The 228,195-nt window shown below is 45.3% G+C and carries 223 protein-coding genes, 1 tRNA gene and 1 pseudogene (2 of these 225 cut by a window edge); 123 read left to right on the top strand and 102 right to left on the bottom strand.

Annotated features, from left to right (window positions below):
• From AZI86_RS14920 to AZI86_RS14910, 3 genes are all read left to right on the top strand, one after another.
• Window positions 1–41, top strand: partial view of a hypothetical protein gene (locus AZI86_RS14920; protein WP_061836058.1) — the 3' end only. The gene continues 1,126 nt to the left of window position 1, outside the view; only the last 41 of its 1,167 coding nucleotides appear in the window; its start codon lies off the left edge, out of view; the stop codon is at window positions 39–41.
• Entirely contained in the window at window positions 31–501 is a 471-nt protein-coding gene (locus AZI86_RS14915; protein WP_061836057.1) for a peroxiredoxin, read from the top strand. The genes AZI86_RS14920 and AZI86_RS14915 overlap by 11 nt, the downstream gene beginning before the upstream one ends.
• Window positions 502–654: 153 nt before the next feature.
• Complete coding sequence (locus AZI86_RS14910; RefSeq protein ID WP_061836056.1) at window positions 655–2,184, top strand: methyl-accepting chemotaxis protein; 1,530 nt, start codon at window positions 655–657, stop codon at window positions 2,182–2,184.
• Window positions 2,185–2,205: 21 nt separating this feature from the next.
• Here the strand turns inward: AZI86_RS14910 and AZI86_RS14905 are convergent, their stop codons facing one another.
• From AZI86_RS14905 to AZI86_RS14890, 4 genes are read right to left on the bottom strand one after another with little or no spacing between them, the layout of a single operon-like run.
• Window positions 2,206–3,285, bottom strand: a complete 1,080-nt coding sequence (locus AZI86_RS14905) for a tryptophan 2,3-dioxygenase family protein (RefSeq protein ID WP_061836055.1) — start codon at window positions 3,283–3,285, stop codon at window positions 2,206–2,208.
• The gene (locus tag AZI86_RS14900) at window positions 3,282–4,307 is read right to left on the bottom strand and encodes a threonine aldolase family protein (protein ID WP_061836054.1); all 1,026 of its coding nucleotides are present in this window, start codon (window positions 4,305–4,307) and stop codon (window positions 3,282–3,284) included. Before AZI86_RS14900 ends, AZI86_RS14905 begins: the two co-directional genes overlap by 4 nt.
• A 2-nt stretch (window positions 4,308–4,309) precedes the next feature.
• Window positions 4,310–5,269 (bottom strand): formimidoylglutamase, encoded by a 960-nt coding sequence (locus AZI86_RS14895; protein WP_061836053.1) that lies wholly within the window; start codon window positions 5,267–5,269, stop codon window positions 4,310–4,312.
• Window positions 5,266–5,871 (bottom strand): hypothetical protein, encoded by a 606-nt coding sequence (locus AZI86_RS14890; RefSeq protein ID WP_061836052.1) that lies wholly within the window; start codon window positions 5,869–5,871, stop codon window positions 5,266–5,268. Before AZI86_RS14890 ends, AZI86_RS14895 begins: the two co-directional genes overlap by 4 nt.
• A gap of 124 nt (window positions 5,872–5,995) precedes the next feature.
• Between AZI86_RS14890 and AZI86_RS14885 the strand changes: the two genes are divergently transcribed.
• Together AZI86_RS14885 and AZI86_RS14880 are read left to right on the top strand one after the other, a co-directional pair.
• Window positions 5,996–6,832, top strand: coding sequence for a hypothetical protein (locus AZI86_RS14885; RefSeq protein ID WP_096000909.1), 837 nt, complete (start codon window positions 5,996–5,998; stop codon window positions 6,830–6,832).
• Between the two features lie 27 nt (window positions 6,833–6,859).
• Entirely contained in the window at window positions 6,860–7,411 is a 552-nt protein-coding gene (locus tag AZI86_RS14880; protein WP_061836051.1) for a hypothetical protein, read from the top strand.
• Between the two features lie 60 nt (window positions 7,412–7,471).
• Here the strand turns inward: AZI86_RS14880 and AZI86_RS14875 are convergent, their stop codons facing one another.
• Window positions 7,472–8,395 (bottom strand): HD-GYP domain-containing protein, encoded by a 924-nt coding sequence (locus AZI86_RS14875; protein WP_061836050.1) that lies wholly within the window; start codon window positions 8,393–8,395, stop codon window positions 7,472–7,474.
• Between AZI86_RS14875 and AZI86_RS14870 the strand changes: the two genes are divergently transcribed.
• Window positions 8,395–8,949, top strand: coding sequence for a hypothetical protein (locus AZI86_RS14870; RefSeq protein WP_253715970.1), 555 nt, complete (start codon window positions 8,395–8,397; stop codon window positions 8,947–8,949). The genes AZI86_RS14875 and AZI86_RS14870 overlap by 1 nt on opposite strands.
• On the opposite strand, the gene queG is transcribed toward AZI86_RS14870, so the two are convergent.
• Entirely contained in the window at window positions 8,938–9,990 is a 1,053-nt protein-coding gene (gene queG, locus AZI86_RS14865; RefSeq protein WP_061836049.1) for a tRNA epoxyqueuosine(34) reductase QueG, read from the bottom strand. The genes AZI86_RS14870 and queG overlap by 12 nt on opposite strands.
• A 45-nt stretch (window positions 9,991–10,035) precedes the next feature.
• On the opposite strand from queG, the gene AZI86_RS14860 reads away from it, so the two are divergent.
• Both AZI86_RS14860 and AZI86_RS14855 read left to right on the top strand, forming a co-directional pair.
• Complete coding sequence (locus AZI86_RS14860) at window positions 10,036–11,229, top strand: CCA tRNA nucleotidyltransferase (RefSeq protein ID WP_061836048.1); 1,194 nt, start codon at window positions 10,036–10,038, stop codon at window positions 11,227–11,229.
• A 5-nt stretch (window positions 11,230–11,234) separates the two neighbouring features.
• Window positions 11,235–11,843: an RDD family protein gene (locus AZI86_RS14855; protein ID WP_061836047.1), complete on the top strand. Its 609-nt coding sequence runs from the start codon at window positions 11,235–11,237 to the stop codon at window positions 11,841–11,843.
• A 2-nt stretch (window positions 11,844–11,845) separates the two neighbouring features.
• Here AZI86_RS14855 and AZI86_RS14850 read toward each other — a convergent pair whose 3' ends face one another.
• The 3 genes from AZI86_RS14850 to AZI86_RS14840 are packed head-to-tail and all read right to left on the bottom strand — an operon-like array spanning window position 11,846 to window position 14,163.
• Complete coding sequence (locus AZI86_RS14850) at window positions 11,846–13,159, bottom strand: HD-GYP domain-containing protein (RefSeq protein ID WP_253715969.1); 1,314 nt, start codon at window positions 13,157–13,159, stop codon at window positions 11,846–11,848.
• Between the two features lie 59 nt (window positions 13,160–13,218).
• Window positions 13,219–13,719 carry a chemotaxis protein CheX gene (locus AZI86_RS14845; RefSeq protein ID WP_061836045.1) on the bottom strand — a complete coding sequence of 167 codons (501 nt, stop codon included), beginning with the start codon at window positions 13,717–13,719 and terminating at the stop codon, window positions 13,219–13,221.
• Between the two features lie 18 nt (window positions 13,720–13,737).
• The gene (locus AZI86_RS14840; RefSeq protein ID WP_061836044.1) at window positions 13,738–14,163 is read right to left on the bottom strand and encodes a response regulator; all 426 of its coding nucleotides are present in this window, start codon (window positions 14,161–14,163) and stop codon (window positions 13,738–13,740) included.
• 224 nt (window positions 14,164–14,387) lie between these two features.
• Between AZI86_RS14840 and AZI86_RS14835 the strand changes: the two genes are divergently transcribed.
• The 3 genes from AZI86_RS14835 to AZI86_RS14825 all read left to right on the top strand — a co-directional run bounded on the left by AZI86_RS14835 (window position 14,388) and on the right by AZI86_RS14825 (window position 16,401).
• Entirely contained in the window at window positions 14,388–14,783 is a 396-nt protein-coding gene (locus tag AZI86_RS14835) for a helix-turn-helix domain-containing protein (protein ID WP_061836043.1), read from the top strand.
• Window positions 14,784–14,900: 117 nt separating this feature from the next.
• Complete coding sequence (locus tag AZI86_RS14830) at window positions 14,901–15,371, top strand: acyl-CoA thioesterase (RefSeq protein ID WP_061836042.1); 471 nt, start codon at window positions 14,901–14,903, stop codon at window positions 15,369–15,371.
• Between the two features lie 169 nt (window positions 15,372–15,540).
• Window positions 15,541–16,401, top strand: coding sequence for a hypothetical protein (locus tag AZI86_RS14825; RefSeq protein WP_157684719.1), 861 nt, complete (start codon window positions 15,541–15,543; stop codon window positions 16,399–16,401).
• A gap of 2 nt (window positions 16,402–16,403) precedes the next feature.
• On the opposite strand, the gene AZI86_RS14820 is transcribed toward AZI86_RS14825, so the two are convergent.
• A complete protein-coding gene (locus tag AZI86_RS14820) occupies window positions 16,404–16,967 on the bottom strand; it encodes a hypothetical protein (RefSeq protein WP_061836040.1) in 564 nt (187 codons plus the stop codon).
• Between the two features lie 209 nt (window positions 16,968–17,176).
• Between AZI86_RS14820 and AZI86_RS14815 the strand changes: the two genes are divergently transcribed.
• Window positions 17,177–17,662 carry a hypothetical protein gene (locus AZI86_RS14815; protein ID WP_061836039.1) on the top strand — a complete coding sequence of 162 codons (486 nt, stop codon included), beginning with the start codon at window positions 17,177–17,179 and terminating at the stop codon, window positions 17,660–17,662.
• Between the two features lie 74 nt (window positions 17,663–17,736).
• Window positions 17,737–18,165 carry a YkgJ family cysteine cluster protein gene (locus AZI86_RS14810; protein WP_061836038.1) on the top strand — a complete coding sequence of 143 codons (429 nt, stop codon included), beginning with the start codon at window positions 17,737–17,739 and terminating at the stop codon, window positions 18,163–18,165.
• A 15-nt stretch (window positions 18,166–18,180) separates the two neighbouring features.
• Here the strand turns inward: AZI86_RS14810 and hflX are convergent, their stop codons facing one another.
• Window positions 18,181–19,458, bottom strand: a complete 1,278-nt coding sequence (gene hflX / locus AZI86_RS14805) for a GTPase HflX (RefSeq protein WP_061836037.1) — start codon at window positions 19,456–19,458, stop codon at window positions 18,181–18,183.
• A gap of 141 nt (window positions 19,459–19,599) precedes the next feature.
• Here hflX and AZI86_RS14800 point away from each other — a divergent pair, with 141 nt between their 5' ends.
• On the top strand, window positions 19,600–20,169 hold the full coding sequence (locus tag AZI86_RS14800) for a GrpB family protein (RefSeq protein ID WP_081111952.1): 570 nt from the start codon (window positions 19,600–19,602) through the stop codon (window positions 20,167–20,169).
• A 46-nt stretch (window positions 20,170–20,215) separates the two neighbouring features.
• Here the strand turns inward: AZI86_RS14800 and AZI86_RS14795 are convergent, their stop codons facing one another.
• Window positions 20,216–22,558, bottom strand: a complete 2,343-nt coding sequence (locus tag AZI86_RS14795; protein WP_061836121.1) for an NADP-dependent malic enzyme — start codon at window positions 22,556–22,558, stop codon at window positions 20,216–20,218.
• Between the two features lie 515 nt (window positions 22,559–23,073).
• Here AZI86_RS14795 and AZI86_RS14785 point away from each other — a divergent pair.
• The 7 genes from AZI86_RS14785 (at window position 23,074) to AZI86_RS14755 (ending at window position 34,171) form a co-directional block, all read left to right on the top strand.
• Window positions 23,074–24,417: a thiolase family protein gene (locus tag AZI86_RS14785; protein WP_061836034.1), complete on the top strand. Its 1,344-nt coding sequence runs from the start codon at window positions 23,074–23,076 to the stop codon at window positions 24,415–24,417.
• Window positions 24,418–24,423: 6 nt separating this feature from the next.
• Window positions 24,424–26,577, top strand: a complete 2,154-nt coding sequence (locus AZI86_RS14780) for a 3-hydroxyacyl-CoA dehydrogenase NAD-binding domain-containing protein (protein ID WP_061836033.1) — start codon at window positions 24,424–24,426, stop codon at window positions 26,575–26,577.
• Window positions 26,578–26,731: 154 nt separating this feature from the next.
• A complete protein-coding gene (locus AZI86_RS14775) occupies window positions 26,732–29,383 on the top strand; it encodes a zinc-dependent metalloprotease (RefSeq protein WP_061836032.1) in 2,652 nt (883 codons plus the stop codon).
• Window positions 29,384–29,543: 160 nt separating this feature from the next.
• Window positions 29,544–30,197, top strand: a complete 654-nt coding sequence (locus AZI86_RS14770; RefSeq protein WP_061836031.1) for a hypothetical protein — start codon at window positions 29,544–29,546, stop codon at window positions 30,195–30,197.
• Between the two features lie 48 nt (window positions 30,198–30,245).
• Window positions 30,246–31,337, top strand: coding sequence for a TIGR04552 family protein (locus tag AZI86_RS14765; RefSeq protein WP_061836030.1), 1,092 nt, complete (start codon window positions 30,246–30,248; stop codon window positions 31,335–31,337).
• A 9-nt stretch (window positions 31,338–31,346) separates the two neighbouring features.
• Window positions 31,347–32,075 (top strand): lysophospholipid acyltransferase family protein, encoded by a 729-nt coding sequence (locus AZI86_RS14760; protein WP_061836029.1) that lies wholly within the window; start codon window positions 31,347–31,349, stop codon window positions 32,073–32,075.
• 101 nt (window positions 32,076–32,176) lie between these two features.
• Window positions 32,177–34,171 carry a hypothetical protein gene (locus AZI86_RS14755; RefSeq protein WP_061836028.1) on the top strand — a complete coding sequence of 665 codons (1,995 nt, stop codon included), beginning with the start codon at window positions 32,177–32,179 and terminating at the stop codon, window positions 34,169–34,171.
• Between the two features lie 9 nt (window positions 34,172–34,180).
• On the opposite strand, the gene AZI86_RS14750 is transcribed toward AZI86_RS14755, so the two are convergent.
• Both AZI86_RS14750 and AZI86_RS14745 read right to left on the bottom strand, forming a co-directional pair.
• A complete protein-coding gene (locus AZI86_RS14750; RefSeq protein ID WP_061836027.1) occupies window positions 34,181–34,363 on the bottom strand; it encodes a hypothetical protein in 183 nt (60 codons plus the stop codon).
• A gap of 6 nt (window positions 34,364–34,369) precedes the next feature.
• Window positions 34,370–35,728: a hypothetical protein gene (locus tag AZI86_RS14745; protein WP_061836026.1), complete on the bottom strand. Its 1,359-nt coding sequence runs from the start codon at window positions 35,726–35,728 to the stop codon at window positions 34,370–34,372.
• A gap of 118 nt (window positions 35,729–35,846) precedes the next feature.
• On the opposite strand from AZI86_RS14745, the gene AZI86_RS14740 reads away from it, so the two are divergent.
• Genes AZI86_RS14740 through icmF form a run of 3 tightly spaced genes read left to right on the top strand, consistent with a single transcriptional unit; the run spans window position 35,847 to window position 40,759 of the window.
• Window positions 35,847–36,704 carry a 3-hydroxybutyryl-CoA dehydrogenase gene (locus AZI86_RS14740; RefSeq protein WP_061836025.1) on the top strand — a complete coding sequence of 286 codons (858 nt, stop codon included), beginning with the start codon at window positions 35,847–35,849 and terminating at the stop codon, window positions 36,702–36,704.
• Between the two features lie 11 nt (window positions 36,705–36,715).
• Complete coding sequence (locus AZI86_RS14735; protein WP_061836120.1) at window positions 36,716–37,513, top strand: enoyl-CoA hydratase/isomerase family protein; 798 nt, start codon at window positions 36,716–36,718, stop codon at window positions 37,511–37,513.
• 6 nt (window positions 37,514–37,519) lie between these two features.
• Window positions 37,520–40,759 (top strand): fused isobutyryl-CoA mutase/GTPase IcmF, encoded by a 3,240-nt coding sequence (gene icmF, locus AZI86_RS14730; RefSeq protein ID WP_061836024.1) that lies wholly within the window; start codon window positions 37,520–37,522, stop codon window positions 40,757–40,759.
• A gap of 29 nt (window positions 40,760–40,788) precedes the next feature.
• Here icmF and AZI86_RS14725 read toward each other — a convergent pair whose 3' ends face one another.
• The 3 genes from AZI86_RS14725 to AZI86_RS14715 all read right to left on the bottom strand — a co-directional run bounded on the left by AZI86_RS14725 (window position 40,789) and on the right by AZI86_RS14715 (window position 44,745).
• Window positions 40,789–42,318: a HAMP domain-containing sensor histidine kinase gene (locus AZI86_RS14725; protein ID WP_061836023.1), complete on the bottom strand. Its 1,530-nt coding sequence runs from the start codon at window positions 42,316–42,318 to the stop codon at window positions 40,789–40,791.
• Window positions 42,319–42,374: 56 nt separating this feature from the next.
• Window positions 42,375–43,106: a hypothetical protein gene (locus AZI86_RS14720; protein ID WP_061836022.1), complete on the bottom strand. Its 732-nt coding sequence runs from the start codon at window positions 43,104–43,106 to the stop codon at window positions 42,375–42,377.
• 94 nt (window positions 43,107–43,200) lie between these two features.
• Window positions 43,201–44,745, bottom strand: coding sequence for an NAD(P)/FAD-dependent oxidoreductase (locus tag AZI86_RS14715; protein ID WP_061836021.1), 1,545 nt, complete (start codon window positions 44,743–44,745; stop codon window positions 43,201–43,203).
• Between the two features lie 111 nt (window positions 44,746–44,856).
• Between AZI86_RS14715 and asd the strand changes: the two genes are divergently transcribed.
• Window positions 44,857–45,702, top strand: a complete 846-nt coding sequence (gene asd / locus AZI86_RS14710) for an archaetidylserine decarboxylase (RefSeq protein WP_061836020.1) — start codon at window positions 44,857–44,859, stop codon at window positions 45,700–45,702.
• Window positions 45,703–45,713: 11 nt separating this feature from the next.
• Here asd and AZI86_RS14705 read toward each other — a convergent pair whose 3' ends face one another.
• Complete coding sequence (locus tag AZI86_RS14705; RefSeq protein WP_061836019.1) at window positions 45,714–46,076, bottom strand: 6-pyruvoyl trahydropterin synthase family protein; 363 nt, start codon at window positions 46,074–46,076, stop codon at window positions 45,714–45,716.
• Between the two features lie 29 nt (window positions 46,077–46,105).
• Here AZI86_RS14705 and AZI86_RS14700 point away from each other — a divergent pair, with 29 nt between their 5' ends.
• Window positions 46,106–46,594, top strand: coding sequence for a 6-pyruvoyl trahydropterin synthase family protein (locus AZI86_RS14700; RefSeq protein WP_061836018.1), 489 nt, complete (start codon window positions 46,106–46,108; stop codon window positions 46,592–46,594).
• Window positions 46,595–46,596: 2 nt separating this feature from the next.
• Here the strand turns inward: AZI86_RS14700 and AZI86_RS14695 are convergent, their stop codons facing one another.
• Window positions 46,597–47,652: a BP74-related protein gene (locus tag AZI86_RS14695; protein WP_061836017.1), complete on the bottom strand. Its 1,056-nt coding sequence runs from the start codon at window positions 47,650–47,652 to the stop codon at window positions 46,597–46,599.
• A gap of 166 nt (window positions 47,653–47,818) precedes the next feature.
• On the opposite strand from AZI86_RS14695, the gene AZI86_RS14690 reads away from it, so the two are divergent.
• The 4 genes from AZI86_RS14690 to AZI86_RS14675 are packed head-to-tail and all read left to right on the top strand — an operon-like array spanning window position 47,819 to window position 51,829.
• A complete protein-coding gene (locus tag AZI86_RS14690; RefSeq protein WP_061836016.1) occupies window positions 47,819–48,049 on the top strand; it encodes a FeoA family protein in 231 nt (76 codons plus the stop codon).
• Complete coding sequence (gene feoB / locus AZI86_RS14685) at window positions 48,025–49,950, top strand: ferrous iron transporter B (protein ID WP_061836015.1); 1,926 nt, start codon at window positions 48,025–48,027, stop codon at window positions 49,948–49,950. The genes AZI86_RS14690 and feoB overlap by 25 nt, the downstream gene beginning before the upstream one ends.
• Window positions 49,947–51,008, top strand: a complete 1,062-nt coding sequence (locus tag AZI86_RS14680; RefSeq protein WP_061836014.1) for a glycosyltransferase family 4 protein — start codon at window positions 49,947–49,949, stop codon at window positions 51,006–51,008. Before feoB ends, AZI86_RS14680 begins: the two co-directional genes overlap by 4 nt.
• Complete coding sequence (locus AZI86_RS14675) at window positions 51,005–51,829, top strand: hypothetical protein (RefSeq protein ID WP_061836013.1); 825 nt, start codon at window positions 51,005–51,007, stop codon at window positions 51,827–51,829. Before AZI86_RS14680 ends, AZI86_RS14675 begins: the two co-directional genes overlap by 4 nt.
• Here the strand turns inward: AZI86_RS14675 and AZI86_RS14670 are convergent.
• Genes AZI86_RS14670 through AZI86_RS14650 form a run of 5 tightly spaced genes read right to left on the bottom strand, consistent with a single transcriptional unit; the run spans window position 51,819 to window position 57,656 of the window.
• On the bottom strand, window positions 51,819–52,973 hold the full coding sequence (locus AZI86_RS14670) for a glycosyltransferase family 4 protein (RefSeq protein ID WP_061836012.1): 1,155 nt from the start codon (window positions 52,971–52,973) through the stop codon (window positions 51,819–51,821). The two genes, AZI86_RS14675 and AZI86_RS14670, sit on opposite strands and share 11 nt — an antisense overlap.
• Entirely contained in the window at window positions 52,961–53,947 is a 987-nt protein-coding gene (gene rfbB / locus AZI86_RS14665) for a dTDP-glucose 4,6-dehydratase (RefSeq protein WP_061836011.1), read from the bottom strand. Before rfbB ends, AZI86_RS14670 begins: the two co-directional genes overlap by 13 nt.
• The gene (gene rfbA / locus AZI86_RS14660) at window positions 53,944–54,831 is read right to left on the bottom strand and encodes a glucose-1-phosphate thymidylyltransferase RfbA (protein ID WP_061836010.1); all 888 of its coding nucleotides are present in this window, start codon (window positions 54,829–54,831) and stop codon (window positions 53,944–53,946) included. The genes rfbB and rfbA overlap by 4 nt, the downstream gene beginning before the upstream one ends.
• Window positions 54,832–54,834: 3 nt before the next feature.
• Window positions 54,835–55,968, bottom strand: coding sequence for a dTDP-4-amino-4,6-dideoxygalactose transaminase (gene rffA / locus AZI86_RS14655; RefSeq protein ID WP_061836009.1), 1,134 nt, complete (start codon window positions 55,966–55,968; stop codon window positions 54,835–54,837).
• Between the two features lie 41 nt (window positions 55,969–56,009).
• The gene (locus AZI86_RS14650) at window positions 56,010–57,656 is read right to left on the bottom strand and encodes a methyl-accepting chemotaxis protein (protein WP_061836008.1); all 1,647 of its coding nucleotides are present in this window, start codon (window positions 57,654–57,656) and stop codon (window positions 56,010–56,012) included.
• A gap of 198 nt (window positions 57,657–57,854) precedes the next feature.
• Here AZI86_RS14650 and AZI86_RS14645 point away from each other — a divergent pair, with 198 nt between their 5' ends.
• From AZI86_RS14645 to AZI86_RS14635, 3 genes are all read left to right on the top strand, one after another.
• Window positions 57,855–58,754, top strand: a complete 900-nt coding sequence (locus AZI86_RS14645; protein WP_253715967.1) for a hypothetical protein — start codon at window positions 57,855–57,857, stop codon at window positions 58,752–58,754.
• A 98-nt stretch (window positions 58,755–58,852) separates the two neighbouring features.
• The gene (locus tag AZI86_RS14640; RefSeq protein ID WP_061836007.1) at window positions 58,853–59,281 is read left to right on the top strand and encodes a hypothetical protein; all 429 of its coding nucleotides are present in this window, start codon (window positions 58,853–58,855) and stop codon (window positions 59,279–59,281) included.
• Window positions 59,282–59,678: 397 nt separating this feature from the next.
• On the top strand, window positions 59,679–60,551 hold the full coding sequence (locus AZI86_RS14635; RefSeq protein ID WP_061836006.1) for a ChaN family lipoprotein: 873 nt from the start codon (window positions 59,679–59,681) through the stop codon (window positions 60,549–60,551).
• 53 nt (window positions 60,552–60,604) lie between these two features.
• On the opposite strand, the gene AZI86_RS14630 is transcribed toward AZI86_RS14635, so the two are convergent.
• Window positions 60,605–61,642, bottom strand: coding sequence for a right-handed parallel beta-helix repeat-containing protein (locus AZI86_RS14630; protein WP_061836005.1), 1,038 nt, complete (start codon window positions 61,640–61,642; stop codon window positions 60,605–60,607).
• 328 nt (window positions 61,643–61,970) lie between these two features.
• On the opposite strand from AZI86_RS14630, the gene AZI86_RS14625 reads away from it, so the two are divergent.
• On the top strand, window positions 61,971–62,342 hold the full coding sequence (locus AZI86_RS14625) for a hypothetical protein (RefSeq protein WP_061836004.1): 372 nt from the start codon (window positions 61,971–61,973) through the stop codon (window positions 62,340–62,342).
• A 71-nt stretch (window positions 62,343–62,413) separates the two neighbouring features.
• Complete coding sequence (locus tag AZI86_RS14620) at window positions 62,414–62,821, top strand: hypothetical protein (RefSeq protein WP_061836003.1); 408 nt, start codon at window positions 62,414–62,416, stop codon at window positions 62,819–62,821.
• A gap of 19 nt (window positions 62,822–62,840) precedes the next feature.
• On the opposite strand, the gene metB is transcribed toward AZI86_RS14620, so the two are convergent.
• Entirely contained in the window at window positions 62,841–64,058 is a 1,218-nt protein-coding gene (metB, locus tag AZI86_RS14615) for a cystathionine gamma-synthase (RefSeq protein WP_061836002.1), read from the bottom strand.
• Between the two features lie 380 nt (window positions 64,059–64,438).
• Between metB and AZI86_RS14610 the strand changes: the two genes are divergently transcribed.
• Window positions 64,439–65,317: a hypothetical protein gene (locus tag AZI86_RS14610; RefSeq protein ID WP_061836001.1), complete on the top strand. Its 879-nt coding sequence runs from the start codon at window positions 64,439–64,441 to the stop codon at window positions 65,315–65,317.
• Window positions 65,318–65,429: 112 nt separating this feature from the next.
• Here the strand turns inward: AZI86_RS14610 and AZI86_RS14605 are convergent.
• A tRNA-Gly gene (locus AZI86_RS14605) sits at window positions 65,430–65,505 on the bottom strand.
• A 62-nt stretch (window positions 65,506–65,567) separates the two neighbouring features.
• On the opposite strand from AZI86_RS14605, the gene AZI86_RS19255 reads away from it, so the two are divergent.
• Window positions 65,568–65,720 (top strand): hypothetical protein, encoded by a 153-nt coding sequence (locus AZI86_RS19255; protein WP_157684718.1) that lies wholly within the window; start codon window positions 65,568–65,570, stop codon window positions 65,718–65,720.
• Window positions 65,721–66,650: a GNAT family N-acetyltransferase gene (locus AZI86_RS19055; protein ID WP_081111949.1), complete on the top strand. Its 930-nt coding sequence runs from the start codon at window positions 65,721–65,723 to the stop codon at window positions 66,648–66,650.
• A gap of 38 nt (window positions 66,651–66,688) precedes the next feature.
• Here the strand turns inward: AZI86_RS19055 and AZI86_RS14595 are convergent, their stop codons facing one another.
• From AZI86_RS14595 to AZI86_RS14580, 4 genes are all read right to left on the bottom strand, one after another.
• On the bottom strand, window positions 66,689–67,573 hold the full coding sequence (locus AZI86_RS14595; protein WP_061836000.1) for a hypothetical protein: 885 nt from the start codon (window positions 67,571–67,573) through the stop codon (window positions 66,689–66,691).
• Between the two features lie 71 nt (window positions 67,574–67,644).
• Window positions 67,645–67,995: a hypothetical protein gene (locus AZI86_RS14590; protein WP_061835999.1), complete on the bottom strand. Its 351-nt coding sequence runs from the start codon at window positions 67,993–67,995 to the stop codon at window positions 67,645–67,647.
• Between the two features lie 8 nt (window positions 67,996–68,003).
• The gene (locus tag AZI86_RS14585; RefSeq protein ID WP_061835998.1) at window positions 68,004–68,531 is read right to left on the bottom strand and encodes a hypothetical protein; all 528 of its coding nucleotides are present in this window, start codon (window positions 68,529–68,531) and stop codon (window positions 68,004–68,006) included.
• Complete coding sequence (locus AZI86_RS14580) at window positions 68,528–68,917, bottom strand: helix-turn-helix domain-containing protein (RefSeq protein WP_061835997.1); 390 nt, start codon at window positions 68,915–68,917, stop codon at window positions 68,528–68,530. Before AZI86_RS14580 ends, AZI86_RS14585 begins: the two co-directional genes overlap by 4 nt.
• A gap of 256 nt (window positions 68,918–69,173) precedes the next feature.
• Here AZI86_RS14580 and AZI86_RS14575 point away from each other — a divergent pair, with 256 nt between their 5' ends.
• Window positions 69,174–69,461 carry a hypothetical protein gene (locus tag AZI86_RS14575; RefSeq protein WP_061835996.1) on the top strand — a complete coding sequence of 96 codons (288 nt, stop codon included), beginning with the start codon at window positions 69,174–69,176 and terminating at the stop codon, window positions 69,459–69,461.
• On the opposite strand, the gene AZI86_RS14570 is transcribed toward AZI86_RS14575, so the two are convergent.
• The 8 genes from AZI86_RS14570 to AZI86_RS14540 all read right to left on the bottom strand — a co-directional run bounded on the left by AZI86_RS14570 (window position 69,448) and on the right by AZI86_RS14540 (window position 78,241).
• Entirely contained in the window at window positions 69,448–69,825 is a 378-nt protein-coding gene (locus tag AZI86_RS14570) for a hypothetical protein (RefSeq protein ID WP_061835995.1), read from the bottom strand. The genes AZI86_RS14575 and AZI86_RS14570 overlap by 14 nt on opposite strands.
• Before the next feature lie 92 nt (window positions 69,826–69,917).
• Window positions 69,918–70,598, bottom strand: a complete 681-nt coding sequence (locus AZI86_RS14565) for a response regulator (protein ID WP_061835994.1) — start codon at window positions 70,596–70,598, stop codon at window positions 69,918–69,920.
• A complete protein-coding gene (locus AZI86_RS14560; protein ID WP_061835993.1) occupies window positions 70,595–73,267 on the bottom strand; it encodes a sensor histidine kinase in 2,673 nt (890 codons plus the stop codon). The genes AZI86_RS14565 and AZI86_RS14560 overlap by 4 nt, the downstream gene beginning before the upstream one ends.
• A 13-nt stretch (window positions 73,268–73,280) precedes the next feature.
• On the bottom strand, window positions 73,281–73,805 hold the full coding sequence (gene kdpC, locus AZI86_RS14555) for a potassium-transporting ATPase subunit KdpC (RefSeq protein ID WP_061835992.1): 525 nt from the start codon (window positions 73,803–73,805) through the stop codon (window positions 73,281–73,283).
• A 9-nt stretch (window positions 73,806–73,814) separates the two neighbouring features.
• The gene (kdpB, locus tag AZI86_RS14550; RefSeq protein WP_061835991.1) at window positions 73,815–75,890 is read right to left on the bottom strand and encodes a potassium-transporting ATPase subunit KdpB; all 2,076 of its coding nucleotides are present in this window, start codon (window positions 75,888–75,890) and stop codon (window positions 73,815–73,817) included.
• Window positions 75,891–75,901: 11 nt separating this feature from the next.
• Window positions 75,902–77,593: a potassium-transporting ATPase subunit KdpA gene (gene kdpA / locus AZI86_RS14545; RefSeq protein WP_061835990.1), complete on the bottom strand. Its 1,692-nt coding sequence runs from the start codon at window positions 77,591–77,593 to the stop codon at window positions 75,902–75,904.
• Window positions 77,594–77,605: 12 nt separating this feature from the next.
• A complete protein-coding gene (gene kdpF / locus AZI86_RS19515) occupies window positions 77,606–77,689 on the bottom strand; it encodes a K(+)-transporting ATPase subunit F (protein WP_081111948.1) in 84 nt (27 codons plus the stop codon).
• A 69-nt stretch (window positions 77,690–77,758) separates the two neighbouring features.
• Window positions 77,759–78,241 (bottom strand): MarR family winged helix-turn-helix transcriptional regulator, encoded by a 483-nt coding sequence (locus AZI86_RS14540; protein ID WP_061835989.1) that lies wholly within the window; start codon window positions 78,239–78,241, stop codon window positions 77,759–77,761.
• 85 nt (window positions 78,242–78,326) lie between these two features.
• Here AZI86_RS14540 and AZI86_RS14535 point away from each other — a divergent pair, with 85 nt between their 5' ends.
• The 3 genes from AZI86_RS14535 to AZI86_RS14525 are packed head-to-tail and all read left to right on the top strand — an operon-like array spanning window position 78,327 to window position 82,081.
• Window positions 78,327–79,652: a TolC family protein gene (locus AZI86_RS14535; RefSeq protein ID WP_061835988.1), complete on the top strand. Its 1,326-nt coding sequence runs from the start codon at window positions 78,327–78,329 to the stop codon at window positions 79,650–79,652.
• Window positions 79,653–79,663: 11 nt separating this feature from the next.
• Window positions 79,664–80,512, top strand: coding sequence for an HlyD family secretion protein (locus AZI86_RS14530; protein WP_061835987.1), 849 nt, complete (start codon window positions 79,664–79,666; stop codon window positions 80,510–80,512).
• 9 nt (window positions 80,513–80,521) lie between these two features.
• Window positions 80,522–82,081: a DHA2 family efflux MFS transporter permease subunit gene (locus tag AZI86_RS14525; RefSeq protein WP_061835986.1), complete on the top strand. Its 1,560-nt coding sequence runs from the start codon at window positions 80,522–80,524 to the stop codon at window positions 82,079–82,081.
• Between the two features lie 35 nt (window positions 82,082–82,116).
• On the opposite strand, the gene AZI86_RS14520 is transcribed toward AZI86_RS14525, so the two are convergent.
• Together AZI86_RS14520 and pgsA are read right to left on the bottom strand one after the other, a co-directional pair.
• Window positions 82,117–82,995, bottom strand: a complete 879-nt coding sequence (locus tag AZI86_RS14520; protein ID WP_061835985.1) for a hypothetical protein — start codon at window positions 82,993–82,995, stop codon at window positions 82,117–82,119.
• Window positions 82,996–83,148: 153 nt separating this feature from the next.
• Entirely contained in the window at window positions 83,149–83,715 is a 567-nt protein-coding gene (gene pgsA, locus AZI86_RS14515; protein ID WP_061835984.1) for a CDP-diacylglycerol--glycerol-3-phosphate 3-phosphatidyltransferase, read from the bottom strand.
• Between the two features lie 59 nt (window positions 83,716–83,774).
• On the opposite strand from pgsA, the gene AZI86_RS14510 reads away from it, so the two are divergent.
• The 15 genes from AZI86_RS14510 (at window position 83,775) to tsaE (ending at window position 95,777) form a co-directional block, all read left to right on the top strand.
• Window positions 83,775–84,185, top strand: a complete 411-nt coding sequence (locus AZI86_RS14510) for an acyl-CoA thioesterase (RefSeq protein ID WP_061835983.1) — start codon at window positions 83,775–83,777, stop codon at window positions 84,183–84,185.
• Window positions 84,164–85,138: a class II fructose-bisphosphatase gene (gene glpX, locus AZI86_RS14505; RefSeq protein WP_061835981.1), complete on the top strand. Its 975-nt coding sequence runs from the start codon at window positions 84,164–84,166 to the stop codon at window positions 85,136–85,138. The genes AZI86_RS14510 and glpX overlap by 22 nt, the downstream gene beginning before the upstream one ends.
• A gap of 44 nt (window positions 85,139–85,182) precedes the next feature.
• Window positions 85,183–85,431, top strand: a complete 249-nt coding sequence (locus AZI86_RS14500; protein WP_253715966.1) for a hypothetical protein — start codon at window positions 85,183–85,185, stop codon at window positions 85,429–85,431.
• 100 nt (window positions 85,432–85,531) lie between these two features.
• Complete coding sequence (locus tag AZI86_RS14495) at window positions 85,532–86,386, top strand: outer membrane beta-barrel protein (protein WP_061835977.1); 855 nt, start codon at window positions 85,532–85,534, stop codon at window positions 86,384–86,386.
• A gap of 58 nt (window positions 86,387–86,444) precedes the next feature.
• Window positions 86,445–86,876, top strand: coding sequence for a type II toxin-antitoxin system RatA family toxin (locus AZI86_RS14490; protein ID WP_061835975.1), 432 nt, complete (start codon window positions 86,445–86,447; stop codon window positions 86,874–86,876).
• Window positions 86,866–87,219: a hypothetical protein gene (locus tag AZI86_RS14485; RefSeq protein WP_061835973.1), complete on the top strand. Its 354-nt coding sequence runs from the start codon at window positions 86,866–86,868 to the stop codon at window positions 87,217–87,219. Before AZI86_RS14490 ends, AZI86_RS14485 begins: the two co-directional genes overlap by 11 nt.
• Before the next feature lie 51 nt (window positions 87,220–87,270).
• On the top strand, window positions 87,271–87,501 hold the full coding sequence (locus AZI86_RS14480) for a hypothetical protein (RefSeq protein WP_061835971.1): 231 nt from the start codon (window positions 87,271–87,273) through the stop codon (window positions 87,499–87,501).
• Between the two features lie 45 nt (window positions 87,502–87,546).
• Window positions 87,547–88,899, top strand: coding sequence for an aldehyde dehydrogenase family protein (locus AZI86_RS14475; RefSeq protein ID WP_061835969.1), 1,353 nt, complete (start codon window positions 87,547–87,549; stop codon window positions 88,897–88,899).
• Window positions 88,900–88,940: 41 nt separating this feature from the next.
• Window positions 88,941–89,867, top strand: a complete 927-nt coding sequence (gene tilS, locus AZI86_RS14470) for a tRNA lysidine(34) synthetase TilS (protein ID WP_061835967.1) — start codon at window positions 88,941–88,943, stop codon at window positions 89,865–89,867.
• 126 nt (window positions 89,868–89,993) lie between these two features.
• Complete coding sequence (gene ftsH, locus AZI86_RS14465) at window positions 89,994–91,934, top strand: ATP-dependent zinc metalloprotease FtsH (protein WP_061835966.1); 1,941 nt, start codon at window positions 89,994–89,996, stop codon at window positions 91,932–91,934.
• A gap of 46 nt (window positions 91,935–91,980) precedes the next feature.
• Entirely contained in the window at window positions 91,981–92,790 is an 810-nt protein-coding gene (gene cdaA / locus AZI86_RS14460; RefSeq protein ID WP_061835964.1) for a diadenylate cyclase CdaA, read from the top strand.
• A 1-nt stretch (window position 92,791) separates the two neighbouring features.
• Complete coding sequence (locus AZI86_RS14455) at window positions 92,792–93,220, top strand: hypothetical protein (RefSeq protein WP_061835962.1); 429 nt, start codon at window positions 92,792–92,794, stop codon at window positions 93,218–93,220.
• Window positions 93,201–94,598 (top strand): phosphoglucosamine mutase, encoded by a 1,398-nt coding sequence (gene glmM, locus AZI86_RS14450; RefSeq protein ID WP_061835960.1) that lies wholly within the window; start codon window positions 93,201–93,203, stop codon window positions 94,596–94,598. The genes AZI86_RS14455 and glmM overlap by 20 nt, the downstream gene beginning before the upstream one ends.
• A gap of 4 nt (window positions 94,599–94,602) precedes the next feature.
• Window positions 94,603–95,328, top strand: a complete 726-nt coding sequence (locus AZI86_RS14445) for a pyridoxine 5'-phosphate synthase (protein WP_061835958.1) — start codon at window positions 94,603–94,605, stop codon at window positions 95,326–95,328.
• Complete coding sequence (gene tsaE / locus AZI86_RS14440; RefSeq protein ID WP_061835956.1) at window positions 95,328–95,777, top strand: tRNA (adenosine(37)-N6)-threonylcarbamoyltransferase complex ATPase subunit type 1 TsaE; 450 nt, start codon at window positions 95,328–95,330, stop codon at window positions 95,775–95,777. Before AZI86_RS14445 ends, tsaE begins: the two co-directional genes overlap by 1 nt.
• On the opposite strand, the gene AZI86_RS14435 is transcribed toward tsaE, so the two are convergent.
• Complete coding sequence (locus AZI86_RS14435; protein ID WP_061835954.1) at window positions 95,774–96,418, bottom strand: thermonuclease family protein; 645 nt, start codon at window positions 96,416–96,418, stop codon at window positions 95,774–95,776. The two genes, tsaE and AZI86_RS14435, sit on opposite strands and share 4 nt — an antisense overlap.
• A 117-nt stretch (window positions 96,419–96,535) precedes the next feature.
• Here AZI86_RS14435 and AZI86_RS14430 point away from each other — a divergent pair, with 117 nt between their 5' ends.
• Window positions 96,536–97,474: a glycerophosphodiester phosphodiesterase family protein gene (locus AZI86_RS14430; RefSeq protein WP_061835952.1), complete on the top strand. Its 939-nt coding sequence runs from the start codon at window positions 96,536–96,538 to the stop codon at window positions 97,472–97,474.
• On the opposite strand, the gene AZI86_RS14425 is transcribed toward AZI86_RS14430, so the two are convergent.
• On the bottom strand, window positions 97,471–98,901 hold the full coding sequence (locus AZI86_RS14425) for a hypothetical protein (RefSeq protein ID WP_061835950.1): 1,431 nt from the start codon (window positions 98,899–98,901) through the stop codon (window positions 97,471–97,473). The two genes, AZI86_RS14430 and AZI86_RS14425, sit on opposite strands and share 4 nt — an antisense overlap.
• A 164-nt stretch (window positions 98,902–99,065) precedes the next feature.
• Here AZI86_RS14425 and AZI86_RS14420 point away from each other — a divergent pair, with 164 nt between their 5' ends.
• The 7 genes from AZI86_RS14420 to AZI86_RS14390 are packed head-to-tail and all read left to right on the top strand — an operon-like array spanning window position 99,066 to window position 106,971.
• Entirely contained in the window at window positions 99,066–100,274 is a 1,209-nt protein-coding gene (locus AZI86_RS14420) for a cysteine desulfurase family protein (RefSeq protein ID WP_061835948.1), read from the top strand.
• On the top strand, window positions 100,267–101,349 hold the full coding sequence (gene mnmA / locus AZI86_RS14415; RefSeq protein ID WP_253715965.1) for a tRNA 2-thiouridine(34) synthase MnmA: 1,083 nt from the start codon (window positions 100,267–100,269) through the stop codon (window positions 101,347–101,349). The genes AZI86_RS14420 and mnmA overlap by 8 nt, the downstream gene beginning before the upstream one ends.
• The gene (mtaB, locus tag AZI86_RS14410; RefSeq protein ID WP_061835947.1) at window positions 101,334–102,677 is read left to right on the top strand and encodes a tRNA (N(6)-L-threonylcarbamoyladenosine(37)-C(2))-methylthiotransferase MtaB; all 1,344 of its coding nucleotides are present in this window, start codon (window positions 101,334–101,336) and stop codon (window positions 102,675–102,677) included. The genes mnmA and mtaB overlap by 16 nt, the downstream gene beginning before the upstream one ends.
• Window positions 102,674–103,363 (top strand): ribonuclease III, encoded by a 690-nt coding sequence (gene rnc / locus AZI86_RS14405; RefSeq protein ID WP_061835946.1) that lies wholly within the window; start codon window positions 102,674–102,676, stop codon window positions 103,361–103,363. Before mtaB ends, rnc begins: the two co-directional genes overlap by 4 nt.
• Entirely contained in the window at window positions 103,363–104,280 is a 918-nt protein-coding gene (era, locus tag AZI86_RS14400; RefSeq protein ID WP_061835945.1) for a GTPase Era, read from the top strand. Before rnc ends, era begins: the two co-directional genes overlap by 1 nt.
• The gene (der, locus tag AZI86_RS14395; RefSeq protein ID WP_061835944.1) at window positions 104,258–105,601 is read left to right on the top strand and encodes a ribosome biogenesis GTPase Der; all 1,344 of its coding nucleotides are present in this window, start codon (window positions 104,258–104,260) and stop codon (window positions 105,599–105,601) included. Before era ends, der begins: the two co-directional genes overlap by 23 nt.
• Window positions 105,601–106,971, top strand: coding sequence for a sodium-dependent transporter (locus AZI86_RS14390; RefSeq protein WP_061835943.1), 1,371 nt, complete (start codon window positions 105,601–105,603; stop codon window positions 106,969–106,971). Before der ends, AZI86_RS14390 begins: the two co-directional genes overlap by 1 nt.
• Here the strand turns inward: AZI86_RS14390 and AZI86_RS14385 are convergent.
• Window positions 106,968–107,756 (bottom strand): outer membrane beta-barrel protein, encoded by a 789-nt coding sequence (locus AZI86_RS14385; protein WP_061835942.1) that lies wholly within the window; start codon window positions 107,754–107,756, stop codon window positions 106,968–106,970. The genes AZI86_RS14390 and AZI86_RS14385 overlap by 4 nt on opposite strands.
• A gap of 107 nt (window positions 107,757–107,863) precedes the next feature.
• On the bottom strand, window positions 107,864–108,427 hold the full coding sequence (locus AZI86_RS14380; RefSeq protein WP_253715964.1) for a glutathione peroxidase: 564 nt from the start codon (window positions 108,425–108,427) through the stop codon (window positions 107,864–107,866).
• A gap of 166 nt (window positions 108,428–108,593) precedes the next feature.
• On the opposite strand from AZI86_RS14380, the gene AZI86_RS14375 reads away from it, so the two are divergent.
• The 12 genes and pseudogenes from AZI86_RS14375 (at window position 108,594) to AZI86_RS14325 (ending at window position 124,775) form a co-directional block, all read left to right on the top strand.
• Window positions 108,594–109,886 (top strand): hypothetical protein, encoded by a 1,293-nt coding sequence (locus tag AZI86_RS14375; protein ID WP_061835940.1) that lies wholly within the window; start codon window positions 108,594–108,596, stop codon window positions 109,884–109,886.
• Window positions 109,883–111,172, top strand: a complete 1,290-nt coding sequence (purB, locus tag AZI86_RS14370) for an adenylosuccinate lyase (RefSeq protein WP_061835938.1) — start codon at window positions 109,883–109,885, stop codon at window positions 111,170–111,172. Before AZI86_RS14375 ends, purB begins: the two co-directional genes overlap by 4 nt.
• Window positions 111,169–112,104, top strand: a complete 936-nt coding sequence (locus AZI86_RS14365; protein ID WP_061835936.1) for a S66 peptidase family protein — start codon at window positions 111,169–111,171, stop codon at window positions 112,102–112,104. The genes purB and AZI86_RS14365 overlap by 4 nt, the downstream gene beginning before the upstream one ends.
• Window positions 112,101–112,325 (top strand): hypothetical protein, encoded by a 225-nt coding sequence (locus tag AZI86_RS19420; protein ID WP_253715963.1) that lies wholly within the window; start codon window positions 112,101–112,103, stop codon window positions 112,323–112,325. The genes AZI86_RS14365 and AZI86_RS19420 overlap by 4 nt, the downstream gene beginning before the upstream one ends.
• A 15-nt stretch (window positions 112,326–112,340) precedes the next feature.
• A pseudogene (locus AZI86_RS14360) lies at window positions 112,341–113,162 on the top strand (serine hydrolase domain-containing protein); the annotation flags it as partial.
• Window positions 113,163–113,184: 22 nt separating this feature from the next.
• On the top strand, window positions 113,185–114,594 hold the full coding sequence (gene mpl / locus AZI86_RS14355) for a UDP-N-acetylmuramate:L-alanyl-gamma-D-glutamyl-meso-diaminopimelate ligase (protein ID WP_061835935.1): 1,410 nt from the start codon (window positions 113,185–113,187) through the stop codon (window positions 114,592–114,594).
• 105 nt (window positions 114,595–114,699) lie between these two features.
• The gene (locus AZI86_RS14350; RefSeq protein ID WP_061835933.1) at window positions 114,700–116,556 is read left to right on the top strand and encodes a hypothetical protein; all 1,857 of its coding nucleotides are present in this window, start codon (window positions 114,700–114,702) and stop codon (window positions 116,554–116,556) included.
• A gap of 3 nt (window positions 116,557–116,559) precedes the next feature.
• Entirely contained in the window at window positions 116,560–117,207 is a 648-nt protein-coding gene (locus tag AZI86_RS14345) for a hypothetical protein (RefSeq protein ID WP_061835931.1), read from the top strand.
• 21 nt (window positions 117,208–117,228) lie between these two features.
• The gene (locus AZI86_RS14340) at window positions 117,229–118,641 is read left to right on the top strand and encodes a hypothetical protein (protein WP_061835929.1); all 1,413 of its coding nucleotides are present in this window, start codon (window positions 117,229–117,231) and stop codon (window positions 118,639–118,641) included.
• A 4-nt stretch (window positions 118,642–118,645) separates the two neighbouring features.
• Window positions 118,646–119,845, top strand: coding sequence for a hypothetical protein (locus AZI86_RS14335; protein WP_061835927.1), 1,200 nt, complete (start codon window positions 118,646–118,648; stop codon window positions 119,843–119,845).
• 93 nt (window positions 119,846–119,938) lie between these two features.
• Window positions 119,939–122,452 (top strand): DNA mismatch repair protein MutS, encoded by a 2,514-nt coding sequence (gene mutS, locus AZI86_RS14330; protein WP_253715961.1) that lies wholly within the window; start codon window positions 119,939–119,941, stop codon window positions 122,450–122,452.
• 4 nt (window positions 122,453–122,456) lie between these two features.
• On the top strand, window positions 122,457–124,775 hold the full coding sequence (locus AZI86_RS14325; protein WP_061835923.1) for an HD domain-containing protein: 2,319 nt from the start codon (window positions 122,457–122,459) through the stop codon (window positions 124,773–124,775).
• Here AZI86_RS14325 and AZI86_RS14320 read toward each other — a convergent pair.
• Window positions 124,764–125,774: a hypothetical protein gene (locus AZI86_RS14320; RefSeq protein WP_061835921.1), complete on the bottom strand. Its 1,011-nt coding sequence runs from the start codon at window positions 125,772–125,774 to the stop codon at window positions 124,764–124,766. The genes AZI86_RS14325 and AZI86_RS14320 overlap by 12 nt on opposite strands.
• Before the next feature lie 85 nt (window positions 125,775–125,859).
• A complete protein-coding gene (locus AZI86_RS14315) occupies window positions 125,860–126,132 on the bottom strand; it encodes a helix-turn-helix domain-containing protein (protein ID WP_061835919.1) in 273 nt (90 codons plus the stop codon).
• 186 nt (window positions 126,133–126,318) lie between these two features.
• Here AZI86_RS14315 and AZI86_RS14305 point away from each other — a divergent pair, with 186 nt between their 5' ends.
• Window positions 126,319–127,140, top strand: a complete 822-nt coding sequence (locus AZI86_RS14305) for a TIGR02147 family protein (protein WP_216635918.1) — start codon at window positions 126,319–126,321, stop codon at window positions 127,138–127,140.
• Here AZI86_RS14305 and AZI86_RS14300 read toward each other — a convergent pair.
• From AZI86_RS14300 to AZI86_RS14280, 5 genes are all read right to left on the bottom strand, one after another.
• Complete coding sequence (locus tag AZI86_RS14300; protein ID WP_061835913.1) at window positions 127,074–132,149, bottom strand: tail fiber domain-containing protein; 5,076 nt, start codon at window positions 132,147–132,149, stop codon at window positions 127,074–127,076. The genes AZI86_RS14305 and AZI86_RS14300 overlap by 67 nt on opposite strands.
• A gap of 91 nt (window positions 132,150–132,240) precedes the next feature.
• Window positions 132,241–133,734 carry a RecQ family ATP-dependent DNA helicase gene (locus tag AZI86_RS14295; RefSeq protein ID WP_061835911.1) on the bottom strand — a complete coding sequence of 498 codons (1,494 nt, stop codon included), beginning with the start codon at window positions 133,732–133,734 and terminating at the stop codon, window positions 132,241–132,243.
• A 228-nt stretch (window positions 133,735–133,962) separates the two neighbouring features.
• A complete protein-coding gene (locus AZI86_RS14290) occupies window positions 133,963–134,649 on the bottom strand; it encodes a hypothetical protein (protein WP_061835909.1) in 687 nt (228 codons plus the stop codon).
• Between the two features lie 283 nt (window positions 134,650–134,932).
• Window positions 134,933–135,133: a hypothetical protein gene (locus tag AZI86_RS14285; protein WP_061835908.1), complete on the bottom strand. Its 201-nt coding sequence runs from the start codon at window positions 135,131–135,133 to the stop codon at window positions 134,933–134,935.
• 75 nt (window positions 135,134–135,208) lie between these two features.
• Window positions 135,209–135,472, bottom strand: a complete 264-nt coding sequence (locus tag AZI86_RS14280; protein ID WP_061835906.1) for a hypothetical protein — start codon at window positions 135,470–135,472, stop codon at window positions 135,209–135,211.
• Between the two features lie 249 nt (window positions 135,473–135,721).
• Between AZI86_RS14280 and AZI86_RS14275 the strand changes: the two genes are divergently transcribed.
• Genes AZI86_RS14275 through AZI86_RS14255 form a run of 5 tightly spaced genes read left to right on the top strand, consistent with a single transcriptional unit; the run spans window position 135,722 to window position 139,269 of the window.
• Window positions 135,722–136,192: a hypothetical protein gene (locus AZI86_RS14275; protein WP_061835904.1), complete on the top strand. Its 471-nt coding sequence runs from the start codon at window positions 135,722–135,724 to the stop codon at window positions 136,190–136,192.
• Window positions 136,193–136,251: 59 nt separating this feature from the next.
• The gene (locus AZI86_RS14270; RefSeq protein WP_061835902.1) at window positions 136,252–137,073 is read left to right on the top strand and encodes a phosphatase domain-containing protein; all 822 of its coding nucleotides are present in this window, start codon (window positions 136,252–136,254) and stop codon (window positions 137,071–137,073) included.
• Window positions 137,070–137,882: a hypothetical protein gene (locus tag AZI86_RS14265; RefSeq protein ID WP_061835900.1), complete on the top strand. Its 813-nt coding sequence runs from the start codon at window positions 137,070–137,072 to the stop codon at window positions 137,880–137,882. Before AZI86_RS14270 ends, AZI86_RS14265 begins: the two co-directional genes overlap by 4 nt.
• A 22-nt stretch (window positions 137,883–137,904) precedes the next feature.
• Window positions 137,905–138,342 carry a SufE family protein gene (locus tag AZI86_RS14260; RefSeq protein ID WP_061835898.1) on the top strand — a complete coding sequence of 146 codons (438 nt, stop codon included), beginning with the start codon at window positions 137,905–137,907 and terminating at the stop codon, window positions 138,340–138,342.
• A gap of 48 nt (window positions 138,343–138,390) precedes the next feature.
• Window positions 138,391–139,269: a trypsin-like serine peptidase gene (locus AZI86_RS14255; RefSeq protein WP_061835896.1), complete on the top strand. Its 879-nt coding sequence runs from the start codon at window positions 138,391–138,393 to the stop codon at window positions 139,267–139,269.
• Between the two features lie 2 nt (window positions 139,270–139,271).
• On the opposite strand, the gene AZI86_RS14250 is transcribed toward AZI86_RS14255, so the two are convergent.
• Window positions 139,272–139,565, bottom strand: coding sequence for a hypothetical protein (locus tag AZI86_RS14250; protein WP_061835894.1), 294 nt, complete (start codon window positions 139,563–139,565; stop codon window positions 139,272–139,274).
• Window positions 139,566–139,686: 121 nt separating this feature from the next.
• Here AZI86_RS14250 and AZI86_RS14245 point away from each other — a divergent pair, with 121 nt between their 5' ends.
• On the top strand, window positions 139,687–141,549 hold the full coding sequence (locus tag AZI86_RS14245; protein ID WP_061835892.1) for an acetyl-CoA hydrolase/transferase C-terminal domain-containing protein: 1,863 nt from the start codon (window positions 139,687–139,689) through the stop codon (window positions 141,547–141,549).
• Window positions 141,550–141,589: 40 nt separating this feature from the next.
• On the opposite strand, the gene AZI86_RS14240 is transcribed toward AZI86_RS14245, so the two are convergent.
• From AZI86_RS14240 to AZI86_RS14230, 3 genes are all read right to left on the bottom strand, one after another.
• Window positions 141,590–141,811: a CopG family antitoxin gene (locus AZI86_RS14240; protein WP_061835890.1), complete on the bottom strand. Its 222-nt coding sequence runs from the start codon at window positions 141,809–141,811 to the stop codon at window positions 141,590–141,592.
• Window positions 141,798–142,271, bottom strand: a complete 474-nt coding sequence (locus tag AZI86_RS14235; protein ID WP_157684717.1) for a nucleotidyl transferase AbiEii/AbiGii toxin family protein — start codon at window positions 142,269–142,271, stop codon at window positions 141,798–141,800. Before AZI86_RS14235 ends, AZI86_RS14240 begins: the two co-directional genes overlap by 14 nt.
• Window positions 142,272–142,440: 169 nt before the next feature.
• Window positions 142,441–143,142, bottom strand: coding sequence for a YebC/PmpR family DNA-binding transcriptional regulator (locus AZI86_RS14230; protein ID WP_061835886.1), 702 nt, complete (start codon window positions 143,140–143,142; stop codon window positions 142,441–142,443).
• Window positions 143,143–143,205: 63 nt separating this feature from the next.
• On the opposite strand from AZI86_RS14230, the gene AZI86_RS14225 reads away from it, so the two are divergent.
• Both AZI86_RS14225 and AZI86_RS14220 read left to right on the top strand, forming a co-directional pair.
• Window positions 143,206–144,000 carry a DUF455 family protein gene (locus AZI86_RS14225; RefSeq protein ID WP_061835885.1) on the top strand — a complete coding sequence of 265 codons (795 nt, stop codon included), beginning with the start codon at window positions 143,206–143,208 and terminating at the stop codon, window positions 143,998–144,000.
• A gap of 5 nt (window positions 144,001–144,005) precedes the next feature.
• On the top strand, window positions 144,006–144,629 hold the full coding sequence (locus AZI86_RS14220) for a septation protein IspZ (RefSeq protein ID WP_061835883.1): 624 nt from the start codon (window positions 144,006–144,008) through the stop codon (window positions 144,627–144,629).
• On the opposite strand, the gene AZI86_RS14215 is transcribed toward AZI86_RS14220, so the two are convergent.
• From AZI86_RS14215 to AZI86_RS14180, 8 genes are all read right to left on the bottom strand, one after another.
• Entirely contained in the window at window positions 144,626–145,648 is a 1,023-nt protein-coding gene (locus AZI86_RS14215) for a lipid A deacylase LpxR family protein (RefSeq protein WP_061835881.1), read from the bottom strand. The two genes, AZI86_RS14220 and AZI86_RS14215, sit on opposite strands and share 4 nt — an antisense overlap.
• On the bottom strand, window positions 145,648–146,382 hold the full coding sequence (locus AZI86_RS14210; RefSeq protein ID WP_061835880.1) for a pseudouridine synthase: 735 nt from the start codon (window positions 146,380–146,382) through the stop codon (window positions 145,648–145,650). The genes AZI86_RS14215 and AZI86_RS14210 overlap by 1 nt, the downstream gene beginning before the upstream one ends.
• The gene (locus AZI86_RS14205) at window positions 146,379–146,768 is read right to left on the bottom strand and encodes a 6-carboxytetrahydropterin synthase (protein ID WP_061835878.1); all 390 of its coding nucleotides are present in this window, start codon (window positions 146,766–146,768) and stop codon (window positions 146,379–146,381) included. Before AZI86_RS14205 ends, AZI86_RS14210 begins: the two co-directional genes overlap by 4 nt.
• Window positions 146,765–147,511, bottom strand: a complete 747-nt coding sequence (locus AZI86_RS14200; protein WP_061835876.1) for an SDR family NAD(P)-dependent oxidoreductase — start codon at window positions 147,509–147,511, stop codon at window positions 146,765–146,767. The genes AZI86_RS14205 and AZI86_RS14200 overlap by 4 nt, the downstream gene beginning before the upstream one ends.
• 229 nt (window positions 147,512–147,740) lie before the next feature.
• Window positions 147,741–147,962: a hypothetical protein gene (locus AZI86_RS14195; RefSeq protein ID WP_061835874.1), complete on the bottom strand. Its 222-nt coding sequence runs from the start codon at window positions 147,960–147,962 to the stop codon at window positions 147,741–147,743.
• A 136-nt stretch (window positions 147,963–148,098) separates the two neighbouring features.
• Window positions 148,099–149,304 carry an EAL domain-containing protein gene (locus AZI86_RS14190; RefSeq protein ID WP_061835872.1) on the bottom strand — a complete coding sequence of 402 codons (1,206 nt, stop codon included), beginning with the start codon at window positions 149,302–149,304 and terminating at the stop codon, window positions 148,099–148,101.
• An 11-nt stretch (window positions 149,305–149,315) separates the two neighbouring features.
• Window positions 149,316–150,779, bottom strand: a complete 1,464-nt coding sequence (locus tag AZI86_RS14185; RefSeq protein WP_061835870.1) for a peptide ABC transporter substrate-binding protein — start codon at window positions 150,777–150,779, stop codon at window positions 149,316–149,318.
• A 43-nt stretch (window positions 150,780–150,822) separates the two neighbouring features.
• The gene (locus tag AZI86_RS14180) at window positions 150,823–151,989 is read right to left on the bottom strand and encodes an acyl-CoA dehydrogenase (protein WP_061835868.1); all 1,167 of its coding nucleotides are present in this window, start codon (window positions 151,987–151,989) and stop codon (window positions 150,823–150,825) included.
• Window positions 151,990–152,181: 192 nt separating this feature from the next.
• Here AZI86_RS14180 and AZI86_RS14175 point away from each other — a divergent pair, with 192 nt between their 5' ends.
• The 6 genes from AZI86_RS14175 (at window position 152,182) to AZI86_RS14150 (ending at window position 157,532) form a co-directional block, all read left to right on the top strand.
• The gene (locus AZI86_RS14175) at window positions 152,182–152,844 is read left to right on the top strand and encodes a site-2 protease family protein (protein ID WP_061835866.1); all 663 of its coding nucleotides are present in this window, start codon (window positions 152,182–152,184) and stop codon (window positions 152,842–152,844) included.
• Window positions 152,845–152,919: 75 nt separating this feature from the next.
• A complete protein-coding gene (locus AZI86_RS14170) occupies window positions 152,920–153,948 on the top strand; it encodes a segregation and condensation protein A (protein WP_061835864.1) in 1,029 nt (342 codons plus the stop codon).
• Window positions 153,949–153,956: 8 nt separating this feature from the next.
• Window positions 153,957–155,552 (top strand): SMC-Scp complex subunit ScpB, encoded by a 1,596-nt coding sequence (scpB, locus tag AZI86_RS14165; RefSeq protein WP_253715960.1) that lies wholly within the window; start codon window positions 153,957–153,959, stop codon window positions 155,550–155,552.
• Complete coding sequence (locus AZI86_RS14160; protein ID WP_061835862.1) at window positions 155,527–156,087, top strand: hypothetical protein; 561 nt, start codon at window positions 155,527–155,529, stop codon at window positions 156,085–156,087. Before scpB ends, AZI86_RS14160 begins: the two co-directional genes overlap by 26 nt.
• On the top strand, window positions 156,084–156,983 hold the full coding sequence (locus AZI86_RS14155) for an HTTM domain-containing protein (RefSeq protein ID WP_061835860.1): 900 nt from the start codon (window positions 156,084–156,086) through the stop codon (window positions 156,981–156,983). Before AZI86_RS14160 ends, AZI86_RS14155 begins: the two co-directional genes overlap by 4 nt.
• Window positions 156,984–157,046: 63 nt before the next feature.
• Window positions 157,047–157,532, top strand: a complete 486-nt coding sequence (locus AZI86_RS14150) for a hypothetical protein (protein WP_061835858.1) — start codon at window positions 157,047–157,049, stop codon at window positions 157,530–157,532.
• Here AZI86_RS14150 and AZI86_RS14145 read toward each other — a convergent pair.
• The 4 genes from AZI86_RS14145 to AZI86_RS14130 form a co-directional block, all read right to left on the bottom strand.
• A complete protein-coding gene (locus AZI86_RS14145; protein WP_253715959.1) occupies window positions 157,522–158,319 on the bottom strand; it encodes a hypothetical protein in 798 nt (265 codons plus the stop codon). The genes AZI86_RS14150 and AZI86_RS14145 overlap by 11 nt on opposite strands.
• Before the next feature lie 178 nt (window positions 158,320–158,497).
• Window positions 158,498–159,496: a ribonucleotide-diphosphate reductase subunit beta gene (locus AZI86_RS14140; RefSeq protein WP_061835855.1), complete on the bottom strand. Its 999-nt coding sequence runs from the start codon at window positions 159,494–159,496 to the stop codon at window positions 158,498–158,500.
• 22 nt (window positions 159,497–159,518) lie between these two features.
• A complete protein-coding gene (locus tag AZI86_RS14135) occupies window positions 159,519–161,939 on the bottom strand; it encodes a ribonucleoside-diphosphate reductase subunit alpha (RefSeq protein ID WP_061835854.1) in 2,421 nt (806 codons plus the stop codon).
• Window positions 161,940–162,453: 514 nt separating this feature from the next.
• Window positions 162,454–163,461 carry a TIGR01212 family radical SAM protein gene (locus AZI86_RS14130; RefSeq protein ID WP_253715958.1) on the bottom strand — a complete coding sequence of 336 codons (1,008 nt, stop codon included), beginning with the start codon at window positions 163,459–163,461 and terminating at the stop codon, window positions 162,454–162,456.
• Between the two features lie 39 nt (window positions 163,462–163,500).
• Between AZI86_RS14130 and AZI86_RS14125 the strand changes: the two genes are divergently transcribed.
• From AZI86_RS14125 to AZI86_RS14115, 3 genes are read left to right on the top strand one after another with little or no spacing between them, the layout of a single operon-like run.
• On the top strand, window positions 163,501–164,259 hold the full coding sequence (locus AZI86_RS14125) for an MnmC family methyltransferase (RefSeq protein WP_061835850.1): 759 nt from the start codon (window positions 163,501–163,503) through the stop codon (window positions 164,257–164,259).
• 31 nt (window positions 164,260–164,290) lie between these two features.
• Entirely contained in the window at window positions 164,291–165,031 is a 741-nt protein-coding gene (locus AZI86_RS14120) for a substrate-binding periplasmic protein (RefSeq protein WP_081111946.1), read from the top strand.
• 10 nt (window positions 165,032–165,041) lie between these two features.
• Complete coding sequence (locus tag AZI86_RS14115) at window positions 165,042–165,641, top strand: class I SAM-dependent DNA methyltransferase (protein ID WP_061835848.1); 600 nt, start codon at window positions 165,042–165,044, stop codon at window positions 165,639–165,641.
• A 16-nt stretch (window positions 165,642–165,657) separates the two neighbouring features.
• Here AZI86_RS14115 and AZI86_RS14110 read toward each other — a convergent pair whose 3' ends face one another.
• The gene (locus AZI86_RS14110; RefSeq protein ID WP_081111945.1) at window positions 165,658–168,675 is read right to left on the bottom strand and encodes an outer membrane lipoprotein-sorting protein; all 3,018 of its coding nucleotides are present in this window, start codon (window positions 168,673–168,675) and stop codon (window positions 165,658–165,660) included.
• A 72-nt stretch (window positions 168,676–168,747) separates the two neighbouring features.
• Here AZI86_RS14110 and AZI86_RS14105 point away from each other — a divergent pair, with 72 nt between their 5' ends.
• Window positions 168,748–170,277 (top strand): hypothetical protein, encoded by a 1,530-nt coding sequence (locus AZI86_RS14105; protein ID WP_157684716.1) that lies wholly within the window; start codon window positions 168,748–168,750, stop codon window positions 170,275–170,277.
• On the opposite strand, the gene AZI86_RS14100 is transcribed toward AZI86_RS14105, so the two are convergent.
• On the bottom strand, window positions 170,274–171,578 hold the full coding sequence (locus tag AZI86_RS14100) for a hypothetical protein (protein WP_061835844.1): 1,305 nt from the start codon (window positions 171,576–171,578) through the stop codon (window positions 170,274–170,276). The two genes, AZI86_RS14105 and AZI86_RS14100, sit on opposite strands and share 4 nt — an antisense overlap.
• Window positions 171,575–172,279, bottom strand: a complete 705-nt coding sequence (locus AZI86_RS14095) for a PilZ domain-containing protein (RefSeq protein WP_253715957.1) — start codon at window positions 172,277–172,279, stop codon at window positions 171,575–171,577. Before AZI86_RS14095 ends, AZI86_RS14100 begins: the two co-directional genes overlap by 4 nt.
• Window positions 172,280–172,359: 80 nt before the next feature.
• On the opposite strand from AZI86_RS14095, the gene AZI86_RS14090 reads away from it, so the two are divergent.
• Window positions 172,360–172,950 carry an NADPH-dependent FMN reductase gene (locus tag AZI86_RS14090; RefSeq protein ID WP_061835841.1) on the top strand — a complete coding sequence of 197 codons (591 nt, stop codon included), beginning with the start codon at window positions 172,360–172,362 and terminating at the stop codon, window positions 172,948–172,950.
• A 326-nt stretch (window positions 172,951–173,276) separates the two neighbouring features.
• The gene (locus tag AZI86_RS14085) at window positions 173,277–175,151 is read left to right on the top strand and encodes a potassium transporter Kup (RefSeq protein ID WP_061835839.1); all 1,875 of its coding nucleotides are present in this window, start codon (window positions 173,277–173,279) and stop codon (window positions 175,149–175,151) included.
• On the opposite strand, the gene AZI86_RS14080 is transcribed toward AZI86_RS14085, so the two are convergent.
• On the bottom strand, window positions 175,148–176,326 hold the full coding sequence (locus tag AZI86_RS14080) for a patatin-like phospholipase family protein (protein WP_061835837.1): 1,179 nt from the start codon (window positions 176,324–176,326) through the stop codon (window positions 175,148–175,150). The genes AZI86_RS14085 and AZI86_RS14080 overlap by 4 nt on opposite strands.
• A 165-nt stretch (window positions 176,327–176,491) precedes the next feature.
• On the opposite strand from AZI86_RS14080, the gene AZI86_RS14075 reads away from it, so the two are divergent.
• The 3 genes from AZI86_RS14075 (at window position 176,492) to AZI86_RS14065 (ending at window position 179,224) form a co-directional block, all read left to right on the top strand.
• Entirely contained in the window at window positions 176,492–177,085 is a 594-nt protein-coding gene (locus tag AZI86_RS14075) for a YceI family protein (RefSeq protein ID WP_061835835.1), read from the top strand.
• Between the two features lie 241 nt (window positions 177,086–177,326).
• A complete protein-coding gene (locus AZI86_RS14070; RefSeq protein ID WP_061835833.1) occupies window positions 177,327–177,929 on the top strand; it encodes a hypothetical protein in 603 nt (200 codons plus the stop codon).
• A 314-nt stretch (window positions 177,930–178,243) separates the two neighbouring features.
• Complete coding sequence (locus AZI86_RS14065) at window positions 178,244–179,224, top strand: hypothetical protein (protein WP_061835831.1); 981 nt, start codon at window positions 178,244–178,246, stop codon at window positions 179,222–179,224.
• 74 nt (window positions 179,225–179,298) lie between these two features.
• Here the strand turns inward: AZI86_RS14065 and AZI86_RS14060 are convergent, their stop codons facing one another.
• The 11 genes from AZI86_RS14060 to AZI86_RS14010 all read right to left on the bottom strand — a co-directional run bounded on the left by AZI86_RS14060 (window position 179,299) and on the right by AZI86_RS14010 (window position 187,594).
• Window positions 179,299–179,748: a hypothetical protein gene (locus AZI86_RS14060; protein ID WP_061835829.1), complete on the bottom strand. Its 450-nt coding sequence runs from the start codon at window positions 179,746–179,748 to the stop codon at window positions 179,299–179,301.
• A 101-nt stretch (window positions 179,749–179,849) separates the two neighbouring features.
• Window positions 179,850–180,419: a M23 family metallopeptidase gene (locus tag AZI86_RS14055; RefSeq protein WP_081111944.1), complete on the bottom strand. Its 570-nt coding sequence runs from the start codon at window positions 180,417–180,419 to the stop codon at window positions 179,850–179,852.
• A 117-nt stretch (window positions 180,420–180,536) separates the two neighbouring features.
• Window positions 180,537–181,784, bottom strand: coding sequence for a serine hydroxymethyltransferase (gene glyA, locus AZI86_RS14050; protein WP_061835828.1), 1,248 nt, complete (start codon window positions 181,782–181,784; stop codon window positions 180,537–180,539).
• 72 nt (window positions 181,785–181,856) lie between these two features.
• Window positions 181,857–182,333, bottom strand: a complete 477-nt coding sequence (gene rpiB / locus AZI86_RS14045) for a ribose 5-phosphate isomerase B (RefSeq protein ID WP_061835826.1) — start codon at window positions 182,331–182,333, stop codon at window positions 181,857–181,859.
• A 5-nt stretch (window positions 182,334–182,338) separates the two neighbouring features.
• On the bottom strand, window positions 182,339–183,613 hold the full coding sequence (gene fabF, locus AZI86_RS14040; protein ID WP_061835824.1) for a beta-ketoacyl-ACP synthase II: 1,275 nt from the start codon (window positions 183,611–183,613) through the stop codon (window positions 182,339–182,341).
• A gap of 5 nt (window positions 183,614–183,618) precedes the next feature.
• Window positions 183,619–183,855: an acyl carrier protein gene (gene acpP, locus AZI86_RS14035; RefSeq protein WP_011164461.1), complete on the bottom strand. Its 237-nt coding sequence runs from the start codon at window positions 183,853–183,855 to the stop codon at window positions 183,619–183,621.
• A 51-nt stretch (window positions 183,856–183,906) separates the two neighbouring features.
• Complete coding sequence (gene fabG / locus AZI86_RS14030; RefSeq protein WP_061835823.1) at window positions 183,907–184,656, bottom strand: 3-oxoacyl-[acyl-carrier-protein] reductase; 750 nt, start codon at window positions 184,654–184,656, stop codon at window positions 183,907–183,909.
• Window positions 184,657–184,722: 66 nt separating this feature from the next.
• Entirely contained in the window at window positions 184,723–185,700 is a 978-nt protein-coding gene (gene fabD, locus AZI86_RS14025) for an ACP S-malonyltransferase (RefSeq protein WP_061835822.1), read from the bottom strand.
• A gap of 3 nt (window positions 185,701–185,703) precedes the next feature.
• Complete coding sequence (locus AZI86_RS14020; protein ID WP_061835821.1) at window positions 185,704–186,699, bottom strand: beta-ketoacyl-ACP synthase III; 996 nt, start codon at window positions 186,697–186,699, stop codon at window positions 185,704–185,706.
• A gap of 38 nt (window positions 186,700–186,737) precedes the next feature.
• The gene (rpmF, locus tag AZI86_RS14015) at window positions 186,738–186,923 is read right to left on the bottom strand and encodes a 50S ribosomal protein L32 (protein WP_061835820.1); all 186 of its coding nucleotides are present in this window, start codon (window positions 186,921–186,923) and stop codon (window positions 186,738–186,740) included.
• Window positions 186,924–187,039: 116 nt separating this feature from the next.
• Window positions 187,040–187,594: a YceD family protein gene (locus AZI86_RS14010; RefSeq protein ID WP_061835819.1), complete on the bottom strand. Its 555-nt coding sequence runs from the start codon at window positions 187,592–187,594 to the stop codon at window positions 187,040–187,042.
• A 196-nt stretch (window positions 187,595–187,790) separates the two neighbouring features.
• Here AZI86_RS14010 and AZI86_RS14005 point away from each other — a divergent pair, with 196 nt between their 5' ends.
• The gene (locus AZI86_RS14005; RefSeq protein WP_061835818.1) at window positions 187,791–188,762 is read left to right on the top strand and encodes a hypothetical protein; all 972 of its coding nucleotides are present in this window, start codon (window positions 187,791–187,793) and stop codon (window positions 188,760–188,762) included.
• Between the two features lie 13 nt (window positions 188,763–188,775).
• Complete coding sequence (locus AZI86_RS14000; protein ID WP_061835817.1) at window positions 188,776–189,318, top strand: hypothetical protein; 543 nt, start codon at window positions 188,776–188,778, stop codon at window positions 189,316–189,318.
• A 15-nt stretch (window positions 189,319–189,333) separates the two neighbouring features.
• On the opposite strand, the gene AZI86_RS13995 is transcribed toward AZI86_RS14000, so the two are convergent.
• From AZI86_RS13995 to AZI86_RS13985, 3 genes are read right to left on the bottom strand one after another with little or no spacing between them, the layout of a single operon-like run.
• Window positions 189,334–190,287, bottom strand: coding sequence for an ABC transporter substrate-binding protein (locus tag AZI86_RS13995; RefSeq protein ID WP_081111942.1), 954 nt, complete (start codon window positions 190,285–190,287; stop codon window positions 189,334–189,336).
• A gap of 1 nt (window position 190,288) precedes the next feature.
• Complete coding sequence (locus AZI86_RS13990) at window positions 190,289–191,044, bottom strand: ABC transporter permease (RefSeq protein ID WP_061835816.1); 756 nt, start codon at window positions 191,042–191,044, stop codon at window positions 190,289–190,291.
• Complete coding sequence (locus tag AZI86_RS13985) at window positions 191,041–191,784, bottom strand: ABC transporter ATP-binding protein (RefSeq protein ID WP_061835815.1); 744 nt, start codon at window positions 191,782–191,784, stop codon at window positions 191,041–191,043. Before AZI86_RS13985 ends, AZI86_RS13990 begins: the two co-directional genes overlap by 4 nt.
• 86 nt (window positions 191,785–191,870) lie before the next feature.
• Between AZI86_RS13985 and AZI86_RS13980 the strand changes: the two genes are divergently transcribed.
• Window positions 191,871–192,617: a hypothetical protein gene (locus AZI86_RS13980; RefSeq protein WP_061835814.1), complete on the top strand. Its 747-nt coding sequence runs from the start codon at window positions 191,871–191,873 to the stop codon at window positions 192,615–192,617.
• Window positions 192,618–192,633: 16 nt separating this feature from the next.
• Here AZI86_RS13980 and AZI86_RS13975 read toward each other — a convergent pair whose 3' ends face one another.
• The gene (locus AZI86_RS13975; protein ID WP_061835813.1) at window positions 192,634–193,245 is read right to left on the bottom strand and encodes a 2OG-Fe(II) oxygenase family protein; all 612 of its coding nucleotides are present in this window, start codon (window positions 193,243–193,245) and stop codon (window positions 192,634–192,636) included.
• Between the two features lie 198 nt (window positions 193,246–193,443).
• On the opposite strand from AZI86_RS13975, the gene AZI86_RS13970 reads away from it, so the two are divergent.
• A complete protein-coding gene (locus AZI86_RS13970) occupies window positions 193,444–193,806 on the top strand; it encodes a hypothetical protein (protein WP_061835812.1) in 363 nt (120 codons plus the stop codon).
• Between the two features lie 143 nt (window positions 193,807–193,949).
• Window positions 193,950–194,291 (top strand): hypothetical protein, encoded by a 342-nt coding sequence (locus tag AZI86_RS13965; protein WP_061835811.1) that lies wholly within the window; start codon window positions 193,950–193,952, stop codon window positions 194,289–194,291.
• Window positions 194,292–194,370: 79 nt separating this feature from the next.
• Here the strand turns inward: AZI86_RS13965 and AZI86_RS13960 are convergent, their stop codons facing one another.
• Both AZI86_RS13960 and AZI86_RS13955 read right to left on the bottom strand, forming a co-directional pair.
• Complete coding sequence (locus AZI86_RS13960) at window positions 194,371–194,748, bottom strand: hypothetical protein (protein ID WP_061835810.1); 378 nt, start codon at window positions 194,746–194,748, stop codon at window positions 194,371–194,373.
• Between the two features lie 100 nt (window positions 194,749–194,848).
• Window positions 194,849–195,385: a tyrosine-type recombinase/integrase gene (locus AZI86_RS13955; RefSeq protein ID WP_081111941.1), complete on the bottom strand. Its 537-nt coding sequence runs from the start codon at window positions 195,383–195,385 to the stop codon at window positions 194,849–194,851.
• Between the two features lie 390 nt (window positions 195,386–195,775).
• On the opposite strand from AZI86_RS13955, the gene AZI86_RS13950 reads away from it, so the two are divergent.
• The 7 genes from AZI86_RS13950 to AZI86_RS13920 all read left to right on the top strand — a co-directional run bounded on the left by AZI86_RS13950 (window position 195,776) and on the right by AZI86_RS13920 (window position 202,633).
• Window positions 195,776–196,366, top strand: coding sequence for a hypothetical protein (locus tag AZI86_RS13950; protein ID WP_061835809.1), 591 nt, complete (start codon window positions 195,776–195,778; stop codon window positions 196,364–196,366).
• The gene (gene argS, locus AZI86_RS13945) at window positions 196,363–198,108 is read left to right on the top strand and encodes an arginine--tRNA ligase (RefSeq protein ID WP_061835808.1); all 1,746 of its coding nucleotides are present in this window, start codon (window positions 196,363–196,365) and stop codon (window positions 198,106–198,108) included. Before AZI86_RS13950 ends, argS begins: the two co-directional genes overlap by 4 nt.
• Before the next feature lie 166 nt (window positions 198,109–198,274).
• Window positions 198,275–199,390 carry a Glu/Leu/Phe/Val family dehydrogenase gene (locus tag AZI86_RS13940; protein ID WP_061835807.1) on the top strand — a complete coding sequence of 372 codons (1,116 nt, stop codon included), beginning with the start codon at window positions 198,275–198,277 and terminating at the stop codon, window positions 199,388–199,390.
• 186 nt (window positions 199,391–199,576) lie between these two features.
• A complete protein-coding gene (locus AZI86_RS13935; protein ID WP_172798016.1) occupies window positions 199,577–200,053 on the top strand; it encodes a VOC family protein in 477 nt (158 codons plus the stop codon).
• A gap of 173 nt (window positions 200,054–200,226) precedes the next feature.
• Window positions 200,227–201,027 carry a tetratricopeptide repeat protein gene (locus AZI86_RS13930; protein WP_061835805.1) on the top strand — a complete coding sequence of 267 codons (801 nt, stop codon included), beginning with the start codon at window positions 200,227–200,229 and terminating at the stop codon, window positions 201,025–201,027.
• A 24-nt stretch (window positions 201,028–201,051) separates the two neighbouring features.
• The gene (locus AZI86_RS13925; RefSeq protein WP_061835804.1) at window positions 201,052–202,212 is read left to right on the top strand and encodes an outer membrane protein assembly factor BamB family protein; all 1,161 of its coding nucleotides are present in this window, start codon (window positions 201,052–201,054) and stop codon (window positions 202,210–202,212) included.
• A 10-nt stretch (window positions 202,213–202,222) separates the two neighbouring features.
• Window positions 202,223–202,633, top strand: coding sequence for a hypothetical protein (locus AZI86_RS13920; RefSeq protein ID WP_061835803.1), 411 nt, complete (start codon window positions 202,223–202,225; stop codon window positions 202,631–202,633).
• Here the strand turns inward: AZI86_RS13920 and AZI86_RS13915 are convergent.
• From AZI86_RS13915 to AZI86_RS13900, 4 genes are all read right to left on the bottom strand, one after another.
• Window positions 202,630–204,936 carry a Fic family protein gene (locus tag AZI86_RS13915; protein WP_061836110.1) on the bottom strand — a complete coding sequence of 769 codons (2,307 nt, stop codon included), beginning with the start codon at window positions 204,934–204,936 and terminating at the stop codon, window positions 202,630–202,632. The genes AZI86_RS13920 and AZI86_RS13915 overlap by 4 nt on opposite strands.
• A 5-nt stretch (window positions 204,937–204,941) precedes the next feature.
• Window positions 204,942–207,374 carry a Fic family protein gene (locus AZI86_RS13910; protein ID WP_081111940.1) on the bottom strand — a complete coding sequence of 811 codons (2,433 nt, stop codon included), beginning with the start codon at window positions 207,372–207,374 and terminating at the stop codon, window positions 204,942–204,944.
• Between the two features lie 143 nt (window positions 207,375–207,517).
• Window positions 207,518–208,681, bottom strand: coding sequence for an aminotransferase class V-fold PLP-dependent enzyme (locus AZI86_RS13905; RefSeq protein WP_061835802.1), 1,164 nt, complete (start codon window positions 208,679–208,681; stop codon window positions 207,518–207,520).
• A 9-nt stretch (window positions 208,682–208,690) separates the two neighbouring features.
• Window positions 208,691–209,491: an NADAR family protein gene (locus AZI86_RS13900; RefSeq protein ID WP_061835801.1), complete on the bottom strand. Its 801-nt coding sequence runs from the start codon at window positions 209,489–209,491 to the stop codon at window positions 208,691–208,693.
• 219 nt (window positions 209,492–209,710) lie between these two features.
• Between AZI86_RS13900 and AZI86_RS13895 the strand changes: the two genes are divergently transcribed.
• From AZI86_RS13895 to AZI86_RS13880, 4 genes are all read left to right on the top strand, one after another.
• A complete protein-coding gene (locus tag AZI86_RS13895; RefSeq protein WP_061835800.1) occupies window positions 209,711–210,118 on the top strand; it encodes a hypothetical protein in 408 nt (135 codons plus the stop codon).
• A 194-nt stretch (window positions 210,119–210,312) separates the two neighbouring features.
• On the top strand, window positions 210,313–210,828 hold the full coding sequence (locus tag AZI86_RS13890; protein ID WP_061835799.1) for a hypothetical protein: 516 nt from the start codon (window positions 210,313–210,315) through the stop codon (window positions 210,826–210,828).
• Window positions 210,829–210,936: 108 nt separating this feature from the next.
• Complete coding sequence (locus tag AZI86_RS13885) at window positions 210,937–211,299, top strand: hypothetical protein (RefSeq protein ID WP_061835798.1); 363 nt, start codon at window positions 210,937–210,939, stop codon at window positions 211,297–211,299.
• A 69-nt stretch (window positions 211,300–211,368) separates the two neighbouring features.
• Window positions 211,369–212,187 carry a substrate-binding periplasmic protein gene (locus AZI86_RS13880; protein WP_061835797.1) on the top strand — a complete coding sequence of 273 codons (819 nt, stop codon included), beginning with the start codon at window positions 211,369–211,371 and terminating at the stop codon, window positions 212,185–212,187.
• Window positions 212,188–212,246: 59 nt separating this feature from the next.
• Here the strand turns inward: AZI86_RS13880 and AZI86_RS13875 are convergent, their stop codons facing one another.
• Window positions 212,247–213,218 carry a phospholipase D-like domain-containing protein gene (locus AZI86_RS13875; protein ID WP_061835796.1) on the bottom strand — a complete coding sequence of 324 codons (972 nt, stop codon included), beginning with the start codon at window positions 213,216–213,218 and terminating at the stop codon, window positions 212,247–212,249.
• A gap of 211 nt (window positions 213,219–213,429) precedes the next feature.
• Between AZI86_RS13875 and AZI86_RS13870 the strand changes: the two genes are divergently transcribed.
• From AZI86_RS13870 to AZI86_RS13860, 3 genes are read left to right on the top strand one after another with little or no spacing between them, the layout of a single operon-like run.
• Window positions 213,430–214,233, top strand: a complete 804-nt coding sequence (locus AZI86_RS13870) for an SDR family NAD(P)-dependent oxidoreductase (RefSeq protein WP_061835795.1) — start codon at window positions 213,430–213,432, stop codon at window positions 214,231–214,233.
• 11 nt (window positions 214,234–214,244) lie between these two features.
• Window positions 214,245–216,341, top strand: coding sequence for a phospholipase D-like domain-containing protein (locus tag AZI86_RS13865; RefSeq protein WP_061835794.1), 2,097 nt, complete (start codon window positions 214,245–214,247; stop codon window positions 216,339–216,341).
• Window positions 216,338–217,030: an endonuclease/exonuclease/phosphatase family protein gene (locus AZI86_RS13860; protein ID WP_061835793.1), complete on the top strand. Its 693-nt coding sequence runs from the start codon at window positions 216,338–216,340 to the stop codon at window positions 217,028–217,030. Before AZI86_RS13865 ends, AZI86_RS13860 begins: the two co-directional genes overlap by 4 nt.
• Here the strand turns inward: AZI86_RS13860 and AZI86_RS13855 are convergent.
• Window positions 217,027–217,890 carry a DUF72 domain-containing protein gene (locus AZI86_RS13855; protein WP_061835792.1) on the bottom strand — a complete coding sequence of 288 codons (864 nt, stop codon included), beginning with the start codon at window positions 217,888–217,890 and terminating at the stop codon, window positions 217,027–217,029. The two genes, AZI86_RS13860 and AZI86_RS13855, sit on opposite strands and share 4 nt — an antisense overlap.
• Window positions 217,891–218,070: 180 nt before the next feature.
• A complete protein-coding gene (locus AZI86_RS13850; RefSeq protein ID WP_061835791.1) occupies window positions 218,071–218,487 on the bottom strand; it encodes a MerR family DNA-binding transcriptional regulator in 417 nt (138 codons plus the stop codon).
• A gap of 154 nt (window positions 218,488–218,641) precedes the next feature.
• On the opposite strand from AZI86_RS13850, the gene AZI86_RS13845 reads away from it, so the two are divergent.
• Complete coding sequence (locus AZI86_RS13845) at window positions 218,642–220,396, top strand: OmpA family protein (protein WP_081111938.1); 1,755 nt, start codon at window positions 218,642–218,644, stop codon at window positions 220,394–220,396.
• A 9-nt stretch (window positions 220,397–220,405) separates the two neighbouring features.
• Here AZI86_RS13845 and AZI86_RS13840 read toward each other — a convergent pair whose 3' ends face one another.
• From AZI86_RS13840 to AZI86_RS13820, 5 genes are all read right to left on the bottom strand, one after another.
• A complete protein-coding gene (locus tag AZI86_RS13840; protein WP_061835789.1) occupies window positions 220,406–221,353 on the bottom strand; it encodes a phosphotransferase in 948 nt (315 codons plus the stop codon).
• A gap of 9 nt (window positions 221,354–221,362) precedes the next feature.
• A complete protein-coding gene (locus tag AZI86_RS13835; RefSeq protein ID WP_061835788.1) occupies window positions 221,363–222,325 on the bottom strand; it encodes a hypothetical protein in 963 nt (320 codons plus the stop codon).
• An 82-nt stretch (window positions 222,326–222,407) separates the two neighbouring features.
• A complete protein-coding gene (locus AZI86_RS13830; protein WP_253715974.1) occupies window positions 222,408–222,728 on the bottom strand; it encodes a KH domain-containing protein in 321 nt (106 codons plus the stop codon).
• A gap of 59 nt (window positions 222,729–222,787) precedes the next feature.
• Window positions 222,788–223,186, bottom strand: a complete 399-nt coding sequence (locus AZI86_RS13825; RefSeq protein WP_061835786.1) for a hypothetical protein — start codon at window positions 223,184–223,186, stop codon at window positions 222,788–222,790.
• Window positions 223,187–223,311: 125 nt separating this feature from the next.
• Window positions 223,312–226,224, bottom strand: coding sequence for a M28 family peptidase (locus tag AZI86_RS13820; protein ID WP_061835785.1), 2,913 nt, complete (start codon window positions 226,222–226,224; stop codon window positions 223,312–223,314).
• Between the two features lie 62 nt (window positions 226,225–226,286).
• Here AZI86_RS13820 and AZI86_RS13815 point away from each other — a divergent pair, with 62 nt between their 5' ends.
• Window positions 226,287–226,820, top strand: coding sequence for a hypothetical protein (locus tag AZI86_RS13815; protein WP_157684714.1), 534 nt, complete (start codon window positions 226,287–226,289; stop codon window positions 226,818–226,820).
• Here AZI86_RS13815 and AZI86_RS13810 read toward each other — a convergent pair.
• Complete coding sequence (locus AZI86_RS13810; protein ID WP_172798011.1) at window positions 226,817–227,260, bottom strand: hypothetical protein; 444 nt, start codon at window positions 227,258–227,260, stop codon at window positions 226,817–226,819. The genes AZI86_RS13815 and AZI86_RS13810 overlap by 4 nt on opposite strands.
• Before the next feature lie 76 nt (window positions 227,261–227,336).
• Here AZI86_RS13810 and AZI86_RS13805 point away from each other — a divergent pair, with 76 nt between their 5' ends.
• Window positions 227,337–228,195, top strand: partial view of an RNA methyltransferase gene (locus tag AZI86_RS13805; RefSeq protein ID WP_253715953.1) — the 5' portion only. It continues 284 nt past the right edge of the window; only the first 859 of its 1,143 coding nucleotides appear in the window; its start codon is at window positions 227,337–227,339; its stop codon lies off the right edge, out of view.

Below are 228,195 nucleotides of genomic sequence, written 5' to 3'. Positions count from 1 at the left end.
CACAGCCGCAAGAGCCTCAAGGAGAACATCATGGCCGCTAAATTGGAAATCGGAAAGAAAGTTCCTAACTTCAAAGTTCCATCTTCTAATGGAGAAGATTTTGAGCTTTCAAGTCTTAAAGGCCAAAAAGTGGTTTTGTACTTTTACCCGAAAGACAATACTCCGGGATGCACCATTCAAAGCAATGAGTTTAATGGATTGCTCTCGCAATTTAAAAAACAGAACGCGGTGGTTTTAGGTGTCTCTCGCGACAGCTTAAAGTCGCATGATAAGTTTATTGATAAATTTAAATTCAAGTTTGATCTTTTGTCTGATGAAGATGAAGTCGTTTGTAAAATCTTTGATGTGATCAAAGAAAAAAACATGTACGGCAAAAAAGTGCTGGGCATTGAGCGCAGTGCTTTTGTTATCGACGAAAACCAAAAGCTTGTCGGTGAATTTCGCAAAGTCAAAGCCGAAGGCAATGCCCAAGAAGTCCTCAATTTTATTAAAAAGCTTTAACAAACTAGCCTTGTTCCTGTTCATAAGTCTATCAACCTGGAGTTGAGATACTTATAAAAATGCTCGAGTTCTCTTGAGAAGTTAAAATCCGTTTAAAGAATCGAGTCTTTGGCGTCGAAACATTGGTGTCTTAAATATAATGATGGAGACACCATGAAGTTAAGTAATAAAGTTCTTTGGAGTATCGCAGGAGCTTGTTTAATCTGTACGACGTCAGCCGTCCTGGTTTCGATCGCGCGCATTCATTCTCAAGGTGAGATCCAGTTGCGCCAGAAGTCGGAAGCGATTTTATCTCGCCTAGAGTCCGTACGCTCTTACATTGCCTCTCAAGGCGGGCTTGGTGACAGTATTAATAAAGCCGTCACTCTACATCCTGACGGAAATCTTCCTAAAGAAGCGAAGCTTGAGATTTTAAAACAGGTTCCAATCTTTGCGGCGATGAAAGTGGGAGCCGAGGGAGCTGATAAAGAAGGGTATGCATTCCGCGTGTTTTCTAGCGAACCCCGTAACCCGGACAATCGAGCCACCGCAAAAGAAGAAGAAATTTTAAAAAAATTTGACGCTGATGTGGATCTTAAACAGTTTTCAGAATCCACAGATGAAAATATCATCGTCTACCGTCCCGTGCGACTTTCAGAATCCCAAGGCTGTTTAAAATGTCACGGCGAACCCAGTCAATCACCGTGGAAAAATGGCAAGGACATCTTAGGTTTTCCGATGGAAAATTGGAAAGAAGGGAGATTGCATGGAGTGTTCGCGCTGACGACCAGCAAGGCGGAAATTAAGGCGGCCGCCACCGCCGCGACGATAAATATTCTTGCTTGGGCCTTGGGTCTTTCAGTCTGTGCGATGGGACTGGCCTTTATGCTCTTAAAAAAGTCCATGAGGTCCCTCTCTGGTATTGCGGATCAACTTCAGAATATGGGCGTTGAGGTGGCCGAGGCGAGTCACGATATCACCTCCTCGTCGGCAAGTTTAAGTGCTTCGAGCTCTCAGGCCGCTTCTTCCATCGAGCAGACCACGGCAGCAACGGAACAAATGAATAGCATGATCAAGCTCAATGCTGATCACACGAGCACGGCAAAAAGCCTGGCAGAAGAAGCGCAAGAAAAGGCCCGCCATGGCAAAGAGGAAGTTGATAAACTCATCCTGTCGATGGATGAAATTGCTTTAAGTTCTAAGAAAATTGAGGAAATTATCACCGTCATTGATGATATTGCCTTTCAAACAAATCTTTTGGCCTTGAACGCCGCGGTCGAAGCCGCCCGTGCCGGGGAACAGGGAAAAGGTTTTGCCGTGGTTGCCGAAGCCGTGCGTGCCCTTGCGCAAAGAAGTGCCACTTCCGCGAAAGAAATTTCTGATCTTATCGGTGAGAGTGTGGATAAGATTGAAAAAGGACACACAGTCGTTCAAAGCAGCGGCAGTATGCTCTCTGATATCGTGAAACAAATTGAAAAATTGACCGCCTTGAATACGGAAATCTCAAGTGCCAGCCATGAACAGGCTCAAGGTGTCAATTCGATCAATCTTTCCATTAACGAATTAGACAAAATCACGCAAAGTAATGCGGCCGCGGCCGTGGAGTCGTCTTCCGCCGCGGATGTCTTAGAAAATCGTTCTAAGCAAATGCATGCGATGGTGAAAGAACTTATTAGTGTGGTGGAAGGAAAAAAAGCCGCCTAAAAGCGGCTTTTTAAATTATCATTAATAATGAAAACTCATCTTATCCGCGATCGCCTTAGGTAAGGGCGGGATCTGAGAGCGGGGAATAAAGAATGTGGTTAAGTTAAAGAAGTCGCCAAAGACTTTATGTTTGGCGGTGGCTTCGGCCAAATACTTATGACCACTGGATCCCCCAGTTCCAATTTTTTGCCCCAGCATGCGCATCGCCATCAAGGCGTGGCGATAGCGCCACGTCGTCATGGATTCATCAATATCTAAAAGCGCACGAATGATGCGGAACGGCCCTTGAAGAATAGGTTGGTCACGATAAACTTGAATCAACAGGGCGGCTTGCCAAGCCTTGTAACTGAGACGGAACTGTCCTTCGGCGCGCAATTTTTCAAACAGCGTCTCATCAAAAAGCGCATCAAAACTTTTTAACGTGTTCTGCAAGCCCTCGATGTTTTTCTTTTTATCTTCCTCGGTCAAGCGGGGGTTCCCACGCACGGTTTCAATGTCGTCGTTAAACATGGTTTGCACGGCTTTTTTATAAGAATCCCAGAAGTTATAGTCTTTGGATTGTAAGAAAGGGGTGCGTGCCAGCCACTTGTCTAGTGAGTCGAACAACGAAGGTTCATCAAGAACATCTAGCATCAGTTTTTGTTGTTCCTCAGTTAAGGATTTAAAAAACGGAGCTTGGTTGTAAGCCAGGCGATCGCCCGTGCGTAGACCCAATTTTGTTTCGATCAAGCGCCATTGGAAGCTTTGAAAGCCTGAAGCGGGGTAAAGCATGTCACGGAAATCCAAAAAATCAAGCGGGGTCATGGTTTCTAAAACATCCACTTGGCCGATCACTAGTTTTAGGATGCTCACGATACGTTCTAAACGAGCGCAGGCAAAACCCATGTCCGTTTCCGCGATTTCATTTTGGGCAAAGATTTTTAAAACAGCATCTAATTCAAACAGGATCTGTTTAAACCACAGCTCGTAAGTTTGGTGCACGATGATGAAAAGCATTTCGTCATGAGCGGGCTTTCCGTACTCAAGGCTTTTGCGGTGTTGGGCCGTTAGTAAAGGATCAAGTCCTAAATAGGTGTGATAGTGAACCGGAGGGTATTTCATGGACGGATCTCCTTCATTTTTTTTGCAAGTCCTTGGATGTCTTCACTTTGCGTGTCCCATGAGGTCATGAAGCGACATTCAAAACTGTGCTCATCCCAAACATAAAAGAAATAATCTTTGCGTAAAATCTTAATCCAAGCGGGGGGCAAAGTCACAAAGACGGCGTTGCTTTGTGGCACTTCGCGCACGGACACGCCGGTAATATCTCGGACTGCGGTGTAAAGCTCTAAGGCCTTGGTGTGAGCATGTGTCGCGATATCATGCCAAAGGTTGTCTTTAAAATAGGCTTCAAATTGACAAGCGATAAAGCGCGTTTTAGAGGGGAGCTGTGCACTTTGTTTGCGAATATATTTAAAATCGCGCGCCAGTTCTTGGTTTAAGATGACGACGGCCTCGCCCATCATCAGTCCATTTTTGGTTCCACCAAAAGAAACAATATCGACGCCTAAATCTGTCGTGAGTTCTTTAAAGGATTTTTTTAAATACATCACGGCATTGGAAAGACGAGAGCCATCAATATGCACCAGGATCTTTCTTTCCTTAGCCCAGGCGATAATGTTTTTTAACTCTTCCACAGAATAGACACTTCCAAGTTCTGTGGGTTGAGTCAGGCTTACGACTTGTCCTTGGGAGTAGTGCTGATCCCCCCGGCGGATATAGCCTTTTTCTAAAACTTCCACCGTGATTTTGCCGTTAACTGACCGCAATGGATAAAGTTTCAGTCCGGCCATAAATTCAGGGGCTCCACATTCATCCACGTGAATATGGGCGACGTCGGAACAAAAAACCGCTTGATAAGGTTTGGCCAAAGCTCTTAAGGCCGTGACATTGGCCGCCGTACCATTAAATACGAAAAACACCTGGGTCTGCTCGCCGAAGTGATTTTTAAAAGATTTTTCCGCGCGTTCGGTCCATTCGTCGGTGCCATACGAAGGAGCGTGTTCAATATTTGCTTCAGATAAAGATTTTAAAATTTTCGGATGAACGCCCGAGTGATTGTCGCTGCCAAATCCACGTTTCATTTTTAAGCCTTCATGAGGTTTGAGAAAATGAAATTATGAATGAGCAAGGCGGCTAATTTGCTTGTGCGATTGTCTTGATCTAAGGGCGGGGAGACCTCGTAAACACCCATGCCGCGAACGTCATGGGCTTCAATCAGCCAGTTTAATGCCGGAATAAATTCGGCCGTTTTTAAGCCTGTTGTCCAAGACTGGCTGCAGCCCGGAGCTTCCATAGAGTTAAACGCATCAATATCGACACTTAAGAAAACTTTTTTATTTTCTTTACCGGCCATGAACTTTTTTAGAACCGCAAGTAAACCTTGCTCTGCCACTTGATCTAAAGTGAAGAGACTGGCCCCTTGGTTTTCGGCCCATCGAAAATGGGCTTGGCTATTGCATTGGTTTTGGAGGCCGATTTCAGCAAAGTTCACATCATTTTTAAATTCTGAAAGCACACGGAAAAATGGTGTGCCGGAATTAAAACCTTTGTCGGTCGGGCGTACATCTAAGTGAGCATCAAAATTAATTAAAACCGCATCGCCCTTAAAGGCTTCAACGAAACCAGCACCATCACAGTAACCGTAATCATGACCTCCGCCTAAAGAGATCCAGCGGCGATGGTTTTGTGCTAAGTTTTTTACCACTTGGCGTGCACGCTCATGGCGTTCGGCTAAAGGTTTTTCGCGATCGACAAGATCACCAAGATCCACAATACGTGGCAAAGTTTTGCACTTTAAATGTGGAGTCATTTTGTAAAGGTAACGACGAATTTCTAAAGGAGCTACTTGTGCGCCCGGCCGGCCACCATTGAGGTTAATGCCTTCATCATCGGGATAACCTAGAACAGTGAAATCAGCATCTATTTGCGACAGGGAATCAAGTTCTACTTTTGGTAAAGCTTGGACGCATTCGCCCAGTCGCGGATCTTCTTTATCGTTTTTTGTAAAAAGCAGATGTTTGTCGATGGGGTGAAACCAGCTCATCGCTTCAAATCGCCCCACTTAGAAAGACGAAGGGTTTGATTCAAGGAACCGGTTTCAGAGTCATAAATTTTCATGGTCACAAATTTACTTGAGAACATCAAAGTTGCAAAGCTAGTGCCTTGCGCATTGGATAAAAACACCACCCATTCTTTACCTTCCGAGGGAGTAACACTGTAGCGGTAAGTGATAGGGTCCCCCGTTCTGCTTAAAGCATCGTCTTTGAGGTCGGAGGTCTTATTCATGGGATAAAAACTTAAGGAACTGAAATCGCGAACCGTGATAATCCCCGCTGTTTCGCTGTACCAGTAACCTAAAAGCTTGCGCAGGCCGACGTATTCAATGCTTTCAACAAAAGCTTTGCAGTGATCGTCGTCCAATTGGCCGGAGCCTTCAACGAAATCGCCTGAGGCAAGCTTGCGCATATGCAGAGCCACGATGCTGTTTTTAGGAACTAATTGGTAGCGAGGGCATTGGCCCTTAGCAAGAGTGATATGAAGTGATTCTTGGAATAAGCTTAATTCCCCAGAAAATGACGGTGCGGCCGCGCTAAGAGAAGCGACGCTCGTGGTGAGGACAAAACTGAGGACAAAAAACCATTTCATGGCCAAGGTTTTTTCACGCCTCTAAAAGGGCGTCAATAGTATTTCTACTCCATTTTTTGACAAACCAAGTCAATAACCCCATGACTTGCTCGTTCTTTCTTAAACTCACATAATAAATTATAAAATGCCTATAGATAAATCGCCTCAACTTGATTTTCCATTGATCGATGAAATTCCCGCCAGCGAAGTTTTAATCTTGCGCGATATTGATATTGTTGGGGTCGGGGCCTTGCGGCGTCATCAGATTGAAGAACTGCAAAAAATAAAAAAATTCATTCTGCTCACTTACGAAGAGATCATCCCTGATTCCGTGCATGGAATTTATTCCGCGGAAATTTTAAGAACCTTGCAGTGGTTGCGCCCCCTACAAACTCAAAAAGGCCCGGCGTTTGATTTTGGTGAAGAACAAAAAAAACTTTTCGCGCGGCTTTTTCCTCGCACGCGAAGCGCTTTAGGTGTCGCGGCTTCGCGCATGATGGATGCTTATCTTCAGGAAATGGAATGGAGCAGTTGGTTGCTTCAAGATCATTGGCGATATTTTGTCGGTTTTTTGCGCTCCAAGTTTCCAGAGAACAAAGCTCTTTTAGAGCTGGCTCATTGGGAGTGGGTGTGGGCGTGGATAGAGGTGCAGCCGTTTGAGCCGGACAAGTCCGAAGCGGGCTTCGTGCACGTGAACCCGAGTTTGCAGATCATTCATTTAAGCGTCCACAATCCCGTCTTATCTCGAGACCAAGGTGTGTATGCTTTTGTTTACGATGATAAAAAACAGACTGTGGTGGAAAAACGACTGGACGTCTATGAGGCGCAAATCCTCGATTTATTACACGAAGATAGAAAGTACACGGAAAAACAACTCATTGAAATGGCCCTGATAAGTGACGAAATAGACACTCAAATAAATGCCGAAGAGTGGGGAAAAAAGTTTCAAGGGCTCTGTCAGCACGCTATACTAACTCGGTAAGCGAACCCATAAACAAGGAGTGTTGTGATGAGATTACAAGTTTTGGCGATAGCTGCGGTGATGATGACCTCTGCTTTTGTATCCGTGGCGCAAGCCCGGGGAAGCTCAAGCGGCGTTATGGCTACATTGAATGCCTATATGTATAACAATACAACCGAGGTGACTGCGGGCGGTGGCACGGCGTCCTCGGACTCGAAAGTAAGTATCTATGATATTAAACTTGGGTATTTGACCGGCAATGGCCTGTATCTGGGCGGGCTTTACACCATGAGAAACTCCACCAATGGATCCAACTCGACGGACGGTAAAAACCTAGGGGCTTCTGTGGGGTATGTCGGGGCCAGCGGCTTTTTCATCAAGGGGCACTATATTTTAAGTGCCGAGTATGGCGATCTTAAAGAGGGCTCGGGTCTACAGGCGGATTTAGGTTATATCAATAACGTCACCGGCAATTTTTTAGTGGGCGTGGAGCTGACCTATCGTTCCGTGGAATACAAAAAAGATGAAAGCAATGCCTCTGTGGATAAATATAAAATGACCGAGTTGTTTCCGATGTTAACGGTCGGATTTGTATTCTAAAGATTTTTTTAATGAATAACTAAAAAGGGCTTCCTTCGTGAAGCCCTTTTTAGTTTTAATTTAAAGACTCTTGACGATATCGTTGAGCATCTGGATGTGGTTCAAGGGATGATTTCCCACGTGCTCAATCATCAGCTTTTTAGCGGCTTCGGATTTAGGTATATTTTCAAATGTGATCAAACGATCCATGGCGTTGGCCGAACTCACAATCACGGAAAGAGGATCGATATCCTTTTCGCGCAAACCGAGAGGGCCTCCACCGTTGATGGTTTCTTCGTGCTGATTGATGATATTGATCACAGTTTGATCAAAGTGTTTCTTGTCTTGAACTTTTTGGGCGCCTTCAGAAGGGTGGCGAGCCCAGATTGCTTTATCCTCGGCACTCATTTTTGCTAAGGGCTGTACCAAGTTTAAAGAGCTCGCGTGGTGTCCAAAGTCGTGCAGCAACGAGCCCAGAGTTAACAGCTGGGTGCGTTTTGCATCCGTGATTCCTAGTTTATTGGCCAATGCAATCGACAGAGTGGCCACAGTAACTCCGTGATGGGCGATGTTTTTGTCCGTATTTTCCATACCCATGACTTTTTTAAACGCATCCGTATTGTTGATGATGAAATCAACATACTTTCCGGCCGCATCTTTACACTCGGCATAGGATTTTTCGCTCTCGGGGTTTTCGAAAACTTCTTCCGTGTTGCTTTGCTGTGCCCCTTGAATGATTTCCGCGCGCGTTTGCATGTCTTTATTTGAATCGTGGTAAGCGGTTTCAATATTTTTTTGCAAGTAATCCCGGTACAGGGACTCTTCGTCAGTGACGATAAACATCTTACGCAGTTTTTTCTCTTTTAAGCGCTTCAGGCGTTCACCCTCAAAGCTGTCACCTCGACGAAGGTAGAGGATCATTTTCTCGTTAATTTTAACGTAGGCGTTAAAGTCGATTTTTTGATCGCCACGCAGTGTGCTTACGCGGATAGAAACATAATCCATTGCTCGTTCGTCCTCTGGTTGGTATCTTTTTACAGATGTCGATAGATAAAGAAATTGTAGAAGAATTTTTGAATGAGTCAAAGTCCTTGATTGATGAGTTGATAGACCTTCTCGAAAGTATTGAAGGGAACTTCTCGCAAGTCAAAAAACTCGCCGATTATGGCAATAACGTGGACCGTATCATGGGGGGAGCTAAGAGTTTAGCCCTGATGGCGCCGCCCGAACACGCCATTCACCTGATCGCGGACTACTCGGCCCTGTGTAAGGCCGTGGGGTATAAGGCCTCCCAAATCACCGATAATGAGAAATTCTTTGATGTGTGTGTCGCCATCTTGCTTGATGCCACAGAAAACTTGCGTGAGCTTTTAAACAACATTCATCAAAACGTTGAAAGCCTTAAAGAAGAAATTCCCGAAGCCTTCATCGAGCGTCTGCGCTGGGTTTCAAAACAATTCAACGAATCCTACAGCATGAGTGTGGGGTTGGGATCGGCCGATCAAGGTAAAATGAAGCAGACAGACATCGATGAGCTTTTGAAAAAGCTAGGCCTTTAATTGTTCTAGCGTCCACGTGGCAAGTTCTCCCAGTTTGGGATGGGCTTGCAAGGTGCGCACTTCTTCTTGTAAAGCGCTGATCTTGCGGTTGGCGATCACGATCAAAGCATTGCGCTTTAAACCAAAAGATCCCGCTCGCGCTAACGGTGTTCCTAGGAAATCTCGGCTCAATTGTTTTCCTGAAGCCGTCAGAATATATCTAAGATCTTCTTTAAGATCAGCTTCTTGGTCTTCGCTCAGACTTAATACAGTTTCGGTGTTCAATTGGCCTTTGAAAACCTTTTCGTTCCAGGGACACGTTGTCTGGCACAGATCACAACCAAAAAACCAATCCCCGATTTGCGAACGTAAGCTTTCTTCAGGGACTTCACGGGATTCAATGGTCAGATAAGAAATGCATTTTCGTGCATCCATCTTACGAGGCTCTAAAAGCGCGCCTGTGGGACATATGTCGATGCACTTTTGGCATTTGCCACAGAAGTCGGGCAAAGGTTCTATTTCTGTTTTTAAATTCAGTGAAGTGTAAATCTCCCCAATAAAAAACAAGCTGCCTTTTTTGGGGTGAATCACGCACGTGTTTTTTCCCACCCATCCTAACCCTGCACGTCTTGCAAGATCGCGCTCCAGAATGGGGCTGCTGTCGGTGAACGCTAAAAATTCTTCGTCAGGAAAGATTTCTTTTAAAGCGCTACATAAACGATTCATCTTGTCTTTAAACCAAAAATGATAATCCATACCTTGGGCATAAAGACTGATGCGCGCCGATGATAAAGGCGGAGAAGCTTCTTGAGGTTGGGGATGCGGAAAGTAAGGAATGGCAAAGACCAAAGCACTGTGCGCGCGGGGCCACTTGCTTTGCGGATTTTCTTTGATGCCCGCGTGTTCGGCTAAGTACTTCATATCGCCGTGAAGCCCTTCTTTGAGCCACTCGTTATAAAACGACATGCTAAACGGGCGCTCCAAAGCCGCCACTCCAAAGTGCGAAAAGCCTTCGGTTTGCAGGTGTTGGTCTATAAGAGATTGAATCTCCTGGAGCGTCACGTAAATTCTCTTTCCGGGGTTAAAGTCTTTCACTACAATAAGGCCATGGCGACTGTGCAAAGCATCTTAGAAACTCATCCCCATTGGCCGGCCGTGGAAGACATCTACCACAAGTTGGGGGCCCGTGGCTATAAGGCCTTTTTGGCGGGCGGATGCGTGCGGGATGCGCTTTTAGGTATTTCAGCCAATGATCTGGATGTGGCCACCGACGCCACCCCTGAAGAAATTGAAAAAATCTTTGCAAACACGGTGGCCGTGGGGAAAAGCTTTGGCGTAATGCGGGTGCTGATAGGGGATGCTGATATTGAGGTGGCGACCTTTCGTTCTGATGGTGAATACAAAGATGGTCGACGCCCCGAAGGCGTTCATTTTTCAACTCCCGAAATGGATGCCCAGCGACGCGATTTCACCGTGAACGCGCTTTTTTATGATTTAAACTCCCAAGAGGTTTTAGATTTTGTGCAAGGTAAGGCGGATCTTGCCAAAAAAACTTTGCGCACAGTGGGCGATGCTGAAAAACGTTTCGCCGAAGATCATTTACGTCTATTAAGAGCCGCTCGCTTTGTGGGACAATTGGATTTTGCCTTAGAGGTCACGACGTTTGCGGCCTTAAAGCGGATGGCGCCCAAGGTGATGACCGTCAGCGGAGAACGTCTGCACGAAGAAATGGGGAAACTTTTAAGAACCGCCGCCGTGCAAAAGGGCTTAGATGTTTTAGTCAGTTCCGGTTTGATGGCAGAACTTTTTCCGTTCCGGGCCGAAGATGCCAACGGGGAGTACCTCTCATTAGCTCATCATACATGGCAAAGCTTTGCGTTGTTTTTTAGGCAGGCCCCCCTCACGGAAGTAAAGTCACAGCTGGCGCGCTTAAGATTCTCCGTGAAGGAGCAAAGAGCCATCGAACGTGTCTGGGGCCTTTGGCATCAGCCGGAGGAGTTTTTTAAACTCTCGTTAGCAAAGCAGCTCTTAAAAATGAGCGAAGAGGGTGTTCCTTGGGCGTTAACTATTTTAAAAGCGCAGAAGAAGTTTCTGTCAGAAATTGATCTTCTCACCAATGCCTGGGCTAAGATGGGTGAAACTCTTCCGAAGCCATTTTTATCGGGAACAGATGTGCAAGGTCTGCAAGGCAAAGCTATTGGTGACTGCTTAGCCGAAGCTTTTGAATTGCAGCTAGAGCATAAGCATCGTTCCCGAGAAGAAGCCCTAGAGTGGCTTAAATCTTACAAAAAGAAAGCTTAAAGCAAATGACAAATGCATACTTACCAAGTACCTGGAAACGTTTAGCGGCCAACGGGATTGATGAAATGATCATGATTCCATTTTACGCGCCTTTTTTCGGGATCTTTTTTACGATGTTAACCAGTGAAGAAGGGGTGAGCATTCCGATCTTCACGTTTTTTTTGATTCTTTTAGTTCCGGCAGTTTACGAATTTGTGTTTTTAGTTTTGATGCAAGCAACACCCGCAAAATGGCTGTTGGGATTAAAAGTCGTTCCGGCTCATAACTTTGAAGAACCATTAAGTTGGCAGTCGGCCCTGTTAAGAGCCTTAGCTAAACGCTTAAGTCTGTTTTTGAGCTTGGCTATTTATGTCGTGGCGCTATTTCGCTATGACCGCACTCATGCCGTGGACTGGATTGCGGAGACTCGCGTGGTGCAAAATGTACCGCGCCGCAAACCGGCGAAAATTCGTTGGATCCTGGGTAGCTTATTTGTGCTTTATTTCTGTGTTGAGGGTTGGAGTGCGGCCATCAAGGTGATCAAAACAATTGATTGGCAAAATAATCAAGTGCATCTTGATGAACTTTTAGCGGCTTATAATCTGGAAGATTTAGAAGACTTCGAAGTCGAATAGGCCTATTTGTATTTTTTAAAAATAGTCGTGGCCGTTAACATGTCAAGCCCGTCATCAGTGGCTTCAATCGAGTTATCACGCAGCAGTTGTAAAGCTTGGGCTGGCGGCATGGCTTGGCGATGTTCGCGTAAAGATGTTAACTCCATAAAGCGATAAGCAAAAATCATCAGCTTCCCAAGATCGCTTAAATCTTCGCCGGGCAGAGCCTTGGGGAAGCCCTTGCCGTTAACCTTTTCACGGTGTTGTCCAATGGCTTCAGAGATTTCCACCGACAAAGGAACCTTTTTAGCTTTCACCATATTGACGGAGCGGTCGGGATAAAGATGAAACTCTTTAAGTTCTTCAGGGGTGTAATACTGGGGATCTTTTTCAGCCATGGCCACGGGCATTTGGGAAAGACCCACGTTGTGGAGCAATCCCGCTAAGGCCGCACTTTCGCGTTTTTCAGGTCCCCAACCCATGGCTTGAGCAAAAAACGCGGCATAGGCCGATAAACAGATGCAGTCATGATATAGCGTGCGTGTGTTGCCGGTGAAGCGGAAGATCTCCGTAAAAAGAGTTTCTTTATCAAGGTCTTTGGTTAATTCAAAGTCGGCAATGATCTCTTTGCATTTATCAAAGATCAAACGGCCCCCAGAAAAGTCGGTGGCCGCACCATTCAGAAATTGCGCCATGATTTCATAAATCGCTTTTTTAGAGCGGTGAAATTTTTCGGTCATTGAGACCGGGAAGGGGGAGTTTCTTAAAGACTGCACCGTGCGGGCGTATTCAAAAAACTCTTTGCGCTGAGTTTTTTTGATATACATTTGCTGTTTTAGACCCAGGAATTTCGCAATTTGCTTTTCATCTAAGATGTCACCGGCTTTTCGCATGAGAACGGAGCGATGGTTGGCGGGGAGATGGACGTAGACATCAAAGTTAATATTCATCTGCGCTTCGATATCACGCAAATCCACCGGCATTAAGGCGGTGATAGGGATGTTGTCGCCTTCCATTTCAACCGGAGCTAGCTGCAATACCATGTCCGAAATAAACTCGCGGTCAAAGTTGATATGCATCATTTCGTCGGCACCGTTTTTTTTGATGGCGTCGAAATTCAACGGAGCGGCCGCGGAATGAAGCACGATCACATGGCAATCACTGAAATTCATTTTGACGGATTGAACCCACTCGTTTGTAGAGTTGGATCCATCTTGTCCGTCAATCAAAGCTAAAATGGGATGGAAATTCTGAGATTCAAGAGCTTCGTCGACAGTTTTGAACTGACGAAGTTGATAGGGATAGTAACCTTTCAGGATCACTTTGACAGCATCCATGAAGGAATCTCGGGGACTCCCTATGAGTACGTCAACAGTCGATCCTGAAGAAGCTGCCATTACTGCACCGTGATCTCCACGTAAAATGTGGATCCATTCGTTAAGTTAAATGGTATCACAAGAGTGGCCCCTTTATCAGCCTGGGTGATTTTAAAATCACCAGAAATGACAGAGGGAATGGCCATTTCGAAATTGTAACCCAATTGATTCAAAGTGGTTTTGGCCGAGCCATAAATCATATTGGTCATTTCGCCCACGGCATCGGAAACATCAGAGTTTATTTCCGTAAACTTCTCTCCCAGCATGTTTTCAAGGATATGAAAAATGCTCTCTTTGCCATAAGAAATCAAAAGAGTTCCTTTAAGTGGAGGGGCGACCATTCCCACCATGCCCGCGATCTCGCCTTTTAAAACGAATGTCGGTTCGATGAAGGGCTTGCCCGGAGTTGCGTCCGTTTGCGCGATGGTCTTAAGAGTTTTAATAACACCGTCTACGAAAGCGTTAATAAGACGCTTATCAAACAACGGATTAATAGCGTCGACTTTTGGAGCTGCAGACATATATTTTTCCTCTCAACCTTAAGAAGCTTTCGCTTGAGTTGAAGGGTTGTGTTTCGCCCACACGCGTTCCATTTTTGCTTTCAATGTGGCGGAGTTGAAGGGCTTCACCACATAGTCAGAAACACCGGCTTTAGCGGCTTCTAAAATGTGTTTTTGCTCGGACTCTGCAGTGACTAGCATGAAAGGGCTTGCCTTAAAGCGGGGGTCTGCTTTGCAGGCCTTTAAAAGGTCAATCCCTTGCATTCCTGGCATATTCCAGTCAGAAATGATGAAACCGTAAGGTTTGCCCGCGTCATGAGCGGCTTGAATCATCGGCAAAGCGGTTTTACCGTCATCGGCTTCCTCGACATTTGTATAGCCAAGCTCATTTAGCACTTTTTTGATGATTTTTCGCATAGTTGCGAAGTCATCCACCACTAAAAACTTCGTATCTGTGGGAAACATAATATCTCCTGAATTGTTGGAATCCTGTAAAATACACACACTGATCGGTCTAGTTTTTTAAAACTAGAGTCCAAACCTATTGCGAAATTTAAAAATCGTGTCAGACTTTATTACAGGTGGTCGTGCTTTAAACATGGACATGAGTCCTAGTTTGAAGTGCCAAGGTGTTCAAGGTTTAGACAAAAGTTTTAAAAAACTAAAACATTTAGCGGGAGGGAGCAAGGATGCTCAGAGATGTCCTCATTCAAAAAGGTCTTTCAAACAGAGAAGCAGAAGTTGCTGAACTAGTTTCTAAAGGCTTATCCAACAAGGAAGTTGCGAATCAGCTGTTTGTTACTGAAAAAACAGTAAAATTTCACCTTACTAACATTTATAAAAAAATGAATGTTAAGTCTCGTGCACAATTGATCGTATGGTGCTTGCCTCACCTTGGTTTCGTTGAAACTGAAGTGCGCGCAGAAAACAACAATCAATCGGCAACGGCTGCATCTGCTTATAATAACAATGCAACTCAAACAATCCCGGCGGGATCGGCAACTGTATCTGGCGGAACAACAACTCTTCCAGGCAGCGGCATCAACCGTGGCGGTAACTCTGATATCGGAATGGGCGGCATCTAGTCGTTCGTCTCTATAAAAGAGATTGCTTTAAGGCGCAGGTAAGTTAGGATTTTTCCTAACAACCTGCGCTTTCTTTTTTTGTGCTTAAAGACTTTGTAGCTAAAGAGGTTTTTCATCATGGCTGGCACCAAACCCGTTTCTGCATCTCAAGTTATCATGACCGAACTAGTTCTTCCTTCGCACACCAACGCGATCGGCAGCATTTTCGGGGGTACCATCATGGCGTGGATTGATATAGCGGCCGCCATCGCCGCGCAAAGGCATTCGGGCCGAGAGGTTGTTACGGCGAGTATTGATCGTTTGGATTTCGTAGCCCCTGTGTACAAAGGCTGGGTCGTGAACATGAAGGCCAGCGTGAATTTCACTTCACGCACCTCCATGGAAGTCGGTGTGCGGGTGGATGCGGAAAATCCCAAAACCGGTGAAACTTTTCACACGGCTTCAGCGTACACGACTTTTGTGGCATTAGGATCTAACGGCAAACCGATTGAAATTCCGGGTTTGGAATTAGAAACGGACACCGATCGCCGTCGCTTTGAGGCCGGTAAAAAACGCCGAGAGATGCGTTTAGCGCAAAAGAAGTCCTAAAAAAACAGAGACAAGGACGTCGCGAAGCACGACGAATAAACATTTTTAGTTACCCTTTGTATAGGTGTTCTTCACCGCCTTCTTCTTTTTATCGTCGCTGGGTAAAAAGCGACTCATTTTGAGTCATTGGCATAGTTTGCAAGCTTTCGAGGTGACGAGGAGTCTTGCGATGAGGATGGCTATTACAAGTGGACTTATATTTTTTCTTAGCGCGGTGAGCACGCAAGCTGGTATTTATATGCGCCCGCAACCTTGGGGAGATCAATCTCAGATTGCCGTCTGTTTTGCCGACAAAGACACGAGAGCCTCTGTTCTTGCATACACGGTGACCGGAGAGGTCACCAAAGCACGCTCACAACTTTCTGCATGGAGCCGGGACTTAAAAAATCGCGTCAAAAAACTTGTGACTTCTGAATACTCAAAAGAAAAAACGGGCGTAGAGTTTGTCGGTTGGGATGACTGCGGCAGCGGTTCTGGCGATGATAATTCCGTGGTGAATCTTTTTATTTCGACAGCGGATGCTAAAAAACTTGCGCGGTCCACGGAATATGGACGAGCTTCTATCGGACCTAATTTACAGTACGGTAATTTTGCAGAAGACAAGGCTCCGTTTTTATATGTTCAGCACCCCAGTGCAATGGCGGGTGATTTCATATTTAAAAACCGCAAAGGACTTGCGCAAATTTACTGGGACTCAACCATCTTGCATGAGTTTGGACATCTTGCGGGTTTGCTCCATGAGCATGAGCAAAAAGCCATTCTTCAGGATCCCGCGTGTCAGCGTCGATTTGGGAAAGCTATCAAGAACATTGTGGCCAGCCTGAATTTGCCAGTCAGTTTGACCACGTATTATGAACAGGATTATGCGGCCGATCCTCGCAGCCCCTATATACAGCATGGTTCTTATGACTCTCAATCCATCATGAACTATTGCTATATCGATGAAATCCGCGACGGTCTTTCCCTTGATCCGCATCGCTTAAGTGACACGGATCGAGCCACGTTAAGGGAAATGTATTCTCAAGAATAGGCTTACAAGGACCAACCCGATTTTCCCGGGCGAGGCATCGGCGACATGTGATAGCGGAAGGTTAAATCACCTGAAGCTTCTTTCCATTGTCCGCCGTCTTGGTAGCGTCCTTTGATTGTGATGAAGCCCATTCCTTCAAAATATTTATACTTATCTTGAACTTTGATTCCTCCGACACGAAAACGACAAAATGGAATGACGGCGCGCCCTTCGTTTCTTTTGAAGGTGGGAACGACATTATCGCCGGACCATAAAAATCCCAATTCTTCACCCGTAAGCACGATGTCTTGGCGGCTGCCCACTATTTCAGGGCCGGTAAAAGAAATCGTCATGCTATCAAGAAATAACGGGCTGGGGCCTTGCCATGACATGCGCACGGTTCCCAGTAAAGCAGTGATCCCTGGAAGATTTAGATCTTCTTTGTTGTTGTAGTCTTTGATCTGGGAAGCACAACTGCGGCCGGGTTCATCTAAAAGAGGAACATAGTCAGCACCACTGATGGAGATGGATGCGGCCATCGCTGGCGCAGTAAATAATGAGACAATGGAAATTAGGAATTTGGACACGCAAGGCCTCCCAAGAAATGTGGTTTTTGAAGTGTGCTGAACTTAGATTTTTTGGATCCCTTTAGTCAACAAAGGCCGCGTTTTTCGAGTGTTCGGTATCAAGTCGTTTTCATGTTCTAAAAAGTGTTCCGTTGTAATGAACGAGATTTTTTCGTGACGCCTCGCTTTTCTCAATTAGTTTGTGTTAGCATTTTTTAAAAGAGGACAACGTGACCGATCGATCTTTTGCCACTGTTTTAGAAAACTGCACGCTAGTGACAATTCAAAATCAATTGGTGTCTCATTCATCAGACTTACCGACATTAGGAAATGCTTATTTACCAGAGTTGCAGATAGATCTTGGCGCATTGGTCTTAATCAATTCCATCGGGGTGCGCCAGTTTCAAAACTGGATTGGCGGGATTGAGTGTGACAACATAAAGTTGCTTTATTGCACACCCATCTTTGTTCATCAGCTCAATTTAGTTCATAAGTTTTTACCCAGCCACTGCAAGGTGGAGAGTTTTTTTGTTCCCTATTATTCAGAAACTTCCATGGAAGAAAAATTGGTCCTTTACAATCGCAATGTCGAATTTGAATGGGGCGGGGGAGAGTTGGTTTTAAACAAACCCTTCGTTCTAGATTCGTCCGGTTTACCGATGGAAATAGACGTTCAATCGGATCGCTACTTTGATTTTTTAAAAGAGTATTTCTAAAGAGCTAAAAAATTTTTAATTTGCGTTTGTTATAAAGGAGCCTATCCTAGAGTCAAAGGGATGGATTCCTTATCATGGCTCAAAGTAAGAGCTCTTTAGTCACGGCAGACGTTTCAACTCACCCTTGTGTTAGGTGCGGGGCTTGTTGTTCTTTTTTTCGAGTTATCTTTGCTAAAGATGAAACTCATCCCATGTCCCACAATGTTCCTAAAGATCTCACGGAAAAATTAAATACCGATGAGCGCATTATGATTGGCACTAATCAGGTGAAAATCCGCTGTGTGGCTTTAACAGGGCAAATCGGGCAGTCGGTGAGTTGTTCGATTTATGAAAATAGACCGTCATGCTGTCGTCGCTTTCAAGCAAGTTATGAAAATGGGACGCACAATCCTAACTGTGATTTGGCTCGCAAGAGCAAAGGACTCAAACCCCTGCGGCCCCAAGACTTTCCTCGTCCGGAGCCGACTCCGAAGGCTCCGCCGGTGGATGAAGGCACGCTTTAAGCGTGCCTTGTGTACCTATTTAACGACGTAATCTTTCCAGCGACTCATCAAGGCGGGGGTCAGTTGCGTATAGCAAACCGTGCCCTCCGTCGCCGTCTCTTTGCGTACAATCTGAGCCTCGCGGCCCAAATCAAAGATTTTGTATTCTTCAGAGCGTGGGAAGTACAGCTGCACGTCGGTTTGCATTTCGCTCACCATTTGTGCCATCAGTTTCTTTAACTGTTCTATCCCTTGCCCCGTCAAAGCACTTACAAAAACTCGGGGGTAAGCCTTCACTCGAAATTGTTTTTCTAAAGGGGCGACATCACACTTATTAAAGACGTGGATGATCTTTTTATCCGACCAGTTGAATTCTTTAATTAAGCCCTCAACGACCTCGACTTGTCTTTCCATATTGGGTGAAGACAAATCCACGACGTGAATAAGAACATCGGCCTCTGAAGATTCTTCAAGCGTTGCTTTAAAGGCTTCAATTAATTGTGTAGGAAGCTTCCGGATAAATCCTACGGTGTCGGTCACAACCGACGGAGGGCCATCGGGTAAAAAGATCTTACGTGTTGTGGGATCCAAGGTCGCAAACACTTGGTTCTTGGCTAAAACTTCAGATCCGGTCAGACGATTTAAAAGCGAGCTTTTGCCGGAGTTTGTATAACCAATCAAAGCAAAAGACGGGATCTCGTGGCGACGACGGGATTGCCTGTGTTGCGCGCGATTTTTGCGCACACCTTCAAGTTTATCTTTAATAATGGCCACGCGTTCACGGATACGACGACGATCATTCTCCAGGGCTGTTTCACCCGGGCCCCGTGTTCCGATACCACCGCCTTGACGAGAAAGCGATTCCATCCAAGCGCCAATCATGCGCGGCATTTGATCAAGTAATTGTGCAAGTTCTACTTGAAGTTTTCCTTCAAAAGTCTGTGCTCGTTGGGCAAAGATATCTAAAATCAGCTGATTGCGGTCGATCACGCGAACCTTCACCGTTTGGGCTAAGTTCCGCTGTTGAACGCCGGAAAGCTGGTGATCCATGATGACGATGTTAGCACCGCTATCGCGAACCATCTCGGCGACGTCTTCGACCTTGCCGGTCCCGATCAGGGTGGCTGGATTCCAAGAAGGCAAGACTTGAATCAATGAGCCCACGACTTCACCGCCCGCGGCGGCCACGAGTTCTTCGAGTTCAAGTAAGTTTTCTTTGATTTCGGTAAGTGGTTCGGATTTTAAACCTACACCGATGACGATAGCGCGATCTTGCGCAGTGACCTTTGAGTTGAGGAAAGCTTGATTAGTCAAAGAGTTCGACCCTCCCTTGGTACTGATAATAGGCTAGCATAAGGTGGTCTAGGGACAAAGTTATTTTTCTGTCACTGCAATCAGTGAATTTCAGTGTAAAATATTGACGGATAAAGGTCTAGATTGAGAACATTAAGCCCCATGATTACCAGTATAGATAAAATAATGGAAGACTTTGGCCTGGGGCTCGCTCGCGACGGTCGAGTGGAGTTGAAAGTTCATCAGGCTGAATGGGATCGGGCCTTTATTTTTGAATCCGAGCGTATTCAGAAGGCGATTTCTGACTTCCCTATGTCTTTGCACCACATGGGCTCTACATCCATCTCGACGATAAGTGCGAAACCCATTTTGGATATCCTAGCGGAAGTTTCTTCTATAGAGAAAATGGATAAGGCACAGAGCGTGTTAGAGGCGCTTGGATATGAATATAAAGGGGAGTATGGAATTCCCGGTCGTCGTTACTGCGTTCTTTATAATACGGATAAAACAAAAGGCTTCGTGCATCTTCACGCATTTGAGTTTGGTGATAAAGAAATTCAAAAGCATTTGTTGTTTCGTGATTATTTAAGGACTTTTCCTGACGTGGCTAAAGCCTATGAAAATCTTAAGAAAGATCTGTCTTTGAAGTTTAAGCGCTCAGAGTATTCAGAAATGAAAAGTGAGTTTATCAAAAAGACATTGATTGAAGCTCGCGCGGAGTTGACGCGCTAGTGCTACCTACGTAGGTAGTGCTACCGCGTTATCGCATCAAGCGGTTCTATTGAACCGCTTGATTGCTTGCTTCCCGCGCTTTAAGAACACCTTTAATAAACTGAGCTTCAAGGGCCGTGAACACAACCGAGTTCACGATGCCATCCACCGTTGTAGTTCGTTGCAAGATATTTGCGGAACGACGAACCCCCGTTAAGAAAGGTCCAATCACTTCGACTTTGCCCACTTGTTGAATCAGTTTGTAAGTGATGTTGGCGGACTCTAAGTTCGGGAAAACTAAAATGTTGGCGCCGCCTTTAAGGTCTGAGAAGGGGAATAAGCGCTCGGTGATCTCGGCATTGACGGCGGCATCGGCTTGCATATCACCATCGACCATCAGGCCTGGACGCATTGATTTTACGATTTCTGCTGCCCGTTTCATTTTCTTTGGCGTGCCATCAGCACCGCTGAAATTTGAATAACTTAACATCGCAATACGTGGTTGGATGCCGAAGTATTCAACAATCTTTGCTGCTTGCAAAGCAATCTGGGCACATTGTTCTGCTGTTGGATTGAAATTCACCGTGGTATCCGCCAGCAATAAAAATTTATCCTCAAGCAAAACAATATTTAAGCCGGCCGGCACCGCATTTTTGTAAACGCCCACCGTTTGTAATACAGGCTTTACGGCATCCGCATAATTGATCGAAGATCCAGAGACCATCCCGTCCGCTTCGCCCATATGGACCATCATCGCGGCAAAGTAATTCGGATCGGCCATCAAGCGCTCGGCTTCGCGCATGTTTATGCCTTTGCGTTGGCGATTGGCGTAAAGTTTTTCGACGTAAGAGAAATATTTCGGATAGCTCGAAGGGTGAATCACCGGGACATCTTTTAAAGCCGGGATGTCTAGGGTTGCGATTTTTTCTTTCACGCGCTCAGGGTAACCCAATAAAATCGGCTCGCAGATTTTTTCATCAACCAAAGTGGCCAGCGCCTTCAGAACTTTCGTGCTGGTGCCCTCAGGGAAAACGATTTTAGGTAATTTGCCTCCGTTGGCGGCCGCATTTTGATGAACGCGGTTGATTGCGGAACGAATAAATACTTTGGAAGGACCTTGAAGCGCCTCTAAAGTTTCGCGATATTGATGCCAATCTTCGATATGGCGAGTGGCAACACCTGAATCCATCGCGGCTTTCGCCACGGCAGGAGCAACACGCATTAAAACGCGCGTATCAAAAGGTTTGGGAATGAGGTATTCACGACCAAATTTAAAGCTCTTACCACCGTAAGAAGAAGAGACGTTGTCTGGAACATCTTCGCGCGCCAATTGTGCCAAGGCGTGAACCGCGGCTAATTTCATTTCTTCATTGATTTGAGTGGATCGCGTGTCCAAAGCACCACGGAAAATAGACGGGAAGCCCAAGACGTTATTAACTTGATTAGGGTAATCAGAGCGGCCCGTAGCGATGATCGCATCCGGACGAGCGGCGCGGGCTTTGTCGGGAGTGATTTCTGGCTCTGGATTTGCCATGGCAAAAATAATGGGATCTTTCGCCATGTCTTTAAGCATTTCTGGAGTTAAAGCGCCAGCCACCGAAAGGCCCACAAAAACATCCGCACCTTGAAGGGCTTGAGTTAAAGTGCGGGCTTCCGTTTCGGCAGCAAAGAATTCTTTGTATTTATTCATGCCCACCGTGCGGCCTTTGTAAATCACCCCTTGAGAATCACACATGATGATGTTTTCACGGCGTGCGCCCAACGCGATAAAGATTTTCGCACAAGAATTTGCCGAAGCGCCTGCACCATTCACGACGATGCGCACATTTTCCATTTTGCGATTGGTGATTGAAGCCGCATTCAACAAAGCCGCACCAGAAACGATCGCCGTTCCGTGCTGGTCATCATGGAAAACCGGGATCTTCATTTCTTTTTTTAGTCGCTCTTCGATTTCAAAACACTCGGGTGCTTTGATGTCCTCAAGATTGATTCCGCCAAAAGTAGGTTCTAAAACGCGAACGGCGTTACAGAAAACATCCACGTCTGTGGCGGCAACTTCAATGTCAAAAACATCAATGCCCGCAAACTGTTTAAATAAAATCCCTTTACCTTCCATCACCGGTTTTCCCGCGGCGGGTCCGATATTGCCTAAACCTAAAACCGCGGTGCCGTTAGAGATCACGGCGACAAGATTTCCCTTGGCGGTGTAGTCGTAAACTTTGGCGGGATCCTTGGCGATTTCTTTACAAGGGGCTGCAACGCCTGGAGAGTAAGCCAACGCCAGATCTTTTTCGGTCACACAAGGCTTAGAAGAGATAACTTCAATTTTACCGGGCTTACCTTGAGCATGATAGTTCAGGGCCTCTTGATCAAAGTTTGCTTGCGTTGGTTTTTCGGTTTTTGTTTCCAAGGATGCTCCTTCATTAAAGTTCTCAAAAATCCGGCCGGCGGGAGAAATAAAAAACACAGCTCAGAGTTGAAGTCGTTACTCTACAAAAGGCGCAAGAGAGGGTCAATCAATGGGGACTTTGTCGCGGCTCAGCCAATGCCGATTTCTCGAATGAAAATGTCGCAGAAAAACAACGCTTTTGCATAAGTAAACAAACTGCCTTGATTCGAGGCAAAACTGTGAGTTCGACTTTCTTCGTCCACCGATGAATCAGATGCCGAAGTCGAGGTTTCTTGACCTTGAGGATATAAGAAATCCCCTCGAGAAATAGATTATTTGCTCTAATAAATCCTTTTCTTCCTCTATAGACAAGCATTTCCTGTAAGAGTCTTGAGCCAACGCGAGGCATCGTCAAAAATAAGATACTTAAATTTCCTTTATAGATCTTTGACGTTTGTCCGAAAAGACATATGATTTTAATGGCTTATAAGTTACTCCGGCGAGTCACGGAGTGCAGACAAATGAAGGAGCTGCTCATGAAGTCACCACGCGATGTCGTTCTGGTGGAAGGTGTTCGTACCCCGTTTGCAAAGGCAGGGACAAAAATTAAAAAAGTTCATCCTGCCGATCTGGGAAAAACGGCTTTAAAACAATTGATCGCGCAAACAAATCTAGATGTGAATTCTGTTGATGAAGTCATCATCGGTAACACGGGCAATCCTCCTGATGCCGTCAATATCTCTCGGGTTGTGGCTTTGAATGCCGGCATCCCTTTGAAAACATCGGCGTACACGGTTCATCGCAACTGTGCTTCCGCACTCGAGTCTATCTCTAACGGTTATGAAAAAATCAAATCGGGAACGATGGACGTGGTTTTAGCCGGGGGGACGGAGAGCATGTCGCAAATGCCCACTCTTCCGCCCAAAAAATTCCAAGAGATTTACGAAAAACTTTTTGCGGCTAAAGGCCCTAAACAAGCTCTTCCACTTTTGTGGGCGCTTTTTAAAGCCGACATGAAACAAATCAAAGCGCTTCTCCAAGGAAATATGCGCGATGAATATTTCCCACAGATTGCAGTGATGTTGGGGCTTACAGATCCTTTCGTCGGCATTAACATGGGACAAACCGCTGAGATCTTAGCAAAAGAGTGGGGATTAACTCGCGAGATGCAAGATCAGTTCGCTTTGCGTTCACACCAAAGAGCATCCCAGGCCACAAAAGCAGGGCTTTTGCGTCAAGAGATCACGCCTGTGTATCTTGCCCCCGAGTACAAAGAAGTCGTTGCCGATGACATCGGTCCTCGCGACAATCAAACGATGGAAGCTTTAAGTAAATTAAAACCCTTTTTTGATAAAGCGACCGGGTCGATCACGGCGGGGAACTCTTGCCCGATCACGGATGGGGCGGCGATGGTGCTTTTAATGTCTCGAGAAAAAGCCGAAGCGCAAGGCTACAAGCCTTTGGCGACAATTCGCTCTTACGGTTTTGCAGGGTTGGAGCCCGAGCGCATGGGGTTGGGCCCGGCTTACTCAACGCCATTGGCCTTAAAACGGGCCGGTCTTTCAATGAAAGATATTGGTTTAGTGGAGCTCAATGAAGCTTTTGCCGCGCAAGTGATGGCTTGCCAACGCGCGATGGATTCAGATCAATTTGCGCAAGAAAAATTAGGTCTGTCATCCAAGGTCGGAGAAATCCGTGATGACATCTTAAACGTCAACGGCGGCGCTATTGCTTTCGGCCATCCGGTCGGTGCAACGGGCACTCGCATCGTACTGACATTGGCTAAAGAAATGAAAAGAAGAAATACGCAATTCGGTTTGGCCACACTGTGTATCGGTGGCGGTCAAGGCGGAGCAATGATTTTAGAGAATGAGGGTTAAGATAAAATGAGCATCCAGGAAAGCATCAAGATTGTACCTCAAGGTGATATCGCCGTTGTTGAATTTGACCTTGTCGGAGAGAAAGTTAATAAGTTCTCAACTCCGGTGATGATGAGATTGCAGGAAGTTTTAGGAGAGCTCAAACGCTCTTCTTACAAAGCGGTGATCTTTAAATCTAACAAGGCAAAGATATTTATTGCCGGCGCTGATATTGAAGAAATCAAAAGCATGACCACCAAAGAGCAGTTTGAAGCTGCGGTGAAAGGTGGTCAGGACATCATGAATCAAGTGGAAGATCTTCCTATGCCTACGATAGCGGCCGTGAACGGCGCTTGCATGGGGGGAGGGTGTGAATTCATCCTTTCTTGTGATTATCGTATCGCTTCTGAAGACTCTTCGACAAAAATCGGGTTGCCTGAAATTCAATTAGGCATCTTACCTGGTTTTGGCGGAACTCAGCGCATGCCGCGCGTGATTGGTTTGCAAGCAGCCTTAGATATTATCTTAGCCGGAAAATCAGTGAATGCGAAAAAAGCCCTTAAGATCGGGCTTGTTGATAAGATGGTTCATCCTAATTTGTTGATGGATCAAGCGACAAAATGGGCCAAAGAAATCATCGCTAAAGGCGGACAAAAGCGCCGCAAGCAGTTCCAACCTCAAGGTGTCATGAACAAGGTTCTTGAAAGTGCCTTGGGTCGCGGCATTGTTTTCAAGAAAGCGCGTGAAGGTGTCATGAAGGCCACCAAAGGTCATTACCCCGCGCCACTGAAAGCTTTGGAAGTGATTCAAAGAACGTATGGCAGCAGTGATCGTGAAGCCGGTATGCGCATTGAGCGTGAAGGCTTCTGTGAGCTTGGTATCACCGACACATCTAAAAACCTGATCCACGTTTTCTATTTGACTGAAATGGTAAAAAAACAAACCGGCGTGTCAGGCGTGAACGTCAAACCCAAAGAAGTCAAAGCGATGGGTATTTTGGGTGCAGGAACCATGGGTGGTGGTATCGCCTATGTGGCCGCAGACAAAGGTATTCACGTGCGCATGAAAGACTTAAACTCAGACGCCTTGGGTAAAGGTCTTAAGCACGCCAGTGATTTGTGGATGAAATTATTAAAACGTAAATCTATCGATAAATATCAATTCCAACAAAAAATGGATTTGGTTTCTGTAGGTACGGACTACGCGGGTTTTAAAAATTTGGACGTGGTGGTTGAAGCCATCGTTGAAGATATGGGTATCAAGCAAAAAGTGATCGGTGAGTGCGCCGGTCAAATGCGCCCTGATGCGATCATTGCGACGAATACCAGTTCATTGTCGGTCACGGAGATGTCCAAAGGTCATCCTCGTCCGGAATTTTTCGCGGGAATGCATTTCTTTAATCCCGTAAATAAAATGCCGTTGGTGGAGGTGATTCGTGGTGAAAAAACCTCGGATGAAACCATCGCGACTATTTTTGAATTAACGAAAAAAATGGGCAAAATGCCGGTCGTCGTTAAAGATGGTCCGGGTTTCTTAGTGAATCGTTTGCTTTTGCCTTACATGGCCGAAGCGGCTTTCTTAATGCAAGAAGGAATGAGCATTGAATTCGTGGATAAAGCTTACGTCAAAGAATTCGGCATGCCGATGGGGCCGTTTGAGTTGATGGACGAAGTCGGCCTTGATGTTTGTATCAAGGTTTTAAAGATCTTCAAAAAAGCCTTCGGTGATCGTATCGAGATGGCGCCGCTCATGGACAAACTGGGCGAGTCCGGTCGCTTGGGTCGTAAGAATGGTAAAGGATTCTATCAGTACTCGGAAGACGGCAAACGTGGTGACGTGGATCAATCTATTTATGGCGTTTTAGGTTTGGGAACTCCGACGAATCCTTACGATTCTAAAGAGTGCATTGAGCGTGGCGTTTTTGCCATGGTGAATGAATGTTCTTTGGCGTTGATTGAAGATCGCATCGTGGAAACTCCTCATGAAGTCGATCTAGCGATGATCATGGGAACGGGCTTCCCGCCGTTCCGTGGTGGTTTATTGAAGTACACCGACACCATTGGCACTCAATATGTGGCTGATCAGTTAGCCCTTTATGCTTCTAGCCGTAAGGCCCCTCGCTTGAAACCGAGCACGCCGTTAACGAACATGGCGAAATCGAATCGAAAATTCTATTCATAATTTTTAATTTCATAGATCCTATAATGAGCCCGGAGCTTTGAGCTGCCGGGCTTTTTTTTGAAAAAAATTCAGCCTTCTCATACCACCTTTAGTTCACCTCCGAAATCCGGCATAAATACGGGGTGTTTTTGTTCCTGTTTTTAGGGGGTTCTCGATGCGTATGACCAATCTTCTTTTTGTCGCCTCATTGGGTTTGGTGTTATCGGCTTGTACCAATGAATTCGCTGCTCTTAAATCGGCGCCCGTTTTAAGCGAAGTTCCCGAAGTAAAAAAAGCTCCTCCTGAAATCAAACAGTCTTTTTCAAAAGCCTCCGTGGACACTTGCGAGAAAGCGTCTTGCATCACGATTCAAAAAAAATCTTTAGGGAAGATTTTTTTATTAATAGCTTCAGGAAAAACCGCGGGTTCAACTCCGCAATGGTATGACTTAAAGCCCTTGGTTGTCAGTTTTGAAAAGTCTGGCGGTAAGCTCGCCCTTTTAGCTGAAAATTACACCAGCATTTATGAAGAAATTAAAACCGTTAATTTAATTCAAACTTTCGATGTGATTTCCGAAGATGAAAACTCGGTCACCTTTGATTGGGGTGGGGGGCTTAAAACCTTGGTGCATCAACGTTCTTATGACGTTGATAACGTTCGTGGGGGGCAAACGGACTTAACGGACGCGTCACTCAACTCTTTGGCCGTGATTGATTCCTTTGTTCGTGGGATTAAGTTTGATGATAAAAATATCGAGTTAGAGCAGATCTCCAAAATCCGTGCGGATGGCATTAAGGGTGACGGCAAAAATATTCAACTAGAAACCAAAGAAGAAACTTTGGCCATGAATATTCAAATTCGCGCTTATGAACCGGGCAAGAATTTTTCTCCGAAAGCGGCCGATAAAACCCGCCAAGTTGGATTTTTTGTCACCAAGATCTCTAAACCTGGATTTAGTCGCGAGCCTATTAACCTTGTGACGAAATGGGATCTTTCGCCCGAAAAAGGCCCGATCGTGGTTCGTATTTCAAGTGCGGTTCCCGCAGAGTATGTGCAAGCCGTGAGTGAAGGGGCGTTGTACTGGAATAAGGTTTTTGGTCAGGATGTTATTACGGTAAAAACGGGTGTTGATCCCCAAGCCGGTCCGGAAGATCGCAGCATCTTTATCCGTTGGATTCCGTGGCTTGACTCAGGCGCGGCTTACGCTATTGGGCAATCAGATCCTTTGACAGGTGAAGTTTTGCGGGCGCAAGTATTTATGCCTTCGGTTTTTACTAGCGTCGGTTCGGCGGATCTTGTGGATCTTAACGAAGGCAGCCCGGTGGCTTATGGAGCTATCGCCTGTGATTTAAAACCCGCTTTAGAAGCCCTGGCTGAGATGTCGCGAGAAGCTTCGGATTCTCAGCGTCTGCGTTTAGCGCAAGACGGAGTGCGCTCGACCGTGGCGCATGAATTGGGTCACGCTTTGGGATTAAGACATAACTTTGCTGGGTCTTTTTCGGCGAAGGCTTCGGCGAAAGACATCCGAGATTCTGCGCGCAGCTATTTAAAAAATCCCCAACATCCTGGTGTCGAAACATCCACCACCATCATGGATTACGTTTCGGGTATTGATAATATCTTGATGTCGGCACGCTTAAAAACGGCGGCTCTTTCTTACGATAAAATGGCGATGGATTGGGCGTATGCTAAGGACGACAAGGCGTTAGATTCTAAAATTTCATTATTCTGTACGGATGACGATATTTCGTTAGCGGCCAGTCAGTCTTTGCAAATTTATGGATGTGAGCGCTTTGATGCCGGTAATAATCCGCTTTTAAGAAAAGCCTTAGATAGCAAGGATGATCGCACAGGTTTTGTGCGCGTGCTTTTTGCTTCGATCCTCGGTCGTCGATATCCGGCGGCGGATCCCCAAGTGGTGAATGATTTAAAAACTGTTTTAGCTGACACCATGAAGTGGGGTCAGCTCAATGTGGCGGATCTTAAGTTTGTGAGCCAAGCCGTTCTTATCAACAAAACCAAAGAAGGCTCTCCGGCTCCGACATTTATGTCTATTCAGGCGGCAAAATCAGGTCAAGTCTTGCAATCAAAGGTGGGTGCAGATCCCGAGCTCGACAAAGCTCGAGCGGCTTCTTTAAAAGAAGCGCAAGGCTATGCGGGATTATTAAATCTTTTATGGCGTAATGACGATGGTTCTTTGGCTTTAAGCTGGCTCGAAGATCAAATCAACGAGCTTAAAAACAGTCCTTATCTGGCTTCCGGTAAAACTTTGGGGGGACGAGAGTATCAGTTCTCCGAGAGTGAACAAAAACTTATTATCGCGTTCTTTGAGTCGTTGGTGGCGGTAAATAAAACAGCATTAACTACGGGCCTTGCGACCTTGTTGCCGAACGGGACTACAACTTTATTAGCGAATCAAATTTTGGATGAGGCTCAAGCAGCTCAATTGGCCGATCTTTATTTAGATTTATTAGATGCGCAAAGTGGGGTTGTCGAAGTGAAGGTCGGACCGGGGCTGGCGAAAACCCTGACTCTGCCGGTGAAGTATTTTTCGAGTGCGGAACGCACTCAGTGGGCAGGTTTATTAAGATCTCGTGCGATGGGTTTTGATTTAGAATTAAAGCGCGCCCTGATTTTACAACATTTAACTGACGCTATTACGGTGGTGTTAAAAGAGGCCGACCCTACGGTCGATCCGTTAGCGGTGGCGGCCGATCCCGCAGCGTTGGTGGAGCGCCTTGAAAATGCCGATCTGATTGATGAAGAAGCCTCCTTGTGGTTAACCCAGGAAATCACGGTGTGGAAGGCTCTTAAAGGCCTTCAGTAATCAGCTATCATAATTCTGGCTAAAATCTAAACAGCTGTGCTCCGAAAGGGGCACTTTGTTTTTAAGTGTCTCGCATTGAGATGCCAAATCCACTTTAATGCGACTGTGGAAAGATTCGTGTGGTCCACCTCTTGCCTTATCTCTTGGCAGGAGGCTTTTTATGAAAACATCTTTCTTATCAAAATCAGTAATGGGCGTGTTGGTGCTAGCGGCACTCACTCTTTCGGCCTGTGCAAAGAAAGATGACTCAGCCTCGGGCCGGGTGGTCACTCGCGGCGGCAGTGGGATTGTCACTCAAAACACGTGCGGGAACGCGGCTCAAGCCCAAGCTGTTGGGAAAATCTTTGATAGCCAATCTTATGGATCGCGTTTTGAAGAACAGGTGAAGGCGTTTGTTTCTGCCACATTGGACCCAGAGGCTTTAGGAACGATCAGTGGTAATATCAATGATGCCACCGGGATTGATTTCACCGCCTCGTTTCCGTTTGATAGCAATAATCAGTTGATTGCTGCTCAAGCGAGTATTTCGATTAAGATTTTCGATTCTTACGCAAAAACAACTTATAATGGCCAAGTGGTCCCACCTTATGAGGTGGCGTTTAGCCAAGCTAAATCAGGCACGATTAATCGCAACACGCGTCAAATCAATGTGGTTTTTGAAGACGAATTCGGCAGCATCACTTTGACGGGGACCTATGATGGTTCTATGGTGAATGGTAAAGTCAGCTTCAACAACTACAAGGCGTTGAAGGGCAGCCCTCAATCCGGCCAGTTAGGTGACTTTAGAATCTATCAATGCGCTATGATCCACTAATAAGCGCTGCGTCTTGCTTCGCCCCCACTCGAGTTCGAAGATGGGGGCATGCCTCAAAGGTTCATTTTCGACTCTTCCATTTTAAATTCCGTTGTCGGTGGACATTCCGCGATTGAGATCCCTAAGCTCAATATTCTTACGCTCGAGGCCGCGAGTTCTTTCATTTTGAATTATGGTTTTGATATCACTCGCGAATCCGATTTAGAAAAACTTTGGTATTATCATCGCCGCGCTCTTGTGTTGATGGTCGAAAAACTGGGTTTTGTGGATTCAGAAATCCCCGAGATGTTCCGTGATCGTCGCCATTTAGGGGATATTCGTCAGCTTTTGCTTTTTGCTAGCTCACACAATCCTGAGGAGCAAGAAATGCAAAAATGGGCGTGTGCGATCATCCGTTGCATGCACGTTTTTGTTCATGCAGAGAATGACCTGTTCAGTTCTTTTTCTGAAGAAATCCAATCCCAGATCCTCACTCCATTTCAAGATTGCATTCGTCATGATGGCAATACTCATAGAACGTTTTTGCAAAATGAAGAAAGTAAAGAGTCTATTGAACTTCTAGGCTTTGAAGTAAAGCCTTTTAAGACTTCTTCCAGCACCGTGATCAAACTTTTAGCAAAGCCCGATGCCTTGGCAATGAAGATTTTTGATAAGCTAGGTGTGCGTTTTGTGACGCGAAATCTTTTTGATACTTTTCAAGTGGTGCGGTTTTTAATTCGCCAGAACGTTATTAGTTTCCCGCATATTATGCCGGATCAAAGCTCAAACAATCTTTATCCGGTGGAGCTTTTCATGCAGGTTTGTGATGATTTAGCGCATCGCTTAGACACTTTGGATGAGAAAAACATTCAAGCGGCCTTTGATCAAAAGTTGGCGGAACAAGGGGATAACGTAAAGTTCTTGCGTAAAGAGAATTTCTTTTCTGGCGAAGATTATCGTTTTATTAAATTTATCAGCCGCAAGCTGATTCATGTTAAGCCTTTTGGTGGGAAAGAAGAGTTCAGTTTCTTTTATCCTTTTGAAGTGCAGATCATGGATCATTCGGCCCATCAGAAAATTCTTTCCGGTCCATCAGAACATCAAGCATATAAAGAGCGCCAACGGACGGCGGCTCGCAAGCGTTTGTTCCCCGAGGTTTAGAGTTAAAGCATGATTCTTAAATTACTTTCTTATCCGCGATCTATTCTTGCTACCATCTTGCTGCCTATTCACACGGCGTTTTGTTCGCTGTTGATGATTATCGCGACGTTGCTTTTAAACAACCGTCCTTTAGAGGATCAGATTGTCTATTACTGGACCCGCGTGATTTGTTGGATGTTTGGGGTGAAGGTTCAAGTCGTGGGACTTGAGAATCGCCCTAAAGGTGGTTTTATCTATGTTTTTAACCACTCAAGCTTCTTTGATATTTTTGCGATGGCCGCGTACTTAGGAAGTTTCCGTTTTGGGGCAAAAATTGAACTTTTTAAAATTCCCGTGTTTGGGTGGGCGATGCGCCGGGCGGGCATTTTGCCGATTGCCCGTGAAAAGCGCGAAGAAGTTTTCCGCGTGTACAAAGAAGCAGAAACGCGCATCAAAGCCGGGGAACGTTTTGCTTTATCACCTGAAGGCACAAGACAAGATAACGACAAAGTTCTGGCGCCATTTAAAGCGGGACCTTTTGTTTTTGCGATCAATGCGCATGCGCCCCTCGTTCCGGTGGTGGTTAAAGGGGCGGCGGATGTCATGCCAAAAGGGCACTTTGTTCCGAATTGGGGACGTTGGACAAGCACGATTACCTTGCATGTCTTACCGGCCGTGGATAGTGAGTCGTTTACGACGGCCGATCGTCCCAAGTTTCAAGAAGCCGTTCGTCGCTTGATGGAGCCGTATTTTCTTTAAGTCGTTTCAATCTGGGACGTGTTTGTATCTTAGTGATAAATGGGATTAGATTGATCGCAAGTTTTCCTCGACATACGTTATCGTGATAACAGGGGGAAAAGATGCAAGGTACGTCACCATTTCGCATGGCTGCGGGAATTTTGGTTTTTTGCTCTTTGGGTTTTTTGTTTCAAAATTGTTCTGGATTAAACTCATTTCAAAGTCTGTCTCTTTCTTCGCAAACAAATTCTGACAATCTGTCTTTAGCCGAGCGAGCTTATCCGCAGGAGCTCATGGCGTCCTCTTATCAATCTGCATTGACGGATTGGTTGATCCAAGATGTCTGTGTTAATGAAAATGACGTCGTTATAACTGGGGATCCCGCCACCTGTTTAAAACATCGCAATGTCCGCTTTGGTGAAAACCTGCCGTACTTACTTTCTACAGGGTGGCCGGGGGCTTCTTACAATTATCCGGTTCAAGCCAAAGACGGATCGCTGATGATTATGAATGGCCGATTTTGGTCCTCGCGAAAAGGGGGAGCCATCGGAGATTATTATGGAGAGTTTGTCGCCAGTGGTTTTGATTTGTATCAAACTAAAGGGGACTTTTTTTCAATCACAACGACGCAAGATCAAGGCGGCGGATATCAACCTTTTGCGGGGAAATTAAGCGAGTGCAGTAACCCCGATAAAGGGTGGATTTCTTTTCCTACTAATTTCAATCTTTCATCTGAGTGGCAATTTAAAGAAGATGCATGTCGTTGGTATGCGCGGTGGAATTTCTTAGGTCCTTATCAATACAGCTCCGGGAAAAAATTAGACACGCTTGTCTCTTATCATTTCGCGGGGACGGCTAATAATTTGGGAAATCTGGAGGCCTTCTATTACACTAAAGAGTATGGAATGACCATGTGGCAGTCCTGGGTTTTAGATCCAGCCCTTGAAAATTCCGATACTTGTCCGGGGCCCACGCGCCAAGTTTTTCATGATGGTAAAACTCGTTATCGCTGGTCTTGTGGGGATTCCAGTCATGGGTTGGCATTGACGGAGTCATGGCTTAATCCATTATCCAGTCCTCAAGGTCGGGATGAAGTATTAAGTAAAAATTTGCTGACGCAAGGTGATTTTCCTGCCGGAGAATCTAAGGGTTGGCAACGTTGGCAAAATACCGAATGGCAAGCGGGTGTGGGGCGCCAGATTGATAGTGGCAATGGATATTTAAAAACGGCTTGTTGGCAGAGTAACTGTGTCGGTGCCTCCATTTATCAGGATATTGCGGGTTTGAATTCTGGAAACTATATGATAGCGTTTGGTGCAGTTTTAAAAATGACTTTGCCCCAAGAATCTGCCAGAGCTACTTTGTCACTTTGGTTTGATACGGCTCAAGGGTCTGTTCTGGTAAAAACGGCCTCCGCACAAGTGATGGGAACTTGGCAGAATTTCGGTTCTATGGTGAGCTGGAATTTTAAGGATCGCCCCGTCACAAAAATAAGAATGCAAATTTATCTTGATAAAGCCGGTGTTGAATATAACGTCGACGATGTTTACGTGACGCCGTTTATTACAAATGTCTTATCACCACCGATAAGTTTGACGCCATCGCCATCACCTGTGCCGACGCCAACACCAACACCAACACCAACACCAACACCGGTGCCGACGGTGGTTCCATCGCCGGTGGTCGTGGTGCCTACCAAAGTCGTTTATCTTTACAATCGCTTTTCATATGCCGGGGGCTATGTCGATGCCTCTCGCAATCAGCCCGAGGGGCAAGCGATACATACGGCGTTAGGCATCGGTGCTGGTGCCATTTTCAGTTTTGGTCCTTATCTTACTTTGTCGGCAGGAAAATATGATGTGGATTTCCGTTTAATGTTGGATGTAACAACTAGAAATCTTCAAGAAGAAGTTGCCACCATTGAAGTCACCGCTGATTCAGGCGCAAGGATTCTTGGGCAGCGCATTTTAAAAAGACAGGATTTCGTGGCGGCAGGTGATTACAAATACGTGGATCAGCGTCTCTCGGTTCAATTGGATAGAAATTATTCGGCAGTGGAGTTTCGAGTAAGATGGCACGGGAATACTTATTTACGACTTAGACAGGTGCAGTACTAGTAAGTTTACTTATTTTTCACCGCGATCTTTTGCTAAATAAAGGATCGTGCCTAAAACTGCTAGAATGACGAAGGTGAGGGCATAATCGCTAGGTTCGCGGTTAGTACGTCCACGTCCTGCAAGGGTCCCGGTGACGATTCCAATTCCAACGATAACGACAATGAGTGTTCCTGCGACAGATCTTGGTATCATATGAGTTTAGCGTACGACGCTCCAACGAATATCACCGATCAGACTTTTAAGTTTTACTTTGTTGCCACCGGTGTCGACAGAGATTTGAACTTGCGAGTTGGGTAAAGCTTCGATTTGTGTTAAGCGCAAGATTTTAGGATTTCGATGATACGCTTGTTCAATAGCTAGAGCCAGTTTATCCCAGCGGATGAACGGATCAAAAGTTTTACCTTTATCTAAGCTCTTGTAAGCTCCGACAAACCAAGCTCCATTAGGGTGGATGCTGACCGGCAGATTCTGTTTGCCGAAAAGGGGAACTTGAGTCCACGTCAGGCCATCATCAGTGCGATAAACACCTTCGCTGGAAACCACACCGCGCACCGAACTTTTACTTTCAAAAGCGACAGAGTAAATTTCTCGTTTTAAAAGTTCGTCTGTTGTCAGAGTGTTCGGGCTTGAGGGTTTTTCTTCTAAAAGAAGATTCTTTCTTTTCCAGAAGACTTCACCGTGACCATCGACCTTGCTGACGCCCCAGGCGTAGGCTTCAGGTTTGATGATTTCTACGCGTGAACGAATTTGCGGGCCGTTGAAGTCACGACTGCTGATAACAATACCTTTATTCATCGGGGTGACGAAACCTTGGATTTCCTTTAACGGAATCACCTCGCCTTTTTGTCCGATCATCATATCGTTATTGCGGTAAATGACGGTAAACCAGTTCTTTTTGGGATGATAAGCAAGGCTTGCAAAATCAGCGCGTGAAACAAATTGAGTGATGTCGGCGTATCCGATTTGTCCTTGATACTGAATTTTTAAAAAGCTTTTGGTGATTTCTAATGGAACAATCCTTTGCAAGCGGGGGATGGTGAGAAGCGCTTGCGTGGTGGCTTCTGGTTTTGGGCGCAAAGCCGTTTCCACGAGATTTAAAAATACCCCCGTATCATCGTGACGGTTTTTAAGATGATGCAAAGGAATCCATCCGGTGAGGGCGCCGAGCTTTACCTTCGCCCACATATCATCGGTTTCGGTGATTTCAAGAGTGGTATTTGCTGGAATTTCTTTGAGTCTGAGGGCACCCGTATTCGCGGAATTCAAAATCGCCGTCGCCATCTTGGCATCGACAAAACGAGCCACTTGAATACTGCGCAGAACTTGATTGCTTTCTAATCCATACTCTTTGTGATTCCAGCGCGCGCGGAAGCTCAGTTCGTTTTCACTGCGTTGAAGAGAGTTTTCAAGAGCGGTTCGACTCGCCTGGCCAGACGGAAAGGGGCTTAAGCGACTGCGATAAAAAGAGACGGCCGAACCGGCATCCGACGATAAAGCGGCCCACGACGAAGATGTGCCCAGAACTAACGCTAAACTGAATAAAAACGCAGACCGCATTTATTAAGTTTCAAGGGCGAAGCGGACTCACTCAAGACCAGAAGTTTTGACGTCTAGTCTAAAGTTTAGTAGTCATTATGGGGCTTAATACAAGTTAAATTAACGCGGAGTGGTAGTAATGAAAATTCAAAGTATTGGTGTTGTAGGCGCGGGTCAAATGGGGAATGGGATTGCTCAAGTGGCGGCTCAGTTTGGCTATAACGTGATCATGTTGGACGTGAATGGTTCAGCCTTAGAAAAAGGCATGGCCACTATCACGGGCAGCTGTGATCGCCTGATCAAAAAAGGCACCATGACTGAAGCGGATAAAGCCGCTCTTTTGGGTCGTATTAAAACCGCTCAAGAAACCGCCGCGCTGAAAGATTGTGATATCGTCATTGAAGCGGCGACCGAAAACATTGATTTGAAACTTAAAATTTTTAAAGACCTGGATGCGGCCGTAAAACCAGAAGCTCTTTTGGTTTCTAATACATCGTCCATCTCGATCACGAAAATCGCGGGCGTGACCAAGCGTCCGACGCAAGTGGCGGGAATGCACTTTATGAATCCTGTTCCTTTGATGAAACTTGTGGAAGGCATTCGTGGCTTGCAGACCTCCGATGAAACTTTCGCGGCGGTTAAAGCCTTGGCCGAAAAAATGGATAAAGTTTTTGTTGAGTCCGTAAAAGACATGCCAGGCTTTATCGTGAATCGTATTCTTATGCCGATGATCAATGAAGCCGTTTACACTCTTCACGAGGGTATCGCGAATGTGGAAGCTATCGACAATGCGATGAAGTTAGGGACCAACCAACCCATGGGTCCTTTGACGTTGGCGGATTTTATTGGTTTGGACACGTGTCTTGCGATCATGAACGTACTTCATGATGGCTTGGGTGATTCTAAGTACCGCCCATGCCCATTGCTTATGAAATACGTTGAGGCCGGATGGTTGGGACGTAAATCGGGTCGTGGATTTTATAACTACGCAAAATAGGAACTAAGATGATTGTATCTTCATACAAAACGATTCTTTTAGAAAATAAATCGCAAGGCGTGTGGGTGTTGACCATCAACCGCCCTGAGGCTTTGAATGCTTTAAATTCCACCGTACTAGAAGAAATGGGCGAAGCCCTTCGTCAAATGGGGGAGCTTCCTTTTGATGAAGCGCGTGCGCTTATCATCACCGGTGCCGGTGAAAAAGCTTTTGTGGCGGGTGCAGACATCAAGGAAATCAACGCGCTTGATGAAGACAAAGCTCATTCATTTGCGCAACGGGGGCAAAGTATCTTTCATGAGCTGACATTGCTTAAAATCCCCGTGATCGCGGCCGTGAACGGCTTTGCTTTAGGTGGTGGATGTGAGTTGGCCCTGGGGTGTGATTTTATTTATGCCGCTGAAAATGCGAAATTTGGTTTACCCGAAGTCAGTCTTGGTTTGATCCCGGGCTTTGGCGGAACCGTGCGTTTGGCGCGGGCCGTGGGCCAACGTCGTGCTCGTGAATTAACTTACACCGGCAATATGATCACGGCTCAAGAGGCGCACACCATGGGCTTGGTCAACAAGGTGCTCCCAGCAGCAGAACTTATGCCGGCGGTTCTGAAAACCGTCGAGACAATCTTAGCGAAAGCTCCAATTGCCGTTGGCGCTTCGAAAAAATCCATCAACCAAGCTTGGGATATGGATGTGGAAGCCGCTCAAAAAAATGAGGCCGGTATTTTTGCCGAACTCTTTAACTCCGAGGATGTCAAAGAAGGCACTTCGGCATTCATTGAAAAACGTAAAGCGCAATTCAAAGGGATTTAATTTTTCATGGCCTACACTTTAAAAAATCCAGTTCGTATCGTCACTGCCGCGGCTCTTTTTGATGGACACGACGCCAGCATCAATATCATGCGTAGAATCTTGCAAGATATGGGGGCGGAGGTCATTCACTTAGGTCACAATCGGTCTGTGAGCGACGTGGTGAAAGCGGTTCTTCAAGAAGGTGCCCAAGGTGTTTGTATCAGCTCTTATCAGGGCGGACATATGGAGTACTTCAAATACATGAAGGACTTACTGGATGAAGCCGGTGCAGGTTACGTAAAAATTTACGGTGGTGGCGGAGGCGTGATTGTTCACGATGAAAAGCGTGAACTTGAAGCCTATGGTATCGCCCAAATCTTTCACCCAGATGACGGGCGTAAGTTGGGGCTAGAAGGCATGATCGAAATGATCGTGCGCGGCTGCGACTTTGATATTTTAGAAAAACAAAAAGAATTCAAAACTAAAAAGAACATCTTCCCGGGTGACAGCATTCCTTCGGTGGAATTGGGGGTGGCGTTAACCGCTATTGAAAACAATCACAAAGATTTTTCTTTAGAAGGTTTTGGCCTTGCGGGCTTTAAAGCGAAAACGGCTCCGTTGGTATTAGGCATCACGGGGACGGGCGGGGCAGGAAAGTCCTCTTTGATTGATGAATTGGTTCAGCGTTTTTTAAATGCTTATCCTAACAAAAAAATCGCCGTGGTCTGTGTCGATCCTTCTAAACGCAAAACGGGGGGATCGCTTTTAGGGGACCGTATCCGTATGAACTCCCTTTCGCGAAATCACGTGTATATGCGCTCGGTGGCTTCACGTGGTTCGGGACGAGAGATTGCGTCCTCGTTGCCAGAGATTTTAAAATTCGTGCGGCAATTGGACTTTGATTTTGTGATTGCAGAGACCTCCGGAATTGGTCAGGGGAATATGGCGATCACTGAAGTCAGTGATTTTTCCATGTACGTGATGACCTCTGATTTTGGCGCGCAATCGCAGTTAGAAAAAATCGACATGATCGACTTTGCCGACCTTGTGGCCGTGAATAAAGCCGATCGTCGAGGGGCTTTGGATGCGCTTCGGGATGTAACGAAACAATATAAACGTTCACGCAAAATCTTTGATGATAAAATCACCGTGCCTGTGTTTTTAACTCAAGCGTCTCAGTTTAATGATGGCGGCGTGAATAAACTTTTCTTTGCCTTGGCAGACACCTTAGAAAACAAACAAGCTGGCAAATGGAATGTGGACGCTAAGTTCAAGGCCAATATCTTATCTGCGGAAGAGCACGCGATCATCCCGGCAGATCGTCAGAACTATTTAGCGGAAATTGTTTCCACCGTACATAAATATAAAAAACGCACCGAAGATTTGGCCGAAAAAGCATCAACCTTGGGCAGCCTTAAAAAAGTAGCTCCTTTAGTGGGGGCCTCGCCTGAGGCAGTAAAAAAAGTCGAATCAGATTTAAGCGCCGAATTTACGGGTGAAGAATTAGATCAGCTTAAAAACTTTGAAAAGTTGATTGAAACCTACTCTGGTGATCAGCTGGTCTTTAAAGTCCGTGATAAAGAAATTCGCCAAGAGCTTGTGCGGGAATCCTTATCGGGCACAAAAATCCGTAAAGTCGTCGTTCCGAAGATGAAAGATTGGGGCGATCGCTTCCGTTACATAAAACTTGAAAACGTTCCGGGAGAGTTTCCATTCACCGCAGGCGTTTTCCCATTAAAGCGTGCCGATGAAGATCCCAAACGTATGTTTGCCGGTGAAGGCACACCTGAAAGAACAAATCGTCGCTTTCACTATCTGACAGAAGGTGAAACGGCTCATCGCCTGTCGACGGCTTTTGATTCGGTCACCTTGTATGGACAAGATCCTGATAAGCGTCCGGATATCTTTGGTAAAGTCGGGGAGTCAGGTGTCAGCATTTGTACGTTGAATGATATGAAAAAGCTGTATGCGGGCTTTGATCTTATCAACCCAAATACCTCGGTCAGTATGACAATCAACGGTCCCGCACCGATGATCTTGGCTTTTTATTTTAACACCGCGATTGATCAGCAGGTTGAAAAGAAAGAAAAAGAGTTGGGTCGTAAGTTGACTCAAGACGAATGGAGTAAGCTTGCCGAATGGACTTTGCAACAAGTGCGTGGCACGGTTCAAGCGGACATCTTAAAAGAAGATCAAGGACAGAATACTTGCATTTTCTCTATCAATTTTGCCCTTAAGATGATGGGCGATATTCAAGAATACTTTGTGAATAGCAAAGTGAGAAACTTCTATTCCGTTAGTATCTCGGGTTATCATATCGCCGAAGCGGGCGCGAATCCGATTTCGCAATTGGCATTTACTCTTTCAAATGGTTTTACGTTTGTGGAGTACTACTTATCGCGGGGACTTAAAATCGACGACTTTGCGCCGAATTTAAGTTTCTTTTTTAGTAATGGTCTAGATCCTGAATATGCGGTCTTGGGCCGCGTGGCTCGGCGTATTTGGGCGGTGGCTATGCGGGATCTTTATAAGGGCAATGATCGTTCGCAAAAATTGAAATACCACATTCAAACATCAGGTCGTTCTTTACATGCGCAAGAAATTGACTTTAATGACATCCGCACGACCTTGCAGGCCCTGATTGCGATCTATGACAATTGTAATAGCCTGCACACCAATGCTTATGACGAAGCGATCACCACACCGACCGAAGAATCCGTGCGTCGTGCGATGGCGATTCAAATGATTATCAACCGTGAGTTCGGGATGTCAAAAAACGAAAACCCAACTCAAGGAGCTTATTTTATTGATGAGCTGACAGACCTGGTCGAAGAAGCCGTTTTGGCGGAATTTAAAAAGATCAACGAGCGCGGCGGGGTTTTAGGGGCGATGGAAACTCAATATCAACGCTCGAAGATCCAAGAAGAGTCGATGTATTATGAACACCTTAAACACAATGGCACCTTGCCGATTATTGGGGTCAATACATTTATTAATCCGAAAACTTTGGCGCAAGACTATGTGCCACCGAAAATTGAACTGGCGCGTGCGTCTTATGACGAAAAAAATGCGCAGCTCAATAACGTGCACAAGTTCCAAGAGGAGCATAAGACAGAGGCCGCGAAGGCCTTGCAGTCACTTAAGGACACGGTTCTGAGCGGTGGCAATATCTTTGCGGCTCTGATGGTGGCCGCTCGTCATTGCAGTCTGTATCAAATGACGGAAGCCCTTTATGAAGTGGGCGGACAGTACCGTCGTAATCTGTAATAAAAAAAAGGCGGGGAAACCCGCCTTTTTTAAGTTCCCGGCAGCTCAATTTTTAAATGAGCTCCTCCAGCAGAAGAGTTCGATATACTCAACTTTCCATGATGAAGCTCCGCAATGGTCTTCATAATCACTGAGCCTAATCCTAATGAAAAATGCCCACCCTTGGTAAGGCGGCGCCCGCGGAACTCATGGCGCTCGCCAAAGCTCTTTAAAGCCTCTTCATCAAGGCCGGGGCCGTCGTCATAGATGTGTACTAAAATATTTTTTCCGGCGTGCTCTAAAACCACACGGATCTCGTTTTCCGCATAGCGGGCGGCATTGTCAAACCCGTTACGAAGCAGTCTTAAGATCAAATGACTGTCTCCCAAAAGAGGTGGCGAGCTTGCGGGGTCATATTTCCACATGATTTTATTTTCATGCGACTTCTGGCGAAGCTGCACTTCTTGGGCAATCAAAGCATGCATATCGATTTTTTCGGTGGTCGCTTTATAGTGAGGCTCATCTAACGACGCAATCGTGATCAATTTTTCGATTAAGTCTTTAAAATAATCAATTTCGCCGGCCAATACGCCAAACAGATTGGCTTTATCTGACGAACTTAAACGATCTTGATGCTGCTGTAAGATTTCAAAATTCGTTTTTAAGCTGGTTAAAGGCGTGCGTAAGTCATGCCCCAGTTCTTGTAATAGGGTCTTTCTTTTTCTTTCGGTCAAGTGGATGCGACCCACCAAGGTTTCAATTTCCTCTGCCATACGATTAAAATCTAAAAGCAGTTCGCCGAATTCATCAAAGCGTTTGATTTCAAAACGAGCTTTAAGGTCGCCTGATTCCAATCGGCGTAAAACCGAACGGGCCTCCTCGGATTTGCGACGTAAATAGAAAAACAAAAAGCCCAAGGATCCGATGATCGCGACCGCAATCATTCCAGCCGTTAAAACAGCTTGAGTTAGAAAGAGGGGGCCTAAAAAAGATTTTTTAGGCTCTTTTAAAACCACATAAATATTTTGTTTGGTGTTTAACTTAATCACGGCAAACGAAGAGCCAAAGCCCAGCCATTTGTCGTCAGATTCAACAACGCCGGCAACGGAGGGACGTGGCAATGATTTCCAAGGTAAAACGTCTTGGCCTTCTCGGCGTTCGGCAATGATGTTGCCAATTTCTGAAACGATCCAAATCTGCGGCATCATCATGGGACCACGAGGACCCTCGCCAGGTCTGCCGCCGGGACCGCCAGGTCCTCCAGGTCGGAATTCTCCGTCGGGAGGTGGTGGCGGTGGGCCGCCGTTAAATCCCATCATCGGTGGAGGAGGCCTCATCCCGCGTGGGGGACGAAAGCGGTCTTCTTGAAGAAGACGGCTTCCCATCGCACGAACTTCATCGAAGGATTTGTCTTGAATCTGTCTCTCAATGGAAGAAGAAAAAAATAAAAGAAACTCATCACGAAAACGAGCACTTTGACGAAGGGCGAAGTTATTTAAAAATACCAAGCTGCAAAAGCTAAGCACGAAAGCAAAGGCGATAGCAAATAGAGATATCTTAAGAAGAGCTTTCCGGTTCATGTCTTCATTGAACCGGAAAACTGTTGAGACTTTATGGAATTCTCAATGTGAAACGCTTAGTAGCAAAGCTGAGCCCCTGTTTGCGGGCTGCAGCCCGGCCAGTGAAGTTTTGAGCAAGAGCGATTTTGATCTGTTTTCCAGTGGCCGCCCATTTGGCAATACTTCCAATAAGGACTGTTCACATTGGCAGCTTGGGCCCAGAACGAACGCATCATGGCCGTTAAAACTTGGCGACTTTGTTTTTCAGAAAGCCCCAATTTGCCGGCCGCTCTTTGGACAGCTTCATCGGATGGAAGTTGACGCTTCATCATCGCTTTAAAATCTTTTTCTGTCAGACCAATGGATAAAAAAGACTCCATGCCTTGCGCGCGCACGTTGTTAAACGCGTTGGCGATTCTTGCCGCTGCCGATCTTGGCAATCCGTATTTGGCTTCTAGCTTCGCCGTATTTTTAGACAAGTTTGATGAGCTTGATGCGGCGAAATTGACAAAGTTAGGACTGTTTGGATCCCAGCAGCCCAAGCGGTCACAGTTAGATCCTGGAGGACGGACCGGGCCTCGTGCGGGAGGTGCCGGATAAGGTTCCGTGGGCTCTGAAGGCCACGGATCATTTGGGTACGGATCGTTGGGATAGCGATCTCCCGGATATCCTGGATGCCAAGGATCTGGATAACCAATGCCGATTCCTACGCCCACGCCATTTGAACCATCGCTGACTTCACCACGAGTGCAACCCGTGGCGGCGATTCCTAGTACAACTAATAAACCTGTTAGTAACATCTTCTTCATGAAGGTTTTCTCCTGTTTGATTTCTTGAATGCCCAGTTAACAAGAGATCTTTCAGGGAGGCGATGAAGAGTTTTAAGAATTGATAACTAACAACTCACTTTAAAAGTTCTGTAATCTTATCGGCGATACGCACACCATCACAAGCCGCGGAAGTGATGCCACCGGCGTAGCCCGCACCTTCCCCGGCCGGATAAAGACCGGGATGTGAAATACTTTGTAATGTTTCACTATCGCGCGTGATACGAACCGGACAACTGGTGCGTGACTCCACCCCATACACTTGCGCTTCTTCGGTGATGAAGCCCTTCATGCTGCGCTGAAAGTTTTCAAACCCTTGGCGAATACGGTCTCGCATATTTGCCGGTAACAACTCATCTAAACGTACATTGATTGCGCCCGAAGGCGAGGAGCCGGCTCTTAAAGCGCGCGGCCCCGATTTAGAAGGTCCTTTTAAGAAATCCATCAAATTTTGCGCCGGCAATTCGCGCGTTCCGCCCGCCTCTAAAACAGAATTATAAGCGCGGGTTTCAAGATCACGCCGCATTTTCATGCCGCCCCAGATATCCGCACCAAAGTTTTTCGTGTGATCGATACTGACCACGATCGCCGCATTAGCAAAGGGAGAATTGCGATTGTAGTTACTCATGCCGTTACAGACAATACCATCAGCTTCCGTGCCGGAAGAAAGAACATATCCCCCCGGGCACATGCAAAAGGAGTAAACTCCAACGCCGGTGTTATTATCATGGTGGGCGAGTTTATAGTTCGCTGCACCCAGTTTGGGATGCTCTGAAAACTGACGGTATTGAATTTTATTGATCTCACTTTGCGAGTGCTCAACCCGCAAACCCATGGCAAAAGATTTTCCGTCTAAATGAACACCACTGTCGCGCAAGTGTTGAATCATGTCTTCAGCGGAATGGCCGGTGGCTAAAATCACATGCGGAGATTTAAATTCCGTACCGTGTTCGGTGCGCACGCCGGTGACCTGTTTGCCTTCAAAAAGCACTTCCGTGATTTGTGTGTTAAAGTGAATTTCGCAGCCATTGGCTTTTAAAAATTCACGCATTTTCGGAATCACGCGACGAATACGATCAGAACCTACGTGGGGATTAGAAAGCCACTGAATTTCAGCAGGGGCTCCGAACTGCACTAAGCGATTCATGACGTAAGGAATATGGTCGGATTTAATGCGCGTGATCAGTTTCCCATCAGAATAAAGTCCGGCGCCACCTTCACCAAAGCAGACGTTATTGCGAGGATCCAGTTTGCCGTAACGCCAGTATTGATTGATGCCTTTAATGCGCTGTGCACTGTCAGAGCCGCGCTCAAAAAGCACACACGGCACACCTCTTTCGACAAAGCGAAGGGCGGCAAAAAGGCCGGCGGGTCCGGTGCCGACAATCAAAGGTTTTTCAGAAGGTGTCTTGATCTTTTCAAATTCAAATGTCGGTAAATTCAGAGTTTCGCCTTTTTCGGCGATCTCTACGGTGTAAACAAAGTGGGGAGAGTGAGAGCGTCTGGCATCGACACTTTGGCGTAAGATGCGGTAGGGCCCGTGTTCGGGCATCATCCATTGCAATTTTTCTTCAAGATCCTGGTCAATAGGGATCTCTAAATTCGGGATAATTTTGCTCATGCAGGACTCTTTTCCGGGCGCCTGTTAAACGCCAATGAAATGGGATGAAGGGATATTAAAGCATTTCAATTGCGGTGACAAAGGGGAGGCCGTTTTGGTATAAAGATTTCTATGTCTGTTATCACACGTGTTTTACCGAAAAGAAGAATGAGCCGTTGGATAGGTCACCTGATGCACTGGGAGCCGCCGGCTTTTTTGGCATCGCTTATGATTAAAGCATTTGCGAGCTTTTATAAGATTGATCTGGATGAGGCTGAAAAGCCTTATAACCAATATAAATCCATCGGGGACTTCTTTGTTCGTCGCCTTAAAACCGGCATTCGCCCGGTGGGAGAGTCCTGGGCCGTTCACCCCGCCGACAGCGTGATCACTCAAGCCGCACCCATTGACGGGGGCACGATGATTCAAGCAAAAGGGATCACCTATAAGCTTGAAGATTTCACTCAAGATCCTGAGGCAAAAAAGAAATGGGCCGGGGGATTTTTTCTGACCTATTACCTTTGCCCGACGGACTATCACCGGGTGCATTCTCCGGTAGATGGGGAAATCACAGATGTTCGCTATATGCCCGGGCAATTGTGGCCGGTGAATGAGTGGAGCACCACCCATATCAAAGATCTATTCACCGTGAATGAGCGAGTGCTTGTCGAAATTGAAACCGATCTCGGCCCGGTGGGCGTGGTGTTCGTGGGTGCGACCAACGTGGGTCACATTGTTTTGAGTTTTGATGACAAAGTTCGCGGCAATCAAAAAGGCCCCCATATCTTTCAGCATAAGCGCTACACGCCACCTATTCCGGTGCATAAGGGGTCCGAGCTTGGAATGTTCCGTATGGGTTCGACCGTGGTCATGCTTTATCCGCCGTCATTCCGACAAGCCTTTGAGAATTCACTTCACAAAGGCCCGAGTGTTCGAGTGAATGCGGCTCTTATCCAAGGAAAGTCTTCAGGTTTATAAGACTGTTTAGGTTAGGGTGCGGGGTAAGTGCACTCTGTCAGTGGAGTTTCGGCGATGGTCACGCGTTTAAGCTGAGGTAAATCTTTAAGCGCCCGCTCATAAAGCCATTTTGCCAAAAGCTCTGAGGTGGGATTTTCAAGGCCTTCGACCTCATTTAAAACGCGGTGATCAATCATTTGTAAAAGCGGCTTCATCCGATCACTGATGTCGTTATAATCAATCACCCAACCGATTTTAGGATCCAGATCGCCCACCAATGTCAGAACAATCTTAAAACTGTGGCCATGCATACGCGAGCAGGGGTGGTTTGCCGGCAGATGGGGCAGAAAACGGGCGGACTCAATTTGAAAGTGCTGCTTCAATTCGAATTTCATGCTAGGGTTATACCCACATTGAGGTGACTATGTCCACGACCACATTGCATTTGGCTAAGCAGAACTTTAAATTCTCAGCCGCCCACTTCCTGATTTTCGACGAAAACTCAGCTGAACGCCTGCATGGTCATAATTATCAAGTCCGCGTGGATTTAGAGACCCCGTCAGCCGATAAATTCGAAGACAGTGGCTATTTTGTGGACTTCAATGTTTTTAAAAAATTTATCAAGGCGACGTTGGATGGTTGGGATGAAATGGTGCTTTTGCCGGAAAAACATCCTGACATGAAATTCAAAAAAACCGAAAAATCCCTGGAAGTGACTTTCCGTGATCGCTTTTATGTTTTTCCATTCAATGAAGTTTTGCTCTTGCCCGTTTCCAACACCAGTGTAGAGCAGTTCTCTCGGCTTTTAGCGGAGTCGTTTTATAAAGAATTTAAAACTCACGGGGTTTCAAAGGTGCAGGTCTATGTCGAAGAAACTCCCGGCCAAGGGGCTTCGACCTCAGTTCCTAAATAGCTTTACGGATTAAGAGCGCCGACAGAGACTTCGTGGTTAGTAAGCTCGCGCACCACGCGATAACGCCAAAAACAAATGCGCCCGCCGTCATTAGTGTATTGCAGAAGTCTTTCTTCAACAATATCTGGGCTGCCATCGCAAGAAATGTGCGCAAAGTCGGCAAAGGCATCGACTTCGCTCACGGACCACGAATAGGGCGCGTGGTCTTTGCTAAAATAATTTCGATTAAATCCACCGTGACCCATTTGCAAACGAGCTACTAAGATCTTTTCAAAACCCGTGGTGTTGATTTGCGCACGCGCGGTTTTAATTTGCTCCGGGTCGGAAAAACCCACCACGTAAGATTCGTTGGGGCGAGCATCACGCGTAGAAATTAAGAAATATGTTTTAGAAGTATCCGGTTTTAAGAGCACTGGTTTTAAGGACACTCCTGGGGAAAAACTTTCCGAAATTCCGTTGGGGAAAAACCCCCACGAATGCACGCGGCCCTCAGAGCGAACTTCAACTTTCGCGATGTTTTCTTCTAAAGTCCACTTCATCGCCGATGTATCATAATCTTTGATGTCGATGTTCTTGCTGCCGATAACAGAGCCATTGGCCGAAAATGCTGTCAGCAAAACAGGGTGCGATTGCCATCCTAGATTTTGAATATTGAACTTCACACTTTTTATTCCGGGAGGGAAGAAGTGGGTGACCTCCGGTGACGTGGTCTGATTTAAGGGAATGATATTTTCCTGATCACATTGCGCAGTGATTTTTAAAGCTCCTGGCTGCCATGTTTTAATCGAAAAGCCTTGGGCGCTGCCTAGAAATTCAGAACCCGAAATACTGCGTTTTTCTTTTGGGTCAAAATCGAAATGCAGTTCTTGAAGCTCGGTGCTTCCGCGGACTTGGGTCCACAGTCTTTGTGGGGAACTTGAAGGGTTTTGAACGTGAATTTTTAAAAGAGAAGTTTCGCAAAAAGCTGGAACGTAAAAGATTTCAGAGCTCCACGCGGGAAGACTTAAGAGCAATGTTGCGGCTGCCGTACTGATGAAAGTCTTAATACCAAAATCCATACAGACTTCAGATCGGTCTTGCCTGGTAAGACTTAACGTTGCGTCGCGAAAACAAGACTAAGGGTCAGTTCTCAGTAAGCTTTCAACTTATGTATTAGGCCTTAAAGAGCTGGCCTTTAAAGTCGGCAGACTTTAACTAGAAACTGCAAACTTCCTAAGGAATATCATGACTTTACTTGATTCTAAGCCGCGCCCAGGGCACCAGTTTGAAATCACCGGTTTTACCGGCGATCAAGTATACCGCGAACGCCTGCATGAGATGGGGCTGCGCGTGGGGACAAAGGTGACCGTGCTTGGACGTGCTCCCTTCCGCGGTCCCTTGTTGGTTCGATTCAATACCAGCTTCTTAGCATTAAGAAATGAGGAGGCGGCATGCGCACAAGTGAAGGCGTTGTAACGGAAACTCAGTTCAAGACCATCGCTCTTTTAGGAACTCCTAACTCGGGAAAGACGACGCTGTATAACTGGCTCACGGGATCGCGTTTTAAAACCGTGAACTATCCCGGCGCCACGGTGGAGTTTTCCTTAGGAAAGCTTGCCGGTCACTGGGGGCCTCAAGATCTGCAAGTGATGGATACTCCCGGTACGTACAGTCTTCATCCCAAATCAGCGGATGAATGGGTGACCTTTCGCTCTATTTACGAAAATCCTCGCGTCCCGAGTGTCGATGGTTTGATTGTGGTCGTGGATGGAACGCAACTGGCACGTCATTTACAATTAGCGATGCAAGTGAAGGAAACTGGATTTCCTTTCATGGTGGTGATCACCATGGAAGATCTTTTGCGTAAAGAGGGTTTGAATTTAGATATTGATTACCTGAAAAAGGAATTGGGATGTCCGGTTCTTCTTTTTGATGGACTGCTCGCGGGCGGTATCAAAGAAATCGTGGCCCAAGCGCATACATTGTCTTCGGATCAAGAGATCTTCACGCAAAAGCCACAGCCTTGGAATTTTGAAACTCAAGAAAAGCGTTTGCAAGAATGCGCGAAAATCGCCGACGAAGCGCTGACCCATAAAACCGATCATGCGCAAGAGCGTTTACACCGAATTGTGGCGCGCACGGAACAAATCGATAAGGTTTTATTGCATCCGTTGTTTGGCTCGGTTTTGTTTATTGTCATCATGAGCCTTTTATTTGCCAGTGTCTTCTGGGTGGCGACCCCATTTATGGATTTTATCGACGGCAGCTTCACCAGTTTGAATGAATGGGTGGCGTCACTAGGTCCGGGCACTTTATGGGCGGACTTTTTAGCCAACGGGATTGTCGCAAGCTTTGCGGCTTTCTTGGTGTTTGCACCGCAAATTTTTATTTTATTTTTAGGAATAGGTATTCTTGAAAGTACCGGGTATTTAGCGCGGGCGGCAACCCTTATTGATCGACCTTTTTCGGCCTTGGGCATGAGTGGTCGTTCGTTTGTTCCGCTTTTATCGGGGTTTGCGTGTGCGGTGCCGGCCATTATTGCGACTCGCAATATTCCATCAACCAAAGATCGCATGATCACAAACTTCGTGATTCCGCTCATGAGCTGTTCAGCGCGTTTGCCGGTCTATGCTTTGTGTTTGGCCTTTTTATTCCGTGGCGAGCCTTTAAAGGCGGGCCTCGCGTTAGCGGCCTTGTACATCGGCTCCATGATCGTCGGCGCTTTTGCCGCAGGCGTGGTTAGTAAATTTATCCCGGCCCGAGAAGCCACACTGTTTATGATGGAGCTGCCGATTTATCGTCGACCTAAAGTTCGGGTGTTAGTTCGCCAAGCTTGGACCAGAACGCTTTCTTACGTTAAGCGCGCCGGGCCGATCATCTTTGTTTTTGCGGTGATTGTGTGGGCGGGATCGACCTTCCCTCATTATGAAATGGAAGATGCGCATCAAAAATTAGAAGAAAGCTATATCGGCCGCATGGGGAAAGTGATTGAACCGGTCATGGCGCCGATGGGTGTTGATTGGCGTGTGGGGGTGGGATTGATTTCTGCTTTTGCGGCACGGGAAGTGTTCGTTTCGTCCATGGCTTTAACATTTAATATCACCGACACCGATGAAGACTCTCAGCAAGCGTCCTTGTTGACTCAGATGGAAAGTGCGGTGAATTCGTCCGGCGAAAAAATCTTTACCGTCAGTTCTGTTATCGGGTTGATGGTATTTTTCTTAATTGCTCTGCAATGTATGTCCACCGTGGGCGTGCAGGTCCGTGAAAGTGGTTCTTGGACCTTTGCGCTGACACAATTAGTAGCCTTTAATCTTTTTGCCTATGTGCTTGTCGTAGTACTTGTACAAGGTTTAAGATTAATGGGCGTACCATGATTTATTTTGATGTTAGCACTTTAAATCCCGAAAAAATCACTGGAGTTGGCGTTTACATGCTCCAACTCCTTAAGCATTTTCATGTTCAAGGTCTTGCGGTTCAGCCGGTTTTAAAGTTGTCACGTCTTAAAAAGAAAGACGTCATCGAAAAAATCCTTCCTCAAAAAAAGGTTCGCTATCTTCTTCCGTGGAGCTTTTATCAATCGAGCGACCTTTATCATGGCCCCGACTTTAAACTTTCTACTCAAGGGCGTTTTAAGCGTGTGGTGACGGTTCACGATATGGTTGTGTTTGAAAAGAAGTACAATGCGCCGGACTTTTACCATAAAGGGATGGTGGATCTGACAAAAACTTTAACCGCCGAACGTTTAGAAGCGGTGCTAGTCAATTCTGAGTTCACAAAATCCGAAGTGTTAAAACATTTTCCCCATCTTAAAGAAAAAATTCACGTGACCTATCTGGGGTGCCAGCGAGAAAAACCTGCTCATCACGTGAACTCATTAGAATTGCCCGAAAAATATATTTTATTCTTAGGAACTTTAGAGAAACGTAAAAACGTCGTCGGGGTGATTGAGGCTTTTAATAAATTTAAAAAAATGACCGGAGCTGAACACAAGCTTGTTCTTGCTGGAGGTCATGGTTATGGGGCCGATGAAATTTTGCGCGCTATCGAGAGTTCCGAATTTAAAGCAGATATTTTAAAATTATATTATGTATCTGACGCGCATATACATGAATTGTACTCACGAGCTGAAGCACTTTTGTTCCCTTCGTTCTATGAGGGTTTCGGTATTCCGGTGCTCGAAGCGATGGCGTTAGGTTGTCCGGTGGTTGCTAGCTTAGGAGGCGCTTTAGAAGAGATTTGTGCTGACGCGGCTTTGTTGGCAAAGCCTGAAGATACGGACGGTTTAGCTCAGCACCTTAAAACCCTTGTTGAGGATTCTCAAGTTCGCACGGAACTCATCAAAAAAGCTTTCAATCGTTCCACTCACTTTACGTGGGAAAAGTGTGCACAAGAAACCGCGAAAGTGTATAAAGATCTTTTGGGGAAGACATGATTTACGACTGTTTTGCTTTTTTCAATGAACTGGATCTTTTAGAAATTCGCTTAAATGCGCTCGACGAAGTCGTGGATCGCTTTGTCTTGGTTGAGGCGACACGGACATTCCAAAAAAAAGAAAAGCCTTTGATTTTTGAGCAAAACAAAAAACGTTTTGAAAAGTTCTTGCCGAAGATAGAGCACGTGATTGTGGACTACTATCCCAACTTCTTTTCGAAATTCCGGGTTCCAAAAACTTGGGATTATGATGATCATCAAAAAGAACAAATTTTGGTGGGTTTAAAAAATGCGAAACCTGATGATGTGATTATTGTTTCTGATGTGGATGAAATTCCTCGTCCGGAATTGGTGAGGCAATATGCGCATAAGCCGGGGATCAAAGTTTTTCAGCAAAAGCTTTATTATTATTACCTCAACTGCTTTGTAAAAAGATATCCAGAGCCCATCCCTTTGGTCGACGGGTATATGCCATGGTACGGGACGGTGATGCTTAATTATAGTGATATTAAAACGATTAAGAAAACCCGTCTGTATCGTGAAAATCGCGAAAGCAAAGGCGATATCACTGTCATTCCTAATGGGGGTTGGCATTTCAGTTACCTCGGTGGCGCGCAAAAGGTGATTGAAAAAATCGAAGCTTACGCACACAAAGAGCACAATAAAGAAGACTTCAAAGATCCTAAAAAGGTCGAAGAAATCATTCGCAAAGGCGGCAGCCTTTACGGTCAGGATATTGATTCTGAATTCGTGATGATTGATTCTGAGTTCCCGCGTTTCGTGCAAACTCATCAAGAGCAATTAAAGCATCTTATTCTTTAAAATAAAGCGCTTGGTATTGTTTTAAAACTTCCTGCCAGCTATGGTTTTTAAAAGCCCATTCTTGAGCTTTTTTCCCTTGAGCCGCGCGATCAGCGGGGTGTTTCAAATAATGTCGAAAGGCTAAAGCCAGACTTTCAGCATCCTTAGGTTCAGCTAACAGACCTCGTTCGTTGGCGCCCACTTGCTCTGGGGTGCCTCCCGCATTTGTACCTACCACGGGCTTCCCCATGAGCATAGCATCTATGACACTCAACGAGTAGGTTTCGTTGTAAGAAGCCAAGGTGAAAACATCCAAAGCATCAATATAAGAAACATAATCGCGCTGGAATGAAATGCGGCGTATATGATCCATCAATCGAGGACTTTTCGTTTTTTCCGAAACCCAAGCATTTAACTCCGCCGACGGAGGCTCGTAAATCGGGGAGCCATCGCTATTTTTTCCAATTGTTGTTGGGTCTCCCACGATCCACAACTGAACTTGCGCCAGTTCCTGGTCATTGAGATAATCTAAAGCGCTGACCAACTCACGAACGCCCTTCCCTGGATCTATCCGACACAAAGATCCAATAACGATCTGTTCTTTTTTTACTCCATACTGTATTCGCAGTTTTTCTCTTAAAGCTTCGTTGTGAACAAAGTCTTCGGTTTTGCGACCATAGCGGATGAGTTTTAGTTTTTCCTTGGCGATAGGGAAGTTCTTGCGCACATCATGCAAGATGTTTTCAGAAGAACTGCAAAGTGCATCTACTTTAGAAAAAAGCCAGCGATGAATGAAATCCTTTTTCGGCGTCGCATTCATATACAAGTTATAAAAATGTTTAATCTGCGGCCAGTTCCAACGCGCCAAAGCGCACGCCCACATATCTAAGCGGGTGTGGGAATGAAGATGCGTAATCCCGTATTGCCGAACATGGCGGCGGATCAGGCGGGCTGTCGCCAATTTTGAAAGTTTAGCTTCCGGAAAAGGCAAAAGAGTCAGATTTTTCTTTTTTTTGAGCTCTTCATAGGCTTTAGAAGAACCCGCACACAAAACATATTGCTCAATACCCAGCTCCGAAAGCTTTTCAATCAGTTCCACGGAGTAGATCTCAAGACCTCCCCATGAAAGTGAATGCAAGCAATGCAGAACTTTTACTTGGCCCATAGTTTTTTATAGTGCTCGATAGTGCGGTTTAAACCTTCCTCTTCAAAACGGACCTTCGGTGACCAGCCCAATTCCTTTTGGGTTTTTGAAAAGTTGATGGCGTAACGGAAGTCATGTCCTTTACGATCGGTTACAAACTTTAACAAGGATTCAGGCTTGCCTAAAGCTTTTAGAATCATCTTGGCTACATCCAGGTTTTGCCTTTCAGACGCCCCACCTAGATTGTAAACTTCCCCGGCCGTGCCGTTCGTAAACACTTTCCATACACCTTCGTTATGATCATCAACATAAATCCAGTCGCGAATGTTCATGCCGGTTCCGTAAATCGGCAAAGGCTCATTGGCTAAGGCGCGTTTGATCATCAACGGAATAAACTTTTCTTCGACTTGCAGCGGGCCATAGTTGTTAGAGCAACGAGTGATAACGACGGGAAGTTTGAAGGTTTCAAAAAAAGATCGGCATATAAGATCCGCACTTGCTTTAGAGGCGCTGTAAGGGCTGTTAGGGGCGAGCGGTGTGGTTTCGGTAAATGGAGCGTCTTCCATTTGTAAGGTCCCATAAACTTCGTCGGTGCTAATTTGTAAGTACTTAAAGTTTCCTTTGGCTTCAAAAAGTGCCAAGCTTTCTTTAAGTAAATTCAATGTCCCTAAAACATTTGTTTCGACAAAAATATTAGGACTTTCGATGGAACGATCGACGTGAGATTCTGCTGCGAAATTAATAACCCCGCTAAAAGCATATTTCTTAAAGAGGTCGTGGATCTTTTGAGAGTCCCGGATATCGATCTGATGAAATTTTAAATGCGAATGGGCATCGAGTTCGGGCTTGATATTTTCAAGATTTCCCGCATAGGTGAGGGCATCGACGATGACGAAGTCATAGAGGGCTTTTATGTCCGCACGGCAAGCGACGGTTTTTACAAAGTTTGATCCGATGAAACCGGCGCAGCCAGTGAGTAAAACAGTTTGTTTCATTTTTCCTCGAGGATGATTTTTTCTAAATAAGAGCGGTAAGAACATTTTGGCAATTGCGCCGTGATTTTTTCTAACTCCGCAATATTGATAAATTTCATACGGTAAGCCACTTCCTCTAAGCAAGCGACCTTCATTCCTTGGCGCTCTTCGATGGCGCCGATAAAAGAAGCTGCATCCAGAAGCTGGCGAGGGGTGCCGGTGTCAAGCCATGCTAGACCCCTATACATCATCTCAACGCCCAGTTTGCCTTCATTGTGATAAGATAAAATCAAATCAACGATCTCGGTTTCTCCTCGTGGGGAAGGCTTTAAGGCTTTCGCTCTTTGAGAGACAGTGCTATCAAAAAGATAAAGCCCCGGGATTGCGTAATTCGATTTTGGATTTGCAGGCTTTTCTTCTATCGATTTAACCTTTTTTGTTTCTTTATTAAATTCGACCACACCATAGGCGCGAGGATCCGCCACGTAATACGCAAAAACGCGGCCGCTCATTCCATTTTCTTTAGCGGTTTGAGACACAATAGCTTTGCGGAAAAAGTCCAAATCGCCGTAAAAAAGGTTGTCGCCTAAAATAAGACACACAGAATCGTCACCGATAAAGTCTTCTCCTAAGACAAAGGCTTCAGGAAGTCCGTTGGGTTTTTCTTGAATCTTGTAAGAGAGCCTCACGCCGAACTGAGAGCCATCACCTAAAAGCTTTTCAAAAAGAGGTTTATCATCAGGGGTTGTGATTAAAAGGATATCGCGAATACCACCCAACATAAGAATGCTTAAAGGGTAGTAGATCATCGGTTTGTCATAAACTGACTGAAGCTGTTTGGTCATGACCCGGGTCATGGGATAAAGGCGAGAGCCAGCTCCGCCAGCAAGAATGATACCCTTCATTAATTACCTCTTAAAAAATGCGTCGATGCTATCAACGACGTAAGCAACTTCATCTGTGGAAAGATCGGCAAACATCGGCAAGCGGAGCATTCGATTGGCAAGATCGTCGGTGACCTTCAATGATCCTGAAATTCGGCCGTACTTCACTCCCGCGGGGGCGGAGTGCAAGGGAACATAGTGGGTCGTAGATTGAATATCGCGATCTCGTAAGAACTGCCAAAGAGCAGCACGAACATCTGCTGAATTTAAAAGAATATAATAAATATGCGCATTGGCTTTGGCCTCAGAAGGTACGGTCATGCGTGTGAGGTGACCTTGCTTTTCGAGCTCGGCTAGTCCTTGATTGTACTCATTCCAAATCTTCAGGCGACGCTCAGTGATTTGCGGACCTTCTTCAAGTTGAGAAAGTAAAAAGGCTGCTGAAAGCTCAGAAAGTAAGTAAGAGCTGCCCTTGTCTTGCCAGGTGTATTTGTCCACCTGTCCGTTTAAAAACTGCTGACGATTTGTGCCTTTGTCGCGCACGATTTCGGCACGTGCAAGCAAACGTTTGTCGTTAATGGTTAAAGCTCCACCTTCACCGCAGACAATATTTTTAGTTTCGTGAAAGCTAAAGGCTGCCATGTGACCCCAGCTGCCTAAAGCTTTGCCTTTGTAAGAAGCAAAGATTCCTTGAGCGGCGTCTTCCACCACCCAAATATTCTTAGGTTCCGCCAAGGCCATGATACGATCCATTTCGCAGCCGACGCCGGCGTAGTGAACTGGCATAATCACACGCGTGCGCGGAGTGATGGCTTTTTCAATGGCGATAGGATCGATATTCAAAGTTCGCGGATCAATATCTACAAACACGGGCACGGCCCCATAAAGGGCCACGACGTTCGCGGTCGATGTAAATGTAAAAGAAGGTAAAATGACTTCGTCGCCAGGACCGATATCGGCAAGAACCATGGCCATTTCTAAAGCGGAGGTGCAAGACGGGGTGATCACGGTCATTAGAGTCGGAAGATTTTTATTAAACCACTCGGTGCATTTTTTATTAAACGAGCCTTCGCCACTGAGTTTGCGATTAGAAATCGCTTGGGCGATATATTGCTCTTCATGAGAACTTTTGGGCGGTAAATTAAACGGAATTTTCATTGCCCCATATCGTAGCCTATGGGTTATGGCGGGGCAATGGATTAAAATCCGTCCGTTGTTCCGACTTTACGAGGACTTTCGTCATCGTCAAAAGGGATGACGTTCGATGCGGTGTGAGGTTTACTCTCATGTTTTGGAGCGGGCTTTTTAGCCATTGGAACTACATTGGTGGATTTAGGAGCGGCGGCAGGGGGAGCTGACTTTTTAGGAGTCATTTTCTCCACAGGGTCGTGGGCCGGAACGGCACCTAAGATCACCTGATTAAGATTTGCCACCATATGTTTCATTTGTTCAGCCTGGGCGCTGATTTCTTCACTGGAAGCCGCGACCTCTTCGGCGCCAGCAGCATTGGCTTGGGAACCTTGATCTAACTGGTTCATAGCTTTGCTGATTTGCTGAATACCTGTGGTTTGTTCACCGCTGGCCGCAGAAATCTCGTTGTTTAAATCAGATACTTTTTTAACTGAGTTTACGATGTTCGCCAGAACTTCCCCAGAGCGGTCCGCAACCGTAGATCCTTTTTCCACCTTCTCAACACTCTCTTTAATAAGAGAGTTGATATCTTTGGCAGCTACTGCGGAGCGTTGGGCCAAGGTGCGAACGGCTTCGGCAACAACGGCGAAACCTTTTCCGTGTTCACCGGCTCGCGCGGCTTCAACGGAAGCATTCAGAGCCAATAAGTTTGTTTGGAAAGCGATATCATCAATGACGCTGATAATTTCTTCGATCTTTTTAGAAGACGTGGAAATATCGCGCATAGATTCGATCAACTGGTTGATTTCTCTTTGGCCTTGTTCGGCAGAATCTTTAGAAGATTGTGAAAGCGCGGCAGCTTGTTTTGCGTTGTCAGAGTTTAGCTTAACCATCGAAGACATTTCTTCTAAGGAAGCAACCGTTTCTTCCAGTGAAGCTGCGGCCTCTGTGGCCGATTCTGAAAGAGTTTGTCCTGCGGCTGACAACTGTGTGATCGCGCTTGAAACTTGGTTTCCAGAATCTGTCAGGCCCGCCGCGATGCCAGAAACGGTTTTAGAAACTTTGTAAGCGATCATCATTAAGATAGCGAAAATTGAAAGCGCACAAACCGCTGAAATAAGTAAAAGTAATTGAGTTTCACGAGTACGTTCTTCTTTTTGAATTTTATTTCCTTCAATTGAACGAGCATTATAAAGTTTCATGTTCGCCGCAATGGCATCTTGAGTTTTGATTGCCAGTACGTGCCACTCGCCGCCATTCATCGCGGTGTAGACGCGTTTTTCTTCTTCGGGGTCATTTTTTTCTAAGCCAGCGATCATGCTTTCGGTTAGAGCATAAAACTGAGGACGAACCTCGCGAGCCGGTCCGTAATTTTTCTCTTCTTCTTCGTCAAATTGAGTGGCTTCATAGTAAGCCTGACCTTTTTTGAATTCTTCAAATGCCTCTTTAGCTTTTTTGATAAAATTAGCGCGTGCTTTTTCGTTTTCTTTATTCGCCAAAGAAGCCCAAATAAAATATCCAATACGTGCACGTTGCATACCCATTTGTCCTAGGCCATCGAGGTCAGGGATCACCGCCGTGTAAGCATCTGTAAGCATGGCACCCAATTTATTCATGGAGTGAATCGACATCGCTGTTAAGATTGCAAAAGCGAAGACAGGCAAAACAGCAGACATCAATAATTTTCCACGTAATCCGGTCAGCCACTGCTTCATTTTTTAAATCTCCCTGATAAAATTTTTGTCTGAAACTTAATAGTCTTTCTTTAATCGTCTCAACTTGCGGCGGACTTGAGTTACAAAGCCGTTAAAAATAAAAATGCGACGCTTCGTATAATATTACGGATATTTCATTGATTGCTGGTTCCAAATTGGTACTCTTTTTTCCAGTCTAGACTCAAGGAGGGGTAGTCCATGACACATTTGACACAAAAGTCACTTAAACGCGCACTTACTGTTATCGCTTTGGCCGCAACCGTAGGATTCGCACACAGCACAGATCATTCAAAAACACTTTGCGCGGGCTTTGTTCCAGAAAACAGCATGAATATTCCTGCTGGTACTTGGACTGGGGGCGGCATTACTGAACAGCAGTTCAACGATGTCCTAGACCGTTTAGAGCGTCTGTATTCTGCAGATGTTCAAAAATTAGGCGACAACTTGCAAATCAAACGTCTTTGGAATGATGGAACGGTGAATGCTTCAGCTCAACGCATGGGCCGCACTCAAGTTCTTAATATGTACGGTGGTTTGGCTCGTCACAAAGCAACCAATGTAGAAGGTTTTGCACTTGTTGCTTGTCATGAGTACGGACATCACAACGGTGGCGCACCTAAAGGTGGCGGCTGGTTTGGAAACTCTTGGGCAACGAATGAAGGTGGCGCTGACTATTATGCAGGTCTAAAATGCCTTCGTCGTTTCTTTGCTGAAGACGACAATGCAGCAATCCTTGCAACAACTCAATTAGATCCAGTGGCTGAAGCGGCTTGTACTGCTCAGTTCCCAGAGGAAAATGACCGTTTGATCTGCCTTCGTATTTCAATGGCGGGACAATCTGTTGCAAATCTTTTCCAAGATCTACGTAAAGAAACAACAGCTCCCACTTTTGGAACTCCGGATAAACGTGAAGTGTCTCGTATGAATGATGCTCACCCGGATACACAATGCCGTTTGGATACCTACTTCCAAGGCAGCCTTTGTGTGGCTAAAGAATCTGAAGCAGTTGCCAATGAAGACTACAAAGTCGGATCTTGCTACGCTCCACGCGACGCTGTGGGCACTCGCCCACGTTGCTGGTTCTTCCCAGGTAAATAAGCCTTACTGATTTATGAATCGATAAAAAGCCAAGGCGAAAACCTTGGCTTTTTGTTTCTGACGATCATCAAATAAATGCGAAGGATGAGGAGATATTCATGAAGCTGATTATTTTTATGATTTCAATCTGTGTGGCGTCTGAAGGCGCGTGGGATCAATTTGAAGATATCGTCAGCGCTTGCGAGTCGGCCTTTGTCGGTCGCAATGAGGAACAAAGATGTATTTCCCGAGCGCGCAGTGTGGAAGTGGTGCGGAATTGTGTAAATGGTTTTGTGGGCACTCAGAACGAATTATCTTGTATTGATTGGGCCCGTAGCGGTGCGGTGGTGCAAACTTGCATTGATGAGTTCGTGGGAACAAACAATGAGTTGATCTGCATTCGTTATGCTCCCAGCCCTGAAGTAGTCCGCTATTGCGTGTCTCGCGAAGCGGGAACAAATAACGAACTTCAATGCATTAAAAACTCATATCGTCCGGAAACAATAATTACGGGTTTGGGCTTACCAATCCTAAGACGTGGTACGTAATCCCAATCGAAAGAAGTAAAACGAAAATAATAATTCTTTCAGTAAGGACTTTCCTTTTTTGTGAGTGGTCGAGCATAAAAACCTCCAAGACGCGCCAGTGTTTCCTCCTTAAAATGCTATCAATTTTATATGAAGAGAAAATAGATATATTTTTAATGCCGAACCTGGTTTCAATGGGATAGCTCTCCGAATTAAAAAATAAAGTCGTTGCTTTTTTTTAAGTCTAGGAGTTCACGGAGTCTTCAGAGTATTGCTACATTTTTTGAATTATTTCGTGGCACAATCGCGAATCCAGGAAAGACCCACCGATCTCAAAGCGATCTTAGAGAGGGAAAATTTTACCTCTCATCCTTAGAACCCTTTGATAAGACTCTGGGCTTTAAGTAGAACCTGGTCCGTGAAGAAGATCGTCGGCTCCATCATATCTATAAGTCTTATTTTTTCTGTGGCTTGGGCCGGAAAAAAGCAGGGGGCTATTCGCGCCGTTGCAGATACGAAAAACTGCGACGCTTTTCGTGGACAGGCTAAATTTGAAGGCACCTTTTGTGAAACCCTTCGCTATATCCAACCTAAGCTAGTGCCACTTCGTGCGCCGAGCCAGATTTTTGCTGAGGCGCAGGTGATTTTGTTAGGAGATACTCATCCTAACGTTCTTATCAAAAAATGGCTTTCACGAAATCTCTCTGAAATGAAAGCGATGGGTTTTACTCATGTCGCTTTAGAAGCCTTGAACTCAGAGTCGCAAAATATTTTGGACGGATACGGCAAAGGCTCCGTATCGCGCGCGCAACTGGTGAGCCTGGTGGCCGCTGATTGGGGTTGGATCCCCGAAGAACATGTGAAAATGATTGATACTATTCTTGCTGCAGGTTTAAAAGTCGTGGCTATTGATAATCGCAATGAGTTGGATCGAGCGGGTTATGGAAACGACATTCAACGTCGTAACGATCACATGTCCATGCAACTCGAGTCCGTTTTAAGTCACCCTGATGCCGGGCGAATCGTGGTTTTGACGGGTAAGCTGCATTCAGCCTTAGTTTCGGAAGAAACGGGGATTGCCACGATTCCTCAGATCTTAGAAGCGCATGGCATTTCAAATCTGACTTATGATATAGAATCCACTGAAGAATTTGCTCCCAAAAATTTAATCCAAGCTTTTATCGAAGAGCTAAAAAGCAACAAACTTGCACCAAGCACGAGTGGTGATTATTTCTTGCCGACACCGGTGGCGGATTCAGCCGTGCATGGCGTAGTGTTTGTCTCAAAATAAATAAGCCACCAAGTGCGTACTCGGTGGCTTTGCATAAAGTATTGGCTAAATAATTAGTCACATTGAGTGTCAGCGGCTACAGATGTTTGCCCGTCATCACTCACGCAACCAAGGTTTCCGCGGAAGAAGGATTTGTTTTCAATTCGATTTCCTGCACACAGGTCATTCACGCGAATGGCCTGTTTCCCAGAACCGATGATTTTAACTCCGCTGAAGGTATTATCGCGAGCACACAACTCAGGTTTTCCGGCAAAAGTTGAAGCCAAGAACACCCCAAAGCTTCCGCTATTGATGATTTTTAAATCCTCAAAGCGATTGCCATGCAGATCGCGGGCAAAGATACCGACGTCATTATTCATATAAAGTTGGCCGCCCTTAAAGACATTATTATTAAAACGGATGTCGATAGAAACGCCTGCACCACGGTTGTTGTGAAGGTTGACGTTGATAAATTCACTGTTTTCAGTTTCATAGCCCGCAAAGCCATCAAAGAAATTGCTATGAGATTCAAAATTGATAATTTTTAAGTTGTCGCAGAATTTCTCGGTCACAAGGCCACCCGAAATAGAGCTGTGAGCGGTCACATCTTGGATCGTGACATGGCTAGCGCCACGGATTGAAATGGCATTATTACGGATGGATGTGACGTCGCCATCACAATGAGTTTCTCCACACTCTCGGCTCACATAGTGTTTGGCGCGGTTACCATCAAAGGTCATGTCCTTAACGACGATGTTCTTTACACGCCAAGGTGTTACCAATGTGCCCTCACGAACGATGGTGTGAGGATGGCCTACGACTAAAAGGGGCACGTGAATATAGTCCGCCAAACGAAGGATGGTCTTTGTTCTTTCCGCACCTTTAAGCATGACATTATCACGCGCGATGATGATCGGCGCTTTACATGTATATGTTCCTGCCGGAATTTTTACGACTCCCCCGGATTTAGAAAGGGAATCGATTTTATCGCGAATGAATTGGCACTCGTCATTAATACGCGGTTGCGGAAAGGGAATTGCTTCCGATAAAGCGGGTATAAAAGCTGTGCTGAAAGCTAAAGCAGACAAAAGCATACGAAATGTTGGGCGCATGAAAAACCTCATCTAAAAGGGTGTTTTTAGTTTCACGGGTTTTAAAGCAATGAAGGCGCCACCTTGGAGAGGCCCTAAAATCCAGGTAAAAAGGAAAGGGCTGTCTAAACCTTCGACAGCCTGACGCCCCTGGGCAGTAAAAAAGGCCCACTCGGAGAGTGAGCCCTGGGGAATTTCCTTTTATCGCAGCTGCCTTTATAAGAAAATTGGAACTGATTGAAATACGCCTCAGGCGTTTTGCATTTTTGGCTATTGGCAGCGGTTGTTAGAACATGGATTGAACAATCTGTTATTTTGGATATGATGGGCCTTATAAGGAACAACGACGATGGATTTTCCCTGGCTTTTGTTAGTGACTTCAAGTTTGGGGGTCATTTTTTTAGGACACTCGGCCTTTGGCTTTAAAAGACGCCGGGGATGGGTGGCGAGTTTTGTTCTTGGTTTGGCTCTGATTTTTGCTCCTTTGCTAATTTTGGGTTTAGATTCAGCGACACTTTTTTCCACCGCCGGCATTTGTGTTCTTCTGGGACTGGGGCCTGCGCTGATCTGGTGGGCTGTCTTATTGTGGATTTATAAGCGCCAAATGCTTGCTGTGATGTGTGTGGCGATCGCTTTTTTATTGATGGCTTTGTTGTTTGGTTTTGGTCCGCAGATCTTGCAAGAAATGATGGATGGGATTGAGTCCCCGCCGCAGACTTAAGTGAAGTTTTACTCAGGTCGTTTCCGTTTCTCTGAGAGGTTGTTTAGAATATCTAAAACCTCGAGGGAACAATGAAAAAAACGATTTTGACCGTTGTGCTACTTTTCTCTGTTCAGTCTTATGCCAGTTTCATTGATAGAGCGGCTTATCTTTTAAGTCTCACCGGCACTGTAAAATCTAAGATAACCGCTAGGGATTGTTCCGGCATTGAGCGCGGCGACTGGTTAGATTGTTTCTCCGGGGACTGTAAAGCTTTGGTGTTTGATAATGCTTCCACATGTGAAACTTGGGATTGTCGCGCAATCACGCAATTAAATCCCAGCTATTGCATGTCGGGGGACTGCCGAGGCTTGATTCAACGTGACCCCAGTCTTTGTGATTCAAAAAATTGCAAAGCCATCACGTCCGGAGAACCTGAACGCTGTGCTGATGCTGACTGCAAAATTCTTTTGAAACATAATGCTTTAGTGTGCCGCTAGGGGCGGACTGGCCCCGGCTTTAAATAAGCCCCATCGGTAACAAGCCGTCTTTAGCCGCGGCTTGATTCAGTTTAATTCTAGAATTTTGAACCTCATCCAAAGATTTTTTTAGATCTCGCAAAAGATCGTCGCCATCTTCGATGCCCACGGACAGCCGAAGAAGCTGATCCGAGATGCCGGCTCTTTTGCGAGCCTCTGCGGTCATAGAGGCATGAGTCATCGTTGCGGGATGGGCCACAAGGCTTTCGACACCACCTAAAGATTCCGCCAAGGTAAAAAGTTTTAAATGCTCAAGTAAAACTTTAACTTGATCAATGCCGCCTTGAACTTCAAAGCTAATCACGGCGCCGAATCCGGACTGCTGTTCTTTTGCTAGGTGATGTCCGGGATGGCTTTCAAGGCCTGGGTAGTACACTTTTTTAACCGCCGGATGTTGAGTTAAGAGATTCACCAGTTTTGCGGAGTTTTCTAAATGAGTGCGCATGCGCGCAAACAAAGTGCGAATCCCTCGCAACGTCAGATAAGAGTCAAAAGGAGTTCCCGTCAGTCCTGTGCAATTAGCCCACCACGTAAGCTGTGAATGCAGATCTTGCGTATCGGCAACAATGGCGCCGCCCACGACGTCGCTATGGCCATTTAAATATTTTGTAGTGGAGTGAATCACTAAGTTTGCGCCCAGTTCGATAGGTCTTTGCAAGGCCGGAGATAAAAAGGTGTTATCGACGGCGTAAAGCGTGTCATGTTCTTTACACAGATCACCAATTTTTTTTAAGTCGACAATTCTTAAAAGTGGATTGCTGGGCGATTCGACAAGCACCAGATCCGCCCCTTGAATCAGGTCTCTTTCAAGCTCTTTTAAATCTGAAAAATCAATAAACGAAACGCTTAAGACGCCTTTTTTTTCCAAGGCCGTCAGCAGGCGATGAGTCCCGCCAAAACAATCGTGGGGAGCTAGGACGTGGGCTTGAGGTGGGAGGATGTGAGTGAGAAGAGTTAAGGCCGACATGCCTGAGGAGGTGACAATGGCACCATACCCATTTTCTAATTTGGCGATGGCATCGGCTAAGAGGTCCCGCGTGGGGTTTCCAGATCTTGAGTTGTCGTATTCTCTGCGGCGACCTAATCCATCAAAGGTAAAATTTGTCGAGAGGTGAAGCGGGGGAGTCACGGCTCCAAATTGGGTGTCAGACGTCATACCAAGGGTGGCAGCAAGAGTTTGAAAGCTTTTCGAAGACATAGTTCGACCTCTCAAGATGGACTGTTTATTTAACAAAAGGTCGACGGAATGATTTAAGCGGGCTTAGGGAAGTGCTGGAGGGAAATTAATAAAGGATGAAATTTTCCCTAGCGCTTTAGCTGTTTTTCGCCCGCAAGCTGCATTCAAATCGGCGTTTCTGTTGCTTTTAAATTTTGCTCAACATTTTTATGAGCGCAAGTAGAAATTTAGATATGCTGCATTGAGTGACTCGTCTCAAGGTGAGGCAGTCGCTCGCTGATGTCGAAGTTTCGTCGGTGCTGGTGACAAAATATGTTTTTTTAGGGGCTAAACTTGTCTAAATTTGCTCTGAGGCGGCACACGAGTTGCTTTTGTTTAGCAGGATGATCATAAGGTTTTTTGTGGTTTTTTTATTCTTTCTAGCGCAGCCCGCTTTAGCGGAATTGTCTTCGGGTGCTTCTGATAGGGTGAATGATCTAGCGGGAAAGCAGGTCTATCACAGCGGACCGAACTGTTATAATTCCGTTTCTTACGTCAGTGGTTTTACGGACTTTCTTTATCAGACAAGCTCGATGGAATTAAAATATTATCTTTCTGAGTACTGTGAAGAAAATAAGGGAACGCCAAAAACAGGGGACATCCTGGTGATCGGTGTCCCCAATGAGCCCTTCGCAACGTCATTCGCCCATGCCGTCGTTCAGTTGGGCGATACAGAAATTTTTGAGAAGGGTGCTTCTACAGGTTTGTACTCAAGCGTTTTAAGTGGCGCTTACCCGACAAATCTTCAGCGCGAGTTGAAAAACACTTTTTATTCCCGTCGGGCTTATGCAGAGTCAGATTACGCCGCGATCTGTGCGGAAGATCCTGTGAACTGTCGTAACTTTTCGTGTCGTATCGACAAAAATAATTCTTTAAGTTTAGGTTCGGCCTGCAAAGCCTCGGTGTTGACTAAAAATTTGAAATCAGTTCAAGCTCAGCTTCAGGAAATTTCGTTTAATAGAGACCGCGACATTGATGCCCTATTGTTAAAAGTAATGAGCGATCTTAATGTGTTGATGAAAGATATGGACGAGCTTAAGCCGGGTGATGAGTGCTCGATTTACTATCTGTCCTCTTGGGCATCGGTGGACTGGCATTTGTCTTACGGGGTTGAATCTGAGGTTCTTCGTCAGAATCCAAAGTTGGAGCTTTTCAGATTAAAGTTAAAAACGCTCTACAAGGAAATCTCGTCGGTGAAGAAGGATTCTAAAAGTCGTTTTATTCTTTCCGGCGGATTATAACTTCAAGGCTGGGCTTAAAAAACAAAACCCCCGAAGATCGCTCTTCAGGGGTTCTTTATTTTTAACCTAACTCTTCAACTTCCAGTGTCATAAGTTCGGAAACTTAAGAAATTGGAGCGGGAGACGGGGCTCAAACCCGCGACCTATGCCTTGGCAAGGCATCGCTCTATCAACTGAGCTACTCCCGCGCTCAAAGAGAAACCAAAATTACAGTTGCCACAGGTTCTTGTCAACGGGTAAAAATTAAAAAATGAAGACAGTTTTAGTCGGACGACTTAAAAAATGGATGTTTTTTGCCGCCATAGGGTGCATTGCTTATTTTGTGGGCTATGTTTGGGGAATTCGTAACCAAACTATTCCTGGCCGCGAACCGGCCTCGGTTTCAGCGCCGGCAACAAAGTAAATGAACGGCGCATTTGAGCTTCAACCCTTTCTAAAAGGCTCTTTATTAGAGCTTCGGCCCTTGAGTCCTGCAGATTTTGAATCGCTTTATAAGGCCGCTTCGGATCCCCAAATCTGGGAGCAACATCCTCAATCCACGCGCTATCAAAAAGATGTTTTTCAAAAATACTTCGATGGCGCCATTAAATCTGGCGGAGCCTTTGCGATCATGGACCCCCAAACGCAAGAAGTCGTCGGTAGTTCGCGCTATTACGGCCTAGATTTAAATAAAAACCTCGTTCTTATTGGTTACACCTTCTTGCGGAAAGAATACTGGGGCGGGTCTTATAATCGAGATTTAAAAAAGACCATGCTGGCTCACGCCTTTCGTTTTGTAGACGTGGTTCATTTTGAAGTGGGCGAGACGAACACGCGTTCCCGCATGGCAATGGAAAAAATCGGGGGCAGACTTATCGGAACCGCAGATCTTGATGGCAAAAAACATGTCGTCTTTGAGATCACCGCGGAATATTTTAAAGAACATCTGGGGGCCGATATGCATTCTGAAAAGGAAATCTTAAAGGAGCTCTACGCGGCCCTTAACCGCGGCGATACGCCAACGGCTGTTTACTTTTTTGATCCACAAGGTGAAAGAATCGAGCCCGAAGGATTCCCTACATCGGGAACATATCGTGGTTACGCTGAATTGTTGCCGCACTTTGCTCAAGGGCGAGGCACTTGGGCTGAAGGCAGTTGCACTCCAGAAGATTTTATTTTCTACGGTGATAAAGTCGTTGTTCCGGTGCATGTGCACGTGAGGGTAAAGAACGAAACGAAATGGATTGATGCGCATATTGCCGATGGGTTTGTTTTTAAAAATGGAAAAATCATGCAAATGCGGACGTTTATAGAAAAGCCTCAAGCCTTAATTTGGGCTCAAGCTGCGTCTTGAGGTTGTGCGACGTTTTGTTGCGGGATTTTTAGTTGTAATTAAATCTTTGAATCCAAGGCCTGATAGAGGATTTTATTTTCCTTAGCCCGAGAATTTCGTTCTTTGGCTAAGGCATTATAATTGGCGATCATCTGTTCATAGATTTTAAGCTCACGATTAAACTGGGTCGCCAAAGTATTGAAGTTTTCAATGCGTTCACGGCTGGCTTCTTCGTCGATCTCCCGCTTTAAAACGTTGAGATGACTTTGTTTGGTGCGCAGAATTTTTGCGCGCAGTTCAATGTCTTTTTTTAATTCATCAAGGCGTGAATCCGTGTTCTTTAACGACACTTTGCGAGCCTGTAGATCCTGATAGTAATTTTCAGAAAGACGTACCAAGGCTTTGCGGTTTAAGAAGTACTTTAAGTAATGAGCCTCAAGTTCAGAAGGTAAATTAAGAATCTCTGTGCCAATAATGGAATGCAGCTCGCTTGGCAGAATGGAGGCATCCCTTTTGCGATAGTCTTCGATTTTTTCTAAAATATCTGCGTCCGTGATACCTTTTTGGACGGCCAAAAGTAATTTATCGGTTTTTTCGCGCTCCTCTTTATCAAGACGATCATAGGCGGCATGCAACATCTCGTGGGCGGCCGTGACGCTGATCATGTATTCAAGTTGCGGCTCCGGGATTTTAAATAGAAATATCTTGCGACCATTAAAGCACCCCAGGGCCGTGCTGCCTTCGTGTTTATTGCAAGCTTTGGTGAAGGCGACTTTATCCATCAGTTCGGGATCTGTGCGATAAAAGATCTTTTCGCCTAAATCGCTCATGAAAGATTTTTTGCCCAAAGCGGTAAGCTCAGCGGCATTTGCCAAGACGATATTTGGAAAAATGCATCCGACGATAAAGGTCAGAGTATAAATGAAATGCAGAGTTTTAGTCATCACCCTCATTATAGATCTTATCGGCAAAAAGGCGATTCGTCTTAAATCGAGAATTTTATAAATTCCTCTACTTATCCGCCCCCGCACACAAAGCCGACATAACAGCTTTCGCGGTCCTTAGTCCGTACGGCAATAGGCGTTTGCATACGCACATTGCCGCAAGCAATCGCATAACGAGAGAAAATGACCTGATATCCAGGAACCTTTTTGTATCTGAAGTTCACGCGAGCTTTATCGTGTTTAATGATAAAGTCTTGCACTTCATTACAACCCATTGCGGCGGGTTGAATCACCATGGGTCGAATCGTAAGTGACCGCATCGTCTTAGGGCGATCTCCACCTAAACCCCCACCAATAGATTGGGCGAAGACACTCGAACAAAAAACTAGCATCACGGTGATAATAGACATCACTAAGCCCATAGCAATTCCTAACTAAAAAGAGGTGGCGGGATGATCATTGTCGGCGAACCACAATCTATAGCGATATGGTTCCAAGCGACCAGGCGATCTCCTTCAACCTCTTGAGATTTCTGCAAAAATGTTTTTAAAGTCTTATTAATGGTCAGATAAAATTCTTTTTTTAAGGACTCGTTAGTCACGATAAAAAGATTTTCTAAATAACAAGGGCCGTTTTCACTGGCACGACTTAAAAGGTTTAAAGTCATGTTGGTGAATTCATGCAACGTCAGATCGCCTAAGTCCACATGTTGTTTTGTTACTATGACATAGCCCAAGGGATCCAGTTGCCAATATCCGAATTTGAGCAATGCATTGCGAAGAGCGCGGAATTCGTTTTTGCTGATGATGCTTGCCGTAAAAAGATCTTCGATTTCATCAATATGACGGCGCGGGGATATTCCGGCCATCGCAAAAACCATCAAATAGCGAAGATCTTTTTTTAAAAGACTGTCGATCTCTCTTTGATTGATGTGAGGTTGAACTAAAATTGAACTCATGGAGTATCCAAAGCCGCACGTTTTTGCCGGCGATGATCAGTTTGAAAGCGACTTTGGAAAGACTGCAGAAACATCATTAAAGTGCCACGTTCACAATCAGGTAAAGTAATAAGCTGTGATCTCACGGTGTCATGGAGGTTTTCAGTTTCTCCTAGTTGCCGACGAATAAGGGTCGTAATATCAATCCCCAGTGCTTCGAGGATCAACATTAGATTTGAAGAAGTCACATCCTTGCGGCCGCGTAAGAAATTGCTCATTTGCGCCGGGGTCATGCCGACCTCTTCACAGAGTTCAACTTGGCGAATCCCATGGCGCGCCATGAACCGCGCAATTGTGGGTCCTAAGTGCAAAGTGCTGGTTTTTCTAGCGATACTTTTTTTACTCATGGCCCCTCAGAAGTGAGGCTTGAGGACATAGCCCATTTGTGATGAAAACGCATGAAAAGCTATAAATAGAGGCAAATTTTACATCTCTTAGCTCCTAAATTCTGGATTTTACATGGGTAAATATCATTCGGCAGATTCGAGGGCGCTGGAGGTTCAAGAACTACCTAGGACCCCGGTGAATGCGTCGTATCTTTACAACATCTTAGAGAAGGCATTAAAAAATTCCTAAAGACATAAATAAAATGGGGGGATGTGCATGGCCTTGGCTATCACAAGTGCGGTTATTTTGATTTTTCTGGTTTCACAATCGGCGTTGGCCTTCGTCAAAGGGGATAAAGTCCGTTTAACCATGAGCCCCAAATTAGGTCCGTTCACCGTTGAAAGCTGCCAGACCGAAGACTCTCAAAAAATTTGTAAATTAAAAGAAGCCCGTTATTTTGTAAGCGCTCTTTATCTGCGCAAAAGCGATGAAGCGGCCAAGGTGGCCAAAGAGGCCTCGGTGGAAGAGACCTCTGGAGTGCGCGTGCAGGTTATGGGACGATAGTGCAGATAAGCGTGTATTTACGTTTATCTGGGACGTTTTCCAATTTTTCTTTATAGACCACACCTTCTGCCGATTTTTGAAATTTAAAACCCGTGCTGCCGACTTCGTCTTCGACGATCTGAGAGGTAATCACCAGGCTTGCTTGGCATTCCCGGCCTGCACAGTCACTATCTAGGACGAGGCCCAAATCGAAGTCTTCTCCGGTGGTCGTGTATTCATCTTGATATGTGTATCCTTCTTTTAATTCCAAAGAAACGCTGTGGACGTCTTTGCCGCTGACAAGCTTGCAGGTCAACGTCGGCTCTGCCGCCATGCTTTGAGTTCCTATCAAAAGACCCAATACCGTAAAAATCAATGCTTTCATTTAAGACTCCCTTTTGAATGGGCTTCTTATATTCGAGATGATCTATTCAGTAAAAGTGAATTGCAGTAAATAAATATGCAGTTTTAGAATAATTAAATCAGGCGGTAACCCACACCCGGCTCTGTCAGAATATGCACGGGTTCCGAGGGGATTTTTTCAATTTTCTTGCGCAGTTGTTTAATATAAATGCGTAAATAATGAGTCTGATCTTCGGCCGTCACTCCCCAAATTTGTCGCAGCAAGGTGTTTTGTGCGACCACCTTGCCCGGTTCACGTGCCAGGCGTGCGAGGACTTCATATTCCGTGGAGGTGAGTTTGATAGGCACGCCATCGACGGTCACCAGGCGGGCATTTAAATCGATGCGCAAATCACCGGACTCGAAAATCGGGGTGGCTTCCACCGTCCCACTGTGACGAAGACACACACGCACGCGAGCCAGAAGCTCTCCCGGGCTAAAGGGCTTTGTCAGATAGTCGTCTGCTCCCTTATCTAGCAATCGAATCTTTGTGGATTCATCATCGGTTGCGGTCAGAACTAAGACGGGCACGGTGGTCCATGCACGAAGTTCTTTTAAAACTTCATAGCCATCTTTATCAGGAAGGCCCAAATCCAAAATCACTAAATGAGGATGAAAGCCAGAGGCTTGCTCCAAAGCTTCCGCCGCGGTCTTAGCCTCTGAAAGTTTGTATCCTTTTTCAGAAAGGTGCAGGCGCAAAACATTGCGGATAGGGGCTTCATCATCAACGATTAATATGCGAACGCCTTCGTTCATGGGGCTTCCTGCGGTAAAGAGGGTTGGGGTTTTAAGGGAAGCGTGATTACAAAGCGGGTGCCTTGGGGCGGCCTCTCCGTGCAGACAATGCTTCCGCCGTGAAGTTCAATAATACCTTTCACGATCGACAGTCCAAGACCCGTCCCCCCGGGGGCCGTTCCCGGGACGCGATAGAATTTTTCAAAAACATGATTTCGCAATTCGGCGGGAATGCCTTTGCCGTCGTCTTCAATCACAACCTGAACAAAGCCGGCTTGATTTTCAGCGCGAATCCATATTTGAGAGCCTTCGCCCGCATACTGCGTGGAGTTTAAAATAATATTTGAAAGTGCATGTTCTAAAAGGCGGAAGTCCGCGTGCAAGAGTCCTTGCTGCGCATTGATATCTAAATGGACCGGGTGGCCATCTAGGGGTTTTTGCAATTTTCGTAATGTCACGCTTAAGATGTCGCTAAGATCTTGCCATTCTAATTTTAATGCGAAAGCGCCCGAGTTTAAACGACTCATATCTAAAAGATTTTCGATCACGCGATTTAAGCGATCGCTGGCTTCATCTAAGTCCTGGGATAGTTTTTCTAAATCTGCATTCGATGGGCTTTGTGCTCTGAGTCCCGTGCCAAGTCCCCTGATAACGGTCAAAGGCGTGCGAATTTCATGAGAGATGGAGTTTAAAAGTGTCTGATGCAAGCGTTCAGAGTCTTTTAAGCGCAAAGTTTCTTGGGCACGTTCTTTAAAAACTTCACGTTCAAGAGCTAAAGCCAATTGGCCCGTGATAGAATAAAGAAGATGGCCTTGGTCGGGACTTAAACGACGAATGCGACGTTCAGGTTTATATATAAAAACCCCGATCTTTTCAGACGTTCCGGTTAAAGGAATGTAGAGGGAATTAGACTGGCTTAAGGTGTCCGTGGACCAGCCGGCCATTTTTTGGTTCTGGTAAGCCCACTGGGCCACGGCGAATTCTTTTTCCTCTAATCGTCCTTGCGGAGTGTGTCTTTCAAGATCCCCATCCAGAGTTCTTAAAACGACGGCACAGTGGGCTTGTAAAAGTTCACCCACGCGTTCGGTGACTTTGGGGATGTATTCTTTGGAGCTAGGACTTTCGGAAATATCTTTTAACGTTTGATATAAAACATTGGTGCGTTCTTCACGTTCACGCATTAGACGTTCATGAAAACGAATCCTTTGCGTTAAAAATCCTGTGACTAGGGCCACGACGAAATATGAAAAACATAAAATCACATCTTCAGGTTGAAAAATCGCAAACGTAAAAATCGGGGGAATAAAACCAAAATTCCAAATTAAGGCGCTTAAACTGGCGGCCAACATCACGGAGCCCATACCGCCAAAAAATCCCACGATCATCACGCCTAAAAGAAATAAAAATCCCACCGAGCGATAGCCCACGGCGGGAACAAGGACGACGCCCGCAATGCTTAAAGCGACAAGGAAACACAACGTGTACCAATATTTGGCAAAACCGGTTTGCGACCGTAACATCAATATTTCCGTCATCAAGCTTGGCGGAACGACGACTTTATCTTGCCGCAACACGTGCACGTCGACCTCGTGATGATCACGAACAAGTTTGTTTAAAAGAGATCCCCCTTCAAGCACATGTCTAAACCAACGGCGGGTCGGGCGTCCCACGATGATTTGCGTGACATTTTTTTCGCGAGCTAATTTTTCCAGGGCTCGCGGTAAATCTGTTTCTGTAATATTGATGACCTCGGCTTTAAGTTCTTGTGCGAGCTGAATATTTTTTTGCAATTGCAGCTGATCTTCGTCATTAAGATGAATTCCGGTATCAACATGCACGGCAATCCAAGGTGCTTCCAGGTTGTAAGCCAAGCGGCGAGTCGCCCGAATGAGTTTTTCTGAAGACGGGCTGTGTGAAATAGCGACCAGCAGACGCTCGTTCGTCTGCCAGGGCGTGCTTTTGCCAGTATTAAAGCGCTGTAAATCTTGATCGACTCGCTCAGCGGTGATTCTTAAGGCGATCTCGCGCAAAGCGGTGAGCTTGTTTTCTTTAAAAAAGTTTTCTGCGGCTCTTCCGGCTTTGTCGCCGAGATAAACTTTTCCTTCTTTTAAGCGCTTTAAAAGTTCATTCGGGGCAATATCAACAAGTTCGATTTGCGTGGCTTGCTCTAAAATAGAATCAGGGACGGTTTCTTGAATCGTGATCCCGGTGATGCTTTCAACGGCATCCTTACGGCTTTCTAAGTGTTGAACGTTTAAAGCCGTGTAAACATCAATGCCGGCATCTAAGATTTCTTGGACATCTTGATGGCGTTTTTTATGGCGGGATCCTGGGATGTTAGTGTGGGCCAATTCGTCCACGATCACGAGTTCCGGCTTTAAGGCTAAGATGGCATCGATATCTAGTTCTTCAAATGAAGAGTTGCGATGAATAAGTTTTTTTCGAGGAAGTACTTTCAATCCTTCTAGCAAACGGGCTGTATCGCTTCGCCCGTGAGTTTCAACAATACCAATAACTACATTGCGAGCTTCACGAACTTTTTGATGGGCCGCTGTCAGCATGGCATAGGTTTTTCCTACTCCGGCTGACATGCCTAAAAAAACCCGCAACTGGCCACGGTGATTTTTAGCTTCTTCGTGTTTGAGTTGATTTAAAAGATCTTCTGGGTTGGGACGCTTGTCTTGATCCACGGGTCGTCAGCTCCTAGTGACTGCCACTGACTTTATCAAGAGCCAAATTCAAAGCCAACACATTTACAGTGGGTTCACCCAACAGTCCCCATTGTCTGCCATTTGTATGTTCTAAAAGCAGCTTTTGCACCAAAGCTTCATCCACACCTCGTGCTTGAGCAATGCGAGCGGTTTGCGCCGCAGCTGATTCGGGACTAATATGAGGATCTAAACCGCTTCCTGACGCGAAAGCCAATTCTTTGGGACGGGAGGCGATGGCTTCTTTCAAGGCTTTTGAGGTGGGGCCTAAATTAGAACCTCCCGAAGGCAAAGGATTGTAATCCACGGCCGACGGGCGCGGCCAAAAATATTCGGGACGTTGGAATTTCTGGGCAATGAGCAAGGAGCCTACGACCACGCCGTCTTTCACGACAAGCTGACCTTCGGCTTTTTCTTTATAAAAAACCTGGGCAAAACCGGTAACCATCAGGGGATAAACAACGCCGCAAATAAGGGTGAAAGCTAAGGTAATTCTAAATGCAATCCAAAGAGTTTTCATAAGTCACCTCTAAATAAAATGAAAGCTTGTGATCAGGATGTCGATGATTTTAATTCCCACAAACGGGATGAGTAATCCACCCACGCCATAAACTAATAAATTTCGTCTTAAAATTTTCGCCGCGCTTAATGGGCGATAGGGAACACCTCTTAAGGCCAGTGGAATCAACGCCACAATGATCAAGGCATTAAAAATCACTGCACTTAAGATCGCACTTTCCGGCGATGCCAAATTCATAATATTTAATTTTGCCAAGGGCCCCGGAGTGCCCGAGGTCATATACAATGTCGCAAAAAGTGCTGGTAAGATCGCAAAATATTTCGCGACGTCATTGGCGATACTAAAAGTGGTCAATGATCCGCGGGTCATTAATAATTGCTTTCCGATTTCAACAATTTCAATGAGCTTTGTCGGATTGCTATCAAGATCCACCATATTGCCGGCTTCACGCGCCGCTTGAGTTCCCGTGTTCATCGCAACACCCACATCGGATTGCGCTAAGGCCGGCGCGTCGTTCGTGCCATCGCCGGTCATCGCAACCAGGTGGCCTTCAGCTTGTTCATCGCGAATGCGTTTTAATTTTGTTTCCGGAGTGGCCTGTGCCATAAAATCATCCACGCCAGCTTCGGCCGCAATGGCCGCCGCGGTGAGGGGATTGTCACCGGTAATCATCACGGTGCGAATACCCATTTTACGAAGCTCGGCAAAGCGTTCTTTAATGCCGCCTTTCACGACGTCTTTTAAGTGAATCACACCTAAGATGTTTTCATTTTCTGTCACCACTAAAGGTGTGCCACCCTGTTTTGAAATCATATCCACAATCGCATCTAAATCGCGGGGGATATTGCCTTTAAGGCTTGAAACATAATTCTTCACAGAGTCTGCCGCCCCTTTGCGAATCTGGCGGGTGTTTCCGTTATCCGTGATATCCACACCACTCATCCGAGTCTGCGCGGTGAAAGGAATGAAGTGACTTTGCGCAGTCTTTAAACTTTCTGCGCGAAGGCCGTATTTTTCTTTGGCTAAAACGACCACCGAGCGGCCTTCGGGAGTTTCGTCTGCCAAAGAAGCAAGCTGCGCGCATAAAGCGAGATGCTCTTCTTTAACTCCGGATACAGAAATAAACTGGCTGGCCATGCGGTTCCCTAAAGTGATGGTGCCTGTTTTATCTAAAAGCAGAACATCAATATCGCCGGCGGCTTCGACGGCTCGGCCGCTCGTGGCAATCACATTTTTACGGATCAAACGATCCATACCGCTAATTCCAATGGCACTTAAAAGTCCCCCAATGGTGGTCGGAATTAAACACACGAGCAATGCAATCAATACCGGCACGGTGACAATTTCATGAGTCGCAGAATCAGGTCCAGCGCCATAATTGATAAACGCTTTAAGCGTCACCACGGCTAAAACAAAGATGATCGTTAAGCCCGAAAGCACGATGCTTAAGGCAATTTCATTGGGAGTTTTTTGTCTTTGTGCGCCTTCTACTAAAGCGATCATGCGGTCTAAAAAGCTGTTCCCACTTTCGGCGGTGATTTTTATGACAATACGATCACTGATGACTTTCGTACCCCCAGTCACCGCACTGCGGTCGCCACCAGATTCGCGAATCACCGGAGCAGATTCCCCCGTGATCGCCGATTCATCAACACTGGCAATGCCCGAAATCACTTCGCCGTCACCGGGGATCAGATCGCCGGTTTCACAAATAACGGTGTCGCCTTTTTTAAGTTCCGCGGCGGCTATTTTTGTCTCTATGTTATTACGTAACAGACGCGCCATGGCAGTGGTGCGTGTTTTTCTTAAAGCACTGGCTTGGGCTTTGCCTCGGCCTTCGGCTAAAGCTTCGGCAAAGTTTGCAAATAAAACCGTGAACCAAAGCCACAAGGCGATTTGCAATTCAAAAGATTTTGAACCACTTCCGATGTGGAAAATCACGTAAAAGGTGGTCAAGACGGCGCCAATCAAAGTGACAAACATCACCGGGTTTTTTATTTGCACTCGGGGGTTCAGCTTGCGGAACGAATCTTTGAGGGCCGGAATAAGAAGATCTTTATTTAAAAAACTATTTTGCGTATTCATACGTTTGATCCTTAAAATGTCAGACCTTGCATCATTAAGAAATGTTCAACAATAGGCCCAAGAGCTAATGCGGGTAAGAAGGTCAGTGCGCCGATGATTAAAATAATACCCGTAAGAAGAACTCCAAAAAGGGGAGTGTCGACTTCAAAAGTTCCGGACGAAGCGGGAGAGTATTTTTTTGCGGCAAGACTTCCCGCCACGGCCAATAAAGGTAAAATGATGGCAAAGCGCCCAACAAGCATGGCGATAGAAAGTGCCAAGTTATAAAATGGGACGTTGGCGTTAAGTCCCGCAAACGCACTGCCATTATTGGCGGCCGCCGATGTGAAGGCATAAAGAATTTCCGAAAAACCATGCGGACCTTTGTGCGCAAGGCTGCTTAAAGCCGACGGAGTGAGTGTTGCCAAAGCCGTGCCTAAAAGAATCATCGCGCACGGAGCAAGAATAGCTAAGATCACCATCTGAATCTCGCGCGCCTCAATTTTTTTACCTAAGTATTCGGGTGTTCGGCCTACCATCAGACCGGCAATAAAAACGGTGAGCAGGATAAAAAGCAGCATTCCATAAAGACCCGCGCCCACACCGCCAAACACAATTTCCCCGAGCATCATATTCAACATGGATATGCCGCCGGAAAGGGGGGTGAGAGAAGAATGCATCATATTGACAGCGCCACAAGAAGCGGCTGTCGTGATGCTAGAAAAAAGAACGGAATTAAAAACTCCAAATCGAGTTTCCTTTCCCTCCATAGAAGGTCCTTGGATTCCTAAGGCGAGGTTGCGGTGATATTCTGAAAACAAAGACAAGCTTGTTAAAGATACAAAAAGAGCCAGCATCACGCCAAACACCACCCATCCGTGACGACGAGCTTTGGTCATGGAGCCAAAGGTGTAGGTCAGAGCGGCAGGGATAAGGAAGATCATCAGCATTTGAATAAAGTTAGAGAGCGCTGTGGGATTTTCAAAAGGATGAGCCGCGTTGGCATTAAAAAAACCGCCGCCATTTGTGCCGAGCATTTTAATTGATACTTGTGAAGCCGCAGGACCTAACGGAAGAATTTGTTTTGCTCCCTCTAAGGTGACGGCTTCGGCGTAAGAGTTCAATGTCTGGACAACTCCGTCAGACACTAAGAAAAAAGCCCCGAGCAAAGACAAAGGCAAAAGAACATAAACGATGGCGCGGGTCATATCGACCCAATAGTTCCCGATGGATTTTGAAGACCGACGAGAAATCCCGCGGATGAGGGCCACTGCCACCGCAATGCCTACGGCTGCGCTGACAAAGTTTTGCACGGCTAAGGCCAGCATTTGGGTGAAGTAACTCATGGTGATTTCGCCGGAATAACCTTGCCAGTTGGTGTTGGTCACAAAGCTTACTGCCGTGTTTAAAGCCGAATGCCAAGAGGGCGCCGAAAGACCTTGGGGATTTAGAGGTAAAAACCCCTGTAGCATCTGGATGAGAAATAAAATCATGATGCCTAAAAAATTAAACCCCATCAGGCTGACGGCGTATTGTTTCCAGGTCATTTCGTTTTCAGGGGCTCCCGCCATGCGATAAATCAGGCGTTCCATCCATCCTAAGACAGGATGCATGAAAGTGTGTTCCCCTTGAAACACTTTGGCCATATAGGCCCCGAGTGGCGGAGTCAGGGTGATAAGAACCGCAATAAAGAATAGAAACTGCAGAGAGTCGAAGGTGTTCATGGGCGCCTCCCTTTAAAATTTCTCAGGGTGAAGGAGGGCGTAAGTTAAATAGATCAGGATGCCGACGCTAATGCCTAAAAGTAGATATAGTTCCATAAAAGCTCCATGTTGTGCTTTTACAGACTAGTTTTAAGGGGCGTAAAAACGATATAAAAACGGGGCGTGTTAGGTTAAACGTGAGACGAGCTTTTTAAGCTGGGCTTGTTCGGCCTTTGTCAAAGGGCTTAGGAACTCTTCGGCGACCTTGACGTGTAGTTCTGAAAGTTTGCTGACCGCGTCTTTACCTTTGGCGGTAATGCCGACCAATTTGATACGGCGATCGTTGGGGTCGGGCAGGCGTTGCACCCATTTTTTCTTTTCAAGACCATCAATGAATTTGACCATGGAGGCTTTATCAATACCCATATCTTGACCCAGGGCAATCTGGCTGACCGGGCCTAAGACATGGAGAAGCTTTAAGATTCCAAGTTGTGGGCTGACCAGGCCTAAGGGTTCAAGTTCGGTCATCAACAGGCTTTTATATTTTAAAGCCGCCTTGTTAAAGCAATATCCGAAGTAAGCTTTTAAGACCGGGTGGACCCCATTATAGCGACCCTCCACCGAACATGCGGAAGTCTCATTATCAGTAGGTTTCTTTTTGGTTTTCATTTTGGGACCTCCTTTTTAGATCGTACCGCAAATCGTTTGTGTTGCAAACGGTTTTGTAGTAAAACTATTCCATAAAGGTGATTCCATGAAGTTAAATACTTTGACCCCTCTCGTAATTCTAATCCTTTGTCTCAATATAAATCTCCAGGCTCTGGCGCAAAGCGAGACTCTGACACTGCAAAAAGCGGTGGATGAAGCCCTGGGGCATTCGCCCAAGGTGCAAAAGTCGGAGTCCGTTTTTCGTGAAACCGGCTGGAAGAAAACGGAAAGCTATGCGGGTTTTTTGCCTACGCTGACCGCCTCGGGCAGTTATCTATTTGATAAAAAATATGCCCTGACAGATGTAAATATTGGCAATGGTCCGCTGACGATCCCACAAATCGTGCCCACGACTAATTTTCTGTTAACGGCTCAGTGGAGTGTCTTTGATGGTTTGCGCAGTATGAATAGATACTGGAGTGCCGAGTCTTTTGAGGAGTCTGCAAAAGATGATTTCGACTGGACGCGGTTTCAAGTCGAGCGCGAAGTCGTTGTGCTATTTTATAAAGCCCTGGCGGCAAAAGAGTTAAAAGCCGTCGCCGAACAAAATGTGCGCGCCTTAGAGGATCATTTAAAAGATGTCCGTCTTTATAAAAAGGTCGGATCTGCGACAAACTTAGACGTGCTACGCATCGAAGTGCAAATGAGTGAAGCTCAGTCTGAGCTTTTAAATGCCACAGACAATGTGGACTCGACCAAAGCGCGCCTCAGCGAGGCTTTAGGTGAAGATAAGGATATCGCTTCTGTGGACGGAGCACTGCCGCAGTTAAAGTCGGATCTTGTTTCTAAATTAGAAAAAATGAATCACGAAGGACGTAAAGACTTAAAAGCTTTGCAAGCACGGGCGGAGGGATTTCGTCATCAAGAAGATGCGGCAGAGCGCTTTTTAGTACCGCAAGTGTCTTTGTTTGGCCAGTATCAGTACTACAATAACCGCGATGATCGTTTTGATGACTATGATAAATTCCGGGATGCTTATCAGTACGGGGTTATGTTGACCTGGAATTTATTTGACGGAATGAGCTCGATTTCAAAATCCAAACAAAGTATTGAACAAAAGTATCAAGCCGAAAAAACCTTACGTCAGTCCGAGCTTAAAGCCCAACGCGATTTTGATTTTTGGAAGCGTAAGTTTGTGTATTTCTGCTCGGTTTATGAGTCTCGTAAAAATGATATCGTGAAAGCCGAAGAAAGTGTGCGCCTTTCGCGTGAAGGACAAAAAGTCGGGGCAAGAACCAATACAGATGTTCTGGATGCAGAAGCTGAATTGTATCGCGCCAAAGCAGGTGCTGTGAACGCTCAAGTCGGGGCTATTGAAGCCATCGTCAATTTAGAGCTCAGCACCGGTGAAAAATTAGTTCAATTTAATTAAGGTTGGTATTTATGACTAAAAAACAAAAAATCTTTTCAGGCCTTGGGGCTGTCGCTGCTTTAGGCATTATCTATTTTATTTACGAACACTTTATGTATGTCACCACGGACAACGCGCAAGTGGAGGCTCATTCCGTGCTGATCGCGTCTAAGGTGGGCGGTTACATCAAGGAAGTCCACATCAGCGAAGGCATGAAAGTAAAAAAAGACGATATTCTTTTTGAAATTGATGATCGCGATTATCAAAACACCTTAAGACAAATCAAAGGTGAATTGTCGTCTTTAGAAGCGCAGAAAAAAGATTTAGACCGAAACGCGAAGCGCTTGTCAGAGCTTTACTCTAAAGGAGTGGTATCACAACAGCAATTTGATGCTTCTTCAACGGCCTTTGCCGGGGCTAGAGCCAAATATGAAGCGATTTCAGCCCAGGTCGCGCAAGCCGAATTGAATTTGGAAAACACCAAAGTGCGTGCCCCTTCGGATGGTTATATCGCCAAGCGCTCGGTGGAAGTGGGGCAACTCGCGGCGCCAGGGGTGCCGATGGTGGGATTTGTCGACAGCGGAGAACGCTGGGTCACGGCGAACTTTAAAGAAACAGAAATTGAAGGTGTTCAACCCGGGAAGGCCGTTGATATTTCTATTGATGCTTTTTCCGGAAAAAATTTTAAAGGCGAAGTGGAATCTGTGAGTTCCGCAACAGGGGCGACCTTCACTCTTTTACCCCCTGACAACGCCACGGGCAATTTTACCAAAGTTGTTCAGCGGGTTCCGGTTAAAATCAAAATCTTGAATGTGTCTCCGGAAGAAGTGAATGTGCTTAAGGCGGGCTTGTCTGCTTATGTGAAAGTTCATAAGCACTAAGGAAGTTTTATGAAAAAGGAATCCGTCCTGATCATTGTGGTGGCGGTCATGGCATCGCTGCTAGAGATCATTGATACTTCCATTGTCAATGTGGCCTTACCCACGATGATGGGAAATCTGGGCGCCACGTTAGAAGACATCAGTATGGTGATCACCGGTTACGCCATTGCCAACGCGGTGGTCTTACCCGTGTCGGCATGGCTGGGGGAGCGCATTGGTCGTCGAGTTTATTTTTTGGGTTGTATTCTTTTATTTACCCTGACTTCGGTGGCCTGCGGCCTTGCACCCAACTTAGAAAGCTTGATTGTCTTTCGGGTTTTACAAGGTTTGATGGGCGGGGCTCTTTTGCCAACCTCACAGACGTTGATTTACGAGCAATTCCCTAAAGAAAAAGCCGGCATTGCGGGCGCGATTTTTGGGATGAGTGTGATGATTGGACCAACACTCGGGCCGGTGATGGGTGGTTATCTGACGGATAACTTTGGCTGGCGCTCGATTTTTAATATCAATCTTCCGCTAGGTTTGATTGCGCTTTTTATCGGGATGATGGTGATTTTTGATCGTCCGAAAGAAACGGCAGAAACTGATGGAAAACCGCCCTTAGATATTTGGGGTCTGACCTTCTTGGTGATGGGCATTGGGTGTCTGCAATACGTGCTTGAGCGCGGTGAGGCGGATGACTGGTTTGCTTCGCGCACGATTTTGTTTCTTTCTATGATCTCGGCCGTCAGTCTGCCACTTTTTGTGTGGTGGGAATTGCGGGTGAAAAATCCGATCATCAATGTGCGCCTGTTCTTAAAGCCTTTGGTCAGTAATGGTGTGTTGTTGATGGGGATGGTAGGATTCTTCCTTTACGGGGTCGTATTTATTTTGCCGATCTATGTTGCCCGCACCTTGCATTTTGATGCGACCCAGACGGGGATGCTCTTTATTCCCGGATCGCTTCTAACTGCGGCCCTGATGCCTTTTGTGGGGAATATGATGTACAAAGGGGTGAATCCGAAATGGCTCATCTTTGTGGGACTGATGTCGTTAGAAGTGTGTTTGTATCTGATGACGTTGCTTTCACCCTTGTCGGCGGAGGGTGAGGTCTTGCGCATGCTCTTTGTAAGGGGTTTGGGAATGGCCTTCTTATTTGTGCCAATCAATTCATCCATTTTAAGTCAATTCCATGGAATCGAGATGGGCCAAGTATCAGGTTTATTAAACCTGGCTCGGCAAATCGGGGGCAGTATTGGGATTGCGTTGATTGGGACTTTGCTAACAAAAAAATCCCATCAGAATTATTTGGATCTGAGTGGCAATATTTCGTTGTTAAATCCGAACGTGCAAAGTCAGTTTTCTTCGGGGGCTGCGGGCATGGGGATGAAAATGAGTGATGCGATTGGTATGGCCAGTGGCCAGGATGTCGCCTTAAGAAGTCTTTACGGGCGCATTCAAAATCAGGTTTTTATGCTCAGCTTTCAGCAGTTGATGTGGACGATGATGATCATTTTTGCGATTTCGTTCATTCCTTTATACTTCTTAAAGTACAAAGAAAAAACCAATGTGGTGGTGGATTCGCACTAGATGAAAAGAACCAAGCTTCCTCTTGGTTCTTTAAGTTATTTTCTGAGCTCCACGGTGCCTGAGCGCACAGATTTTTTAGTGCCTTCAGCCGTTTCATAATAGTTTCCGTAAAACTGGTCCGACGGGGAATTGTAATAAAGCTGTAAATAGCAGCGATCGCCACAAGCGCTTACTAAAAATCCCTCTTTGTCGTCCGCGAGGGTCGCAATATTGTCGATGTTGCCCCGTCCGCGAGAGTCACTGTTTACCCCAGGGCCGTGGATGCTTAAGAAAAAAGTGCCCGAAAAATCACGTTTAGAATAATCAGGGGATAGTTCCCATACCACCGAAAGGTCGCCGCGTTTGCGATCTAAAAACTTGACCGCCCCTGTGTATCTTCCTGCGAGTAAACGAATTTGACGGCGGGTTAAAGCACTCCCTTGCGCTAATGAAACTTTGGGGTCTTCGATGATCGTGTTTGCCAGAACTTCCTGAATACTTCTTTCATCATTTAAGTAGTGAATACGCCCACCACGGCCGGCCCTATTTATCGGAGGCTTAGAAGGCGCTGGTTCCGGAACGAGTTTTTCTGTCGAAACCGAAGGGGGTGTCGTCGCTGGAGAGGGTGAAGCCGAAGTCGCAAGTTCTGGCGCGGCGGATTTAATGGTTTTAAATCCCACATCAGCTAAAAACAAAAGCATGACTTTGCCCAAGAGCTCATCTGCTTTTTCGTATTTTTCTTTTAAATCTTTGATTTTGGTATATTCCAAATATTCGCTTTGGCTGAGCGCGACCAGATTTGATTTGGCCCGGGACAGGTCTTCACATTTGGCGTCGACCGTTGGGATTGAAACGACCTGGGGGCCAGTGAGAAATCGATGAGACAAAAAACCAACAACAAAAGCGATGGTGATCGGAACTAAAATTTTAGTCATGATTTAGCGTACGATAGAACTAAAAGAAGATCCCGCAAAAAAAACGGGCTTTTGAGATTTAGCGGACGCGATTTTGATATAGCTGCACAGAAGCAGAGCTAAAAAAATCATAAACCAATTGCTAGGTGATAAGTGCAGCAACATATTTGTCCGTTAGGCCTTTCGGCTCTTTAAATATCCTAAATAGTACTCAATACCACTGGTTATACTCAAAATGACGCTGACCCACAAGACCCCGTAGCCGACTTTGTCGAGATAAGGGATATAAGGGTCCATATTTCCAATAATTACAATGGGGATGGCGATCATTTGCATGGCCGTTTTCCATTTTCCGGCTGGTTTGGCGTCGATAATGATTTGATCTGCCGCGGCAACCGAGCGGATACCCCCGATAAAATTGTCCCGGGCTAGGATCACGATCACCATCCACACGTCGATTTTATCATGGGCTAAAAGCATGGTGAGAATACTGGTCACCAGAATTTTATCGGCGATCGGATCCATGAACTTTCCGAAACTAGAAACCGCTTGGTATTTTCGGGCGAAATAGCCATCGTAATAGTCGGTGATCGAAGCTAAAATGAAACAGACGGCCGCAGCTACGTTCCACCAAAGCGTGTCTGGCCACATCAATGCCACAATAAAAGGCACCATCACGATACGACTCATCGTAATCTTAGTTGGAAGAGATTTTTGGAAGGCCGTAGGGGTGGTGGTCATGATCATCCTTATCGCGCTGCAAGCTGACTCAAAGTACCAGTTTAGACTAGAAATAATCAATGTTTATTCATCGTCACAAAGTGCAGTTTTACGAAACCGATTTGATGGGAATTGTCCATCACAGCAACTACCTGCGCTTCTTTGAAGGTGCGCGGGTGGCCTGGGCTCATTCTAAAGGGCTTTTAGACTATCAGCAGCCCGGAACCGCCAGTCACTTTGCGGTCTTAGAGACGCAAGTGCGTCATGTCAAACCCACCTTTTTCGGCGATGATTTACAAGTAGAGGTTCAAGCCAAGACGGATGGCAATCGGTTGATTTTTCAGTACCGATTGCATGGTCGCAAAGGGGAGATCTGTGCACTTGGACAAACCGTGCACGTGTCCTTGGGACCTGATTTAAAACTCAAACGACTTTCGGCAGAGATTAAAGCCGTGACGGAGAAAGAAACATGGACAGAAACCTGGCTCTAGAATTTGTGCGCGTAACTGAAGCGGCGGCTTTGGCTTGTTCTCGTTGGATGGGTCGCGGAGATGAAAAAAAGGCTGACGCAGCGGCCGTGGATGCCATGAGAAAAGCTTTCGATGTTCTTCGAATGGATGGAACGGTTGTGATCGGTGAAGGGGAGCGGGACGAGGCGCCGATGCTTTATATCGGTGAAAAAGTCGGTCAAGCCGGGGCGGATGCACCAAAGCTTGATATCGCTTTAGATCCTTTAGAAGGGACCACCATCTGTGCCCACGGAGGTGTGGGGGCCATTGCCGTTATCGCGGTGGCCGAAAAAGGAAACTTCCTGCATGCGCCAGATACGTACATGGATAAAATTGCTTGTGGTCCAAGAGCTAAGGGACAAATTGATTTAGATAAAACACCGGCTGAAAATATCCGTGCGGTGGCTAAAGCTTTAGATAAAGACGTTGAAGATGTGACCGTGGTGATCTTAAATCGTCCTCGTCATGAAAAATTAATCGCGGAAGTGCGTGCGACAGGTGCTCGTATCAACTTGATCGGTGATGGTGACGTTTCTGCCGCGGTGGCCACGGCTTGGGGTGATTCAGGTATTGATTTGCTTTTAGGTGTGGGGGGCGCTCCGGAAGGAGTTATTTCGGCCGCGGCCATGCAATGTCTGGGTGGCGATTTCCAAGGTCGTTTGAAATACCGCAACGATGAAGAAATCGAGCGCGCTAAGAAAATGGGTATCAAAGATCCACTTAAAAAATTCACGATTGATGATTTGGCGACGGGTTCTGTGATGTTTATCGCGACCGGCGTGACCGATGGTGCTTTATTAAAAGGTGTTCGTTTTGGTTCCGACGGTAAGGCAAAAACAAACTCTGTGGTGATGCGCTCACAGACAGGAACCATCCGCACAATTGAGGCTTACCATGATCTTGATCACAAGCCGCCGGTGGCTGTTCCTCGCTAATGGAAGTAAAACTGATTTGTTTTAGTTGCAGTAAAGAAATTCCCGTGGCTGGTCACATCGGTCGCCGTGATGAATGCCCGCATTGTCGTGCGGATGTTCATGTGTGTAAGAACTGCGACTTTTACGATGCTAAAGTGTATAATGAATGTCGTGAAACACAAGCCGATGTGGTGCGTGAAAAAGATCGCGCGAATTTTTGTGATTACTTTACACCCCGAAAGGGTGGAGCTGGCGGCATTGATAAAAAAGCGGCTCTGCGTGCCGCGGCTGAAGCGTTATTCAAAAAATCCTAATAAACAGTCTCGAAGACTCTTTTTTAACGTTCTGTGACTGCTCTTGACTCTGTTTTTGGTTTGCGATGAGATTTCATCCACAAACTAAAAGGAGCAACCTATGTTGAACAAAATGGTGATGGCTGCAGTGCTGGTATTAGGCGTTGCTGCTCATGCAAATACATCAAGCAATCAAAGCGAATTCTTTTTTCAGTCAGAAGCTGGTAAGAGCGAAGTAACGCCAAGAATTGGTTATAAAATGATGACCATCAAGCCCGATGGCGCGACGTCAGACACTAAATTAAATGGTCTATTTAATACCGGCGTTTCTTACGAATACGGCATCAACGAGATGTTCGCCATCGAAGGAGCTTTGTATTACGGGTCGTTAGAAACTGACGGCACACCGAAAACAAAAACCAACGGTCTTCAAGATCCAGAAATTACCTTGAAAGGCACTTCGCCAATGGCGTGGGGCAACCTTCGTTATGGCGCCATGCTAGGTCTTGGTTTTGAAAAGCGTAAATATGCGTCTGCGACGAGCGACGGAAATTTAGCTTCAGGTGGATATTCACTAGCTCCTTACATCGGTGCGGATATGAATCTGGGTGGCGGCATTGTCGGTGCTCGCGCATTGTATGAATACCGCATGGAGCGCACAATTGACGACGGATCGGGTACAGATCTTAAAGTTAAAGACGGTCATGAGTTGGGCTTAAGCGCGTTCTATGAATACTTCTTCGCAGACATGCTTATCGGTGGATCGATCAACTATCTTTCAGCTGACAAAGTTAAAAACTCTGACACTGGTGCACAAGAGGAAGATTCTCACACAACGACAGGGATTTCTTTGTACACTCGCATCCCAATGGAGACGTGGGCATTGATTCCTCGCTTGGATTACGATTTCTCTCGCAGCCACTACAGCAAATACGACGATATCACATTGTCAGTAGCCGCTCGTTTTGGTTTCTAAGTCTTTAGTCTAGACAAATATTGACTTGAGTGTCGTGTAAAAGCGACACTCAAGGTCTATGGCAAAAGCATCGACCACTGAAGTTTTCAACTGTACTCCTGAACAATTCTTTAAAATCATTTCTGATTACGAAAAGTATCACGAATTTCTTCCTGAAGTAAAAAAGTGCACGGTGATGAAAACCGAAGGCCATCGCAAGCTTGTCGAATATCAAGTGCAAGTGATGAAATCTTTTAAATACAATCTGTGGATGACCGAAAATGCACCCAACAGCATCACCTGGGAATTTGCTTCTGGGGATATCTTTAAAACGTCGGTGGGCTCTTGGAAATTAGAAAACGAGGCGGGAAAAACGCGTGCGACTTACACGGTTGAAGCGACGTTCAGTATGTTTGTTCCGGGGCCTATTGCCAACGCATTAGTCAGTGTGAATTTACCGAATATGATTAGCAGCTATCATAAAAGGGTCAAACAAGTTTATGGCGTCTGATGATAAGAAAAATCCCGATGACGATGGAGCCAAAGACGTAAAAGGTCTCTTGGGTGAGACCATGAAAAAGGTTTTCACTGCCGGGGTGAGTGCGGCTTTCATGACGGAAGAAAGTTTGCGCGCTTATGTCTCTGAATTAAAACTTCCCAAAGAAGCTTTGAATCTGCTTTTGCAAGGTGCCAATAAATCCAAAGAAGAAATCACCAAGCGTGTTACCAATGAGATCGTCGGCATCATTCATAAAATCGATTTCGTGAAAGAAGCCTCGCGCTTCGTGGAAACACACAAATTTAAAATCACGGCCGAAATTGATATCATCAAAAAGGACAATAAGTCTGAATAACTAGACCTTAGGGAGTCTCAAGTTGAGACTAAAACCACCGATAAGTAGCTTATGGAATTAGAAATCTTAAGCCTCTTATCGGTGATCTTTTTTTGTCTTTGTTCTCATCAGCTGATTAAAACAGTGGTCCGTCCAATTCCTTTGTTGGCCTCGGAAAGACCTTATGCGCGAGCAGCTATGCAGCTTGGCAAGTTTTATAAGTCTTTAGCTTGGGGTGCGATGACCGCGGCGTTTTTAATGGGCCTGGTTTTTTCGTTCCAACAAGTTTTCCAAACACTTTGACTCTTAAATAAGGATGGATAAGGCTTCCTAAGATGGAGGTCTTTCATGTCTCAATTCACGACCCAAAATCCTGCCACGGGCGAAATTCTTAAAACTTACAGTCATATTTCTTGGGAAGACGCCCAAAAATCTATTGAAGCGGCCGATCGTGATTTTCAAAAATGGCGTAAGACTTCATGGGAAGTTCGTTCCCAAACTTTAAATCGCCTCGCGGCTGCTCTGCGCGAGCATAAGGCAGAACTTGCAAGTCTGATGCAAAATGAAATGGGTAAATCTATTGCTGAAGGCAAAGCGGAAGTTGAAAAGTGCGCGGTGACTTGTGAGTTTTACGCAAAATCAGCGCAAGGAATTTTACAAAATCGTCAGGTCCAAAACTCTCCTTATGCTCGAGCCGAAGTCAGCTTTCAGCCCTTGGGTGTGATTTTTAGTATCATGCCGTGGAATTTCCCACTTTGGCAGACCTTAAGATTTGCAGCGCCCGCTTTGATGGCGGGAAACGTGATTGTTTTAAAACACGCGGATTTGACGGCAGGAACGGCTGAACTCATCGGAAAAATCTTTGCCGATCTTTCGAGTGAATATCAACTATTGCGTAATACTCAAGTCGATCACGACATTGCGGCACAAATGATTGCTCATCCGTTGGTTCATGGCGTGACATTCACGGGAAGTACCAAGGGTGGAAAGTCGGTGGCGATAGAAGCTGCGAAAAATTTAAAAAAGATTGTTTTGGAATTGGGCGGCAGTGATGCGTACCTGATTTTGGCGGATGCAGACGTCGAAAAAGCAGCTGCCCGCACGGTCAAAGCGCGTCTGGTGAACTGCGGTCAAAGTTGCGTTGCGGGCAAACGATTCATCGTCGATAAAAAGATTTCCGATCAATATATAAACGCGTATGTGAAAGAAATGAAACAAGCCGAACTTGCGCCACTAGCCTCGGCGCGTTTTCAAAAGACCATTGTGGAGCAAGTGGAAAAACTTAAAAGTTGGGGCGGAAAAGTCGTTTTAGGCGGTACGGCTCCGCAAGGAGCGGGGGCTTATTACCCAGCAACGGTGGTCGTTTTCGAAAAAGATCGTCCCGAAATTCATGCCGAAGAAGTTTTCGGACCGGTCGCTATCATTGTTCTTGCGGAAAACACAGAGGAAGCCGTTCGAATGGCTAACTCGTCGCCCTATGGCCTGGGGGGCGGCGTATTTACTAAGAATGAAGAAAAAGGCAAAGCCTTAGTTGAAAAAGAATTGCAGGCGGGCTTTGTTGTAGTAAATGATTACGTAAAGTCAGATCCGCACATCCCCTTTGGTGGAGTGAAAGAGTCCGGATATGGACGGGAGCTTGGCGAATTTGGTATTTTAGAATTCGTAAATATCAAAACTGTGGCGGTCGCTAGAGAAAATTAGAAATTTAAATTAGAAATTTAAAATAGAAGCTTAAGGAGCTCATGAAAGACTTAGATCACCATGTTTGGAAACTCTTAAAGCACTATGGGCTTTTAGAGAAAAAAATCCTGGTGTCTTTGTCCGGTGGGGTAGACTCCGTCGCTCTATTTTTATCACTCTTAAAAACTCATGATAAATCTTTGCTGGGGGTTTTTCACTTTCACCACGGCATTGGCGGAAATCAGATTTACCGCGATGAAGCTTTATTATTTTGTGAAAAACTGACGGGTCGGCATGAGGTTCCTTTTTTCTTTGAAAAAGCCAAAGGGGCGCTTAAATCGGAAGCGGATTTTAGGGAAGCTCGCTTTGCTGCTATTGAAAGCGTAAAAAATCAGCATAACTTTGCGGTTGTGGCTTTGGGGCATCACCGTGACGACCTTTTAGAAACTCGAATGATGCGTCTGATTCGTGGCACCGGAGGTCAAGGTTTGGCCGCAATGCGAGAGTGGGACCAAGGGATGTTCCGCCCCCTGTTAAGTCGGGCAAAGTTAGAATTGGAAGCCTATGTGGCCGATGAAAATGCTCCTTTCTTGGCGGATCCCTCAAACAATGACTTGGACCCTCTGCGCAATTGGTTGCGGAAAGAATGGCTGCCGCAATTAGAGGTGCGCTCTGTCGGATCTGTCGGCGTTTTAGCTCGTTCTTTAGAGACGATTGTTGATGAAATAAGCACTCGCGGGGATCTGCTTTCGTCTCAAGAGGACTTCGGATCGCAAGGCCTCCAAAGAAGTTTCTATCTGACATTGACTCTTTCAGAGCAAAAACGTCTTTTAGCACAGTACCTTTTTGCCTTAGGAAAACGAGATTTTTCACAATCTCATATTGAAGAAATACAAAAGCGCCTGGACAACTCCCAAAAAGTGATCACATTTCAGGTGGCAGGTTTGAATTGGGAGATTAACGCGCAGCAAATTAAGGTCCAGTCCTGATCGTTTTTACGAGAGGAAAAGACCCTTATTTTACTGTGCGAATTTCTTTGTCTGAAACCCTAACCATGTTACCCTTGTACTGCGCCCACGGAAGGCGTCTTGACCTAAGTCAATGAAAGGACTGAAATGCGCTCTACTCAGAAAACGCTGGCTCTTTGGTTTTTCCTCATCATTATGGCCGTGTTCTTGTTCCAGGCCTATGAGAGCAAGCATCAAAAATCGATTGCTGATTTTAACTATTCAAAATTCACCGAGGCGGTAAAAGCCAATGAAGTGGCGACGGTCACCTTCCGCCAAGACACGAGTGAAATCGTGGGTGAAATGAAACCGGAGTTTGAAAAGAAATACTCGGGCACTCATTTTGCGATCGTGGGTAACACGCAAGATGAAGGTTATAAATTTCTTCAAAGCAACGGTATCACGCCAAACTATGAACGTGCTGATAACGGTGGGTTCTTTCAGTCCCTCGTGGTGAACTGGTTGCCATTGATTCTGATCGTGGCGATGTTTTTATTTATTATGCGCCAAATTCAAGTCGGCGGTGGTAAAGCGATGTCTTTTGGTAAATCGCGTGCGCGTCTTTTAACAGAGCACAAAAATCGTGTGACGTTTAAAGAGGTTGCGGGTGTGGATGAAGCCAAAGACGACTTGCAAGAGATCGTAAGCTTCTTAAAGGATCCAAAAAAGTATACAAAACTTGGGGGGCGTATCCCTAAGGGTGTCTTGCTTGTGGGTTCTCCGGGTACTGGTAAAACTTTGCTTGCACGCGCTGTCGCGGGTGAAGCCGGTGTTCCGTTCTTTACAATTTCTGGTTCAGACTTCGTTGAGATGTTTGTGGGTGTCGGTGCGAGCCGCGTTCGCGATCTCTTTGAACAAGGTAAAAAGAATGCTCCTTGCTTGATCTTTATTGACGAGATCGATGCGGTCGGACGTCATCGTGGGGCTGGCATGGGCGGTGGTCATGATGAACGTGAACAAACCCTGAATCAGCTTCTGGTTGAGATGGATGGTTTTGAATCTTCTGAGGGTGTGATCATGATCGCGGCGACGAATCGTCCCGACGTTCTTGATCCGGCCTTGTTGCGCCCAGGTCGTTTTGACCGTCGCGTGATCGTAAATAAACCTGATCTTAAAGGTCGCGAGCAGATCTTGGGCGTGCACACGCGTAAGACACCCCTTGGGCCTGACGTTGAAATCGTGCGCATTGCGCGTGGAACTCCGGGTTTCTCGGGCGCTGATTTAGAAAATCTGGTGAATGAGGCCGCCTTGGTAGCCGCTCGCAATGATAAAAAATACTTAGAGATGGAAGACTTTGAAAAAGCTAAAGACAAAGTCATCATGGGTGCGGAAAGAAAATCCATGGTTATTTCGGATGAAGATAAAAAAGTCACTGCTTACCATGAAGCGGGTCATACGCTGGTGGGTCGTAAGTTAAAAGGCCTTGATCCTATTCATAAGGTAACAATCATCCCTCGTGGGATGGCATTGGGTGTGACTCAAACATTGCCAGAAAAAGAAAGCGTATCGCTTTCAAAAACGACCGCAGAAAACATGATCGCTTTCCTATTCGGTGGGCGTGCGGCTGAAGAAGTGGTCTTCAAAGACATCACCACGGGTGCGGGTAATGATATCGAGCGCGCGACCGAGATCGCTCGCCGCATGGTCTGTGAATGGGGTATGTCTAAACTAGGGCCTTTGGCTTTTGAAAAACGTGACAACCCGGTTTTTATGGGCATGGGTTACGGCAATAAAGAAAAAGATTACTCCGAGTCGAAAGCTCAAGAGATCGACTCGGAAGTTTCTAAGATCATCAATGAGGGGTATCGTGTAGCGGTGCAAATCTTGACTGATTATAAAGATGCGTTAGAGCGTTTAGCGCAAGCCTTGCTTGAATACGAAACGATCGACGGCACAGAAGTTGAGATGTTGGTCAACGGTGCGGCGGTTGCGGAAATTGAAAAATACCGTGCTAATCGCAAAGAGGCGAATTTGATCGCCGCTTCAAATATGAAAAAAAATGACTCTGGAAACGATCCAGTAGGAAACACCGGTCCCGTTACAATCTAACGGGATCTTGCTTTAAAAATATCGATAGGGATGAAGGCTTTTTAGAATGTTGCAGCAGTTTGTCGATAATTTGATCTTTATCATTCAGCATCTGCGTGTGCAGGATGCAATCGACATGCTTCTGGTTTGGATGGTGGTTTACCGTATCTTGGTGCTCATTAAGCGCACGGGCACCATTCAAATGCTTTCAGGGCTGGGCGTTTTAGCCATAGGGTATATCTTAAGTATCTGGCTCGAACTTTTCACCTTCAATTGGATCTTAGAAAAATTCTTTTCAAACCTCTTTGTGATTGTGGTGGTTTTATTCCAGGCCGAGATTCGTCGGGCTCTGGCACATATCGGGAGCAATCCGTTTTTTAATGATGCCTCTAACATTCAAGAAACCCAAGTCATCGAAGAAATTGCGAAGGGAATTATTCTTACCGCGCAAAAAGGTTTCGGTGCTTTGGTGGTGGTTGAACGTGAAATCGTTATCGACTATCACATTGAGTTCGGGACTGAGATGGACTCGAAAGTTTCGGCAGAGCTTTTGGCATCGATCTTTCACCCTGAAAGCCCGATGCATGATGGGGCGGTTTTAATCCGCAATGGTAAAATCCACTCGGCCGGATGTTTTTTGCCGTTAAGTAAAAATCCGGCATTAGATAAAAATCTCGGGACTCGTCATCGCGCGGCCATTGGATTGACAGAAGAAACAGATGCCCTGGTGTTTGTGGTTTCTGAGGAAAATAAATCTATTGGTATTGTGCAAGGTGGACATTTAAGTCCGAATGTTGAGCTGGGTGATATTCGTAAAGCCCTCTATGAAACCTTTGGTTTAAAATACAAAGCCTTTGCGCAACAAGGGGAGGCTTAAGATGAAGCGCTCTTCTTCCTGGTCACGTATTATCACTGAAAACTTTAGTTACAAGATTGTCGCGCTTTTTATTTCGTTAATCTTATGGCTTACAATCCTGGGGCGACGAGATTTCGTTTTAAGCAAAAACATTGATATTGATCTGATCACCTCGCCGGGCACGCAAGTCGTGGCGCAGACGACAGACCATATTAAGGTGAAAGTTTCAGGTCCCCGCAGTTCTTTAAAGAAGTTTTTGGAAAGCTCGCTTTCGCAAAACATCTCGCTGGATATTTCTCAGCGAGGCGAGGGCGTTATTTATGTTGATATTCCGATGAATAAAATTGAGGTTCCTCTGGGTGTGCGAATTCTTGGAGTTCGCCCTAATCAGATTCAGGCCGAAGTCGTTAAATTGAAAGGTCAGCCCGTCGATGGAAAAGAAGGCCAGTAAGGCAGAAAAACAATCCACTAAACTTTTTGGTACCGATGGGATTCGTGGCACGGCAAATCAGTGGCCCATGACTCCTGAAACAGTCGTAAAAATCGGTCAAGCCATTGGATATCTTTTACGTAAAGAAGCCCTTGATAAACAAACGCCCACTCGAAAAGTCGTTATCGGCAAGGACACGCGTCTTTCTGGTTACATGATTGAACAGGCCTTGGCGAGTGGTCTTAACTCCATGGGTATTTTCGTGCAATTGGTAGGCCCATTGCCGACACCGGGTATTGGTTATTTAACTCGCACGATGCGGGCGGCGGCGGGGATTGTTATTTCTGCCAGTCACAATCCTTTCCATGACAATGGGATTAAAGTTTTTGGGCCCGATGGTTATAAAATTTCAGCTTCTATGGAGCGCGAAATTGAGCGCTTGGTTTTAGAAGAAGACTTGATGGCGTTATTGCCACCAAGTAAAGACATCGGTCGCACTCGTCGCATTGATGACTCTCAAGGTCGCTACATTGTCTACGTTAAAGGGACATTCCCTTTGGAGTATACTTTGGATGGAATGCGGATCGTGCTAGATACAGCCAATGGTGCGGCTTACAAAGTCGCGCCTTCGGTGTTTCAAGAGCTGGGTGCTGAAGTCATTCAATTGGGTGATGATCCAAATGGAATTAACATTAACGACAAGGTCGGCGCTTTATACCCCCAAAAACTTTCTGAAGCGGTTGTGCAGTATCGGGCGGACGTGGGGATCAGCCTTGATGGTGACGCAGATCGCGTGATCATGGTGGATGAAAAAGGTGAGATCGTAAATGGCGATCGTATCTTAGCTATTTGTGCTCTTCATATGAAATCCCGAGGCCTTTTAAAAGGGGACACGCTGGTGGCGACCCAGATGTCGAACTTCGGTCTTGAAAAATGCATGAACGATGCCGGTATTAAATTAGTTAAAACCGATGTGGGTGATAAATACGTTGTCGAAGAGATGAAGAAAAACGGTTACAACCTGGGCGGTGAACAATCAGGTCATATCATTTTCTTAGATCATACGACAACGGGTGATGGCTGTGTGGCCGCTTTAGCGGTTCTTGCCGTGATGAAGCAAACCGGCAAGAAGATGAGTGAGTTGAATCACGTTTTTGAAGACGTGCCGCAAGTTCTTATTAACTGCCGCGTGAAAAAACGTATGAACCTGAGCGATATTCCAGGATATGAAAAGTTGATTGCTAGCACTGAATCTAAACTCAAAGGCGAAGGCCGGGTGTTTGTGCGTTTTTCGGGTACTGAGCCCGTGATTCGCGTTTTGGTAGAGGGCGCGAATAAAGAACTTATCAGTCAATACGCGGAAGAGATCGCCTCTTTCTTAGAAAAAGAATTGAGCTAAAAATATGAAACACAAAATTCGTTTGGGTGTGAATGTGGATCACGTGGCGACTTTGCGTCAAGTTCGTGGTGGCACAACATCTTATCCTAGCGTTCTGGATATGGTAAAAAGATCCGTTAAAGGGGGGGCTGAGCAAATCACGATCCACTTACGCGAAGACCGTCGTCATATTCAGTTGCACGATTTAAAAACACTTTCTAAATCGTGCCCGGTGGCCTTGAATTTAGAAATGGCCGCGACCTCGCAAATGGTCAGCTTTGCTAAAAAGTATCGCCCTGATTGGGTGTGTTTTGTTCCGGAAAAACGTGCGGAACTCACCACCGAAGGTGGCTTGGATGTAAAAAAAGGCTTTAAGAAAATGTTCCCGATGGTTGAAAAGCTTCAGCGCATCGGTATTGAAATTTCGATGTTTATTGAGCCGTCGATCGAACAAGTTGAAGCCAGTTATGAGATTGGTGCCGATGCTGTTGAATTTCACACGGGTAAATGGGTTCATCTAAAAGGGGCAAAAAAAACCAAAGAGTGGAAGCGCCTGGTGGAAGCCGCCGAATGGGCTCATTACCTGGGTTTAAATGTTCATGCTGGGCATGGGCTTGATTATGCGCATTCAAAACTGATCAATAAGCTTCCGCATTTGCAGGAAGTAAATATTGGACATTCTTTAGTTTGTTATGCGCTTGAAGATGGGCTTGAAGCTTCCGTGCGTAAGATGCGAAAGATCTTAAAGTAATGTCTGATGTTCTGAATTCGCAAAGAGAAATCAGAAATCTTGAAGAATTAAAAAGCTTTTGGGCGGAAGTTCTTCCGCATCTTTCTAGTCGGTGTATTTTACTTATGAGCGGTGAAGTAGGGGCGGGTAAGACCACCTCGGTACAAATGATCGCCTCGATCTTAGGAATGCGCGATGTGCAGTCACCGTCTTTTGCCATTCACTTGCGCTATGAAAATTCAGAAGGGAAAGCCTTAGATCATTTAGATCTTTATCGTTTAAAAGATGACGATGACTTAGAAAGCTCTGGGTTTTGGGATTTATTTGCGCAGCATAATTCTTTGATGATCATTGAGTGGGCGGATCGCTTAAACTCAGAATTTTTGCCGATGAACTGGCAAAAAGTGAAAGTAACACTTCAAAAGAAATCTGAAGCGGTCCGTCTTATTACGACGGAAACACTGGCTTAATAACGATAACCTAAATTATGAGCGGCCATTTCGTCGGCAAAGAAAACACGGCGCCAGAGTGGAATTTGGGCGATGTTTTCGGGACTAAAAAGCTGCTTGGTTTCTAAATCTCCCACTAAATTTCGGCCCACTTGTTTGCGCACGCGCAGGCGAAATAAGTAGGGCTCTTCAAAAGAAGTGACAAAAAGTCCCCGGCGATTTTCAATCGCCTCTTCAAAGGCGTCACTGTATTCATTAACCAGGCGTTTATCAAAAGGCGCAATAAAGTAAATAAAACCCCAGCCCTGGCGGAGCATCTCTTCATTGATATCAAGGGATCCTTTAAGGATGCGACCTAAAATACGACCATGCTTATCCACATCGCTGTCGTTACTGATCTTGACGATGGTCCCTTTAGGTAGCAGTTCTCGCAAAGCATCCCGAGCTTGAATCGCGCCTTCACCTTGACCGTGTTGAAAGAAATCGACTTCGGGGGTGTCGACGCCCATCAGGCGGATTTTGTATTTCTGAGAATCTGTAATTCCTACTGCGGTCACGGTGTCACCGTCATGGACGTCCAAAATCCGTACTTCTAATGAAAAGGCGCTCAATGGGATTAAAAGGGCTAAGCAGACGGCGAAAAGACGAAGTGTGTGTGGCATGACCCATTTTTAAATCTGATTGAGTGGGGATACAAGCCGAGCAATAAATTTTACACCCCCTAGACAAGGCGCTATGACTTCCTAGATAATAGAGGTTCTAACCGCGAGGGATAAGACATGAAAAGCATTTGGTTAGCGGGATTAAGTTTGATGGTAGCGGGTTGCGTGACCTCAAATTCCAAGGTGGCTGATTTAGATCGCCAGCCGTCTTCAGTTGAGTCTGCGCGGTTATGTCAGAAGCTTCAAACCATGGAAATCCATTCTCATCGCGGGGCGTGGGATCGTCCTGAAAATATGATGACGGCGTTTTTGCGGGGGGTTGAGCAAGGGGCCGATTTTATCGAAATGGACTTGCAAATAAGCAAAGACGATCAGGTTGTGGTCGCTCACGATGCCTTTATGAAAAAAGAATGTCGTGATTCCGAGGGGCGAGAAATTCCTGGCCAGATTTTTTATCGCAAAATGACTTTAGAAAAAATCAAAACCTACAACTGCGGCTCATTTGTCACTCGCGGGTCTCCAGTTCCGGGCGAAAAAATTTCGACCTTGGCTGAAGTTTTAGATGTTTTAAAAAATAAAACGACGCTCCGGGGAAAACCATTAAAACTCAATATTGAAATCAAATACAACCCGACTCAGCCAGAATATTATCCGGACCGTGAGTTTTACGTCGACCGTATTTTATCTGTGATTGATAGATCAGGTATCGATCCGGCAAGAGTGATGATTCAATCCTTTGATATAGATACTTTGCGTGTCGTTCGGTCTCAGCGCAGGGATTTGCGTTTATCGCCTCTTTTAAGTGATGCTCGCGGCGGGGTGAAGATTGCCCAAGAACTGCGAGCGGAGCTGGTGACGCCCCATTTTAGTCAGGTCACTCCGCAAATGTTAGCCGACTTCCATGCATCGACCTCTATTCATCCACTTGGGATTAAAGTGGTTCCTTGGACAGTGAATGAGCCAGACAAAGCTAAAATGCTTATGGAGATCGGCGTAGACGGAGTTATCACCGACAACCCAGAGTGGTTTCAATTCGCTAAAAGTTTTTGTAATTAAGCGGCTTGAAGGTCTTTAACAAACTCGCCAGAAAGTTTTTCGGCCAGTGTTAAAGAGACCTTGTTGTAAGCTGTTTTATCCGCAAATCCGATAAGCATTCCCACCATTTTTTCTTGAACCATGAGTGGGGTGATGGTGACGTGATCCGGAACCACACCTTGATTCCAGTCATCAAAAAATCTTTCATTAATTTCGTTTAAAGAAACATAGCCGTGGTAAGGCTTTTGTGTTGAAGCCACGATATTAAAGATGCTTGGAGTTTTCAGAGGAAAACGCATGCTTGTGTCTTTAATACCTTTGAAGTTTTCATCCCATGCGAAAGCCACAAGTTGGGTTTCTTGTTCATCCAAAGTTAAGATCATCGATTTTTCAAAATAGATCTTCATTTCGCTTAAAACTTCTTTAATGCGATCATTGATGGTGCCAGAGTTTTTCTTTTTTATTTTTTCTAATGAAAAATGACCCGAAGCCACCGGATTAACAATGGGCTTCGCGACACCCGCAGGGCGTGCCACAATCGGAATTTTTTTATTGGCAAAGCTGTCATCAGAAAGATCAACTTCTGATTGCTTTGGTGGTGGCGGAGGACCAGCAGGAGTTTTCGCCACGGATATAGTCGGTTGAGTGGCTTCAAGTTTTGGAACTGTCGACGGAGGAGGTTCTGGCGGAACAATTTTAGAAAGTCCGGTCAAGCCAGAAACTGTCGCTTCAGCGACAGGAACGGGGGCGGGCGCCGGAGCCGGAGCGGCGGTTTTTTCTAAGACCACCGTTTTTTCTAGTGGAGATCCTCCGACGGCCTCGAGTTTTACAACGGTGGGACCATCAAAAAGACCTGCTAAAGCATCATCAGGATTGCTTTCTTCTTTGCCTTCGCCATCTTCGCTTGAAAGTTCAACGCCCGAGTTTGTAGTTTCAGAAACTTCACTGTCGGGGGTCACACCCAGGTCTTCAAAAGAGAAGCTATCTGAAGATTTTTTAGGAATTTGGGTTGGCGCAACGACCGTCGCTTCGGCAGGGGCTGCCGCGGCTTTAGGGTGAAAAAGGTCCCAAGCTTTTTCGATGTTTTCAAGCTCAGTTAAAACTAAGGCTGCCGTGGGAAAAGAAGGAAAATCCTGTGGCGGTTGAAGACATACTACGATGAGGGATCCGTCCCACTCCGCCACAGGCAGACACTCCGCTGACCATCGGTAATGGGTCGCCCACTTCGCGAACATTTCCTGGGATAGCTGAGTTTCTGTAAAAAATCGTGACTGAAGCTTTGGTAGTTGATGATGAGTCACGGCCCATTTGAGATATTCTTCAGAGCTGAGGCGTTTTTCTTTCAAAGCATAACCCAAGAGGCTTAATGCAGAGCCTGAACTCTCGTAAGCTTCGGTAAGTCCTTGAAGTTGTTCTTTAAAATGTTCAAACCAGGTATTTTGACTCATCAGTCTTCCTATCGGCCAAATCCCTTAAAACCTGAGTAAAATCATGAGGTCTAGTCGCTTGGGTGAAGTTTCTTCATCTTCTGGCTAAAACCTAGACCCCCTTAATACGGTAAATATTCATAAGAGTTCTCAATACTTAAGAACTGTGATAGGGTCGCGCCACCATGATCCCGACCAAGGTCTTTCATTATTTTGATCACAACGCCACGACTCCTGTTTGTGCAGAAGTCATTGCGGCCTTGCCCGAACTTGCACAGAGTTGGGGGAATCCTAGTTCTATTCACTGGGGTGGTCGAAGTCCGAAAAATATTCTGCGTGATGCGCGAAAAAATCTGGCTGATGCCTTGGGTGTAAGTCCTTTAGAAATCGTATTTACTTCGGGTGGCAGTGAAGCCAACAATACCGTGCTGAAAGGTGTTTTTGATTACCGTCAAACGGCTCCTTTTGTATCCGCGGAACAAGCGGGTCGCACGCATTTCATGTGTTCTGAGGTTGAGCATCCCAGCGTTATTAAAACCATGCAGCATCTAAAAGCTTTAGGTGCGCGCGTTGATTTCATCCCGGTGAATCGCCAAGGTGAAATCGATATGGAATTTTATAAAGCTCACTTGAGCCACGAAACGGCTTTGGTGTCGGTGATGTTGGCCAATAACGAAACGGGCACGTTGTTTCCGGTGAAAGAGATGGCGCGTATCGCTCATGAAAAGGGCGCGCTTTTTCATACCGACGCGGTTCAGGCCTTTGGGAAAATTCCTTTGAATTTGCAAGACCTAGGCGTGGATTTCGCGTCTTTCTCGGGTCATAAGTTTTATTCGGTGAAGGGATCTGGATTTTTATATTCTCGCAAAGGGTCTTATTTGAGTTCGCTGATTCATGGTGGTGGTCAAGAAAGACACCGTCGTGGGGGAACTGAAAATACATTGGGCATTGGGGCTTTAGGCGTGATGGCAAAAAGACTTGCGCTTGTGGCCGATAAAGCCAAACAGTTAGAAATTTTGCGTGATCATATGGAAAGCCGCATTCTTTCGGAAATTTCTGAAGTCACCCTCACCGCCGGGGAAAATTTGCGTTTACCCAACACGAGTTCTTTGGTGGTCAAGGGTGCTGACGGCGAAACCATGCTGATGTCCTTAGATATTATGGGTTATGCGGTTTCTACGGGGGCCGCTTGCTCCAGTGGTAATCCCGAGCCCAGCCCCGTGTTGTTAGCAATGGGGCTTTCGCGCGCCGAAGCGCAAAACAGTTTACGTTTAAGTCTTGGTTGGGACACCACGCGCGAAGAAGTGGATGGGTTTGTTGAAGCATTAAAGACAGTGGTCGCAAGATTGCGATCTATCAATAACGAAGAAGAAGGAGATTCTTGCCATGTCTAAGGGAAGGGTCCTTGTTGCTATGAGCGGAGGCGTGGACAGTTCTGCCGCGGCTGCGCTCTTAGTCGAACAGGGATATGAAGTTATCGGGGCGACGATGCAAGTGTGGGATTATTCCACTTGCGATATCGAAGAAGGAAACGGCACCTGCTGTTCTTCGATAGATGTGGATGATGCGCGTTCGGTTGCGGATCGTCTGGGTATTCCATTTTATGTTCTTAACTGCGAAGCAAAATTCCGTGCCGCGGTTATTGATCCATTTTTAAAGGCTTACCTTGACGGGCAAACGCCACTTCCATGCGTGAACTGCAATACCTATTTAAAATTTGATCATCTTGTTAAAAAGATGAAAGAACTTGATTGTGATTATCTTGCGACCGGTCACTATGCAAAGATCGTTTATGACGATAACGGCAAGGCCGCGATTCACACCTCAACGGATGATTGGAAAGACCAAACTTATTTCCTGTTTACCATTGATCCAGAATTAGTGCCGAAATTATTATTCCCTGTAGGGGATATGAAAAAGCCTGAGGTCCGTGCTTATTCTGAAAGTCGAGGCCTGGTAACCGCCAAGAAAAAAGATTCTCAAGGAATCTGTTTTGTGGGGAACCAAGGTTATCAAAACTTTATCAAAAGCCAAGTCAGCAGTGCGGTGCTTGCGACCAAAAAAGGTTTTATCAAGCGCTTCCCGCAAGGCGAGGTGATGGCACCTCATGAGGGAATTCATAATTACACCATTGGGCAAAGCAAAGGTCTTGGTATGGATTATCACGAAAAATTATTCGTGCTTAAGATTGATGCCCATGACAACACCGTGTGGGTGGGGGATGAATCGCATCTTTTTGCTCACGAAGTGGATGTGGTCGATCCGCACTTGTTGCGTGATTTAGAGGATGGCGAACTGATGAATGTCAAAATTCGCTATCAACACAAAGGATCGCCGGCAAAAGTATTTAAAACGGAAAACGGATTTAAATTAAAATTTATGGAACCACAAAGAGCGGTGACTCCCGGTCAAGCAGCGGTGTTTTACCGTGAACGGGAATTAGTAGGCGGCGGATGGATCACACTTTAAAGTATCAAGTCCATACCTTTGGTTGTAAGGTCAATACCTACGACGCCGGACTGATTCAAAAGAATCTGAATGCGCATGGTTTTGCTCCGGTTGTTTCGGGGCAAAAAGAGGCGCGCATTCACGTTTTAAACACCTGTGCGGTGACGGCAGAGGCGACCAAAGAAGCGGTTCGCTATATTCGACGCCTTAAGGTGAAAGATCCATTTTGCACAGTGGTTGTTACCGGATGTGCCGCGCAAGTCGATACGGGATCTTTTTCTGGCTTGCCAGGGGCTGATCTTATCGTGGCGAACTCTCATAAAGGCTCGTTGCCCGATCTTCTATCAAAACACTTCCGTGGCGAGCTGACCGAAAAAGTATTTAAGTCCAATATCTTTAAAAAAGAAGATTTGGAAGCCGGTGGTGGAATTGAAAAAAGCCATACGCGGGCGTTTTTAAAAATCCAAGACGGCTGCAATAGTTTTTGCACGTATTGTATTATCCCATATGCGCGGGGGAAAAGTCGTTCTATCCCGGTGATGGATTTGGTTCAAAGAATCAATGATCTGTATGCCGAAGGCGCTCGCGAAGTCGTTTTAACGGGTGTTCATATCGGTGATTATGAAGATACCGTGGGCGAAAAAAAGTACGTGATGGAAGATTTAATCGAAAATCTTTTAGCGCGTACCAAGGTCCCGCGCTTTCGTTTAGCGAGCTTAGAGCCGGTGGAAGTTTCAGAAAGACTTCTGGAATTGTATCAAGATCCACGTCTGTGCCCCCATTTTCATATGAGCATCCAAAGTGCTAATACGGATGTGCTTTTCCATATGAAACGTAAATACACCCAAGAAGATGTGCGTAAATCTTTAAATGCGATTGCCCAACGTGTTCCGAACTCTTTTGTGGGAATGGATGTGATCGTCGGTTTCCCTACGGAAACGGAAGAACAATTCCAAGACACCTATGATACGTTAGCGTCCCTTCCTTGGACGAAGCTGCATGTTTTTCCTTATAGTGAACGTCAAGGGACAAGAGCGGCCGCGATGGAGGCTTCTGTCTATCCTCACGTGCGTGCCGAGCGTGCCGCGCGTTTGCGAGAGTTAAGTATCTCACGTTACACACAAGAGGCGCAAAAGCAGTTGGGATCAGTTAAAAAGACGTTGATCTTAAAAAATGCGGCGAAAGGTGGCCAAGGTTTAAGTCATGATTATTGGCCGGTAGAGATCGAAGGGGCGGAAAGCTTTATTGATCACTGGTCGGGACAAGAAATTGATGTCCGTATCACCGGTTATGATCATTCCAATAAACAACACATGGAAGGTCACTTGCGAGGCGAAGTCATTTTATGATCGAACTGCAAAAACGCCTGGGGTATCAGTTTAAAAATCTTTTAACACTTGAACGCGCACTCACGCATAAAAGTTATGCCAATGAACTTAAAAACACCGTTGAGCACAACGAAAAGTTAGAATTTTTGGGCGATGCCGTTTTAGACCTGGTCGTGGGAGAGTTCTTATTTGAAAAGTTCCCGGCGGATACCGAGGGGGGACTTTCTAAAAAAAGAGCCAGCATCGTGAACGAAGAAGTACTTTCAGAGCTCGCGATTGAAATGAAGCTCAATGACCTTATGAAGCTGGGTAAGGGCGAAGCACAAACTGGCGGGGCGACGAAACCTCGTTTGGTGGCCTCCGCTTTAGAAGCCGTGATTGGGGCTTTATACTTAGATGGCGGCTTTGAATCGGCTAAGAAATTTATTCGTCAGGAGTTTTCATGCCTGACGGACAAAGTCTGTGGTCATGAAGATTTTGAAAAGGATTATAAAACTCGTCTGCAGGAGCTTGTGCAGAAACATCAACGCGAAACTCCTCGCTATGAGGTCTTGGCCGAAGAAGGGCCCCCTCATGATCGGGAGTTTTTAGTGTGTGTAAAAGTAAATGAAGATGTCTGGGCACAAGGGCGCGGACGCAGTAAGAAAAACGCCGAACAAGCGGCCGCCAAATGTGCGCTAGAAGCAAAGTATAAGGAAACGAACTAATGTCTTATAAAGCTGGATTTTTAGGTCTGATTGGTCAACCTAATGCGGGTAAAAGTACGCTGATGAATTTTCTGGTTTCAGAAAAAGTCTCTATCGTATCAGCTAAACCTCAGACCACTCGCCGTCGTATTTTAGGTATCTGGAGCAATGAAGCAGGACAAATTGTATTCGTTGACGCTCCGGGAATCATTCACGCAGAAAAAGGTCTTAATGGATTCTTAGCCCAAGAAGCGGAAGACGTGATCAAGAACTCTGACGCGCTTTTAGCGGTGGTCAGTGTTGATGAAGGAAAGCCTGAAGATGCGGAGCGCGTTTTAGATATGGTTTCTAAAAGTGGTAAGCCTTGGATTGGCGTGATCACAAAAACAGATATCATTGAAAAAGCTCACCGTTTGATGATCCTTAAAAAAATGATCGAAGAACGTAACGGGAAAGCACTCTCCATTTCAGTCAGCACCGTTTCAAAAGGCAAAGAAGCGGCGGAAGATCGCGAAGCTATGTTGATTGAGTTCTTAGAGATGATGCCGCAATCGCCGGCACCGTTATATGATATTGAACTTTTCACGAACGAAAATGTGCGTGAAATGGTTTCGGAAGTGATTCGTGAAAAATGTTTTGAGATTCTTCATCACGAGATCCCATACTCTCTGGCAATTCGCATTGTGAAGTTTGATGAAGAAGGTCCCATGCCTAAGATCTATGCGGAGATCTTGGTGGGGCGCGAAAGTCATAAGCCCATCGTGATCGGTAAAAATGCCCAAGTGATCAAGCGCATCGGTATGGAAGCGCGTAAAGAAATTGAAAAGATCATGGGCGAAAAGGTCTTTTTAGATCTGAAAGTAAACTGTAAGCCTGAATGGGCAGATAATAAAAGAATGATGAAGGAGTTGGGATATGTCACAAGAAATGACGACTGAATTTGCGCCCAAAGTGGCGATTATTGGTCGGCCCAACGTAGGGAAATCGACTTTATTTAATATTATTACCGGAACTCGTAAGGCGGTGGTTAAAGACCAGGCCGGGGTGACTCGCGATATTATGATTGCGCCGGTTGAAGTTTGGGGTAAGCAGTTTGACTTGATCGACACCGGTGGAATCACCGAAGCCGGCGATATTTTTTCTAAACTGATCAAAGAACAAGTCACTGACTTTTTGCATTCCGTGGATTTGATCGTGGCGGTGATGGATGGTCGTTCAGGCCTTTTGCCTGAAGATCGCGACATTATCCGCGTGGCCAAACAAACGGGGAAACCTTTCTTGTTGGTGATCAATAAGGTGGATCGCGTTCAAGATGATGACATGTTCAAAGCCGACTTTTATGAGTTCGGTGTGGATATCGTTTCAGCCTCGTTTGAACAGCGTCGGGGCGTTTCAGATGTTTTGGAGTGGATTACCAACAACACTCCAGAAAACCAGGTTGTTATTCAAGAGGGACTTAATATCGCCATCGTCGGAAAACCGAATGTTGGTAAAAGTTCTATCTGTAACGCGATCTTAGGTTCTAACCGCATGATCGTGTCTGATATTGCAGGTACGACCATTGACTCGGTAGATACGCCGTTAGTTTTCAACGGGAAACGTTATAATTTGGTGGACACCGCGGGTTTGCGTAAGTCGGCTAAGCGCGAAGATGATTTAGAAATCATTTCGGCTTTTAAATCTCAAGAAGCCATTCGCCGTGCGAATATCGTGATTTTGATGGTCGATGGTACGATTGGTCCCACGGATCAAGATGCGCGCATCATGCAGGCAATCTTAGAAGATCACAAAGGGGTGATTGTGGTCGCCAATAAATCCGACTTAGGAAATAAAGAAGTTCCGGAATACCGCAAAACATTCCGTGAACAAGTGGAGCGCGTGTTCCATTTCTTTACCGATGTGCACGTGGTGTTTACAAGTGCAAAAACCAATCAAGGGATCGAAGATCTTTTTGAAATGATCGAGCATGTGGGGAACCAGTTGGCGTTCCGCATCCCAACGGCAGAGCTCAATGACTTCTTCTTTGAAACCATTCGCAAAGCTCCGGCTCCGGTCTGGGGAACAACAAATGTGAAATTTTATTATGTCACCCAGACCTATCAGCGTCCGCCGGCATTTATTGCGTTTGCAAACAGCCCGGATGGCGTGACCAATGCGTATCGTCGTTTCTTGATTAAGAATATGAAAGAGCGTTTTGATCTTTGGGGTATGCCAATCAGGATCTTCTGTATGAAGAGTCGAGGAGCGGGGCAGAAGTAATGTCGTCAAACGTGCGTCGCGGAGCCTGGAGAACCCGGTTCGGGTTTTATCTCTTAGCCATCGGTTCAGCCTGTGGTTTAGGGAACTTATGGCGTTTTCCTTACGTGGTAGGTGAAAACGGTGGCGGCGCCTTTGTTTTGATTTACGTGTTTATGTCTTTGGCGATCGGGGCGCCGATGTTGATCAATGAATTGATCATGGGGAAAACCAGTCGTCGTTCCGTTTTAGTGGCCACCCAGCGCTTAAGTGAGAAAGCCGGTCGCGGATTCCGTTGGGCGGGGCGATTTTCGGTCATCTTAAGTATTATCGTGCTTTCATATTATGCGGTGATCAGTGGTTGGGTTCTGCATTTCCTCACTCAATTTTTGATCTCATTTTTTAGTCCGCCGGAGATCGTGACGGCCAAAACCAATCTTGCCGCTTTAATGTCTAACGGTTGGCTGCAGTTTATGTTGGCCAGTGCGCATTTGTTAATTACGATTGTGGTCGTGGTTAAAGGCGTGCAAGAGGGATTAGAGAAGTTTATCTCTTACACCATGCCGCTTTTTGCCACGCTGGTCTTGCTTTTGGTTTTACGCAGTTTTTCTTTGCCTTCGACGCCGGAAGTTTTGCGGTTTCTTTTTTATCCCGACTTTTCAAAACTGACGTGGTCCTCTTTAAATCATGCCATTGGACACGTGTTTTTCACCTTGTCGGTGGGTTTTGGAACCATGGTGACCTTTGGTTCCTATATGAAAGAAGACGATCATGCACCGACGGCGGGTTTTCGCGTAACGGTGGTGGATACGGTCATTTCTCTTATTGCGGTCGTGATGATCTTCCCTTTGGCGTTTCAGGCGTCCAATGTTCCACTCACTGATCCCGCGTTGATGTTTGAAGTTTTACCGCGTTATCTTTTGGGGATCCGCGGGGGAACGCTTTTTGGTCTGGCGTTCTTCGTCTGTCTTTATATGGCGGCTTTAAACGCCAGTATCGGTCTTTTAGAGGTCGTTGTCTCTAATTGGGTGGACGTGCAAAAGAAAATGCAACGGGGACCGGCCACTTGGTATTCGGGACTAGCGGCTTTAAGTTTTGCTATTTTGCCAGCACTTTCAAGCTCCGTGTTTAAAGAGGTGCGTTTAGGGGGGCGTTCTTTGATCGAGGCTTTAGACAGCTTGTTGATCAACTGGATGTTGCCATTGATCGCTTTAGGAATCTTGATGGCCTACAACTGGGGCACGACGGATAAAGAAAAAGAGCTGAACTTTGTCGATAAGGACAAATTTGTCAGCTATACGATGTATCCACATTGGTATTTTATTTCTAGATGGGTGGCGCCAGGAGTGATTATCCTGGGCCTTTTAATGCAAGTATTGGATTTGTTTTTTTAGAAATTCATCCCTAGAATCACGAGGAAGTCGTAAAAGTCCCCGGCCAAGTTCTTATCTAACTTTTCAGTTCCATCGATGAAGGATTTGTTTTCATCGCTGAAATTAACGTAATGATAAGCCGCTTGAATTCCTAAATAAGCTTTTTTACGCATCAGGGGAATCTCTAAACCCGCACCGACATCAAAGCCCATGGTCGAGTCGCGGCTAAAGCCATCAAGGCCTGAGATCGTGTAAGTGCGATAGAATTGTCCTAGACCTGCAAGCAAGTAAGGATTCAAGTCTGCTAAGCCTCGGGTCACGTTTTGCGTGTTCAAGTAATACTTTAAGTCAAAGTTAATAGCCGTTAAAGAGACATTGCCGGTATAGGTTTTAGAACCGTTATTCACAGTAAATCCAACACCATGGTCGCCAGTTTGAAAGCCCAAACTTAACGCTAAACGAAGGTCAAAGAAGTAAGAAAGAAAGATCCCGAAAGTAGGACCGCTGCCGTAAGCGTCGGCAAAGTTTCCGGTGAATCCGCGAGTTCCTCCCGCAAGACCAATCGTAAAGAAACGACCGTTACGGAAAAAGTTAATATCTGCTTCTTCATCAGACTCTTCATCAAATTCGCTATAGTCCGTAAACGGATCGTAAGCTTCATCTGGATCGACTTGCGCAAGCAGATAAGGTTTTTGATCCGAAGAAGACCCGGTTAAATAACTGGCAGAGCTTTGATCTGGAGAAAAAACGACGCCGACCAAAAATGCGATCAGCGCAATATGGCTAAAAGATACTGTGGTTTTCACAAGATCCCCCTCTAGTTATTATCGAATGAAAGAGCCTAAAACTTCAAAAGAAAGTGACAAAACCCACAAGGAATCTCTTGATCTGTACCTTATTGAGACAAAGACGACTATAAAGGTTCAGAAAGGGCTTTTTCAATGGCCTTGGTGATTGATCCAGAGGAGGGTTTTGTGATCGAACTCCAGCGGTCCACCACTTCGCCCTTGCGATTGATCAGAAACTTTTCAAAATTCCAACCAACATCCTTAAACAAGATACCGGGCTTTTTTTCAGTCAAAAACTGATAGACTGGCTGCTTGTCATCGCCGCGAACCGGGGCTTTTTCAAAAAATGGAAAGGTCGTGTGGTACTCTTTAGTGGCAAAAGCTTGGATCTCTTTATTGTCAGCTTTTTCTTGTTTGAAATCATTCGACGGAAAGGCGAGGACCACGAACCCTTGATTTGCGTGTTTTTTGTACAGGGCTTCTAGTTCCGCGAGCTGTGGTGTGAAACCACATTCAGAAGCGGTGTTTACGACCAGCACCACTTTGCCTCGGTAAGTCGAGAAATTCACCTTACGGCCATTGATATCTTGAGCAGAAAGCTCATAGAAAAGATCCGGAGCTGATGTGGGGGAGGCGGCGAAAGTGCTTATCGAGAAAAGAAGGGCCGAAAATGCTAAAAAAAGACGCACGAGGAGTTCCTTTGGAAGTGAGTGGGATCTTAGATTTAAGCTAGCATGTTCGGCAAGAAAAACGAGTTTCCGCTCATTTGGATGCGGTGCGCGGCTTTGACTTTAGGAAGTCCTGATTTTCTAATCATTAAGCAGTCTTAGGTTAAAAATCCAAGGAAGTAAAATCATGGAGTTGGGTCATCCCGTTATCTTAGTTTCAGCATTTGGTCGCGGTCATTGGTTGGCGGCGGCATTGGCTAAAGAAGGGATCAAAACAACCTTGATTGATGTCTCTGCCAAATTAGGTGTGTGGCCATCAGAAGATGTTGAAGGTCCGTTTGGTTTTTTTCGTAACGAAAGAATTTCTGAATCGCAAATGGAACGCCTTTATTCCGACGACCACTACACGGAAGTTCCTAACGGATTTACTCTGTGGTTAAAAGAAGGTCCTTTTGAATTCAAAGGTCCTTTGACTAAATACAAGTTAGATCGTTCACGTCTTTCGTCCCACGTGAAAGAGACTTTAGATGGCACCATGAAAAACGCGCGCCCTCTTTATAAAAACCTGGATGCTTTTCAGTTTGAACAAAGCTGGCTTTTGCATTTAGCGCATCAATGGGCGGGAACGACCTATCGTCCGAACGCGCAAGCGGCAGAAAGTGGCGAGGCCTTGCCCGTGTTTTCTTCTTTCTTAGTTCGCCAGGCAACACGAGCAGGTTTAGAAAAATCCTTAGAGTGGTTGTCCTCCAAAGGTGTTGAAGTTTTAAGACCACAAATTGAAGATATCTCTTTTAGTTCTCGTAAAACCATTTCAGGTCTTGAACTCTTGGGTGAAAAACAAGGTCTTTACCGTGTTGAGCAAGTGGTGTGGATGCTTTCAAGTGAAGAAAGCTATTTCCTGAATGAACGTTTGGGGAAATATTTTTATCCGGAAGGCGCTTTAGAGCCTGAGTGGTGCTGGGTGCGCTATCGCGTGGGTTTAAAAGAATGCTTTGAGCGCGATCATTTGCCGTCGCATGCTCTTTTGATTGATGATGTGAATTCGCCATGGACGCATGAGAATATGATGGTTTTGCAAAGAACCAGTTTGCCCGATCAGTTTGATGTGTGGATGCGTTTGCCGACCGTGCAACGTTTTAACAAAGAATACCTGACTTCGCGCAGTGAAAAGATGAAGCGGCTTTTCGTGCAAAGAATGTCTTTGTCGGAGCCGCAGATTTTAAGTTTCCCGCAAGAGTACTATTATACTTATGCGCAACTGGGGGCTTCGCGCTTCCCGGTTTTTGATCCAAAACAGGATAAGCGTCGCGGAAAAGTTTTATTTAATAATTTGTACCTGGATGGCCCAGAAGAATGGCCCCACTATGCTTGGGGGGCTTACTTTGCTCGTCATGAGGCGATTTTAGATCGTTTGACGACTTGGTGGAAAGAAAAGCTTTTTAAAGAGCAAAATGAAAAAAGAAAGGAAGCACAGAAGTGATTGAACGTTACACGCGACCAGAGATGGGGCTTTTGTGGCATGCCGATCAACGATTTGGTAAAATGATGCAAGTAGAAATTGCCGTCGCCCAAGTGCAAGCGGGCATGGGGATTATTCCCGCAAGAGCCGCTAAATCCATTGCGCAAAAATCTCGATTTAACGTCAAAAGAATTTCTGAAATCGAAAAAGAAACTAAGCATGACGTGATCGCGTTTGTTTCCAATTTGGCAGAAAATGTGGGGCCGGACGGAAAATTTATTCATTACGGTATGACTTCATCCGATGTCCTGGATACCGCGTTTAGCTTGCAAGTGCGTGAGGCCGGCGAAGTTTTAAAAAAATCCATGGAGGCCTTAGAGAAATCCCTAAAGTCCCTCGCGGTAAAGCACGCCGAAACCTTATGCGCGGGCCGCACGCATGGTATGTTTGCCGAACCGACGACTTTCGGCTTTAAGATGGCGGGGTTCTTGGCAGAGGCTCAGCGCAATCATAAGCGTGTTAAAGAAGCGCTTGAAAATATGATGATCTGCAAACTGAGCGGTGCTGTCGGAACATACTCAAGTCAAGCTCCGCGAGTGGAAGCGGCGGTAGCTAAAAAATTAAAACTTAAAAGCGAAACTATTGCCACCCAAGTCATCCCCCGGGATCGTCATGCGGAAATGCTAAACTCTTTAGCTTTGCTAGGGACGGGCTTAGAGCGTTTGGCGATTGAGTTAAGACATCTTCAGCGCAGTGATGTGGCAGAAGTGACTGAGGGCTTCACCAAAGGTCAAAAAGGCTCTTCGGCGATGCCACATAAGAAAAACCCGATCAGCGCAGAAAATATCTCGGGACTTTCTCGCTTGCTTCGCAGCTATGCGATTGCTGGGATGGAAAACGTGGCCTTGTGGCATGAACGCGATATCAGTCACTCGTCAGTGGAACGTGTGGTTTTTCCAGATGCCTTTATTGTGGCTGATTATGCTTTAAATCGTATGAGCATCTTGCTTGACGGTCTAGATGTGGATAAACGTCAGATGCTTCTCAATATTGATCGCTCTCAAGGACAGATCTTTAGTTCGCATGTTTTATTGTCCCTCATTCAAAAAGGAATGATTCGCGAAGAGGCCTATGCATTAGTGCAACGCCTTTGTCATTCTTTGGGGGTGGGAGAACATCTGCGTAAGAAGCTTTTAGAATCTTCGGAAGTTCGCAAACTTTTGAAGCCTAAAGAAATTGAAGAGATCTTTACAGGTAAGAAGCATAAAAAATCTATTAAAGAGATTATTAAGCGAGTGACGACGTGACAAAGTGGTCGTTTCTCCAAGAAGGAGATGTCATTGATATCGTGGCTCCGGGATATCCGGCGCCCGCACAGGAAGTGCAGGCGGGATATGATTTTCTTTTAAAGTGGAAACTTCAGCCGCGTATGCCTAAAAACATGATTAAGCCGCATTTTATTCATGCGCATGACGATGAAGAGCGTTTTTCCTTTTTGAGGGCGGCGATTGAGTCTAAGGATTCGCGAGTGATTTGGTGTGTCCGCGGGGGATACGGTAGCAATCGTATGCTTCCGCTGTTAGCCAAGATCAAAAAACCGAAAGAAGCCAAATTGTTGATTGGCCTTAGTGACATTACGTCTTTGCATTCATTTGTGACTCAAGAATGGGGCTGGTCGACACTGCATGCGCCGATTCTAACTCGTATGGGGAGCGGCACTTTAAGCAATAAAAACGTTAAAGAAATTCATGACGTATTATTTGGCAAGGTCAAAGAAGTTCAGTTTAAAAAGTTAAAACCTTTAAATGTCGCGGCTAAAGAAGTGACAGCTTTGAAGTCACGCATTGTGGGTGGAAATTTAGCCACGTTGCAATCGCACGTGGGAACACCGTGGCAGATTGATGCAACGAAAAGTTTGTTATTTTTGGAAGATATCGGTGAGCGCGGTTATAAAATTGATCGCATGTTAGAACAGTTTCGTCAGGCCGGTGTTTTTAAAAAATGCCATGGTATTATTTTGGGTGATTTTATCGGTGGGGAAGAACCATCGACCGGCAAAAATAATTTTGCATTGGTGTTTAAGCGTTGGGCGGCTGATTTAGAAATCCCGCTTTTCCAAGGCATTCAGTCAGGACATGCGGCGATTCAGCGTCCTGTCCCGTTTAATACGCCCTGTGTCCTTGAAATGGAAAAATCTCACGGAGTGCTAACAGTGCAAACCGGAGGGAAGGTTTTATGAAATTTTCAGTCTTAGAAAAAAATATTATTAAAAATTTGGAAGAACGTATTCGCGATACCACGCCGGGTGTGATGGTGCGGGCTTATCAAGGCGGACGTATTATTTGCGACGTCGCCGTAGGAAATACCTATGCTTATTATGATCTAGCAAGCCTCACCAAGGTCCTTTTTACGACGCAAGCGATGATTGCATCGTTTGAGGCGGGTAAGTGGACTTTTTAATCCAAAGTTTCCGAGTTTTTGCCGTGGTTTCCGCATAAAGAAACCAAATTAACCGAGCTCCTGACTCACAGTTCGGGGCTTGCTTGGTGGTTGCCGCTTTATCAAGAGATCAATATGCAGCTTTCCGAAGAAAAGCGCCGGGAGCAACTGCGGGAAATTCTGCAAGGCCTTAAAGTTGAAAAACAAGAAATGGCGGTTTATTCCGACGTCGGGTTTTTAGTTTTAGGATTTGTTTTAGAAAAAATGTACGACCGTCCGCTGATTGATATTTGGAATGATGTTAAAACTCGGTTTTACCAAGGAACGACTTTAGAGTTTCATCCTCACAATCAAACCAATATCAAAACCCAGCTTTTTGCGCCAACAGAAGAATGTCCCGTGCGCCGTAAGCTGATCCAGGGTGAAGTGCATGATTTGAACTGTTGGTCTTTAGGTGGGGTTTCAACTCATGCGGGACTTTTTGGAAGTATTGATGATGTGGGTTGGTTTTCGCTTCATTTGCGCTCACATCTTTTGGGGATAGCTCGTTACTCTATTCGCCAAAAAACAATGCAGATGTTTACCAAGCGTGCTTTACCGGAAGGTCACGGCGATTGGGCGATGGGGTATATGATGCCGACTCCGGGGTCGGCAAGCTGTGGAAGTTATTTTTCTTTGGAATCTATTGGTCACACGGGATTTACCGGAACATCGGTTTGGTATGATCCGAAGATGGACATGAGCGTGATTGTTCTTTCGAATCGCGTTCTTTATGGTTCAGATAATAAAGCATTTGGAAAATTGCGCCCAGACATTCACAATTGGATTGTAGAAAATTATCGTCGCTCAGGCCTTTAAAAGCCGGAATAGGAAATTTTAAATGGATTTAAAATCAGGAAGTCATGTTCATTTGATGGGGATTTGCGGGACGGCGATGGCGTCGCTTGCGGGATTGCTTAAGGATCGCGGATTTAAAGTTACGGGAAGCGATTCAAATCCTTATCCTCCGATGTCGACGCAAATTGAGGGGTTAGGCATTAAGATCATGAAGGGCTATAAGGCTGAAAACCTTCACCCGCAGCCTGATTTTGTGATTGTGGGGAACGTGATTTCTGCCAATAACGAAGAAGCTCAAGAATTGATGAAACTAAAAATTCCTTACACATCCCTTCCTAAGGCGATGGGTGAATTCATCATCGAAAATCGTGAAAGTGTGGTGATTTCAGGAACTCACGGGAAGACCACGACGACATCCATGATGGCTTGGGTGGCGGAAAACGCCGGTGTAAAACCTGGATTCCTAATCGGTGGTATTCCGAAAAATTTCGCGCAGAGCTTTAAAAATCCTGAAGGCAATTATTTTATCATCGAAGGTGATGAATATGACACGGCCTTTTTTGATAAAGTTCCCAAGTTTGTGCATTACCGCCCAAAACACGTGGTGTTAACCTCCGTTGAATTTGACCACGCGGACATCTATAAGGATCTGCAGGCGGTGAAAGACTCTTTTGCGAAGCTTATGCATTTAATCCCGGAAAACGGGACTTTGCTTGCTTGCGCGGAAGATGCCAATGTCATGGAATTGCGTAAGCTTGCAAAATGCAAAAATTCTTTCACTTATGGTTTTGCAGCTCATGCGGATTTTAAAGCCAAAATATTGTTTCAAAATGAAAAAGGTCTCGCGTTTGAGGTTCATCATAAGGGTGAAATCTTAGGGCCTTACAATATGCAAATCACGGGGGATTATAACGTCCTTAATGCGACGGCCGTGGTCGCAATGTCGAAGCTTTTGGGATTTTCGGAAAATCGCATTCAAATCGCCATGGAGTCTTTTGAAGGCGTAAAACGTCGTCAAGAAATCTTAGGAGAGCCTAACGGCATCTTGGTAATTGAAGACTTCGCTCATCATCCAACAGCCGTGCGTGAGACGGTTAAAGGGATTCAGAAGAAGTACCCAGGTCGTAAAGTGTTTTCGATTTTTGAACCGCGAAGTGCAACATCTCGTCGTAAAGTATTTCAACAAGACTATGTCGAAGCCTTCAAAGGCTCCCATGAAGTTCTCTTAGCGAAGGCTTTTGATCAGTCCAAGATTGATGAAGACAACCGTTTTTCGTCTCATGAGCTGATTGAGGACCTAAAAAAATCAGGCGTGACGGCGGAAGATTTTGATTCGGCGGATCTTATTGTCTCCGCACTTAAAGCCCGAGCTAAGCGGGGGGATGTCATTTTGATCATGAGCAATGGCGGTTTTGATGGGATTTATACCAAATTGTTACAATCACTAGCTTAATTTCCGGCATGACAGAATTCCGCGTCTCATTGCTGGAATATGGATACAAAAAGTAACGCTTCCCCTGGGTTTATCCGATAATAAATAGACCAGGGGGATTTGAAAATGCATAGCAGGATGTGTGTCCTTGTTATTTCATTTTTGTTGTGTTCATTGAAGGCGTTTGCGGCACCTTCGGAGTCCGACCTTCTTTTAGCCAAAAAACTTTATGAGCGCATGACGGGGGTGAAGGTCTCTGTGAAAAAAGCAGAGCTTCAAGCCGTCGCCGAGCAGATCTCCTTAGGCAATAATACAGAAGCGGCAAAGCTCGTCGCGAATTCTTCTGATTTCTTAAACGTTCAAATTAAAAATCTTTCTTTACGTCTTTCTAATAAAGACGAATCCGTCAAAGTTCCCTTTAATGACTTTTCAGCCCTGATCATGGGGATTGTTCGGGATAATAGAGATTTTCGCGACGTCTTAACGGGCAACTACTATTATGAGCTCAGCGGTGTAGCTAATGCCGACGATAAACGCACGCGTTATTTTAATCAAAACAACTATTCAACGGCAGAAAGCACTTTTACCGATATTGCTAAAGCTTTGGTCTTTAAGTCTCCTCAAGAGCTAGTCACCGTTTCAGCAGATACTTTAAAAAACCAAAGTGCTCTCAATTATGAAATCGTGACGACCAAGCCTAGGAAAGATGCTGCCGGAGTTTTAACCACGCGTACTTTTGCCGAAAGAAATCTCGGTGGAGGCTCGAACCGTCGCGCGGTGGAGTTTTCATTAAAACAGTTTCTTTGTGTTTCTATGGCCGAAGCCGCAGATTCAAACGCGTCAGATCAGTTTGTAGGACGCGATGTGGAGCGTTTTCCTGCAGGGGACCATAATAAATATCTTACCAGCTGTAAGAGCTGTCATGCGGTGATGGATGGGATGCGTGGCGCTTTTGCGAAATCAGATTATGGTAACTTTTCTAATGGCGCGGCTACGACAATTTATTCTCAAGTTCACGGGGATTTTTTTAACAGCGAAGGTATTGCTGCAAGTTATACGAAATATCAAGCCGAGGTTGTAAACCCTGCCGTGGCAACATTGATTCCAGATCTTGAAACCAATCAGGCTAATTCTGATCTTTATAAAGTCCGCTATGATGATCTGATTGCACGGGGAGCGACTGCGGCTTCGGCCAAATCGCAGATGGACAGTCTTTTAAATACCATTCGCGACCCGGCGGTGGTTGTGAGTTTAACGACAGATTACCGAACTAAAAAAGCGGCAAAACTCGCGGATTTCAGAACAAATAAAGATAATGCCACTTACAGAACCAATTATGTAAAATCTTGCTTAGATCATTTTAGTAACACGGCCCTAAGTGCCGCGACCCAAGAGACTAATTTTTTGCGCTGTAACTTAGACAACAAAAAAGAACTGTCTGAATTGTACCTTCACTATAACCAAGACTTAACGGCCAAAGCCGTGGCCGCCAATGAAAAAGATCGTCTTTTAGGAAAACTTATCAATCGGGGCCGTGATTCTAATACGGACATGGTGATTCCTTATTTACGAGCAAAAGAGCAATTAAAACTTTTTCCTAGAAATGCCTTTGATTCTGAAACGGGCGTGGCTTTAAAAATGAATAAGGGGAATTTCGCTTACGGTTTCGTGGTGAAGGACGACACGTTTGTGAATAACGCGGTTCTTGGCAGCAAGGCTGGATTTTTTGGCTGGCGGGGTTCTAGCAAATCCGGCGGCAAAGGTCTTAATGATTTCGGTCGCATGCTCGCTGATTCACGCAGATTTAGTCAGTGCATGGCTAAACGGGCCTACGAGGGCGTGTGCTTAAAAAAGATTTCCTCGACGGACACAGCGATGTTGCAGCGCTTAGGCGATCGCTTTGAATCTTTGAATTACAATCTTAAAAACCTTTATCAGGCCGTGGCTTTAGATCCTTCGTGCGGCATCGTGAAAGGGAACTAGACGATGAAACATAAGATTTCAGCTTTCATTGGTTTTACGTTTTCTTTCGTCTTCATCGCAATGGGATTTCAGAACTGTGCTGAGCAGTTGCCGGTCTTAAGTGGGACGCTGGAAGTCAGTTCCTTTGATGCCGCTTCATCGGAAGAATCCATGGGAACGGCGCCGACAGACGCTAAACAGACTTTAGAGTCGATGATGTCGCTTTTAAACCTTGCGCCGGCAGACATAAATATGTCCGAGGTGAATAGCGAGATTAATTATCGTCGTAATCTTTTAGTTCCGCAAAACGACATGACTCTTTTAAATGCGCCGTCGATGATTGCGATCACCTCTTTAGCGGCCGTGGTTTGTAAGCAAGCTGTCGCGAAAGATAAAAGAATCACGACAAAAGAGATCTTTTTAGATTTAGATTTTTCTAAAGGCCCCAAGGCCTACGGAAAAGTGGGCGCACTGAAGTCTTATGAGTCTTTGGCGTCGCGTTTGTGGGGGCGCAAAGCGACGTCGGAAGAATCAGCTTATTTCAGTGAGGTTGTCGAAGAATACTTTAAAACTTTAGACGCCGCCGCCTTAGATAAAGCGACGGAAACAGATAAGCTCGCCATTTTCATTTGCACCGGGATGCTGGCGGTGCCGGACTCTTATCTGCTGTAAGTTTTAGTTTTTGGGGGGATCATGAAGAACGACAAACTAAAAAAAGTCTTAGAAAGTCCGAACGATCTTTCCGGTCTTCGTCTTTCGCGTCGTGAGCTTTTAGAGACAGGCGTGATTTCCTTTGCCGCCCGCATCGCGGTGCCAGGGGCTATTACTTCGATCTTAACCATGGCCAGTCGTGCCGAAGCCCAAGTGGCGGGCTCGATGATGCCCTTTGTGACCTTAAGCTTAAGCGGTGGGGCCGCCTTGCACGGGAATTTTGTGGTTAAAAATGCCGGTGGGGGACTCTTAGGTACTTATTCAAAATTAGGCTTAGGTAAAGCGGGATTTGGAACAGAAAAAGTGATGGGTGCTGACTTCGCGTCTTCATCGCAATTGCATAAAGGCATTCAGTCTGTGGCTTCAGCTCAAGCACTCGCAAAGGCTCGCTTGGTGGCTTTGTGTACAAATACCGCCAACGACACCGCAGGACAGGCGGCACTTCGTCCTTTTTATGATCTTTCCGGCCCGCTAGAAAAGGCGGGACTTATTGGTAAAATTCTTCCCGGCGTTCATCAAGGATCTGGACAAGAAAATATCAAACCTGTTTTTGGTTCGCCGAATTCAATGTTGGACATGGCCAGCCTTGATACGATGTTTGGGGCTTTAAATTATTCAAGCGTGCTAGCGGATAACGGTCTTTTAAGCAAAACACAAAAAGACTCTCTGGCTCGTTTTGTGGGTAAAATGACTTCATCCCAAATTGGTAAAATCAATACGAAAAATACGGGCTTAAAAACTGTTTTACAAGAGGCCGGCATCAAGTCCGGTGATATTATCGCCGCAGGGGGGGCTTCGGGCGTAGATCCTCGTAAGGACGCGAACGTTCAGGCCGTTTATAAAATTGCCGCCAATACAGCGGTGAACAATACGACGGCGGTTTCAGCGGGTGTTGTGTATAACGCCCTCAACGGAAATATTTCTCACGGGCGCATCACGTTGGGTGGTTATGATTATCATGCTCCAGGTCTTCGTTCGGCCGCGGATACCAAAGACTTTAATGCCGGTGTGCAAATTGGAAATATGATAGAGCTTGCTTCCAGAATGAATAAGCCTTTGTTCATTTTGGTAACAACCGATGGAGCCTGTTCATCCGAAACTTCGGATACTTCGTCAAGCATCTGGTCCAGTGATTATAGCTCTTCATTGCAGTTCATGATCGCCTTTGATCCAAGCGGGGCATTGACTTCAAGTGGTTCGCAGGTGGGTCATTACCTGGAAGATCAAAGTGTGGATACGACCACACTTGTGGGATCGCGTCCCGATTACGTGGCTGCGGCGGTCTTAGCAAATTATTTGAATTTGAATAAAAAACTAGGACTCTTTAAGCAACTAGCGCCGGCGACTTTACAGTCGGATGATTTAGATAAAGTTGTAAAACTTCATAAGGCTTAAAAATATGACTCTAACTGCACGTCATTTTAAAATTATAACAGCGACCGCGGGATCTTTGATCCTGCTTGTATCCTTTCAAAATTGTGGGATGGCGATGCAAGGTCTTGAAACCGGAGTGGCTTCTTCAAGAGCTCTAAGCTCAGTGGTGCAGCTCACCGGTGATCAATGTGAAGACGTGCTTTTTGCAAAATTCCAAACGGGTTATTATAGTTTCTTAAAACAAAACTGTGCTGGCTGTCATAACGGTCAACATGAAGCTCCGGGATTTGCCTCGGATAATGTCGCTTCCGCCTTTCAAATCTTTAAAGACAAAGGCTATATGGCGATTTCAAACAATGCCGTGGGATCGCACAATCCTCCTGCAACGGGGTCCCATCACAATGGCGCTATTAGCAGTCTTAAAAAAGAATGGGAAGCTGCTCAAAATTCGTGGTTAGAATGTCAAGGTGGATCGGGTGTTGATACCTCGATTGTGACCACCAATAAAACAAGCACAAATATTATTGCGACTAAAAATAACTCGTCGACATGGACAAGTTTAAGTTGGAATTTGAATTCAGATATTCCTGGTAACGGCGAAAAATTTCCTTTAAATATTTCCGTCGAAGTTCAAGTGGCGAAAGTTTCGGGGTCTGAGGTCGGGTATGCTGTTCGCAATCCCAAATTCGGTGTGACTTCGGGCAGTGCAAGATACCGTGTTCGTGGAATGTTCTTTGTGATGAATGATTCTTTGATGGACTCGGCCACTGTTTATCGCAATATCAATGCGGTGATCTGTCCCGGCACGGCGATCAACTTAGCCGCCACGGGGAATGCTCAGCTGTTAGTGATGTCACCCATTAAAAACACCGATAAGTTTGCTTTGCAATTTGCGGCCATCGAAAAAGCAGACCCCTCCGAACCATGCAGCACGGACACGGCTGGCGGAGCGGACACGACTCCAGCCACCGTCAGTTTTGCTCAATTAACTGCCACAACCGGCACTTTGAATGTGTTTAGAACTCAGTGCTTTAGTTGTCATCAAGGCAGCAGTGCTCAAGGTGGCTTAGATTTAAGCAATTACAATGCGGCTAAAGGGGCGGCGAGTAAAATTTTAACTCGGATTAATGACTCCGGCAGTCCCATGCCTCGAGCAGGCTTAATGTCATCCAGTTACCGTGCGATTGTAGAGAAATGGGTGACAACCGGAGCTCCACAAAATTAGCGTGAAATGATCTTCATAATGCAATGCGTTTTTGAGTGAAAGAGTGGGGTCGGTCGAATAACTTTTTCGCCTATGTCGAATCTTACTCCGCTCATGAAACAGTACTGGGACATCAAGTCCGTTCACCAAGATAAAATCCTTCTTTTTCGCATGGGGGATTTCTTTGAAATGTTCTATGACGATGCGGTGACGGCAGCACCCATACTTGGAATCGCGCTGACCCAACGAAATAAAAAATCACAAGATGAAACGCCGATGTGCGGGATGCCTCATCATTCGATCTCAGGTCCCATTAATAAGCTTTTAGCAGCCGGTTTTAAAGTCGCGATCTGTGATCAGCTCGAAGATCCTAAAATGGCCAAAGGTATTGTAAAGCGCGGGGTGACGCGCGTTTTGACGCCAGGTATGGTCTATGACTCTGACACCTTGGACGGAACAAAGCCGCACTATTTAGTGAGCCTTGATTCAGAATCGATCAGCTTCTTAGACACCACGACAGGGGAAGCCTTTTTCTTTAGATCTAAAAACACCCAAGATCTTTTGCGCTTTATCCAAATCCTTCCCGTTGCGGAAGTGGTTTTAGCTAAAGCTGATGAGTCTTTGGTGAAAGATCTGCAAGGCACGCTGATCAGCTTTCATGAAGAAACGGAATCGGTCGCCAATGAGTTGCTAAAAAATGCAGCTCCGTTATCAAGTGCGCGTTTGATTTCTTATGTGCGGGCCCTTTCCGGGGATGAGGCGTTAGCCACACTTTCTCCGTTTATCGAAAAAGATCTTGAGCATCGTTTAGAAATTTCAGGAACTGTTCTTCGCCACTTAGAAGTTTTTTCGACTTACAAAGGGGAAGGTCCAGGAAGTCTTTTTCATGCGGTGAATCGCACTCAGACTTCAGCTGGCAGCCGTTTGCTTCGGCAGTGGCTGAGTTTTCCGTTGCGTGATGTGAAAGCCATTGAAGAACGTTTAAGCTCGGTCGAGTTTTGGCGTCAGCATGTTTTAGAGTTAAAACGCGCGCGCCAAATCTTAGGACAAATGGGTGATATCGAACGTCGCTTAGGCAAAATCTCTCAACCTCAATGCAATGGGCGTGATCTTTTGGCACTGGCGGGCAGTGTGCATGCAGGGCTTAGTGCGCTCGAAGTTTTAGTTTCAGCTTCGGGTGGCACGGCGAACTTCACAAACCTTCGTGAGTTGGCTTACAAGATTGAGCGCACCTTGGTGGAAGATCCACCGCTTGCAACCAAACAAGGCTATTTAATCCGCTCTGGGGTTTCTTCTGAACTTGACGAGCTGATTGAGCTTTCGACGCACTCGCAGGCCTTGGTGGCGCGAATGGAAGCGGAAGAAAAAGAAAAGACCGGTATTTCGAGTCTGAAGATTCGTTATAATAACGTCTTTGGTTATTACATCGAAATTACGAACACTCATAAAGACAAAGTCCCAGATCGTTATCAGCGTAAGCAAACTTTAACGAATGCCGAACGTTACTGCACAGATGAATTGGTCGAGCTTGAACGTAAAGTTCTAAGTGCCAATACCAAACGCGCCGATTTGGAGTTTGAATTCTTTGAAGCCTTAAGAAAAGAAATCTTAGCTACGTGCCCGGCATTATTGATGCTGGCTCGCGAATGCAGTGAGATGGACGTGGTTTCAGCGCTGGCTTGGTTAAGTTTAGAAGAAAAATACGTTCGTCCGAAATTTTCTCAAGACAACAGTCTGACCATCAAAGCCGGTCGTCATCCGGTGGTTGAACAGACGGTGAAAAAGAACTTTGTCGCTAACGACATGGATCTGCGGGCGCATTCGTGTTTGTTATTAACGGGCCCGAATATGGCCGGTAAATCGACATTGATGCGTCAGGTGGCTTTGATTTCTATCTTAGCGCAAACCGGATCTTTCGTGCCGGCGGATGAAGCGATTTTGCCCGTGTTTGATGCGATCTTTACGCGCATAGGGGCGAGCGATCAGCTTTCCGAAGGGCTTTCTACGTTCATGGTTGAAATGACTGAAACGTCAGCGATGTTAAAAAATGCGACGGCGAATTCTTTAGTGATTTTGGATGAGGTCGGGCGCGGTACAAGTACTTTTGATGGCATGTGCTTAGCGCAAAGTATTTTAGAGCATCTCTTAAGTGAAGTGAAAGCATTGACGTTCTTTGCGACTCACTATCATGAGCTGACAAGCCTTGATCAAAGTTTTGGTCAAATCACCAATGCCCACATGACTGTGGCGGAAAGAAATGGCGAGATCCGTTTTCTTCATACATTAGTTAAAGGCCCTGCTTTAAAATCTTACGGCGTTCAGGTGGCAGAATTAGCGGGCTTACCGGTGAGCGTGACTAAAAGAGCTAAAAGCCTGCTCCGGGATATTGAAGCAAAACGGGTCAAGGCTTCAAGTCAGTTGTCGCTTTTAGATTCTCTGGAAGAAGAGCCTTCTTATCAAGCACCGATTGTGGAAACAGTCACGGAAGTGCCAGCAGAAATTAAAAATTTGATGGTTGAGCTGGAAAAATACCCACTAATGCAAATGAGTCCTTTAGAGGCCATGAATCAAATCGCGAAGTGGAAAGAATTGGTCAGCCAACATTCTCGTCAAACGACAGAAGCTTAAAGACATGGCTCAGAAGTCGTTTCTTTCTTCTGAACAGTGGCAGCAAGCTCAAGACCTCTTAACCCCTCCTTTAATGACACCTGATGGAAATGTTCGTCAGGTGTTTAGTTTTTCAAGCGAAAATTTTTCGAACTGGTTAGGTCAGCGCTTAGAAGACCGCGTGAAAGCCTCACCCCATTGGGAAAAGGCCCAGCCGATCATCTTGGGCTCTTGGGCGAGGGGAGAGTTAAGCCCCAAATCAGATATCGATATTTTATTCTGTGGCAGTGAGGCTGATGTTAAGGCTTGCAGTGATGAACTGCATGAAGCAGGCCTTAAGCTGCGCTATCGCATGCCACAAAATCCAGATGACTGGACAGAAAATGTTCAAGCCTTTGATATTTTAGCGCTCTTAAAAGCGCGTCCCACAACACCGGATTCCGCCCGCAAGCTGTATGAACAGCAAAAAAAGATCTGGAGTCGTAAAAAACACTATCGCCAGATTTTGCTAAAAGCCGTTAAAGACGAGCGCAAATCCCGTGCGGGCCGTTATGATTCGATCACCAATTATCTGGAACCAAACATTAAGTACGGTCCCGGGGGGTTGCGTGATCTGGAACAGGGCTTACAGATTTATGAACTGTTTGCGGAAAAATTCATGCATCCAGGTCATGCTTTAAATGTTTTAAATTACTATCGTCATTACTTCTTAAACCTGCGCCATAAACTGCAGCTTGAAGGCTATGGTGACATTCTCACGGGAGCCGTGCAGTTTGATATCGGCCAGTGGATGGGTTTTAAATCACATAAAGACTTTATGCGCAGTCTGCAACGCGGTCTTTCGCGCGTGCATTTTTATTCAGACTGGATTGTTGAAGTCGCAGAAAGTTCTGAAAAAGAACTGCGCGCGATTGAAAACAAAAGATTTAAAAAGCTCGAGGATCTTTCGCTTGCGTTACATAATGATTCAAGCGTTTTAATGCAAAAGAAAGTCCGCGAAAATATCGACACTTTCATCCCGGACAGCAAAGCAAAAATCTTAGCCAAAAAAAGAGGCCTCATCTTAGAAAAAGCCTTAGATGTGAAGGCCGATGACAGCACGATCATTAGCTTTTTTAGATCACGCCTCATGGATAAACTGGTGCCTGAGATGGGACGCTTAGTAGGGTATGTTCAGCATGACCAGTACCATCGCTTTACGGCGGATTCGCACATCATGCAGGCGTGTCGCGAAGTAAAACGCATTTTTAAAAAGCCCAAAGAGCTGGGACCTTTACAGCCACTTCACAAAAAACTTTCTAAAGAAGATTGGAAGATTCTCTCTTGGTCCTGTCTTTATCATGATCTTGCAAAAGGTCTTGAGAGTAGTGAGCACCATTCCGATCTAGGTGTTGAAATCGTCGCCAGAGATTTTCAAAGTTATGGTTTTAGCAAAGCTTTCATCACTGAGGTGCAGTGGATGGTGCAAAACCATTTAGAGCTATCGCAAGCGGCTTTTCGAAAGAATGCCAAAGACCCGAAGGTGTGGCAGGATTTGCGCAATAAGGGCGCTGAAGGCGCTAGGCTTTATCGTCTGGCATTATTTACGGCCATTGATATTCGCGCGACCAACCCTGAGGCGTGGAACGAATGGAAGGCCAAGTTATTAAAAGACCTGGTAGTCAGCTTAGAATCTAAAAAAGCCCAAAACTTTTTTGATTTTGAAAAGACGCTCGCAAAGAAAAAACTAAAAATGTCTGCCGAAGTCATGGAAGAACTGGGCCCGGTGTTATTAGAAAACATCGGCATTGAAGATTTAGTCAGTGATTTAAAAAAAACCGAAACCAGTGAAGACTCGTTAAAACCTTGGGTGTATGCACCTAAAAAAGGGGATGTGTGGATTCGCTTTCATCATAAAAAAGACCGTCAGGGACTTTTAAGTGATTACGTGGGGCAATTGTTTTCATTGGGCTTAGGTATTAAGCATGCCTCCATTCACACGTTGCCGAAAGTCGGCGTTTACGACTGGTTCCAAGTTTCAACGACTCGAAATGCCGCGCAATTAGAAAAAATTCTTGCAGCCAGTTCGTTCCCAACCAAATCCGTCCCGGATGTGAAGTTTGACGACATCCAACTGATGAGTGCCGATGAAAACGAATGGGTTTACAGCTTTAAGGCGGTGGATCAGTCGGGACTTTTAGCGTCAGCCGCGAAATCCCTAAGTGATTTGGGTGTGAGCATCCGGGCGGCCCGCGTGCATACGTGGGGTCGGCAAGTGGATGATATTTTTATCGTGAAACCGCAGGCCGAAAAAACAGCGCAGGATGTTTTAAAGAGTCTTAAAGATAAATTTTCAGTAACCTAGATCGCAGGCCCGGATCGGAGAACTGAAATTGTTCTTTTCACACCAGATCTGTTTTATCGCCTTAGGATGAAGTCCGCGAAGGCTTACGGGTTCCACACGGCCGTCCATTGTTGTTTTATAGGGAATGTTTGTAAACTGGGGATATGTGCTCGCTAGGAACCAGGCGATGTCCTCCACCGCAAAACTCACGCGGGGATCTCGAAGGGATCGAAGATTTAATAATGACTCAGGGACAAAGATGCGATTGAGTAAAGAACCAACCGTGTGATAGTAAATCTCTTTTTTGTTGGAGTTTATGACTTCAATACTCACATTGGCAAAGTGCATATCGACGAAAATCATAATGGGTACATATTTACTCATATGTTCAAAAACTTCAACACGCAGCTGAAAGCTTCGGGTGTCGCCACCACCACCACCTACGAAAACGCCACCCCCTTCAGTGCTTCTGCGAAGTTTATTATATTCGGGGTCGGAATAAGAAAGTGTTGAAATTTCAGGAGTCGTCATCAGGTCGGTTTTTATAATGTCCCATCGCCAAGTGGGCTGAAGGTTTTTGGACGAGGGGTCAAAAAGACGAATCGCTCGGTAGGCCGCTAGGCTGATTCCAAAATCTGTTTCTGTCGCCCCGACCAAGCCTAAAATTTCATGCAGACCGACGTAACCAATGAATTGTCGAATGTGGGGCACAGATTTATTCAAATAAATTGTGTTTTCGATAGGGGAGTAAAAGGCGCCTCCGCGAGGTGTTCCAGCCGCTTTATGGAAAGATTCAAGTTCCACCCACTTTACCTGATCCGCGATCTTCAAAAGTTCCAGAGGATGAAAGCAATTTTTCTTCTCCGCTTTTGAAATACACGCTATTTTATCTATTCCTAGCTTATCAAGGTCACGCAGAATTTTTTGGGTCTCAAAGCGATAAGTATCAGCTAGCTTTGTGGCTAGCGCAAATCCAGGGACGAAACTAAATACGGATAAAATAAGTAAGACTTTAAACATTCTCGCCTCGTAGCGGTCCGTTGTAGCAAAAAGGCGAGGGGAATTCCAGAGAGCGATCCGGGAAGATATTTTTTACTTAATAACGTCACTCTTCATCGCGAAAGGAATCTTTTTTTGCCGTAGGGGATTTTGTCTTGGACGGAGAAGCAAAACAGAGGCTTTCAATGGTGACCCCAAGGGCTTCTGCCACCTTTTTTACGTCTCTTAGATTGCGAGGATGACTTCCCGCGATCCAGCCATAAATGGTCTTTAAAGGGACCTCGGTCTCTAAACTGAGCTCTTTGATAGAGATGCCTTTTTCAATACACAGTTTTTTTAATCGGGTTGCCAAAATAAAGTCATCTTTGACCGTTGCCATGCCTCACATCCTAAGGCTCAAAAGGAGAGCTACCAATAGAATTAGATATTTATAATTGGGTTTTGGTATCTTTTTGAGAACATTCTGGATAGCCAGAATCTGAATTGGGTGCTGGGGCGCATTTACTTTTTTTCGTAAGCTGTGGCTGTCGTGGTCACGTCTGCCTATCTTTGGTATGGTTTGCTTATGTCGATCGAACTTCCCCCAGGTATTTTTCAAAGAGCCCTCGAGAAAAAGAAGAAAGATTTTCCGCGTCTTTCGGTCCGGTGGATGGCGCGTAAGCTCAACGTCAGTCATGTGTATTTGTCTTATATCCTCAAAGGGACTAGGCCTGTTCCATTTGATATGGTCGAAGATCTTTGTGAGATTCTTGATATTGACGACGAAAGTCGCTCTGAGATTTACGTAAATACCTTTAAAATTCATGGCTACAATCCCGGCGCTAAGTCTTCGGTGGTGCGAGTTCACGGTTGGAATTTAGTATCGTTAAAAGACTTTGATGTGATTTCGCGATGGGAACCTATGGCGATCCTTTTAGTGACTCGTCTTAATGGGTATGACGGGTCTCTGGATTTTATTTCTTCGCGCTTAAAATTACCCCGCTTTTTTATTCAATCCGTCTTGGATATTTTGCATAAAAAAGGTTTTGTCATCGAGGTTGGCGGAATTTTGAAGGCCTCTGAAAAGTATTTTGAGTTCCAATCAAAATCATCCAAACAATCCGTACGCAAGTACCATCGGTCCGTGGTGAATTATGCCCGAAACCTGATGGATCATGCCGTTGATGAACGATCGTTAGAGCGCCGCCACATTGTATCGGGGGCCTTTACGTGTTCCAAAGAAAACGCCTTAAGACTGAAGATCAAAATTAATGATTTTCTTAAGGAGTGTATCGAAGAAGGTGCGACCACTTCGCCAGATGATGTTTATCAGCTAGCCGTTCAGTTTTTTCCCGTCACGACGGAACCGCGGCAGAAGGACGCCCCTGGATCCTTGGCGCAAAGATAGGCCTTAATTTCGCTATTTTCTTTTTTAAGCTCGGCATTATCTGATTTTAAAGAAGCCATTTCGCGATGAATATCTTGGCTGTCTTGCATCCAGCGGTGGTAAAGCTCCTTCACTGAATTTATGAGCACATAAGTAAACGCCGTGTAGTTCACCTGTTTAATCTGAGTCTTGTGACTGTCTTCAGGATATAATTTCACTTCCTTGCTGACAATAAGTTCGGGCGCCGTTTTTTCAACTTCCTGGGCCAGCACGCCAAGCTCGGGTTTTCCACTCGGCGTGATTCCTCCTAGGCCGTTATATTTAAAGCGGTGAGGGGTGATACCTAATAGCGCGTCCAGACCTAAATCAAATTTTTGAATATCTGTTTTTAGTCTCTCATCAGAGGCGCAAGTTCCGCTGGCTGTTCCCGCACTAGACCGCAAACATCCAGAGGCATTCACATCACCCGCCACATCTAGCGTATAGGTGGGGCTGGTTGTGCCGATGCCGACTCTTCCTAAAGTATCAATGCGCATTCGTTCCGCTAAAGTTCCAGAGCCGGAAGTCCAAAACTGAAGGCGGGTGTTTCCTACCGAAACGACATCGCCCGAAATAGCCGACTGAACATTGACGCCGCCAGCACCCAACAAAATTCGCGCACCATCATAAGGAGCCCCACCAGCCTGGGTGAATTTGGCGACATCAACAATGGATCCCACGCCATTGGTTGCAGAGCTCACTTGCAGAGCATATCCGGGAGAAGCGGTGCCGATGCCTACATTGCCGGTTCCATCAATCGTAAGCCGATTGGTGTTCGCAGTCATGAGGTGAAATGGAATGTTTGTGCTGGTGCCGGCGATCATTCTTGCGGGAGGTCGTGAGGTGTGAGTTCTTAAAACGATGGCATCAGCTAAGGAGCTGCCTCCGGAATAGGTTGCGGTGGATGCGGTGCTGTAGGCTTCCATGCTAAAGCCTGCGCCATCTGAATAAACAGAGCTTGCGGCCACAGCATTGGCGGTCGCGTTTTCATTAAAGACAGCCGCCGCAATACTAGCGTCCGAGTTAGATTTAACTTCAAGTCTTGAGGTGGGGCTGGTTGTGCCGATGCCGACATTGCCACCGGACGTGATTCGCATTTTTTCGGTGAGGGAGCTCGTTCCTGCAGTTAAGAACGTCAAACTGCTACTTCTATTTGAACTGCCAAATCCCGACTCCACAATCGAATAAATCCTGCCGGTGTCAACAACGGCGGTGCCGTTGTGAGCTTTAAATCCTATGCCTCCGGCGGTGGAGCCTGAGGCGACAGCTGCGGGCGACGCACTTGTTCCACCTAAGTTTTGGAATTCCAAAAACGGAAAGCCGCCACCTGAGCTCCCTTGATAGTTGTAAGCTGAAAATCCCGGATAGTGCGCCGTAGTTGAATCAGAATTAATAACTCTAACGGTCGTTCCCGTATCAGGCTTAACGATATCCAAACTATATCCCGGGTTGGTGGTGCCGATCCCGACATTTCCGGAATCAAGCACGGTCAGGACCGGTGAGTTATTCATCGCTATTTGAGTGATCGCGGAGGTTCCAGAATTGTTACTGATTGAGAACGTTTTCGAAGCCGTATCGTTATCGCCCAAGCTGTAAGCAATATTGTTCGAAGAGTCGGTCCACTTGATCGTCCCCGTAAATGAGTTCGAATCGTAGGTGCTATTGTTGTCTTCTAATCGGAAACGGGGTGTGGTGGCGGATACAGTGAGTTGTTCTGTCGGCGTACTGGTGCCGATCCCGACAAAACCCAGGTTGCTAATCATCATGGGCGTGCCGGTGTAGGCGCCAGTGCCATCAAACATATTCCATTCAAATCCTCCGCCTCCAACACCTGGGTGGTTCATGAAATTTGTTCGTCCACTTCCGTTATTTTCATTCCAGCCGATGTACGCGCCTTGCGTGGGTAAAACCTCATCGCTGACCGCAGTTGTGCCTGACGTAAGACGACCTCGAATAGCCATTGCGCCGGAAACATCAAGCTTTGCTTTGGGAGTGGAGGTATGTACGCCCAAATTTCCATCTGATGTGATTCTTAAGACCTCATTAAGGGTCCCGCTTTTTCTTGTGCGTATGACAAGATCCCCAGTTTCACTGCCGTCGGTGACATTTGTCAGAATACCGTGAATATCCGACGAACCTTTAAGTGCTCCAGCGTCATTTGCGGCTCTGAAGACGAGCCCCGAACTTATTCCGTTAGCGGCAGTACCCGATGCAGGTTTTCTATCCACGGCAAACCCTAAAGCCAAACCATTAAGCGGTGCCGACTGCGTGGTGGTGACGGTGAGGTTGTAGTCCGGAGTGGTGGTCGTACCAATACCGACCTTGCCGCCATTGGGTTGCAGGACTATAGATCCTTTGGTGGCGTGCGAAGTAGATTCTAAAGTAAGATTTTGGGACGAGGTATTTCCGCCATAAATAAATGGCGTATACAAAGTCGCACTGTTTAAAGACCCGGTGGTCGTGATGGGTCCACCAAACCAAGCGGTCCCGTCTTGACGTATATAAGAAGTCGTAGTTCCCGCCGCATTTTTTGCGATGAAGTTATACTCATTGGCGCCACCGGTTCCATTATTTTGAACGACGATGGCAGATCGAGCACCGGATGCTGCATCTGTTGAGGTTTGCGTGACAGATGTAACCTGCCCACCGCCCGCGCTCACTCCATTACTGTTGGAAGCTCCATTAAATAAAACACCATTAATATACAAACTTGCAAAGTTCGCCGAACCATTAACATCAAGTTTGTAAGTAGGGGAGGTCGTACCGATCCCCACATTGCCGCCAGAATCAATTCGCAGTCTTTCCGTGACGTTAGTGCCGTCACTGGTGTTGAAAGTAATTCGTCCTTTGTGACGAGTTGTTCCACCGGTGGCATCAATAGAGCCTAAGATGGTCGCGATATTATTTAAAAAACCTGTATCTGACGTATTTTTGTCTTGAAAATAAAGACCCCCTAACAAGTCACCCGCAGCAATGGAAGTACCGCCAAAGTCTCTGGCAGACGCAATGGCGCTGGGTTTTCCCCCGCTTCCGGTAGCTCTCACCACGGCATCGGGCGCTACCACCTCAAAATTTCCCCACGGAGTTGTGGTACCAATGCCGACCTCTCCCGCGCTGGTGATTCTCAGGCGTTCACTGCCAGCTGTATCCATGGTGATGTGTTTTGTTGTTGTTGAGCCGGCGGAGTTTTTATCATCGATGACGACGGAATTTCTAACGCCATCATAGCCAAATCTTCCGCGATCTTGAACGCTATAAAAAACAGATTCACTGTTTAAATTGGCGCTGGTTCGCGCGCGCACAGCGGTTGCGTTGTCGGCGGCGATGACTTCAACTTTGGTCGAGGGGGTGATAGTGCCAATCCCCACATTGCCGGAAGAGCGTTGAATCATCAATGGGGTTGAAATCCAGGCGCCTGAATCGCTAAATCGTCCGATGATAAAATCTGTCCCGACATTGGTACCATCATTTGCATCATTTATGTTCGAATATATTTGCCAGCGGCGTTTGCCTTGGCGTTCAAGTCCGACCCCGGTCCATGTCACTCCACTTACGGAGAGGCCGGCCGCGCCAGTAGAGTCCCCAATAATCACTCCGGTTCCACCGCTTCCTTGGATATCTAAATTTTTTGCGGGGGTCGTTGTTCCGATTCCGACTTTACCCGTAGATCGATACACATTTCCGGAATCGGAGCTCCACAGTGTGGCATCACTAGGTAAAACCGAATTTGGAATTTTCCCCAAAGCATCTAACTGAGGAATCTGATTGGCTCCGGTTCCGACATCAATCGCTAAAGTGCGATTTGCCGAAAGATCAACTGTTGCTCCCAATGTGCCATCGGCCTTTAATCCCGCGCCCACCGTAAGAGTTCGCGCGTTTGTTAAGGGAGTAAATCCTAAAGCCGAAGTAATCATCGATGAGTTTAAAGAGGTACATGAAAAGCCATCACTCACCGACACCCAGGTGATAAACTGATTGGCAGCGCAGGAAGAAGAAGGCCATGGGGAGTTTCCAGTGGCATTTGTTAAATCTGCAAAGTTTAATTTTGCATAACTCCAGGTCGTTCCGTTATAGCGAAAGACTTGGCCCTCATCTGTGCCGGGCGCTAAATCGGCGAGCGAGATGGAGCCATTAAGTATCTTGTCGGAAGTGACTGAGTTCGCCGCTAATTTTGAGGACGTGATGGCGTTGTCGGCAATTGAAGGATTGGGGTAGGTGCCAGCAAGACCGCCACCGGCGGTGGCGCCGATCTGCAGGGAATTCAAGATGCGAGAATCGTTCCCGGCGACAAGAGTGGAAGCCGTTGTTCCAATTGCCGCTGATACTTGATAGATGCCCGAGTTTGGCGCGGTTTCGGCAACAGTGATGGGACCCGTACCAGAAATAGAGTTCACACTTCCACTGGAGCCTCCGGTATCCGCCGCGCAGGTCAGAACTCCGGCGGTGGTGGAGGTTAATAAATAACCCGTAGCGCACGTGGGGATGTTTGTCTTTAAAACAAAATCCTCAGCAAGCTTATTACCCAGCTTCATACTATTTGAAGCTTGATTTGCGTAAGGGACACTGCGAATGATGTTATCTGGTGAAATAAGTTTCCAGCCTTTTCCATCGTAAAACTGGACACGAAGTAAGCGACCATCGGTGGCGACCGGGTTATAAGTTGAGCCGCCTTCACATTGAAGGCTTGCAGAGTTACTGAAAACATCAACCAGGTTCACGCTAGGGTCTGGCGGAAAACTTTTGGTGCCGGCCCCGATGGGAGTATCAAAGACGCCGTTGGAATTTCTTAAATCCACACCATTGAGCTGTTCTTTAAATAATATGCAGGTTCCCGAAGGATTTGTGATGGCAAATTCAAAAGAAATATTTGAGTTTTCCAGAGGTCTGCCGGATGTATCTATGATTCGGCCTTGATAGGTGAGCGTAGCGGGGCCTGCCAGAGCGGATTTGAAGACTGCCAAGATGATAAGAACGATCCAGAATTTTCCCATAGTATTCTACTTCGGAAAATCAGTTTGTTTCTAAAGTAAATTCTGGTTCTCAAGAATTTTAAAAAAAAATATTCGCAAAAATGAGTACGGTTCATGAGTAAACTTCTTTAAGTTCAGAAGATCCTTTCACGCAATTATCGCAATTTCCGCAAACAGTCGTCAGCTCTGTTTCACCGAAATAGTTCAGGATATAATTCCAGCGACATAACGCCGTTTGGGCGTAAAGGATCATTTTCTTTAATTTGTCGGCGTCTTTCATTCTCTTGGCTTCGTAAGAGTTAAAAAGGGACTTAAGATCCTCTGTTGTCAGGTCTTTTTTCATCAATGATAATTTAGGGCCCTTTCCGCCTAAGACGCCCTCTTTTTTCAACAGGTCCATAAGAACCGCCAGTTTTGTTTTCGGGATCGAAAGGCTTTGAAGCAAAGACTTTAATTCTTCAGAGTTTTTAATGGCCTTCAGCGCGCTGTAAAGTGATTGAAGCTGCTCTAAGGTGGGATACTTACGAGCATTAAAAAAGCTTTGCGTGGCTTTGTCTTTTTTAAGATACAGCAAAATGCACTGGGCGGGTTCGCGATCTCTCCCCGCGCGACCGGACTCCTGGTAATAAGATTCCAAGGATCCGGGGAAGTTAAAATGCACCACCAAGCGAGTGTCGGGTTTATCAATACCCATTCCAAATGCATTGGTGGCCACCATGATGCCGTCTTTTGAGGCCATAAACGCGGTTCTTTGATCGACGCGATCATCTAGCTTCATTTTTCCGTGATAAATATAGACCGGGAAATTTTCCGCGTGAAGTTTTTCATAAACGGCTTCGGCTTGCTTGATCGTGGCGCAATATATAATGCCTGAACCGGTTTTAAGTTTTAAAATATTTTCTAATGCCGGTATTTTGTCTTCTTCTTTTTCTAAGACAATAGCTTCATAAAAAAGGTTCTCGCGAAAAATGTTTTGGGCAAAAATATTCAGCTCCGGCAGGCACAGTTGCTCTTTGATGTCTTCAATCACTTCCTGGGTGGCTGTGGCGGTGAGGGCTAAAATCTGAGGCTTCTTTAACTGTTTCCAGCTTTCATGAATCTTTAAGTAGGCAGGCCTAAAATCATGACCCCACTGGCTGATGCAGTGAGCTTCATCGATCACCAGTAAATCAATCTCAATATTCTTCATTGATAATAAAAAATCTTCGGAAACGAATTTTTCGGGCGTTACATAGATAAACTCGGTATTCCCATTTTTAAATTCTTGGCGCTCTTTATCGCGGTCTTTAGCTCTGACAAAGCTATTCAGTTCTAAAGTGCTGATTTCTAACGCCGACAGTTTGGCTTTTTGATCTTTCATCAGCGCGATCAAAGGTGAAATCACAATGGTCACGCCCGGAAGTACCATCGCGGGCAATTGAAAGCACAAAGATTTACCAGCCCCCGTCGGCATGACCGCGAGCGTATGTTTTCCTTGAAAAACCGAATCGATCACTTCGGCCTGCCCCTCGCGCAGGGATTTAAGTTCAAAAACTTCCTGTAGACATTTTTGAACAAGCGGAGAGTCAGAGCGGAGTGGTGAAGTGGACCCATTTAAATTGCGCATTCATTTCCCTTTGGTTGCGGGGTAACCAAGGAAGGTAAGCAAAGTCGAGGCCACGGGTTTTAGTCGCTCAAGTTTGCTAGGTTGGTTATTACGATGGGCGTGAGACAAATTGCACGAGGTTGGCGAGGTGTGAGGGGCTAATTACCCGGTGGTTTAAAATGTCGCTGGATTTCTAAATAAGGAATAAACACCGATACACGTAGTGCTCAGAATCAGACTGGCGCAAAGCTATTGCGATGAGCTCTGCTTGAATTTGAACGAGTTGCGATCAAGGAATACCTGTATTTCACGGCCGTTGTTTTTGATAAAGATTGCGCCATTGGAGTAGACCCCGGAGACGGTGCCCGGATAATCGTATGGGCGACCGCTTACGTAGCTCGAGTTGATCTTATCGCCAACACAAATCGAGGAATATGCGTCACAACGAACATCTTTGCCGTAAACTGAGTTCTGTTCTTTAATATCAATTCGACCATCTTCGTTATCTTTTATCGCAACCAGATTGGGCTTATAAAGTCCAAGAACAATCCCCGTTGAATACCTTTCTCCTAGCTGTGCGCCACCGGAGGATTCTATGCCTTTGTAGCGGCTTAACACTCTGTCGCTAGGACAGTAACCAAGAGATGAACACTGAGCGGTCTTGACAGAAACACGATCTAGGGATTCTTCATGGATCGTGTTGGAGTTTAAAGATCTTAGCCAAACTCGATCTCCTGCGAAATCAACGACGAGACCGATATCGTATTTTCTATTTCGAATAAAGACCACCTCCGAACCAATAGATAGAGGTGCTTCAACTTCATAGGTAGGTGTGCTAGCGGCATCATCAAAAGGATTGGGAAGATCCATGAGCTGAGCTTGGGCCGAAGTTTGGGCAAACGCTATCATCACGTAGATAAGAAAGTTTGTTTTCATAATGACCCTTCCAATCGGCGCATGTAGGGGCACCGTGGCCCTCAATCGACAAAACAGATTAATTCGAGGTGTCACTGTGCAAGCAGGATGCCATGCCTCTCTTTAAATTTAACTAGGGAAGGTTAGTTTTCATGACCTAGAAAGTAACTTTGCTTCATGGAGGTGACGAAGTCTGGCGTTGCAAACCTAGATTCCTGACCGAATAATGATCAGAAACGCTGACCATACTGATTTTAAAATCGATGAAACAGAAATAAAAAAAGGTCCCGCTTGGGACCTTTTTTTAATTAGGCTTTTTCTTTTGGTTCGCAGCCCCGGTGATGCCGGTGTGGTTGCGCCAATTGTAAGTGGGATCTACTTTTGTGCGATTGTGCCAAGCTTCCCATTTTTTCTTTGGAAGTTTGTGCGAGACGTTGCCCTTTTCATCAAAAATGTCAGGGTCTTTGCCAACTAAAAATTCACCAATGGATTTAAGAATTCCCATTTCTTTTTTTGCTCCTAGTAAAGACCTACTATAATCTGGAGCGGGCCGTCAAAACAAGCGTTAAGCTCAAAGCGATTAAGATCTTGGGTTTGCGCAAACGTCGATGATGTCGAGGCCGCGGTCTTCAGAGACTTTGCCAGCGCCTTTAAAGTGATTAAAGCATTTTTGTGCGGCTACTTCGAAAGCGTCTTCATAGCTGCCTTTAGAAGTGCTGTATTCAAAGGTTTCGCCTTTAAGTTTGTATTTGAAAGTGTACTCTTTTGAAGTTTCGCCCTTAGAACTCCAAGCAAATGAAGAGCAAGAGAAAGCTAGGATTGCGATCGTTAAGAGTGTTTTCATAATAGTCCCCTTTAAAAAGTTTTTTGACTCTCAGAGTCTCATCTTCCTTAAGAGCAAAGCGGGGGCCATTTTTTACGATGTTTCACTCTGATTCGTGACCATAAGTAACTGTAAATACAGGCAAAAACGGTCTCAATACGGGTCATTTTGTCAAAAGACTGTAATAGGCCTAACATGACAGGTTTGGGAATGCGGTTGAATAAACTTTAGACACAGGGCTATGCTTAATAAATGCAAAGGACTGTGCGTATGAAACTCTTAAGTGTGCTTTTAATTCTTCTTACTTCTCAAACCCTTATGGCTAAAACCTCAGGTCGCATGGTGGGGCCGTTTATGTTGATCAGCCTTGCGTCTCATACCAGTGACGGGGTGGTCGATGGGACGCCAAAACGCCTTTATGAGTTGATGAATGTTCCTGAAAAACCATCCAACATGGGGCCGGGGAAAGCACTTAGCACTGAAAAAAGAGTTCTCAATTTCGTCTGCAACAGCCGCGGGCAAGATGCTTACCAATGTGCGATCAACATTCATAAAACCCAGTTTTCACAGATTTCGCCGAATAAAGCCTCTTTTGAGGTTCACGGGGCCGCAGCTCAAGCGATTTTTGCCGAATTTCACTCCGAAAATGGGGTCTTTTCTTTTAGAGATGAGGAGAATCTGTTTGCAATTGAGGCCACTCCCGATCGCTTCCTGATCGTTTTTTCAACTTCGGGAGTTTAAGCGATTTAAAGGCTTAAATTCATTCTAAGAAGGTCGTTTTTCGTGCTATAAGCGGGCCCATGAAACACGGCCTTTTTTCATTCCTAGTCGCTTTCTTAGTTACTGTCTCTTGCAGCTTTGCTTCCGCGCAAACGCTTTTGGTCAGCGATGTCGATGACACCATCAAGCTGGCCCACGTTCAAAGTTATAAAGACATGATCTATTATGCCTTTGATGATTCCAGTCGCTTTATGGGCATGAGTGATTTGTACAACCTGATCGTGCAGGACAATCCCGACATGCAGGTCGTGTATTTATCCAGAGCTCCCACATGGATCATGAAAAAGCGCCATTTAAGTTTACTTAAAAAAGGACTTTTCCCAGAAGGGCGCTATATCGGTCGCAGCAGTCTTTCTCGCAGTACGCATAAAGTTGACGCTCTTCGTGAAGTGATTGAGGAATTCAAACCTAAAAAAGTCGTCTTGATTGGGGATAATGGCGAGGCGGATCCTGCCGTGTACGCACAAATCGGGGAAGAATATCGCGCTTCGGGCATTCAGTTTTTTCAGTTCATTCGTATTGTGTATTCAAAATCGGTGTACACACCAGTAAAGCCGGCAACCTTGATTTCATCGCAAACCGGTTTTGTCACTCCGATTGAAATCTCCTTAGAGCTTGAATCCCAAGGTCTGTTACATAAGACTTCGGTGGAAAAGTTGCTCGCCACAAAAGGGGCTGATCTTAGCAACCCCGATCTTAAAGAACGAAACGGCGAATATGCCTTTCCGTATTTTGTGGATTGCAGTTCTTTTCAATGGCGCTGGGATGGACGCTTGGCTGAATTTGCCGAATTGCTGGTCTTAAAAACACGCATTTTTAAACGTTGTGGGCTCAATCCATGATGTTAAAATACCAACTGCCGCGCATCTATGAAAGCATCCTGCCGCGGGAGATCTTGCAGTTTGAACCTCAAGAGAAGAAGGCCACCTGTGATGCTTGTGCGATGTCTAGACCTCAGAACAAAGCCAAGATTCATTACCGGGCGGATTTAAAATGCTGCACCTTTCATCCGTTTTTGCCAAATTATCTCGTCGGAGCCCTGCTAAAAGAGGAGACCTCTACCGAAGCCCATCGTCTTTTACGCGGAAAAATTGAACGTCGTGAGTATGCTTTACCGATTGGTATGGTGGCGCCAGTAAAATACCAGGTCGAGTTTAATCACCGCGACGAAGGGGACTTTGGTCAACGCGAAGATTGGTTGTGCCCGTATTACAATAAGCAAACTCAGAACTGCAATGTGTGGCGCAATCGGGGTGTCGTGTGTACGACGTTTTTCTGTAAAAGCTCTTACGGAAAAACGGGCCTTAGCTTTTGGGAAAAGTTAGGCAGTTATCTTTGGTATGTGGAACTAGCCCTTTTAGAAGAGGCACTAGCGATGCTTGATTTTTCACCACGCCAGGTGATGACGCTTTTAGATTATCACAATCGCCATGAGGGAACTTCGGCCGAGCTTAAGTCCAACGTGATCCCCGAAAAAACGTCGCGTGAGCTTTGGAATGGGTATTATGATGACCAAGAGGGTTTTTACAAAAAAGCCTATGAGGTTGTGGCAAACCTTGATAAAAAATCCTTCCACGAGCTGATCGGAGAGCAAGGTCAGTCTTTGGAAGAAGACCTTTTTGCGATTTTACCGCGCTTAAAACTGTCATAGAGACGTTAAGGACTTAGAAACAATGTCATTGATTCAAGATCGCCAAAGCCAAGTTATCCAAGATTTTTCTAGCCTCAATCAGTGGGAAGATCGCTATAAAAAGATTATTGAGCTTGGCAAGGCATTGCCACCATTTCCAGAAGAACTAAGAACGGAGCAAAACATTGTCAAAGGTTGCCAGTCCCAAGTCTGGCTTAGTGCTCAGTTGGATAATCAAGGAAATATGGTTATTCACGGGGACAGTGATGCCTTGATCGTGAAGGGCTTGGTCGCTTTGCTTTTGAAAGTGTATTCCGGAACTCCACCCGCCGAAGTTTTAGCAACACCGCCGGAATTTTTGCGAGCTTTGGGTTTTGAAGGCAACCTTTCCCCCAGTCGCGCGAACGGTTTGCACTCAATGCTAAAGCAAATCAAAATGTATGCGACGGCTTTTGATTACCTGTTAAAGACAAAAAAATAGTTTGTTTTTTTAATCCGTTCTCCGCAGAATTATCTGTAAGGAGAACGCGTGACAAAAAAATCCATTCTTACATCCTTGCTCGTTCCAACTTTAGCCTCTCTTTGTGTCGGTTTCGTCAATGTCACTCCGAAGGTTATTTATGGCGATGACAACCGTGCCGATGTTTACGAAATTCAAGATCCGGTTGTTCGCGAAGTGGCGAACTCTACCGTTGCGATTATTCACAAAAAATTCTTAAAACCTGACGGTCAGGGGCGATACATTTTCACGTCGACGCGCTTTGGTCGCAGTCAAGATATGTGTTCTGAGGAGCCTTATTACAACCAACCGGATGCGGCCGTCTGTTCAGGTTCTTTGGTGGGTGAAGACTTAATTGCCACTGCAGGCCACTGTGTGAATCATTCGACTTGTAAAAACTATTACTATGTTTTTGGTTATCAAATGACCGACAGCAAAACGGCGCCAGAGTCTTTTGCGGCGGAAGAAATTTACACTTGCAAAGGTATCGTCGCGCGCGAATACACAAACGACGAAGATTTTGCTTTGTTGCGTTTAAATCGCAAGGTTCCAAACCACCGCCCTTTGACTTTACAACGGGCCCCAGCTCAAGAAGGGGATGAAGTCTATGTTGTGGGGCACCCGTCGGGATTGCCAACGAAAGTGGCGGGTGGAGCAACCGTGCGGGAACAAGAAGGACGTTATTTTAGTGCCAATCTTGATTCTTATGGCGGGAACTCAGGTTCGGCTGTGTTAAATGCGCGCACCCACGAAGTTGTTGGTATTTTGGTGCGCGGCTCACAAGATTTCAAATATGATCAAGCTAGAATGTGTTACCGCAGTAATGTGTGCGACAACGATGGCTGCGGTGGTGAAGATGTCACCAACATCAGCTATATCGCGGACGCTTTAAATCAAACAACGCGCTAGGTTTATTCTACTTTTTTAGAGGGCACCGCATCTGGAGCCTCTTTGATGACCCCTTGGGTGGGGCAATTGGTGCTGTGAGATTCTCCGGCACCTTCGAGTTTCGCCAATTTATCTAATTTATCAGTGCGAGTTTCTTGAGGTGGGCAGGGGATGGCCGAAGGCTCATTCACTTTATCCTTTCCTACCGCTTTGGTGCCGGATTCAGATAAGACCTCGGTGCGCTGCGGACCCGTGGCCTGAGGGGCGGCATAGGCAGAAACGGAAATAAGCATTAAAGTGGCTAGCAAAGTCTTCATGTGGGACCTCCATTTGCTAAAATTAATATATAATAAATCCTCCCAATAATCTGAAAGATGTCGAATGACCTGATAATGCACCTGCATTTGACAAAAATAGTGCGGAAATTAAACTAGCAAGATGAAGCGTTTGCAATCTCTCGCCGAAGCTGAAGATCTGATATTTAACTCCTTAGGAAACGCCATTCATATGGCGACCCCTTTGGGGTTGGGGAAGCCCAATCAGCTTATTAACCAAGTCTTTGATCGTGCGGCCCGTTCCCCACAAACTCGTTTAAAAATATTTACGGCGCTGTCGCTCGATTTTGCGGATCCGGCCTCTGATATTGAAGCGCGGTTTTTGGGACCGTTTTATAAAAGACATTTTGGGGATGATTATCCTCATTTAAAATATGTTCGCGCTGTTCAAAAAAACCAACTGCCGAAAAATATCTCTTTGCATGAGTTCTATTTTCAAGCCGGCGCTTTTTTAAAATCCTATCAAGCCCAGCAAAATTATATCAGCCTGAATTACACCCATGTGGCCCCAGCGATCTTGCAGCATGATATCAACGTGGTGGTGCAGTTGATTTCTAAATCCGCTAAAGGGCCTGGATATTCTTTAAGTTGCAACCCGGACCTGACTTTAGATGTGATAGATCTATACAAAAAACACGGCAAATCTATTTTAAAGATTGGCGTTGTTCATCCCGATCTTCCTTATGTGGGCGGGGACGCCGAAGTTGCTGAAGATTTCTTCGATGCGATTTTAGAAAGTGATGAAATCAATCACCAGCTTTTTGCCTTACCCAAAACTTCGGCGGATGAAATTGAACATATGATCGGCTTTTATGCCAGTCACCTGGTCAAAGACGGCGGGACTTTGCAAATAGGTATTGGATCGCTTTCAGATGCATTGGTGCATTCAACGATCATGCGCCATGAGCGCAATGATCTTTATAAGCGCATCGGTCAGCAGCTGGGTTTGTCTTCAGTGAATGCGACGGACTTTTATCGTGAGCCTTTTAAGACCGGTCTTTACGGCACCAGTGAAATGTTAATGGATGGCTTTATGCATTTACGTAAAGCGGGCATTTTGATCCGGGAAATCTTTGATCACGATGAAAAGGCCCGCCGTTATTTGCATGGCGCTTTTTATTTGGGTTCAAAAGATTTCTATGCCTGGTTGCGGGGGCTGAAAGGTCCTGATCATGAAGGCCTTTCGATGACTCGAGTTTCTAAGATCAATGACCTTTACGATCCCCACGAAATGGCTTTACGTCGTCAACGCAAAGACGCTAGGTTTTTTAACACTTGTATGAGTGTGACCCTTTTAGGTGGCGCGGCCTCAGACACGTTGGAAGACGGCAACGTCGTCAGTGGTGTAGGCGGGCAGTACAACTTTGTGGCGATGGCGCATGAACTTGAAAACGCGCAATCCATTTTGATGTTACGAAGTGTGCGTGAAAAAAATGGCAAACGCTTTTCAAACATCATCCCGATGCATGGGCAACTAACAATTCCACGTCATTTGCGTGATATCGTGATTACCGAGTATGGCATTGCCTTTTTAAGGGGTGAGTCGGATGAAACGGTGATCCAGCGCCTGATTGAAATTTCGGATAGTGAGTTTCAAGGGGAGTTGATCGAGTGGGCGAAGAAAAATAAAAAGCTTTCGGTGTCGTATGAATTGCCTGAAAGGGCCAAGAATAATACTCCGGCAAAAGTGAAATCTTTTATTCAAGGTTTCCAAAAAGAAGGGGTGTTTGCGGCTTTCCCATTTGGCAGTGATTACACTGAAGAAGAAATTGCCGTGGGCAAAGCATTGTTAAAATTAAAACACGCCACACTTGGAAAAAGGATCGGGATTTTGTTGGGCGGGTTACTGCCTTCAGCGAAGTCTTTTGATCGAGAGTTGGATCGTCTGGATTTGAAAAGTCCTAAGAGTGTAAAAGAGATCTTCTTTCAGAAGCTGGTGTTGGGGGCCTTAGGGAAGATTGGTTGAGGGTTGGTGATGCGCCGCGGAACCACTGCGGTGGTGGTTTTTATGGCACCTTAAGCCCTTTGCGGATGTATTCAATCATCACGGACTGGTATTTTCTATTTTCAGATTTGGCTTTGGTTTTTACAGCTCTTAAGACATTCTCTGGAATTCGGATAGAGATGGCGACAGTTTTTTCGTCCACTTCATGGGAAAGCTTTCTCATGTCATCAAGAAATTGCACCGCTTCTTCTGGAGATATTTTAGGAGATTTATTTTTTGCCACTGAGCTTCTCCTTAATATTTGTTATATCAATCAAATCTTGAGGGCGTCCGGCTTCCTCTTTCATCTTAAGAATTTCCTGCAAGGTCGCTACGGTAATTTTTCTGCCAGCGACGGAAATCTTTTGAGTCTTCATTTTTTTTAAATCTTTAGTGATAAGAATATCGACTTGCCTAGAGGGATTTGAATAATCCACAAATGACCAGGCAATAAGGTTTCTTTGCTCGATATACTCTTTACGCATTTTGATGATGTCTTCGGCCCTGATGGGGAGGCGCGACTTTAAGCCGATATTGCCTAAAGCTTTTTCAGCAAGTTCAAAATCGGATTGTCGAAGTGTTAAAACAAAGTCGACATCCATGGTGGCTCTAACAAGTCCATGGAGTGCCAAAGCATAGCCTCCGACCAGGGCATAATCTAGTTTTTGAGATTCAAATGAGTCGACAATTTCATAGAGCAACATGTTTATATTGTATATACAAGTATATACAAATGCAATGATTATTAATGTAACATAATGTTAATTAACTGTGTGGGCAGAGTATCAAAACTCTCTCGCGCCGCAGAACCGCTGCGGTGGTAGATTAAAAAGGGGACATAAAAAAGGCGATCTTCCGATCGCCTTTTGGCTTTTAGATTGTCGCATGAACGCGATGAGTGTCGTCCATATCATCCAGATAATTTAAAAACTCTTCGACGTCTTTAAGTTGTTCGGGCGTAAGTTCGGTGATGTTTTTTGCTTTGAAAGACAGTTCACCTTTCGTGATTTTCCAACCACGTTTTGTCAACGCCTCGCGAACGGCATCAAGATCTGAAGAATTCGTATAGAACTCATAAGAACCATCCTCGTTCTTAGAAACTTCATTAGCACCACCTTCGATCGCTTCTTCATCGGGATCAAAGCTGCCTTCTTTAGTTCCTTCGATAAGGCCCACGTGTTCAAACATCCACGCCACGGATCCCACCTCGCCCATATTGCCTTCATGAGATTTAAAAGCATGGCGCATATCCGGAGCCGTTCTGTGTTTATTATCTGTTTGGCATTCTACGATCACGCCCACGCCGTGAGGACCGTAGCCTTCATACGTGATCTCTTCGATGACTTTGCCGTCGTCCAAAAGACCCGCACCTTTTTTAATGGCGCGTTCAATCGTGTCATTCGGGCAGGATACTTTTTTAGCCGCATCAATGGCTAAACGCAGACGGGCATTCGCCGCGGGGTCAGGGCCGCCAGCTTTTGCTGCAACCGCGATCTCGCGCGCTAATTTGGTGAATATTTGGCCCTTTTGTTGAGCCTTCTCTACTTTGCCTGCGTTTTTCCAAGATTTTCCCATAAAATCTATTCCACCAAAAAGGGAATCTATTGGCAACCTCAGGTGCGGGATGTAAAAGGGGGCATGCTTAGTTTTTCCACCCCCGATATCTGGGAAAAGATCAAAAATATCGAACAATCCTGTGGGGACGCCTTAAAATTAAGCAGTCGTTTTACCGTTCCCGAAGAGCCTGCCCGCGATGCTGAAGTTCTGCATCCCAAATTTCACCCCCCGAAAAAGGGTTTTTCGACCCCCGAGGGCCAGGCGCGCATGCTTCATGACCTTGCCAATATCGAACTTCAAGCTATGGAGCTTGGATTACGCACATTGGCAGAGTTTCCTCATGCTCCGTTAGAGTTCCGCGAACAATTAGCTTCCGTCACCATTCAAGAGGCCGATCACTTACGCATGTGTGTCGAGGGGATTGATGCCTTGGGCTTTAAATGGGGTGACTGGCCGATTCATATGGCCTTGTGGCGCGCGGTGAGTGCTGAGGACAGTTTGCTTGATCGTATCTTGATCGTGCATCGGTACTTAGAAGGCAGTGGTCTTGATGCCGGTGACACGCTTATTCGCCGTTTGGAAGGTACTTCTGCCAAAGGCAATATCCAGACGATTGTAAAACAAATTAATTTTGAAGAAATCGGGCACGTGGACTTTGGATCACAATGGTATCGCCGTATTTGTGAGATGGAAAAAATCGATCCCAATACCGACTTTGCAAAGCGCATGGATGATCTGCGTGTGCGTTTGCCAAAACGTATTGAGCCTTTAAATAAAGTTTTGCGTCTGAAGGCGGGCTTTACCGAACAAGAGATCGAGTATTACGAGAACTTGCGCTTAGATTTCTTAAAGCCGACCTCAGAGCGAATGGCGTAAAGAACATGCAGAAGTTTAAAGAAATATTAAAATTTCTATTTTTAAACTTCGGTCCTTTGATTGTGTTTTATGGCGTAAATCGATTCTATGATTTTAAAACCGCTCTTATTACTTCGCTTGTTTATTCAAGTTTAGAAATTGCCGTCCATTTGGTTCGTAAGAAACCTATCACTCGGTTTTTTAAGTTTTCCGTTTTAATGACCTGCGGGTTTGGTGTTTTAGATCTGTGGTTGGGAAATGCCTTCTTCTTTAAAATGGAAGCGGGTGTGTCTAGTTTGATCACGGCCTTTTTCTTTGGATACAGTCTGTTTTCAGGAAAGCCGTTGATTCAGGAATTCGCGGAACAACAAAACCGCATCTCGTCTGATTTTCAATCCGAAGACAAAACCTTTTTCTTTAAAGTTATGACATTTCTTTGGACGTTGTATTTCGTGATTAAAGGGGCTTTTTATCTGTGGCTAGGATTTTCCACGGACCTTGAAAGTTCCTTGATTATTAGGCTTATTTTCGGGAATGCCAGCTTTTGGGTGTTGTTCTTTGTTTCGATTACTTTCGGCAGACAGTTTTATAAGCTCTTAGAGAAGGCTCAAGTTTTACCTTCGCAAAGACGGGCGACTAGCTCTCTTTAAAAATTCCGAACATAAGAAAGTGCGAGCGAAGCATAACTATCAAACTCGCTGTTTTCTTCAAACTCGGGTGTGAGCGTGATAAATCTCCACGAATAAACCCAGTGCGAAACTTGAATGGCATAACCGATTTCAGTTTCACCGATAAACGGATATTTCTTAACGCGATGGCTGTCTTTAAAAGTATTTCCGTCTAAGAAAATATTGCGAATCACCGCGCGCCCGCGCACGCCCATGAAGCCGTAAGCTCGCCATGGCAGATCTACGTTGCCGAATTTTAAATCCAAGGCGTCGCCACCGACAGAACTTAAATTGGAAGGACCAAAGTCATCGGGCAGACGCAAACCAAAACGAACCATCGCCCCCATGTGCGCATCAATTTTTACGTTCCCAATTTCAGCGCCCCCTTCAGGGATGACATCGAAATAGCGACCGGACCACATACTTTCTTGTTCGTAAAAACGTAATTTTTGAATGTAAGAGAGCTCCAAAGTAGGTTCGTCTTTAAGCTGGTGTTCCCACCCTTGAGCACGCGGATTTTGAATCCAATCATGGAAATTATTTTGAACTTTTTCACCCATGGCCGACGGACCCACCACGCCGATGTCTAATTCCCAAGAGTGGTATTGTGTCTTAGTTCTAGAAACCGCTGTCAGTCCCACATAAAGATAACCTGCATAAGGACGGTCATCGGGAATCAAATCCGTGCGCTGAGTATCGTCAGGGGTGTAGATCTGCTGCGCTAAGGAGATTCCATAATTAGAGCGAGCGTCTTTAAATCCCGGAATATCCGGCATCCACTCGGGTTGTTGATCTTCGCCCCAGACATAAGCAAAACGCAAACCATTGGTATACCCTTGGTCGGCATTGGGACCGCCGACATTGCGGGAATCATTATCGACAAAAACGGTGAAAGATTCCCCGTAGGTTTTGGGTGCCGGTGGCTCTTGCGGTTTTTGCTGTTGAGCTAAAGCGGTTAAAGAAACAAAAAAAAGAACGATGCCAATAGAAAACCGAAACATTAAATGCTCTCATCCTCTTCCACGAAACGCCATTGGCCCTCGGGAAGCTTTCCTAATTTCAAATTTCCTACGCGCACACGTTTTAGCCCGGTCACGCGCAAGCCCACAAGTTCACACATGCGACGGATCTGACGTTTTTTTCCTTCTTTAAGAACAAAACGCAATTGATCTTCATTCAGCCATTCCACTTTCGCGGGCTTTAAGGCTTTGCCGTCTAACTCTAAACCGTGATTTAAAAGTTTTAACTTATCCGCCGGAAGTTTTCCTTCCACGCGCACCAGATATTCTTTTTCAATGGATGAATCTTCCCCGATGATTTTTTTAGCGATACGGCCATCTTGAGTGAAAAGCAATAAACCTTGAGAGTCGATATCCAAGCGACCCGTAACAGCCAAACCCTCAAAATGTTCTTGTTTTAAACGTTGAGAAGACTCGCCCCACTGATTTTGCGGAATGATCAGTTTCACCGCAGGCTGATAAGGAGGTTCGGGTTGAGCAGAGACCCAACCCACCGGCTTATTAAGCATGATGGTGACCAGACGTTTTTGTTGCTTTAAGGCCTGGGCTTCCAGCGTGATACGCACATTGCGATCGACCTTGGTTCCTAATTGATCGATTTTAACACCATCGACCAAAACCAATCCGCGTGCGATGTAATCATCTGCTTCACGGCGTGAACAAAGTCCGCGTTCGGCCATCAGTTTGGAAAGTCGTACTTTTTCTTCATCACTCATAATAGGATCTCCGTCCATAAAGTCTCGGTCTCGTAAAGTTTTACAGAGTGAAGAACTTCTAAGGGCACTTCTGATTTTAGCTTTTCCAGAAAATAAAGCGCAATATTTTCTGTCGTTGGGATCTTTTCTTTGAACTCGGGGATCACAAAGTTAAGGTGTTCATGGTCCAACACCGCAACCAGTTGGTTTAAGATTTTACGATAGCGGGTTTCATCATCTAAACAGCTCGCCGATGTAACATAAAACTTGGTTTCTAAAACATAGTTATGCCCATGGCCGTGCTTGGTAAAACAACGCCCGAAAACCTGGCGGTTTTTTTCATCACTCCATTGCGGTTGGTGATAAAGGTGAGCACTGCTAAAAGGCACCGAAAGTGTCAGCATCATGCGAGATTGATCCCGCCATCGATAGACAAGCTCGCACCCGTCGTCCAAGCTGAGAGGTCTGAGCCTAAGAAGTAAATGCTGTTTGCAACATCTTGAGGCGTACCAATACGTCCTAGCGGTTGCAGGCTTGCCATCTGAGAAAGCGTTTTGGTTTTTTCAGTCTCTGGCAAACCATGGAATGAGTGGATGGGGGTGTCGACAATACCTGGGCAAACACAGTTTGCGCGAATCTTGTGCGGTCCGCCTTCAAGAGCCAGGGTCTGAGTCCAATTAATCATTGCTGCTTTTAGCGCAGAATAAGCACCGGTGTTCGCAACCGGGCTCACACCCAAAGTGGAAGACACGTTCACGATGCTGCCGCCACCGTGTTTTTTAAAATACGGAAACAGTGTGCGCACAATATGAACGGGCGCTAAAAGATTTGTTTGAAAATGCTGGGACCAAATTTCGTCGGTGTCGCCTTCCACGGAGCCGGGCTTATAAATGCCGGCATTATTCACAACCACTTCCACGCGATGAATATTGATATTCATCATATCGTTTAAGCGTTTGTCTAAAGCTTTTGTGTCGGTCAGCTCACAAGAAAGAAGGGTCGCACCACTGCGACACTGGAGGGCGACTTCGGCCAAACGGTCTTTATCTCGGCCCATCAAATAGACAAAATAGCCATTCTTAGCAAATTCAATCGCGGTGGCCGCGCCAATCCCACTGCTGGCACCGGTGATAAGAGCTGCTTTTTTCATAGGAAACCTCCGCTTTAAGTCTGGCTGGACTCAATCTAGCAAAAGACTTGCCCGATAGGAAGTCATGTCCATGCGCGAAGCGTTTTCTATAGGGGCCAAATACTTTATTGTGGGGATGGCTCTGTTTATTGCCTGTTGGGGAGTGATTCCCTAAAAAAAAGAAGCCAGGTGCGTGCCTGGCTTCTTGCTGCTCCAGTTTCGCGGGCCGAGCCCGCTACACACTGCCGGCTTACGCCGCTTTTTTAGCAGCTGTATAGTGATAATACTTTTTATCAAAATCAGAAGCTTTCATGCCTTCTTTAGTGATCAAACCAGCTTTAAACCAGTCGAAGTGCTCTGCACAGAAACCGGCTTTTTCAGATTTCTTTTTGCAGCCCTCACCGCAGCACTTTGCAGATTCCAAAGAAACTACGTTGTTAGGGATTTGTTTTTCGAATTTTTTGTCAGCCATGTTGTTGACCTCCGTCAAAGCTGGTTGAATGTCCTAAGACATAAGACTTATCGGAGGTAAAAATACGGACTTAAGCCCTTAGAGCCTTTCTCGACTTTTGTGGGGGTTTTCTTGAAATGAGACGGTTTATAAGCGATTAAATGAGTTTAAGGAAGCGGCCCATGTCCACGGGTTTTGAAAACAAATACCCTTGGCCGTAACGAGCCCCCAGAGTTTCTAAAACCAGGCACTCTTCGTTTTGTTCAATGCCTTCGGCGATGACTTCGATATCCATGGCGTGGGCCAAATGGATGATCGAGCTCACCACCGCTTTGGATTTTGGATCCGACATGATTTTCATAACAAATGAACGATCGATCTTTAAGAAACTGATCGGCATTTGGGTGAGGTATTGCAAACCAGAAAAGCCCGTGCCGAAATCATCAATAGAAATCGCATAACCTTGGGTTCGACATTGATTTAAAACGTCTAAGGCGATAGCCCCATCCATCATAATTCTTTCGGTCATTTCAAGTTTAATATTATGAGTCTGCACATCATGCTTTTCGCGCAAGTCTTCAAGGTTGCTAATAAAATCTGAATGGGTGAACTGACGGCCTGAGATATTAATGCTCATCATAAACTCGTCGGCCATGCGATCTTTTTTATTTAAGCGCAGCTGATCTTGAATGGTGCGCAAGTCCTTGAGGGCCTGATTGATAATCCAATGACCAATCGGAATCACCATCGAAGAGTTTTCAATAACATCAATAAATAAATTCGGGGACACCAAGCCATGCAAAGGACTGTTCCAACGCAAAAGGGCTTCGCAGCCCGTGATTTGTTTGGTTTTAAGATTTACGATGGGCTGATAAAACAATTCAAATTCACGATTTTGAAAGGCTTGGAAGATTTGATTTTCAAGTTTGATTTGATCCAAGGCACTCTGGGTTCCCTCTTCGCCGCCTTCAAGGTCATAAAACTCGGCATCTTCAGGGAGGGGCTTACCACCCGTGACTAAGATGTTTTTGCGACGTAAACGTTTTAACAAAACACGCATCAAAAGCTGTACGACTTTATCGGCCGTGGAAACGCGTTCTAAAACTTGTTGTTTCGTCACGATGGCAAGACGCACATCCTCTAGGGCACGAACGGAAGCAGAGCGGGCATGGGTATCAATCAGCGCCATCTCGCCAAAGATTTCACCTTCTCCTAAGATGTTTAAAGGAATTTCTTCTTTGTCTTTAGTGACAAAAATAAGGACGCGGCCTTTTTCGATAATATAGGCGCAGTCGCCGTCGTCGCCTTCAGTAAAAATGATTTGATCTTTAAGGATATCAACGGACTGCGTTTCAAATGTCATAGGGTTTTATTTTATGGCTGAAAGTGCAGCTCGGACAAGTCCAGCTGATTTAATTGATTCAATTTCCATCCTGCCCAGTCGGTCTTAACTAGGATGGAAAATTGAATGGCTCCTAGTGGAATCAATAGGTGATTGTTCATGAGGTGGTTGATGCCCTCTAGACAAAGCCGTTTCTTTTCGGTTTCATTTTTGGCTTTAGCTAATTGACTTAAAACCTTTTCGTAGACCGGGGATTTTAAACCAATAAAATTTTCGCCACTTTTTTCAGAAAAAGTTTGTAAGGCCGAATAACAAGTCGGCCGATCCGGGGCGCCGCCTTTACGGAAAAGCGGGGGAGGTGAGGAGCGTAAAGTCTGCAGATAGATTTTATTTTCTTTAAGCTCGAGATGAGTTTTTAAACCTGCATTTTTCTTCCACTGATCTTGCAGCCATTCGGTGGCTCTTTTATGGTCTTCGCCACCTAGCCCTGAAAACATCATGGTGTAAGTTTTGGTGCTTTGAGTTTTAGGAACTTTCTTAAGATCAAAATCAAAGCAGGGTGCTTTCGTCGGAAACCAGGAGTTCGGAAGCCCAATACAACCGGGGCGTCCTTCAGAAGAAAAAATCTTTTGTAATTCCACGTAGTTCAAAGAGTAAGTAAAAGCTTTGCGTAGCTCTTCTTGATCTTTAAGTTCCGGACCAAAGCCGATGTAATCAAATCTTATCACTGGAACCCAGTGAAAATCTTTTCTGGATTTAAATTGTGGAATAAATAGCGTCGGCAGGCGACGTAAAAACTGCAATTGATTCTTTTCATAAAGCTGCAAAGCCACAGTATCTTCTTCGATAAATAGAAATTCTAGATGAGGACGATCTTTGTGGCCGGCGTGGTAATGGGGATTTTTCTCTAAGACGATTTTCTGCGCTTTTTGCCATTCTTTTAATTTGTAAGGACCCGAATAGCTTTTTAAATCCGGGCTTACGGGGGCGGTGAGAAAGTTTGCCAGGTCGTGTTCAAATTTTCCTGCCTCGTCGGTGAATTCGATTTTAAATGTCGTGGGGGTTGTAACGGTGACACCGAAAGATTCTTTTTGAGCTGTGCCTTCGTAAATTTGTTGTGCGTTCTTAATGGGAAATAAAAGATCTGCCCGTGGCGATCCCGTTTTCGGGTCTAGGATGCGTAAGTAAGAACGTAAAAAATCGGCGGCAGTGAGAGGTGTTCCATCACTCCATTGAAGGTCTTTTTTTAAAGTGCAAATCAGGAACTTCTTTTTTTCTTTTTTGCACGAACCTAAGTCAGGCACCAGGCCCTTTTGATCATCAAAGGTGTAGATATTGCGATAAAGGTTTCCCAATAAATAACTTGAAGTCGACGTGCGCTGTTTGTGAGGATCTAAACCACCGGGTTCGTTGGATAGATGCAGGCGAAATACTTTTTCTTGGGCTAAAGAAATCGAAGAGCTTAATAAAAGAAAAAGGCATAAGATCAGTTTCATAAATTGATCTTATGCCCGTAAAATTCAAACGTAAAGGAGCTAACTACTTATCTAGCTCCATTTTTGCAATTGTTTGCAATTGCATATTGGTCGTTCCTTCATAGATCTGACCGATTTTAGCATCGCGCCAGAATTTTTCCACAGGGTATTCTTTCGTAAATCCATTACCGCCGAAAAGATCAATCGCTTTAGAAGTGATTTTTTCTGCCGCACGAGAAGAATAAAGCTTAGCCATTGCAGCGGATTCGATGAAATCAAGACCGGCGTCTTTAAGACGAGCGGCATTGTAAACCATCAAACGAGCAGCTTCTAGTTCTGTACGCATTTCTGCCAATTGAAATTGCACGCCTTGGAAGTGAGCAATGGGTTTTCCGAATTGTTCACGACCTTTAACGTAATTTAAGGCCGCTTCGTAAGCGCCCTGAGCAATACCGATCATTTGCGCGCCGATACCGATACGACCTTCGTTTAATGTTTCAATCGCGATCTTGTAGCCTTTGCCGACCTCGCCCAAAACATTTTCTTTTGGCACTTCGCAGTTTTCAAATAACAATTCGCAAGTCGAAGACGCGCGGATACCTAGCTTGTCTTCTTTTTTGCCAACTTTGAAACCTTTGAATGATTTTTCAACGATAAATGCCGTGATACCTTTGTATCCTTTAGCTTGATCGATGTTTGCAAAACAGATGAAAACGTCGGCCTCGTTACCGTTTGTAATCCAAAGTTTTGAACCGTTTAAAACCCATTTATCACCTTTATCTTCCGCTTTTAATTTCAAAGCAAAAGCATCAGATCCAGATGAGGATTCAGAAAGAGCGTAAGCGCCCACCCATTTTGTCGCCATTGCGCCTAGGTATTTTTCTTTTTGGGCTTCAGTTCCCCATTTTAGGAATGCATTTGTCGTCAAAGTGTTTTGAACGTCTACAAGAACGGAAACGGATCCATCCACGCGACCGATTTCTTCAACCGCTAAGCAAGCCATGGTGAACGTTGAGCCCGCGCCGCCGTATTTTTCCGGCGTTTCAATACCCATCAAACCCATTTCGAAAAGCTTTTTAAGGATGTCTTTATTCATCTCCGCTTTTTCGTCCATGTGTGTCACATGAGGTTTGATTTCAGATTCAGCAAAAGAGCGAACCGCATCGCGGAAGGCGACTTCATCTTCGGATAGGGTGGTTAGGGCAGGACGTGCGTGATTAACGTCAGACATGGGCTCTCCATTTTTATTAATACTATAAAATTACGTGGGCTAGAAATTAGCTTCTCTGGCGGATTTATTCAAGAGTTGGGAAAGACAGGAGCTTTTCTCTTAACAACCTGTGTTATGCTGAGTGCACTTTAGTTAAGCAAATGATTCGACACACTAGACAAGGGTCTAGGCGTGATTTAGCGTTGAGGTTGTATGGATATCGTAGAGATTGGCGCCAAGATAGGCATTTATTTTATTCCGTTCCTTTTTGCACTTTGTTTTCACGAGTTCGCGCATGGCTTTGTTGCAAAGCTTCGTGGAGATAACACGGCAGAGCAAATGGGCCGCCTGACCATGAACCCCGTTGTTCATATGGATATTTTAGGGACTTTGATTTTACCCATCGCGGCCATTGTGTTTTCCAGTCCAATTTTTTTCGGCTGGGCGAAGCCTGTGCCGGTGAATTCTCGCAATTTAAAGAATCCTCGTGTCGATATGTTCTGGATTGCGATTGCCGGTCCTCTTTCGAATATTCTTTTGGCCATCGTCGGCGCTATCGGTATCGCGGTTGTCGCTAAGTTTTATAGCACAAGCACTTATGCTGAAGGTTTAATTAAAATTTTGCAGACTTTTATTGTGACAAATATGTTCTTAGCCGTTTTCAATATCCTGCCTATGCATCCGTTGGATGGTGGGAAGGTTTTGGCGCGCTTTTTACCGGCGCAATGGAATTATAAGCTAGAGCAAAACGAACATATTAGCAGTATGGTTTTGATGGCATTGGTTTTTACTGGGGCTTTAAGTGTTCTTGCAATTCCAGTTTTTTGGGGAAGCAATCATCTGATTGCCTTGGCTTTGCAAGGCTTTGGGGTTTAGGGCCGAGAGGCCGCAGAGCGCAGCGACCTCGGGTCGCGAAGCTGAAGCAGTACGTTTTGAGGGGGAAGTTTCATAATGAGTATTACGGTCCAGTTGCCGAAATTTGAAGGTCCTTTAGGTCTTCTATTATATCTTATCCGCAAGGAAGAGATGGACATCATGGATATCAAAATCCATGAGATCACGAAGCAATACCTTGAATACATCAAGCTTATGAAAGAGCTGGATCTTGAAGTGGCGGGCGAATTTATCGCCATGGCTTCAACGTTGATTCAAATTAAATCCCGCATGCTGTTACCGCAATACGATGAAAACGGCGAAGTGGTTGAAGCGGAAGATCCACGTAAGGAACTTGTTCAAAAACTATTAGAATATCAAAAATACCAAGAAGCCGCGAAACTTCTTTACGACCGTCCTTTGGTGGGTCGTGATGTTTGGTTGCGCGGGACGCGCGAATCTCTTCACGAAAAAGAAGAAGAAATTATCTTAGAAGACAACGCTTTGTTTTCTTTGATTTCAAGCTATCGCAAAGCTTTGCGTAGCATGAAAAAGAAAGTCCACGAAGTGGCCGCAAAAGCTCAGTCGATTGCTAGCCGCATCTTAGAGTTCAAAGACCGTCTGGTTGTGGGTCAAAGAGTCACCATGATGGATCTTGTCAGTGCCACTGAAGAGCGTGCTCGCCAGGCCTTGATCACCTTTTTGTCGTTGTTAGAACTTGGTAAAATGGGCTTTGTGAGCCTTTACCAAACTGAAGTTTATGCGGATATTTGGGTTGATACCAAAAAACCGATCGAAACCGACGTCCTAGCACGTGTGGAAGAGTATGATTCTATGCGCGCCGATGAAGTGGCTGCGCAAATGATGCAAGCGACTCAAAAAGTCGATTTAGATGAAGATATAATAGCAGATGGCAGTGAGGCGCAAGATGCGCAAGCTGATGCAGTGACGGAAGAACAGCCTCTACAAATGGAATTGGGAGCCGAAGTCGCCGAAGGTCTTGAGTTCAATGAAGAACTTGCTGGCCTTGATCTCGAGATCGCGTCGGATGACGAGATCTTAGCGATGGAAAATGAACTCTTTAAAGATGATGTGAGCGAAGTGTAGAGGGGACTATGGCAAGAAAAAAAGGTAAAAAATCATCACAAGTTGAAGAAACAGAAGTTCTTGAGTCAGTGGCGGAAGTGACTGAAAATACCGATGTTGCCGTTGAAACCTCAGAAGCCGAAAGTGCGGATGAGGTTATTGCTGAATCAATCATGGAAACAGAAATCGAAAACGAAGAAGTTTCTTTTGAAGACGGTATTGAATCTGAAACTTCTATTTTCTTGCAGGAAGAGGAAGAGTCTGAAGGTTTCTTGCCAGAAGGTGATGAATCAGAAACCGAAGAAATGGAAATGTCTGAAGAAGACGAAGTGTCCCTTGAAGGTACTGAGCTTGATGGTTTTGATTCTGCAGAAATTGAAGAAATCGAATTCGTTGAAGACGAACGCTTAGAAAGTATCGTTGAAAGCGTTCTTTTTGCCAGCGACCGTCCTGTAAGCATGGCGTCTTTAAAGTTACTTTTTAAAGGCACAAATATTAAGACCAACCACCTTCGTCGTACTTTGGATCAGTTGGCGGTTGAATATGCGGGGGGTCGTCGTGGGGTTACCTTGGAAGAAGTTCCAGGTGGATTCCAGTTACGTACTAAAATTGACAATATGGACTTCCTAAAACGCACTTTGAAAGCGCGTCAGTTCAAGCTTTCAGGTCCAGCGTTAGAAGTTCTTTCTATCGTGGCTTACAAACAGCCAACGGTAAAATTTGAAGTTGATGAGATCCGTGGCGTCGAATCAGGACATTTGCTTCGTGCTTTGATGGAAAAAAACTTGGTTTGCTTTGAGGGCAAATCAGACCTTCCAGGTCGTCCAATGCAATACGGAACAACTAAAAAGTTCTTAGAAATCTTTGGTCTTCGTTCTATCAAAGAACTTCCAACATTGTCACAAATCGACGAATTGTTGCCTGAAGGTATCGATGAAGAGCAAGCCGAAGAAAAACCGAAATTAGCTTCTTTGACAGATTCATTGTCTCAAGAAGTCGTGACTTCTTACTCTCAAGGTGAAGAAGAGCTGATGAAAATCCAAGAGCAATTGGAAGAAATCACCACCACTTCAAACTTCTTTGAAGAAGAAAAACGTCGCCAAGCTGAAAAACGTGATCAAGAAAAAGCGCAAAACATCCGTGATGCCTTGGCATTCGGGGAACCGGTTTCTACACGTGATGCCAATTGGTTGAAAAAATACGACGAAGCTTTAGCTGCGGGAACAACACTTGTAGCTATCGCCGCTGAGAAAAAAGCGGCATTTATGGGCCAGCGGCCGCAGAACGCAGGCGACGCGGTCGCCGGAGTTGAAGCAGCGCAAGTTGACGGAGCTGAAGCAGCAACCTCTGAAGAAGAGTCTTTAGAGCAAGAGCTCGCGGCAGCTGAAGCCGCTATGTCGGATGATGAAGAAGAAACCATGGAAGTCGCTGGAAACGATGACGACGGTGAAGTTTCTGAGGAATTAGCAGATGCTCTTGAGGCCTTCGATAATGACGAAGACCTTGAAGATGCTTCTGACGACAGTTCGCCCTTGTTAGCGGACGACGAATCTTCAGACGACGACGAGTTGCCTTTCTTCGGCGAGGCGGACGAAATCGATGAAGAAGGCGAAACTACTACTTAAAGTTCTTTTAAGTCTGTGGATTGTTTATAATATAGTTGTAATGTTGATCATGCCCAATATAGGTTCTTATCTTGGGCGATCGATGTCGCGATATATCACTCCTTATGCAGGGGCCGTGGGCTTAAGTGCCGGGTGGGATTTCTTCTCGCCCGATCCTGCGCATACTCTTTATATTGAATACACGGTTTATTTTCCCCATCCGGCCCAAGGTGAAGGGGAACCGCGTGATCCCGTGGAGGGTTATTTCCCACCAGAAAAAAATCTTCCTGTTCATGATCCGGTTCGTAAGCGTGATCTGTATGCGACTCGCTATATGGCATTAAGTCCAAAGCGTCTGCGCGTGGTTTTTGGTCCATGGCTGTGCCGTCAATATCCGGGGGCTTCTCAAGTGAATGCGCGCATTATTATCGAAACAGTGCCCCCCTTGGACAAAGTCGTAAAGCTGCCGGAAATGTCTTTAGCGGATCTTTCAGAGCGTATTGAGTACGCTAAAGAAGACATCTCTTGCGGTTCACGCGATGAGGAGCTTTTATGATTAAAAAGCTGTGGGCGCGTTGGGATGCATTCTGGTTTTCGCCGCAAAATCTTTTAGGTCTGGGGTTTATGCGCATTATTTTGTGCGGAACCATGTTTTATCTTTATGCCTATCGCATGCTGGCCTTGAAATATTATTCTGATGAAAACTGGGTGACGCGCGATCAGGCGTGGCAAGCGATTCCGGATTATTATCGTCCGGCTTTTTCTTGGACATTTTGGTCGGATGCTTGGGTTTTCCCCCTGCATTTGGCATTTGTGGTATTTTTATTTTTACTTACCTTAGGGATCGGTGGTCGTATTTTAATGATCATCACCTGGGTTTTGGCGATGGGTTTTTTGCAAAGAAACTTCACCGTGAATTTCGGTGCGGATATTATTTTAACTCTGTTTATGTTTTACATGATGTTCACGCAAAGTTGTGCGCGCCTAAGTGTGGTAAATCTGATTCGCAAAAAGCCGGTTGTGCGAATGTCGGATTCGTTAAGTGCCATGATGATTCGGATGATGCAAGTGCAGATTTGCGTGATATACGCTTACACGGGATGGGAAAAGCTCAAAGGGGCCAGTTGGTGGGATGGAACCGCCTTATGGAGCGTTTTGGGAAATCCCCAAATGACGACGTTGGATTTTTCGTTCATGCGCCATGTTCCTTGGATCATTCCGATTCTTGCTTTTTTAACCATCCTTTTTGAAATCTATTTTCCGGTGATGGTGGCGTTTAAAAAGACCCGTTATGCGTGGCTTTTAATGGGGGTCTTTTTTCATGCCGGGATTGGAATCTTCATGGGTCTAGGTCCATTTGCGACGGCCATGCTTTCCACGTATTTCCTTTTTATAGATCCTCTCATTCTGGAGCAAAGGGTGGTTCAAAGGTTTTCGGCGTCTCAAAACTAGACAGGGACAAGAATATCGTTTCAGGCCTTAGCCCGTTCATTTATGATAATAGATGGGGGAACTATGAAAGCTTCAAATCTTAAATTCGTGGTGATGACGTCTTTTTTGGGTCTCGCAATGGCGGCCTGTTCCCCGATGTCTGACAATTCCCTTTTAAGTGATAAAAAAGATGATAACTCATCGTTGACGGTGGATAAAACGCCGAAGGCGGAAGAGCTTTATTTGAAGCTGGATACCGCAAGCATTGGTCCGGCGGTGACCGGAACCAAGCTTGAAGTCAGTGGAGAGTGTTATACATCTACTTACGGAAAACATCGTATTATTGCCCGGGAAAATGGTTTCCAATTAGTTATTACTGACGTGACGGCGGCATCGGTTGTTGCTAACGAAGCGCAATGTCGCAATGGTCGTTTTAATTTTAGTTTAAATGTAAGCGGGATGGGGGCTGGCGGGCATTCCGTGCGTGTTTCTTTAGAAGCTTATGATGGTCTTAGTGCTCTGGTCTTGAACGAAAACCAAGGGGCCGCAGTCCTAAACTTTACAAGATAAAGTTAAAATCATTGCGCAGCTGAGTCTTTGCGTCTTTATTTTTTCTTTCCAAAATAATCGTATCTTTAAGTTGCAGATTGCGGACAGCCTCTGCTCGTCTTTGCAGGGGGATCTGATTGGCGTTCACGGCGCTTAAAGCGCTGTTAAAGGGCGTCTTTAAAAGATCGCGCTGTTGATATTCAACGCTGGTTAAAAGATCTAAAACATCCAACGCTAAAGCTTTTTGAGAACTAGAGGCGGGGATGGCCGCACCCCAAATAAGAAGAGCATTAAGCAGAGCGCGATGCGGGCCTGACTTTGCGGGCTCTTGTAAAAGAGGTCCTTCAACCGCGCCTAAGCGTGCATCTTCGGTGAGGATTTGATCTAACTGCAAGGTCAGGATTTTCTTTTGTGAGATGCTTTCAAAAATTCCCTGTTCTTTCCAAATCTGAAAATGGCGCAGGATTAAATCTTCATCCGCTAAAAGGAAAAGCACATTTTCTTTTTTATTCTGTAAAAACTGATCAAAAGGTTCGTTCAGTGGCCCCACGATGGATGTTTTCATCCAATAAAAAGGCAAGAACTGAAAATCTCCTTTGGCTGAATCTCCGATAAAATCAGAAGCCACGCGAGATTTTAGGGAAGAAACGTCGGCTAAAAGATGCTGGCTTCCTAAAGTGCGAGCCCAGAATGAAGGTAAAAATAAAAGATCAACCCCGGGACTTGAAACCACGTGAGCTAAAATAGAATCCCAATCGCGGGTGACCACGACCGAAAAACGAACATGCAGTTCGGACTCAATTTTCATCCTTACGTCGGCAGGAAAAAGAATTTCGTCTGTGGTGAGAACTTGGATTTGGGTCGGGGTTTGAATATAAGTCCGAGATAGGCCTTCGGGTAGGACTCCGTGAAGAAATCCTACCCCCATGCAGACTAGAAAAAACAAAACCCATAGAACCGTGTTCTTCAAAGTCGTGATCTATCAACTAGAACGTTTCGTCAAAGGCCACAGCACCTGAGACACCGACTTGGTAGGCAGATACGCGGCGTTCAAAGAAGTTTGCAAGCTCTTGCATGTCTTGAAGCTCCATGAACGAGAATGGATTTTTCACGTTGTAACGAGGAGCAATGTTTAAAGTCTCAAGACGCTGATCAGCGCAGTACTCTAAGTACTGACGCATATCTTTAGCTGAAAGACCCGCAACACCCAATTGAAGCACGTCATTTGCAAATTCCATCTCACACTCGATCGCGTCTTCAAGCATTTGCGTAACCATGTCTTCCATTTGAGAATTGAAAAGATCTGGTTCTTCTTTGCGAGCCGTTTTGATAACTTCGATCGCAAAAGCCATGTGCATGGATTCATCACGGAACACCCAGTTTGTGCCAGAGGCAAGACCTGCCAACAAACCTTTTGAACGCAAGAAATACACGTAAGCAAAAGCGGCATAGAAAAATAAACCTTCCACGCAAGTAGCAAAACAGATCAAGTTCATCAAGAAACGACGACGATCTTCTTTGGTTTGAAGAGTGTCTAGGTTGTTGATGGAATCAATCCATTTAAAGCAGAAATCGGCTTTCTTTTTGATTGAAGGAATGTTTTCAATCGCGGCGAAAGCTTCCGCGCGTTCATCTGGATTTGGAATGTAAGTATCCAAAAGCGTCAGATAGAATTGAACGTGCAAAGCTTCTTCATAAAGCTGACGAGACAAGTACATGCGACCCTCGGGAGAGTTCACGTGCTTGTACAAGTTCAATACGAGATTGTTCCCCACGATAGAGTCCCCTGTGGCAAAGAAAGCAACCAGGCGAGAAATCAAATGTCTCTCGGCCGCAGTCAACTTTGTGTGCAGGTCCACAAGGTCTGTAGAGAAGTCAACTTCATCCACAGTCCATGTGTTTTTGATCCCGTTTTTGTACATTTCGTACAACACAGGGTATTTCATCGGGCGTAAAGTAAGGTCAAAACCTGGATCTAAAATCATAAAATACTCTTTTCTCTATCTACTATTGGCACGCTTCGCAAGCTTCTGGATTTTCAAGCGAGCAAGCAATGACTTCTGCATCAGTGTAAGTTTTCTTAGGAGCGGCTTCCGCAGTTACGGCTGGTGCTGCATCCATGGTATTTCCTTCAGCGGCTAACAGGCCCGTGCCTTGAGTGCTACGAGTTGTCGTCGTTTTTTGGATTTTCGTCGCGGGACGAGAACGAAGGTAGTAAGTCGTTTTTACACCACGTTTCCATGCATACATGTACATAGAAGATACTTTACCGATAGTCGGGCTTTCCATGAACAAGTTCAAAGAAGCTGATTGGTCAATGAAAGCACCACGATCGGCGGCCATGTCGATCAAAGACTTCATCGGGATTTCCCAAACAGTGCGGTACAATTCTTTCAATTGCTGAGGAATGACATCAACGTCTTGGATGGACCCATCTTGAAGTTTGATTTCATTGCGAACTTCTTCGTTCCATAGACCCAAAGACTTCAAGTCAGAAACCAAGTACTTATTGATTTGCATGAACTCTCCAGAAAGAGTTTCGCGTTTAAACAAGTTACTTACTTGAGGTTCTGTCGCTTCATAGCAACCCACGATAGAAGCAATTGTTGCTGTTGGGGCGATCGCGATCATCAAAGAGTTTCTCAACCCATGTTTTTTAATACGTTCTTTTAGTTTTTCAAAACGTTCTGGTTGAGACGGAGTTACGCCCCAAAGATCGTATTGCAATAAACCTTTTGCGGCACGAGTTTGCTCATAAGCGCCATGAGGTCCGTATTTTTCAGCTAATTCGCAAGAAGTCACTAGCGCATTGTAGTAGATCTCTTCCTGGATTTTTGCTGACAAATCACGAGCCGCTGCTGAATCAAAAGGAAGTTTCAATTGGAAGAAAGCATCCTGAAGACCCATCACACCCAAACCCACGGGACGCCATTTGTGATTAGAATCTTGAGCTGTTTGGATAGGGTAGAAGTTGATATCAACAACACGATCCAAATATTTCACCGCAGTACGAACCGAACGAGCCAATTTTTCAAAATTGAATTGTCCATTTTCAATATGACGACCTAAGTTCACAGAACCCAAGTTACAAACAGCCGTTTCTGAATTTGAAGTGACTTCAAGGATTTCAGTACAAAGGTTTGAAAGATGGATCACGTTTCCAGCTTCGCCTGTTTGGTTGGATTTCATGTTCGATGCATCTTTAAATGTCATCCAGCCGTTACCGGTTTGTGCCAAAGTTTTCATCATGCGCGAGTACAAATCACGAGCTTTGATTTGTTTAACATAAAGTTTTTTGTTCTCGGCTTCGATGAAAGCGGCTTCAAACTCAGGTCCAAAAGTGTCTACGAAATGAGGCACAACACGTGGGTCAAATAAAGACCACATCGCGTCAGCTTCGACGCGCTTCATGAACAAATCAGGAACCCAGTTTGCAAGATTTAAGTTGTGAGTGCGTTTTGCTTCATCACCCGTGTTGTCGCGAAGTTCAAGGAACTCCTCGATGTCCGCATGCCATGTTTCTAGATATACGCAGGCTGCGCCTTTACGTTTACCACCTTGATTCACTGCCGCTACAGACGAATCCATAGTTTTTAGCCAAGGAATGATACCGTTAGAGTGACCGTTTGTTCCTTTGATCAATGAGCCGCGGGAACGAACGCGAGAGTAGGCCACACCGATACCACCCGCAAATTTAGACAATAAAGCGATGTCTGAATATTTGTCATAGATCGCTTTTAGATCATCGCCGGGAGAATCTAAAAGATAGCAAGATGACATTTGCGGACGAAGAGTGCCTGAGTTGAATAATGTCGGAGTTGAGGCGATGTAGTCGTGAGAAGAAATCAAACGATAGAATTCGATAGCCTCATCCACGTTTTCGGCCAAACCACAAGCCACACGCATAAAGAAGTATTGAGGAGTTTCAAATACCTGGCGTGAAGATGGGTTTTTCAAAAGATAACGGTCGTAAACAGTTCTAAGTCCGAAGTACTCAAAACGATCGGTGCGGTAAGGCTCAATAGCAGCGCACAAAGCGGCTTTATGAGCTTCGACGAACTTGAAGGTTTTTTCTGAAAGAAGGCCGTGAGTGTAGCCAAAGCTGACAGAATCCGCGAAAGATTGGATTTTTTGTGAACGAACTTCTTCATCTATATAGATAGCCAGAAGACGGGCTGCCAAACGAGAATATTCTGGCTCTTCGCCAATCAATAGGGAAGCCGTTTGGATACAAAGATTATCCAATTCATTTGTCGTCGCGCCATCGTAAAGACCGCTGATAGCTTTAGTAGCAACACGCAATGGATCTACTTGAGTTAATCCTTGGCAGTTTCTGGTAACACGTTCAACGATCTTTGTCACGTCGACCGGTTCAAGTGTTCCATCTCTCTTCTTCACTCGCATAATGTGAGCTGTTGTTTCCAACATGATGTATCCCCTCTGCCTCGTTCCGCTGAGGCAAAAAAATCCCCGCTGGTTTCTTGCCCCTCGCAAAAATCCAGACGTGGTTAAATATAAAAATGTGCTTGAATTGGAGACTAAACAGCTGTCCTAGCTAAAGGTCGAGAGGTTAAAAAACCCCATGATCCCTCCCTGTCGTTGCCCTTTCATCTGACAAACTCTCTTTCGAGGTCCACTAGATCTAGGGGTTGTTTCCGGGTGCCTTGTCCATAAGGCGGGTATCGGTCTCAGTTCCAACTTTGAAGTTCTTTCAAATTAGTTGCAAGAATATTTTTTAAAATAACGCTAAGTTTTTTGTGACGTTGCCCATCATTTAAGCAGAAATCTCTTCTACTTGACTTCAATTCGTTGCGAACAAAAAGGGCAATGTCTTGTTATTTTACCTCTCAAAACCAAAGTCTAGTTCAAAAAGTCTGTTTTAAGCTGTTTTGAAAGGTATTTTCTCTGTAGTGATCTTACACGTTCTTAAATTGTGCAAAAACTAAGCATGTGGGACGGCAAGTGGACGAGATTTTTTCTGCAAAAAGCTTTGCGCTTCCAGGTCCGAGGGTGAATCGGCACGAAAAAGTTGGGATTGATAGGATTTTTGAGCCCGCAAATAGTCAATGATGTACTGGTGCGTGCCCATTTTATCCTTCGTCCATTCTGGCGCAACCAGTTCATCCCACCGAGAAGAATATGCGGCTAAGCGATGCAGAGCAAATTTGGGAGATAAGTGCTGCAAAAACAATTCAACACGACGGCAATAAGTATCCCGATCCATTGGCGTGAATTCCCCACGAAGATACATGCCTTCTAGCGGAGTGTTTTTTAGGACATGCATGTTGTGCAACTTCACGTTCGTGATCGGCAAAGTGTTTACAATCTCGGCCGTGCGAATAATGCGCTCATCGGTTTCGCCGGGATTTCCAAAGATCAGATGAATCCCTAAATCCACATCGGTAGTCTCAGCGATTTTGTGGATGGCTTCAATCGATGCTTCGGCCGTGTGTCCTCGACGCATAAATTCTAATTCATCATTAAAGAAGCTTTGCACGCCGAGCTCCACGGCCACGAAAGATTTTTCGTGATATTCTTGCCACATGTCTAAGACGGCCTTCGAGAGGCAGTCGGGCCTCGTGCCTAACGTAAAGCCTTTCACCCATGGATAAGACAGGGCCACATCAAAATTGTGGCGAAGGGCTGAAACCTTGGTGAAGGTATTGGTGTAGGCTTGGAAGTAAATAAGGAAAGCTTTGGCTTTATAGCGATCGCTGACTTGTTGATGATACTTTTCAATCTGCGCACGCAACTCCATGGACAGGCTTTCAGCGTTCGCGGCCGAACCCCACACATCACAGAACACACACGTCTGCATGCCTTTTAATCCACGGCGATTCGGACAGTCATCGACAACCGAAACGGGGATCTTGTAAACCTTCTCGCCGAAGAGTTTATTGTAGTGTTCACTGATTGTATGGTAGGGAAGTCCTAGCCAGCCTTTTTCCATGGCGCTTTTTATCGTTTTACATCGCAGGAAGTCAATCAAATGAAGTCTTGGGCTGAAATTGGATTTGAAATCGAAACCACAGCGGATGGAAGTCCCACTTTACGCCTCTTAGAGTCGGTAGATCCCACGAAATACCGAGGAGAGTCCATGCATCATTCCGGGGGCGCGTGGGCCGAGACCCTGCTTATTTACGGAAAAGGGGCCGCGCATGTCTTGGCGGTGCAAGATTCACCTCACTTTTTTGTTCTGGGTTTAGGGATGGGGTATATTGAGCTTGCGATTGCACGTGAAGCTCTTTTGGCAAAAAAAGAAATCGGTTTGATCACCAGTTATGAAGCGGTGCCAGAGTTGCGAAGCTATTTTTGGAATTGGCTTTATAATCATTCCGAAAATTTAGATGCGGATGTTTGGCAGACTTATGAATGGATGGCCAAGTCGGTGATCAGTGGGACTGATTTGAGTGTTGACGAATTGAAAATGAAATTACGTCCGCTCTTTGCGACGGAATCAGTCATTAATAGTGAGCTTACCTCCAATTTTGTCTTAAGCACTCAGTATCATGGGATCATGTATGATGCTTTTAGTTCCAAAACCAATCCACTCTTGTGGGAAGAAGAATTTCTCACTCGATTTTTAAGTGTCGCCGCCGCGCCGATTTCAATTTTCTCAACTTATGCTTGTCGCGTGAGTTTAAAATCGGCATTGCGAGCGACAGGTTTTGAAGCCTTGGTGCAGCGAGGATTTCAAGGTAAGCGCAACTCCACCTTAGGTCTTAAGGGTGTTGAAAAAAGATCTTGAAAAATGAGCGTATTAAACATTTACTAGATTAATGCGCTGGAACTTTCTGATTGCATACTCTCTGGGATTTTTTCTTGTCTTATACGAAGCTCAAGCTCGTACCGCTGTTGCTAATTCTGTGTATCCCGCGAAAATTGAACTGGTTACTTGGACGATTCCTTTAATGGTTGAGAGTAAGGATAAAGGTCTTTTTGTTGAACTGGTGCGTGAAATTGGTAAGCGGAATAAAAAAGACATCGGAGTTTCGGTGCAATCTGCGGGGCAAGCTTTGATGTCTTTTTCAAGCAGTAAGGTGCATGGATATTTTCCGGCACATATTATGTCGCTTTCAAAGAACATGATCGCGACGACGCCCTTTTATACTAAAAACGACTATGTGTTTTTTAGAAAAGACAAGCGTTTGACCAGTATTAAGGATCTTGAAGGTAAAAAGGTCGGTCTGACGTTTAGATATTTTTATGATCCCGAAATTTTAAATAATAAAAAAATCCGCGTGGAATATGCAGATGATGATTTTATTAATATGAAAAAATTGGGGGATGGTTTAATTGATGCTTTTGTTGTTGAGGAGCGTTCCGGAATAAAAGCGCTTCAAGAAAGCGGTTTTACTAATATCGAATTTGATAAAGCGAGTAAGCTATCTTCAAAGTCTATTCATTTTGCCTTTGAAAATTCAGCACAAGGAGCGGCTTTAAGAGATCTTTTTGATAAAACTTTAAATGAAATGAAAAAAGACGGTTCTTTAGATCGCCTTTTTGCCACTAAAAATTGAGGACTGATTTGTGAGCACCAAGGAGCAAGTTTACGGCTTATATAATAAAATAGGTGAATGGTTTGATTCCGAGCGCGCCCAAGATCTGCGCATGGAAAAAAAGCATTTAGATCGATTCCTGGCTCAAGTTAAAAAAGAAGGAAAAATTTTGGATTTAGGGTGTGGTTCGGGGAGACCGATCGCGTCCTATATTTTAAGCCAAGGTTTTAGTGTCAAAGGAATTGATGGCAGCCAAAAGATGATCGAGTTGGCTAAAAAGTATGTGCCTTCAATAAATCCGGAAGTGCAAGATATGCGCGATTTGAATCTTTCTGAAAAATTTGACGGAATTATCATGTGGCACAGCTCGTTTCATTTGCCTTATGATGACCAGCGAAAACTTCTGCCCAAGCTGGCGCAAGTTTTAAATCCTCAAGGAAGTTTATTATTTACTTCAGGCCCGGCCCACGGCGAAGCCTGGGGAGAAAACTATGGCGAAAATCTTTATCATGCGTCTTTATCTCAGCATGAGTATAGACAGATTTTAACCGATGCGGGATTTAGGGTGGTGGCGCTAGATGTAGAAGATAAATCCGCCGGCGGCGCCACCGTCTGGCTTTGTCGGCTGTAGCGCCCGCGCGAAATACCTACTCTTCGGCCAGCGCTTTAGGGGTAAATTTGTTTGCGCTCAAGCCTTGATCGATTTTTACATCAGACATAGTGATTTCTGTAGCACGCTTGTTCTGCACGTTCTTGATCGTGATCTTGCTGGCGCGCCATTTATTTGCCGCCACTTTCTTATGTCCGGTGATATCAATCACTTTTAAAAGTTTACCTTGTTTGTCATAGCATTCAGCCTTCATTGGTAAATAATCAGAAGCAGAAACATAGCTGACGACCTTAGAATAGTTTGCCGAAGTCCCAGAGACATCACTTTCCAGAACGAAATACTTTTTACCCTTGATTTCAATTTCTTTTTTCACCGCCGTTTGCGCGCCTTCACTGCGATTAAAATCAAAGTCTTCCGTCGAAAGTTCAGACCCCAAGATGCCACCCTGACCACTTTCGCCCGTTAAGCGGCGAGTTTGTTTAGACGAGGGGAGATAAATCCATTTTTCCTCTTGATCGCCTTTGAGGGTTGCTAACAAACCCGTGCCGTTAAGATCTTGGGGTTTCATCATGCGCACCATCATATAGTGTTCTTTTTTTGAAGGACTTAAGCGAGAAATACGCATCTGTCGTTCTTTACTAGAACCATCGGCCTCAATAATTTTCATTTTCACCGAGAACTGTTCATCCTTAGCGCTTAAGCGAGACGACATTTCCTGACCAACCTGTTGTGGGGTGGGCAACGCCGCATAGGCTGGGGTCGGTGAAAACGAAACGAAGATAGCCAATAATAGAGCCGATGTCGTTGCCATAATTCTCTCCTTTTTCCAAGTCACAGACGTTAACAGCCAAGGACAACTTTTTAGCAAGGTTGGTAAAAGAACAAGGTCACCTACCAGGCCCGCCAGCATCGAAAGTAACATGTAGAAACCAAAAATGCGATTCATAGCGAAGTAAGAGGCCATAAATACAGAAAATCCCGCTAGCAACGTCATGCTGGAAATCAAACAAGGGTTGCCCTCTCGCCACATGGTTTTTTCAATTTCAAGGTCCCGGGCCCCCGATCTTTTTTGAATCGAACGCAGCCGTTCTAAAAGATAAACCGTATTGTTAAACGCCAATCCTAACGCGATGGAAAAAATAATCGCCACACTGGGTTTGATCGGTGTTTCTGAAACGGCTAAAAAACCTAATAATGCCGCGGGTGGGACTAAATTGGGAATACAAGCCACCAAAGCCCAACGTAAAGAACGAAACACGACCATTAAAACCAAACAGATTGCGGCCATAGACTGCCAGAATCCAAAAATCAATTCGTGAGAAAGTTCGTTGTTAAGATGGTGAATCGTTGATCCCATCCCGGTGACTTCCACTTGCATATCAGGGAAGCGCGCGGAAGCCTGGGCGGTTATTTTCTTAACCAAAGCCTCTAACTCATTGCCGGGTAAGTCTTGTGTTCTTACGGAGACCCGAGTGTTGGAAGAGTCCGCATTTAAGAAATTCTTTAAAGGACTGTTGTCAGAAAGTGAATACAAAAAGAAAATCTCGGCTGTCGAGGATCGACTTGCGGGTAAGCGCGAGTGATGGATATTAGCCGCGGCGACTAAGTCGGGCAATGCGACGACGCTGCCCACGCCTTGATAGCCACGCAGATCCGTTGAAAGCTGATCAAGCTGGGCCAAGAGTTTTGGATCATTCCAAGCTTCATTCTTGCCTTTGATTTGGATATCTAGAGGAATCATCCCGCCTAGCTCCTTATCAATACGCTCGGTTGAAAGACGCACTTGGTGATTTGTGGGCAAGTCATCAAAAAGTCGAGCGGACCAAGAAAGACTTTGTCCTTTAAGGGCTAAGCCAGAACAAATCAAAATAATAAGAAAGGCCCATACTCCAGATCTGCGAAATAGGTATAGCGCCCAGCGTGCTTTTTTCCATGCCCACTCACGCGCGCGTGGCTCCGGCATAAAATGTAGCAAGGGGAAAATCATCAAGGTTGTTACGACCCAGCCTAAAATGATCGCGGCCGCTGCAGTCACTCCGTAATCGCGGATCAACGGAACTTTCACGGTGAGTAAAGCTAAAAAGCCAATCATCGTGGTGGTGGAGGCAAAAAGATTCGGTCCCAGTAAAGCTTTAAAAGTATAGTTCACCACTTCGGCATGACTTAAGTGAGGTTGATTTTTTCGTTCCTCGGTCACGCGTAACAAAGTGTGAATTAAAAGGGAGACCACATCCACGGTCGTTAAAATGGGAATCGTGCTGGATAAAACGGAAAACGGATATCCGGCTAAAGCCATTGCTGCGAGGACAAGAATATTGGCGCAAAGAATAATGATGAACGCCATAATAAGCGGAGACCAATTAGAAAAGATCAAAGCTAAAACGAGAAAACAAGCCACAAAGCCTAAAACCACAAAATTGCGAATCTCGGTCTTTAATAAAACACCGACGTCCGTTTGGACGGCCGGAGTTCCACCGATTTCAACTTGAGAGAAAGGCAAAGACGCTTTGGCCGTGACTTCCAAATTTTCGCGCAATTGAGAAAGTTCATGAGACTCTAATGATTGAATATTTACGATCACCGACGCGGTTTGCGCATCTTTTGAAATCAAGGTCGGGGAAATAAGGGGGTTGCTCAAGGTTTCTTGAGCCCACGCACTTGGCGGAAGGTTTTTAAGAACTGGACCAACGCTAAGTCCTTCGTTTTTATCTATCGCACCTTGGATGTTAGCCAAGCTCAGCGTGCCTTTCACGCCGGGAAAGTTTTTTAAAAGATCTGTGAGTCTTTCTAGTTTTTCGATCTTCTTTTTTTCAAACCAGGTCTCGCCTTCATTAGACAGTTTTGCTGTAATAATAAACGGCTGTGAATCAGCCAATTGAAAGATTTGTCGCGTGTTATCGTCTTTTTTCAGCAGCGGGTTATCTTGAGGAAGGAATTGCTTAAGGCTGTATTGAGTTTGCAACTTAGGCAGTACAAAAAGGCTCGCTAGAGTCAGAGCAAAAACAAATAATAGGCTAGAGATGGATATTCTTTTGACGAAATTTGAAATATTCATGCAGTTGTCTTCTTTCGGTGCTCTTAACGTTTAGTACTTTAGAAAAGTATCAACTAGCCGTAATCTAAAAACATGATGGGACAAACGATGACAAATCAAAGAAGTAATTTTACGAAACTCGTGTTGAGTGCGCTAGTGACTCTTTTATCTTCACACGGTTTTGCGAAATCGCAAATAAAAACTGAATATGAACTGGTCCTACCTAAACAGTTTCAGCAAAACTTGATCAACCAAAAGTGGACGAGTTTTGTGAATAAAGAATTCTCGAAAAACTGGCAATTTCCTAATCAAGTCGTCGTCGCACAAGGAGAAATCCCTGTCCAAATTAATGACATTTTTCTGCAAATCAAAACGCAATTAAAAAAGCCTGCGTTGCAAGATTCAAAAACCGCTTTAGAGCTTTCCTCAATGAATCTTCAAGCACTTCTTACGATTGGTGAAGTGAGCGTGGACCATATTGTAGAGCGTGAAGTCGGCGGCATCGTGGGCCGCTTTCGCCTGCAAGCTCAGTGTAAACAAGTGCAACTGCAAATGAAAGCGGGTGCGGGGGACTTCGCCGTTATTTTAACTCCAAATGTGGGTTCGTCGACCGCTGGTGGTGAAATTCAGTCGGTCCGTCTAGGCTGGGCACCCGATGCTTGGGTGGTGGCCTCGATGCAATGCGCGGGGGCTCAAGGTTTTGATGCGATCTTAAAAGAGGAAATTCAAAAGATGGCGCAAGACTCTGAAAGTTTTGTAGCTCCTCATAAAGAATTTTTACGTGCCTCAGTGCAAGCTGAACTTGATAAAGTGCAATTTGATTTTTCTGGCAGTAAGCAGCTCGTGATATCTCGCCCCGATATTAAGGTGACAATGACCGTGGATCAATTAAAAGATCTAGGTTCTAGTGGGGCTAAAGTCAGCGGTCATTTTTTGGTCGACTTTAATCGTGCGCCAAACAGTGACGTGAAGGTGCTTACGCTATCTGGTGAATCCAGCTCTAATGGTGGTTTGGCGTCATTAAGATTGCCCAAAGACTTTTTAAAAGAAGTGATGAAACGGGCTTACGCGCCGAACACATGGATGCATCAGTTTAACTCCGATAAAATTTCAGGCTTTGTGTCGTTGATGCGTTCGCGTTTTTTGCAGTTTTTCGTGTGGCCCGAATTGATGAAGTATCCTAAGACTTCGGTCTTTCGTTTTGATGTGTACTCAAATAAAAATTTAAACATCCAAGGTCAGGGTTTAAGTTATCAAATGCAAGGAAACATCTACACGCAAATGCAGTCCCCACAAAATGGCAAGCTGGCTCCATTTATGGATTTCACTGTGCCGATGAAGGCAAATATCAAACTGCAAGTGCAAAACGGTGTTGTGACGGCTGATTTAGGGACTCCGGCCTTAAGTTTGAATGCGCAGTGGAATCAGAATTATTTGGCTAAAAATCGTGTTTCAAAAAGTTTTTCATCAAGTACGATTCAGAGTCGCATTATTGAAGCGATCACGGGACAAAAGATTACAACTGTGTTGCCAAGTATTCCGGTGGCGGATGGTTTGGCCTTAAAAGTGAAGTCCGCGCGCGTGACGGGATCTCAAGATTTGGTTTTAGATCTTAGCAATTAAAAAGATCGCGACAGCGATAAAGAATAAGAGTCATTTTTTTCATAAACGCCTAAGGGATTTTGGGCGTCTCCTGAAATCAATCTTGCTGAAATATTCAAATTCCAAGCGTCACCAAGGCGGCGACCAATTCCAAATTCGCTGTAATTGCTATTATGGCGAGTTTCTAATAAGCCTAACAAAGAAGCCGACCACACCTCAGACCAAGACAGACGACCGCCTAACATCCATGAATCGCGAAAGATCTCGGTGGTAGAAAGATTTGAATCATTACTTTTTTCAGAAGAAATAAAGGACTTCTGTAAAACCGCAATGAGCATTCCGTCTGAACCAAATTGAAAATTCTTTTCCATCGCCAGCACCGTTTCTTGCATCCAGCCGGGCAAGTAAGAATCATCACCAATGCTTTGTTGGTAAGTGGCCGCCAGTTTAAACAGCAAATCCCATTGGTTTCTTACCATTGAAATAGCGCCTTGGCGCAGGCGATAGTTCTGGGTTTTTAAGAACACGTCTGGATCGACTGAAACCACGGTTTTTGGCGAGACTTGCACCACGCTGCCGGTAACTTGTGGTTTCACTAAAGGAAATGAAGCCACCCCGTCGTAATAGTAAAGGCCCAGATCAACAAAACCCCGCCATTGAATGCGGGCGGCAATATTGTTGTCTAAAGCGTCGTTCAAATTTTCGCGTGCACCAAAACGATAGCGAAGAGTTTCCGGCAAAAGTAAAACAATGTCGTTATCCGGAGTTTCCGGAATAAAAATTTCTCGAGGCAACCAGCGACTGTTTTCACCGGGCAATATGGCACCTTTGTTTTGCGGAATATAAATCAGATCATAATCCCAAGTTTCAAAACTTTGCGAATAGCTTAAAGACAAAGCTCCCATCTTTCGCGATTGTAAAGGGTCAAAGTATTGTTTGGAATTAACGATATCAATAGGGTTGTATCCATCGGTCACGCCCCAAGAATAAAGAGCGTAGCCGGCTTGTAAAGAGATCGTGTCACCTTTGTAGCGCAAATAGGCTTCGGTAAAATCAAAATAATTTCTTTCGCTTTCTGATTTATTGCCAGGGTCCGTAACATAATCAGGCTTCAAGTAGAATCTTATCGAATCTAAATAAGTCCACTTATAATTGGGCTGTAATTCCAGACGGAAATTTTCGTTATTCGTGTCTTCGCCATAATCTTGTGGAAAATAGCGTGCTTCCAATTTTGTATCGATGTGTAGGGCCCATTCGGTGGAGCGTTTGGCTTCAGCTTGAAAGGAAAATAAAAACAAAAGAAGATAAAAGCCGTACCTCATTGATGCACGGCAAATTTATTTACGTATTCAATGACCGAGCTTTTGAGTTCGTCGGTGATATCTAAAAATCTTAGACCCGCGTAACCATCAGCGCCAATGTAAACGGCTTCAAACATGCAATCAATGGTCACATAAAGATTTGGACTTGTCAGGGTCCCGCGAAATTGGCTGCCAATATGCATTCCTTGCGCATCGTTGATTCCAATCCCGCCTTCGCTGATAGAGATCACTCGGCAAGATTGCTCACCTTGAGGGATTTCAAAAGTCAAAGTACCCACGATCGGAACTCGAGGGTGAGAGCGCCGGCTGATTCCTAATTCTTCCACCAATCGAGGAATAGCGAACACTTCTTTCCAGGTATCGCCAGCCTCGGGGAAGACATCGATCGCACTTAAATCTGAAAAATTTTTAAGATAAGTGACAAGCTCGGCATAGCGCAGGGGTGTTTTTTCTTCGCCATGAACGCGGACGCGCCATAGACCTTGAGGTTTTTCGGGAGTAGGGCCGGAAGAACCCGTTACATGACCAGCTTCGCGTAAAGTCTGACGCCATTTTGCTGGTTGCATCCATTCGGAATGCCCGCGCCCCCAGACTTGCGGTTCTTTGGCTGAAGGTAAATGTTGTTCCACCTCGTCAGGTTCAAAGGGGCCGGTGGTTTGACCTTCGCTTAAAATGAACCAGATCTTGGACTGCGACATCATGCCTCCGGGGTGTCCGATAATTCTAGCTTGAGCTTTATTACAGCGAACTGTATACCCACTGTCTAGGAGAATTAAGAAAAATGAAATACATCATCTCGGGAACGGATCGACCGGGTTCCAATACATTAAAAATTTCGAAGTTCATTCAAAGCATCTACAAAGATCTGGGTGAAGATGTAGAGATTATGGATTTACAAGAACTAAAAAAACATCTTCATGGTGATTTGCTTTATGGAACTCCAAGCGAAGGAATCACTCCTTACTTGCAAAAAGTATTAAGCAGCGACGGACTGATCGTGGTGAGTCCGGAATACAACGGATCTATGCCTGGTATTTTAAAATACTTCATCGATCACATGAAGTTTCCAGATTCCTTCGAATACCGTCCGGTGTGTTTTGTGGGCTTGGGGATTATGTGGGGTGGTTTGCGTCCGGTGGAACACCTGCAAGGGGTCTTCGGGTATCGCAACGCCTTTATTTTTCCAGAGCGAGTGTTCTTAATGAATGTTCACAAAAGCGTAGACGCCGATGGCCAAGTCATCGATGCGACAGCGAAGAGCCTGCTTATTAAGCAAGCTCAGGGCTTTCAAAAGTTTACGCAAGCTTTGTCCGGGGCGGGACTTGATGCCAACTCCTTTATCGCAAAGAAGCTTCAGCTGGCGCCGAAATAGGGCGCAGCTTGAGCTGTGCGCTGACCTTTGTTTCGAAGTAAAAAAGACCGGCTAGGATGACGACGGCTAAGAACCACTTTGATTTAAAAATCGAATTCGGTTTCATGCCTCTAGGATCTCAAACAGCCCAAAAAGAAAGCAACTGAACTTCCTGTAATTTACCCCACGCGTCAACACTCTTGAGGCCTTGCTGACAAGGCCTGGGTTTTTCACTAAACTCAAGTCTTGTTCAAATGATAGCACCAGTTTAAAGAATTCCAGCTTGATAGGCAGGACGGTTTTTTATCGACAAGTCAGGACACAACCAACAAGGTAACACCCTATTAATGCTCTCTTTGGGGGCCTTGGGAGTGGTTTTCGGGGACATCGGTACCAGTCCTCTTTATGCTTTGAGAGAGTGTTTTGGTGAGTACGGTCTTGTTCCCAACGAATCAAATATCTTAGGAATTCTTTCTCTTATTTTCTGGACGATGATTATTGTTATCTGTGTAAAGTACATGGCCTTTGTCATGCGCGCGGATAATAAAGGCGAAGGTGGTATTCTTTCTTTGATGGCGCTCGCCGTGCGCAGTCAGGGCAGTAAAGATGGCACCAATCGCCGTTGGGCGATGACGATCTTAGGACTTTTTGGGGCCGCGGTCCTTTACGGCGATGGTGTTATCACGCCCGCCATTTCGGTCTTATCCGCCATGGAAGGTCTCACTTTAGTAGCACCTAAGTTTGAGCCTTTCATTATTCCGCTGACCATTTTTGTTATTAACGCGATTTTCTTGATGCAAAAATATGGGACGGGGAAAATAGGGATCGTCTTTGGACCCATCATATTGATTTGGTTCACGGTGCTGGGGGCTCTTGGGGTCCATGGCATGATTGAAAATCTGCATGTCTTTGAAGCTTTATTTCCCAGTCATGCGGTCGAGTTTTTCCTTAACAATGGATGGCATGGCTTTCTTGTATTGGGTTCGGTGGTGCTGGTAGTTACGGGCGGGGAAGCTCTTTATGCAGATATGGGACATTTCGGTAAACGACCGATTCGCTTGGCGTGGTTTTTTATCGCTCTTCCGGCTTTAGTATTAAATTATTTTGGACAAGGGGCTTTGCTTTTAAATCACCCTGAGGCTGTTTCTAATCCATTTTATCTTTTAGCTCCTAAATGGGCCCTGTTGCCGATGGTCTGTCTCTCGACGATGGCGACCGTGATTGCCTCTCAAGCCTTAATCTCTGGAGTTTTTTCCATCACTCGGCAGGCAATACAGTTGGGTTTTTGTCCGCGCATTGCCATTGTTCACACTTCCAGTCGAGAAATTGGTCAGATCTATGTGCCTGCCGTGAATTGGGCTCTTTTCATTGGAGTTGTCTGGCTGGTGCTAACGTTTAAAAGCTCTACCAACTTGGCCGCCGCTTACGGGATTGCCGTGACCGCGACCATGGTCATCACCACCATTCTTGCTTATGAAGTCGCCCGCCAAAAATGGAATTGGAGTTTGTTAAAGGCGTCCTCGATTTTCGGAACTTTTTTTGTTATTGATATGGCGTTTTTTTCGGCGAACGTTCGTAAGATCACACACGGTGGTTGGGTGCCGTTAGCGATTGGGGCGGTGATTTATCTGTTAATGACGACATGGCAAAAAGGTCGTCAGATTTTGTTCCGTCGTCTTAAAGAGCGCTCAATGCCGATTGAAGATTTCTGCTTAAAGCTTTTGCGCGAGCCTCCGTTTCGCGTACCAGGGACTGCGATATACATGACGGGGGATCCTTGGGGTGTGCCAGCACCGCTGTTGCATAATTTAAAGCACAATAAAGTTTTGCATCAGCGCGTGGCCATTTTAACAATTCAAACGCGTGAAGTTCCTTTTGTATCTAAGAAGGATCGCATATCAATTCAAGAAGTGATCCCGAATATGTACCGTATTCTGGCTTACTATGGGTTTATGGAAATCCCTAAGATGAAACATATCTTAGAGGCTTGTCGTCAGCGTGATATCAATTTCAGCGTCAGCGAGACGACTTTCGTTTTGGGACGTGAAACCATCATCGCTAGCAAAAATGGCCCGGCCCCTGAACGCGCCAACGAACCGCGTATGTTCCACTGGCGTGAACGACTGTTTGCGGTGATGTCTAAAAATGCAGAGCGACCCACGGCCTTTTTCCGCATCCCACCCAATCAAGTGATCGAAGTGGGAATTCAAGTCGAAATTTAGTTTTGGGTTGAGGGCTGTTTTTGCAAGAGTTTTTGGCGAACTTCATCTTCTAAAAGTTTTCGCAAAGCCTCTTTGGCATTTCGTCCGTCTTCATATCCCAGTTCAATCAAAGCCTTGCTGTAGGAAGAATCAAAAAGCAGAAAGCTTGAAATTTCCGAAACATCCTGAAGACTGCCGAGACCTTTTAACAAATAGCGAATCATCGGGGGTAGTTCCGTGGATTTTTTTGAAGCCAGCTCTGAAAGTTCTCGTGATGGCGAAATCCAAAGGGCATCAATCGGGCGCACCGTTAAATGTGGCGCTTTGATATCGCCAAGCTTAGCCAGATTTTCGTTAATTCTTTGCAGGCGTTCGATATCAATCTCCATCCCGTCCATCATCACGGCGTTAAGAAGAACATTCGCGATGCGACCCACCGAAGGAGGATCGCTAGGTCTCACCTCGGGAGCGGCATAGCACATGTCTTGTTTTTTTCGCACGCCGATAGCTATCAATCGATCTGAACCCAAATAGATAGCCGGACCGCAAGGCGATTGATTGCGGACACAGCCATCCCCAAAATATCGCGTATCAAGCGCCACCGGAGGAAACAAAATGGGAATCGCCGCGGATGCTAAAACGTGATCGGCCGTGATCTTTGCACTCTCGGCTCGGCGACGAACTCGGCGCCAAGGGCTTATGCCGTTATGAGACTGCAGGAATGTCACGGTGGCGCTGCTATGATAATCCATCGCTGTCACCCCCAAGGCTTGAAACATTCCGGCAGAGATATTCTTGTCGATATTACTAAAATCACAATGTTTCTCTAAAAAACTTTTTAAAGGAGCCGTGTCTAACAGCGAGCGATGGGGTGATTTTTTAACGAGTCCCCCCAAGGAAAGATCAAACATCCACTGCAGGCCTCCCATAGAAAGTGAAACCACATCACTGATATAAACTTGCTCGGTTTGGACGTTGGACCAAAGATGTTCTAAATTCTTAGTTGCCTGAATAAAACTTCCTTCAGGGGACGAACAAATAAAAGCGGCATTGATAGCGCCGGCACTCAAACCTGTATAGTAGCTGATCGGATTGTCGATTTGCATTTCTTGGCAAAGTTCGCCAATGGCAGCTAAAACGCCAGCTTGATAAGCCGCGCGAGCTCCTCCTCCAGATAAGACAAGACCAAGGGACATAGAATCTCCTTTAGGCTTTATAAGCATAGTAAGATCCTGCACACAGATCAAAGTTTAATTCTGCATGTCGAAGCTTGCGCTATGAAGCGTGTTAAGAAATAGTTTTTATGGTTGATCGTTTGCAAAAAAACGCGAAGATGAGACATCTTTGAAGGAGAAATCAAAATGATGAAGTACGTATTAAGCGCGCTATTAACGGTAGCAGCTTCGGCAGCAATGGCTGATGTTTATAAAATCGATGCTCAAGCAAGTAAAATTGCTTGGAAGGGCACTAAGAAAATGGGAAGTGCTCATAATGGTCACATTGCCGTTAAAGAAGGCGAAGTCACCACGGATAAGAAAAATCAAATCACCGCGGGAACTGTTGTAGTTGATATGACAACGATCACAAATGAGGATTTGAAAGACAGTGCTGATTACCAAAAGAAATTGGTTGGTCATCTTTCTAGCGAAGATTTTTTTAACGTATCAAAATACCCAACATCGACCTTCAAAATCACAAGTGTAAAACCAGGCAAAGCCAAAGACGAAGTGATCGTAAAAGGTGATTTAACGATGATCGGTGGCACTCACCCGGTTGAATTTCCAGCGACGGTGAAAGTAGACAAAAACACAATCACCGGCACCGGCAAAGTTGAAGTTGATCGCACAAAATGGGGTCTGAAATACGGCTCTGGCAACTTCTTTAAAGAACTTGCGGGCGATAAAATCATCAATGACAAGTTTGAACTTGAATTGAATCTAGTCGCTAAAAAATAGTTTTGATTAAGAACTTTTTTATAAGACCCCGCCTTAAAAGCGGGGTTTTTTATTTTTCAAGACTGTTCAATGTTTTCGCTATCTGGTTCTAAAAATGTCACCGCCGTGGCGTGGTGGATTTAGCGTCCCTTGTCTCAGAATGAGAATCGCTAAATGATTCCATGATTTAGGCCCATCTGCTGTCTGGCCAAGACCTTGCATTATAGCCTCGTGTAGATCTTTTATTTATGGAGGCTTTGTTATGAAATCATTTAAACCATTTACCGCAGTTCTTATCGCTGCTTTGGCTTTATCAGCTTGCGCGAAGAAAGATTCTGATTTCGCTGCAAAGTACAAAACCAACAAGATGGGTGCGGAAGCGACGAACGTTGAAGAAACGGCGGCCGCTGACCAAGTTGCTCTTGGTGAAGGTATTGATATCGATATCGTCAAGATTGATAGAGCCCTTAACGGTTCTGAAAAAGTCATGACTTCCGTGGTTGCTATTAATAATTATCAATTTTCCCTCACCACACGCCACGCGGCTTTGGAACTAAGAACGGGCACGATGAATGTGGGTAATAACGTCAGAATTGATGCGGCGGCCGTATGCGCCAATGCGAACTGCACGGCTTATTACGTTTTAGTGAATGCATATAAAGACAATAAGTTGGTGATCCAAGAAGGCGTTCGCAAATATTTTGAGGTGTCCACGACAAGTCTAGATCGTTACGCAAAACTAAAAGCAGAAAGAGCTTTGCCGTTGGTTCGTGCGAACGCATGGACAAGTGCTGACATGTATGATGGAACAGTCATGGTCGGATACCTGAACGGCAACGCCACTTCAGGCACCTATATCAAGTAGTTTTCAACGAGGAGCCGGTGTAAAAAGTACACCGGTTCCTAGGCTCCCTTCCTATGCTCTGCTATCGCGCGGCGCAAATTTACTAAAAATTATTCCCAAATCGAATATAAGCTAGATTAAAACAAGATTTCGTCAGGAATTGGTGTTGATACGCAACCAAAGTCGTGGCACCTTACTTGCTCATTACGTCCAGGCAGGCCCAAATTGGGACTACTGAATGTAAATGACTCATGGTCTCAAAAAAGCGAGCCGTGATTATGAAATTTTGAATTTAATTTTGGGGATTTTTTAAACAAAAAACGAAAGGGAAAACAGTGAAACAACAAGTTCTATTATCACTGATTTTGGCGGGGTCTTTGGTTACTACAGCGGCACACGCGCAAGAAGAAAACCAAAACGCAAACACAAGCACAGTAAAAGTATCAGACGTGCAAAAGTCTGAAGAAAAAGTTGGGGGCGACCTTGACGAAGAGATCACGAACGCAAAAATGCGTGCGGAATCTGGTTCTAAATCTCTTTGGTCTGTCTCTGCTGACCTAGTTTATAACGGTGGCAGCCTTGAAGATCCAATGGGTAAAGTACGTCCTAACTACGCCGGCGTAGCAAGCAAAGATTCAAGCACAGTATTCGCAGCAGACGTTGCAGTTGCTTATCGTTTGTCTAAGCGTGATTCAGTTCGTTTGGGTACGGGCGTGTCTATCTTGACTCCGCTTCATAACTCTATCGAAGAAACTACAAACCAAAACAGCGCAAGAAAAGCCTACGTATCGAATCCATACGCTTCTTGGTCACGTTCTTTCCGCGCAATGGGCTTGCAACAAAACGTAAGTGCTTCTGGCAGCTGGGAAACTCGTCCCGCGTACACTGAAGCAAACTATGTTGCTTCTACAAGCTTCGGTTGGACTATCTTGGGTGAAATCCCAAATACAAACTGGCAACCAGGTATCGCAGTCACTCTTGACTACGGTTTCTTCGGTGACGGCCCTAACTCTGATGACACACTTTCTAATGTAGAAGGTGGCCGTACAGACTACACTTTGGGTGTATACCCATTCGTAGAGTATGCATTCAACGATACTTATTCTTTCAGAACGGTATTCCGTCCAGCGACTTTCGATCACTATCGTGACGATGCTGCTGACTCTTTCTATCACAATATGTGGACTCAATCAGTAGGTCTTGGTATCGCGGTTGCTCGTGATTTCTACTTGTACCCGAACTTCCAATTCGCTCCTGAGTACATGAAAGCGGACACTACCAACGTAGGTGTTAACGCGACTATCAACGTATTCTAATTTCTTACGAAATTAAGAAACGAAAAAGCCCACGCAAAAACGTGGGCTTTTTTATTTTTAAATTCAGAGCGATCTTACTTAGATCTTTTCAAGTTCGCGCGGATATCATAAAAGATCGCGCCATCAGAAACTCTAGACCAAACTTCGTGGTATTCGCCGGTCGCGGCGTTAAGATCGGTGCTAACTTTAATATTATCTCCGGCCAGCTCTTCAGTTTTAATTCCGTTCTCACTCCAAGAGCCTGCCATTTCGCCTTCTAAAAGAAGCTCAGAGCCATTTTTTTGCCACATCAAGGGGTCAGAGTGCATGGTTAAAACATCGCATTGCAATTGGCCTTTATGGCGGCGCACGTGAGTTTGGTTTTCTTCAAAGCGGATCGTCAATAAGCAAGGTATAGAAGAGCCGTCATAAGTCCAAGACCCGTAACCTTGCCACAGGCCTGTGACGTCCGCCTGAGCCGCGGTGAAAGCTGTCGAAAGGGCGACAGCGCAACCAATCAAAGTCTGACGAAATGATAAAAGCATAAAAGCCTCCTTAAAGCGGTGTACTTTTTCGTACTACTTAAAAAGGCTAAGTGAGGACATTGAGGCTGTCATGAGTTTTAAAACCGACGACGAGGCTAGTTTTAACGTCCCGCCGTTGAGATCTGTGGAAGCAACGGAAGTGGGTCAATGGGCCCACGGTTTTTACGAACTTCAAAGTGCAAATGGACGCCCGTCGCGCGGCCGGTGCGGCCCATGGCGCCGATCACTTCGCCTTGGCGAACTTTCTGTCCTTCAGCAACAAGGATTTTATCAAAGTGGGCATATAAAGTGGCAAAGCCATTTCCGGATTCAATCAAAACCATTTTGCCGTAACCACGAAACTCGCGACCCGCATAGATGACGGTACCGGCTTGCGAAGCTAAAATCGGCGTTCCTTTCGGAGCCGCTAAGTCGATGCCCAAATGAGGACGGCGTTTTTTAGGTAAAAACCCACGCGTCATGCGCGCCCGGTCTACCGGCCAATCAAAGGTCATCATTTCTTCTTGGATCACGGCGGGGTTGCTGTCATAAGCGACAGAACGTTTTGCGGTGGCTCCCGTCGAGGTGTATTCACGCGAAAGGGGAGTATGATAGGTCGCACAGGAACCTAAAATCCCTACTAAAAAAATACTTCCGGCAATGCGTGCAAACGTTGTCCATCCTGCTGTCATGCTTTGATTATACTTAATAAGCCCTCGAATCCAAAGTGTTAAATTCAAATCGAGGGCTTAAAAATACGACATATTAGAGACGAATTCTGGTCTTACTTTTGGCCAGAATTCGTCTGCTTAATACAGAGGAAAGCCTTTACATAATTGTTTTACGTCCTCGTGGATTTTGCCTTTTAAAGCAGCATCTTCAGGGTTCGTTAGAACTTGTGAAATCCATTTGGCAATTTGCTTCATTTCTGTCGGACCCATCCCGCGAGTTGTCAATGCAGGTGTCCCAATACGTACACCGCTTGTCACAAATGGCGAACGCTTTTCATTGGGAACGGTGTTTTTATTCACGGTGATGCCGGCTTCATCAAGGGAAGTCTCAGCAAGTTTGCCAGTGATTTCGCGATCACTTAAATCAACCAAAATCAAATGGTTGTCGGTACCACCCGTGACAAGTTTAAATCCCAAAGACAGCATCTCTTCTGCTAAAACCTTGGCATTCTTAATCACGTTTTCGCTGTATTTTTTAAATTCCGGTTTTAAAGCCTCGCCGAAAGCCACGGCCTTGCCCGCGATCACGTGTTCAAGAGGTCCCCCTTGAATGCCCGGGAAAATGCGCGAGTTCATGACTTTGGCTTTTTCCTCTGAATTTGTCAGAATCATCCCGCCACGAGGACCACGTAATGTTTTGTGAGTGGTTGTGGTGATGTAATCGGCTAAGCCCGCCGGTGACGGATGATGTCCCGTCGCAACAAGGCCCGCAAAGTGAGCCATGTCGACAAGCAGTTGCGCGCCGACTTCATCCGCGATTTCTTTAAACTTGGCAAAATCCAAAGTGCGCGGGTAAGCGCTGTAGCCAGCAATAATTAGCGAAGGCTTGGTTTCTTTGGCCGTGGCGCGGATGGTGTCGTAATTAATGCGACCTGTTTCTGTATCCAGTTTATAAGAAGCCGCTTTAAATAGCATGCCGCTAAAATTCACTGGCGAGCCGTGAGTTAAATGTCCCCCGTGAGAAAGGTCCATACCCAAGATAGTGTCGCCCGCTTTGCAAGCTGCGAGGTAGACGGCCATATTTGCTTGCGAACCAGAATGGGGCTGAACGTTGGCGTAATGAACATTGAATAGTTTTTTAGCGCGTTCAATGGCCAAGGTTTCAACCGTGTCTACGTTCACGCAGCCGCCGTAATAACGTTTGTTCGGGTAACCTTCGGCGTATTTGTTTGTTAAAATGGAACCTTGAGCTTCCATCACCGCACGTGATGTGTAGTTTTCAGAAGCGATCATTTCTAGACCGTATTGTTGTCTCTGGGACTCTTTTTGAATCGCGGTGAAAATTTCAGAATCGACTTCGGATAACGGTAAAGACGTAGAATGCATAAATACTCCTAAGCGTGGATGCTTGGTGCGGGTTCTTAGAAGTATTCCTTTAAATGTTTAAAAAGCGAAGTCTCAACAACCAGTGTCGTTTGAAAGTTTATTCACTCTATTCTGATGGCGGCCGCCTTCGAATTTTGTTTCAAGAAATACTTTAAGTATTTTTAAAGCCGCATCAGGCGGAACAAATCTTTGTCCCAGGCACAGGATGTTGGCGTTGTTGTGTTGGCGAGACAGTCTGGCGATGTCTTCATTCCAGCAAAGTGCTGCACGAACATTCGAAAAGCGATTTGCTCTGATGGCCATACCTTGGCCCGAGCCACAGATAAGAAGACCTAGAGCTTTTCCGTCTAAAGGGTCAATGATGTTGTGTTTTTTATTGGAAAGTTCTTCTTCCGTGATCTTTTCACAGACTTTATTGGCGTAATCAGGATAATCGGTCGAGTCAGGGGAGTGAGTGCCCATGTCTTGCCAGTCGATGTCTGGCAGAGCTGCCATCACTTTAAGTTTTAATTCCAACCCAGCGTGATCGCAACCGACATAGATTCTCATTCTTTTTATCCCTTAATATATTTTGAAAAGATCATACTGGCGTTTGTGCCGCCGAAACCGAAACTGTTGTTTAAAACGTTATCGATTTTTCCTTCACGCATTTTGTGAGGAACATAGTCCAAGTCACAATCTTCACTTGGATTTTCTAAGTTGATTGTTGGCGGAACTTTTTGATCGCGAATTGCCATCACGCAAAATGCCGATTCGATTGCTCCGGCCGCACCCAAAGCGTGACCTGTCATTGATTTCGTACTAGAAACCCAGACTTTTTTCGCGGCATCACCCATAAGGCGTTTGATGGCCATTGATTCAAGTCCGTCACCCACCGGCGTGCTTGTTCCGTGAGCATTGATATAATTAATTTCTGAAGCTTGAAGACCAGAGTCTTTCAACGCCATGGCCATCGCTTGATATCCGCCGGCACCTTCGGGCGCAGGAGATGTCATGTGATAGGCATCGGAAGAAACACCATAACCTGTGACTTCGCATAAGATTTTAGCGCCACGCTTTTCAGCATGTTCTAAAGATTCTAAGACAAGAACCGCAGCCCCTTCACCTAAGACAAAACCATCACGGTCTTTATCCCAAGGACGGCTGGCTTTTTCGGGAGCCTCGTTGCGAGTTGAAAGGGCGCGCATCGCTGCAAAACCACCCACGGCAAGTCCGCAGATCGTGCTTTCAGCACCTCCAGCTAACATCACATCCGTGTCGCCATCGCGAATATAGCGAACAGCATCACCGATCGAGTGAACACCCGAAGCGCAAGCCGATGTAACAGAATAATTGGGGCCTTTAAGTCCTAAAGAAATAGTGACTTGTCCTGCTGCCAAGTTGGTGATGACAGAAGGGATGAAGAACGGGCTGATACGACCAGGTCCACGCTCTTTCATTTTGATCGAGGTCTCTTCGATATTTGAAAGACCGCCGATACCAACGCCGATAATAACTCCCGTTTGGTTTTTCACTTCATCGGTCAGCTCCAATTTGGCCATATCAATAGCCATTTTTGAAGCTGCGATGGAATAGTGAATGAACTCGTCCATCTTCTTTTGCTCTTTTTTCTCGATGTATTGATCGGCTTGAAAGCCTTTCACTTCACCAGCAAAAGTCACATCAAATCCTGTCGTGTCAAATTTCGTGATCTTCGCGATCCCGGATTTTCCAGCTAGGGCATTTTGCCAGCTCTCCTCGATAGAATTACCAAGGGGAGTGACGGCGCCCACGCCAGTGACAACAACTCTTCTTTGAGGTTTAGACGGACGTTCAAAGCGGGAGGTCATAAAGCCTACGCTTTACCTTTTTTTTCTAGGTAAGAAGCAACGTCTTGAACAGTTTTAAGCTTTTCAGCGTCTTCGTCTGGGATTTCAAGATCGAACTCTTCTTCCATAGCCATGACTAGCTCAACGATATCAAGGCTGTCTGCGCCTAGATCGTCGATGAAAGAAGCTTCCGCTTTAACTTTATCTGGATCTACGCCAAGTTGTTCAACGATAATATCTTTAACTTTTGGGTGAATTGCCATGTGGCCTCCTAATTCATTCATCATAATTCAAATCTCCTGCAATTTTAAAAACTAATTCATATGCATACCACCGTTCACATCTAGCGTGTGACCAGTGATATATTTAGATTCATCACTCAATAAAAATCTTACGGCCTGCGCAACATCCTGTCCTTCGCCGATTTTAGCTAATGGAATGCGCTCCATCATTTTAGCCTTCACGTCTTCTGAAAGCACCTCGGTCATCTCTGTGCCGATAAAGCCAGGTGCCACGTTATTCACGCGCACGTTGCGAGAAGCCAGTTCTAAAGCCACTGACTTTGCAAACGCAATAGTCCCAGCTTTCGAAGCCGCGTAGTTTGCTTGTCCCGCATTTCCAGTTTCACCGATAATAGAAGTAATATTAACAATCGAACCTTTGCGCGCTTTCATCATAGGTTTGGTGAAAGCTTTGGTAACCAAGAAGGTCCCGCGCAAGTTGGTGTTGATCACAGAATCAAAATCTTCGGCTTTCATGCGAATTAAAAGTTGATCCTTAGTGATCCCGGCATTATTCACAACACCGTCAATGTCAGGCCATTTTTCTAAGATATGATCCACGGCTTCGTTTACGGAAGCTTCGTTGGCAATATCCATCTTAATATAAAAATGACCTTCGCCACTGAGTTGGTGAGCGACCTGTTGAGCGGATTCTTCGCGAGACGAGTAAGTAAACGCCACTTGAGCACCTTCATCGGCCAGCAACTTCACAATAGAAGCACCAATGCCACGGCTTCCGCCAGTGACTACGATCTTTTTGCCTTGAAGAGACTTATTTGCCATTAGGGTTCCTTACTGTTTCCTTTTCAGCACACTGTGGCTGAACTTGAATTAAAGCTCAAGAAATTTTCAATGACTCGAAGCCTTCAAAAAATCTTCAATGGTTTTAATATCTTCCATGCTAGTTGTTGTGAAGACTTTGAAAAATTCACCGTCGATCTTTTTAAGCAAGCCCTGAACGACTTTCCCGGCGCCACACTCAATAATTTGCGAATGACCTTGGCTCTTTAAAACTTCCATACTTTGCGTCCAACGCACCGGAGCAGAAACCTGACGAATCAAGTTTTCACGCAAAACAGAACCGTCGGTTTCAAGTTTGGCGTGGAAGTTTTGAACAATAGGGAAGGCAGCCGTTTTAAACTCCATCGCGGTCAAGACTTCGCGCATTTTGTCTTCTGCAGGCTTCATCATTTCACAGTGAAATGGAGCGGAAACCGACAGAGGAATCATTTTTGCGCGTTTCGGAGCATCCGCTCCCCAGACAGCTTCAGGTTTAAAGTTATCTTTCATCCAGTTGATCGCATTTTGTGATCCAGAGATCACAATTTGACCCGGAGAATTGAAGTTAGCTGCAGACAACGGACCCGCGCCAGAATTTTTAACAACCCATTGGCAAAGCGTTTCTACTTGATCCGGTTCAAGTCCTAACATCGCCACCATTCCGCCTTTACCGACAGGAACAGCTGATTGCATGGCTTGGCCACGCGTGCGTACGGCGCGCATGGATTCATCAAAGCGAGTTACGCCTGCGGCGACTAATGCTGCATATTCACCAATCGAGTGACCGGCTGCTGATTGAACCTTGATATTGAATTCTTTATTCAGAACTCTTTGCGTCGCTGTAGAAACAAGCAACAGTGCAGGTTGAGTATTTTCCGTCAAGGCAAGATCAGCTTCGCTGCCTTCAAAGCACAGCTTTTTCATATCTTGTTTTAAGGCCTCAGATCCTTCTTCGAAAGTTTCTTTGGCGATACCAAAATTATCGAATAAAAACCGGCCCATGCCAGGTTGTTGGCTGCCTTGTCCAGGGAATGCGAGTGTAAACATATTTTAATACCTCATTAAAAGGCTGCCGGAAGTTAAACCAGCACCAAAGGCCGTCAGCAAAATAGTCTGACCACGTTTGATTTTTCCAGTTTTAACAGCCCAATCGAAGGCAAGTGGAATCGAAGCTGCAGAGGTGTTGCCAGTCTCTTGCACATAAACAATCACGCGTTCCATGGGGAAATCGAATTGTCCCGCGACGGCTTCAATGATTCGTTTATTGGCTTGGTGTGGAACAACCCAGTCCACTTGGTCCATAGATAAATTATTTGCCGCTAAGGCCTCTTCACAGCATTGAGCCATTGTGCGGACAGCATTTTTGAAAATCTCACGGCCCTTCATGGTCATGTAATTCAAACCTTTTTCAACGGCTTCATGAGATTGCGGAATACGGCTTCCACCCGCTGGTAAAGTCAAAAGCTCCGTCAGATCGCCATCGGCATGAAGGTGTGAGCTTTCAATAATTTGAGTGTCGCCCGGATTGGCGCGAGTAACAATCCATGCTCCGGCGCCATCGCCAAAAAGGATGCATGTTTCGCGATCTTTGTAGTTCATGTAACGGCTTAAAACTTCAGCCCCACATACAAGGATATTTTTATACATGCCAGTGCGAATGAATTGATCGGCGATAGAAAGACCGTACAAAAAGCCCGAACAAGCGGCATTGACGTCAAAAGCAAAAACCTTCCGAGCGCCCAATTTACTTTGTAAGTAACAAGCGGTGGAAGGCATTGGGTGATCCCCTGTGACGGTTCCCACGATAATCATATCAATGTCGTTAACGGTGATTTTAGCATCTTCAATGGCTCTTAAAGATGCTTGTAAACAGAGGTCTGAGGTGGCTTGGTCGGGAGCGGCGATATGGCGACGCTCAATACCTGTTCGTTCTACGATCCATGAATCGGAAGTCTCGACCATCTTTTCCAAGTCAAAGTTCGAAAGAACTTTTTCTGGAAGATACGAGCCAATCCCTGCAACTCGAGAGCGAAACATCCCTGCCATAGCCTCAACCTGTCTGTTAGATGTATTCAAGCAGCAGCTTATTTCGCTGCGCTGATTTGTTTGCCTTTGTAGTAAAGAGCGCCGTCTGCACCTTTAGATGCGCGGTGTGGACGAACTAATTCGCCAGTCTTTTTTTCTACAGCAACAGCTGGGGCAGTCAAGCCGTCGTGTGAACGGCGCATATCACGTTTAGAACGAGATGTTTTCTTCTTAGGAGTTGGCATTTCAAACCTCTTTATAGCAATTTGCAGGGACGTTTTTTAGTGACTTTCGTCTTCTGCAGAGTTCAATTTTAATCAAAGCACGTAAAATTAACTAAAGTCTGATAAAAATCAACACTTTAATTGATTTTTAAATTCTTAAGAGCCGCAAAAGGACTCTCTGGCTTTTCCAGCGGAATATCTTTATTCACGCTAAAGCCCTGTCCGCCTTCGGGATTTTCATAAATTCGGCACTCAACGCTGCCATCTTGTGGATGTGCCACATTAAAAGGCGCAGCAAGAGCGATCACTTCATGTAAGTATTCCCCAAGATCAAACTCGGTTCCCTCGTATTCGGTCATTTCTGGACCATCCACAGGAAGATCGCTCACGTGATTGACGTGGCTATAGCGGCTATTGCGAGGTTGATCCATTTTTGGAAGTAAGAATTCATGGAATTTGGCGTTCACTTGGAACTGAAAGTCCGCCCCACAGCGAGAGCAAATCTCAGGAGTTTGGGTTTTAATCCAACCCTTCATCTCAAAATCACGGCTATTGAGTGGGCGAATAGTAAATTCTGTGGTGTAAGCCGCGCCTTTAATAAGATCGTCTAAACAAGGAGTTAGCTCTTTTTCAGAGCGGTCAAACTTGTATTCGCGCCCTTGTTCGGGGATTTCATTTAAATTGATTTTCATAGTTTTACCCTTGGGAAAAGACCGTCATGTCTATCCGATTTGGGGCACCAGGTCAAGGGGTGGAAACAGGTGTTCATGAATTGGTCGCCTGTGCAGCCTTATTGGCTTCAGAGGGTATTTGAAGCTCTCAAAACCGTTTTAAAGGGGGGAGGGAGGGTTCGATCTTTGCCTAAAATTATTAAGGTGGAGAAGACTCATGTTTAACGGTTTAAGAAAATCAAAGTTTTTGGCTTTAGGAATGGCCTTAAGCTTTTTTGGGATGGATATGGCTCACGGCCTAGCGCCGCGCTGTCAGTCTATCTTTGCAACTTCGACCGTTCGAGAAGCCTTGCGAGATCCATCGGTCCAGCAGCATGTGAATTGGTTTAATAAAAGCCAAGCACGCAGTTTTGAAAAGCGACTGGTAAAACTGGCTCGCTATGAAAACTTGTCTGAAGTTCAAATTGCAAAACTCAGTCGCCAGATTGTGTCTTTATCAGAGGCCCATTCGCTGCAAATAAAAAATCTTTTAACATTAAACATTCATGCCGCCCGCAGAGCGCAAGTATTAGGGGAAGTTTCTTCGCGCGCCTTTTTAAAAGATCTAAAATCTTTGTTAGAGTCAAATGGACTATTAAGAGATCCTTCGCGTGTTGAAAAATATCTTCAAACATTTTCTGAGCCTTCAAATTTGCGATCTGTGTCTATGTGGGGTGGCGCACACATGGCGATGAATATCGCAAGTCTTGCTACTTTGGGGCGTCCTGTATTTCTGCCCACCTATTTACCGGGCCTTAAAAGGAAATTTACCGCTGAAGAAATTCAGCGCCTGACTTTAGACCCCCAAAGTCTTCCCAAGGATGTGCTAAAAAAAGTGGATTCGAATCTTGCTTACACTGTGGGCGTAAAGGTTTTTAACGCCGCTCTGGTCATCATATTTATAGAGTATCTGTTTTTTCAGATGCCGGAAGAATTAAATAAAGCAAAGGTCGAGGGCTTAAGCAGTCAACTGGATGCAACGAATCTGGCACTGGTGGATATCCTAACTGAGGCCAACAACGAACTCATCATACAGCATGAAGAGCGACTGCGAGATCCCACGTTGACTGAAAGCGAAAAGGATCTTTCGTTAAATGAAATTAAAACACTTAAAGAACAAAATATCGAATTTAAGGAAATGATTAACTAAAAAGGAATAAACCATGAAAATGAGAAAAAGCGTTTTATCCGCATTGATCCTTTGCATGACCATGCAAGCCGCGGCCCCCGCATTTGCAAAATCAGAAGGCCCGAGAGATCTTTCGCGAATCTTTAGCGGGCTTTCTGATGAGCAAACAGCTGAATCATTAAGTACATTAACCCTAGACGAAAAGAATGCGCTCTTATCCACTTTAGAAAAGATGCTTGAAGAGGATGCGATCCGCCTGGCTTATGCACAGGAGAACTTAAAAGAAGAGGAAAAAGTCTATATTCCTTTGGCGGCGGGAACGACGATCGCCCTAGGTACTAGTGTGCTCAGTTACTTACTATCACGTTTAATTCAGGGGCATAGTTATCGCGCTGGCGAAATCGCTGTTAACGTGAGTCTGGCGGCGTTTCTTGTGGCGGTAACCGTCGGTTCGTTTGCTAAGCATGAACGCAAAGGCTACGTTGTCACCCGCGATCAGGTTGATAAGCTTTTAAAGAAAATTAATAAGCAAAGACTTCTGGTGGCCGCGGTTAAAGAGAAATTATCTGTTCTTTAATATTTTGTTACTAACTTAGCGGAAGTAGCTCTCCGCTGAGTTAGGTTTGTTTTTAATGAGCTTCAGTTCAAAAATCTGCTGAGATAAAGCTTCCCAACGTTCTTTGGTCATCGATCCCAAAGCTTCATTCTTTGTCGTTATGATCAAATCTTTTTGCAGACTCGCGCCTTTTTGAAAGGTTTCAAAATCCAAAGCTTTGTTGATTTGCGCCATATGTTTGTTTGTCGCCTCAGGACTGTTTAAGTAGGCTTGCCACCCATTGCGAGTGCCTTGAATTAATTTTTTAACTAACTCGGGCTTTTCTTTAAGTGTTTTTTCAGTTGTGGCAAGGATCACCAGGTACGGATTAAAACCTTCGTCGGCGATAATAAAGTTTTTGGTCTTTGCGCCTGCTCTTTCAGCTGATACCGGCTCGGTACTTATGAATCCTTGCTGAGAAAATGTCTTATCGTTCACGAAGTTGCCGACGCCGCCCAGGTAAGGAACGATCTTCGCTTTGGGTTTGCCCCATTTGTTCAGTAAAAATTTGTAATAGGGAAGGCCCGACTGCATTGAAAGAATACCTTCGGACGTCCACACATCTTTAAGGCTTTTAAAATTACGTTCCGCGTGAGTCATAATGATGTATGGAGATTTTTGGTAGGTCGCAAATAAGGCAATGACCTTGTTATTTTTGTTTCTATCTTGAGAAATGATGATTTCATCAGCACTGACGATGGCAAAATCAAGTTTTCCGCTCGCAAGCATTTGTATGGTCGGAGTTCCGCTGCCGCCTTCTTGAATTTTTACATCCAACCCTTGATCTCTGTAATGGTTTAAAATCTGACCTGCGTAAAAGCCACCGAACTCGGGCTCGGCTTTCCAATTAAGAGCAAGAGTGACAGGTGTGAAAGTGGGCACAGCTGCTTTAGCGAAATTTAATAATCCACACGAAAGAAGAACCGCGAAAATGACGTTTAAAAATTTCATCTTATATTTCCTCTGTAAAAGTCCATGGACGCAACTTGAGCAATGACGCTCTTATTAAAGCCAATGAGCCCATTAAAATAAGTCCCATTAAAGATAATAGCAATAAAGCCGCAAAGACAATGTCCACGCGCTGTTGGGTGCGTGCTGAATCAATCAACGCCCCTAATCCGCCCCCAGCCACAAACTCTCCGGCAACAGCACCAATGATGGCTAGGCCTGCTGAAACTTTAAGTCCGGCGTAAATTGAATTAAATGCCGAAGGCAGTTTTAGATGCCACAGGCTTTCCCAGGGTGTGGCTTTATAGATAGAAAACAGATCTCTTTGCGAAGGCTGCGTGCTTTCTAGACCTAAAAGTGTATTTGCGATCATGGGAAAAATAGAAACAATAAAGCTTGAAGCAATCACGGTGGACGCGCCGAAACCAAAATAAATCACCAAGAGCGGAGCAATCGCAATAATAGGAACCGTTTGAAAGAAAATCGCAAAAGGTAAAATGGCTCGCCGTAAGATATCAGACAATGAAAACACGCACGCAATAAAGATGCCGGCAATAACGCTAAGAATGAATCCAATCAGAACATTAAGAAAGCTTTCAAGAAACGCAGATTGAAAGTCCGTGTGCATTTCTTTTAAAACCTCGACTATCTGGCTAGGTGCGGGGATCAGGCTTGAATTAAAAATTCCGGTTTGGACTAAAATCTCTAAACTTGCGGTGATCACAATAAAAAAGACAAACGCCGGAAGATGTTTTTTCATGCGCGAAACCTTTCGGAAAGGTCTTGCACGATATGAATCATCTTTTCTGAGGTGCGCAGTTTTTCATCGCGTTTTTCCGGTAGATCGAGCTTTATTTGGTTAATGGATCCTGATTTTTTCATCAAGACCACGCGTTGGGAAAGATAAGCGGCTTCAAACAACGAGTGAGTGACAAAAACGATGGTCATTTTTTCGGTCTGCCACAACTCTAAAAGTTGATTTTGCATTTCAAAACGCGTGACTTCATCTAAAGCCGCAAAAGGCTCATCCATCAAAAGAAGCTTTGGCGAAGTCGCTATAGCACGTGCCAGTGACACGCGCATCTTCATGCCGCCAGAAAGTTCATGGGGAAATAAGTGCGCAGCCTTTTCTAAATGAACTTTGGCTAAAGCATTTCGTGAGATCTCCTGAATTTGTGTAACAGAATATTTATCTTTTAATGATCCCACTTGAAACGGAAGTGCCACATTTTCTGTGACAGTTTTCCAAGGTAACAAGTTGGCATCTTGAAACACATAGCTCGTGGATTGTTTCAAAGGGTCTGGGATATGGATCTGCCCGCTGGTTGGCGAATCAAGACCCGCGAGCATGCGCAATACGGTGGTTTTTCCGCAACCTGATGACCCAAGAAGAGTCACGAATTCACCCGTGTCAATTTCAAGATCCAAGCTTTGAAACAGTTTTTCAGAAGCAAAAGCTTTTGAAACATCTCGAATGTGAATGGCGGTGTTTGTCTTCAAGCGGAAATCCTTTTATTTACGATAGGCCCAAAGAAATATTGTTTCAAGGCATTGCTTATTTTGCCGCGCCTTGAGAGGCTTTTAATATGAACACAAATAAAATTATTTTTACCGTCGTCAGCCTTATTCTTTGTTCTTGCTCTCACAACCTTAAATTTGCTAACAACCATTTTGCGGTGCCGGTCACGGCCGAAAATACTTGGGGCGGACATGTTTCGGTGGCAGCGACGGGCGTGACAAATGTCACCGTCATTAATGACTTCACCTCAAACCCTCCGCGTCGCGATAAAGTGCTAATTAATGAAAACATAGATACCAGTGATCTGACGTTTGTAAATAATCTGGGTATGAATGGCAGTTTAGGAATCATTCCCAGTTTAGAAGCTTTTTACAGTGTTGGAACTTGGGGTTTGCGTTGGCAGTTCTTAAACCATGGCCTGACACCGGATCAATGGGTGGCGGCAGGGCAATTAGGCTATGGCACGAATGAACAATCCACCAATGTTTCTGGAAACGCGGGTTATGATTCAGCCAAATCCGAAATCACGACGAAGCAGGCCGCATTAAGCGTGGGTTATCGCTTGGCAGAGATCGTTCCTTATCTTTCGTATGTGTACAATGTCCATGAAGTGAAAACCAATGTGCGCGATGCTGGTACGACCTTTGGGCCTTATGAAGATAAGGGTGTTCATCAGTCGATCTCTTTAGGGTTGACCTCTTGCAAACGGGGAGTCGATTTCGGAGCCGAAGCATCTATGACCAAAATAAACTGGGACAGGTCTGATGAATCGGGTCAATTCAGTGTAGGTGGAAAAATAGGCTACGCTTGGTAGCCTTCTTTAAGGGCTTTTAAACCCATCCGTAATTAAAGCTGATGCTAATACGCTCTTTGTCGGCTTGGTTGGCCGGGACCTCATGGCGAAGCCAAGATTCAAAAAGCACCACGTGACCTTCCTGAGGCTGCAAGGAGTGATGCCTTTGATTTGCCACCTTGGCGTTATGTTTGCGCGGTGGCGAGGCCATAAAGCTGTCTAAACGCGGATCTTCAAACTTAATCGCCGAAGAGTTTTTCGGTGTTTGCACATAATAGGTCCCGCTGATCACCGACAAGGGATGTAAATGCATCGTGTGGATCACGTTGGTCGGCATCACGTTCACCCAGCATGACGTCATTTTAAGTTCTTTGGGATCAATATCCATCTCAAGATGTTTTACAAACTTGCGAACGTGCTTGTTGATTTCTTTTTCTAAAATCTCAAAGGTCGTGGACGCTTGATTTAACTGCGCGATAGATCCGTAGGACGTGTAACCACCGGGATAATTCTTAGCGGACCAGGCTTGGCCTTCTTCGTCGATGCGCGCGTATGTCAGAGCCTCTTTTTTAAGATCGCTATTGAGGCTTTTATCTTTGCTGGCTAATGGAGCGAAATAAACAGACGTCGGAAAAAGAGATTGAATCATAATTTTTTAGTTCCCAATTTTTATGGGCCCGACACTATTCCAAAAACCCTCATCCCATCAAGGTGGAAACTTAAACAAACGGGCATAGGCCTTGCTAATTGCTTATCTGATCGTTTTTAAACCCCTTTAGGGCCTTTTAAGCTGATTTTCTTGTAGGAATTGCAAGATCAATGACGAAGACGGGCCCTTGGAGATGATATGAAAAAGTTCGTGCTAACCGCTTTGACCTTTATTTTGGCGGCCTCTTCGACGGCTTTGGCTGTTGAGATTTTAGAAGGTAAAACGGGATCTAACGGCAAGTGTTCTATTCGTATGGAGCTAGATCAAGATCTTATCTCTTTTGCGGGTGATGGTGTGGCTTACGGTTTCCTGGTTGATGCTAAGTCCTTTTCTGAATCTGTAAAAAAAGGTCAGCGCCTGATCACCGTGACGGGGTCGGATGGTCCCGTTTCAGCTCGCCTTACTTTGAATTTTTCAGATAAGGGTGTTTTGGAATCAGCGAATTACTCACAACGCACTTTCGTTCTTTCTAAAAGAATAAAATGCACTGAGCTTGAATAGCTTTAGTCTCACTTTGAGAATTGCCTACCATTAGTTAGACACTTGTCAGGACTTTGCGTAAGTAGGCGCTTTCAGTTCAAATAGGCCTGCTTTGGGGTGGCATCACCCTTGCTTTATAGCCTTGTATAGCCAAGGAGTGAAGTATGAAAAAGCAAGTTGTAATCGCCGTAATGACTCTGATCCCTGCAGTGAGTTTTGCTAAAATTTCGGATTTCGATGCCATGATCAACGATAATGTTAAGGCTCAATCTGAACTTCATACTTCCGTAAAAACAAATTTAAAAGATGCCAAAGAAGAGACTCAAGAAGCTCGCCTTAAAGACCCACGTGAACGCATCGTGGTTGTTGAAAATTCGGGAACTTCTTATAACGCTCCGACGAAGAAGGACATGCTTGCGTTTAAAAAAGAACGTCGCATGCACCGTGCTTCAGAAGAAAAACAATTTGATCGCTTGGCGAATGAAATTCGCAATGGTGATGAATAATTTTTGATTAAGCTTTAAGTACCATACCCACAAAAACCCAAACGCCCTAGCCCAGATGTCCACTCCGTCTGGGCTTTTTTCATTTCTTTTTACATTGCATCAGTTCAATGTCAGCGACGGCTTCATATTCAACATCGCCCGCGGGTGAAAGATCGCGCTTGTCTAGTTTAAGGATTAAAAAAGCTTGGCCACCGCAGGCTTTGTAGCCAAGACGATAATCTGCTCTGGCGCCGAGCCAGTGATTTAAGCCAGCTTGCAAAGCTTCTTTATTAATTTCAGCCGGAGCTTGTAACAACTGAACATGGTCTAAATGAAATTGCGAAAAACCACGCAACTCGCCCAAGTATTGAACGCGCGCGTTGACTTGAATTTCGACGGTTTCTTTTTTACGAACGAAGTAAGCAGAGGCCTCAAAACTAGTTCCTAAAATCAAAGCGACAAGTAAGATGTTTTTCATGCGTTCTCCTAAGGCTTAAGGGCCGTATAATATACGACCCCGCTTATAATTTCGCCTGTAATGATTCTGACGATGTGACGTTATTGGGCCCTTAAAAGGCCTATAAAATGAGTTTGCGCAGTTCTTGTTGGGAATAGACGTAGTTAGCGTAAACCATGGTGTTGGCGATATTTCGATGCCCCAAGGCCACTTGAACCAAGCGAATGTCTTTGGTCTTTTGATAAAGCTCGATCGCAAAGGTGTGGCGAAGGGAGTGAAATTTCTTGGGGACCGGGCGATACATTTCCCAGACTTGGTAAAGGCGATTGTAGGAAATATCGAAGACTTTATTTCCGCCTTCTTTTTCGGCGAATCTATGAAGTCGTTCAAAAACTTGGGAATGAATGGGAATTTCCCGGTCATTGGAGTTCTTTAAGCCTCTAATAAAGATGGATTCATCGTAGGTGTTCAAATCACTGCGTTGAATGTTTAAAACCTCTTGAGCCCGGGCTCCGGTGCGCAAGGCGACTGATAAAAGCAAACAGTTGCGTGGATCTTTCAACTCAAAATCTGTGAGAATTTTTCGCAATCTTTCTGATTCGGGTGGCAGCAAATATTTGTTCTTATTGAGCTGATACTGAGGTGAGCGAGAAGCCATGATTTATGATGTGGGGTCCAGATCCAGATGACAAGAGACTTTGTTCATAAACAATAATCTGTTGCATCAAAACAGGTGATAGGTAAAAATATTCTGTTTAGTCGTGGTCTAGGTGTTCATATTGCATCGCATCAAGAGCAAAGAGTCAGAAATATCAAACACTAAATGTCAATAATTACATATACTTAACACTAAAGCTTATGACTATAAGCTTTAGTCGAATTCGAAAAAGGGGGTATCAGGGGTGCCTAGAGCGAATTCTTTTGGGGTTTCAATGACTTAGCTTGACTTCAAAAACCCTTCCGAACAACCATATATGTATTCTACAACGTAAAACATTGTAAATAACAACATAAATGTTGTGAAAAGCAATAGTCCAGAGGGGTTTGAATGGAGTTTGAAAGCGTAGGTCCCGACCAAGAAGGGCTTGAAAAGGTGCCGTCAAACGAGGGGTTTTTGGAAGGGGATATGGAGGCCCGCTCAAAGACGTCTTTAAGGATGCATTATGAAGCCCAGGTTCAAGTCATCCAGAATCAGATCGGAAATTTAGAAGAAATTCGGGGTTCTTTAGGTCTTTCTCAAAGGAAAATGGCGCAGCTTTTATTGGTTGATCCATCGACTTGGACTCGCTGGACTAAAAATGGAGATGAAGCTCCCCCACATATTTGGCGCGCTTTGCAGTGGTATTCGGCTTTAAAAGAAAAAATCCCCGGTTTAACGCCGCAATACTTTATTGGATCTAACCCGCAAGCCTTGCATCAAAAAGCACTGCGCGAATTAGATATGGAACGCCAAGAAAGACAGCAGAATTTGAACGTTTTAGCTCTGAAATTAGATCATTTGTCATCCGAACGCGATTCTTTGCGTGAGGAACTCTTAAGAATGAAAAAAGACCTGAAATTTTACCGGAATGCGATTATATTCACTCTTTCCCTGGGGATTTCTTGGGGAATTCTGTTCATGTTTTGGAAAGGCCTATGATTAAACACGACGCACTTCGAGTTTTAGCTACAAATTTGATCGCCGAGGCGATTAAAAACATCGGCGCGACACTTTCAGAGGATGAAATCTATAAGGCCTTAGTGAATCCTCCGCAGTCCCACTTAGGTGATCTGGCTTTTGGCTGTTTTATCTTGGCTAAAAATCTTAAAAAAGGCCCTCCGCAAGTGGCTGGCGAAATTGCTGCGAACTTCCCATCTTCTCCTTATATAGAGAAAGCGCAAGCGGCCGGTCCTTATCTAAATATCACTTTCACGCCGCAAGCTCATGGTGAATTGGTAGTTAAGACTATTCTTGATGGGTCTTATTTCAAAAAAGCATTGGTGGAAAAAGCTCCAAAAACGATGATCGAATACTCTCAACCCAACACCCACAAAGAACTTCATGTGGGCCATATGAGAAACCTGTGCCTGGGGGATGCGATCGTTAGAATGCTTAGATATTCCGGACGCGACATTGTTTCTTCGACGTTTCCGGGTGATATGGGAACGCACGTGGCGAAATGCCTTTGGTATATGAAAAAGCACAACCAAGAACCCGTTCCTGAGACCGGAAAAGGGGAGTGGTTGGGAAGAATGTATTCTAAAGCCAATTTGCTTTTAGAAGATCAAAATGGAACTCCTCAAGAAGAGATCAATCGCCAAGAGTTGACCGCGATTTTAAAGCAGCTCGAGTCTGAAAAAGGTCCTTATTATGATCTTTGGAAAGAGACTCGCGAGTGGTCGATTGATTTGATGAAAAAGGTCTATAAGTGGGCCGATGTTGAATTTGATGAATGGTATTTTGAATCCGAAATGGATGCTCCTTCAACAGCATGGGTGAAACAACTTTATGCTGAAGGAAAGCTTGAGATGTCCGAAGGCGCGATCGGGAAGAATTTAGAATCTGAGAATCTGGGATTCTGTTTACTTTTAAAATCCGATGGAACCGGTCTTTACGCGACTAAGGATTTACTTCTAGCCAAGCACAAATTCGAAGATAAGCAGATCGAAAAGTCGGTTTACATCGTCGACATGCGCCAAGCTTTACATTTCAAACAAGTCTTTCGCGTCTTAGAAATCTTAGGTTTTGAACAAGCCAAGAATTGCTTCCACCTGCAGTACAATTATGTCGAACTTCCTGATGGTGCGATGAGTTCGCGCAAAGGAAATATCGTCCCCCTTTCAGATCTTGTGCATAAGATGGAAGATCACGTTAAAACCAATTACTTAAGCCGTTACAAAGATGAATGGTCTAAAGAAGATATTGAAACGGTCGCCAGCCAAGTCGCGAAAGGTGCGATCTTTTACGGCATGCTTCGTATGGATACGAACAAAAAAATCGTTTTTGATATGAACGAGTGGCTCAAACTTGATGGCGAGTCTGGACCTTTCGTTCAATACTCCCATGCGCGCATTGCCAGCTTGGGTCGCAAGTTTGCGAGATCATCGAAAGCTCCGAATTGGGCGCTTTTAACTCATTCGTCAGAGCGTCAGATGATGCAGTCTATGGGTGGATTGAATACCGCGATAGCTCAAGCGGCAGAAAACTTTAAGCCGGCCGCGATTTGCGGATATCTTTATGATATGGCCAAAAACTTTAACGTCTTTTATCACGAGTGCCCGATCGGAACGGAAAAAGACACGGAAGTAAGAGAAGCTCGCCTGGCATTGGCCGAGGCTGTCGGCAAAACACTTAAAGAAGGTCTTGCTGTCTTGGGAATCCCAGCGCCGGAAAAGATGTAGTCTGAGTTGGTTTTTATTTAAAGAGGGGAGTGCTTAGGTCTCCCCTCTTTTTTTGCTCTTTTTGAATGCATTTTATACCCCGCGGCTTATTCAACGCATTAAGCCTAGTATTTTTACTCCAGGGAGCCCATTATTTCTCGGCAATCTAATTTAAAGGAGCCTAATAGTGGGAACTTTCGAGGTTATTTCTCAGCACGGAGACCATGAACAAGTCGTTTTCTGTAACGATCCACACGTCGGTCTAAAAGCTATCATCGCGATTCATAATACATCTTTGGGACCTGCTTTGGGCGGAACTCGTATGTGGAACTATAAAAACGAAGACGAAGCTCTTGTCGACGTTTTGCGTTTATCTAAAGGGATGACATATAAAGCCGCCGCAGCGGGTTTAAACTTGGGTGGCGGTAAAGCTGTCATCATCGGCGATGCGAAAACTCAAAAATCAGAAGGTCTTTTTAGAGCTTTTGGTCAATTCGTAAACTCTTTAAATGGTAAATACATCACGGCGGAAGACGTGGGTACCAACGTTCAAGATATGGAACACATCTACATGGAAACTCCATGGGTGACAGGTATTCCTAAAGACTTCGGTGGCTCGGGGGATCCATCTCCCTACACAGCCCATGGTGTTTTAATGGGGATTAAGGCGTCGGCTCAAGAAAAATTCGGCACAGCGGCTTTAAAGGGCATGCGTATTTCTGTTCAAGGCCTAGGAAATGTCGGTTCGAATCTAGTTCGTTATTTAAACGAAGAAGGTGCGATCGTGACTGTTGCGGACATCGATATGAATCGCACAAAAAAAGTGGCTGAGCAATTCGGCGCTAAAGCGGTTTCTCCAGAGGAAATTTTAACTGTAGAGTCGGATATTTTCGCTCCTTGTGCATTGGGTGCAGTGGTGAATGATCAAACGATCTCTAAATTTAAAACTAAAGTTATCGCGGGTGGCGCGAATAACGTCCTTGCGGAAGCTCGTCACGGCGATCATTTAAAAGAGTTGGGCATTTTGTATGCTCCGGATTACGTGATCAATGCCGGTGGTTTGATGAACGTGTTTGTGGAGCTTGAAGGTTACTCTCCAGAACGTGCTTTTGAAAAAACAAAACGCGTTTTTGATAACATCCTTAAGGTTTACGAAATCGCCAAACGCGACAATATCGGCACCCACACGGCGGCAGACCGTTTGGCCGAAGAGCGCATCAACACCATTGGTCGCCTAAAACAACGCCATCCGGGCAAATCTTCTCGCGCGTTCACCACGCTTAAAGAAGTTCACAATCGATAGTCGGGCCGGCAGGCCGCAGTGCCGAAGCGCCTTCGGGCGCGCAGGCTGAAGCAGCACCTATCAACTTAAAAACCCTGGAGAACTCCAGGGTTTTTTTATGCTGTAGATCAGAACAATCTCATTTGCTGTGAACTCTAATCTTAAGTTAACTTTTTAAGATAGCCCAAAGAGGAGTTCCTTATGTCTATTGCTAAAAACACCATTTGTATCTGGTATGATAAAGACGCTGAAGCGGCGGCTCGATTTTACTGTGAAGTCTTTCCTAATAGTGCCGTCACGGCCGTGCATCGGGCCCCGGGGGACTATCCCTCAGGAAAAAAAGGAGATGTGCTTACGGTGGAGTTCACCGTGTGTGGGATTCCTTGCCTAGGACTTAATGGAGGCAATGCTTTTAAGCAGACGGAAGCCTTCTCGTTTCAAATTGCCACGGACAATCAAGAAGAAACAGACCGATATTGGAACGCCATCGTTGGTAATGGCGGTAAAGAAAGTGATTGCGGATGGTGTAAAGACAAGTGGGGTGTTTCGTGGCAAATCACGCCGAAGACACTTACGGAAGCCATGGCGGCTGGCGGAGCTGAAGCTCAGAGAGTCTTTGCAGCTATGATGACCATGCAAAAAATTGATGTGGCAAAAATCGATGCGGCTAGAAAGGGCTCTTAGAAGCGGAGTGGGAATAACGCGATTCGTTGCCGGCGTCGGCAGCTTTGCGCGTTATTACCGAGAGTTGTTTCATTTTTAACAGCTCTGGTTTCTTGACATAAGGCGGGGCCTTTAGAACAATCTTTGGGTTGTAAGTATTGAATAAGATTTAAGTTCAACAGCGAGGAAGCACTTTGACGACAAAGCTAACAAAAGAAGACGTGAAATCACCAGATCAAGTAACGAAAACCCTGCGCCAAGGTTTTATTTGGACGACCACTCATTCAAACATGGTTATTGGTGCCGTGGCTCTTTTTGTTGTGGTGGGCGTTGGTATTTCGATTTTCGGTTATTTCAGCAATAAAAAAGAAATGACTCAGCAAGAAAAATACTTCGTTTTAGAGAAAAACTACACCGAAGTAAAGCGCGGTTTTGATGAAGCGGCTCGTGCTGAACTTTTAGCGGCACAAAGCAAAGATAAAAAAGCTCCAACACCAACAGGTAAAAAAGCCTCTGGTGATATGCAAACAGATTATGGAACGGTGATTGCGGGTTTTGAAGCTTTCTTAAACGAAGACTCTTCCAGTAAAGCCGCGCAAATGGCGGCTTTGAATTTGAGCGACATCTATTTGACCTACAAAAAAAATGACGAAGCCTTAGGGGTTTTGCAAAAAGTTGAAAAAGGTCTAGATAAAGACGACGCTTTGACGTCGTTAGTATGGATGCAAATGGGCAATGTTCTTGCCAATAAAAATGATTGCAATGGCGCTGTTGAAAAATGGGAAAATATCACCAAAGTGAAATCTTTGGCATTCGCTCATGATGAAGCAAAATTGCGCATGGGTCTTTGTTTTGAATCTATGAATGATTTGGCGAAGGCTGAAACAATCTATACTGAGCTAAGCGGTAAACAAGACCCCGCAACGACGAACTTTGCCGCTTCTCGTGAGGCGCAAAAGTATTTACGTCTGTTAAAAGCTAAAAAGAATCTGTAGTTCCTGGTTTTTTAAGGAGACTTCATGAAGGCATTGCTTCTGAGTTCATTGGTCTGTTCGTTGTTCTTAGCGCTCACGGGATGTACGACGGTTCACAGTACGCTGGAGCGCTGGAGTTCTCTTAACGAAAACAAACGTCATTACGAAGTAAAGACAGCTTGGATCCGTCAAACGACGGCCCAAGACAATCTAGGCTTCCGTAAAATCAATCGCATGAGTCCGTTGATGGTGGGTGACCTGGTCATTCAAGGCAATGGTCTTGATGGAATTGTGGCTTATCAAAAAGAATCCGGCCGTGAAAAATGGCGTTTGAAAATCCCTAATGGTGTTGAGCCGAGTGCAGCTTCCGTGAAGGACCGACTTTTTGTCGGGGCGAGTGATGGAATGTTTTATTCCATCGAAGCCAGCTCCGGCATTGTGCAATGGTCTTTCCCTACTAAATCTGAAAACCTAGCCGCTCCATTATTAGATAACGGTGTGATCTATTTCTTAGCGGGAAATAATGTTTTTTACGCCTTGGATGCGGCCTCAGGTCGACAGTTGTGGCTTTACTCTCGACAAGATACGTCGCAGTTTTCGATTCGCGGAGGCAGCCAGGCTGTCTTAAATAATGGTGTTCTTTATGTTGGTTTTTCAGATGGCGCACTAGTGGCTCTGAATGCCAGCTCGGGGGCTGTGATCTGGGATCAACAGTTAAATCGCAGCAAACGCTTTCGTGATATTGATGCGACCCCGGTTTTAGATAATGGCATGATCTATGTCGCAGGATATGACGATAAGCTTTACTGCATCTCTGCAGAAAAAGGCGAGGTCCTTTGGCGTGTAGAAAGTGGCGGTTACAGTGGAGTCACCTTGGTGGGTGATAAGCTGATTTATCCCACTTCAAATGGTGAAGTCTTGGCCTTGAAAAAAGCGAACGGCGATAAAGTTTGGTCTTACAAAATTGCTGACGGTATTGCGACTCAAGTACAGCTTTACAAAGGTTCTTTGGTGTTTGGAGAATCTCAAGGTCATTTGCGCTTCTTAGACGTAAACTCGGGTGCGGAATTGGGTTCTTTTGAACCTGGTCGTGGAATTCTTTCCACTCCGCAAGTGGACGAGAAAAACAATCGCGTGTACTTTATTTCTGGCGAAGCCAATCTTTATGCGATCGACGCCGGTTGGGTTCGTCAGTCGTTTTTCTAGGAGGTTTTAAATGAGAAAAGCACTTTTGCTTTTACCTTTTATTTTCACTTTAGGTGCGTGCACTCATGGAAACTGCCGCTCGCAAAAAAAAGACGTGAATACAAACGCAACAGCAAGCTCAGCCGTAACAGCCCCGGCTGCCGGCGCGGAGGTGGGTGTGGTTTCTGCTAAAACAGAGCGTGTGAAAGTTTTTAAAGCCGATGGGTCTTTGCAATGTGGTCAGGGAAAAGCCATCCCCGTCGCTGAAATGCAAAAAGAGCTCAAGAACATCAAGGTCTATTCGGCCGCAAACAAAAACGATGGGATGATGCGCATTCAAGTGTGCGGATCTCCCACGGGCCAAAACAATGTCTATGAAATTGACCGTAAAGACCTTGAAGCCGCAGTAAAATTGGGCTTCAAGGAATGGACTGTTGATTAAAGAATAGAATAGCGAGCTTTGATTTTGCCTGGCGGGAGAGGGCCCTCGCTAGGCACATAGCGACCTTCGATTAAAAGAATCTCGCTGGGTTTTTCAGTATTTCTTAAGAATGTCTCGATCACGTTTCCTTTAGCATCAATTCTTTGAATCAGCATCACGGCGTCGGCATCCGTCCCACCAATACCCATGACTTCAGCCTGGCGGCCATAGATATAACTAAACTCAGGATCAATCGCTTTTAAGCGACCTAAGTCCACGTCTTTAATCGCGCGATAAGAAGCAACATTAATACGGGATTGCAGCATGTTTTGCGCCTCTTTGTTGGTGTGATCACCGTATTTTCCAACAACCATCGCACCCATAGCAAAAGCTTTACCTACGACTTCACGCTTTGAGGTCGAGTATCCGTAAGAGTCGCCATAACGAGGACCTGATCTGTGATGATCAACGGCCATTTCAATAATCTTACCGTTTAAAAGCTCTTGGTTGTAAAATTCAAAGTCTTCCTTGATAGCCTCTAGTAACGGCTTGCGATCGCGGTAAACCGCACTTAAAACGCGATTAGATACCAAATGCGTGGTCGGGGACTTAAAGTATTCTAACAACTCTTGATTGCTAGGTTGTGAATGTTTATTTGCAAGTCCACGCCATACAAGCATCTCTTTATCATACCAACGATCTATCTTGGCCTGCCAACGCTCTTTAGAGGCGGAACGGTTTATCCCGAAAGTCTGAATAAAGTCAGGGTCGACAAAGCGCAATGACGCGTCTTCGGCTTTTCCATCTTTTTCCAAGATATAGCGTACGGTCTTAGTGCGATAAAACTCCATAAAGAGCTCGTTGAGCTGCGACATGGTTTGAAGACGATTGTTATCTAACTCTTGGCGCAGATTTGGGTGAGCGGCCATTTGGGCTTTAATAAATGCATTAAATTGCGCCCCGTCGACGGTGGCCTTCGCATAATTTTGGACTGTGGTTTTAGACCCTTGCTTGCGCATGGAAATATTCACAGTGGCGGCGATACCTGGATAAATAAGTTCAGGAGAATGTTCAACAACTAGACCATTTTGCACACGATATAAAACGTCGGCTTGAAGTTTGGCGCTGTTAACCACGCCTTTATGCACATATTCGCGCCATTCTTGTTGTGACACTTGAACATCTAAAAAAGGATCTACTAGACGAACGGGTGGTAAGCCTTCTTTAGTTAAAAGATAGTTCATCAACAGTCTTGTCGTGCGACCATTGCCGTTTAAGACTGGATGAATCGCCACAAGATCGCGCTGGAGGTCGGCGATAAGGTCGATGTATTTATTTTCGTTAATGCCGATTTTAACTTCGCCAAGTTCCGCTCGATCTTTTTCATATCGGGCAAAACGCGCTTCAACCAATGCTTTTGTGAAGGCCGCTTCAAGCCCATCCGGACCTTTGCCTCGAGAGTTCACTCCGTACTTTGCGCGATAGTTTTGAATATTCTGCCACAACTGTGGATGAGAATCTTTGATAAGGTCAATGGTCTCTTGTTTTGGTGTAATCACAAACGGGTAATGGATGTATCCCGCGGTGCGGGATGAGTAATCCACAGATGCCTTCATATCGCGCAAAGAACCCCAGACCGTGACATTTTCCCACAAAAGTGTCGGACCATTACCGGCAGAATAATCAAACGGATTTTTTTCAAAAAGCAAATACGGGTTGGAATCAATATTTGCGATTTCTTTTTTGCTTAAAGCGGTTTGTCCAGAAGCGTTTCCTAACCAGTGTCCGTTGCGCCATAAGCCCAATTGTTCAGCCTTGATTCCTTCAACGCCATCAATCATCGCACGCTTGTGAATTTCTAATAAAAGATCCGCCGAAACCTTCGGTGTTTCTTTTCTTAAGAAATTATCACGCGCATTTAAAAATCCTTTAAAAGGGGCGCCTTTGACCTCACTCCAGGCGTATGTGCTGTCGTAAAGATTGGTGAAATCAAAACTTTCTTTACCGCCTGATAAAAAATTAGGAACGAGCTTCGCTGCAAGATGGGTGTAATCAAAAAACTCGATAGAAGCTAAAAGATGCTCCACGTTTTTGCGGCGCTCTGCAGGCAACTTTTCAAGAGTGCGCCACAGCTCCGTTTTGGTTTGGCGGAATTTAGCAAGCTCAACCGGAGTAATATGTCCCGACTCCGATCTCAATCCAAAGCCCACAGGGCGGGCTGCGACCGTCGGGTTTATAAATACATAATCACACATCACCGCAGCTTGGGCTTGAGTCGCCGCGATAAGAAGGACTATCCACATTCCTAAAGTTTTACGAAACATTTGCATCATCCAAAAATCCAGCCTTTTATTTTATTTAAAAATCCAGGTTGTGGAGCCGGCTTATGCACCGGCTCTGGAGGTCTGACGTCGCGCTCACCGCGCACATCTTCTGCTTGTTTTACTTGTTGAGCTTTATCAGCGCCCGGGTTTGAAAGTTTATAGCGCTGAGTAATACGCTCTGGCGCTAAGGGACCTTCGCCCGGAACATAACGGCCGTCGATCACCAGAATTTCATCGGGCTTATCGATATTTCTTAAAAGTGTTTGGGTGACATCACCTTTAGCATCGATTCTTTGAATCAGAACGATCGCATCGGCATCCGTACCACCGATCCCCATGACCTCCGCCTGGCGGCCATAGATGTAAGAAAAATCTGGATCAAAAGCTTTTAAACGGCCTAAATCGACGTCTTTTAAAGCGCGGTAAGACGCTACATTGATGCGTGATTTTAGCTGAGCTTGAAGGGCGGGGTCATTGTGTTTTCCGTACTCTCCAACAACCATGGCGCCCATCGCGAAAGCTTTACCTACGACTTCGCGTTTCGAAGTCGAGTAACCGTAAGAGTCCCCGTAAAGAGGTCCCGTGCGGTGATGATCCACGGCCATTTGAACCACGTCTCCGTTCAAAAGTTCACGGTTGTATTTGTTGAAATCGGCTTTTGCCGCTTCAATCACAGATTTGCCTTCGCGCACAGCCTTAACTGCGCTGTTTGAAAGCAAGTGAGTGGATGGAGTTTGGAAATAGTTTAAAAGTTGTTCGTTTGTGTATTCTGTTTGCTTATTAGAAAGACCACGCCAGACCAACATGTCTTTGTCATACCAGCGGTCTATTTTCATATCCCAAAGTTCTTTAGAATAAGCGCGGTTAACACCGAATAGGTCCACGAAGTCGGGATCCACAAAGCGCAGTCCGATTTCACGCTCGCCATCTTTTTCATGAACATAGCGAACCGTTTTGGAACGATAATATTCTACAAAAAGATCGGCCAGGCGAGACATGGCACGTAATTGATCATTTTTGATTTCTTGACGAAGTTCAGGATGAACTTCCATCATGGTCTTAACAAAAGCGTTAAATTGAGAAGCGTCGACTTTGCTTTGAGCATAGTTTTTTACTTCTTTATCGGACCCTTGAGTTTTTTGCGAAATGGAAACCTTATCCGGAAGGCCTGGATAGATCAGATCCGGAGAATATTCCACGGTTAAGCCTTGGCGAACACGGCTTACGATATCCGCCTGAAGGTCCGCTTCATTCACGACACCCTTATGAACGTATTCACGCCATTCTTTTTGTGAAACTTGAACGTCTAAGAATGGATCCACCAAGCGAACTGGGGGTAAGCCTTCTTTGGTTAAAAGATAATTCATGAATAATCTTGTGGTGCGGCCGTTACCATTGCGGAAAGGATGAATTGCCACAACATCGCGTTGGAAATCAGCAACGAGATCGATATATTGGTTTTCGTTGATACCGATTTTGATCTCGCCTAAAGCTTCGCGATCTGTTTTAAATTGCGAAAAACGCTGTTCTAAAAGAGCGCGAACGAAAGATTGCTGCAAAGATGCTGGAGCTTCTTTTCCTGGATTTTCTTGACGGAATTTAATGATTCTCAAATAAACATCAGGGTGCGAATCTCTAATAAGATCGATTGTTTTATCTTTGGCCGTGCCGACCGCGGGGTAAATAATTCTTCCGCTGAGCAGGATAGGATCTTTTTGTTCGATCGACATTTCACGATGTTGACCCCAGATTTTAATTTTGCTCCACACCGTGTCTTGAAGAGGGTTTTTGCTTTCGTCTGTTTTAGTGAAGTAAAGGTAGGGATTGGTCTCGATGGTTTGAACTTCTTTGGGAACAAGTTTAGATGAGCCCGCAGCGTTGCCGATGACGCCCACCCCACGCAAAGCACCTAGATCTGAGGGGGTTAATCCTTCAACTCCACCTTCCATGATACGCTTATGGATTTGGGTGAACATATCGACGGAGACTTCAGGCTTTTCAACGCGTAAGTAATTATCGCGAGCGTTGATAAAACCTTTAAAAGGCGCGCCACGAATGGCTTCAGATTGGTCATACAGGCGTTCAAAATTTAAAGCATTGCGCTTGCCATCTAAGAAATTAGGCAAGATAGAATTGGCGGTATGCTTATAGTCGAAAAATTCAACCGCAGCTAACAGATGTTCGATTTGTTTTTTTCGTTCGGGCTGGATTTTCTCTAAGAGAGTCCAAAGGGCTTGTTTATTTTCAGCAAACTTCACCAAGGCCAGCGGGGTGGTTTGCGAATGACTTTCGCTGCGTAAACCAAAATCAACCTCGCGCACTTTCACGGTAGGATCTACGAATACATATTCGCACATCTGGGCGGCTTGAGCCGGAAGCACCATTGAAATAGCGATCCATAATGATACAAACAATCTTAAAAAGCCATGCGTCATCATAAAAGGGTCCTCGTCCTTCAATGATGTACATAGCAATGCCTATGCTATCCAATAAGCATCGTGGTGCTTATAAACTGCTAAGCGCTTCTAAAGTCTGTCTCGCTTTGAGAAACCAACATTTCTTGGCTACAGTCGTCGGGAACTTAGACAGGGTTTAAGATGGCAATGGCAAGATCCAGCTCGCTTTGCGTATTGTGAATATGAGGTGTCAGTCTTAAGAGCGGAACCCCCGGAACCTTCGGCAGTCCCACCTGCAGCTTACCTTGAGGAGAAACAATGATGTTTTCTTCGAACTTTAAAGACTTAAAGGCCGCAAGGGGATAAGCTAAAAATCCTGCTTGGTTTTTAATGCTTACAACGGGACGAAGGCCTTTTTTAGCCAACCCTGATTCTAAATAACTCATGCGCTTTTTGATTTCTTCAAAGATCACCTGTTTACCGTGCTCGTTCCAAAAATCAAAACACGCTTCTAGGCCGTAATAAGATGAAAAACTTTGTGAATGCGACCACAGCATTTTGGCCGTGAACGGGCTGATATAGCCATACCCTTTGGCCGTTTGCTCATCCGTGGTCCAGGAACCGTAAAGGGGAGACGTGATCGAATGCCATTTAGGATGAACCCAGCCAAAAGCTGTTCCCTTAGGTCCCATCGTCCATTTATGTAAGTTACCGCCATAAAAATCCACGTGCGGAAGGTCTTTAAAACTTAAATCCATCAATCCTGGAGCGTGAGCCCCATCAACGACCATCAAGATGTTCTTTTCGCGCAACATCCGACCTAGTTCTTCAATCGGTGCCGTAAGACCATTGCTAGTATAAACATGACTGATAACCACAAGTTTGGTTTTCGCTGTCAGGGATTTTTCAAAAGCCTGCACCCAATCCTGATCGCTCGGATTCTGCATAGCAAAGTCCATCGGCATCACCTTAAGACTTAGGTTTTCGCGTTGAGCTTTGTATTTTAAGATGTTTACGATCGCCCCATATTCAAGGCTGGTTGTTAAAATCTCACTGGACGCCGGCAAAGCCATCCCCATGATGATTTCATTCATGGCCAGGGTTACGTTAGGTCTTAAAAAGAAATCGTCAGGATGGCCGTTTAAAAACTCTGCCAAACGCTCTTGGATTTTTAAGACCCGAGGCCAGGCATGAGTCAAAGACCAGGTGGTGTTTTTTTCAAAGATATCGAGCTCTGTTTTTTGCTGAGCAATCACGGAATCAGGACAAAGCCCCAAAGTTCCGTTGTTTAGATTTACAAAAGAAGTGTCTTTATGGGTTTTAAAAAATCCCGAATAGTCACGTAACATAACTAATTTTTACTTTTTAGCGCCGCAGGTTCTTAAACTCAGATCTTCCGTTGTTTGCAGCGACAGCTGTCCAGATTGGATCAGACTTCTGATCTCCATCCACAACACATTGTAATGCCACTCTTTGGGAGCTTTTTCCGAATTGTGGTGATCCGCAATCAATTTTAGATCTTTAGTGGCTAAAAGAACTTTTAGGGCTTCGGGATTTTGGCGAATCTTTTCGATTTCCGCTTCCCAAATCAAACGATAATGTTCACCCGGATTTTTTTCAGCAAAAACCAAAACTTTTCCTTCAAAAGTGACCCAGTTGGCATCGTTTTCATCCATCAAACCATTAGCATAATTACCAGCACTTTTAGCTTTATAACCATCCATTTTAGAAACTTGCGCGCGCGTGTATTTCCATTTGGGTGTCCAGGCCCAGCGCGCATCCTCCGGATTTTCAGGATACTTCATCATCTGCCAGTAACCTTCTATGGTCGAATAACAAACGCCACGATACACAAAGGGCGTGTCCGCAAAGTTTGAAAGCAGACCTAATTCATTGCGCTTACTTAAAACAACTTCTTTATAGCCCGCTTCTTGCGGCAAAACTTCCCAAGACTTGGCGTCTTCTTTAGGAACTGGCTTCCACCAATGGCCTGGAAATTCTTTTTGCCAAGAATCGTCTTTGTTCTGAACTTCAACGGAAGGTCCGGCCTCTGGAGTGACCGCTGCGGGAGCTTGGGGGTTTGAATGTTTTGAAGACTCACAAGCGATAAGAGATGTGAAAATGACCAAACTTAAGACAGTCGAAATCAGATGTTTCATAAATTCCTCATGAGAAATTAACGAGCTCGAGAAACACTATCCTAAGGACCTCCAGAATCAAGAAAATCACTTTGGAATCGGGGAATAACGCGGGTGGCGAGGCCCTTTTTTTGTCACCCGTTAGGAAATCTTTTTCTTAGGTCATCATAGCTCATTTAAGGGGGCGTCCCGCATGATATAAAGAGCCCTCTAAAGACACCTAAACCGAAAGGGTATTTCATGAAACTGGTTTCTGCCGTTCTGATGACTTTGATGATGGTCTCTGTAGCTAACGCCACTCCTGGAGATATGGGATGTGAGGGTAAAACTGCCGATGGTAAAGTGATTGATGTGCTTATTGGCTATGATTATTTTGGCCAGGGACCTTCTTTATTTGAAGTGACTCTAGGGAAGGACAAAGTGTTTTCTTCAACCGCAGTTAAAGAAGAATTATTTAACGTCGGCTCTGAAAAAAGTCCTTTTATTTTAAGTGGTATTTCTGCCATCAGCATTGCTAATCAAGGTATTGCGCAACTTAAATGGCCGGAACAAGAACCGACACAAGATGGCACTTTAGAAGGTATTTTGACATTGTCGGTGGCGGGTCAAGCCCTGCTTAATAACGCCGAAATTAAATGCTATCGCTAATATAAGCAGTTTATAAGTCCATCTATGAGGCCGATTCGGCTTGAATCGGCCTTTCTATTTTCGGCTTTGGATTTGCATCTTAAAGCCTTGTGAAACTTCATGGTCTTTTAATCTTAATATCACTTCTGTCTGCCTCCCTGACTTGGGCGGGGCCATCTTGTCATTCGGTCTTTGCCTCCGAAAACGGACGGGGAGTGGAAGCCCGACTCCCCCGCTTTTTAAATAAAGAAATAACAATCATTAAAGACCTTCCACGGGGACACTTTGAAGGTTTATTAGGAGACAAAAAAGTTTTTATTAAAAAACTGCGCGCCAGTTCTGAAACCGAACTTGCTTGGCTAGAAAAAATCAACTCTTTAGGTCTGGGCGTAGAACTTTACGGAACCCTAAAAATTCAAGATCAAACATACGCCGTGATGGAGTTTTTTGAAGGCGTAAACACGCAGATTCCCATGATGGCGCCCAGTGGGTTTATCCTGACAAAAAAGGCTTTAGGTGAAATTCAACGCCAAGCCGCTGTTTTGGCGGAAAATCAAATCATCCCGGTCGACCTGCAATTTCAAATTTCTTTGGATGGGCAGTCTGTCAAGATCGTCGATCCCGAACTCTTTAAACAGGCTTCCAGTGTCGCTGAAGCACGTGCTCAAACACTGAATATCTTTATGGGCTTAAAACTGCCTTGGATGATGGAAGGTAAGCTTGAGCTATAAGCGTTTTAAGGCCGTTACTTTTGTAAGTTTTAGTCGAAAGTCAGCCTTTGGGCTTCAAAGTTTCGCGTCTATGGTAAGACCTTTTCTTACACATTTTGGGGGTTTTTAATGAAAACAATCGGAATCCTATTCTCTTTGCTTTTGGGTACGTCAGCCATGGCATCAACTTCAGATGCTTGCTTAAATGTTCTTGAAAAGAAATACCGACAAGATGCCAAGCAGTCTTCGGACTGGGGCTATGAGGGTATTTCAAGTCTTTCCAGAAAAGATGCTAAAGCGATGATTAAAGATGCTTTGCCAGATGATGGTGAAAAGAAACGCGCGCAAATCAACGCCCTTTTAGGTGATAAAAATATCCTCTTTTATACACTTCAATGGAATGCTCCAAGTAATACAGGAACAACAATTCTGGCTGCAGATGTTAGAACTTGCACTGTGGTTGCTGATCTTTTGTATTGGTCTGAGGAATAATTCACAATGTGATCTAACACGCGCTAAGAAACACTCTTGGCGCGGCCTTGGGGCCCGCAGATAATAAACATGATGCGTGCCTTGATTTTCCTTCTTCTTTTTTTAACGTTCCAAAATCAAACTCAAGCGGGTGAGTGTAAGAACACTTTCTTTGTCAGCATTGTTGATCTCTGGCCGATTTCTTATGTCGATTCCACAGGTCAACTGCAAGGCCTGGGACAAGATTTAGCTCAGGCCCTTGGTCAAGCGACGCGATGTCGAATCGTTACCGAACAAGTTCCGCCATTTCAAGGCTTCAAATTATTACGCGAATCTAAAACCGATATGATCATGGTGAACTTAGGAAATTCTGGAAAAAATGTCGATTTGTATGGTGATTTTATTCCTATTCTTAAGGTTCGACGCATTTTGGTGATTCGACCTGATATATTTCGCAAAGGCTGGAATATTCAAAATTACGTGGATGATCCCAAGATACGATTTGCCGGCGTCATTGGGATGCGTTTTGCGTACAAGCAAGATGAAATTGAATCGCTTCGCAAACAACAGGTTTATATTGAAACAACAGACCATGATAATTTGATGAATTTACTTAAAAGAAAAGGTGCTGATGCGACCTTTTATACCGAAGCCGCATTTGAAAACTATCGCCAACATTCAAGCATGGCCGATGCATTTATCAAGATTCAGGATAAAAAGACCTGGTTATTGGCAGGTATTTATATCTCTAAAAAGAGGTTTTCTAAGGACAATCTAGAGATACTAGAATCAGCCATCGAAAAGCTTAGGAAAAACGGTCAAATCCAGAAAATGGTCGGCAAATACTTCGAACCTGATTACGGACAAGTTCTATCAGAGATGGATTTAAAACGAATTAAAGCCCCTTAGAGACCTAAATCCATTCTATACGTTACATAATATAACTTATCAGAAGACTGTATATCCACTCATTTGAGATCATTCTTTTTGGGGCTTTCTAAACTTTGGATCTGACTTTGTAAGTGCTTAGCAAGTTCTTTTGCTAAAGCTGGTTCTTGTAAGTGTACATACAGTTGCGGATGAATTTCTACATCTTCTTTTAGCCAATTACCGGTCCCTAAGGCGATTTCTTTTTTATCTTTGATCAGATACTTGGAATGCGTAAAAAGATGTTTCGGGGCAAAATAAAGATCGTTAATACCTGCATCCTCTAAAATATGAATCGTGCGGCGGGTGCGTTTCACATATCCCAAAGCAAAACTTCCGTGATCGTGAATAAATCCTTTCAACCCGACTCCCCTTTTATGGGCCTGGACCAAGGCATCGCGGATTTCTTTGTGATCAAAAAAGTAAATGGAAAATTCTAAAGACTTCTTGGCTGTTTGGATCATTTCTAAAAGCAGATCTTTAAAGTCTCCATCGGCATACATCGGTGGGTCTAATTGAATGCCGCCGTGCTTTCCGCCGCGCCAGAGATGTTCGAAGTATTGCAGAAAGCCTGTCGCGATCTGGGTGTTGTCCGCAAGAATATTGGTTTCATGGTTTTTTCTTAAAGATTGATTGGTTAAATTTGTCGATCCAAATAAAACATAGCGCTTATCAACGCAAAAACCTTTGGCGTGAGTCGCTCCGTATTTTACTGTAACGCCATATTCTTTTAAAATATCGGCAGTCACACGATTGCGGATGGAAGTGTCTCTGCGGCCCTCGATGTACAGTCGGATCTCTAGATTTTTTCGTTGAGCTTTGATCTCCTTCAGCTTTTGCGCAATTTCATAAGGGGTGCCTTTAGAATCTATTTTTCCGGACGCGCTGGCCATAGCAAATGAATAAGCCATGATGTCGACAGATTTTCGCGCCTGATCCAACAGCGGCAAAAGCACATTCATATACTCGTCATCTGTCACCAATAAAATATCTGAAGATCTTTTTGTCGCCATGGGTGCAGTTTAGGATTTGTTTCCTTTAATTTTTAATTATTTATTTTTGTGTTTTGTCACTGTACCAAATCGCCTCGCCGAAAATCTTATGAAGAAAAACTTCCCCCTTTATATCGTCTTTTTCCCTCTGAATTGAGATCTAACGAGGCTTAGATATTGCAACAGTGTTCTTTGGAGCAAAAATTTATCTTTCACAAAAAGGATGTGATCTATGGAAAAAGAAGTATCTGACAAAATTAAACCTCTGGCCGTTGTTACCGGAGCCTCGAGCGGCATCGGCTATGAATTAGCGAAGGTTTTTGCTAAAAATGGTTTTGATCTCTTAGTGATTGCCGAAGATCCAGGAATTGTGGATGCAGGCAATGCTTTTCGCGCTTTGGGCGTGAATGTTGAAACCTTGCAAGCCGACCTTTCTATGTATTCTGAGGTACAGAAAGCTTGCGACAAAATTGACTCTTTGGGGGCTTCTGTTGAAGCCATTGCGATGAATGCGGGATTCGGTACCTGTGGTGATTTCGTAGATACCGATTTAGACACCGAGCTGCGCATGATCGGTGTCAATAACGCTTCGCTTGTGCATATGACTAAGCGTGTTCTACCGCGTCTTATAAAACAAGGCCACGGACGAATCTTATACACTTCTTCTGTCGCTGCCACCATGCCAGGTCCTTATTATGCGGTCTATGCCGCGACCAAAGCTTTTGTACAGTCTTTTTCTGAAGCCATTCGCGCCGAAGTAAAAGACAAAGGCATTACTGTCACCGCCCTCCAACCCGGCCCGACCGATACCAACTTTTTTGAGCGAGCGCACATGATGGATACTAAAGCGGGACAAGGCAAAAAAGACGATCCGGCACAAGTCGCCGAAGAGGGCTTCGCGGCTTTGATGAGTGGCAAAGATCACGTGATCGCGGGGTCCTTTATGAACACCGTTCAAGCAAAAATGGCAAACTTTATGACCGCCCCTCAAGGAGCGGCTGCGCAAGGGGCGCAAACCAAACCGCAACATAGATAGGATTTTATACTTTGAACGAAACGGTATTTAAACCTTCAGAGAATTGCTGGAAGACGGATGAAATAAAACGCGGGACCCTGCTCGTGGACTCCGCCGATTTTTATCGTGCGGTGCACGCCGCCATGAGCCGGGCTCGCAAAAGTATTTTCATCTTGGGTTGGGATATTGATAGCGGCATTGCTTTGCTCAGGGGGGAAGATGCGAAACGGTCCGCGGACCCCTCAGTCTTAATTGAATTGCTATCAAAAAAAGCGCGGGAAAATCCGGAATTAAATATTTATATTTTGATCTGGGATTCTTCCGTGGCTTTTGTGGGTGAACGTGAATTTTTACCCGAGTTGGTCTGGACGAATAACACCCCTGAAAATATCCATTTTCATTTAGACAGCACGATTCCCTTATGGGGCAGCCATCATCAAAAGATCATTCTGATCGATGACCAATTGGTATTTACCGGCGGCATGGATCTGGCGCGGCAAAGATGGGACGAAAGGTCTCACCATCCCGAAGATCCGTTACGCATGGACGCCAATGGCTCTTATGGACCTTTTCATGATGTGCAAATCATGATGGACGGTCCGATAGTAAAAAGCTTTTCAGAAATCGTGCGTGTACGGTGGAAAAGTTCTACCGGATATGAAGCGAAAAACCCCGACTTTAATCCTTCTGCCGTGTGGCCCCCTCCTTTTCCGGTGTCCTTGGAAAACTTCCGGGCGGCTGTGGCGCGCACCATACCTAAAACAGAAACTACATCTGAAGTTCATGAAATAAATCAGATGTATCGCGACCTTTTTAAAAGTGCCACCCGATTTATATATATTGAAAATCAATATTTTAGTTCTAAAGAGATGGCAAGAGCCCTCAATGCCGCCTTAAAAAACAATAAAGAGCTTCATGCTTTATTGATTAGCTCCTATGATCCTCAGGGAATCTTTGAGTCTGAAGCTATGTGGGCCAATCGCATTGACTTTAAAAGGATTGCTTCCCGAGGGGTTGAAAATCAGATTCGCTTTGCCTCTTCGGGAATAAAAACTCAGGATGGCAATATCTGTTACAAACGCATTCATTCAAAAGTGCTGGTGGTCGATGATCATCATTGCACGGTGGGTTCAGCCAATCTTACGAATCGTTCCATGGATTTAGACACGGAATGTGACGTGGTCCTTGAGGCCCAGGATCTTATCCAAAGAAAACAAATTCAACACATTCGCAATGATCTTATTGCCGAACACGTGGGCCTCACCACGGCCGAAGTTGAGGAGCTCTTCACTAGACAAAATCCTTTAGCAGAAATTTTTAACATTCAACATGATGCTTATCGTTTGTGGGAAATCGAAGATACGAAATTCACCACACAGACCTTTCAAAGCATGGCTTCCACTTTTGCGGATCCTGAAGACACGGACATTCAAAAAACTTTACATTTAAAAAATCCGCGTAAAGTTTTGGTGATTTCATTGCTGTTGGCCTTAGTCAGTTTTATGATTATCGGCTCTTTTGTGCGAAATCATATCTCTTGGTTTTCAACAGAATCCATCCACGCATTTTTAAAAAGTGCCCGATCCTCCCCTTGGTCCTTTTTGATCGTCTGCGCTGCTTACGTGGCTGGGGGTTTTGTTCTTTTTCCGGTGACGCTGATGTCGCTTTTAACCGCGGCCGTGTTCGGGTCGCTCTGGGGACCCATTTATGGAATGACGGGAGCTCTTTTAAGTGCGGCAGTGATGTTTGGTCTGGGTCACTGGGCGGGTCTTAAGGGCACGCGACGATTTTTGGGCGATCGCATTCGCAGTATTGATGCGAAATTTCAAAAGACCGGCGTGATAGGGGTCACAATCTTGCGTTTGATTCCAATTGCTCCTTACAGCTTAGTGAACATCGCGGCAGGCATATCGTCGGTGCGCTTTATTGATTTTATATTGGGAACTTTCTTAGGCTTTCTGCCGGCCTTTATCGTTAAAGGCCTTGTTGGCGACTCCCTGACTCAAGTCTTTTTAAATCCCACAAAAAAGACGGTGATTTATTTAACTTTAGGAATTGGCCTGTGGATCCTGCTGACTGTGGGCACTTATTTTTTCACCAAACGATGGCAAAACCGAGCAAGTCCATGAAAGTTAAAATCTTAAGTTACAATATTCACGGGGGACGTGGCTGTGATGGTCAAAGAGATTACCAACGCATTGGTGCGCTTTTAAAAGAACACGATATCGATATTGCCCTTATTCAAGAACTCGACACCCGGCCCTATCGCGAAAACACGGAAAAAGCGGTGAACGAGTTGCGCACCGATCACTTTGATCATTTTATCGCCGCCCCGACTTTGGTGACCCAAGAGGGGTGGTACGGAAATGCGATTTTTTCAAAATTTCCCATTTTAAAAAAGAACATCATTGATATCAGCACGAAGGGGCGTGAACCGCGAAATATCTTAGAAGTGTTTTTGCAATCTCCAGAGGGATTACTTCACGTGGTCAACACGCACAAAGGACTTAAAAGTGCCGAACGCGGTCTGCAAATGGCAAAGCTCAATGATCTTTTATCCCGCGCTAGTGACATTCCGCTGATTGTTGGCGGCGATATCAACGAATGGCAATCCTCATCGGCCTCTTTAAAAAAGCTGAACAGTGTTCTTCATGAATTGGGAACGGGGGCCACCTTTCCCACCATGCTCCCCGTCTTTCGTTTAGACAGGATGTGGTGTCGTCCGGCAGGCATTTTTCGCGCTATCAAAGTTTTAAAAACCAAACAGACTCGTCAGTACTCAGATCACTATCCGCTTTTTGCGGAAATAGAGATTTAAACCTTAAGATACCGCATCAAGGTCTGGGCATCGTAGGGCGCATGAACTTTGACGTCGTTATCAAAATAAATAAAAGCATCTCTTGAACGTTGAGGCGGCTTTGTGTCCGTCACCGCATAATCGGGTTTAGGCATATTTCCTTTCTGCCAGGTCCTAATGCGCTTTGCCCACCACTTTAAAGTTTCATCTCCATACCCACTAGCGTAAAGTTCTTCATCACCATGCAAACGCAAATAAACAAAATCACTGGTCACATCTTCAATATAAGGCCAACGTCCGGCCGTATCCGCAAAGACAATAGCCACATTGTATTTGCGGACTAGCTCGACAAAATCTGGATTTTCAAAACTGGGATGTCGCACTTCGATAGCGTGACGAAGAGGCGCTGGGGACTTCTTCGCTTCTTCTGGATAGTCTGGATCCACGCGATCTGCTTTTTTACTTAATTTCGCGGCGTCTTGAATCGTGCGAGGAAGAAGTTTAAAAAAGTTTTCTAAACGTTCTTCATCATAACGAAAACTTGGTGGAAACTGCCATAGTATCGGACCCATCTTATGTTTCAAATGCAAAACCCCTGATCCGAAAAAATTGGCCAAAGGTTTTTCGACGTCTTTTAATCTGCGCACATGCGTGATGTACTGCGGTCCCTTAATTGAGAACATAAAATCATCGGGCGTATCTGCAAACCATTTTTGATAACTACTGGGTTTTTGCAAAGAATAAAACGAGCCATTGATTTCAATGGAAGTCATCTGGCGACTTGCATAGTACAACTCTTTGGCTTGGGGAAGTTTATCGGGATAAAATACATTCCGCCAAGGTTCATAACGCCAACCTGAAATTCCGATCCTGGTTTCCATAGAAATTCCTCTATAAAAACTGTAAAAGTATTGATCAACCGGGGTCAAATACTCGGAGTTTGTGTAACTGATTGACAGGGTTTTCTTATAAAAAAACACCACATTACTGGCATTGAACAAACGCTTAGGTGTTGGAGTTTATAACTGGCGATGGACGCAAGTTTTTACTAACCAGGAAATTTACCAAAATTTTTCGAAATGGGTTTGCAACTTTAAAAGATCCTCTTTAACGAGCTTGCGGGCTTTTTCTGAAAGGACAGACAAAAACTTTTTCTGAGCTTTTGTCTCCACCAATAATAAAGTTCTAAGATACTCTGTGCTGGGAATATCCCTAGTTTTATCTAAAATTTCTTTAGAACTTAATTTCAATATAGAGTCGCTGATTTTTTTTCGAAATTTAAACCCCCGCCGTAATTCCATGATTCTTTCTGCTTCATTGATTTGCGCTTCTGAATAAATCCGGTAACCATTCAATGGATTTCTTTTAGGAATTAACAATCCACGCTCTTCATAAAGCCGCAAGGCTTTGATAGACAAGCCGGTTTTTTTTGAAAACTCGCTGATTTTAAAAGTTTTGGGAAACGATTTTTGTCTCATAGATCAAGTTTAGGGGCTGCCCCAAGGGCAGAGTCAACGGAGTAAAAAAAGAGCCGAATTCTTGATATCGTTATGTTTCACACTTTGAAAGTGACCCGCATTTTCAACGCAAAATGATTTGACCGCGCTTGCAAGTATTCCCAATAATAAGTGTATGAAATATATTATCTATTTACTTCTGTGCTTGGCGTCGGTACCTGCTCATTCTAACGTTCTGGGGGATATGCAAACCTTCCAGCCTAATACCGATGGTCTGGACTTTATTACTGTCCACACCGCGCGTCCTTTGCCGAAGGGCTTTTTCGTATTTAGTAACTATCTCAATTACGCCAAAGATCACTTGCTGGTGTACCGCACACTGGGTGCGCAAGATCGTATGGATTACGAGGACTCTCTTTTTGAATACGATTTCGGTATTGGTTATGCTTGGACGGAGAAATTCCAAATCAGTCTACAGGCGCCAGTGTTGCTAGAGCATAGATCTGACGTTCAAGACGGTATTAAGGTCGATATCTATAAAGGCATGCACAGTTTACGTCCTGGCTTTAAATACACCTTCGGTGACACGGCAGACGCGAACTGGGCCGTTTTAGGCTCGGTGGATTTCGTGACTGCGGATAATAGTCCGTACACGGGTGTGACTTCAAATCCGATTGCGAACTTAGAGGGTGTGTATCGCTGGAGATCTAAAAGTATTATTCAAGCTTTGAACTTGGGTGTGCGCTTCAGAAACCCAACAGAAACCCCCTTTGACGCCCACATGTTCCCTTTAAAGAACCAAGTGACTGCCTCTTATGGTCTTTCGGGAGATTTCTCCAAGACCGCACGTTGGGTGTTTGAAGCCATCTCAAGTTATCCGATCGACAAAGAGCCTTACAAAGAAGCTATCGATGCTTCTTCATTTGATCTTTTGTTAGCTTTAAAACATCGTTGGGTTAAAAACTTAAACTTTGACTGGGGCGCGACTGTGGAACCGGGCGTGAAGTCTTTAGCGCCTTCTTATCGCGTTTTTGCTGGTCTTATCTATTACTGGAAACCACAAGTCGGATCTAAAGCTGAAAACGTGCCGACAACATCTGAAGTTCCCACTTACTTCCGCGTCTTACCAGACACTCCATCGATTTATGTTTCAGACACCATTCAGTTTTATGCTGAGGGCAATGACAACATCGAAAGCTGCCGCATCATCGAAGGTCCAGGAACTTTGGATAACGGCTGTGAGTTCTTAGGGGACGCTCCGGGGATCACACGTATTGAATTCAAGAATGCTCGCGGACAAACATCCACGGGCACTGTCGAAATCAAACAGCGTAAACCATCTTCCCCGGTGTCGTTCTCGCAAAGAAATTATCAAGTTTACGTGGGCTCTACAGTTCAAATGCAAGCTCAAGGGGGCACCATGCCCTATCGCTATTCCATTGAAAATGGCGAGGGTGAATTTGATGATAACGGCATATTCCAAGCTCCCCTGACTCCGCAAACGGTGAAAGTTTTGGTGACGGATGAAGCACTGCAAGTCGCTCGTGCCACTGTTACGGTGATCGAATTACCAAAAGCGGATAAAACAATTGATCTGACAAATCTTGAATTTATCACCGCCACCGCGACATTGACGCCGAACTCTCGTAAACATTTTGAAGAAAATGTGCGCCAGCTCCGTGACGTGAATGTATCACGCATCATCGTGGAAGGTCATACGGACTCCGTCGGCAATGATAAGTATAACTTGGATCTAAGTCGCCGCCGCGCCAGAGCCATCCGCGATCAGTTGATCTCGATGCTCAATTTAAATCCAAGCATGGTGGAAGGCATTGGTTTCGGGGAGTCTCGCCCGATCAGATCTAATGACACCGCGGAAGGCCGCCAACGCAATCGCCGCGTGATCTTAAAAGTGTATTATAAAAAATAAGAAACTCATTTAGGGCGAAGAGCGAATCTTCGCCCATAATTCTTGAAACGGTAAAAACTTACGATGCGGGATAAAAACCCGAGCTCGCTCGTTACCATGAATATAAACTTCTTCAATCGCCCAAACATAGTGATCGCTGCGACGACCCCAGCCTTGAGCACCGTCTTCAAGTTCAGCTTCCGTTAATGGAAATACCTCACGATAGGCGTTAATAAAAGCCAATGTCGGCTCACGATCTAAACCGAACATATAAGACGCCGCTCGCACGACTTCAAAAGCACGCGGCATATAAGTCGATTGATCCCAGTCAATAACCCCAGAAACCTTGTCATGGTCAAAGAACAGATTTCCATCATGAAAATCTCCGTGCAACACCTGCGACGGATTCTGAGGAACATAATAGTGAGAACACAAAGAATTTTGCAACCATCGTCGCTGGTCTTTAAGCCTGTCTAAAGCCCACTGATCGGATTCTGTTTTTTCACGGCGAGATAAAATCAGACGTTCAATATTGTTGAGCTTTTCAATCCAAGCTTCGGAATCCCAAGACAAATTATAAATTCGATAGCCGTGATTAGGAAATTCTCGAGTCGCCAAATGAATTTGAGCCAGCATTTTTCCTGCGGCCAACGCATGGGATAAACGCAGATTGTGGCGCTTGATTTGCTGCCCCTTGGCTTCAGTATAAAGAGCCGCAATTTTTCCGTTTTTTACAGTAAACCGATCCCCTGATTTTGATTCTAAGGGTCTGGCCGCGGGAATATTTTGTTGGAGCACGCAATCAATCAGCGCGTGCTCACGCTTTAACGTCGCGAGATCGGAAGACTTATAGACGCGCAAAAAATAATTTTGGTCGGGAGCTTCGATACGATAAACACGGTTGACCGCACCATCAGGAATTTCATGAATTCGAGAGGGTGATTTTAGATCCCAGTCTTGTAGGAATTCATGAATCATAAACGGCCTTTAATAGCGGCGTGACGCCACTTCCATTAAATTTAATCCGAAGGCATCTAAAATTTCTGGCGGAGCCACCTCTCCGTTGACGTAAACTTTTAAAACATTCACATCATCACGAATAACCAAAATCAGAATATCACCCTGAGGGGTTGAGCCCAGGAAGCGCACTTTGACCGTGGTCTTTCCATCAACGGTGGTGGTTTCTGAATGGACCGGTCCACTGAGCTTCATGCCATTGGCAAACTGCACTTCCGCTTTCCCCGAACCTTTTAAATTCGCGTTGATTTCAAAACCAAGGTTGGAAGCTTTATAACCCACCATCCCCGTCACTTTATTTATGAAATGCAGACTGATGATTTGCGAAAGACCTTGGATGTCGGGATCGCGCAGCTCACGGTGGTCCTCAATCGTGGTTGAAACACTTTCAGACCAGCGAGAGGCCTTTCCGTCCCCCGAGACATTTGAAAAATTTCGACTTTTTTGCACGGATTTATTTAAAACATATCCGCAATTTGCGCCGGAGCTTGAAAGGGTTAGATTCATGCGCACAGATCCGCCCGGTTGAGCGCGGCCGCTTTCCGTTTTTTTCGCCGGGTTTAAACGACAATTCTTTAAAAGGGTTTTAACAAAGGCGCGACCTTCGGGAGTGAGCTTTTGCATCGCACGACTTTGATCATAGCCACCATAATAAATATCACGAGCCGTGTCGCCCACGATGACGGAACTAAAATAAGCCGCATCGTCTGGGATGTAAGCACTCGCTGATTTTAAATTTCCGAAAACTTGTTGCAACAACGCCGGTGACACGGGTCGAGTTGGTTTTTCTGTAGGCTGAAATGAAACTGGCGGTTCTTCAAAGATGCGACCTTCGCCATTCCCATTTTGATTTAATAAAAGGGCCCCGGGGAGAACGTTAGAACATGCCGACAACACAAGGACGATCAAAGCAAAGATGGCATTTACAAACATTAATATCCCCTCAAAACCCAATTATATCGCAGTCCGAAGAAATAAAAAGACGCGGCGAACCGAGAAGGATGCCGCAGAGCAATTAAACCGGAATCTCAACAATAGAACGAATTCCAGTTCGTGCTGTCATCGCATGAACAACAGCTCGAAGACCCATAATTGTTTTACCTTGAGTGCCAATAACTTGTCCCATGTTTTCCTTGGCACAACCAATACGATACACGGTGGTTTTTGGACCGACATAGGTGGTCACGGTGACAGTGTCAGGCTTATCAACTAAAAGTCGAACCATGTGCTCAACTAAAACGCGAATTTCTTCCCGATAGGCTTCAAGATCTATATTGGCGCCTTTTTCTTTGGGATCTCGAACCGTCGCCTCTTCTTCAAATTTGAAAGATTCCATCTCGCTCACAGGTGCCTCCCACTAGATAGGAATCAGACTCCCTTGAGCGATTTTAAAAATCAATTTTCAATATCGAAATCTTCGCGAACTCTGCTTTTAGACACGAGCAACGGCGTTCCTGAGCACAAACACTGCAGGTGAAAATGTTCGCGACCTGTGTTGATTATCACAAAGCGCTGATTTTGTTTTTCCGAAGCCATTTTCTTTTGCAGAACGGCACCGATATCCAAAGATTCATAGTGTTTCATCAATCTTTGCGAAACTTGGTGGCGAATCACGTACACCCCGAAAGCCGCCGCCAGAAATAAAAACGCGATAACACTTGAGATGCCGCCGTGAAGTTTCTTATCCATGATCCACGAAAAAGAAATCGGAGCCAAAACAGAAATTAATATAACAAGAGCCGTTAAAACTCTTTCGAGCTTTTTATATTTTTTAAATTCTTGAGCAAGCGACATTTCGGTGGAGTCTTTCGTTCACTAGGGGGAATGACTCTATAAAACCAAACCTGTGCCTCAGTTTCGAGTCCAGATTTGGTTTTTATGGACGGTGAACGATCAAGTTTTTCTTATGGAAAAGCAGACTAGTCTTTTAATTTAGGCGTGATTTTAAACTCTTTTAAGTTTCCAGCCCGCATAACTTTAATCACAGTTTCTTTATTCGGCTTAACCGCCTGCAAGGTATAAACGTAATCATAAAGATTCTCGATCTTCATCCCATCAAACTCAGTGATAATGTCTTTTTCCATCAATCCCGCGGCCTCTGCAGGGCTGCCCTTAGATGTTCCGGTGATACGCACCCCTTTAACACCCTCTTGGCTGTAATCAGGAACCGTGCCCAAATAAACCCGGAATGATCGACCTTCCATTTTACTTTGAGCGCTAGCGACTTTCACGTACTTCACCATGGTCTGGCGATTGTCGATTAGCAAATCAATCAAGCTTCGTACCACGTTTAAGACTTTAGCCACCCCTTCATAATTGACTAGATCAGCCGTATCACGAGGTGTGTGATATTCCCCATGTGAACCTGTAAAGAAATTCACCGTAGGAACCCCCGCCATGTAAAACGCCAGCGAATCTGTGGGTAAATGGGGATCTTCCTGGGCGGTCATTGGTAATGCGGTTCGTACACCCACTTCTTCAACCAACCCCGCCCACGTCGTGCCTGACCCTAAACCTTGTACAAACAATCTTTCACGCAAGCGACCGATCATATCCATGTTGACGTAGGCTGAAATATTTTTTGCCGTTTTTACGTAATGAGACGAGCCCAGATTGCCGAGCTCTTCTCCGGACCACACCGCGAAATACAAAGTCTTTTGCACCTTTGCCGGATTCGTTTTACGTAAATTCGCATAGTGGTGCGCAAGCTCCATCACTCCGGCAACACCCGACGCATTATCATCAGCCCCCACATGCGCTCTGCCCGCCTCATCTTTGGTCGCAAGAGTACTGCCAAATTGACCATGGCCCAAGTGATCCCCGTGAGCCCCCACCACAACGGCCTCTTTCACTGCGCCCGGGAGTTTTGCGATCACATTAAGACCTTTTGATTTCACAAACTGCAAATCAATCTGCGCCTTTAAATAAGCCGAAGGAATAACAACAGCCTCCGTAGCGTCACCGCGATCTAGATTGCGTTGAAGATTTGAAAGATTATGACCTGCGTATTTTAATAATTCACTGGCCGCCTCTGAAGTGAGTCGCAAAACTGGAACTGTTGTTTCAGCTAAAGCGCCTTCAAATTTAAGCGCACCAAATTTTTCTTTCATGCCGCTTAATGGACCTGCGGTAAAGATCACACCCAGCGCACCTTCATTTTTAGCCACCGTGATTTTATGCTGTAACCGCGCATATAGATTTAAGTAATGACGACGCGAAGATTTCACATCCCCCGGCAGATCTTGCAGAACTAAGACCCATTTACCTTTTACATCCAGACCTTTGTAAGAGTTGTACTCAGGCTCCTGGTCACCAGCTGGCGCTTTGATACCGTAACCAACAAAGACAATCGGAGCTTCTCTAAAGGTTCCGACTTGAGAAAAAGAAAGCGGCTCAAAGTCCTTAGAAAGAGTGTACTTCTTTTGATATGAACCCACGACCTCAAGTGAATTCTTAGATCCTAGATTTACGCCCGAGGTGAATTCAAAGCTTTGGATGAAGTTTCCGTTATCTCCCGCAGGCTCTAATCCCCAAGACTTAAAGACTTGCGCAAGCTTTGCGGTGTAAATCTTTTCTTCTCCAGAACCTGATCCACGGCCTTGCAGACTTGGTGAAGCCAGATAATAAACCCACTTCTTGATGTCTTCGATTTTAATTTCAGGCGAAAGCGTTCCCGCTGCGGGGTCCTGCGCCGGTAAACCTAAAAGTTTGCGGGCCGCTAAATCATCCCAAGCCGCCATCACGATTTGCGATTCGCCTTTTTCATTTCGATGAGTCCAGGAAAGATTCTGACCATCAGGTGTAAATACCGGCAACCCATCAAAACCATCATCAAAAGTGACACGGACGGGCTCATGCTTCCCTTCCGCATCCACGATGAAAAGTTCAAAATTGGCATAACCTAGAACGCTTGAGCCAAAGATGATGTAATCACCAGAGGGATGAAAAAAGGGCGCCCAGGACATTGATTTTAAGCGCGTGACTTGTTTTTGATCAGAGCCATCAATATTCATGGTGTAAATTTCAGCCGTCGCGCCATTGGGGGCAAACCTACGCCACGTGATCTTTTTCCCATCCGCACTGAAAAACGGACCACCATCATAACCTTTAGAGTTTGTGAGTTGACGAACCCCGGTCCCGTCGGCTTTCATGATATAAATATCCATCATATACGAAGGATCTTGCTGGAAGTACTTTAAGTCTTCGCCTTCTAACTTTTGTGTATAGCCCTTGCGATTTGAAGCAAAAGCAATCCATTGACCGTCCGGAGAGTAAGAGGCTTCTGCGTCATAACCTTTTTCTTTCGTTAGACGCTTCAGACCTTTCCCCCGCAAGTCCGTCGTAAAAATATCGTAGGAGTCATCAAAGCTCCACGAATAACGAGCTTTCACGGCTTTTGCGCGGTTCTCAAATTCCTCTTTGGTTTTTTTCGATACTTCTGGATCTAAATGTGTCGAGGAAAATAAGACCTTCTTCATTGACGGATGAATCCAACCGCAGGTCGTTTTGCCTTGGCCCGTAGAAACTCGTGTGGTCTTCCCCGAAATCAGATCCAAGATATACATTTGATAAAACGGATTTCCATCTTGGCGTTCGCTTTGAAAAATCATCTTGCTGCCATCCGGGCTAAAGTAACCCTCCCCTGATTTCGGACCTACAAATGTCAATGGTCGCGCTAAAGAGATCACATTGTTTTTTTCATCTACAAAGCCGCCAGCATTTGCAGGCTTAGAATCCGCACTTAAAGAAGATCCTGATTTTGCGCCTTTAAACTGGCAAGACAGACCCCAAAAAACAACACTCGCACCGAGAAGAACTTTCACTTTTTTCATAGTGATTGTACGCTATAAGGCAGAAACTTTGATGTCAAACTTGACCTGCTAAAGTGGAGCCGATGATGCGCGTGTTCTCGAAATTTCTTATTTGTCTTTCATTGACCGCGTGTACAACGCATACAAAGAATGAAAAAACTTATGTTTCAGTTGACTTACCTTTAGAAAATTTCGAAAAAATCAAAGCGGACTTAGAAAACTCACAAGGTATGGCGCTGAAAAGCCGCGGCGAAGCCCACATCACACTTATCACCCCACCGGAGTATAAAATATTACGCAAAACGCTGTCTTGGGCGGATATCCAAAACACGATCGACGAAACCCAAGTTCTCAAAGCCTCCTATAAACTTACTTGCGTCGGCAAAGGTGTCTTAAAAGAAAAAGCCACCTTTTACGTGGTGGTAGAAAGTGACGACTATCTGCATTTTAGGAAAATCTTAGCGGAAAAATTTATCGCACGTGGGGGAGCAAAAGACAGCTTCAACCCTTTATTGTTTTACCCGCACGTCACGGTGGGGTTTACGGATAAAGATCTGCATTTTGAAGATGGCGTGATTAAAGACACGAAGTCTTGCCTGTACTCACTGAAAAACTAATTAATGCGTGAAAGAGCTTTATCTAAAGAGCCGCTTAAAGAAGCGCCCGGGCCTAACCACAGCGTCGTTTCTTCCATCACCGAGCGGTCCTCAAAGCGACAGAAGTTGTACGTAGTCCCTTTAGCGTCTTTGGCCGTCACAAGCTCCGCATTGAAGGCCCCACAAACACCGCCTCGCACCGAAGCCGTGCGACCTTTTTTATAAGCATCAAGGGATTGAGTTTGCACACCTTCGTCCTGGACTGCGGAAAGGGCTTCCGCTCCGACCACGGCTTCCCCAAAAAAGCACACCGGAAGTTCGCCCGATTCTTGTTTTAGAATCGAGAAAATTCCTTGAGCTTTCTGACAGGACTGTTTCCATGAGTCTTTATCAGCTCTGGCTGTCGTTCCCGTGAAAACGGTGAAAATCATCATTAATGAAAGCAATAAAACTCTCATCATCTCCCCAAAGACCTGTTAAAATAGAAATTCACAGATATAACAGCAAAAACCCCGGGGCAAGCATTCAATGTCATCCATGTCAGAAATAAAAAATGACCACAAAGTCCCTTGTGCCTACAAGGATCTTTGCAATGGCTGTCAGTTCTTAGATTTGACCTATGGGGATCAGATTTCCGGAAAAATTTTTGAGCTTTCGGAGCTGCTAAAAAACGCCGAAATTCCGTACCACGGAAAGATTCAATTTGTCTCCGCTGGCGCGTCTCACTTGCGCGACCGTTTGGATTTTAGCTTGGAAGACGGACGCTTAGGCCTTTATCGTAAAGACAAAAAAGAAATTACGGACCTTGAAATTTGTGCGCAATTGTCCCCAACTCTGCAAGCCTGGCTCACGGAATTTAGGACTCTCAAGCTTCCCTTTAAAAAAGCTTCTGTCCGCTTGAGAGTCGGTCCCAACGGGGAGCGCGGAGTGTGGTTAGATCTTGCAAATATCGATATCAAAGCCTTGTTGGATGAAAAAAACATGCTGCATTTTTTACAGCAAAGAAGCTTTGTTGAGCTGGGCCAACGACGCAAAGTGCCGACATGGCAGGGGTATGAATTTAAATTGAAAGAACCGGAGGCGCGTCCTTGGTTTCAAACGTGGGTGAATGAAACTGCCGTTCCACTTTTCTGCCAGGTTGCAAGCTTCACCCAACCCAGTCACAGAGCGAATAAACTTATCTGCAATATCATTCAATCGTGGGTCGGGAAATTCCCGCAAGGTCGCGTGATTGAATTTGGATCGGGCATCGGCAACCTCACTATTCCGGCCTTAGCTAGCTGCGCGCACCTCACTGCTTGTGAGATCGACGGCCTGTCTTTAGAGGGCCTAGAGAAGACTTTAGAGAGGTTGCCTGCATCTTTAACTTCATTGCGTGAGAAAATAGAAATTCACC

It is taken from the genome of Bdellovibrio bacteriovorus (genome assembly GCF_001592735.1).
Lineage (GTDB): Bacteria > Bdellovibrionota > Bdellovibrionia > Bdellovibrionales > Bdellovibrionaceae > Bdellovibrio > Bdellovibrio bacteriovorus_D.
The sequence above is the reverse complement of the archived record's forward strand: the minus strand, read 5'-3'. Positions and strand labels throughout refer to the sequence as shown.

Bases quoted from the DNA above. Each gene is read 5' to 3' on its own strand.
- AZI86_RS14105 (WP_157684716.1), top strand. From the start codon at position 168,748: ATGATGGGACAAACGATGACAAATCAAAGAAGTAATTTTACGAAACTC.
- AZI86_RS13835 (WP_061835788.1), bottom strand. From the start codon at position 222,325: ATGTTTGTAAATGCCATCTTTGCTTTGATCGTCCTTGTGTTGTCGGCA.
- AZI86_RS14435 (WP_061835954.1), bottom strand. From the start codon at position 96,418: ATGCCACACACACTTCGTCTTTTCGCCGTCTGCTTAGCCCTTTTAATC.
- era (WP_061835945.1), top strand. From the start codon at position 103,363: ATGTCTTATAAAGCTGGATTTTTAGGTCTGATTGGTCAACCTAATGCG.
- AZI86_RS14670 (WP_061836012.1), bottom strand. From the start codon at position 52,973: ATGGGCCAAGTAAAAGTTCTGCATTGCTTGCATTCACTTTCATGGGGA.
- AZI86_RS14155 (WP_061835860.1), top strand. From the start codon at position 156,084: ATGATTAAAAAGCTGTGGGCGCGTTGGGATGCATTCTGGTTTTCGCCG.
- AZI86_RS14195 (WP_061835874.1), bottom strand. From the start codon at position 147,962: ATGGCTGACAAAAAATTCGAAAAACAAATCCCTAACAACGTAGTTTCT.
- AZI86_RS14235 (WP_157684717.1), bottom strand. From the start codon at position 142,271: ATGTTGCTCTATGAAATTGTCGACTCATTTGAATCTCAAAAACTAGAT.
- AZI86_RS14520 (WP_061835985.1), bottom strand. From the start codon at position 82,995: ATGACTAAAATTTTAGTTCCGATCACCATCGCTTTTGTTGTTGGTTTT.
- AZI86_RS14565 (WP_061835994.1), bottom strand. From the start codon at position 70,598: ATGAACGAAGGCGTTCGCATATTAATCGTTGATGATGAAGCCCCTATC.
- AZI86_RS14770 (WP_061836031.1), top strand. From the start codon at position 29,544: ATGAAAACATCTTTCTTATCAAAATCAGTAATGGGCGTGTTGGTGCTA.
- AZI86_RS14095 (WP_253715957.1), bottom strand. From the start codon at position 172,279: ATGATGTCGCAGTCCAAGATCTGGTTCATTTTAAGCGAAGGTCAAACC.
- AZI86_RS13875 (WP_061835796.1), bottom strand. From the start codon at position 213,218: ATGGCGACAAAAAGATCTTCAGATATTTTATTGGTGACAGATGACGAG.
- AZI86_RS14275 (WP_061835904.1), top strand. From the start codon at position 135,722: ATGAAACTCTTAAGTGTGCTTTTAATTCTTCTTACTTCTCAAACCCTT.
- AZI86_RS14080 (WP_061835837.1), bottom strand. From the start codon at position 176,326: ATGTCCCTTGGTCTTGTCTTATCTGGAGGAGGAGCTCGCGCGGCTTAT.
- AZI86_RS14590 (WP_061835999.1), bottom strand. From the start codon at position 67,995: ATGGGCTTAGTGATGTCTATTATCACCGTGATGCTAGTTTTTTGTTCG.
- mutS (WP_253715961.1), top strand. From the start codon at position 119,939: ATGAAACAGTACTGGGACATCAAGTCCGTTCACCAAGATAAAATCCTT.
- feoB (WP_061836015.1), top strand. From the start codon at position 48,025: ATGCGCACAAGTGAAGGCGTTGTAACGGAAACTCAGTTCAAGACCATC.
- mpl (WP_061835935.1), top strand. From the start codon at position 113,185: ATGGATTTAAAATCAGGAAGTCATGTTCATTTGATGGGGATTTGCGGG.
- AZI86_RS14570 (WP_061835995.1), bottom strand. From the start codon at position 69,825: ATGAAAGCATTGATTTTTACGGTATTGGGTCTTTTGATAGGAACTCAA.
- AZI86_RS19420 (WP_253715963.1), top strand. From the start codon at position 112,101: ATGAAATTTTCAGTCTTAGAAAAAAATATTATTAAAAATTTGGAAGAA.
- metB (WP_061836002.1), bottom strand. From the start codon at position 64,058: ATGTCTTCGAAAAGCTTTCAAACTCTTGCTGCCACCCTTGGTATGACG.
- AZI86_RS14810 (WP_061836038.1), top strand. From the start codon at position 17,737: ATGGCTCAAAGTAAGAGCTCTTTAGTCACGGCAGACGTTTCAACTCAC.
- AZI86_RS14345 (WP_061835931.1), top strand. From the start codon at position 116,560: ATGAAACATAAGATTTCAGCTTTCATTGGTTTTACGTTTTCTTTCGTC.
- AZI86_RS14180 (WP_061835868.1), bottom strand. From the start codon at position 151,989: ATGTCTGACGTTAATCACGCACGTCCTGCCCTAACCACCCTATCCGAA.
- AZI86_RS14200 (WP_061835876.1), bottom strand. From the start codon at position 147,511: ATGAAAAAAGCAGCTCTTATCACCGGTGCCAGCAGTGGGATTGGCGCG.
- AZI86_RS14640 (WP_061836007.1), top strand. From the start codon at position 58,853: ATGAAGCTGATTATTTTTATGATTTCAATCTGTGTGGCGTCTGAAGGC.
- AZI86_RS14630 (WP_061836005.1), bottom strand. From the start codon at position 61,642: ATGCGCCCAACATTTCGTATGCTTTTGTCTGCTTTAGCTTTCAGCACA.
- AZI86_RS14705 (WP_061836019.1), bottom strand. From the start codon at position 46,076: ATGAAATTCGAATTGAAGCAGCACTTTCAAATTGAGTCCGCCCGTTTT.
- AZI86_RS14260 (WP_061835898.1), top strand. From the start codon at position 137,905: ATGTCATTGATTCAAGATCGCCAAAGCCAAGTTATCCAAGATTTTTCT.
- AZI86_RS14085 (WP_061835839.1), top strand. From the start codon at position 173,277: ATGCTCTCTTTGGGGGCCTTGGGAGTGGTTTTCGGGGACATCGGTACC.
- AZI86_RS13980 (WP_061835814.1), top strand. From the start codon at position 191,871: ATGAACACAAATAAAATTATTTTTACCGTCGTCAGCCTTATTCTTTGT.
- rffA (WP_061836009.1), bottom strand. From the start codon at position 55,968: ATGAAAATTCCGTTTAATTTACCGCCCAAAAGTTCTCATGAAGAGCAA.
- AZI86_RS14785 (WP_061836034.1), top strand. From the start codon at position 23,074: ATGAAGTCACCACGCGATGTCGTTCTGGTGGAAGGTGTTCGTACCCCG.
- AZI86_RS13910 (WP_081111940.1), bottom strand. From the start codon at position 207,374: ATGATGACGCATGGCTTTTTAAGATTGTTTGTATCATTATGGATCGCT.
- AZI86_RS14485 (WP_061835973.1), top strand. From the start codon at position 86,866: ATGGCGTCTGATGATAAGAAAAATCCCGATGACGATGGAGCCAAAGAC.
- AZI86_RS14720 (WP_061836022.1), bottom strand. From the start codon at position 43,106: ATGAAGAAGATGTTACTAACAGGTTTATTAGTTGTACTAGGAATCGCC.
- AZI86_RS14745 (WP_061836026.1), bottom strand. From the start codon at position 35,728: ATGCGGTCTGCGTTTTTATTCAGTTTAGCGTTAGTTCTGGGCACATCT.
- AZI86_RS13960 (WP_061835810.1), bottom strand. From the start codon at position 194,748: ATGAAAAACATCTTACTTGTCGCTTTGATTTTAGGAACTAGTTTTGAG.
- AZI86_RS14060 (WP_061835829.1), bottom strand. From the start codon at position 179,748: ATGCTTTTATCATTTCGTCAGACTTTGATTGGTTGCGCTGTCGCCCTT.
- AZI86_RS14125 (WP_061835850.1), top strand. From the start codon at position 163,501: ATGAAGTCTTGGGCTGAAATTGGATTTGAAATCGAAACCACAGCGGAT.
- AZI86_RS14880 (WP_061836051.1), top strand. From the start codon at position 6,860: ATGAGATTACAAGTTTTGGCGATAGCTGCGGTGATGATGACCTCTGCT.
- AZI86_RS14530 (WP_061835987.1), top strand. From the start codon at position 79,664: ATGACTAAAAAACAAAAAATCTTTTCAGGCCTTGGGGCTGTCGCTGCT.
- AZI86_RS13825 (WP_061835786.1), bottom strand. From the start codon at position 223,186: ATGTCGCTTGCTCAAGAATTTAAAAAATATAAAAAGCTCGAAAGAGTT.
- AZI86_RS14020 (WP_061835821.1), bottom strand. From the start codon at position 186,699: ATGGCAGGGATGTTTCGCTCTCGAGTTGCAGGGATTGGCTCGTATCTT.
- AZI86_RS14295 (WP_061835911.1), bottom strand. From the start codon at position 133,734: ATGCGCAATTTAAATGGGTCCACTTCACCACTCCGCTCTGACTCTCCG.
- tsaE (WP_061835956.1), top strand. From the start codon at position 95,328: ATGTCTGATGTTCTGAATTCGCAAAGAGAAATCAGAAATCTTGAAGAA.
- AZI86_RS14780 (WP_061836033.1), top strand. From the start codon at position 24,424: ATGAGCATCCAGGAAAGCATCAAGATTGTACCTCAAGGTGATATCGCC.
- AZI86_RS14620 (WP_061836003.1), top strand. From the start codon at position 62,414: ATGAAAAAAACGATTTTGACCGTTGTGCTACTTTTCTCTGTTCAGTCT.
- AZI86_RS14070 (WP_061835833.1), top strand. From the start codon at position 177,327: ATGAAATCATTTAAACCATTTACCGCAGTTCTTATCGCTGCTTTGGCT.
- AZI86_RS14215 (WP_061835881.1), bottom strand. From the start codon at position 145,648: ATGTTTCGGTTTTCTATTGGCATCGTTCTTTTTTTTGTTTCTTTAACC.
- AZI86_RS14265 (WP_061835900.1), top strand. From the start codon at position 137,070: ATGATGTTAAAATACCAACTGCCGCGCATCTATGAAAGCATCCTGCCG.
- cdaA (WP_061835964.1), top strand. From the start codon at position 91,981: ATGTTGCAGCAGTTTGTCGATAATTTGATCTTTATCATTCAGCATCTG.
- AZI86_RS14895 (WP_061836053.1), bottom strand. From the start codon at position 5,269: ATGAGCTGGTTTCACCCCATCGACAAACATCTGCTTTTTACAAAAAAC.
- pgsA (WP_061835984.1), bottom strand. From the start codon at position 83,715: ATGACCACCACCCCTACGGCCTTCCAAAAATCTCTTCCAACTAAGATT.
- AZI86_RS13855 (WP_061835792.1), bottom strand. From the start codon at position 217,890: ATGGAAACCAGGATCGGAATTTCAGGTTGGCGTTATGAACCTTGGCGG.
- AZI86_RS13920 (WP_061835803.1), top strand. From the start codon at position 202,223: ATGAGAAAAGCACTTTTGCTTTTACCTTTTATTTTCACTTTAGGTGCG.
- scpB (WP_253715960.1), top strand. From the start codon at position 153,957: ATGGCAAGAAAAAAAGGTAAAAAATCATCACAAGTTGAAGAAACAGAA.
- AZI86_RS14675 (WP_061836013.1), top strand. From the start codon at position 51,005: ATGATTTACGACTGTTTTGCTTTTTTCAATGAACTGGATCTTTTAGAA.
- AZI86_RS14850 (WP_253715969.1), bottom strand. From the start codon at position 13,159: ATGGATGCTGTCAAAGTGATCCTGAAAGGTTACTATCCCTATCAACTT.
- AZI86_RS14840 (WP_061836044.1), bottom strand. From the start codon at position 14,163: ATGTTTCCCACAGATACGAAGTTTTTAGTGGTGGATGACTTCGCAACT.
- AZI86_RS14325 (WP_061835923.1), top strand. From the start codon at position 122,457: ATGGCTCAGAAGTCGTTTCTTTCTTCTGAACAGTGGCAGCAAGCTCAA.
- AZI86_RS13850 (WP_061835791.1), bottom strand. From the start codon at position 218,487: ATGAGACAAAAATCGTTTCCCAAAACTTTTAAAATCAGCGAGTTTTCA.
- AZI86_RS14290 (WP_061835909.1), bottom strand. From the start codon at position 134,649: ATGAAAACAAACTTTCTTATCTACGTGATGATAGCGTTTGCCCAAACT.
- AZI86_RS14910 (WP_061836056.1), top strand. From the start codon at position 655: ATGAAGTTAAGTAATAAAGTTCTTTGGAGTATCGCAGGAGCTTGTTTA.
- tilS (WP_061835967.1), top strand. From the start codon at position 88,941: ATGAAAGACTTAGATCACCATGTTTGGAAACTCTTAAAGCACTATGGG.
- AZI86_RS14890 (WP_061836052.1), bottom strand. From the start codon at position 5,871: ATGAAATGGTTTTTTGTCCTCAGTTTTGTCCTCACCACGAGCGTCGCT.
- AZI86_RS14700 (WP_061836018.1), top strand. From the start codon at position 46,106: ATGTCCACGACCACATTGCATTTGGCTAAGCAGAACTTTAAATTCTCA.
- argS (WP_061835808.1), top strand. From the start codon at position 196,363: ATGATTAAACACGACGCACTTCGAGTTTTAGCTACAAATTTGATCGCC.
- AZI86_RS13965 (WP_061835811.1), top strand. From the start codon at position 193,950: ATGAAAAAGCAAGTTGTAATCGCCGTAATGACTCTGATCCCTGCAGTG.
- AZI86_RS14140 (WP_061835855.1), bottom strand. From the start codon at position 159,496: ATGATTTTAGATCCAGGTTTTGACCTTACTTTACGCCCGATGAAATAC.
- rfbA (WP_061836010.1), bottom strand. From the start codon at position 54,831: ATGAAGGGTATCATTCTTGCTGGCGGAGCTGGCTCTCGCCTTTATCCC.
- AZI86_RS14375 (WP_061835940.1), top strand. From the start codon at position 108,594: ATGGAGTTGGGTCATCCCGTTATCTTAGTTTCAGCATTTGGTCGCGGT.
- kdpC (WP_061835992.1), bottom strand. From the start codon at position 73,805: ATGAAAACTCTTTGGATTGCATTTAGAATTACCTTAGCTTTCACCCTT.
- AZI86_RS13880 (WP_061835797.1), top strand. From the start codon at position 211,369: ATGATGCGTGCCTTGATTTTCCTTCTTCTTTTTTTAACGTTCCAAAAT.
- AZI86_RS14210 (WP_061835880.1), bottom strand. From the start codon at position 146,382: ATGAGTGATGAAGAAAAAGTACGACTTTCCAAACTGATGGCCGAACGC.
- AZI86_RS14645 (WP_253715967.1), top strand. From the start codon at position 57,855: ATGACACATTTGACACAAAAGTCACTTAAACGCGCACTTACTGTTATC.
- AZI86_RS13815 (WP_157684714.1), top strand. From the start codon at position 226,287: ATGATGCGCGTGTTCTCGAAATTTCTTATTTGTCTTTCATTGACCGCG.
- AZI86_RS14845 (WP_061836045.1), bottom strand. From the start codon at position 13,719: ATGTCTGCAGCTCCAAAAGTCGACGCTATTAATCCGTTGTTTGATAAG.
- AZI86_RS13845 (WP_081111938.1), top strand. From the start codon at position 218,642: ATGAAATATATTATCTATTTACTTCTGTGCTTGGCGTCGGTACCTGCT.
- AZI86_RS14285 (WP_061835908.1), bottom strand. From the start codon at position 135,133: ATGGGAATTCTTAAATCCATTGGTGAATTTTTAGTTGGCAAAGACCCT.
- AZI86_RS14055 (WP_081111944.1), bottom strand. From the start codon at position 180,419: ATGACAGCAGGATGGACAACGTTTGCACGCATTGCCGGAAGTATTTTT.
- mtaB (WP_061835947.1), top strand. From the start codon at position 101,334: ATGGATCACACTTTAAAGTATCAAGTCCATACCTTTGGTTGTAAGGTC.
- rnc (WP_061835946.1), top strand. From the start codon at position 102,674: ATGATCGAACTGCAAAAACGCCTGGGGTATCAGTTTAAAAATCTTTTA.
- AZI86_RS14225 (WP_061835885.1), top strand. From the start codon at position 143,206: ATGCTTAGTTTTTCCACCCCCGATATCTGGGAAAAGATCAAAAATATC.
- AZI86_RS14075 (WP_061835835.1), top strand. From the start codon at position 176,492: ATGATGAAGTACGTATTAAGCGCGCTATTAACGGTAGCAGCTTCGGCA.
- AZI86_RS14510 (WP_061835983.1), top strand. From the start codon at position 83,775: ATGTTTATTCATCGTCACAAAGTGCAGTTTTACGAAACCGATTTGATG.
- AZI86_RS14775 (WP_061836032.1), top strand. From the start codon at position 26,732: ATGCGTATGACCAATCTTCTTTTTGTCGCCTCATTGGGTTTGGTGTTA.
- glpX (WP_061835981.1), top strand. From the start codon at position 84,164: ATGGACAGAAACCTGGCTCTAGAATTTGTGCGCGTAACTGAAGCGGCG.
- der (WP_061835944.1), top strand. From the start codon at position 104,258: ATGTCACAAGAAATGACGACTGAATTTGCGCCCAAAGTGGCGATTATT.
- glyA (WP_061835828.1), bottom strand. From the start codon at position 181,784: ATGCATTCTACGTCTTTACCGTTATCCGAAGTCGATTCTGAAATTTTC.
- AZI86_RS14830 (WP_061836042.1), top strand. From the start codon at position 14,901: ATGGCTGGCACCAAACCCGTTTCTGCATCTCAAGTTATCATGACCGAA.
- AZI86_RS14120 (WP_081111946.1), top strand. From the start codon at position 164,291: ATGCGCTGGAACTTTCTGATTGCATACTCTCTGGGATTTTTTCTTGTC.
- AZI86_RS14885 (WP_096000909.1), top strand. From the start codon at position 5,996: ATGCCTATAGATAAATCGCCTCAACTTGATTTTCCATTGATCGATGAA.
- AZI86_RS14750 (WP_061836027.1), bottom strand. From the start codon at position 34,363: ATGATACCAAGATCTGTCGCAGGAACACTCATTGTCGTTATCGTTGGA.
- AZI86_RS14425 (WP_061835950.1), bottom strand. From the start codon at position 98,901: ATGAGTCAAAATACCTGGTTTGAACATTTTAAAGAACAACTTCAAGGA.
- AZI86_RS14280 (WP_061835906.1), bottom strand. From the start codon at position 135,472: ATGAAAACACTCTTAACGATCGCAATCCTAGCTTTCTCTTGCTCTTCA.
- AZI86_RS13860 (WP_061835793.1), top strand. From the start codon at position 216,338: ATGAAAGTTAAAATCTTAAGTTACAATATTCACGGGGGACGTGGCTGT.
- AZI86_RS14320 (WP_061835921.1), bottom strand. From the start codon at position 125,774: ATGTTTAAAGTCTTACTTATTTTATCCGTATTTAGTTTCGTCCCTGGA.
- AZI86_RS14575 (WP_061835996.1), top strand. From the start codon at position 69,174: ATGGCCTTGGCTATCACAAGTGCGGTTATTTTGATTTTTCTGGTTTCA.
- rpmF (WP_061835820.1), bottom strand. From the start codon at position 186,923: ATGCCAACTCCTAAGAAGAAAACATCTCGTTCTAAACGTGATATGCGC.
- AZI86_RS19055 (WP_081111949.1), top strand. From the start codon at position 65,721: ATGAACGGCGCATTTGAGCTTCAACCCTTTCTAAAAGGCTCTTTATTA.
- AZI86_RS14090 (WP_061835841.1), top strand. From the start codon at position 172,360: ATGAAATACATCATCTCGGGAACGGATCGACCGGGTTCCAATACATTA.
- AZI86_RS14760 (WP_061836029.1), top strand. From the start codon at position 31,347: ATGATTCTTAAATTACTTTCTTATCCGCGATCTATTCTTGCTACCATC.
- AZI86_RS14220 (WP_061835883.1), top strand. From the start codon at position 144,006: ATGCAGAAGTTTAAAGAAATATTAAAATTTCTATTTTTAAACTTCGGT.
- fabG (WP_061835823.1), bottom strand. From the start codon at position 184,656: ATGGCAAATAAGTCTCTTCAAGGCAAAAAGATCGTAGTCACTGGCGGA.
- AZI86_RS13830 (WP_253715974.1), bottom strand. From the start codon at position 222,728: ATGGAATCTTTCAAATTTGAAGAAGAGGCGACGGTTCGAGATCCCAAA.
- AZI86_RS14860 (WP_061836048.1), top strand. From the start codon at position 10,036: ATGGCGACTGTGCAAAGCATCTTAGAAACTCATCCCCATTGGCCGGCC.
- AZI86_RS14250 (WP_061835894.1), bottom strand. From the start codon at position 139,565: ATGAAGACTTTGCTAGCCACTTTAATGCTTATTTCCGTTTCTGCCTAT.
- AZI86_RS14190 (WP_061835872.1), bottom strand. From the start codon at position 149,304: ATGACATTTGAAACGCAGTCCGTTGATATCCTTAAAGATCAAATCATT.
- AZI86_RS14350 (WP_061835933.1), top strand. From the start codon at position 114,700: ATGCATAGCAGGATGTGTGTCCTTGTTATTTCATTTTTGTTGTGTTCA.
- AZI86_RS14270 (WP_061835902.1), top strand. From the start codon at position 136,252: ATGAAACACGGCCTTTTTTCATTCCTAGTCGCTTTCTTAGTTACTGTC.
- AZI86_RS14340 (WP_061835929.1), top strand. From the start codon at position 117,229: ATGAAGAACGACAAACTAAAAAAAGTCTTAGAAAGTCCGAACGATCTT.
- acpP (WP_011164461.1), bottom strand. From the start codon at position 183,855: ATGGCAATTCACCCAAAAGTTAAAGATATTATCGTTGAACAACTTGGC.
- AZI86_RS13915 (WP_061836110.1), bottom strand. From the start codon at position 204,936: ATGTTTCGTAAAACTTTAGGAATGTGGATAGTCCTTCTTATCGCGGCG.
- AZI86_RS14300 (WP_061835913.1), bottom strand. From the start codon at position 132,149: ATGGGAAAATTCTGGATCGTTCTTATCATCTTGGCAGTCTTCAAATCC.
- AZI86_RS14130 (WP_253715958.1), bottom strand. From the start codon at position 163,461: ATGGAAAAAGGCTGGCTAGGACTTCCCTACCATACAATCAGTGAACAC.
- rfbB (WP_061836011.1), bottom strand. From the start codon at position 53,947: ATGAAACAAACTGTTTTACTCACTGGCTGCGCCGGTTTCATCGGATCA.
- AZI86_RS13995 (WP_081111942.1), bottom strand. From the start codon at position 190,287: ATGAAATTTTTAAACGTCATTTTCGCGGTTCTTCTTTCGTGTGGATTA.
- AZI86_RS14740 (WP_061836025.1), top strand. From the start codon at position 35,847: ATGAAAATTCAAAGTATTGGTGTTGTAGGCGCGGGTCAAATGGGGAAT.
- rpiB (WP_061835826.1), bottom strand. From the start codon at position 182,333: ATGAGAATCTATGTCGGTTGCGATCACGCTGGGTTGGAATTAAAACTT.
- AZI86_RS14580 (WP_061835997.1), bottom strand. From the start codon at position 68,917: ATGAGTAAAAAAAGTATCGCTAGAAAAACCAGCACTTTGCACTTAGGA.
- AZI86_RS14205 (WP_061835878.1), bottom strand. From the start codon at position 146,768: ATGATGCTGACACTTTCGGTGCCTTTTAGCAGTGCTCACCTTTATCAC.
- AZI86_RS14650 (WP_061836008.1), bottom strand. From the start codon at position 57,656: ATGAAGCAGTGGCTGACCGGATTACGTGGAAAATTATTGATGTCTGCT.
- AZI86_RS14230 (WP_061835886.1), bottom strand. From the start codon at position 143,142: ATGGGAAAATCTTGGAAAAACGCAGGCAAAGTAGAGAAGGCTCAACAA.
- AZI86_RS14855 (WP_061836047.1), top strand. From the start codon at position 11,235: ATGACAAATGCATACTTACCAAGTACCTGGAAACGTTTAGCGGCCAAC.
- kdpF (WP_081111948.1), bottom strand. From the start codon at position 77,689: ATGGAACTATATCTACTTTTAGGCATTAGCGTCGGCATCCTGATCTAT.
- kdpA (WP_061835990.1), bottom strand. From the start codon at position 77,593: ATGAACACCTTCGACTCTCTGCAGTTTCTATTCTTTATTGCGGTTCTT.
- AZI86_RS13975 (WP_061835813.1), bottom strand. From the start codon at position 193,245: ATGATTCAATCTCTTTTTCCGACGTCTGTTTATTTCGCTCCATTAGCC.
- AZI86_RS14455 (WP_061835962.1), top strand. From the start codon at position 92,792: ATGAAGCGCTCTTCTTCCTGGTCACGTATTATCACTGAAAACTTTAGT.
- AZI86_RS19255 (WP_157684718.1), top strand. From the start codon at position 65,568: ATGAAGACAGTTTTAGTCGGACGACTTAAAAAATGGATGTTTTTTGCC.
- AZI86_RS13950 (WP_061835809.1), top strand. From the start codon at position 195,776: ATGGAGTTTGAAAGCGTAGGTCCCGACCAAGAAGGGCTTGAAAAGGTG.
- AZI86_RS13925 (WP_061835804.1), top strand. From the start codon at position 201,052: ATGAAGGCATTGCTTCTGAGTTCATTGGTCTGTTCGTTGTTCTTAGCG.
- AZI86_RS13990 (WP_061835816.1), bottom strand. From the start codon at position 191,044: ATGAAAAAACATCTTCCGGCGTTTGTCTTTTTTATTGTGATCACCGCA.
- AZI86_RS14595 (WP_061836000.1), bottom strand. From the start codon at position 67,573: ATGACTAAAACTCTGCATTTCATTTATACTCTGACCTTTATCGTCGGA.
- AZI86_RS14905 (WP_061836055.1), bottom strand. From the start codon at position 3,285: ATGAAATACCCTCCGGTTCACTATCACACCTATTTAGGACTTGATCCT.
- AZI86_RS13810 (WP_172798011.1), bottom strand. From the start codon at position 227,260: ATGATGAGAGTTTTATTGCTTTCATTAATGATGATTTTCACCGTTTTC.
- AZI86_RS14835 (WP_061836043.1), top strand. From the start codon at position 14,388: ATGCTCAGAGATGTCCTCATTCAAAAAGGTCTTTCAAACAGAGAAGCA.
- AZI86_RS14000 (WP_061835817.1), top strand. From the start codon at position 188,776: ATGAAAATGAGAAAAAGCGTTTTATCCGCATTGATCCTTTGCATGACC.
- AZI86_RS14625 (WP_061836004.1), top strand. From the start codon at position 61,971: ATGGATTTTCCCTGGCTTTTGTTAGTGACTTCAAGTTTGGGGGTCATT.
- AZI86_RS14495 (WP_061835977.1), top strand. From the start codon at position 85,532: ATGTTGAACAAAATGGTGATGGCTGCAGTGCTGGTATTAGGCGTTGCT.
- AZI86_RS14680 (WP_061836014.1), top strand. From the start codon at position 49,947: ATGATTTATTTTGATGTTAGCACTTTAAATCCCGAAAAAATCACTGGA.
- AZI86_RS13970 (WP_061835812.1), top strand. From the start codon at position 193,444: ATGAAAAAGTTCGTGCTAACCGCTTTGACCTTTATTTTGGCGGCCTCT.
- AZI86_RS14420 (WP_061835948.1), top strand. From the start codon at position 99,066: ATGATCCCGACCAAGGTCTTTCATTATTTTGATCACAACGCCACGACT.
- AZI86_RS14175 (WP_061835866.1), top strand. From the start codon at position 152,182: ATGGATATCGTAGAGATTGGCGCCAAGATAGGCATTTATTTTATTCCG.
- glmM (WP_061835960.1), top strand. From the start codon at position 93,201: ATGGAAAAGAAGGCCAGTAAGGCAGAAAAACAATCCACTAAACTTTTT.
- AZI86_RS14135 (WP_061835854.1), bottom strand. From the start codon at position 161,939: ATGTTGGAAACAACAGCTCACATTATGCGAGTGAAGAAGAGAGATGGA.
- AZI86_RS14005 (WP_061835818.1), top strand. From the start codon at position 187,791: ATGTTTAACGGTTTAAGAAAATCAAAGTTTTTGGCTTTAGGAATGGCC.
- AZI86_RS14875 (WP_061836050.1), bottom strand. From the start codon at position 8,395: ATGGATTATGTTTCTATCCGCGTAAGCACACTGCGTGGCGATCAAAAA.
- AZI86_RS14145 (WP_253715959.1), bottom strand. From the start codon at position 158,319: ATGAAAATTGAGTCCGAACTGCATGTTCGTTTTTCGGTCGTGGTCACC.
- AZI86_RS13895 (WP_061835800.1), top strand. From the start codon at position 209,711: ATGAAACTGGTTTCTGCCGTTCTGATGACTTTGATGATGGTCTCTGTA.
- AZI86_RS13955 (WP_081111941.1), bottom strand. From the start codon at position 195,385: ATGGCTTCTCGCTCACCTCAGTATCAGCTCAATAAGAACAAATATTTG.
- mnmA (WP_253715965.1), top strand. From the start codon at position 100,267: ATGTCTAAGGGAAGGGTCCTTGTTGCTATGAGCGGAGGCGTGGACAGT.
- AZI86_RS14390 (WP_061835943.1), top strand. From the start codon at position 105,601: ATGTCGTCAAACGTGCGTCGCGGAGCCTGGAGAACCCGGTTCGGGTTT.
- icmF (WP_061836024.1), top strand. From the start codon at position 37,520: ATGGCCTACACTTTAAAAAATCCAGTTCGTATCGTCACTGCCGCGGCT.
- AZI86_RS14100 (WP_061835844.1), bottom strand. From the start codon at position 171,578: ATGAGGTACGGCTTTTATCTTCTTTTGTTTTTATTTTCCTTTCAAGCT.
- AZI86_RS14170 (WP_061835864.1), top strand. From the start codon at position 152,920: ATGAGTATTACGGTCCAGTTGCCGAAATTTGAAGGTCCTTTAGGTCTT.
- AZI86_RS14690 (WP_061836016.1), top strand. From the start codon at position 47,819: ATGACTTTACTTGATTCTAAGCCGCGCCCAGGGCACCAGTTTGAAATC.
- AZI86_RS14915 (WP_061836057.1), top strand. From the start codon at position 31: ATGGCCGCTAAATTGGAAATCGGAAAGAAAGTTCCTAACTTCAAAGTT.
- AZI86_RS14715 (WP_061836021.1), bottom strand. From the start codon at position 44,745: ATGAGCAAAATTATCCCGAATTTAGAGATCCCTATTGACCAGGATCTT.
- AZI86_RS14695 (WP_061836017.1), bottom strand. From the start codon at position 47,652: ATGGATTTTGGTATTAAGACTTTCATCAGTACGGCAGCCGCAACATTG.
- AZI86_RS14725 (WP_061836023.1), bottom strand. From the start codon at position 42,318: ATGAACCGGAAAGCTCTTCTTAAGATATCTCTATTTGCTATCGCCTTT.
- AZI86_RS13870 (WP_061835795.1), top strand. From the start codon at position 213,430: ATGGAAAAAGAAGTATCTGACAAAATTAAACCTCTGGCCGTTGTTACC.
- AZI86_RS14335 (WP_061835927.1), top strand. From the start codon at position 118,646: ATGACTCTAACTGCACGTCATTTTAAAATTATAACAGCGACCGCGGGA.
- AZI86_RS14430 (WP_061835952.1), top strand. From the start codon at position 96,536: ATGAAAAGCATTTGGTTAGCGGGATTAAGTTTGATGGTAGCGGGTTGC.
- AZI86_RS14475 (WP_061835969.1), top strand. From the start codon at position 87,547: ATGTCTCAATTCACGACCCAAAATCCTGCCACGGGCGAAATTCTTAAA.
- AZI86_RS14245 (WP_061835892.1), top strand. From the start codon at position 139,687: ATGAAGCGTTTGCAATCTCTCGCCGAAGCTGAAGATCTGATATTTAAC.
- AZI86_RS14800 (WP_081111952.1), top strand. From the start codon at position 19,600: ATGATTACCAGTATAGATAAAATAATGGAAGACTTTGGCCTGGGGCTC.
- AZI86_RS14445 (WP_061835958.1), top strand. From the start codon at position 94,603: ATGAAACACAAAATTCGTTTGGGTGTGAATGTGGATCACGTGGCGACT.
- AZI86_RS14585 (WP_061835998.1), bottom strand. From the start codon at position 68,531: ATGAGTTCAATTTTAGTTCAACCTCACATCAATCAAAGAGAGATCGAC.
- AZI86_RS13840 (WP_061835789.1), bottom strand. From the start codon at position 221,353: ATGATTCATGAATTCCTACAAGACTGGGATCTAAAATCACCCTCTCGA.
- kdpB (WP_061835991.1), bottom strand. From the start codon at position 75,890: ATGAATACGCAAAATAGTTTTTTAAATAAAGATCTTCTTATTCCGGCC.
- AZI86_RS14535 (WP_061835988.1), top strand. From the start codon at position 78,327: ATGAAGTTAAATACTTTGACCCCTCTCGTAATTCTAATCCTTTGTCTC.
- AZI86_RS14315 (WP_061835919.1), bottom strand. From the start codon at position 126,132: ATGGCAACGGTCAAAGATGACTTTATTTTGGCAACCCGATTAAAAAAA.
- fabD (WP_061835822.1), bottom strand. From the start codon at position 185,700: ATGTTTACACTCGCATTCCCTGGACAAGGCAGCCAACAACCTGGCATG.
- AZI86_RS13885 (WP_061835798.1), top strand. From the start codon at position 210,937: ATGAAAACAATCGGAATCCTATTCTCTTTGCTTTTGGGTACGTCAGCC.
- AZI86_RS14755 (WP_061836028.1), top strand. From the start codon at position 32,177: ATGCAAGGTACGTCACCATTTCGCATGGCTGCGGGAATTTTGGTTTTT.
- AZI86_RS14900 (WP_061836054.1), bottom strand. From the start codon at position 4,307: ATGAAACGTGGATTTGGCAGCGACAATCACTCGGGCGTTCATCCGAAA.
- AZI86_RS14480 (WP_061835971.1), top strand. From the start codon at position 87,271: ATGGAATTAGAAATCTTAAGCCTCTTATCGGTGATCTTTTTTTGTCTT.
- AZI86_RS14150 (WP_061835858.1), top strand. From the start codon at position 157,047: ATGAAAGCTTCAAATCTTAAATTCGTGGTGATGACGTCTTTTTTGGGT.
- AZI86_RS14525 (WP_061835986.1), top strand. From the start codon at position 80,522: ATGAAAAAGGAATCCGTCCTGATCATTGTGGTGGCGGTCATGGCATCG.
- AZI86_RS13905 (WP_061835802.1), bottom strand. From the start codon at position 208,681: ATGTTACGTGACTATTCGGGATTTTTTAAAACCCATAAAGACACTTCT.
- asd (WP_061836020.1), top strand. From the start codon at position 44,857: ATGTCTGTTATCACACGTGTTTTACCGAAAAGAAGAATGAGCCGTTGG.
- AZI86_RS14765 (WP_061836030.1), top strand. From the start codon at position 30,246: ATGCCTCAAAGGTTCATTTTCGACTCTTCCATTTTAAATTCCGTTGTC.
- AZI86_RS14160 (WP_061835862.1), top strand. From the start codon at position 155,527: ATGAAGAAGGCGAAACTACTACTTAAAGTTCTTTTAAGTCTGTGGATT.
- AZI86_RS14540 (WP_061835989.1), bottom strand. From the start codon at position 78,241: ATGAAAACCAAAAAGAAACCTACTGATAATGAGACTTCCGCATGTTCG.
- AZI86_RS14305 (WP_216635918.1), top strand. From the start codon at position 126,319: ATGTCGATCGAACTTCCCCCAGGTATTTTTCAAAGAGCCCTCGAGAAA.
- AZI86_RS14110 (WP_081111945.1), bottom strand. From the start codon at position 168,675: ATGAATATTTCAAATTTCGTCAAAAGAATATCCATCTCTAGCCTATTA.
- fabF (WP_061835824.1), bottom strand. From the start codon at position 183,613: ATGACCTCCCGCTTTGAACGTCCGTCTAAACCTCAAAGAAGAGTTGTT.
- ftsH (WP_061835966.1), top strand. From the start codon at position 89,994: ATGCGCTCTACTCAGAAAACGCTGGCTCTTTGGTTTTTCCTCATCATT.
- AZI86_RS13820 (WP_061835785.1), bottom strand. From the start codon at position 226,224: ATGAAAAAAGTGAAAGTTCTTCTCGGTGCGAGTGTTGTTTTTTGGGGT.
- AZI86_RS14490 (WP_061835975.1), top strand. From the start codon at position 86,445: ATGGCAAAAGCATCGACCACTGAAGTTTTCAACTGTACTCCTGAACAA.
- AZI86_RS13900 (WP_061835801.1), bottom strand. From the start codon at position 209,491: ATGAAACATCTGATTTCGACTGTCTTAAGTTTGGTCATTTTCACATCT.
- AZI86_RS14825 (WP_157684719.1), top strand. From the start codon at position 15,541: ATGAGGATGGCTATTACAAGTGGACTTATATTTTTTCTTAGCGCGGTG.
- AZI86_RS14185 (WP_061835870.1), bottom strand. From the start codon at position 150,779: ATGAAACTGATCTTATGCCTTTTTCTTTTATTAAGCTCTTCGATTTCT.
- AZI86_RS14010 (WP_061835819.1), bottom strand. From the start codon at position 187,594: ATGAAAATCAATTTAAATGAAATCCCCGAACAAGGGCGCGAATACAAG.